Source organism: Lentzea flaviverrucosa, assembly GCF_003350445.1.
GTDB classification, from domain to species: Bacteria; Actinomycetota; Actinomycetes; order Mycobacteriales; family Pseudonocardiaceae; genus Lentzea; species Lentzea californiensis.
Genome location: NZ_QQAU01000012.1, coordinates 57672 through 283606 on the forward strand (window position 1 = coordinate 57672; position 225935 = coordinate 283606).

The window sequence follows — 225935 nt, forward strand, 5'->3', positions numbered from 1 at the left end:
ATCACGGCGTCCTGCGAGGCGAGCTCGGAGTCGATCTCGTGCGAGACCGTGACCGGCCACTTCTCGACGCCGGTGGGCAGCAGGGTCGGCGGGGCGACCAGCGTGACCTCGGCACCGAGCGTGGTCAGCAGGTGCACGTTCGACCGGGCGACCCGGCTGTGCAGGACGTCGCCGACGATCGCGACCCGGCGGCCGTCGAGGCTGCCGAGGCGGTCGCGCAGCGTGGCGGCGTCGAGCAACGCCTGCGTGGGGTGCTCGTGCATGCCGTCGCCGGCGTTCACCACGGACGTGCTGGTGTGCTTGAGCCAGCCCGCGAGCCGGTGTGCCGCACCGGATGCCGGGTGCCGCACGATCACGCAGTCGGCCCCCGCGGCCTGCAGGGTCAGCGCGGTGTCGCGCAGCGACTCGCCCTTGCTGACGCTGGAACCGGAGCTGCTGACGTTGATCACGTCGGCGGACATCCACTTGCCGGCGATCTCGAAGCTGACGCGGGTGCGGGTGCTGTTCTCGTAGAACATCGTGATCACCGTGCGGCCGCGCAGCGTCGGCAGCTTGCGGACCTCGCGGCCGAGCAGCGCCTGCTTCAGCCGGTCCGCGGTGTCGAGGATCGCGATCGCCTGGTCGCGGTCGAGGCCGTCGGTGGAGAGCAGGTGCTTCACTTCAGCACCACTCCGTCGCGACCGTCGAACTCCTCGAGCATCACGACGACGTCCTCGGTCTTGGACGTCGGCAGGTTCTTGCCCACGTAGTCCGCGCGGATCGGCAGCTCGCGGTGACCGCGGTCGACGAGGACGGCGAGCTGGACGGCGCGGGGCCGGCCGTGGTCGCGCAGGGCGTCGAGCGCGGAGCGGATGGTGCGGCCCGAGAACAGGACGTCGTCCACGAGCACGACCAGCTTGTCGTCGATGCCGCCCTCGGGCAGCTTCGTCGCCTCGAGCGGCCGGGTGGGGCCTCGGCGCAGGTCGTCGCGGTAGAGGGTGATGTCGAGCGTGCCCTCGTGCACCGTCCGGCCGGAAAATTCGGCGATCTTAGCGGCTAGACGTCGTGCGAGGGGGGCTCCACGGCTGGGAATACCCATCAAGACGACGTCGGGTGCGCTGGGTGCATCGAGAGCGGTCTTCTCGATGATCTGATGGGCCATTCGGGCGACAGTGCGCGCGACGTCACCGGCCGAAAGAATCTCGCGATCCCCGGCCGGATCCGTCGCGCCACGTTGACGTGACGCCACGGCTGGACCTCCTTCCCCGCCTCACTGGACGGGTCCTTAAAGGACGTCGGACACCTAGTGACAACTAGGCTGACCTGCACCGTATCACCTACGGACGGTCAACCATCCGAGTGGTAGGCCAGGCGTGGCGCGCGTCTCTCGACGAGATCAGCTTGACCTGCCGACCACGGCGAGTAATCATTACTCTGCGTATCGATCTAAGCCTCCCCGCAGCACGCACGTACTGCTGACGGGGCGAATGAACGGAGAACCGCCACATGGGCGACTACGCCAAGGCGCTGGGGGCCAAGCTCCGCGCTATCCGCCAGCAGCAGGGTCTGTCCCTGCACGGCGTCGAGCAGAAGTCCGGCGGTCGCTGGAAGGCCGTGGTCGTCGGCTCCTACGAGCGCGGTGACCGCGCGGTGACCGTGCAGAAGCTGGCCGAGCTGGCCGACTTCTACGGGGTTCCCGTCGCCGAGCTGCTGCCCGAGGGCCGGGTGCCCTCCGGTGCCGAGCCGGCCACCAAGATCGTGATCAACCTCGAACGGCTGCAGCAGCTGCCGGTCGAGAAGGTCGGCCCGCTGGCTCGCTACGCCGCGACCATCCAGTCGCAGCGCGGTGACTACAACGGCAAGGTCCTCTCCATCCGCACCGAGGACCTGCGTTCGCTCGCGATCATCTACGACATGACGCCGGGCGAGCTCACCGAGCAGCTGATCGACTGGGGTGTGCTGCCTCCCGAGGCCCGTCCCGCCAAGGAAGACTGAACTCCACCGCACGTTCGGAGCAGTGGCTCCCCTGACGTCCTGCCAGTCGCCCTGAGGACGTCGGGGGAGCCACTGCTGCTTTTCCGGGGGAGCCACCCAGCGTGACCACCTACCGCCAGGTACTGCTCACGCCGCGGGTCGCGCCCCTGCTCGGCGCCGCGCTGTGCTCCCGGCTCGCCGAGCAGATGTTCACGCTCGTGCTGGTCTTCCACGTGCTCGACGTGTTCGGGTCGGCGGCCCTCGCGGGCGTCGTGGTGTTCGCCGCGGTCGCGCCCGGTCTGGTCGTCAGCCCGCTGGCGGGCGCCCTCCTCGACCGCACCGGGGTGGTGCGGTCGATCGTCGCCGACCTCGTGGCGAGCGCGGTGCTGGTGGGCGCGCTGGCGTTCGCGCCGGCCTCCGTCACGCTGGTCCTGGTGCTGGCGGCGCTGTACTCGCTGACCAGCCCGCTGAACCTGGCCGGGGTGCGCGTGCTGTTGCCGAGGCTGGTGCCCCGCCATGCCGCCGAACGGGCGAACGCGCTGGACTCCGGCCTGTTCAACCTGGTCGAGGTGCTGGGGCCGGTGCTCGCGGGCACGGTGTTCGTCCTGGCAGGTGGGCAGACGGCCCTGCTCGTCGTCGCCGCGCTCTACCTCGTGGCCTGCCCGCTCGTGCTCCTGCTGCCGTCGGACCGTCCCTCACACGCGGTGCGTCCGCCGCTGCTGCGGTCCACCTTCGACGGCGTGCGCTACGTCCTGACGCACCCGGTGCTCCGGGGGCTGGTCGTGTCCTACGGCCTCTACCAGGTCGCATGGGGTGTGCTGGTGGTGGCGGTGCCGACGGTGGCCGGCGACGTGCGGGCAGGCGTGTTGTGGGGTGCGGCCGGGATCGCGGGGCTCGTCGGCGCGCTGATCGCGGGGCACGTCCTGCGCGAGGGCAGGGAACGCGCGGCGATGATCGCCGGCACCGCGGCCACGGCGGCCGCGGTGCTGGTCGCGAGTGCTGGCCTGATCGGGCTGGCCGTCGGACTGGTCGTGGTGGGACTGGTGTCCGGGCTGGTCAACGTGGGTCTGCTGACGCTGCGTCAGCGTCGTACGGATCCGGACAGGCTCGGGCGGGTGCTGGCGGTGTCGATCAGCCTCAACGTGCTCGGCATGCCGATCGGTTCGGCTGCCGGCGGCTTCCTGCTCGAGCGGTCACCCGTGCTGGCGTTCGCGACGGCGGCGGTCGCGGCGGTGCTCAGCGCGGTGGCGGTGTGGACACTGGTGCCACGAGCCGGCGGACGTGCTCCCGGTCCGTGATCGCGTGGATCGCGGCGATCCTGCTCTCCCGCACCGTGAAGGCCACCAGCGCGACCGGCTGTCCGTCCACCACCGACACCAGTCCCGCCTCGCCGCCGACGACCGCGGGTTCCACGCACGGCGCCGCCTGCAGCACCGACGCCTTGGGCGCGACCATGCCGGCACCGCGCAGCCAGATCTCCTCGGAACGCAGCGTCACGTCGGCGTCCAGCACGTCCTCGCCCGCCATGAACGCGTCGACGACCTGCCGCTGCCCGGTCAGGTCCACATCGGACACCGGTCTGCCCGCCACTCGCTTGCGCGCCCGCGCCTCGACCTGCAGCGCGCCGAGCGGTGTGCGGCCGATCAGGGGCGCCACCTGCTCGAACGGCTCCTCGAACATGTCGTGCAGCACGTAGGCGACGCGCTCGTCCGGGGTCAGCGCGTCGAGTGCGGTGAGCACGCCGAGGCCGGGTTCGTGGTTCGGTTCCCTGCTCACCACGGGATCCGGCATCCGGAAGCCGCTCCTGGACCGCACGCGCAGCATCGTCAGGCTCACCCGTGCGACGACGGTGCTCAGCCAGCCCGGCTCACCGGTTTTCTCGATCTTGCGGCGTGCTTCCCGCACCGCGTCCTCGGCTTCGGCGAACCGGCCGAGCATCCGGTAGGCGAGTCTGTCCTCCTGGTCCGGCTCCCCGATCATCGTTGGTCCCCTTCAGTCGAGCGCCCACCTCAAATAGACACCTGGCGGGCTCTCGACATGACCAGCGACGGCAGTGGTATTGCTCACGGAACAAGTGCGGCGAGTTGCGCCTTGTCCTGGATCACGTGGATCGCGACGATCTGCCCGTCGCGCACGGTGAAGGCCATGACCGAGAACGGCACGCCGTCCACCCGCGCGATGAAGCCGGCCTCGCCGCCGATGACCGCGAACTCGGCGGCCGCCATGGTCGCGTACCTGCTGAACAGGGCGGCCCGGCCGGCGACGGTGCGTCCGCCGATGACCTCCAGAGCGCCCGCGCGCAGCACGGCGTCCGGGTGCAGCACCGCGACCAGGCCTTCGAGGTCACCCTCGCGGGACGCCTTGAGGAACGCCTGCACCACTTCGCGCTGTTTCGGCAGGTCGACGTTCGGCTGAGGCCTGTCCTGCACGCGCTTGCGAGCGCGGGACGCCAGCTGCCGGGCCGTCGCCGGGGTCTTGCCGATCAACGGCGCGATGTCGTCGAACGGCACCGCGAACATGTCGTGCAGCACGAACGCCAGCCGCTCGTCGGGCTTGAGCGAGTCGAGCACGATCAGCATCGCGAGCCCGACCTGGTCCTTCGCGACGGCCTGGTGCTCGGGCTCCTCCCCCGTCTCGATCACGGGGTCGGGCATCTCGAACGCGTGCTCCCGCCGGTCGCGCAGCATGTTCAGGCACACCCGCCCGACGACGGTCGTGAGCCAGGCGGCCGGGTTCTCGACCTGCGCGGTGTCCGCGCGTTCGACGCGCAGCCAGGCGTCCTGCAGCGCGTCGTCGGCCTCGGCGAACGACCCGAGCATGCGGTGGGCGATGGCGCGCAGGCGCGTGCGCTCCTGCTCGAACTGCGCGATCAAAGCTTCCCCCTGTGGCCTGGCGCACACCCTGTCACGTTCTCCGGCACCACCGGGTCGAGAGGGCGACGACTCATTCGGGAGGGTAATCGTGAAGATCCTCGTGACCGGCGGCACCGGCACGCTCGGCAGGCACGTGGTTCCGCTGCTGCGCGAAGCCGGAGCGGACGTGGTGGTGCTGAGCAGGCACGGCGACATCGCCTGCGACCTGCTCGGTGACGTCCCGCCGCTCGAGGCGGACGTCGTGGTGCACCTCGCCGGCGGCCAGAAGGGCGACGACGCCGCGACCCGCAACCTGCTCGCGGCCTGCCGGGGCGTCCGGCACCTCGTGTACATCTCGGTGATCGGCGCCGATGCCGTGCCGCTGGCGTGGTTGCGCACGAAGCACGCGTGCGAGCAGGCGGTCGAGGCGTCGGGCATCCCGTTCACCATCCTGCGCGCGGCCCAGTTCCACGACCTGACGCTGACGGTGGTGCGCGGCCTCGCGAAGCTCCCGGTCGTGCCGGTGCCGGGGATGCGGCTGCAGCCGGTGGACGCTCGCGACGTGGCCTCGCGGATCGCCGGTCTGGCGCTGCGCCCGCCCGCCGGCCGCGTTCCGGACCTGGCCGGGCCCGCCGACTTCGAGCTGCGGGAGCTCGTGCGCGACTACCTGACCGTCGCGGGCAAGCGCCGGCTCACGGTGCCGGTGCGGCTTCCCGGCCAGGCCGGGAAGGCGTACCGGTGCGGGCGGAACCTGGCGCTGGACGGCGACCGCGGCACCCGCACGTGGGAGGAGTTCCTGTCCGATCGGTAGTGTCCTGGCACCGTGACAGGACTTCTCGCTGATCAGAACCCGCTGCCGTCCGGTGTGGACTCCCGGCTGCGCGAGCACCTCACGTTCCTCATCGAGGTCGACCGGCTCAAGACCGTGCTGCGCGCGTCCCCTCTCGCGGCGGCGGACAGGCGCGAGAACGACGCGGAGCACTCGTGGCACCTCGCGCTGATGGTCATGACGCTCGCGGAGTACGCCGACGAACCGATCGACGTCGGCCACACGATGAAGCTCGTGGTGGTGCACGACCTCGTGGAGATCTACGCGGGTGACACGCCGATCTACGACACCGCGCTGGGCGAGAGCCAGCAGGAACGCGAGGAGGCCGCCGCCGACCGGTTGTTCGGCATCCTGCCCGCCGACGCGGGCCGCGCGCTGCGGGCGTTGTGGGACGAGTTCGAGGCGCGTGAGACGCCGGAGGCTCGGTTCGCGAAGGCCATGGACCGCCTGCAACCGTTGCTGCTCAACTGGATGGCGAAGGGCGGGACCTGGCGGACGCCGGGCGTGAAGGCGCAGGACGTGCGTGCTCGCAAGGCCGTGATCGGCGAGGGCTCGACGACGCTGTGGCAGGCGGCGCTGCACCTGATCGACGAGGGCGAGCGGCGCGGCTGGGCTCGGACCTGAGAAGACCGAAGGGCCACGTCGCCGTTGACGTGGCCCTTCGCAAGCAGAACCGCTACAGGACGGCGCGCAGCTGGTCCGCGATGACCGCGATCCGGCCGAGCACACCGTTCACGAACCGCGGCGAGTCGTCCGTGGACAGGCCCTTGGCGAGCTCCACGGCCTCGTCGATGGCCACCGCGTCCGGCACGTCGGTCGCCCACAGCAGCTCGTACAGGCCGAGGCGCAGGATCGCGCGGTCGACCGCCGGCATGCGCTGCAGGGTCCAGCCTTCGGCGTGCTCCGAGATGAGGTCGTCGATGCGCGAGTGGTTCGCGGTGACGCCCTCGACCAGCGTGACGGTGTAGTCGTTCACCGGCGGGACGTCAGGGGACCCGACACGCGAAGCCAGCAGCGTCACTGCGTCGCTGCCCAGCAGGTCGGCTTCGTAGAGGAAGTCGACCGCGCGCTTGCGGGCCTTGCTCCGAGCACCCATCAGGACTTGTCGCTGATGCGGCCGAGGTAGCGGCCGTCGCGGGTGTCGACCTTGATCTTCTCGCCGGTCGTGACGAACAGCGGGACCTGGATCTCGGCGCCGGTCTCGAGGCGGGCGGGCTTGGTGCCACCGGTGGAGCGGTCGCCCTGCAGGCCGGGGTCGGTGTGCTCGATGACGAGCTCGACCGACGTCGGGAGCTCGATGAACAGCGGGACGCCCTCGTGCGTGGCGACCATCGCCTCCTGGTTCTCCAGCAGGTAGTTCGCGGCGTCACCGACGGTCTCGGACGCGACCGGGATCTGGTCGTAGGTGTCACCGTCCATGAAGATGAAGTCGGTGCCTTCCTTGTACAGGTAGGTCATGCCGCGCTTGTCCACGGTGGCGGTCTCGACCTTGGTGCCCGCGTTGAAGGTCTTGTCGACGACCTTCCCGGTCAGCACGTGCTTGAGGGTCGTGCGCACGAAGGCGCCACCCTTGCCGGGCTTGACGTGCTGGAACGCGGTGACGGTCCAGAGCTGGCCGTCGAGGTTCAGCACCAGGCCGTTCTTCAGGTCGTTCGTGGTGGCCACGGTGGGATTTCTCCTGTGTAGGACGGGGGTGTCAGACGACCACGAGTTCCTTCGTGGTCAGGGTGAGGAGCTCCGGCCCGCTTTCGCGGACCACGAGGGTGTCCTCGATGCGGACCCCGCCCCGCCCCGACAAGTAGACGCCGGGCTCGACGGTGACCGCCATACCGGCCGAAAGTGTACCGGCACCTGCCTTCGACAACGCCGGTGCCTCGTGGATCTCCAGCCCGACCCCGTGACCGAGGCCGTGCAGGAACTCGTTCCCGTGCCCCGCCTTCTCGATCACCTCGCGCGACGCGTGGTCGACGTCGCTCACCTTCACACCCGGCCCGAGCGCGTGGCGGCCCGCCGCCTGCGACCGCGCGACCAGGTCGTACAGGTCGCGCTGCCAGTCCGCGGGCCTGCCGAGCACGAGCGTGCGGGTCATGTCGGAGTGGTAGCCGTCGACCAGGGCGCCGAAGTCGAGCTTGATGAAGTCGCCGGTGTGCAGCGTCGCGTCCGTCGGCGAGTGGTGGGGCACGGCCGAGTTCGCGCCGAACGCCACGATCGAGGAGAACGACGGGCCCTCGGCGCCGTGGTCGAGCATGCGGCTCTCCAGCTCGCGCGCGACCTCTCGTTCGGTGCGGCCCGCACGCAGGCCGCCGTGCCCGATCAACGCCGCGAGCGCGCGGTCCGCCGCCGCGCACGCCATCCGCAGCGCCTCGATCTCGACCTCGTCCTTGACCAGCCGCAGCTTCTCGACCAGGCCGCCGGCCTTGTGCAACTCCGCCTTCCCGGCAGCCGCCGTGAGCTCGTCCAGGCCGTCGACCGTGACGTGGTGGCTCTCGAACCCGAGCCTGCCCTTCGCCCTGCTCGCGAGCGCGGTGTCGCACGGCCGGTCGATCAGCCGTTCCAGGTCGGGCACCTGCTTCGCCGACTGGGTGAGATAGCGGCCGTCGGTGCAGAACACCGAGGTGTCGTCGCCGCTCGCGTCGACCAGGACGGCGGCGTTCGACCCGGTGAACCCGGTCAGGTACCGGACGTTCAGCAGGTTCGTCACGAGGAGCGCGTCCAGGTTCGCGGCCTGGAGCGCCTGGCGCAATGCGGTTCGGCGTGCGGCGTACGACGACATGTCTCGCAGCGTACGGCCGGTCCTAAGCTGTCCGCATGCGTCCTTGGTTCGTCCGTGCGTTGTGGATGGGGCTCCTGCATGGAGCCGTGCAGACCGGCGTGGCGGCCGTGGGCGTGCGCAGCCCGGAAGCCTCCTCGATCCGGCCGATCGCTCTCGGTCTCCTGATCGTCGCCGCGGTCCTCTGGGGCGCCGTCGACACGCTGCGCGACCTGGACGGGCGCGGCATGCAGTGGTTCATCGCGTCGCTGATCGCGGGCCCGTTCGCGGGGGCGCTGGGCGTGATCGGGTCGGCGTTGCTGGTCGACCAGACCGGGCAGGAGGCGCTGTGGGTGGCGCTGACGGGCGGGGCCGCGTTCACGGCGTTGCTCGTGCTCGCGCCCGCCGGGCTCGGGATGCTGCTGGGCGGCTTCCTCGCGAAGGAGGACCCGGCTAGTCCGCGGAGCCGACCGTGAGCAGGTAGCGCGCCGAGGTGCTGAAGTCGCCGAACTCCCCCGCGACCACCAGCTCGTGCTCACCCGGCTTCAACGGCGGGATCCACGCCCACAACCCGCAGGCCTGAGCCTGCACGCGCCCCTCGCGGGCGCCCACCGCGTTGTCCGGCGCGGCCTCGAACGTGATCCCGACCGGCGCGATCCGCCGCAGCTCCACCAGCTGCCCGTCGAGCGTCACCGACCCAGTGCCGCCGGCCATGAACGACTCGCAGTTCGTGACCGTGTTGACCGCCGGACCGGCGAGCGGACGACCCGCGGGCACCTGGCACCGCCTGTCGACGGGCCCGCCGAACGTGCCCGCGAAGAACCACACGTCCTCCGGCTGGTTCTCGGCGCACCACTGGCCGGTGTCGTCGACGACGGGGTTGCGGTTCTCCGGGCTCGACGCCGCCCACGTCCACCACTTCGCCTGCAGGTCCCGATCGGACAGCCGCTCCGCGCTCGCCGTCGTCTCACTGCTGACGGGCGCGGGCTCCGGCGCGGCCGCGCATCCGGCCAGGAACAGGGCGAACGCGGCGATCAGCAGTCTCGGCACGATCGGCATCTTTACACGTTCAGACGCCTACCAGCTCGATTTCGAAGCCGTCCTCGTTCTCCAGGAACGCCGCGTAGTGGTCCGGTCCTCCCGCGTGAGGATGCCTGTCCGCGAACATGAGCTTCCACCCGTTGGCCTCGGATTCCTCGGTCAGCCGGTCGACGTCCTCCCGGGTTCCCGCGTGCAGGGCGAGGTGGTTCAGGCCCGCTTTCATCCGATCGTGTGGACCCGTCATGGCCGGGGACTGCTCGACCACGACGTAGGTCTCGCCTAGCTTCCAGCTGACGCCGGCGGTCCAGCGCTGGTGCTCGGTCCAGCCGAGCTCGGTGAGGATCCACCCGAACGCGGCCTCGGCGCGGGCGAGGTCCGGGACCCACAATTCCACGTGGTGGAGCAACGGTTTCCCTTACGTGTCAACGAACTGATCAGCGGTAGATCGGGAAGGTACACACGGGCGGCTCGCCGGATGAGCGAGGATCGGCTCGTGAAGATCGTCTCGAACGCCGAGCGCCCCGACCTCCAGGGCCCCGCACAGGACTCGCTGCGGGACGGCTGGCCCGCGTTCGTGCTGCGCGGCGAGGTGCCCCGCGCCCACCGCGACGCCGTGGCGGAGTACTTCCCGCGCTACGACGTGCTGCTCCTCGAGGACGACCTGGTTCTCGCGCGGGCGACGGCGGTCGCGCTGCGGTGGGACGGTGACACGGCGACTCTGCCCGACGGTGGCTACGACGGCGCGCTGGTCGCGGCGGTCACCGAGCACGAGAGCGGCGTTGCGCCCGACACGGTGTGCGTCGTGGCGGCGACCGTGCGGACCGGACGCACCGGCAGTGGCCTGGCGGGCGAGGTGCTCACCGGGTTGCGCGAACGGGCCGCGTCCGACGGGCTCGCACGGGTGATCGTGCCGGTGCGGCCGACGCTCAAGGCGACCTACCCGTTGACGTCCATGGAGGACTTCCAGCGGTGGACCCGCGCGGACGGCCTGCACCTCGACCCGTGGATCCGCACCCACCAGCGGCTCGGTGCCACGATCCTGCGGCCCGCGCCCCGGTCGATGGTGGTGACCGGGACCGTCGCGGAGTGGGAGCGGTGGACCGGGATGGCGTTCCCGCAGAGCGGCCGGTACGTCGTCGCAGGCGGGTTGGACCTGGTCGAGATCGACCGGGAGCGCGACCAGGGGGTCTACGAGGAGACGAACCTCTGGATGCGCCACCCGGACGGCACATGACCCGTATCTGGCACATCCGAATGCGGAATGTCCGTTAATTGGTCCTTGATTGACGATCAACTGGGTGCATCTGGAGCCAGAATCGCCACTAGCGTCCTGGACATCCCACTTCGAATCCCGGACCAAGGGCGGCCATGACCGACAACTCCCGCACCCGCAACAAGATCTCGGGCGATGTCCGGACAGGAAGCGCGGTCGTGCAGGTGCACAACCTGATGGGCGACCTGCAGTTCGCGATGAACCCCGAGCGGCCGGCGGCCGCGGTGCACCCGCGACTCGGCGCGACCACGGTGGAGGCGGTCTTCATCAGCGCGACCGCACTCGCCGCCGTGGCCCTTCTGAGCTGGCGCTACTTCTGCTTGAGCGACAGCCAGCGCAGCGCGAGCAGGTAGCCCTCGACGCCCAGGCCGACGATCACGCCGCTCGCGACCGCCGAGATGACGCTGTGGTGCCGGAACTCCTCGCGCTGGTGGATGTTCGAGATGTGCACCTCGACCAGGGGGCCGGTCAGCTGCGAGCAGGCGTCGCGGACCGCGATCGAGTAGTGCGTCCAGGCTGCGCCGTTGAGGACGACCGGGATGGAGGCGTCGGCGGCCTCGTGCAGCCACTTGACCATCTCGCCCTCGTAGGCGGTCTGGCGGACCTCGACGTCGAAGCCGAGTTCCTTGCCCTCGGCCACGCACATCTCCACGAGGTCGGCGTGGGTGGTGCTGCCGTAGATGAGCGGCTCGCGGGTGCCGAGGCGGTCGAGGTTCGGGCCGTTCAGGACGAGGACCTTCACAGCAGCACCTTTCCGGAGCCGGTGGTCGGCTCGGCGGCGACGGCCGAGTACGCGGCGGCGATCAGGGCCGGGTCCGGGCCTTCGAGGCGGCCGGGCTTGGCGAGGCCGTCGAGGACCACGAAGCGGAGGACGCCCGCCTTGTTCTTCTTGTCGACCTTCATGCCCTCCATGAGCTGCGGGAGGGCGTCCGGGTCGTACGTCGTCGGCAGGCCGAGCAGCTGCAGGACGCGCTTGTGGCGGTCGGCCGTCTCGTCGTCCAGGCGGCCGGCGAGGCGGGCCAGTTCGGCGGCGAAGACCAGGCCCACGCTGATCGCGGCTCCGTGGCGCCAGCGGTAGCGCTCGCGGCGTTCGATGGCGTGGCCGAGGGTGTGACCGTAGTTCAGGATCTCGCGCAACGACGACTCGCGCAGGTCCGAGGTCACCACGTCGGCCTTGATCTGGATCTTGCGGCGGACCAGCTCGGCCAGCACCTCCCCGGTCGGGTCGAGGGCCTGGGCCGGGTCGGCCTCGATCAGGTCGAGGATGACCGGGTCGGAGATGAAGCCGCCCTTCACGATCTCCGCCATGCCGGCGACGAGTTCGTTGCGCGGCAACGTTTCCAGCGTCGCGAGGTCGACGAAGATCGCGTCCGGCTCGTAGAACGTGCCGACGAGGTTCTTGCCCGCGTCGGTGTTGATGCCGGTCTTGCCGCCGACCGCCGCGTCGACCATGCCGAGCAGCGTCGTCGGGATGTTGACCAGCCGCACGCCGCGCATCCACGTGGACGCGACGAAGCCCGCGAGGTCCGTGACCGCGCCGCCGCCGAGGCCGACGACGACGTCGGAGCGCGACAGGCCGATCTTGCCCAGCACGTCCCAGCAGAAGCCGGCGACCGCGAGGTCCTTGCCGTCCTCGGCGTCCGGGACCTCGACGCGGTGCGCGTCGGCGCCCACGGCCTTGAGCTCGTCCACCAGCACCTTGGCGGTCTCCGCCAGGGTCGGCTGGTGCACGATCGCGATCTTGGCGGTGCCCTTGAGGAACTCGACGATGTCGCCGAGCAGGCCGCGGCCGACCACCACGTCGTAGGGCTTCTCCGCGGCGACCCGGATGCGCACGGGCTCGGTCATGCTTCAGCTCCCTTGATCACCGCGTCGGTCACCTGCTCCGGATCGAGCGAGTCCGTCAGGACCTCGATCGTCGCGACCTCGCGGTACAGCGGCAGGCGCGCGTCCAGCAGCGCCTTGAACGTGGCACGCGGGTTGATGCCGGACAGCAGCGGCCGCGAGGACGACAGCCCCGTGCGGCGCACGCCCTCCGCCATGCCCACGTTCAGGAACACGACGGTGTGCTCGCGCAGGCGCTCGCGGGTCGTCGCGGACAGCACCGCTCCCCCGCCCAGAGCCAGCACGCCCTCGTGCTCGACGAGTGCCTTGGCGACCGCTTCCTCTTCCATGGCGCGGAAAGCGGGCTCGCCGTCGGTGGTGAAGATGTCCGAGATCGGCTTGCCGGCGAGCTCGACGACGTCCGCGTCGACGTCGCGGAACGGCACACCGAGCCGTGCGGCCAGCAGTTCGCTGACGGTGGTCTTCCCGGCTCCGGGAGGACCGACCACCACGTACTGGGGGCTCACATGCCCTCCCAGCGGGCTTCCAGCGCCTTGAGGTACGCGTGGGCGTTGCGGCGCGTCTCGGGCAGCGAGTCGCCGCCGAACTTCTCCAGCGCGGCCTCGGCCAGCACCAGCGCCACCACGGACTCCAGCACGACACCGGCGCGCGGCACGGCGCAGACGTCCGAACGCTGGTGGATCGCGACCGCGGCCTCACCGGTGCGGACATCCACAGTGGACAGTGCGCGCGGCACGGTCGAGATGGGCTTCATCGCCACGCGGGCGCGCAGGATCTCACCGTTGGTGATGCCGCCCTCGAGACCACCGGCGCGGTTCGAGCGGCGCGTCACGCCGACCGGGCCGCTGCCGCGGTCGATCTCGTCGTGCGCCTGCGAACCCCAGCGCTTCGCCGAGGTGAAGCCGTCGCCGATCTCCACGCCCTTCATCGCCTGCACGCCCATGAGGGCGGCGGCGAGACGCGCGTCGAGGCGGCGGTCCCAGTGCACGTGCGAGCCCAGGCCCGGCGGCAGCCCGTAGACGAGCACCTCGATGACGCCGCCGACCGTGTCACCGGCCTCCTTGACGGCCTCGACCTCGGCGACCATCGCGTCGGTGCCGCGCTGGTCGAAGCACCGCACCGGCGACTCGTCGATCGCGGCCAGGTCGTCGGGCGTGGGCAGCGCGGCGTCCGCGGGCGTCTCGGCCTGGCCGATGGACACCACGTGACTCACGATCTGCACGCCGAGCAGTTGCTGCAGGAACTGCCGGGCGACCGTGCCCAGCGCCGTGCGGGCCGCGGTCTCCCGGGCGGAGGCGCGCTCCAGCACCGGGCGGGCCTCGTCGAAGCCGAACTTCTGCATGCCCGGCAGGTCGGCGTGGCCGGGACGCGGGCGGGTGAGGGCCTCGTTGCGGCCGGTCGGCTTGAGCAGGCTCGGGTCGACCGGGTCCGGCGACATGACCGTCTGCCACTTGGGCCACTCGGAGTTGCCGATCGTGACCGCGACCGGGCCGCCCTGGGTCTTGCCGTGGCGGACGCCGCCGAGGATCTCGACCTCGTCCTGCTCGAAGCCCATGCGCGGCGAGCGACCGAACCCGAGCCTGCGGCGCCCGAGCTGGGCGACTAGGTCCTCGGTGGTCACCTCCACCCCGGCGGGCATGCCCTCCAGAACGGCGACGAGGGCGGGGCCGTGTGACTCTCCAGCGGTGATCCAGCGCAGCACGTTCACAATCCTTTCACAGCGTCGTCAACGCCCAGGTGGCGGCCAGCAGGCCCGGTCCGTGCGGCACCGCGCGCCTGCGCCGGAGCGCGGCGACGGCCAGGGTGACCGCACTGGACAGGATCGCCGCAGGTAGGAGTGCCGGCAGCGGGAGCGCCGCGCCGAGTCCGAAGGCGAGCTTCACGTCGCCGCCGCCCATCAGCGCGGGCCGCAGCCGCCGGACGGCGAGATGCGCGCCACCGAAGACGAGCGCCGACAGGGCCGCCGCTCCCAGCCCGTGGAACTGCAGGAGCACCAGCGCGGCACCCAAAGGGAGGGTCAGCGCGTCCGGCAACCGGTGGTGCCGCAGGTCGATCATCGCGAGCACGATGCCGAACCAGGCCAGCAGGTACGACGAGGGCGGAGCGTCCAGGGCGGCGGCGACCGTCCACAACGAACCCAGTGAGAACGCGAGCAGGACCGTGGTCATGAGACCACGGTCCTGCCAGGGGCGATCAGGTACAAGTTCGGGCCTGTCGTGAACGGTCCGTCCACGCACGACCTTCACGAGGCCCGGTCAGGGCTGGGAGAACGCCCGGGAACAACGGTTCAGCGAGACCAGGCGAACAGGGCGTCGCCCGCCACCACGTCCGAGTCGAGAGCCAGGTCGCCGAGCACCTCGGCGGACGCGTCCAGCGCGACCACCGGGCAGATCGGCGCGAACCCGGCCGCCTCGACCTCGGCCGGGTCCCACGTCACGATCTTCTGACCGGCCTGGACCTGCTCGCCCTTGACGACGTGGAGCTCGAAGCCCTCGCCCTTGCGCTTCACGGTGTCGATGCCGAGGTGGACCAGGATGGCCGCCCCGTCACCGTTGGCGACCACGAACGCGTGCGGGTGCAACGTCACGACGGTGCCGTCGAGCGGTGACACCACATCGGCCTTCGATCGAATCGGTTCGACGGCCACGCCGGGCCCGACCATCGCCTCGGCGAAGACCTGGTCCGGAACCGCGGAGAGCGCGACCACCCGGCCCGCCACGGGGCTGCCGACGCGGAGGCTCACAGGAGGTCCTCGATGTCCGACGCGATGGTGTCCGCCTCGGGTCCCACGACGACCTGGACGACGTTGCCGGAACGCATGACTCCGTGCGCTCCCAACGCCTTCAGCGCCTTCTCGTCCACGACGGAACCGTCTTCGAGCTCGCACCGCAGGCGGGTGATGCAGGGCTCGATCTCGATGATGTTGTCCCGGCCACCCAGCGCCTCGAGGATCTTCTGAGCCTTCTCGTCAGCCACGTTCGTACCTCTCGTTCCCGTAACAGCGGTTGACACCCGCTCGGTGCGCGGAGCATTCTCCCGCACCAACTGGTCTAGACCGGAAAGTACCACTAGCGAGGAGGTGAGCGAGTGAACGAGATCGTGGACGGCCCCAAGCCGAAGCACGCGCAGCTGCGTGAGATCCTGCGGCGGCTGGCAGAACAGGAACTCGCTCCCGGCTCACCGATTCCGTCCGAGCGCGATCTGGCCGAGCGGTACGGAGTCTCTCGCATCACCGTGCGGGCCGCGGTCGGCCAGCTGGTCGCCGAAGGCCTTCTCACGCGGGCCAAGGGACGTGGGACGTTCACCGCCAAAAGGCGCTACGACCTGCAGCTCTTCCTGGCCTCGTTCACCTCGGACATGAAGGCGCGCGGGGTCGAACCCAGCACCGAGGTGATCAGCTGCGGCCAGGCGGCACCCGGTTCGAAGGCCTCGCTGGGCCTCGAGTCCGACGAGTACGCGTACCGCGTCGTGCGGCTGCGCAAGGCCGACGGGGCACCGCTGGCGCTCGAAGCCGGCTGGTACAGCCCGCACATGCTTCCCGAGCTCGACCGATGCGACCTGACCGGATCGATCTACGAGATCATCGCGACCCGGTACGGAATTCAGCTCGACCACGCGCGGCAGACCGTGTGGGCGGAGACCGCCGACGCGGAGACCGCGAAGGCGCTCGACGTCCGCAAGGGCAGCCCGCTCCTCGTGTTCAGGAGGGTCGCCAGCTCCGACGGGCGGCCCTGTGAAGACGTCACTTCCTGGTACCGGGGCGATCTCTACCAGGTGACCATGCAACTGGACCGGACCGTCCCGGGTACCGGACCGAACTCCGCCAAGGGAGGAACCCGATGAGCACGGACGCCGCAACCGGTGGTCGTGAGATCAAGGGCCTTGCCACGTTGCAGCGCTTCGGTCGCAGCCTCATGCTGCCGATCGCCGTGCTGCCCGCGGCAGGCCTGCTGCTCCGTTTCGGCCAGCCCGACATGCTGGGCAAGGACGGTCTGGGCTGGAACGCCGTCGCCTCGGTGATCGGTGCGGCGGGCGACGCGCTGTTCAGCAACCTCGCCCTGCTGTTCGCCGTCGGCATCGCCGTCGGTTTCGCACGGCGCGGTGACGGCTCCACGGCGCTCGCCGGCGTCGTCGGCTACGTCGTGCTGACGAGCGTCTTCAAGGCGATGTCGCCGCTGGTCCTCGACCAGCCGACCGACCCGGCCGCCAAGCCGGAGGTCATCAACTACGGGGTCCTCGGCGGTATCGTCGTCGGCCTCCTGACGGCCCTGCTGTGGCAGAAGTACCACCGCATCAAGCTGCCGCCGTACCTGGCGTTCTTCGGCGGCCGCCGGTTCGTCCCGATCATCGTCGCCGGTGTCATGACGATCGTCGGCGTCCTGCTCGGCCTGGTCTACCCGTGGTTCGACGCGGGCCTGACCGCCATCGGCGAGTGGGTCACCGGCAGCACGATCATCGGTGCGTTCATCTACGGTGTCGTCAACCGCCTGCTGATCCCGCTGGGCCTGCACCACATCGTCAACAACGTCGTGTGGTTCCAGTTCGGCGAGTACAACGAGAAGACCGGTGACATCCCGCGCTTCCTCGCGGGCGACCCGACGGCCGGCACGTTCCAGACCGGCTTCTTCCCGATCCTGATGTTCGCCCTCCCGGCCGCCGCACTCGCGATCGTGCACACCGCACGGCCGAACCAGCGCAAGCTCATCGGCGGCATCATGGGCTCCGCCGCTCTCACCGCGTTCATCACCGGTGTGACGGAGCCGCTGGAGTTCGCGTTCATGTTCGTGGCGTGGCCGCTGTACCTGATCCACGCGTTCCTGACCGGTACGTCGCTCGCGATCTCGAACGCGCTCGACGTCCACTCGGGCTTCTCGTTCTCGGCAGGTGCGATCGACTTCATCCTGAACTGGAACATCTCCCAGAAGCCGTGGATGCTGATCATCCTGGGCCTGATCTACGGTGCGATCTACTACTTCCTGTTCCGCTTCGTCATCAACAAGTGGAACCTGAAGACGCCGGGCCGCGAGGACGACGAGTCCCCTGAGGCCGATGAGAGCATTGTCGGCAGCAGTGGCGACACGGCGGCGGGCAGTGGCGACACGGCCGTGCGCGAGAAGCGCTCCAGGAACGACCAGCAGTAACTGAACCAGCTCTACCGGGAGGAACCATCATGGCCGAGCGACGGGTCACCGTGGCCAGCAAGGTCGGACTGCACGCCCGGCCTGCCGCACTGCTGGCGAAGGCCGCCGCCGACCAGCCGGTGACGGTCAGCATCGCCAAGGACGGCGGCGAAGCCGTTGACGCGGCGAGTGTTCTGGGTCTGATGACCCTGGGCGCCATGCACGGTGACGAGGTGGTGCTCAGCGCCGAGGGGGACGGAGCGGACGCCGCTCTGGACGCCATCGCCGAGCTGATCGCCACCGATCACGACGAGTGATCCCGGTCGTGAGTGGTCTCGATCGCCCCGACGGCCGAGACCGCTCACGACCCACCCGAAGTGCAGCACGACACCCGCGGTCACGACGCCGGCCAAGGTCGGCGGCGTGGCCTGCGGGTGGCTCACGATCATCCAGACGCCTCCCACGGCCAGTGCGGGCGGTACGACCAGTCCCGCGGTCCACTTGCGCAGCAACAGGAGCGCGAGCGTCGAGACGAGCAGCGCCGCGCCGAGCGTGTCGCTGAACCGGTGCCAGCCGAGCGACACCGTCTCCGCCGCGACCGCCCCCGCGCCGATCGCCCCCGGCACCGCCACGACCAGTGCGAACCGCCGGGGCACCGCCATCGTCACCGCGATCACCGACGCCACCGCGGCCGTCGTGTGCCCGCTCGGGAAGCTGTTGTGCACCAGCACGGCGTCGTCGTCCAGCGGCGGCCGCACCAGCACGTAGAGCTTCAGAACCTGCGCTCCCAGCACCGAGCCGCCGAGCAGCAGCAACGGCGTGAGCGACTTCTTGCGGGCGAAGAGGATCACGAGGACGGCGGCGAGGATGATCGCCGTGTCCACGTTGGACGCCCACGAGCGCTGGAGCGACAGTTCGGGCAACGCGGCGTTCTCCGCCTTCTGCCCGAACGACGTCCACACCAGCGCGAAGTACGTGAAGAGGAATCCCAGCAAGCTTCCGGCCATGGGTTCGACACTCCGCGAGCCGGTCCACGGGAACGTCCACGCCATGTCATGGTTCCGCTACAGATCGGGCGCCGGTGCCGTCTCCCGCAGATAATGGATCTCGTGGCGATGGTGTTGCTGGTCGAGGACGACCCTTCGGTGCGTGAAGGACTCGGGCTGGCCTTGCGCCGCCAGGGACACGACGTCCGAGCAGCGGAAACGGGTGAGGAAGGCGTCGCGAAGCTGCGCGAGTCCCGTCCCGACATCGTGGTCCTCGACATCATGCTGCCGGGCATCGACGGCTTCGAGACGTGCCGGCGGATGCGCACGCACGCCGAGGTGCCGATCATCATGCTCACGGCGCGCGGCGACGACTTCGACGTGGTGGCAGGCCTGGAGGCGGGCGCGGACGACTACGTGGTCAAGCCCGTGGAGCCGCGGGTGCTGGAGGCACGCATCCGCGCCGTGCTGCGGCGGACCGTCGCCGAGCCGTCGTCGATCGAACGGCACGGCTCGCTGGTGATCGATCGGGCAGGACTGCAGGTGCTCAAGGACGACGTGAAGGTCGCGCTGACCCCGACCGAGCTGAAGCTGCTGCTCGAACTGTCCCGCACCCCCGGCCGCGTGCTGACCCGCCAGCAGATCCTCGAGGCCGTCTGGGAGCACGACTACCTCGGCGACTCCCGGCTGGTCGACGCGTGCGTACAGCGGTTGCGCGCGAAGATCGAGGACGTGCCCTCCGACCCCGGATACGTCCACACGGTGCGCGGCTTCGGTTACCGCTTCGGCCCCCGATGAGGTCGTTGCTGCGCGGCCTGCGCCCCAGGCTGATGGCCGCGTTCCTGCTGCTGACGGTGCTCGGCGCGGTGGGAGCAGCGGGTGCCTCCTACGCGACCGCCCGCACGTTGCTGCTGGAGGACGCGCAGGACGGCTTCATGAACCCGCTGGTGCAGGACGTCCGCGACTACGCGCCCCGGCTGACCGTGCCGCCGGCGCAGGAGGACCTGGACGGCTTCGGCTCGTACCTGCGCGGCTCGGCGGTCGTGGTCTACGAGGGCCTGCGCTCCGCCGCCGGCCCCGATCCGTCGTTCATCCCCGCCGAGATGCGCGAGATGCTCAAGACGAGCGGGACGACGCTCTGGCAGCGCCGCACGGACCTGGCCGAGCCGTACGTCGTCGTGGGCATCCCGCTGGTCCGCGCGGACGGCGCGCCCACGGGTGTGGAGGTGTGGGCGCTGCTGTACCTGAGGGGCCCGCAGACGGCCATCGACAGCTTCTCGACGGCCGCCTGGGTGGGCGTCAGCCTCGTGCTCCCCCTGGCCCTGGGCGTCGCGCTGTTCACCGCGCGCGGGGTTCTGCGTCCCGTCCGCCGCCTCGGCGCCGCCGCCCGCGCGCTGGGAGCCGGCCGCCTGGACACCCGCGTCGAGGTGCGCGGCTCCGACGAACTCGCCGACCTGGCCCGCACGTTCAACCAGGCCGCCGAACAACTGGAAGCCTCCCAGGCCACCTCCCGCCGCTTCGTCGCCGACGTGTCGCACGAGCTCCGCACGCCCCTGACGGCGATGAACGCCGTGACCGCGGTGCTGGACGAGGACGCGGACACGTTGCCTCCCGACACGGCCGTCGCGGCCCGCCTGGTCTCCGCCGAGACCCGCAAGCTGACCCGCCTGGTCAACGACCTGATGGAGATCTCCCGCTTCGACGAGGGCCGCAACCTCCTCGAGTTGGACGACTGGGACATCGGCACCGCCGTCCGCGACACCCTGGCCGCCCGCGGCTGGGCCACGTCCGTCGAGGCGTCGCTGCCCGAGGGCGTGGTGGCGCGGGTCGACCGCCGCCGCCTCGACGTCATCGTCGCCAACCTCGTGGGCAACGCGCTGAAGCACGGCGGCGTCCCGGTGCGCGTGACGGTGCGGCCGGGCGTCATCGAGGTCGCCGACCACGGCCCCGGCATCTCCGAGGACGCCCTCCCCCACATCTTCGACCGCTTCTACAAGGCAGACACGGCCCGCTCCCGTTCCGAGGGCAGCGGACTGGGATTGGCGATCGCATGGGAGAACGCACGCCTGCACGGCGGCACCATCGAGGCGGCCAACGCGCCCTCGGGCGGCGCGGTCTTCACCTTGCGCTTGCCCTCGTGACCCTCACGGCCTGCGGCATCCGCCCGACCCCGATCCTCACCGGGGCCGAGGCGCCGACGGTCTCGTCGCACACGCTCACCATCTACCTCGTGACGGCCGAGCGCGACGGCCTGGTGCGCCGGACCCGCGACCACACCGGCGCCGTCGACATCGCGACCGCGATGAACCTGCTCCTGGCCGGCCCGAACGACGAGGAGAAGAAGCTGGGCCTGGTGACCGAGCTGCCCGCGACGTCGTCCAAGGCGGTCCCGGTGCTGGAGGTGATCGTGATGCCGGAGGACGTCGCGCCGCCGACGACGAAGTGGGCGGTCTTCCAGGTGCACTGCACGGCCCTGGCGAGCCGGGCGAAGGTGGCCGGCGTGGCACCGGTTCCCGACCAGTACTGCCCTTAGTTTCGAAACACGCCCTGTAGAGGCGGGACGCACCGGCGGCCGTGGTGCCGGAACCGGTCGGCCCACGCGCCCAAGCGGAGCCCCCCGGCAGACACACCCGTGCGTCCCCACCCACCGGCCCTCCCAAGGTGAGGAACACCGGCATGCGATGACTCCGGCCGAGTGGCACATCGTCCGCAGCCAAACGAGTCAGGCGTAGGGAACCACACGACCGGTGCGCACCGGTACCGGACGGCCCAAGATCAAGCCGAAAGTTACGACCGCGAGGCGAGTTCCGCGGCCAGGGCGGCGCGCATGGCCTCCTGCGGCGCGGGCTTGCCGGTGAACTGCTCGAACTGCCCGAAAGCCTGGTGCAGCAACATGTCCAGCCCGGTGGCCAGGCGGCTCCCGGACGCCTCCACGGCCTTCGCGACCGGTGTGGGCCACGGGTGGTAGATCACGTCCAGCACGTACGGCGCTCGCGCCAGTGAGTCGGCCAGCTCGACGGTGGCCTCGGCCGGCACCGTCGACACGACCACGTCCGCGGCACCGGCCAGCACGGCGAGGTCCACAGAGGACAGTTGCAGCACTTCAACGGAGACACCGACCCGCGACGCCGTCTGCACGGCCTCTCCCGCGCGCGCGGGATCGCGCACCACCAGGGAAACCGACGAGATGCCGAGCTCGGCGAACCCGGCGAGCGCGGCCGTGGCCGTGCCGCCCGCACCGAGCACGACGCCGTGCGTGCCGCTGGAGAAACCCTTCTCCCGCAACGCTCCCACGACACCGTCCACATCGGTGCAGTCGGCGTGCCACTCGGAACCGTGGCGCACCAGCGTGTTCGCCGCTCCCACCGCCGTCGCGCGCGGGGTCACGACCGAGGCGAACGCCAGCGCGGCGCGTTTGGTCGGCATCGTGCAGGAGAGACCCGCCCACTCCTGGCCCAGCGAGGAGACCAGAGCGGGAACGTCGGCCTCGGAGCACTCCAGGCGGGTGTACTCCCAGTCGAGGCCCAGCTCGGCGTACGCGGCGTTGTGCAGCACCGGGGAAAGCGAGTGCTCGATCGGCGAGCCGATCACCGCCGCCTTGCGCACCACTAGTAGACGCCCTCCCGCTGAGCCTTCTGGTCCTTCTCCTGGTGCTCTTCGTACGTCTTCGAGAAGCACGACGTGCCGTTCACGTTGCACTTCACGAAGTACATCATGTCGCCGCCCGCGGGCTTGATCGCGGCGGCGATGGCCTGCTGCGACGGCGAGCCGATCGGCGTCGGCGTCAGGCCCTGGTTCTTGTAGGTGTTGTAGGGCTGGTTCGCGTTGCGGTCCGCGTCGGACGTGCGGATGTGCGGCTGGTTGTTGCGGTAGTTGATGGTCGAGTCGAACTGCAGGGGCATCGGTTCCGCGATCCGGTTGTAGATGACCTGCGAAACCTGGCCGAAGTCCTGCTCGATGGCTTCCTTCTCGATCAACGAGGCGATGACGAGCACCTCGTAGGGGCGGAAGCCGGTGTTCAGGGTGCCGCCCGGAATGCCCGCGCCCTGCAGCTTCTGGGCCGAGGCCACGATGACGCTGCGGATCAGCTCGACCGCGGTGACACCGGGCTTGACCTGGTAGACGCCGCGCATGATCAGGCCTTCGAGGCGGAACGCCGGCTCGGCGCGCTTCACGTCCGCCAGCGCCCAGTCCGGCACACCGAGGGCGACCGGGTCGGTCTGCTCGGCGGCGGCCTTGATCTCCTCGGCGCTCAGGCAGACCTTCGCGCCGTCCTTCTCCGTGCAGCTCGCGGCGGCGAGCTGGGAGTAGATGCCCGGGACGGTCTTGCCGTTGGCCTGGATGTCGGTGAGCTTCAGGCCACCGACGATCTGGACGGCCGGGACCCGCGTCTTCGGGTCGATCATCTTGGCCACCGCGCTCTGGCCCGACATCTTCGTCTTCATCAGGTAGAAGCCCGGCTGGATCGACGTCACGCGGGCGTCGGTCTTGCTGGCCTCGGTGAAGGCGCGCGCGGAGGCGATGACGCCGTTGTCGTACAGGGTCGACGCGATCTTGCTGACCACGTCGCCGTCCTGGACCTCGACGATGGCGTCGACCTCGCCGCTGCCCGCGTAGTCCTCGAACGAGCCGATGCCGCGCAGTTCCTTGTAGCCGTAGTAGGCACCGCCCATGCCCACGGCGAGGATCAGCGCGACGACCAGCCACAGGACCGTCTTCTTGCGCTTCTTCGCCTTGACGCGGGCGTTGTCACGCTCGCGATCGCGCTTCTTGAGCGGCCTCCGCTCATCCGCTTCGGGGTCGGTGAACAACCCGAGATCGTCGCCGCTCACGCCTCGTCCTTTCGGGCGGGCACCGAACGTGCCCGTGCGTCCAGCCAAGATTGCAGGATCTCGACAGCGGCAGCCTGGTCGACCACGGCTCGCTGCTTCTTGCCCTTCACACCGCGCTGTGCCAGCACCCTGCTCACCACGACCGTCGTCAGGCGTTCGTCGGTGAGCCGCACCGGCACCGGTGCGATGCGCCCGGCCAAGGCCGCAGCGTACGCGGTCGCCGCCTCTGCCGCGGGGCCGTGCCTGCCCGCCAACGTCTTCGGCAAACCGACCACGACCTCTACGACGTCATGTTCGGCCACGAGACGTACGAGTTCCGTGAGGTCCGAGCCGTTCTTCTGGTCGCGTTGCAGGGTGACCAGCGGAGTCGCCAGGAACGGTGCCGGATCGCTGAGGGAGACCCCCACGCGAACCGACCCGACGTCGACGCCGAGCCTCCGTCCGAGGCCCGGATCGTCGACACCAGGAACATCAGCGCTGCTCAAGCACCTTGTCCAGTTCGTTGGTCAAGGCCGTGATGGCGTCGGTGACACCGGCCGGGTTCGTACCGCCACCCTGGGCCAGGTCCGGCTTGCCGCCACCGCGGGCGGCGATCGCCGGGCCGAACACCGGGACGAGCTTGCCGGCGGCCAGCCCCAGGTCGCGGGCGGCGGCCGTGGTGGCCACCACGAAGCTGACCTTGTCGCCGTCGACCGAGAACAGGGCCACCACACCGGGCTTGCTGCCCAGGCGGTTGCGGACCTCGCCACCGAGCGTGCGCAGGTCGTTGCCCGGCACGCCCTCCAGGCCCAGGGCCACCAGCGACAGGCCGCGGATGTCGAGGGCCTTGTCGGCGAGGGCGCCGGCGTTGCCCAGCAGCTCGGCGGCGCGGACCTTCTCCAGCTCCTTCTCGGCGGACTTCAGCCGCTCGACCAGCGACTCGATCCGCTCGGGCAGGCCGTCGGAGGAGACCTTGAGCATGTCGGAGAGGTTCTGCACGATGGCGCGTTCCTTGGCCAGGAAGCGCATGGCCTCGATGCCGACGTAGGCCTCCAGGCGGCGCACGCCGGAACCGACCGACGACTCACCCAGCAGGGTGATCGGGCCGATCTGCGACGAGTGCTCGACGTGGGTGCCACCGCACAGCTCGCGCGACCACTCGCCACCGATCTCGATGACGCGCACGGTCTCGTCGTAGGTCTCGCCGAACAGGGCGACGGCACCCATCTCCTGGGCACCGGCCATGTCGGTGTAGACGATGCTGACCGGCAGGTCCTTGCGCACGGCGAGGTTCGAGACCTCTTCGATCTCGCTGCGGGCCTCGGCGGACAGGCCACCGGTCCAGGCGAAGTCGAGCCGCAGGTAGCCGGGCTTGTTGTACGAACCGCTCTGCAGGGCCGACGGGCCGAGCACGTGCCGCAGGGCGGCGTGCACGACGTGCGTGCCCGAGTGGCCCTGGCGGGCACCGACGCGCCACTCCGGGTCGACGCGGGCCTCGACGTGCTCGCCCTCGGAGACCTCGCCGGAACGGACGCGCACCTGGTGCACCCACAGCTTGCGGGCGACCTTCTGCACGTCGAGCACCTCGAGCTCGGCGTTGGCCGTGACGATGGTGCCGGCGTCGGACTCCTGGCCACCGGACTCGGCGTAGAGCGGCGTGCGGTCCAGCACGACCTCGACGATGTCGCCCTCGCGAGCCGACTTCACCCGAGCGCCGCCCCGCACGATGCCGCGCAGCGTGGCCTCGGAGGCGAGCTCGGTGTAGCCGGTGAACTCGGTCGGGCCCTGCTCCAGCAGCTCGCGGTACACCGACTGGTCGCCGTGGCCGGTCTTCTTGCCGGCGGCGTCGGCCTTGGCGCGGGCGCGCTGCTCGGCCATCAGCTTGCGGAAGCCGTCCTCGTCCACGGACAGGCCGGCCTCGGAGGCCATCTCCAGCGTGAGGTCGATCGGGAAGCCGTACGTGTCGTGCAGCTGGAAGGCCTTGTCACCGGGCAGTGTGGCGCGGCCGTCGGACTTCACCTCGGCGGCGGCGCCCTCGAAGATCCGCGAACCGGCGTCGAGGGTGCGCAGGAACGTGTCCTCCTCGGCCTTGAGCACCTGCTGGATGCGGGCGAACCCGCTGACCAGCTCGGGGTAGGCCTCGCCCATCGAGTCGCGGACGACCTCGGCGAACTGCTGCAGCACCGGCTCGTTCACGCCCAGCAGGCGGGAGCTGCGCACGATGCGGCGCAGCAGGCGGCGCAGCACGTAGCCGCGGGCCTCGTTGCCGGGCGTGACGCCGTCGCCGACCAGGAGCACACCGCTGCGGGCGTGGTCGGCGATGACGCGGAAGCGGACGTCGTCGACCTCGTTGGCGCCGTACTTGCGGCCGGACAGCTCCTCGGCCTTGGTGATGACGGCACGGACCAGGTCGGTCTCGTAGACGTTGTCGACGCCCTGCAGCAGGTAGGCGACGCGCTCGACGCCCATGCCGGTGTCGATGTTCTTCGACGGCAGCTCACCGAGGACCGGGTAGTCCTTCTTGGCACCACCCTCGCCGCGGATGTTCTGCATGAAGACGAGGTTCCAGATCTCCAGGTACCTGTCCTCGTCGACTACCGGGCCGCCCTCCTCGCCGTACTCGGGGCCGCGGTCGTAGTAGATCTCCGAGCACGGGCCGCACGGGCCGGGGACGCCCATCGACCAGAAGTTGTCCTCGACGCCGCGGCGCTGGATGCGCTCCAGCGGCATGCCGGCGACCTTCTGCCACAGCTCGATGGCCTCGTCGTCGTCCAGGTAGACCGTCACCCAGATGCGCTCGGGGTCGAAGCCGTAGCCGCCGCTCTCCTGGGAGTTGGTGATCAGCTCCCAGGCGAGCCGGATGGCGTCTTCCTTGAAGTAGTCGCCGAGCGAGAAGTTGCCGGCCATCTGGAAGAACGTGAGGTGGCGGGTGGTCTTGCCGACCTCGTCGATGTCGGGCGTGCGCACGCACTTCTGGATGCTCGTCATCCGCGGGGCGGGCGGCGGGGCCTCGCCGAGGAAGTACGGCTTGAACGGCACCATGCCGGCGTTGACGAACAGCAGGTTGGGGTCGTCGAGCAGCAGTGAGGCGCTGGGGATGTACTTGTGCCCGGCCTTCTCGAAGTGCTCGCGGAAACGCTTGATGATCTCGTGGGTCTGCACGGGAAGTTCCTTGTGTGTTGCTGGGAGAGTCAGGGCATGGTCACGGGGCGAACGGCTCTAGTGCTTCCCGTTCGCCCTGGGCGCTCGGCGCCCCGGCGTGAACCCCGTCTGACGTTCCACGGTGTCCTGCAACTCCTGTTCCCGTTCGGCCATCCCCGCGCGCACCTCGGCCCCGAAGGAACCGATGGCGCCGGCGAGTTCGCGCAGGCCTTCACCCACGTTAGCGCCGACACCGGCGGGAGTCGCCTGCTTTGCGACCTCGGAGGCCTTCTTCGCGGCGAACAGGCCTGCCGCGGCACCCAGTCCGAACCAGAAGAGGCGGCTCACTTCGCACCTCGCCTGGGACGGCGCTTGGAGTGCTTGTTCGGCTGTTCGGCGGCCTTGCGGCGCGCCTTGACGGCCTTGCTCACGCCGTAGGACAGCGCGGCGGCCTTGACCAGCGGGCCGCCGAGAGTGGCGGTGAACAGGCTGGTGAGCGCCGAGACGTTGCCCGTGACGGCGCGCGCGTTGGCCGTGATGCCGTCGACGCGTTCGAGCTGCGTGTTCACGTGCGTGAGCGTCGTGTTGGCTTCAACGAACAACGGGTCCGTGTTCTCGTGCGCTTTGCGCATCGCGATCGTGGCCTCGTCGAAGAAGCGCGCGGCCTTGATCGCCACAACCCCCACGATGAGCACGAGCAGCACGAAAGCACCGGCGGCGAGCCACCCTGGCGACACGGATCCTCCTGGTGAACAGGCGTTCGGGCTTGGTTGCGGGTGAGATTACCGGGTGGGCCCGACACTCGACTGGGCGGCACCATTTGTTGATCTTCAACGACCTGTGGCGCCGTCGATCTGCTCGCGGAGGACGTCGGCGTGGCCCGCGTGCCGGGCGGTTTCGGCGGTCATGTGCGCGACGACCCACCTCAGTGACTTCGGCGCGCCGTCGACCGGGACGGCGGTCGGCGCCTCGGGGTGGTCTCCTGCATGACGTGAAACGTACGGGACCGCTCATTGACGCACGGCCGTCACAGCCTGTGAAATACCCGTCACCCAGGGCTTGACAGCGGCGGCCTTGCCAGTAGAAGTCAGGCAACTAAGTTGATCCGTGCAGGAGGCCTCGTGAAGCCGGTGTCGCACCTGGACTCCTATCGGCTCCAGCTCATGGCGGACGCCCCGCCCGTCCCCGACCTGCCGATGCCGTGGGACGCCCGCGTCGCGCGTCCGGACGGCTACGACCTGCACCTCGTGCACCGCTGGAACCAGGCACCGCACGTGGCGGCGTTCCGGCGGCAGGCGTGGACGGTGCCGCAGTGGGAGCGCCGGCTGGCGGAGCTGCTGGCGGGGGACGACGTCCGGCCGGTGCTGATCAGCTGGCACGGCCGGCCGGTGATCTACGCCGAGGTCTACCGCGCGGCCAGGCACGCCGTCGCCGGCTGCTACCGGGCGCGGCCGCACGACCTCGGGCTGAACCTCGCCGTCGGCGAGCTGGCGATGACCGACCGCGGACTCGTGCGGTCGCTGCTCCCCAGGCTCACCGACGCGCTGTTCGAGGCCGACCCGCACTGCACGCGGATCGTGCTCGAACCGGACGTGCGCAACACGCGGGCCATCAGGTCGTTCGAGGCCGGTGGGTTCGTGGCGGCGGACGAGATCATGCTGCCCGGCAAGCTCGCGCTGCTGATGGTCTGCAAGCGTTAGAACGCGGTGATGTCCTGCGGTGCACGCTCTTTGCGGCTCAGAGCACGCACCACGTCGATGGCGCGGTGCTTGTTGAGCGCCATCCGGGTCAGCAGGTCGATGACCGCCTCGTTGACGTGGCGCGGGAACTCGGGGGTGTCCAGCCCGACGCTCACCGCGAGGTCGTCGGAGTGCACGACGAACTCCATCAGCCTGCTCACGAGGTACTCGTCCAGCGGCACGGCCCACGGGCCCCAGTGCGGCATGCGGACGCCCCGGTCCTCCTGGCCGGGCAACGACTTCGCGAGTTCGTCGAGCGTCTGCTCGAACCGGTCGCAGAGGGCGCCGTGCCCCTCCGCCGCGAGCTTCTCGCCGCCCGCGCGGATGCGGGTGTGGAACTCCGAGTCGACGTCGAGGTCGGTCCACTTCGCCCGCGCGTAGTGCTCCATGAGCGGGACGACGGGCTCGTCGCCGGGCGGCGTCCCGATCATCGACGGCAGCGGCAGCGCCTGGTAGGCCACGTGTCCGGCGAGGCCGCTGACGCCGAACTCCGGCAGGGCGCTCGGCTGGTCCCAGTGCTGCGCGACCCGCGGGTGGCGCAGGAGGTCCAGGGCGGTGCGGGCGGTGGTCAGGAAGTCTTCTCTGATCGTCACTTCGCCGAAGCTACCGCGCCGGGGCGGGTCACTCGCCCCTGATCACCCGGCGCAGCCGCGGCAGCCGTTCCGCCAGGGCGCGTTCGCCACCGCGCCCGGTCGGCTCGTAGTAGTCGCGTCCCACCAGGTCGTCCGGCGCGTACTGCTGCGTCAGCACGCCCTCGGGCACGTCGTGCGGGTACCGGTAGCCCTGCGCGTTGCCCAGCTTCGCCGCGCCCGCGTAGTGCCCGTCACGCAGATGTGCGGGCACGGAACCGATGGCTCCCTTGCGCACGTCCTCGATGGCGGCGTAGATCGCGGTGGTCACGGCGTTCGACTTCGGCGCGGTGGCGAGGTGGATCGTGGCCTGCGCGAGGTTCAGGGCGCACTCGGGCAGGCCGATGAGCTGCACGGCCTGAGCCGCCGCCACGCACGTCTGCAACGCCGTCGGGTCGGCCATGCCGACGTCCTCGCTGGCGTGGATCACCAGCCGCCGTGCGATGAACCGCGGGTCCTCCCCCGCCTCGATCATCCGCGCGAGGTAGTGCAGGGCCGCGTCGACGTCCGAGCCGCGGATCGACTTGATGAACGCCGACGTCACGTCGTAGTGCTGGTCGCCGTCGCGGTCGTAGCGCACCGCCGCCTTGTCCACCGTGGACTCCAGCAGCGTCAGCGTGATCACGCCTTCGTTCGACGCCAGCGCCGAGTCCGCGGCGGCCTCCAGCGCCGTGAGCGAGCGGCGGGCGTCACCACCGGCCAGGCGGATCAGGTGGTCCTCCGCCTCGGGTTCCAGCACGACGGAACCGCCCAGGCCGCGTTCGTCGGACACCGCGCGCTTGATGACCGAACGCACGCCGTCGTCGGTCAGCGACTTGAGCTGCAACACGAGCGAACGCGACAGCAGCGGCGACACGACCGAGAAGAACGGGTTCTCCGTGGTGGCCGCGACCAGCAGCACGATCCGGTCCTCGACCGCGCCCAGCAGGGCGTCCTGCTGGGTCTTGGAGAACCGGTGGACCTCGTCGATGAACAGCACCGTCGACTCGCCGGAGCGGACCAGGCGGCGGCGGGCCTCGTCGATGACCGCCCGCACCTCCTTCACGCCGGCCGACAGCGCGGACAACGCGACGAACCGGCGGCCGGTCGCCTTCGACACCAGGGTCGCGAGGGTCGTCTTGCCGGTGCCGGGAGGGCCGTAGAGCATCACGGACGCCGGCGTGGCGCCCTCGACCAGGCGGCGCAGCGGCGCGCCCGGTCCGAGCAGGTGGTCCTGACCGACGACCTCGTCCAGCGTGACCGGACGCATCCGCACGGCCAGCGGGGCGTTGGCCGCGATGCGTTCGGCCTTCTCCTCGTCGGTCGCGCCGAAGAGGCCCTCGTCGAACAGACCTTCGCTCATGCGTTCGAGCGTAGGTCATGTGCGAGGATCGCGTTCCGTGCCCATCCCTCGTGCCGTGCTGCTCGCCGGACCCTCCGGCTCAGGCAAGTCGACACTCGCCGCCCACCTCGGCTGGCCCGTGCTGCGCCTGGACGACTTCTACCGCGACGGCGACGACCCGCTGCTGCCCCGCGACGAGCACGGCAGGGCCGACTGGGACGACATCGGTTCGTGGAACGCGGACAAGGCGCTTCAGGCGATCATCGAGCTGTCGAACACGGGCAGGGTCGAGGCGCCGGTCTACTCCATCAGCGAGGACCGCGCGGTCGGCACGCAGACGATCGAGCTCGGCGACGCGCCCGCGTTCATCGCGGAGGGGCTGTTCGCGGACCTGCTCGTGCAGGGCGCGAAGGAGGCGGGGGTGCTCCGGGACGCGATCGTGCTCGCGCCGAGCCCTCCCGTCACGTTCGTGCGCCGGTTCGCCCGGGACGTGGCCGAGGCCCGCAAGCCGGTGCCGACGCTGGTCAGGCGCGGGCTGCGACTGATGCGGGAGCAGCCGCAGGTGGTGAGGAGGTGCGTCAGCGCGGGCATGCGGCGCACGACCCCGGCCAAGGCGCGGACCGAGCTCGTTTCGTGATCGGGTTGCCGGGTGCCGGCGGCCCTGGTCTGGCAGGATTCCGCTCACACCACGACCGGGGGTAGCCGAGATGTCCGAAACGCCCGGCTGGTCGTCACCCGACCAGCCACAGAACCAGCAGCCTGGCCAGCAGCCGCAGTACGGCTACAACGCCCCTCCGCCTCCCGCGCAGCCGACGATCAAGCCCGGCGTGATCCCCCTGCGCCCGCTGACGCTCGGCGAGATCATCGACGGTGCCATCACGACGATGCGGCGTCATCCGAAGCTGATCATCGGCGCCGCCGCCGTCGTCGCCGCGATCACGGAGATCGTCGGCCTGCTCGTGCTGCTGCCGTTCCTCAGCGACATCTCCACCACGTTCGCGCCGAACGCGACGCCGACGCGGGACGAGCTGATCAGCACGGCCGTCGGTGGCCTCGTCAGCTCGCTGGTCGGCATCATGCTGCAGGTGATCGGCACCGCGTTCCTCTCCGGTTTCATCACGGTCATCGCGGGCCGCGCCGTGCTGGGCAATCAGGTGACGTTCGCCCAGGCTTGGGAGGAGTTCAAGCCCCGGCTGCTCCCGCTGCTCGGCGCGACGGTGCTCACCGGCCTCCTGATCGCCGCCGCCCCGGTCGTGCTGGGCCTGCTCGGCGTGGTCTCGGGCTCCGTTGAGGCGTTCTTCCTCGCCCTCTTCGTCGGGTTCCTGATCGCCGGCTGGCTGGGAGTGTTGTTCTCCCTGGTCACCCCCGCGCTGGTGCTGGAACGCTGCGGCGTCGGCACCGCTTTCGGCCGATCCAGGAAGCTCGTGAGCGGCGCTTGGTGGCGCACCTTCGGCATCCTGCTGGTCGCCGCCCTGATCGGCCTGGTGATCAGCTGGATCATCGGCCTGCCGTTCGGCGCGCTGGGCCTGGCGACCACCGGCTTCAGCGACGATCCGGCCGCCACGACGAGCATCGGCTACCTGGTCATCATCACGCTGGGCGCCATCATCGCGTCGACGATCGTGCTTCCGTTCAGCTCCGCGGTCAACGTGCTGGTCTACGTCGACCGCCGGATGCGGTCCGAGGGCATGGACATCGAACTCCAGCGGGCCGCGGGGCATGGCGGTCTCTGACGTACCGGTAGATCTCGGCCGCGACGAGGCGAGGGAGGCGGCCGTCCGGGAGCTCGGCGACCCGGCGTACGTCTCCGACGACCCGAACCCGCTGGAACGCGCGATCGACTGGGTGCTGACCCGCCTCGGCGAGCTGTTCGCCGGGGCGGGTGGCATGAGCGGCATCACCGCGGTCACAGTCGTCGTGGCCGTGCTGGTGCTGATCGTGATCATCGTCAGGCTGCGTGTCGGGCGCACGGGCCGTGCGCTGCGGTCGGACGGCACCGTGTTCGGCTCGACCGCCATGACCGCGGCCGAGCACCGGGCCGCCGCCGAGAAGGCCGCGGCGGCCGGTGACCTGGCCGAGGCCGTGCGCGAACGCTTCCGCGCGGTGGTGCGCGAGCTGGAACAACGCGGCGTGCTCGACGCACGGGCCGGACGCACCGTGGACGAGGTCGCTCACGAGGCGGGCCAGGCACTCCCGGTGCTCGCCGGCGACCTGCGCGGCGCGGCGGTCCAGTTCGACGACGTCTGGTACGGCGGCAGGCCCGCGACGCTGGAGGGGTACCAGCAGTTGGTCTCCGTGGACGGCAAGGTGCGCGGATGACGGCGGTCTCCCCCGACGCCGGCCGGATCTGGACCGCCGCGCGCGGTCCCCTGCTGATCGGCGTGATCATCCTGTTCGCCGCGGTCGTGGTCACGTTGCTGCGCGGCAGCGGTGAGGGCGGTGCGCTCGACCCCCGGTCGTTCCAGCCGGAGGGCAGCCACGCGGTCGCCCGGCTGCTGGAGCAGAACGGCGTGCGCGTCGAGCTCACCGACAACGCGTCCTCGGTGGACGGTGCGACGCTGTTCGTGACGCAGCCGGACCTGATCGACCCGCAGCGGCTCGCGGACCTGAGCCTCAGGGCCTCCTCGACCGTGCTCCTCGCGCCCTCTCCCGGGCTGCGCCGGCTGGAGCCCGAGACCCGTCAGCCCGGCTGCCCGCTGGCGGACGGGGCCGGCGCGGCGACCACGGGCGGGTTCACCTACGAGGGTGAACAGAGTTGCTACGACTCGACGCTGGTCCGCACCGGCTCCGTCACGACGATCGGCTACGGCGGGATCTTCACCAACCGCGACCTGGACGAGGAGGGCAACGCGGCACTCGCGTTGTCGTTGCTGGGCCAGCACGAACGGCTGGTCTGGTACATGCCGTCGGCGGCGGACAGGTCACAGCAGAAGTCGCTGACCGACCTGGTCCCGGACGGCTGGAAGTACGGCGCACTGCAGCTCGGTGTCGCGGCCGTGCTGATCGCGGTGTGGCGGGCGCGCAGGCTCGGCCGCGTGGTGCCCGAACCGCTCCCGGTCGTGGTGCGCGCCGCCGAGACCGTGGAGGGCAGGGCGCGGCTGTACCGCCGGTCGCACGCCGCGTCGCACGCCGCCTCCGTGTTGCGGCAGGCGACGCGTGACCGGCTGGCGCCGCTGCTGGGGGTGCCGCCGGGCGACGATCCGTCCGAGGAGATCGCCCGCAGGACTTCGCGTCCCGTCACTTCGGTGCGGGCGCTGCTCTACGACAAGGAGCCGGTGGACGACCGGGGGTTGGTCGCGCTGGCCGCATCGCTCGATGCTCTGGAGAACGAGGTGCGCAAGGCATGACGGCAGTGGTCACCACCGAGGAAGCCCGTACGGCGTTGGTGGCGTTGCGCGCGGAGATCGGCAAAGCCGTGGTGGGCAACGACGCCGCCGTGACGTCGTTGATCCTCGCGTTGCTGTGCAAGGGACACGTGCTGCTGGAGGGTGTTCCGGGCGTCGCGAAGACGTTGCTCGTGCGTGCTCTTGCGCGCGCGTTGGACCTGTCGACGACGCGCGTGCAGTTCACGCCGGACCTGATGCCCGGCGACCTGACGGGGTCGCTGGTGTACGACTCGCACAACGCGGCGTTCTCGTTCCGCGAGGGCCCGGTGTTCACGAACCTGCTGCTCGCCGACGAGATCAACCGGACGCCGCCGAAGACGCAGTCCGCACTGCTGGAGGCGATGGAGGAACGGCAGGTCTCCGCCGACGGCAAGACGCGGCCGCTGCCATCGCCGTTCATCGTCGTGGCGACGCAGAACCCGGTGGAGTACGAGGGCACCTATCCGTTGCCCGAGGCGCAACTCGACCGGTTCCTGCTCAAGGTGACGATGCCGATCCCGGCGCGGGAGCACGAGATCGACGTGCTGACGCGGCACGCCTCCGGCTTCGACCCGCGTGACCTCTCGTCGTTGTCGCCGGTCGCGAGTGCCGCACACCTGGAGGCGGGGACGGCGGCCGTGCGCTCGTTGACCGTGGCTCCTGAGGTGATCGCGTACGTGGTGGACGTGTGCCGTGCGACCCGTCAGTCTCCGGCCGTGCGTCTGGGCGTTTCTCCCCGTGGCGCAACGGCTCTGCTGGCTGCCGCACGCGCGTGGGCGTGGCTCTCGGGCCGTGACTACGTGACGCCGGACGACGTGAAGGCACTCGCGCGGCCCGCGTTGCGGCATCGGCTGGAGCTGCGTCCGGAGGTCGAACTGGAGGGCGTGACGGCGGACGGCGTGCTGGACGGCGTGCTCGGTGCCGTTCAGGTGCCGCGCTGACGTGGCGCTCACGGGCCGCGCGGGGCTGCTCGCGCTCATCGGGGTTTTCGTCGTCGGGCTTCTCCTGCCGTCGTGGCAGGGGATTCTCGTCCTGTTCGGTCTTCTGGTGCTGTGCGTGGCCGTCGACTTGTTGTTGGCGGCCGGCGTGCGGCGGTTGACGTTCTCGCGCGCGGGGGCGACCTCGGTTCGCACGGGCGAGCCGTGTGTGGTGCAGCTGACCGTGCACAACCCCGGACGTCGGCTGCGTGGCGTTCTTCGTGACGCATGGGCGCCTTCTGCCGGTGTGGTCACAGATCGGGTTGCGGTCGACGTGCCCGCCGGTGGCTCGCGTGTGCTGTCCTTCGAGCTGCGGCCCGTGCGGCGTGGCGATCGCGCTGCGGACCGTGTGACCGTGCGTTCCCACGGCCCGTTGGGAATCGCGGCACGGCAAGGCTCACACGTCGTGCCGTGGACGGTGCGCGCGCTGCCGCCGTTCCACAGCCGCCGTCACCTTCCGCCTCTGCTGGAACGCCTGCGCGAACTCGACGGTCGCCGCGCCTCGTTGATCCGCGGCGCCGGCACGGAGTTCGACTCGCTGCGCGCGTACGTCATCGGCGACGACGTGCGCTCGATCGACTGGCGTGCCTCGGCTCGTTCGTCGGACGTGGTGGTCCGCACCTGGCGCCCCGAACGCGACCGGCAGGTGACGGTCGTGCTCGACACGGCCCGCACCTCGGCGGGCCGCGTGGACGGCGCACTCGGTGGCCTGCCGCGCCTGGACACGGCGATGGACGCCGCGTTGTTGTTGTCCGCCTTGGCTTCGCAGGCCCGCGACCAGGTCGACTTCCTGGCGTTCAGCCAGCAGGTGCGTGCCTCGGTACCGCGGGCGACACTGCCCGTCCTGGTGCAGGCCATGGCCCCGCTGGAAGCCGAACTGGTCGAGTTCGACGCCCGCGGCGCCGTCGCCGAGGTGCTCCGCCGGGCGGGCCGCCGCTCGCTGGTGGTGCTGCTGACGTCGCTGGAGCCGTCGATGGAGCACGGTCTGCTGCCGCTGCTGCCTGCGTTGGCCACGCGCCACCACCTGCTGGTCGCGTCGGTGTCCGACCCGGCCGTGCACGCGATGGCCGCCGGACGCGGCGACCTGGAGTCCGTGTACGCGGCCGCCGCCGCGGAACGCACTCTGGCCGAACGCCGCCGTCTCACCGCCTTGCTCGCACGGCACGGTGTCGACGTCGTGGACGCACTGCCCGACGACCTGCCGCGCGCTCTCGCGGACCGCTATCTCTCGCTGAAAGCCGCAGGCAAGCTCTAAACGGCGACGGGCGCGACGTCCTCACGTTCACTCGCGTCCATGTCGCCCGTCTCGCCCTGCCGCGCCGCGCGGCGCCCGATCACGAACACGTACAGCAGGAACAGCACCTCGGCCACCACCCCGATGCCGACGCGCGCCCACGTCGGCAGCCCGGAAGGCGTCACGAACCCTTCCAGCACACCGGACACGAGCAGCACCACGACCAGTCCGAGCGCCACCGCGACGACCGACCGGCCCTCCGTGGCGAGGGCCTGGCCACGGGTGCGCTTGCCGGGGTCGATCACCTGCCAGCCCAGCCTCATGCCGATGCCCGCCGCCACGAACACGGCCGTGAGCTCCAACAACCCGTGCGGCGCCAGCAGTCCGAGGAACACCCCTCCGCGGCCCGCACCGAACATCAGCCCGATGCCGACGCCGACGTTGAGGGCGTTGGTGAAGAGCAGGTAGACCGGCGGGATCGCGAACAGCACGCCCAGCAGCAGGCAGGCCGCGGCGACCCAGGCGTTGTTCGTCCACACCTTCGCCGCGAACGACCCGGCGGGATCGCTGGAGTAGTACGACTCGTACCCGCCGCCGACCCTCGTCATCTCCCGGATCTCCTCCGGCGCGGCGATGGTCGCCTGCACGTCCGGGTTCGAGGCGATCCACGCCGCGATGATGCCGGTGACGAGGTAGAACGCGATCCCGGCCGGCACCCACCACCGCCAGCCGAGGTAGATCGCGGCGGGCAGCCGGTGCGTGAAGAAGCGCGTGAACGTCCGCCAGGCGGGCGTGTGCGTGCCCGTCAGCACCGATCGCGCCTGGGCGACCAGCGCCGAGAGCCGTTCGACCGTGGCCGGGTCCGGCATCTGGCTGCGCACGACCGACAGGTGCGTCGTCACCCGCTGGTAGAGCTCGATCAACTCGTCGGCCTCGGGCCCGCTGAGCTTCCCGGACCGCTTGACCAGCTGCTCGAGCCGCTGCCACGACTCGCGGTGGCGATCGATGAAGACGTCGAGATCCACGATGGGTCACACTATCCGCGTGGGGGACCTCGTCACCGGTGAAGCCGTAGTTCTGGACCTGCGCGTCGCACAGCTCGCCAGCAGGGCGGTCGCGTACGCGATCGACGTGGCTGTGCAGTTCGGCCTGCTCGTCGTCCTGTTCCTGATCGCGCCGGTCGACGTCGACAACGCGCTGCAGGACGCGCTCGCGATCACGCTGCTGATAGCCGTGATGATCGGCTTCCCGACCGCGATGGAGACCGCGACGCGGGGCCGTTCGCTGGGCAAGCTCGCCATGGGCCTGCGCGTGGTGCGCGACGACGGTGGCGCGATCCGCTTCCGGCACGCCTTGGTGCGCTCGCTCACCGGCTTCATCGTGGACTTCTGGGTGCTGGGTCTCGCCGGCGCGATCGCGCTGTTCGTCTCCCTCTTCTCACCGCGGGGCAAGCGGGTCGGCGACTACCTGGCCGGCACGGTGGTGATCCACACCCGCGTGCCCCGCCAGGAGGTGGAGCTCGCCGTCATGCCGCCGCAGCTCGCGGAGTGGGCGTCGGGACTCGACCTGTCGCAGCTGCCGGAGGAGCTGGTGCTGGCGGCGCGGCAGTACCTGAGCCGCTACCACGAGCTGAACGAGCAGGCGCGGTGGGATCTGGGGTCGCGGCTGTCGGACGACGTCGGCGCGGCGATCAGTTCGCCCCGGGTCGAGTACACGCATCCGCACCCGTACCTGTCGGCGGTGCTGGCGGAACGCAGGCGCCGCGCGGCCGCCTAGGGCGTGTCCCGTAAGTCTCGTCCGCGACAGTCGCGGTCGAGGGCCCCGGAGGCGGCACCGCCGCAACACCCGAATACGCCCGGTATGAGGGCGTCGCGGCGGCACCGCCTCCGGGTCTCTCGCCCGTGACCCTCATCGAACGGACTTACGGGAAACGCCCTAGGCGTTGGCCAGCCGGAGGCGTTCGGCCCCTTGTTCGCGCACGGCGTCACCTGAGGGCGTCGGATCGCCGTGCAGGACCTCCCACCGTGCGTTGTGCAGGGCGGTCCACATGCTCCCGGCCCACGCGATCTCCCTCTCCTCCAAGGAGAACGCACGCCCGCGAACCTGCTGGTAGGTCTCGAGGAACGCCGCCGAGCTCCCGATCGGCACCAGACCCGGCGGTGACACGTTGGCGAACGCTCCGGACGCGGCGCCGGCGAGGGCCGCTTCCGGTTGCCACGCCAGGCTGTCCCAGTCGTGCACGGCCAGCACCTCGCCGTCCTGCCACCGGAGGTTCTGCGCCTCGAAGTCGGCGTGGCCCAGCACGCACGGCAGCGAGGTGGCCAGCAACCGCTTGCGCACGCGGAACGCCATCTCCGACACGAGAGAAGGCACCACGCTCTGATCCCGCGCGTCGAGGAAGTCGATCTCCGGCCACAGGCCCGGACCGGTGTGGTCCCAGCGGGCCCAGCGCGGTGACGGGAGCGGCGGCGGGACCGAAACGCCGGCCAACAGGGTCATCAGCCGGGCGAACACGGCCGCGTAGCGGCGAGCGACGTCCGGAGAGGAACCGAGCAGCATCTCCCCACCGGGCAACGGTTCCTCGGCGTGCACGGCCAGCCCGTCCGCGACCACGACCGGCGTCAGCGGGCGGGGACACGGGAACCCCCGCGCCGCCAGGGACGCCTGCGCGGCCACGCACGACACGGCGCGGCCGTCGTCCGGGCGGGCCTTCACGTAGACCTCGCGACCGTCCGCCAGGCGCACGCCGGAGACCGTGGAGATCGACACGCGCTCGTAGAGCACGCCGGCCACGGGGCTTCCCAGTTCCGACGAGCACCAGGCGGACACGTCGAAGGTCATGCGCCCAGGAGTTCCTGGAGCAGCAACGGGTTCATGTAGTCGTCGTAGCGGACGATCTCGCCGTCGCGCAAGTGGATGATCGCGACGGCGGTGAACGTGTAGTAGTCCTGCTTCACCTTCGACCAGCCTCGGTGGGTGATCTCCGCGACGACGACGTCCGGGTCGTCGGTGAGCCTGGTGATCGCCTCGACGTGCTGGACCTCGATCTTCTCGCGGACGCGGGCGCCCCTCATCCTGTCGAAGTAGGCGCGGATCGCGGTCCGGCCCCTGATCTCCGGTTCCTGGAACGGCGCGGGGAAGCGGTAGGCCATCACGCCGTCCTCGGTGAACAGGTCGGCGAACGAGCCGTGGCCCTGCTCGCCCGCCACCTGCCGCCGGACGTGCTCCACGATCTGTGCTGGTGTGCGTGTCATGGTGTGCCCCTCGTAGAATCGGAACGGTGACCCCGGTTAGTAACATACGGAACGCACGCCCCGGTTGGCAACGATGAGGGCCGATGCCGCGCGCAATCGTGAGAAGGTGCTGGTGGCGGCGCGGGAGCTCTTCGCGGAACAGGGCTTCGACGTGCCGCTGGACGAGATCGCGGCGAAGGCGGGTGTCGGCCCCGGCACCGTCTACCGGCACTTCCCGACGAAGCAGGCGCTGTTCCAGGCCGTGACGGAAGCGCGCGTGTCGGCCATGATCGCGTCGGCGGAACCGTCGGCCGACGCCGGCGCGGACCTCTTCGCGTTCCTGGGCAAGATGGCGGACGAGGCGACGGCGAAGCGGGACATGTCCGACGCGATCGCGGTGCCGTCAGAGCTGCGCGACAGCCTGCACGCCACCCTGGGCGGGCTGCTGGCCCGGGCCCAGGAGGCGGGGGCCGTCCGCGCCGACATCACGACGAGGGACCTCGTCGCGTTGATGAAGGGGATGCTGCAGAGCATGCACGAGGGCGCGAATCCCGCCGTGCTGCTGGAGATCGTGCTGAGCGGGCTTCAGTCGAGCCGGAAGCCGTAGGGCAGTTCGAGGCGGTGGCGGGCCAGCAGGGCGGAGTCCGCGAGGATCTCGCGGGTCGGTCCGTCCGCCACGACCACGCCGTCGTCGACCAGCACGCTGCGGGGGCAGACCTGCAGCGCGAACGGCAGGTCGTGCGTGACCATCAGCATGGTGGGCGCCAAGGAGAGCAGCAGCTCGGCGAGTTCGCGGCGGGCCACCGGTTCGAGGTTCGCCGACGGCTCGTCGAGCACCAGGACCTCCGGCGAGCAGGCCAGCACCGTGGCCAGTGCGACACGACGCCGTTGACCGCCGGACAGGTGCAGCGGCGAGCGGTCCGCGACCGACTCCATTCCCACGGCAATCAAGGCCTTCCGCACGCGGGCGTCCACATCGGACATGCCGAAGTTGCGCGGCCCGAACGCGACGTCCTCCCCCACCGTCGGGCTGAACAGCTGGTCGTCGGGGTCCTGGAAGACGAGCCCGACGCGGCGGCGGATCTCGCGCAGGTTCTGCTTGCGCACCTCCAAGCCGGCGATCGAGATCGACCCCGAGCCGCCACCGAGAACTCCGTTGAGGTGCAACGCGAAGGTGGTCTTGCCGGCGCCGTTCGGCCCGAGCACCGCGACACGTTCGCCACGCTCGACGCGCAGGTCGATGCCGAACAGGGCCTGGTGCCCGTCCGGGTAGGCGAAGGCGAGCTTCGACACCTCCAGGGCGGGAGCCGCCACGGTCTCCGGAACGATCGTCGCCGAACCTCCCTGCGTGCCCGTCCAGCCGCGCGACACCATCGCGAGGTGCACCCTCTCTCCGCGTTCGTAGGACCGGATGAACAACGTGCCGACCGACCTGGCCACCGCGCCGGCCTGCCACAGGAAGCGCGGGTCGTCACCGCGCGAGATGCGGGCGACGCGCATGCGCCTCGCCTCGCCCACGACGACTTCGCCGTACCGCAGCATCAGCGTGGCGATCATGATCAGCGGTGCCGGCACCCGCAACGTCTGCAGGCCGCGCAGCAACTCCCCCGGCGCCGTCGTGGCGGCCAGGGTCAGGCTGACCAGGACGCCCAGCGTGCCCTTGGCGAGGATGTTCCAGCCCGCCAGGGAACCCTCGACCGAGACAGAAAAGCCTAGGAAGTCGGTGCGCGGGTCCGTGCCGAAGATCGGCAGCAGGAACGCGAGCACCACGAACGGCACCTCGATCACCGCGCGCTTCACGAACCACAGCGCGGGAACCCGCGCCACGGACCACACCGCGACGATCAGCAGCAGGTACAGGCCGAACAGCGGGAACAACGTGCGCGGGGTGGCCACGACACCCAGCACCGCCCCGAACGCCACGAGGATCTTCACGTGGGGCGCGAGGCGGTGCACCGGCGAGTCGCCGGCGTGGTGCAGGACGTCGTGGGCGCCGCTCACCGCGCGTCGGACTTCTTGCGCAGCACCCAGAACAGGCCGAACGACAGGCCCAGCACGACGACCACGCCGAGCACACCCGCGAGGCCGGTGAACTTGTCGTCACCGCCGAGCGCGTAGTCGGCGAACGTGCTGCCGGAGAACGGGTGCTCCTGCGCGTGCTCGGCGATGCCGGTGTCCTCGACGGTCTTGTCCAAGCCGTCCGGGTCGCCGGATGCGAAGTACGACAGCACCCCGGCGATCAGCAGCGACACGAACGCGAACCCGATGAAGAACTTCTTCACGACCGGACCTCCAGCGGCTTGCCGCCGCCCTTCAGCAGGTGGACGAGGTCGGGCCGGATCGACGCGACCGAGGTGACCGTGACGGCGGTGATCAGGCCCTCACCGATGCCGATCAGCGCGTGCAGGCCCCACATCAGCAGCGCGACCTTGCCGATCTCCACGCCACCCGCGCCGCCGATCGCGTACTCGACGATGAAGCCGGTCGCGGCCAGCAGCGTGTTGACGAACGCGGAGATGAACGCGACGGCCGCGAGACCGCCCTTGCCCTTCGCGGCGAACCGGCGCAGCGCGACGGCGACCAGGAACCCGGCCGCGGTGCCGATCAGCGCCATGTTGGTGATGTTGGCGCCCAGCGCGGTGAGACCGCCGTCCGCGAACAGCAGCGCCTGCACGACGAGCACGATCGTCACGCACAACGCGCCGACGTACGGACCGACCAGGATCGCCGCGAGCGCACCGCCCAGCAGGTGCCCGGAGGCGCCGGGCAGGATCGGGAAGTTGATCATCTGGACGGCGAAGATGAACGTGGCCACCAGGCCCGCCATAGGCGCCGTGCGGTCGTCGAGGTCCGCACGGGCCTTGACCAACGCGAACCCGACGCCCGCCACCGCTATGACGAGCAGGACGACCGACATCGGAGCGTTCAGCAGACCGTCGCTCATGTGCATGGCAACAGGTGACATGAGTCGTCACGCTAATTGCCCCACCTCGGCTATGGCTAGAACTGTGCAACAACGATTTGCGGGCAAGAAGGCGTTGATCGTCACACGCTCGCTAGTCATCGGATGACTTCTGCGGTTAGATCCGTTCCGCCGCCGCCACGGCACGGAGGGACGAACAGTGACAGAGCTGTCGCGTAGAACCTTTTTGTACGGGACGGGCGCGGCCGTCGGGGCCTCCGCACTCGGGGTGGGCACCGCGGTCGCAGCCCCTGAAACATCGGGTCACAACGTGCACCGGGACGTCGTGCGCGATGCCCGCATGGAGTGGCGGAGACTGCCGCAGAACTGGGGTGACAGCCCGTTCCTGGCCAACGGGTTCCTGGGCGTCCAGGTCTACGCGGGCCGCACCGCGAACGAGCTGAAACTCATGCTCAGCCACTCCGAGGTGCAGGACCAGCGGGCGCACTGGGAGGCCGCGGTCGGCCTCTCCCGGCTGCCGATCGGGTACCTGACCCTGCAGTTCGCCGGCGCGATCACCGCCGTCGACTGGACGCTCGACCTGTGGAACGCCGAGCTCACCGGCTCCGTGACGACCACGCAGGGCAGCGCCACGTTCACGATGCTCGTGCACAACTCGCGCAGCACGTTCCTCGCCTCCGTGAAGGGGGACGTGACCTGGGGTTTCCAGTCCCTGGAGTCGTCGACGACGCGCCAGATCCGCAGGCCCGCCGACTACACCGCCAACCCCGCGCCGACCCTGGGCACGGCGAACGGCGTCTCCTACGCCGCCCAGCCGCTGCTCGCGGGCGGCGGCTACACAACGGCCTGGCAGACCCGCAACGGCCGTTTCGCGGCCCACGTGGCATATACGCACCCCGCGGACACGCACACATCCGACGCGATCCGCGAGGTGCGTCAGGCGTCGGCGATCCCGTTCGAGGTGCTGACGCTGCAGCACCGCCGCTGGTGGAACGCCTACTTCGCGAAGTCGCTCATCTCGGTGCCGGACAAGCTGGTGCAGCGCTTCTACTGGCTGCAGCTCTACAAGATGGCGGCGGCGACCCGAGCGGACGCGCCGGTCATCTCCGAGTGGGGCCCGTGGTTCCCCGAGCAGGGCAACAGCTGGACGGCCGTGTGGTGGAACCTCAACGTCCAGATCTCGTACCCGCTGGTCAACGGCTCGAACCACCACGAACTCGACGCGGTGACGACGACGTTGAAGCGGTTCGAGCACAACCTCGAGCTCAACGTGAACCCGGCCTACCGCGACGGCAACTCGTACGCGATCTGCCACCCCGGCGACCGCACGCTGCGTTCCGGGCCGCGCTACTGCGGCGTTCCGGGCGTCGCGCCGAACGACCATACGGGCAATCTTCTGTGGGCCTGTCACAACGTGTGGCTGGGCTACCGGCACACGATGGACAGGAAGATCCTCAAGGACGTCCTCTTCCCGATCCTGACGAAGGCGGTCAACTACTACGCCCGCTTCCTCGTCGAGGGCGCGGACGGGAAGCTGCACCTGCCCGAGACGCGCTCACCGGAGTACGCGAACGCCACGGACACGACGTACGACCTCTCGCTGATCCGCTGGGGCGTGCGCACGCTGCTGTCCATCGAGGAGAACGCGCGCTGGCGTGACATCGCCAACCGGCTCGTGCCCTACGCCCAGGGCCCGGACGGCGTGCTCATCGGCAAGGACGTCTCGCTCAACGACTCGCACCGCCACTTCTCGCACATGCTGTGGTTCTACCCGCTGCGCGAGCTGACCTACGACATGCCGGAGCACCGCGCGCTCATCGACAGGACGTTCGACCACTGGGTGTCGCGGCAGCAGGCGTGGGCCGGGTACAGCTACGGCGCCGCGTCCGCGATGGCGTCGGCGATGGGACGACCGGAGGAGGCGCTGTCGTTCCTGCGCTACTTCCTCGACCGCAGGCAGGTCGGCTCGAACGCCGTGCTGACCGAGAACACCTTCTACCGCGAGGGCGGCAACCTCGCGATCGAGTCACCGCTGATGTCCGGCCAGGCGGTGCTGGAAATGATGGTCCAGTCGCACAACGAAGTCGTGCGCGTCTTCCCGTCTGTTTCGTCCACTTGGGCCGATGCGTCCATCTCGTCGTTGCGCACGCAAGGAGCGTTCCTTGTGGACGCTTCCCGTTCCGGCGGACGCACCGACTGGGTCAAGGTCCGTTCGGAGGCAGGCTCGCCTTTGTTGCTGGAGCACGGAATCACGGGTGACATCGACGTCCGCGACACGTGGGGACGACGTTTGGAGTACAAGACTCGTGGCACCGCCGTCGAGATCCCGCTTCGCCGAGGTCAGAGCGCCGTGGTCTCCCGTCGTGGCACACGCCCCGACGTCTCGCCACGTGATGTGAACGCCAACGGCTCGTCTTCGCGTTGGGGACTGCCGTAACGTCCAAATTCGAACATTCGGATTGTGCGTGGACGAGTGGGGTGTGTGCGGTGGATCTTCAACACTGGCTCAACGAGGCGCTGGCCAACCACGAGAAGTGGACGGCGGAGTACGGCTCCTTCACACCCCACTCGTCGCTGCAGACCGACCCGGCGCTCTTCGGCTCGGCGCTCGCCGAGCTCCAGGACCGCCTGCGCGACAACTACCCGTTCTTCCACCCGCGCTACGCGGGCCAGATGCTCAAGCCGCCGCACCCCGCGGCCGTCGTCGGCTACCTGTCCGCGATGCTGATCAACCCGAACAACCACGCCCTGGACGGCGGTCCCGCGACCGCCGCCATGGAACGCGAGGTCGTCTCGGACCTCGCGACGATGTTCGGCTACGGCGAACAGCACCTCGGCCACCTGACGTCGAGCGGCACGATCGCGAACCTGGAGGCGTTGTTCGTCGCCCGTTCGCTGCATCCGACCCAGGGCGTCGCGTACTCCTCCGAGGCGCACTACACGCACTCACGCATGTGCGGGGTGCTCGGCATCGAGGGTTTCCCTGTCGCCGTGGACGGCCTAGGTCGCATGGATCTGGACGCGCTCGAGGAGCTCTTGAGGACCGGCAAGGTCGGAACGGTCGTGGTCACTCCGGGAACTACCGCGTTGGGTGCCATCGAACCGGTGAATCTTGTGCTGGATGTCGCACGCCGCTACGACGCACGGGTGCACGTGGACGGCGCGTACGGCGGCTTCTTCACCCTGCTGGCGGGGACCGACCTCGCACCCGAGCCGTGGGAGGCCATCGGCTCGTGCGACTCCGTGGTGGTCGATCCGCACAAGCACGGACTACAGCCCTATGGCTGTGGCGCGGTCCTTTTCCGCGACCCGTCCGTTGGCCGTTTTTACCTGCACGACTCGCCGTACACGTATTTCACGTCCGACGAGATGCACCTCGGGGAAATCAGCCTGGAATGCTCGCGCGCCGGCGCCGCGGCGGCCGGTCTCTGGCTGACCCTGCGCCTGCTCCCCCTGACCCGTGACGGCCTGGGCGAGGTCCTCGCGGCCGGGCGGCGGGCGGCCGTGCGGTGGGCGTCGATCATCCGGGAGTCCGAGGCCCTGGAGCTCTACCAGGAGCCCGAGCTCGACATCGTCACGTACTTCCCGCGCACCGACCCGCTGACCCTGTCGGCCGTGGACGCGGCCTCGCACCGCGTGATGGAGACGGGCATGAACGCACCCGTCGACCCGATCTTCCTGAGCGTGGCACGGGCGTCGAAGGGTGCGTTCGCCGCCCGTCACCCCGAGGTCGGAGCCGATGCGGACGGTGCGCGGGTGCTGCGCAGCGTGCTGATGAAGCCGGAGTCCGAGGACTACCTCGACACCCTGCACGCGCGGGTGCTGAGCCTGCTCTGAAGGCCTGGTCAGGGGCCTGCCCTCTGACCGGCCAGACAGTGGGCCAACGCCGAAATGGGCGACTCACCCCCGGTGAGTCGCCCACAGCCGCGAAGATCAGCCGTGCTTGGCGCGCCGGCCCGACCGGCGCGGCGGCAGCGGCGTGTCTCCGCGCAGGTCCAGGCGGCGCTGCTCGCCGTTGGCCTCGAGGTGCGTGACCATGCGGCGCAGCATCTCGGCCAGCGACTGGGCCTCGGACGACTCCAGCGGGTCGCTGACGAAGACCTCTTCCTCGTTGAACTTGGGGAAGAGGTCGGCCATCAGTTCTTCACCCTCAGGGGTGAGCCGCAGAACCGCCAGGCGCCCGTCGGTCGGGTGGCCCATGCGCTCCAGCAGGCCCCGTGACTGCAGCGTCTTGGCGACGCCCGTCAGGGTCCCCTTGGAGATCCCGGCCTCCTCGGCGACGTAGCGCGTCTCCATCTCGCCCCAGATCCACACGACCCAGAGAACGACGAAGCCGGTCCAGGTCAGATCGCTGGTGCGCAGCACCGAGTTCTCGAGGTGCTGGCGGATCGCGGTGGCGGCGCGGTGGATGTTCGACACCGCTGCCATCTGTTCGCGACGCAGCGGCACCGCACCGAGTTTCGCCTGGACGGCTTTCTCGGTCTCGGCAATCGTGTGGTGACCAGACAACTCAAAGTCTCCCGTGCTCGAGCTCAGGTGTTCCCGGCACAATACTTGCGGTTCCGAACTATGTCTGTGATGTGGTGCGAGTCGGTCCGCAACCACTTTGATCACGATCCCACATCGTGCATGATCTCGTGACGGTCGTCACCCGTCCAGTTACGGACTGTTGCCCCGTGGTGGACGATGAGTGTGGAGCACCCGACGGGGACCAATGACGGTCTTTGCTCCACGGACGGGTCGATAGCGTTTGCCCCACGACGTTATCCCCTCCGCGCCAGCGACACACTGTGCCGGAAAGGTAGTTCGACGTGGTCGGTGAACAGGTGACACGGGAACTCGCCGCAAGACTCGGCGAGGACGGGATCGACGTGGTGCGCGTCGTCTTCCCCGACCTGCTCGGCACCGACCGGGGCCGTGACGTCCTCGTAGAGCACCTACCTGCGGTTACGCAGCGCGGGCTGTCGTTCTGCCGGGCCGTGTACAGCACCACCCCGGGCGGCAAGACCACCGAGAACGGGGGTGTGCTCGACGCCGGGCTGCCCGACGTGATCGTGGTTCCCGACCTCGACACGCTGCTCCCGATCCCATGGGAGCCGGGGGTGGCGTGGTGCATCGGCGACGCGGTGAGCCCGGCCGACGAAAGACCCGTGGACGAATCGCCCAGGCAGGTGCTGCGCAGGGCCCTGGAAATATTCGAGACCACCGGGCTCACGCCGGTCGTGGGACCCGAGCTGGAATATTTTCTCTGCGAACCGGACGAAGATCGCCCGAACGGGTGGCGGCCGTACTGCGACGAGCCCGGCAACGTCTACGCGACCGGACGCCGCGGCGATTCTGACGGTCATCTGTTGAGAACTCTTCGCACGCTCAGTTCGGCAGGCCTCCAAACGACCGGCGGCAACCACGAGTACGCCGGCGGGCAGTTCGAAATCAACCTCGTCCATTCGCCCGCCATGGACGCGGCCGATCGCGCGTTCCGCTTCAAGACGAGCGTCAAGGAACTGGCCCGGCGCGAGGGCCGGATGGCCACGTTCATGGCCAAGCCGTTCAACGACGGCGGCGGCAGCGGCTTCCACCTGCACCTGTCGTGCCACGAGAAGGACGGCCGCAACGCGTTCCAGGCGCCCGGCACCACCAGTGGCCTGTCCGACGAGGCGCGCTGGGCCATCGGCGGCATCCTCAAGCACGCCCCGGCGCTGGCCGCGCTGCTCAACCCCACGGTCAACTCCTACAAGCGGTTCGGGCCGGACTCGCTCGCGCCGTGGCTGATCGACTGGGGGCTCGACAACCGCAGCGCGATGCTCCGGGTGCCGGCCGAGCGCGGCGACACGACCCGCCTCGAACTGCGGCTCGGCGACGCGAGCGCCAACCCGTACCTCGGCATCGCGGGCCTCATCGCGGGCACCTACCTGGGCATCCGCGACCAGATCGAACCGCCGCGGCCCTCCGCCGGGTACGGCTACGACCCGTCGAAGGCCCCGACGCTGCCCGCCACGCTGCCCGACGCCCTGGCCTACCTGGAGGAGGACACGGCGATGGTCGACGTGCTGGGCAAGGACTTCGTGCGGTCCTATGTGGACTTCAAGTGGGAGGAGGTGGCCCGGTTCCAGCGGTTCGTGACCGACTGGGAGTTCACCGAATACGCGTACCACCTATAGTTCACCTGCGATGACTGCACTCACGGACCGGCTCACCTCGATCGCCGACGAAGACGAACTGTTCGACGCCTTCTCCCACTGGGCTACCGAGCGCGGCCTCGCGCTGTACCCGGCGCAGGAGGAAGCGGTCATCGAGCTCGTCTCGGGGGCCAACGTCATCCTCAGCACGCCCACGGGGTCGGGCAAGAGCCTGGTCGCCATCGGCGCCCACCTGGTCGCGATGGCGGCCAACCAGCGCAGCTTCTACACCGCGCCGATCAAGGCCCTGGTCTCGGAGAAGTTCTTCGCGCTGTGCGAGATCTTCGGGCCGGAGAACGTCGGCATGATGACCGGCGACGCCAGCGTCAACGACCAGGCGCCCATCATCTGCTGCACCGCGGAGATCCTCGCGAACATCGCCCTGCGCGACGGCCACACGGCCGACGTCGGCCAGGTCGTGATGGACGAGTTCCACTTCTACAGCGAGCCCGACCGCGGCTGGGCCTGGCAGGTGCCGATCGTCGAGCTGCCGCAGGCCCAGTTCCTGCTGATGTCGGCGACGCTGGGCGACGTCTCGTTCTTCGAGAAAGACCTGACGCGGCGCACCGGCAGGCCGACGGCGGTGGTCCGCTCGGCGCAGCGCCCGGTGCCGCTGAACTTCCAGTACGTCTCCACGCCGTTGCACGAGACGATCGAAGACCTGCTGCACGGCCGTGAGGCGCCGATCTACGTCGTGCACTTCACCCAGGCCGCCGCACTGGAGCGCGCGCAGTCGCTGATGAGCGTCAACGTCGCGACGAAGCCGGAGAAGGAGGCCATCGCGGCGAAGATGGGCAACTTCCGGTTCTCGGCGGGGTTCGGCAAGACGCTCTCCCGGCTGGTCCGGCACGGCATCGGCGTGCACCACGCCGGCATGCTGCCCAAGTACCGCCGCCTGGTCGAACAGCTCGCGCAGGCGGGTCTGATGAAGGTCATCTGCGGCACGGACACCCTCGGCGTCGGCATCAACGTCCCGATCCGCACCGTCGTGTTCACCGCTCTCGCGAAGTACGACGGCACGAGGACGCGGACCCTGAAGGCCCGTGAGTTCCACCAGATCGCCGGACGGGCGGGCCGCGCGGGCTTCGACACCATCGGCACGGTCGTCGTGCAGGCGCCCGAGCACGAGGTCGAGAACATCAAGGCCCTGGCCAAGGCCGGTGACGACCCGAAGAAGCGCCGCAAGGTCGTGCGCAAGAAGGCCCCCGACGGGTTCGTGTCGTGGAGCGAGGCGACGTTCGAACGGCTCGTCGGCGCCGAGCCGGAACCGCTGACGTCGTCGTTCCAGGTCTCGCACGCCATGCTGCTGAACGTGATCGGCCGCCCTCAGGGCGGTGCGTTCCAGGCCATGCGGCACCTCCTGGAGGACAACCACGAGGACCGCTCCAAGCAGCTCAAGCACATCCGCCGCGCGCTGGCGATGTACCGGGCGCTGGTCGCGGCCGGTGTCGTGGAACGCCACGGCGACGACTTCCAGCTCACCGTCGACCTGCAGTTCAACTTCGCGCTGAACCAGCCGCTGTCGCCGTTCGCGCTGGCCGCGATCGAGCTGCTCGACCGCGAGACACCGGGCTACGAGCTCGACGTGCTGTCGGTCATCGAGTCCATTCTGGACAACCCGCGGCAGATCCTGGGCGCGCAGGAGCACAAGGCGCGCGGCGAGGCGATCGGCGCGATGAAGGCCGACGGCATCGAGTACGACCAGCGCATGGAGCTGCTGGACGAGGTCACGTACCCGAAGCCGCTCGCCGAACTGCTCGACGCCGCGTTCTTCACCTACCGCCGCGGCCACCCGTGGGTCGGCGACTACGACCTGTCCCCCAAGTCCGTCGTGCGCGACATGTACGAGCGCGCGATGACGTTCACGGAGTACGTGTCGTTCTACGGCCTGGCGCGCTCCGAGGGCCTCGTGCTGCGGTACCTGGCCGACGCCTACAAGACGCTGTCGCAGACGGTGCCGGACGAGGCGAAGACCGAGGAGCTCAACGACCTGATCTCGTGGCTCGGCGAGCTCGTCCGCCAGGTCGACTCGTCGCTGATCGACGAGTGGGAGAAACTCACCAACCCCGGAGACGACACTGCCCCGGAGGTCCGCGTCGACCTCCCGCCCGCCGTCACCCGCAACGTCCGCGCGTTCCGCGTCCTGGTCCGCAACGCGCTGTTCCGCCGCGTCGAACTGGCCGCCAAGCGCGACTGGTACTCACTCGGCGAACTCGACCACGAGTCGGGCTGGACGGCCAAGGAGTGGATGGACGCGCTGGAGCCGTACTTCGAGGAGCACTCGGACATCGGCGCGGGCCCGAACGCGCGCGGCCCGGCGTTCCTGATCATCAACGTCGAGCGCGAGCGCTGGGTGTGCCGGCAGATCTTCGAGGACCCGGCCGGGGACAAGGACTGGGGCTTCAACGCCGAGGTCGACCTGGCGGCGTCCGACGAGGTCGGCGAGGCCGTCGTGACGATCACGGACGTCGGCCGCCTCTGACTCGGCGGCTGTCGAGGCGCTCCATCACCTGGCGCGCCTCGACGGGGCTGATCGGCAGTTCCCCGTAGTTGTTGCCGCCGTTGCTGACGCCCCTCAGCAGCGAGCACCGCTCCCACGTGCCTTTGCGGTAGGCCTCCTCCTCACTCGCGGGCAGCGCCCGGTGGCGCGAGCAGTCCTCCTTCTCCCGGCGGGGTCTTCCTGACCACCGCGTACGGGTGGTCGAGCCGGTCGTGCAGGACGAACCAGGAAGGCCGCTCGACCCCGGTCACCGTGTGTTCCGAACCACGAAGCACTTCATGCGATCCCCCCAGATCGGCCGAGCGCGAGTCATGGCAAGAGAATCCCCGGATTGCCCACGCGAACCTGAACGACCGAACTCCGCGCACACCCCGAGACGTCCCCAGGCAAAGGAGTTAATACGCAAGTTCGTCCGAACACCAACCTGCCTACCAGGCACGAAGGGGCGGCACGACGGCGGAAAGGCGGGCCGGACGCCGAAAGCGGGTCCATTTCAGCCGGTCACCACAAGTGCGCGCCAGTTGAGACGATCGCCAGTTGAGACGGAATGCGCAATCGATTGACCGAGTAGTCTCCTCGGGGCAACATCATTGCGCCGGACCACAACGGCCGGGATATGGTGTTGCCCAGTGGGGAAATTTCTGGCGCAGCACGTCTGGAGGAATCCGTGGACCCGGCACTGGACGCCTTGCGCGACCGGCTGGCGGAGATCGTCGCGTCACCGCCGGACAACACCGAGCAGCTCGTGGACACGCTGAGCGGTCTCGCCAAGCTCTCGAACCAGTGGTCCGAGGCGATCCAGGCGCTGCGCGCGCCCACCCGCAGACTGATCGGCCCGGCCGCCGCCGCTTCCGTGAGCGTCGCCGCCCGTCGTGCCGAGGAGTCGTTCATCGAGTTGGAGATCACGCTCGGTGACGCGCTGGCGGCCCAGCCGCGCGCGATCCGGCAGCCGTGAAGACCGTCTTCTTTCTCCCCAAATCATCTCGCGACCGCTGACAAAACCGTGCGACAGGCCTGACCAGGCAACTGCACGCTGCGTGATAGCGGCGCCTGTCTCCTACCCGAGACGCACCCGATCGGAGGGTTTCCGCACGTCCTCCACCTGGCGGATGATGCGCCCGTTCGGGGTTTCAGGGGTGCGAGGGGGTACTCGTCGTGCACACGCTGCGCAACCGGACCCCCGCGGCGGGTCACCCTCCGTGAGGGGGCATGATCGCGTATCCGACGCCCTCGGCTCACCAGGCGCGCGATGACCGAACGTGGTCCAATCGCCGCCACGTGAGGATCGGCCGTACACAGTTTGGACTCGATCTCGAATGACCTCAGGTCTGCCCTGCCCCATCTGCGAGGGGCCGGATCGACGTGGCAGCCTCGAGCGCTCGCTGCGGGTGCTCGCCGTCGACGACGAGGCACCCGCGCTGGAAGACCTCGTGTACCTGTTGCGTTCCGATCCCCGCATCGCTCACGTGGAAGCGGTCACCGACGCCACCAAGGCGCTGCGCGTGCTGCACCGCGCGATGGACGCCGGCCAGCCGTTGGACGCGGTGTTCCTCGACATCCGCATGCCGGGACTGGACGGTCTCGACCTCGCCCGCGTGCTCTCGCGGTTCGCGCAACCGCCGCCCGTCGTGTTCGTGACGGCGCACCAGCAGCCCGCCGTGGAGGCGTTCGAACTCAAGGCGCTCGACTACCTCCTCAAGCCCGTGCGCCCCGAACGGCTCGCGGAGTCCGTGCACCGCATCGTGCACGAGGTCTGGGACTCGAAGACCGCCACCGAACCGGCCACCCCGGCTCCCGCGCAGCCCTCGAACTCCACGCCGCCGGAGATGGGTGACGAGGTCATCCCCGTCGAGCTCGGTGGCGTCACGCGGTTCATCCGCCTCGCCGACATCCGGTACGTGGAGGCGCACGGCGACTACGCCCGCCTGCACACCGCGACCGGCAGCGGCCTGGTGCGTGCGGCGTTGAACGGCCTGGAGGAGCGCTGGCGCAGCGCCGGGTTCGTCCGCATCCACCGCAGTCACCTGGTGTCGCTCGGCCACATCGACGAACTGCGCCTGGAGGACGGGCACCTGAGCGTCACGATCGGCGGCGCGGTGCTGCCGGTCAGCCGCCGGCACGCCCGTCACCTGAGGCAGCTGCTGGTCCGCCGAGCCCGGCCCACGCCCGGCGCGGGTCAGCCCGCCGGTGTCCTGCAACCGAGGAACGGTCTCGGGTCGTGACGACGCCACCACCCCGGCGGCCGGACCCGAAGCCGACCCAGCGCGTGGTGGTGACGAGCCCGCGCACGCGGGCACCCCGTGCGCGCCGCCCGTACTCGGGCACGCGCGAGATCAACGAGCAGAGCGAGCTCGGCGCCGTCTACATGCGCACGCTGATCCGGGCGCAACGGCGGCTGGGCCTGTCGGTGTGCCTGGTGGCGACCGGCGCGCTGGCACTGTTGCCGCTGCTGTTCGCGATCGAGCCGGAGCTCGGCAAGTTCCGGATCCTCGGGCTCGGGCTGCCGTGGTTCCTGCTGTGCGTGGCGACGTGCCCGATGCTGCTGCTGGCCGGGTGGTTCTACGTGCGGCAGGCCGAACGCAGTGAACGTGAGTTCGCGGAGCTGGTCGAACGTCCATGACGAGTGGCTACGCCATCGTGGCGGTGGTGGTCGTCGCACTGGGCACGATCCTGGTCGGCACCTACGGACTGCGCGTCTCCCGCACCACGTCCGACTTCTACGTCGCCTCGCGCACCGTCTCGCCGTGGTGGAACGCCTCGGCGATCGGTGGCGAGTACCTCTCCGCCGCGTCGTTCGTCGGCATCGCCGGGCTGATCTTCGCCTACGGGCCGGACATGCTGTGGTTCCCGGTCGGCTACACCGCCGGCTACCTCGTGCTGCTGACGATGGTCGCGGCGCCGCTGCGGCGTTCCGGCGCGTACACGCTGCCCGACTTCGCCGAGGCGCGCTTCCGGTCCCGCGGCGTGCGCGCGGTCGCGTCGGTCCTGGCGCTGGCGATCGGCTGGCTGTACCTGCTGCCCCAGCTGGAGGGCGCGGGGCTGACGCTGAACACGGTGACGGGCGCGCCGGACTGGGTGGGCGCGCTGATCGTCACGATGGTCGTGACCGCGAACGTGATGTCGGGCGGGATGCGGTCGATCACGTTCGTGCAGGCGTTCCAGTACTGGCTCAAGCTCACCGCGATCACCGTGCCGATCGTGTTCCTGATCGTCGCCTGGCAGGTGCACGGGTCCGAGTCGCTGACCAAGCCCGAGTACCCGGTCTTCCGGCAGGACACCGAGGTCACGTTCCAGCGCCTGACCACGATCCACGCCGACGCGTTCATCTCCATCAGGGGCACCGGCGAGATCGACGGCGCACGCGTCGAGAACACCGTCGTCGTGCTGCCCGTGGGCTACCACCGCATCGGGCCGGGTTCGGAGTTCACGTTCCCGAAGGACGCACCCGTCCCGCATCTGTCCACAATGGAGCACAACACCAACGAGATGTGGTCGCTGCCGATGTCGAGCGGCCAGGACTTCCCGGTGTACGGGGCGTACTCGCTCATCATCGCGACGTTCCTCGGCACCATGGGCCTGCCGCACGTGATCGTGCGTTTCTACACGAACCCGAACGGCACCGCCGCGCGCCGCACGACGTTGATCGTGCTGGGCCTGCTGTCCGTCTTCTACCTGATGCCACCGATGTACGGCGCCCTGGGCCGCCTGTACACACCGGAACTGCTGATGACCGGCCAGACCGACGCCGTGGTGCTCGTGCTGCCGACGCGGATGATCGAAGGCGTCGGCGGCCAGCTGCTGGGCGCTCTGGTGGCGGGTGGCGCCTTCGCGGCGTTCCTCTCCACGTCGTCGGGCCTGGTGGTGTCGCTGGCGGGCGTGCTCTCGCAGGACGTGCTGCGCCTCGGCGGCGTGCGCGGGTTCCGGATCTCCACGGTGCTCGCGGGCCTGGTGCCGCTGGCGATGACGTTCATCTCGACCGGCATGCCCGTCGCGGACATGGTCGGCCTGGCGTTCGCGGTGGCGGCGTCCTCGTTGTGCCCGTTGCTGATGCTGGGAATCTGGTCGAGCCGCATCACGAAGGCCGGTGCCATCGCCGGCATGCTCGCGGGCGGCGTCCCGGCGCTGACCGCGGGTCTCGTCACGATGTTCACCGACACCGGCGACGCCTGGTACGAGATCCTGCTCTCGCGCCCCGCCGCGTGGACGGTCCCCCTCGGTTTCTCGGTGATGTACGTCGTCTCGCTGCTCACCCCGCGGCACCTGCCGTCGGGAGTGCAGCGCACGATGGTCAAGCTCCACGCGCCCGAGAACCTCGGGCTGGACGGCTCCGGCTCCTCCTCCTCGGCCGAAGAGCGAAGCTAAAGAGGTGACGCGCCCATGCAAGACTTCCTCACCGCAGCCGCGATCCTGATCGTCGGCGGAGCGGCCGTCCTCGTCCTGTGGCGGGGCACGCGCAACAAGCAGTCGCTCTCGACGGAGGCCCAGCGCGTCACCTACGAGACCCTCCACACGGCATGGTCGGCCGCACCTCCGCTGCGCGCGGGCCTCGTCCCGGACGCGGCGAAGAAGTCAGCCAGGCACCTCCGGACGCTGCTGGACACACCCGCACTGGCGCTGACCGACGAAACGGAGGTCGTCGCGTGGGAAGGCGTCTCCGACCACCACGCGGCGGACGCCATGACCCAGGCCGAGGACGTCTTCCTGACCGGCCGCACCCAGGCCTTCGACATCGGTTGCGCCGAACCGAACTGCCCGATCAACTGCGCCGTCGTGGCCCCCCTGACCGTCGAGGGCCGCGTGGTGGGCACCTTGGCCGCCTACTCCCGAGAAGCCTCCGCGGGCCTCGTCCGCGCGACGAACCAGGTGGCCCGCTGGGCGGCGGGCCAGCTGGAACTGGCCGAACTCGACCGCTCCCGAACCCGCCTGGTAGAAGCAGAAGTGCGCGCCCTGCGAGCCCAGATCTCCCCGCACTTCATCTACAACTCGCTCTCCGCCATCGCCTCCTACGTCCGCACCAACCCGGAACGAGCCCGAACCCTGCTCCTGGACTTCGCGGACTTCACCCGCTACTCCTTCCGCCGCCACGGCGACTTCACCACCCTCGCCGAGGAGCTCCGCTCGATCGACCAGTACCTGGCCCTCGAACGAGCCCGCTTCGGCGAACGCCTGAAGGTCACCCTGCAGGTGGCCCCCGAGGTGCTCCCGGTGACGGTCCCGTTCCTCTGCCTGCAACCCCTGGTGGAGAACGCGGTCCGCCACGGCATGGAGGGCAAGGTGGAACCGGGCCACATCCAGATCTACGCGAACGACGGCGGCGCCGAAGCCCACATCACGATCGAGGACGACGGCATCGGCATGGACCCCGAGAAGCTCCGCCGCACCCTCGCGGGCCACGTGGACGAGTCCGCCGGGATAGGCCTCGGCAACATCGACGAACGACTCCGCCGCGTGTACGGCGACGAGTACGGCCTGGTCGTGGAAACGGCCTGCGGCCTGGGCACGAAGATCACCGTGCGGGTGCCGAAGTACCACGCGGGCATCCACGGCATGTGACCGCACGCTCTCGCAGGGGTCCCCTTTGGTTTCGACTCCCCCGCGGCCCAACGTACCGACGAGGTCCGACACTCACGCGCTGCCTGCTGCCCGCGCACCGCACCGCACCGCACCGCGGGCAGCGGGCAGCGGGCAGCGGGCAGCGGGCAGCGGGCAGCGGGCAGCGGGCAAACAACCCTGCTGGGAAACACAATGGTGGCGGCGAGACCTCCCACCGCACGACAAGGCGATGGCGGAGCCGAGCCACCCTGCCGCCCAACGCAAGGGCGGAGCCCAAGGCGTCCCCTCCGTACGCGCAGGGCAATGGCGAAGCCGAGCCGCCCTACCACCAGCGGCAATGGCGAAGCCGAGGCGTGTGAACCGCTACGCACTGGTCAAGCGGTGGTGACCCACGCACTGCGCGATTGGGGCTTTACCTTGAGTGGGCGGGATGCTCCCCTCATGGGCACGGCCGGGCGCTTTTCAGCCCGGCCTTTTCCGGCCGTCCAAGCATCCCGCCAGAGACTCAAGGTCAAGCCCCAATCGCTATCGACGCGCAGCGGCGATGACCCGCACCGGCCCGGTACTGCCCGCCCAGCCACCCACGCAAGGTGACCTGAGCGCATCGGTGACCAACCCCGCTGGAACCGGCGCCAGCCAACGCAAGCCGGCCCGCACCGTCCCAACCCGCCCATCGCCCCCAGCGACCGCTCATCCCGCAATCCCGCGACAAGCGGTCCCTCGCGCCCCAGCAGGCAACCCCGCCCCGAACAAAAACGCCGGAGCCACCCTTCCTCAGGGTGACTCCGGCGAAGCCGAAACCGAAAACCTCAGCTGGCAGCCTTGGCGGCCCGACGATCCGCAGCGTCCAGAACCGCCCGAACCCAATCCAACTCGTCGGTCCCACAGGCCCCCTCAGCCGCAGCACGACGAAGCCGGACCCAAAGTCCCAGATCGGTCCACTCCTGGAACCGCCGGTGCACGGTGGGCACGGTCACCCCGAACGAGGCCGGCAGATGCCGCCAAGCGCACCCGGACGACAGCACGAACACGATGGCGGTGAACACCGAACGGTTGCACACCCGCCCGCGCCCGCCACCCTGACGGCGCACCTTGGCCGGCGGGATCAGGGGTTCGACCACGGCCCACAGGTTGGCGGACACCAGGCGGGACGAGAGCTGTTCGATGACGTCACCGCGGCCGGGTTCCTGCTCCGAGGGCCACGCGGACGTGCGCATCCAGGCGTCTCGGGGGGCCATGTCGGCGGGGCGCGGGTCCTGGCGGGCGGACTCGGCTCGCTGGCGGGAGCGGAGGAGGGTGGCCAGGGCCGTGTCCTCGGCGATGTTGCGGCGCTGGGGGACGGCGTAGGCCTGGTGTTGCTGGGCGTGGCGCGTGATCTCGGCGCCTACCGTGCGGCGGAACGACGGGTTGGCCGCCAGGCGCGGGTCCACGGGCTGGCCGTAGCGGACCGGTGCCTGGCCCACTGCCGCCTGGCGCGGTGGGACCTGACGTGGGGGGACGACTGGGCGTCCTGGCACCTGGCGGGGCGGGACCTGCCGCGCCAGCCTCGGGTCCGGGGTGCGAGCGAACTGCGAGTCGGTCATGGTGTGGTCCTCCGCCAGGACTTTTCCGTCAGGTGACAGCACTCACAGTAAGAAGGCGGCCCGAAAACAGGTAAGTACGTAGGCCATGAAAGGCGATGAGCGGCCCCGCAACGGCGACGCGCGGCTCGTCCTGTTGAGACGAGTGGTGCACTGTCTGCGACGAACGGATAACCGGTCGTGGTACCGCTCTCACGAACGGGTGGCGCGCCGGGAGGGGGTGATCCCCTCGTTGACGCCCCGGATACCGTCGAGGCGTGAAGCTCTTGGCCACCAGCGACCTGCACGTCTCCTACCAGGAGAACCGCGACGTCGTGGCAGCGATCGCCCCGCCGGACCCGGCTGACTGGCTGATCATCGCCGGGGACGTCGCGGAGAAGTTCGACTCCATCGAATGGACGCTGCGGACGCTCCGGCCGAAGTTCGGGCGGGTGATCTGGTCGCCGGGCAACCACGAGCTCTGGACCACCAAGGACGACGTCAACCAGTCCCGCGGCGAGGTGCGCTACAAGCAGCTCGTGGAGCTGTGCCGCAGCCTCGACGTGATCACGCCCGAGGACCCGTACGTCACGTTCGACGGTCCCAAGGGTCCGGTCACCGTCTGTCCACTCTTCCTGGGTTACGACTACTCCTTCCGGCCGCCGGGTGCCACGGACGTGAAGTCGGCCCTCGCCATCGCGCACGAGGCGGGCGTGGTGTGCACGGACGAGTACTTCCTGCACCCCGACCCGTACCCGTCCCGCGAGGCCTGGTGCGAGGCGCGCGTGCGGGAGACCGAGGAGCGGCTCGCCCGGATCAGCGGGCCGACCGTGCTGATCAACCACTACCCGCTCGTCCGCGACCCCACGTTCGTGCTGCGCTACCCCGAGTTCGCGCTCTGGTGCGGCACGTCGCTGACCGCGGACTGGCACCGCCGGTTCAACGTGGTCGAGATGGTCTACGGCCACCTGCACATCCCCCGCACGACGCACTACGACGGCGTGCGCTTCGACGAGGTCTCGCTCGGCTACCCGCGCGAGTGGAAACCACGCGGCACCACCCAGGTGAAGCTGCACGACGTGCTGCGGGAGTCATAAGTGCTGGAGCAGTTGTTCCCCCCACCCATCGCGGTCGTGGAGCGCTACGACGACGACGAGCCGGTCGAGCTCTTCCCCGAGGAGGAGGCGCAGCTCGGCAACGCCGTGCCCAAGCGCCGGTTCGAGTTCGGCACGGTCCGCGCCTGCGCCCGTGAGGCCATGCGGGTCCTGGACGTCGCACCCGCCGCGATCCTGCCGGGGCCGAAGCGCGAGCCGCTGTGGCCGGACGGCATCGTCGGCAGCCTCACGCACTGCGCGGGCTACCGGGCCGCGGCGCTCGCGAGGACGGGCGACTTCGAGACGATCGGCATCGACGCCGAACCGCACCTGCCCGCGCCGGACGGCGTGCTGGGCGCGATCGCGATCCCGGCCGAGCTCGGCAGGATGGCCGGTCTGAAGGGCGAGGACCCGAAGATCTGCTGGGACCGGTTGCTGTTCAGCGCCAAGGAGACCACCTACAAGGCCTGGTTCCCGGTCACCCGGCGCTGGCTCGGTTTCGAGGACGCGGACATCACGCTCGACGCCGGCGGCACGTTCCACTCGCGCATCCTGCTGCCCGATTCCCCGATCGCCGGGTTCGACGGCCGCTGGCTCGTGCAGGGCGACCTCCTCGTCACCGCGATAGCCGTGCCCGCGCGCCAGTAGGGGACGTGCTGGCCGCGCAGGCCGAACAACGCGGTCAGCACGCCGATGACGGCACAGCGGTGAACGCCCTGTGCAGTGCGCCCATGCGGGCACCGGCCGCGTCCTGGTCCTGTGCCCGCTCGCGCCCGAACACCCGCAGCAACTCGTGGAACCGGTAGCGGCCTGGACCGGCGGACTCCAGCAGGTGCGCGTCGGCAAGGCTGTCGACGATCTCCTCCGCGGCTGGCACCTCGATCTCCAGCAGCGGTGCGGCCACCCAGCCGGGGAAGTCGGGCGTGTCCAGCAGGCTCAGCAGCCGGAACGCCCGTTGCTGGTCCGCGGGCAGCGCCTGGTAGCTCAACGCCAGGCTGGCGCGCGCCTCCAGGTCGTCGATGCGCAACTCGTCGAGGCGCGTGCTCTCGCACGCCAGCAGGCCGGCCAGCCTCCCGACCGTCCAGTGGGACCGCCGGGCCAGCCGCGACCCGGCGATCCGCAACGCCAGCGGCAGGTTGCCGCAGCAGCGTGCGACCTCGGCGGCGGCGAGGGGTTCCGCGGCCGTCCGGTCGTGCCCGGCGATCGACGCCAGCAGTCGCACCGAGTCCTGCGGGCCGAGAACGTCGAGGTGCACCGCGTGCGCGCCCGCCGTCTCCACGAGCTGCACCCGGCTGGTGATCAGGACGGCGGACCCCTCCGACCCCGGCAACAGCGGCCGGACCTGTGCCATGCCCGCCGCGTCGTCCAGCACGACGAGCACCTGCCGTGCGGCGAGCTGCGAGCGGTACAGCGCGGCCTGGGCGTCCAGGTCGTCCGGCACCGCGTGCGGGTGCACGCCGAGCGCGATCAACAGTTCCGCGAGCACGGCCGCCGGATCACGCGGCGACGGCGAGGTGCCGCCCAGCCGCACGTAGAGCTGCCCGCCGCGGAACTCAGGCCCGACCTCGTGCGCCACCCGCACCGCGAGCGCGGTCTTGCCGACACCCGCCTTGCCCACGATGACGGCAGGTCTTCGCTCTTCCGTCAGAATCCTGACCAGCTCGGTCGTCTCGCCCGCGCGCCCGACGAAGTCCTCCGCTCCCGGCGGCAGCTGCATCGGCCGCACCAACGGGGACGTGCCGCGCAGCACCTCCTGGTGCAGCCGCTGGATCTCGTCGCACGGCTCGACCCCGAGCGCCTCGACCAGCACCGCGCGCAGCGCCCGGTAGGTCTCCAGCGCTTCGGCCCGGCGCCCGGCCCGGTGCTGGGCGAGGATCAGCCGGCGCCACAGCCCCTCCCGCAACGGCAACTGCCGCACCAGCGCGCTCAACTCGGTGACGACGGTGCCGAACTGCCCGGCTGCCAGGCGTGCGTCGGCGAAGTCCTCGCGGGCGGCGGTCGCCATCTCCTCCAGCCGCACCACCTCGCCCTCCAGCCACCCGCACCGCGGCACGTCCTCCAGCGGCTCACCCCGCCGGCCCGACCACGCCTCCTCCCAGACCGCCACGGCCTTCACGGCGTCCCCCGACGCCAGCGCGGCCCGCGCCTCCTCGGCGGAACTCTGGAAGAGGGTGCTGTCGAGCTCGGCCGGCTCGACGTGCAGCCGGTAGCCGCCGCTGCCGGTGACCAGCCGGTCCGCCAGACCGATCGAGGCCAGCTCACGCCGCAGCCGGCTCACGTGGGTGTGCACGTTGGCGATCGCCGACGCGGGTGGCCGTTCGCCCCAGATGGCCTCGACCACGGCGGGCAGGCTGACCGGTTGACGTGCTCTGACCAGCAACGCGGCCAGCAGCGCCCGCTGCCGCCGGCCTACTTGCGGCAGGCGTCGGCCGTTGTTCATGACGCACAGCGGTCCGAAGACAGCGAACGTCGCGGTAGCAACCAAGGTTCCCCCACCCGGTCCATGCACGACTTCGGACAGTGACAGCGCTATCACGCGCGGACACGGGCCGGAGGTTGCCCGAGCCGGCCGGATTCTTGTGGCGGGCTTGTAGGTGCCGTGTAGAGCGGCTCCCTAACTTCCCTTCCGGATCACGGGAGATCCGCGATTACACAGAGGGGAACCACATGGAACTCAGGGGAATGCTGCGCCGGACCGCCGGCACGGGGGCTGTGCTCGCGGCGGTGGGCGCGGCGCTGATCGCACCCGCCTCCGCCACGGCGGCTCCGGCGACGCAGGACGACGTCACCGCCGCGGCGGTCGTGAGGATCCTGCACGCGAGCACCCGCGCGTGCCTGGACTCGAACTCTGAGGGGCGCGTCTACACGCTGTCCTGCAACGGCAACAACAACCAGAGGTGGGACAACTTCACGCCGGGCAAGTTCCGCAACGTCGCCACCGGCCTGTGTCTGGCGGGCAGCAACGGCGGATCCATCTACACCACCTCCATCTGCACCAACACCGCCACGAGCTGGACGACCGACGGCACCTCGCCGACGAAGATCCACCACGTGCCGACCGGGCAGTGCCTGAACGGCCCCGGCGGCAGCCCGCAGGCTGTCGGCCTGGACCCCTGCGGCTCCTCCACGCGGTGGAGCATCCTGGCCGGCTGACACCGGGCGCCGGTGGGCCGTCTTCGGAGGCGGCCCGCCGTTCCGGAACAAAGAGACACGAGTGTCGGCTTGATCAATCATGGTGCACAGTGGTGGGGTGAACCCTCGACCGCCGGGAGGCCACCATGGGCGAGGACGTCGCGAAGCACGAGTTCACCCGCGAGGACCGCACGCGGTACCGCACCAAGGTGCGGCGTTGTCTCGACGTGTTCGCGCGGATGCTGCGTGAGGCCCGCTTCGACTTCGAAAGGCCGATGACCGGCCTCGAGATCGAGATCAACCTCATCGACGAGCACGGCGATCCGGCGATGAAGAACCACGAAGCGCTGAACGTCATCGACGATCCCGACTTCGTGACCGAGCTGGGCCAGTGGAACATCGAGATCAACGTGGCCCCGCGCCGGCTCGCGGGCGGTGGGATCACGGCGTTCGAGGAGACCGTCCGGCGCAGCCTCAACTCCGCCGAGGAGAAGGCGCGCGAGGTCGGCGCGCACATGGTCATCAACGGCATCCTGCCGACCCTGCGCAGCAAGGACATCTCCCCCGACCTGCTCTCCGGCAACCCGCGCTACGCGTTGCTCAACGAGCAGGTGCTGGCCGCGCGCGGCGAGGACCTGCAGATCTCCATCGACGGTGTCGAGCGCCTGCACCTCACGGCGAACTCGATCGTCCCCGAGGCCGCCTGCACGAGCACGCAGCTGCACCTGCAGGTCAGCCCGGAGCAGTTCCCCGCCTACTGGAACGCCGCCCAGGCCATCGCGGGCGTGCAGGTCGCGGTGGGCGCGAACTCGCCGTTCTTCCTCGGCAAGGAGCTGTGGCGCGAGACCCGCATCGCGTTGTTCCAGCAGGCCACCGACACCCGCGGCGACGAGCTCAAGGCCCAGGGCGTGCGGCCGCGCGTGTGGTTCGGCGAGCGGTGGATCAACTCGATCTTCGACCTGTTCGAGGAGAACGTCCGCTACTTCCCCGCGCTACTGCCCATCACCGACGACGAGGACCCGCTGGCGGTGCTCGACAAGGGCGACACGCCCGCGTTGAGCGAGCTGAAGCTGCACAACGGCACCATCTACCGCTGGAACCGGCCCGTGTACGACGTGGTGCGCGACCGGCCGCACCTGCGCGTCGAGAACCGCGTGCTGCCCGCCGGCCCGACCGTCGTGGACACCCTGGCCAACGCGGCGCTGTACTTCGGCCTGGTGCGCGCACTGGCCGAGGACGAGCGTCCCCTGTGGTCGCAGATGAGCTTCCAGGCGGCCGAGGAGAACTTCAACGCCGCCTCGCGCAACGGCATGGACGCGCAGATGTACTGGCCCGGCGTCGGCACGGTACCGGTCGTCGAACTGGTGCTGCGCCGGTTGCTGCCGCTGGCGCACGAGGGCCTGATCCGGTGGGGCGTCGACTCGTCGGAGCGCGACCGTTTGCTGGGCGTCATCGAGCAGCGGTGCCTGAGCGGTGTCAACGGCGCCACCTGGCAGGCGCGGGAGTTCCACCGGCACTACGACCACACGCACATGGACCGGGCGGACGCGTTGCGCACGATGCTGCGGACCTATGTGGACCTGATGCACGCCAACGAACCCGTGCACACCTGGCCTTTGACGTAGCGGAACGGGGTGTGACCGAAAGCAGGCCACACCCCGCACCATGCGCTCTGTCAGGCCCTACAGGCGCCCCGGCTGCTCATGGGAACACCCTGCCTGTACTGGTTACTCGTTCAAGAAACTGTCCGGAGTCCGGATGCGTTCGCGCACCCACACACCGGCCGGCTTCAGGACGCCGGTGCCCGCGAACGTGGTACCCGAGCAGGTACCGGTCTTGAACACCGCACCCGTCAGGCCGTCGTCGGAGAAGTTCCAGTTGGCCCACGAGATCTTCTTGCGGGCCATCAGGTCGATGTACTTCTGCGACATGGTGAAGTCGTTGGACCCACCACCGGACGCGGCCTGCGTGCCGAACTCGGTCACGAACACGGGGACCTGGCTCGACACCTGGTCCAGGACGCTGAGGTACGCGTCCTTGTGGGCCTGGGCGTAGAAGTGGAACGAGTACATGAAGTTGGTCGCGTTGACCCTGTTGTTCAGCACCTCGGACGGCGAGTCGCCGTCGGAGTGGCCGAACGTCGACCAGCCGTTCGTGCCCGAGACGATGAGGCTGTCCGGGTCGATGTTGCGGATGACCGGGATCATCTGCTCGGCGTAGGACTTGACCCGCGACCACGACGTGCCGTTCGGCTCGTTGGCGATGTCGTAGATGATGTTCGTCTTGTCCTTGTGCCGGTTGGCGATCTCCGTGAAGAACGTCTTGGCGCGCGACAGGTTGTAGTTCGGGTCACCGGGCGAGAGCTGGTGCCAGTCCACGAGGACGTAGATGCCACGGCGCGTGGCTTCCTCGATGTAGCCGTGCATCATGTCGGTGAACTTGCGGGGGTCGGTCTCGTAACCGTCCTCCTGGATGTACATGGCGACGCGGATGAAGTCCGCGTTCCAGTCGTTCACCAGCGCGTCCCACCACTGGGACTTGGAGCACTGGTGGTACCACTGGATGCCGTGCGTGCTCATGCCCCGCAGCTGGATCGGGTTGCCGTACTGGTTGCAGAGCTGCACGCCGCACACGCGCAGCAGGCCGTTGATGTCGTGCGGCCTGGTGCCGCCGGGCGTGCCAGGCTGGGTGCGCACGGAGATGGAGTTCGACGCACCGGACAGGTTGCCCGCCGCGTCACGCGCCTGGACGGTGAAGGTGTACGCGGTGTCCGGCGTGAGGCCGGAGACCGTGTGGGTGGTGCCGGACGCGGTCTGCCCGTTGGACAGCACGTACCCGGTCACGCCCACGTTGTCGGTGGACGCGTTCCACGCCAGCGACACCGAGGACGCCGTGGTGCCGGTGGAGCGCAGGCTGCCGGGAACCGAGGGGGCCGCGGTGTCCGGCGTGCCCGACTGGGCGTCGACGTCGATGCGGTCCAGGTTCGGGCCGCCGTTGACCGTCGTCGCGACAGTCCTGATCTTGTTCGAGCCCGCGTTGAGGGTGACGGTCGTGGACTTGGTGGTCCACGACGTCCACGCTCCCGTGCTCGGGAACGAGAGCTGGCTCGCCACCACAGAGCCGTTCACCGAGATGTCCATCGGGCGGTTCGCCGTCTGGCCGTTGGCGAACCGGAACGTGAGCGTCGCCGGACCGGCGGTGCCCGCGTCGACGGTGAACTCGACGGAGCTGCCGACCTCGTTGTCGTAGTTGACGAAGCCGGAGCCGGTGAAGCCGGCGTGGTTCGACTCGACGAGGCCGTTGGAGATGGTCGCGCTTTCCGCCTGGTACTGGACCGGGGCGGCGATCGCGACGGCCGGGACGACAGCGAGTGCCAAGGCTGCCGGGACGACCAACAACAGGGGTCTGGCCACAGGTGCCTCCTGTGTAAGGGGGACTGCAGGGCGCGGCGGCGATTTAGTTAAGAAGCTTTCCTATCAGTAGTGGCTTGAATCACAGCACTAGACCTCTGCCCGTGTCAACAAATTCGGGCGACCGGAACCAACCGGGTTTGGGATCCTCGACCACCTGATGCGATCCACAGTCACCGTGACACCAGCACAGCTCCCGGAGGTGCTGCTGCACGTCGCCGTCGTCCGGCCGGTCTTCCTCTGGGGAGCACCGGGTATCGGCAAGTCCTCACTCGTCCGCAAGTTCGCCACCGAACTGGGCCTCGAGTGCGTCACGCTGCTCGGCACGCAGCTGGCGCCGGAGGACCTCATCGGAGTTCCGGAACTGGTCGGTGGCCGGTCCCGGTTCGCGCCGCCGGAGTCCATCGCGCGGCACGACCCCTACTGCCTGTTCCTCGACGAGCTGAACGCCAGCTCCCCCGAGGTGCAGAAGGCGTTCTACTCGCTGATCCTCGACCGCCGGATCGGCTCCTACGAGCTGCCGAAGGGCTCGATCGTGATCGGCGCCGGCAACCGGGCGGTCGACAACGCCCTGGCGCGCCCGATGGCGTCCGCACTCGTGAACCGCATGATCCACGTGCACCTCACGGCGTCCGCGCGCGATTGGCTGGCATGGGCGCGTGAGAGCAACATCCACCCGTGGGTGCTGGAGTACCTGACGCAACGCCCGGACCACCTGTGGAGCGCGGCGCCGAAGGTCGAGGAGACGTTCTCCACGCCGCGTGGCTGGCACATGCTGTCCGACGCGCTGCACTCGTTCGGCGACGACATCTCCGAGGACGTGCTCGGGGTGCTGGCGTTCGGCACGGTCACCGCGAACCACGCGTCGATGTTCAAGGCGTTCGTGAAGACCGTGCGCAACGCGTTCGGGCTGGAGGCCGTGCTGCGCGGGGACGTCCGCTGGCCGTCGGCACCCCAGGACCGCGACCTGCTCTACTTCCTCGGCGAGGCGTTCCGCGCGCGGCTGGTGAAGGAACTGCCGCACGACAAGGCGCACGCGTCGGCGGCGGGCAAGCAGCTCGCGCACCGCGGCAAGGCCCTGCTGCTGGAACTGGCGGAGCTGTCGCTGGAGATCGCGCAGATGGTGATCGCGGCCGACGACGACGGCAACCCGGTGCTGCCCGCGTGGTTCCTCGTCGAGGTCACCCGCGATCTGCCCCGGCTGGTCGCGGCGCGCGCATGAGCAAGCGCAGGAAGGCTTTCGTCGACCAGGCCGCCCTGGACTTCGAGGCAGCACGCGCGCAGATCCGCCTGCATCCGCTGTTCGCGCCGTTGAGCAGCTTCGAGAGCCGGAACTCCGACCACCCGTGGGCGGACATCTCGCTGGACGGGTCGATGCGCGCGCACCCGACGCGCAAGGCGGGCGAGGCCGAGTGGGTGTGGGTGTTCGCGCATTGCCTGCTGCACCTGGGGTTCGGCACGGCGTCCTGCGACGACGTGCTGGACTTCCAGCCCGCGATCCGGCTCGGCACCCGCCCGTTCTCGTGGGAGCCGGGCCGGTGCGTGCGCGGCGGACCGGCCGCGCACCCGGAGAAGTGGGCCGAGCGGTTCGCCTCCGGCCTGTCCAACGCCGCCGTGGCCGCGATCGACGTGGCGGGCGGCGCGCGGTCGTCGTTGTCCGACTCCCGGCCGGTGCGCAGCCAGTGGGACCTCGCGCTCGGCTGGTTCGTGTCGAACTACCCGCTGCTGGGCGCGCTGGCGTCGACGATGGAGGTGGTGGCGGACGCGGAACTGGCGCGGGGCTGGGACATCTCGATCGCGGCGGTGTCGACGGCCTCGGCCGAGATCTACGTGAACCCCTTGGCCGGCTTGACGAAGCAGGAGTGGCGGTTCGTGCTCGCGCACGAGATGCTGCACGCCGCGCTGCGCCACTGCGACCGGGTCGGCGGGCGCGATCCGTACCTGTGGAACATCGCCGCCGACTTCGTGGTGAACGGCTGGCTCGTCGAGATGGCCGTCGGCTCGCCACCGGAGGGCGTGCTGCACGACCCGGAACTGCGCGGCCTGTCGGCGGAGTCGGTGTACGACCGGATCGCGGTGGACCTGAGGCGGTACCGCAAGCTGCTGACCCTGCGCGGGAACCACCAGGGTGATCTGCTCGGCGAACCGTTGCGCGGGCCCGCTGACGTGACGGACCTGGACGAGTTCTACCGGCGTGCTCTGCTGACCGGCCTGGGCTACCACACGTCGTCCCGCGGACTCCTGCCGGCAGGGCTGGTCGAGGAGATCAGGGCGCTGGAGCACCCGCCGTTGTCGTGGGACGTCCAGCTGGCGCGGTGGTTCGAGGAGTTCGTTCCGGCCGTGGAGAAACGGCGCACCTACGCACGTGCGTCCCGGCGGCAAGCGTCCACTCCGGACATTCCGCGGCCCGGCTGGGTGCGGCCGGAGTCGCTGGAGGCACGGCCGACGTTCGGCGTCGTGCTCGACACGTCCGGTTCGATGGACCCGAGGCTGCTGGGCAAGGCGCTGGGCGCGATCGCCTCCTACGCCGCGGCACGTGACGTACCCGCCGCACGCGTGGTTTTCTGTGACGCGACGGCATATGACGCCGGATATGTGCCCGTCGAGGACATCGCGGGACGGGTGGCGGTGCGGGGGCGCGGCGGCACGGTGCTGCAGCCCGGCGTCGACCTGCTCGAACGCGCGGACGACTTCCCCTCGGGCGGCCCGGTCCTGGTGATCACCGACGGGGGGTGCGACGTGCTGCGGATCCGGCGCGAGCACGCGTTCCTCATACCGGCGGGCGCGCACCTGCCGTTCCGCGCGCGTGGCCCCGTGTTCCGGATGTCCTGATGGAGATCGCCTGCGACGAGTCGGGGTCCGAGGGCGAGAAGCTCGTCGGCGGGGTCACGGCGGTCTTCGCGCACGCCGGGGTGTCGCTGTCCGAGGCCGAGGCTTCGGCGTGCGTCGAGGCACTGCGCCAGATGATCAGGTCACCTGCCTTGGAATACAAGGCGAACCACCTGCTTCGGACGAAGAACCGCTGGGTGCTGCTGTGGTTCCTCGGCCAGGACGGTCCGCTGGCCGGTCGTGCCCGCGTGCAGCTGGTCGACAAACGGCGGTACCTGGCCTCGCGGGTGCGGGCGGAGTTCGGCTCGGTGACCGGGCCCCTGGAGCTGTACAACGACCTGCTGCGCGCCCGTGGCCCACGCGGGGCGCTCGACCCGTTGTTCCCGGCGATACTGCGGACTGTGGCGCAGTGGGACGGGCCGGTGTCGATCGTGCACGACCAGCAGCTGTCGCTGACCGACGGGCGGATCCAGAGGCTCAAGGAACTGGCTCCACGGCTGGAAAGCCTGACGCTGGTCGACTCGCAGCACGACGCCCGCGTGCAGGTCGCGGACTTCCTGGCGGGCATCGCGCGACGCGTCGCGGAGGAGGAACTGAACGGAAAGCCGGACCGAGAGGTGATCGAGTTGCTGATGCCGTTCGTCGTCGGGCCTACGATGTGGAATGCCTGACGCCATATTCGCCGACCCCCGGTTGGCAAAAATCTACGACGCCTTCGACGGGCCACGCCTGGACCTGGACTTATATCTCGGGATCGCGGCCGAGGTCGAGGCGAGGAGCGTGCTCGACGTCGGGTGCGGCACAGGACGTCTGGCTGTGTTGCTCGCCTCATCCGGCCGCACGGTCGTCGGGGTGGATCCGGCGCTGGCCTCACTGGAGATCGCTCGCGCCAAGGACTCCCGGGTCACCTGGATCCACGGCGATGCCACCACGTTGCCCCAGATGTCGGTAGACCTCGCCACGATGACCGGAAACGTGGCGCAGGTGTTCCTCGGCGACGACTGGGAGGCCACGCTGCGGGGCGTGCACGGTGCGCTGCGACCCGGCGGGCACTTCGCGTTCGAGACGCGGCGGCCGGAGGAACGGGCCTGGGAGGACTGGGCGCGGGTGAAGCCGCGGGTGCTGGTCGGCGTGCGCGAGCAGTTCGACCTGCTCGACGTGAGCATGCCTTTCGTGACTTTCCGCCACACCTACGGTTTCCCGGACGGCTCGGTGATCACCTCGGACTCGACGCTGCGGTTCCGCTCGCGCGCCGAGGTCAGCCACAGCCTGGTGCGCTGCGGCTTCGAGGTCGTCGACGTGCGGGACGCGCCGGACCGGCCGGGCCGGGAACACGTGTTCCTGGCGCGCAAGGTCAGCTGACGAGCACCGGTTGCTTCCAGGCCTGCACCAGCCACGGCAGGATCCTGGGCAGCCGGTCGGCCACGATGTCGTGCAGCACCAGCACGATCCGGCCGGTGCGGGCAGGGCCGGCGTCGAGCCACACGAGGTGCATGAGGACGCCGGTCTGCAGGTCGAGCCCCGCCTCCGCCTCCGCGAGGGCCGCGGGGGTGGCGGCGGCGGGATCCGCGACCTCGTGGTGCGCGAAGCCGGAACGACACAGCTCAGGATGCAGTTCCACCAGGGACTGCATGGCGGCGGCGAGACGTCCCACGCCCAGCCCTGCCCGAACCTGCACCGTAATGGCTCTCACGTTAGGAGAGCCTAACCTAGGCCCACCCGGGATCGCGTCCGCTGAGTCCCAGGACACGGTCGAGCAGAGGCGCGTTCGAGCCGACCTCCACCGCGGCTCCGAAGAGCGAGCCGTCCCGGTCGTCCGGGCCGATCGACGACACGAAGCCGTGGACGACCTGGAGCAGGTCCTCCTCGACCTCGAACGGCTGCCCGGTCGCCTTCGCCAGGTCCCAGCCGTGCAGCACGATCTCGTCCAGCGCCACGGCCGCCGCGACCTCACCGGGCAGGTCGACGCCACCCGCGCGGGTCATGCCCTCCCAGGCCTCCGGCGCACGCCAGGCCGTCGCGAGTTCCGCCAGCCGCTGTGGAACGGACTCGCGGAAGTCGAGCGGCAGCCGGGAGGCGTCACCGGTGCCCGCGCCTTCCAGCGGGGTCTTCAGCGCCGCCATCGTGAACGCGACCGACAGGCCGTTGACGTGGTCGAGCAGGTCGCCGACGGTGTAGCCGGGGCACGGGGTCGGCGCCTTCAGGTCGCCGTCCGTCACGGTGCGCACCAGACCCGCGAGCCGGTCCGCCGCAGGGGTCAGGTCGAACATCAGTAGCCGTCACCTCCCCAGAACTGCTCTTCCAGCGTGTCCGCGGTACCGGCGAGCAACTGGAGCGGGTCGGTGAACTCGTGGATGTCCAGATCCTTGAGCGGCAGCGAGTGCCGCACCACGACGTGCTCCCCCATGATCGCGAGGCCGCACGCGACGGTGGAGTTGCCCACCTCCGCCAGCACCGCCCGCAGGTCGACGTCCTTGGCCAACCCGCACGGGGAGGCGATTTGCACCCACTCGTGCATCTTGTCGAGCACTTCCCGGACGATGATCACGACCTGCGTGCGGTCGTCCTCGTCCTCCTCCACGTCACCGAAGGTGCAGAGGATCCTCAGCTCCTCGCCCTCGTCGTGGATGACGTCGTACGTGGCGCGGACGTAATCCGCGAGGTCTCCCCAACTCGCCATGGCGCAACCCTACTTGCCGCGACGGCCCACAGCCCGACCACGAGCACGGCGCCCACCTCGGCGATGAGCAAGATCCTTTCTATGTAACCCAACGGGAACACGCGCCACCACCGAACGTCGGACACCATGCCGGTCACAATGGCGTACAAGATCGGCATGAATGCGACAACGCTCAACAAACCGGACGCCATCGTCCACCGCGCGTGTTTCCCCCACACGTGGTCCCGCACCCACGGCCGCGCGAGCAGGATGACGGCGATCGGCAGGCTGACGAACGCGAGCATGCTGCCGAACCGGTGGATGCTGCCGCTGAGCTCGTTGGTGCCCATGGCCCAGTTCGTCTTCGGGAACGCCACCACGAGGAACAGGCCGGCCGACCACAGCGCGAGCGCTATGGAGCCACCGGACCACCACCTCGTCAGCCCCTTGTGCGCCAGCACGCCGAGGATCGCGAGCGATCCGACGGCCAGCAGCACCACGGCGACGTCGAAGACCGGGCGGTAGTCACCGAGCGCGTACTCGCTGATCGTGCGCCGCAGCGACCCGACGGTCAGGTCGAGCAGACCGACCATGGCGATCGTCGCGACGACGGCGAGCGAACCGCCGATGGCGGCCAGACGAGGTATGAGCACATAACGGACAACGTCCCGGCGAACGCGCGGGGTTCCTGGGTTCAGGAACCCGACAGGTTGCCCCCAGCAACCCGACAGGATCAGCCGAAGACGCTCCCGCACGTGATGTTGACCTGCGCTCCCGTGATCGTGCGCCCCCAGTCCGAGGCCGCGAACACCGCCGTCCGCCCCACGTCACCGAGCGTCGCCGCCCGCCCCAGCAGCGTGTCGCCGACGATGTCCTCCTCGATCGGCGCCCGGTGCTCGGCCGGAACCGACTCGGGAATCCCGCCGGTCTGCAGGGTCACCACCCGCACACCGTGCGGACCGAGCTCGGCCGCGAGCTGGCGCCGCATCGACTCCACCGCGTCGAACGCCACGAGCAGACCGCCGAGCTGCCACTTCCGGTGCGCCGACGGCTCACCGGTACCGCCGAAGAACAGGATGACGCCGGACCGCTGCCGGATCATGTGCCGCGCCGCCGCCCTGGCCGTGAGGAACTTCGACCGGACCGCCGACACGACGGGACTCAGGTAGTCGTCGACGCTCATCTCGACCATCGGCGTGCCCTGCACGTCGTTGTCGGTCGTGACGTTGACGGAGATGTCGATCCGCTCGAACGCGGCGGCGTGCCGGTCCACCGCCTGCTCGTCCAGCGCGTCGACCACGGCGTACTCGGCGCCCAGTTCGGTGGCCTTCGCCTTGAGCGTCGCCTCCGTGCGGCCGGCCAGGTGCACACTGGCCCCCGCCTCGGTGAACGCGGCGGCGATCGCGCCGCCCACGTTGCCCGCACCGCCGTAGATGACTGCGGTCTTCCCGTTGAGGTTCATCGGCTCGCCGGTCATGGCGTCGAGGCTAACGCCTACCGCAGCGCCACGCCCGCCTCGGCCGCCACCGCCTCGGCCACCGCGGTCAGCGCCGGCGAGTCGAGCTTCCACTGCTGCCAGTACAGCGGCACCGAGATGGTGCGACCCGGCACGAGGTCGACGAGACCGTCCTGGAGTTGTTGCGGCGGCACCATTCCCCAGCCGAGCCCGGCCACGATCGCCCGCACGTACACCTCGGACGACGGCACGTAGTGGCGGTGATCCGAGGCGCCGCGCCCGCGGGTCAGCGTGCGCACGAAGCGGTCCTGCAGGTCGTCGTTGCGGTCGAACACGACCACCGGCGCGTCCGGGAGCCACGACTTCGGCAGGCCGTCCCGGTAGCGCTCCACAAAGGACGACGAGGCCATTGCCGCATAACGGATCTCGCCCAGCTTGGTCACCGAGCAGCCCGCCACCGGCTCGCGCGAGGACGTCACCGCCGCCATCACCAGCCCCTGCCGCAGCAACGCCGTCGTGTGGTCCTGGTCCTCGCGGTGCAGGTCGAAGGAGATCCGCAGGTCAGGTGACACCCGTTGCAGGGCGGGCAGGAACCACGTGGCGAGCGAGTCGGCGTTCACCGCGATCGGCACCCGCACCACCGCGTCCTCGCCCAGTGCCGCGTCGAGGTCCTGGTCCAGGGCCAGCAGTTGCCGACCGTAACGGACGATCACCTCGCCCGACGGCGTCAGGCGGACCGGGCGCGCCCGCACCAGCAGCACGCGGCCAGTCCGTTGCTCCAGGGCCTTGATGCGTTGCGAGACAGCGGAAGGAGTGACGTGCAGCGCGGTGGCGGCCGCGTCGAACGTGCCCGCGTCGACGACCGCGAGCAGCGTGCGCACCAGGTCGAGATCCATCACAGCGACTAATGCTACTTAAGAATCTTTAGCTGGCCTCATCAAGACCGCGTAAATACCGTGGAACTCGTGACTGACCTGCTGCTCGGCTTCGGCACCATGATGACCCTGATCGTCGCGATCGGCGCGCAGAACGCTTTCGTGCTGCGCCAAGGACTTCGCCGGCAGGCGGTCGTGGAGGTCGTCGCCGTGTGCGCGCTTTCGGACGCGATCCTGGTCGCGGTGGGCGTCGCCGGGTTCGGCGTGATCGTGAAGAAGTTCCCGCAGGCCATCACTGTCGCCGCCGTCGTGGGCGGGATCTTCCTGCTGGGATACGGGTTTCTGGCGGCGCGCAGGGCGTTCAGGCCGTCGGCGCTCAACGCGGGAACGGAGACGAGCAGCCGGCCCGTGCTGACGGCGCTCGCGCTGACGTGGCTCAACCCGCACGTGTACCTCGACACGCTGGTGCTGCTCGGCTCGATCGCGGCCGGCCGCTGGCTGTTCGGGGTCGGAGCGGTGACGGCGAGCATCACCTGGTTCGTCGCGCTCGGGTTCGGCGCGCGGCTGCTCAGCCCGTTGTTCGCGAAGCCCCGCGCGTGGCGGGTGCTGGACGGCCTGATCGCCGCCGTGATGATCACTCTCGGGGTGACCCTGATCGCCGGGTCGTGATCATCACCAGCACCGCCGCGACGGCCAGGACACCGCTCGCCACGGGCGCCGCCGTCCCTGCGAAAAGGGACGCCGAGGCGAGCCCCGCGCTGACCAGAGCACCGATGACGACCCGAGGCCGAAGATCATCCACGTTCTCGACCCTAACCCACGACACGCGCATGTTGGGTGGTGATCAAGACCCCACCACCACATGTAGTATCTGCCGCGCTAGTGGTTCACCGACCCGACTCAACCGGGCCGGTGAGGCAAGAGGGAACCCGGTGAAAGTCCGGGACTGCCCCGCAGCGGTGAGTGGGAACGAAAGCCGTCAACGAAGCACTGGGTCGCGAGACCTGGGAAGCGACGGCCGGTAGGCGCCAGAGGTACGCCCACGAGTCCGAAGACCTGCCATTGGTGTGCGCGCAAGCCTGCGCGCACGACACGGTGCCCCGAGGGAGGGCGGCTGTGTGCACCAGTGGTGTCGACCGCTGGTGCGCGCACGCGTTTCCTCGGGCCGATCTCGGAGGAGAGAGCGTGCCCGACCGCCTTTCAGTGGTCATCGACGAAGCCTGCGCCGACCTGCCCCACGCGTCGGCCGAGGCGGTTCTGGCCGAGACCAAGCGGACCCTCTACGACGGCATCACCGACGCCGAGCTCGCACTCGCGCCGATCATGGCCGCCCGCACGATGGTCGAGCACGACCCGGACTACTCCTACGTCAGCGCCCGCCTGCTGCTGGACAAGCTCCGCACCGAGGCCTGCGGAATCCCCCTGTCGCACGCCGAGATGACCGAGCGCTACCCGGAGTACTTCGCGCAGTTCGTCCGCCACGGCATCGAGCTGGGCCAGCTCGACCCGCGTCTGGCCGACTTCGACCTGACCAGGCTCGGTGCGGCGCTCGACGCCTCCCGCGACCTGAACTTCCAGTTCCTGGGCATGCAGACGCTCTACGACCGCTACTTCCTGCACCACGACGACCGCCGCTACGAACTGCCGCAGGCGTTCTTCATGCGCGTCGCGATGGGCCTCGCCCTCGAGGAGGACGACCGGAACGCCCGCGCGATCGAGTTCTACGAGCTGCTGTCGAGCTTCGACTTCATGTGCTCGACGCCGACCCTGTTCAACTCCGGCACCACACGCCCGCAGCTCTCGTCGTGCTTCCTCACCACCGTGGACGACGACCTCGCCGCCATCTTCCACGGCATCAGCAACAACGCGCTGCTCTCCAAGTTCGCCGGCGGTCTCGGCAACGACTGGACCCCGGTGCGCGGCATCGGCGCGCACATCAAGGGCACCAACGGCAAGTCGCAGGGCGTCGTGCCGTTCCTCAAGGTCGCGAACGACACCGCGGTAGCCGTGAATCAGTGCTTCGCACCGGAGACCGGCGTCTACACCGCCGACGGAGCCAAGGCGATCAAGGACATCCGGATCGGCGACCTGGTGCTCGGTGTGAGCGGCAACTACCGCGAGGTCACTGATGTGATGCTCTACGACCAAGCCGACCCGATGGTCGAGGTGAAGGTCAAGCACTCCGTGGAGACGCTGAAAGTCACGACGGGGCACCCGTTCTACGCCATCAAGGGTGTTCCGATGGAACAAGCGAACAGCCGCACCCTCAAGTGGCTGACCGACGACAAGGTCAGGCCGGAGTGGATCGAGGCCGGCAACCTGGAGAAAGGCGACTACGTTGCCCAGGTTGTTCCGAAGGAGATCGTCCCGGTCCACGATCTGACTGACGACGACGCGCGGCTGTACGGGATCCTCTTGGGTGACGGGCATCTGTCGAAGGATGGCTACCAGTGGGGTGTGTCGGGTAACCCCGAGTTGGACGTCCATCTCGATTTCGTACAGCACTACCTCTCCGAACGCGGGATCCACTACTGGGAGAACGGCCGGGAAGAAAGCACGTACCGCCAGATCTGTTGGGCGTCCGGCCGAGGGGTCCGACGCGACTCCACAACCGGCCGCATCCTCGGAGCGGGCGAACCCACCTTGCCGTTCACCTACGGCGATCTGTACGACGAGCACCGTCACAAGCGCATCGCCCGCCGGTTCTCGCACCTCCCGCACGCGCAGACGCGGAACCTGCTCCAAGGACTCCTGGAAACAGACGGCGGGGTCTCCCGCGGCGTCGAGGTCTACTTCACCACGACGTCCCCCGCGCTGGCGGCAGGCATCCGGTACCAGTTGTTGCGCCTGGGCGTGCCGTCCGCAGGGCAGCATCGCGAACGCGAGCAGAACCACACTGGCACTCGCTCCAACGGAACTCAGATCAGCTTCTCCGGCGTGACCAAGACTTTCGACATCCGGGTTCCCGCTGTCCCAGGCATCGCCGAGCTCGTCGGCTGCCGCCCGATCACCAAGCGCAACTGGATCGAGCACGCCGGCATGGTGTTCTCGCGCGTCCGGGACGTGAGGGAGACCGAAGTCGTGCCGACGGTGTTCGACCTCAAGGTCGAGACCGACGAGTCCTACATGACCACGGCCGGTCTCGCTCACAACGGCGGGAAGCGGAAGGGCGCTGTCTGCGCCTACCTGGAGACCTGGCACATCGACGTCGAGGAGTTCCTCGACCTGCGCAAGAACACCGGCGACGAACGCCGCCGCACGCACGACATGAACACCGCGAACTGGGTGCCGGACGAGTTCATCCGCCGCGTGCGCGCGAACGGCCAGTGGACGCTCTTCTCCCCCGACGAGGTGCCGGACCTGCACGACGCGTTCGGCAGCGAGTTCGCCGAGAAGTACCGCGCGTACGAGGAGATGGCCGACAACGGCGAGATCAAGGTCTTCCGCCGGCTTCCCGCCGTCGACCTGTGGCGGCGCATGCTGACCATGCTGTTCGAGACCGGCCACCCGTGGATCACGTTCAAGGACCCGTGCAACCTGCGTTCGCCGCAGCAGCACAGCGGTGTCGTGCACTCGTCCAACCTGTGCACCGAGATCACCCTGAACACCGCCGTCGACGAGGTCGCGGTCTGCAACCTCGGCAGTGTCAACCTCGCGCGGCACGTGACAGAGGACGGCATCGACCACGCGCGGCTCGAGAAGACCGTGCGCACCGCGGTGCGCATGCTCGACAACGTGATCGACGTGAACTACTACACGATCCCGGAAGCCAGGAACTCCAACCTGAAGCACCGGCCCGTGGGCCTGGGGCTGATGGGTTTCCAGGACGCGCTGTTCACGCTCGGCACGCCGATGGCGTCGAAGGAGGCCGTCGAGTTCGCCGACCGCAGCATGGAGGAGATCAGCTACTACGCGATCTCCGCGAGCGCTGAACTGGCGCGGGAACGCGGCGCCTACGCGTCGTTCGAGGGATCTTTGTGGAGCAAGGGGATCCTGCCGATCGACTCGGTCGAGATCCTGGCCGCCACGCGCGCCGGGGGTGAGCTGGAGCAGAACCGCGAGTCCACGATGGACTGGGCGCCGGTCAGGGCGATGGCGCGCGAGGGCATGCGGAACTCGAACGTCATGGCGATCGCGCCGACCGCGACCATCGCGAACATCACCGGGGTGAACCAGTCGATCGAGCCGCTGTACCGCAACCTGTACGTGAAGTCGAACATGTCCGGTGACTTCACCGTGGTCAACCCCGGCCTGGTGCGGGCTCTCGAGCAGCGCGGGCTGTGGGACGAGCAGATGGTCTCGGACCTCAAGCTGCACGACGGCAGCCTCGGCGCGATCGACCGGGTGCCGCCGTACCTGAAGGCCCTGTACGCCACGGCGTTCGAGGTCGACAGCTCGTGGCTGGTCGAGGCCGGTTCACGCAGGCAGAAGTGGATCGACCAGGCGCAGTCGCTGAACCTGTACCTCTCCCAGCCGAGCGGCCGCAAGCTCGACGAGCTCTACCAGCTGGCGTGGCTGCGCGGCCTCAAGACCACGTACTACCTGCGCACGCAGAGCGCGACGCACGTGGAGAAGTCCACCTTGCAGGGCACCGACGGCAAGCTCAACGCCGTCTCCCCCGTCGCCGTCGACCCGAGCTGCTCCATCACCGACCCCGAGTGCGAGGCCTGCCAGTGACCGAGAACCTGATCGAGGCAGGCGCCGCGCGCGTCTCCGTCGACGACAAGGCGATGATCAACTGTCGCGCCGACGTCAACCAGCTGCTGCCGCTGAAGTACCACTGGGCGTGGGAGAAGTACCTGGCCGGCTGCAACAACGCGTGGATGCCGACCGAGGTCTCCATGCAGGCCGACATCATGCTCTGGAAGACAGCGCCCTCCTCGGGCGGCCTGACCGACGACGAACGGCTGATGATCAAGCGCAACCTGGGCTTCTTCGCGACCAGCGAGTCGTTGGTGGCCAACAACATCGTGCTCGCGGTGTACCGCCACCTCACGAACCCGGAGTGCCGCCAGTACCTGCTGCGGCAGGCCTTCGAGGAGGCCGTGCACACCCACACGTTCCAGTACGTCTGCGAGTCGCTCGGCCTCGACGACGGCGAGCTGTTCAACATGTACCGCGAGATCCCGTCCATCACGGACAAGGCGGCCTGGGCGTTGCAGTTCACGCAGCACCTGGAGGACCCGGAGTTCAGGACCGGCACGCCGGAGACGGACCAGGCGTTCCTCAAGGACCTCGTGGCGTTCTACGTGGTGTTCGAGGGCATGTGGTTCTACACCGGTTTCGCGCAGATCCTGTCGCTCGGCCGCCGCAACAAGATGGTCGGAATCGCCGAGCAGTACCAGTACATCCTGCGCGACGAGTCGATCCACCTGAACTTCGGCATCGACGCGATCAACCAGATCAAGATCGAGAACCCGCACCTGTGGAGCGACGTGTTCCAGGAGGAGGTGCGGACCATGCTCGCGGAGGGTTGTGAGCTGGAGATCGCCTACGGCCGCGACACCATGCCGAACGGCATCCTCGGCCTCAACGCCGAGCTGTGCGAGCAGTACATGCGGTTCATCACGAACCGCCGGTGCGCACAGCTCGGCCTGGAGCCGGTGTGGGAGCCGACCGAGAACCCGTTCCCGTGGATGTCGGAGATGATGGACCTGAAGAAGGAGAAGAACTTCTTCGAGACCCGGGTCATCGAGTACCAGAACGGCGGATCACTGGAGTGGTGAGCTGAGCCTCACGGCTTTGGGGAGCCCGGCCCGGTCCGCCACCGGCCACGCCAGCGGATCGGGTCCCAGTTCCACCAGCGCGGCGACCTGCAGGCGGGACCACGGGGAGATCTCGCGCGTGCCGTCCAGCACGCTCGCGGCGAACTCGCTCCACGGAACCCGCTCGGTCGAGTCGACCTCGTCCGGGTTGGGGACCGGCTCGTCGTCGGACAGCACGCGGAACACCGGGCACATCTCGTTCTCGACGACGCCGTCCATCTCCGCGCGGTAGCGGAAGGCCGGCAGCAGCAGTTCGGGTTCGGAGACCTTCATGCCGAGCTCGTCGCGCAGGCGCCGCAGCACGGCCTGGGCCATGTCCTCCTCCGGGAGGGGGTGGCCGCAGCAGGTGTTCGTCCACAGACCGGGGAAGGTCTTCTTGTGCAGTGCGCGGCGGGTGAGCACGGTGTTGCCCGCCGAGTCGAAGACGTAGCTGGAGAACGCCAGGTGCAGCGGGGTTTCCGCGTGGTGCACCACTGCTTTGTCCTCGACGCCGATGGCCGAACCGTCCTCGGCCAGGAGGACCACCTGTTCCACAGTCACGGGCACCACGTAATCACACGCGGGCCGAGATCGGGAACCGCGCGGTCGGGTGAGCTTGAGCGGGGAGATAGCCGGACCATAGGTGTCGCAGGTCACTCTGGGGGCATGACTTCCCCGTTCGCACAGGCTCACACCATGTTCCTGGTGCTGGTCAGCCCGACGGGCCAGTACTCGATCTGGCCCGCGGTGCTGCAGGTGCCCGCCGGCTGGCAGGTCGTCCACGGAGTCGCGTCCAGGCAGTCCTGTGCGGACTACGTGGACGCGCTCCGGTTCGACGTGCCGATGGCGGCTTAGCGAAGGTCCACCACCACTGTCACACCACTAGAGCAATGCGATGTGCCCGTGCGAAGAGGCACCGCCGTGCTCGTTGTTGCCCGCGTACGAGGCCGTGAAGCCTTGCAGCAGCGTGGAGAGACCGACCAGCAGCGACACCTGCGCGTCACAGGTGGCCTTGCCGGACGAGTTGGTCGTCGCGGTGCAGAGCGGGTTGCCCTTCACCGTGCGGAAGACGACCTGCTGGCCGGCGACCGGCGCCCCGGTGTGCTTGTCGGTCAGCGTCGCGTCGAGCGAGCGGACCGTGAAACCGAGGAGCCGCAACTGCAGCTGGGCGGACCCGCCCACGAGCTTCGACGTGGCGGGCGGCACGAAGTTGATCGCGATGCCCACCGGGCGCTGGCCCACGGCGATGGTGCTGGTGACCGCGTTGGACGCCGTGTCGATGATCGACACCGAGTTGCTGTTGAAGTTCGTGACGTAGGCGCTCGCACCGTCGGGCGTGAGGGCCACGCTGATCGGGCGGTCGCCGACGAAGATCTTCTGCAGTTCGGTCATCGTCGTGAGGTCCACGACGGACACCGAGTCGAACTCGCTGTTCGTCACGTACGCGCGGGTTCCGTTCGGCGTCAGCGCGATGCCGTGCGGCGTGAAGCCGACGGACGCGGTGCCGACGACGGTGCGCGAGGCGACGTCGATGGCGGAGACGCTGTCCGAACCCTTGTTGACCACGTACATCCGCTTGCCGTCCGCCGAGGCCGCGATGGCGGTCGCCGCGTTGCCGACGCCGATCGAGGCGACGACGGTGTTGGACGTCGTGTCGATGACCGAGACCTTGCCCGGCCCCGGGAGGTCGTGCGTGACGTAGACGGCCGAACCGTCCTTCGTGACGACGACACCGTCGGCGTTCGAGCCGACCGCGACGGTCGCGGTGACCGTCAGCGTGGCCGTGTCGACCACGGACACCGTGCCGCCCAGGTAGTTGGTGACGTAGACGAAGCCGCCACCGGGGGCGACCGCGACGCCCGCGGGCTGGGTCCCGACGGGAATGGACTTGTCGACCGTGTTGGTCGGCGTGTCGATGACCGTCAGCGTGTTCTGCACGGAGTTCGTGACGTAGCCGCGAGTTCCGTCGAACGCGACCGCCGCCATGTACGGCGAACTGCCGCCGCCGTCGGCGATCGTCGTGGACACCGCGTTCGTGGCCGTGTCGATCACCGACACCCCGCCGCCGTTGTTGGCGACGTACCCCAGGACCCGGCCGGCGGGTGCCGCCTGGGCCGGGGTCACCACCAGTGCCGAGGTGACGGCAACCGCCATCACCAGTGGACGCAACCGCATTTCAATGCCTCCTGCGAGTCATCCCGACCCTTCAGGACATCGCGACCGGACGAGCGGACGTTAGCCGTTTCTCGAACCAGTGGTCGGAGTACTCGGCTGCGTTGTACGGAGCAATCTCCGCGTAGCCGTGCTTGGCGTAGAGACTCCTCGCCTCCACGAGATCTTCGCGGGTGTCGAGCCGCAACGTCGTGATGCCGCGCGCCTTCGCCTCGGCCTCCATCGCGGCTAGCAACGCCGACGCGGCGCCCTGCCCGCGGAACGGCGCGCGGACGAACATCCGGGTCAGCTCACCGACACCGTTGTCGAGGAAGCGCATGCCCAGACAGCCGACATCGTTGCCATCGCGCGACACGACGAGGAACACCGGCACGTCGTGGTCCTGCTCGTCGCGTTCGTACGCGTCGATCTCGGCGTCGTTCGTCGGCCGGCCCCAGTAGCGGCTGATCATCTCCGCGTTGTACTCGCGGGTGAGCGGCGACTGCGCGGCGGCGGTGGCCGTCACGGTCCAGTTGGTCATGGGACCATCATCGAAAGGCCGTCCACTGTGATTCAGGTCACTGCAACACCGGTGCCGCGAGAAGCCAACTGGGGGCGTGATGTTCGCGGAGCTGTTCGACGAGCACGCCCACCCGTTGCACCGATATCTGGCGCGGCGGGTGGGCACCGACGTGGCCGACGACCTCGTCAGCGAGACCTTCCTGGCCGCCATGCGCGGCGAGGAGGGCTACGACCCGGAGAAGGGCAGTGTGGTCGGCTGGCTCTACGGCATCGCCACGAACCTGTTGCGCGGGCACGCCAAGCGCGAGACCCGCCTGCTGCGCACCTCCGAGCGGTACGGCGTCGACCTCGGTGTCGCCGAGTCGCTGGAGCACACGGTCGTCACCCGCATCGACTCCCGCGCGCACCTGCGCCGGATCGCCCGCGAGCTGGCCCGGATGTCCCAGACCGACCGCGACCTGGTGCTGCTCGTGTCGCTGGCCGGTCTGAGCGTGCAGGAGACCGCGGAGGCCCTCGACCTCAACCCCGGCACCGCCCGGTCCCGTCTGCACCGCCTGCGCGCGAAGCTGAAGGAAGTGGAACATGCGTGACGTGCTGGACGACGACCTCGCCGAGCTGTACCCGGTGCGGGCGAGCGACGACGTGCGGCTGGCCCGGTTGCGCGAGCAGCTGTTCGCCGAGAAGCCGCGGTCCCGCTCACGACGGTGGGTGGGCGTCGCGGCGGCGGCCGTGGCGGTGGTGATGATCACCGGGCTCGTGGTGCTGCTGCGGCCGGTCTCGCGGGACGCGCCCGCGACGCTGCCGGTGAAGCCCGCGGCCTCGTTGCAGGAGGCCGCCACGATGCTGGAGGTGGCGCAGCGGCCGGCGGCGAAGTACCAGCGCATCACCTACCGCATCTGGCAGGTGATGGGAGTGGGCGACCCGTACGCGTCCTCGGCGATCGAGTTCGAGTACGTCGTGTGGCTGCCCACCGCCGGCGACGAGATGGTCGTGATCTACCGCAGGCCGACCGGCGGCCAGCGGCCGGTCGTGGGTGCGCGCCGCCCCGTCGAGGACTTCACCAACCACTCCCGCAACCCTTCACTGTGGGAGTCGTTCTGCGCCAGCACCCCGTGCAAGGAGGAGACCGCCGGACAGCCGCTGAGCACCGAGCCGGGGCGAAGGCTGGAGGACGCCACGGCCGCGATGCTCTCACCGTTCACCACGAACGAGGAGAAGGCCGCGCTGTACCGCAGGATCGCCGAGTCCCCCCAGGTCCACTGGGACAACGGGAAGGTGACGGCCGACGGCGGCACCAGGCTGTTCACCATCGACCCGGCGACCGGCCAGGTCACCGGCATGGAGGAGCGCGGGTCGAAAGACCCGCGGATCCCGGCGGACACGGTGACGACCTCGGTCACCATCACCCACGAGTGGACCGATCAGCGGCCGTCGTAGCTCCGCGGCAGGTACCAGGCCAGGGCGGCGCGCAGCTCGGCGACGTCGCGCTCGCGCCGCCTCCTGGTGCGCTCGTGGGCGATCGGGAACACCCGCACACCGCCGTGGTGCGCGCCGAAGAAGCGGCGTGGTGCCGGGTCCTTCAGCCAGACGACGACCCACGGCCGTTTCTTGTGCGGCACGACGCGCACCCGTGCGAGCTCGTACCACCAGTACTGGTGGAACTTGCCGTTGCGCGTCGTGGCGATGCCCTCGCGGCTGATCTCGATCACGACCTTGCGGCGCGCGGCGGCGCTGAAGTACCGCACGGCGCGCACGATGAGCACGCAGAACGCGGCCAGCGCCAGCAGCTGCGTGGCGCCGTTCGCCTGCGCGGCCGGGTCGGCGATCGCGGCGGCGAGCAGGGCCACGGCGAGGTTCAGGCCGCCCCACGCCATCGGCACGAACCGCGACGTCGAGAACGTCGCGGCGGCCGGCGTCATCGGGGCGGGCATCTTGCTCGTCGGCGCCTTCGGCGTCACGACCTGGGACAGCAGGCGCGTCACCTCGGCCGGTTCCGGGCGCTTGGCCGGGTCGCGGTGCATGCACTTCTGCACCAGCGGCCGCAGCGGCTTGGGCACGCCGTCGATGTCCGGTTCGCCGTGGGCGGCCTTGTAGAGCAGCGTCGCGGTCGGGCCCTCGCCGAACGGGCCCCTGCCCGTCGCCGCGTAGACCAGCACGGCACCGAGGGCGAAGACGTCGCTCGGGGACGCGACGTCCTGGCCGGTGATCTGCTCGGGCGAGAGGAAGCCGGGCGTGCCGAAGACCATGCCGGTCTCCGTCAGCGCCGTGTGCTCCATCGCGCGCGAGATGCCGAAGTCGATGACGCGAGGGCCGTCGGCTCCGAGGAGCACGTTGGACGGCTTGAGGTCGCGGTGGACCAGGCCTGCCCGGTGAATGGCGGTGAGCGCCTCGGCCAGACCTTCGGCGAGGCGTCTCAAATGGTGCTCCGGCAACGGACCGTGCCGTTCGATGGCCTCCTGGAGCGTCGGGCCGGGCACGTACTCCGTGGCCATCCACGGGCGGGGCGCGCGCGTGTCGGCGTCCACGACCGCCGCCGTGCCGGCGCTGCCGACCGCGCGGGCCATCTGCACCTCGCGGCGGAACCGCTCGCGAAAACGCGGGTCGTCGGCCAGCTCGGCGCGCGCGACCTTGACCGCGACCTGGCGTCCGTCGCTGCCTTGTCCCAGGTAGACCGTTCCCATGGCACCACGGCCAAGCCTGCCCAAGAGCAGGTAGTCCCCGATGCGCTGTGGTTGGTCCACCTTCACCGGATCGAGGGTAGCGGGAACTCGGGCTGAAACCTCACATCTGAGTAGATCTACGTATCGTTGTCACCCATGGGTCGGACCCGCTTGTACCGCAACGGCGAACTCGTGGACAGGGACTTTCCCGTCGCGGAGGTGGCCGGGCGTCTCGAAGATCACTCCGCTGTCGTGTGGTTCGACCTCTGCGCGCCGTCCGAAGACGAGATAGGTCTGCTGCGCGACGAACTGGGGTTGCACGCGCTCGCGATCGAGGACGCGTTCTCCGAACGGCAGCGCCCGAAGGTCGACCGCTATCCCACCCACCTGTTCCTTTCCGTGTACTCGGTCCGGTACGAGAAGCACGAGATCAAGACGTGCGAGGTCGACGTGTTCGTGGCGCGGAATGCGCTCGTGACGGTGCGCGAAAGTGAGGACTACGCCCTGGAGGGCCTCGAGCGGCGGTGGGACAGCGCGCCGCAGTTGGCCTCGTCGGGCGTCGGGTTCCTGCTGCACGGGCTGCTCGACGACGTCGCGGACAGCCACTACGCAGCCGCGCAGGCCCTCGACGACGACATCGAGGCGCTGGAAGACCGCATCTACGACGAGAAGCCGCACGTCGGACGCAAGGCGTTGCAGCTCAGGCGCGCCCTGGTGCAGCTCAGGCGTGTCGCGCTGCCGATGCGCGAGGTGCTGGGGTCGCTGTTGCACCGCGAGCACGACCTCGTGGACGACGTGATGATGCCGTACTACCTGGACGTGAAGGACCACACGCTGTTCACGGCCGAGCTGACCGAGTCGATGCGGGAGCTGATCACGAACCTGCGCGAGGCCGAGGTCGCCGTGCAGGGCAACCGGCTCAACTCGATCATGAAGAAGGTCACCAGCTGGGCCGCGATCATCGCGGTGCCGACGGCGATCTCGGGCTACTACGGCATGAACGTCCCGTACCCCGGCTTCGAGCAGAAGTGGGGCGTCTGGGTCGCCACGCTGGGTATCTTCGGCCTCTCCTACTTCCTGTACCTGATGTTCAAGCGCCGCGATTGGTTGTGAGCCACCTGTGAAGATCCACCTGACCCGCCGCGACGAGCTCGCGATCATCACGATCGACGCGCCGCCGCTCAACCTCTACTCCCTCGACCTCGACGCGGAGTTCCACGAGGCCCTGGACGAGCTGGGAGACGCGCGGGCGTTGCTGGTCAACGCCTCGGGCCGGGTCGTGTCGGGCGGCGTGGACGTGTCACTGTTCGCCGCGCAGGAGTACCGCGAGGAGGCACAGCAGCTGTTCGACCGCATGCTCCTGCTGCCGCAGCGCCTCGCCGCGCTGCCGATCCCGACCGTCTTCGCCGCGCACGCGCTGTGCCTGACCTGGGCTTTCGAGCTGGCGGTGGCGTGCGACCTGATCCTGGCCGCGTCGTCGGCGCGCTTCGGGCTGGTCGAGAAGGTGGTGGGCCTGACGCCGACGATGGGCGGTACGCAGCGGCTGGCGGCACGGGCGGGCGTGGGTCGCGCGAAGGAGTTCGTGATGACCGGCGACCTTTACGACGCGGCGACCCTCGAACGCTGGAACGTCGTCAACCGGGTGTTTCCGGACGAGGGTTTCGCGCTCGCGGCAGAACAGTTCGCCCTCTCGCTCGCGACCGGTCCGACGCAGGCGCACTTCGCGACCAAACAGGTGCTCGCGCATTTCGAGAACGGTGGTGTCCCGGAGGCAGACGCCCACGTCACGACGATCGCGTCGGCGTTGTTCGAGACCGAGGACCTGCCACGCGCTGTGCACAGCTTCCTCACGGACGGTCCCGGCCGCGCGTCTTTCATCGGTCGCTGATCTCACACATCAAAAATTCATATGGCTCGGTGATAAAACCGTGATCTACCTGCTCAAGCGGAGCGACCATTCCCTTCCAGGCGGAAGATGATGTTGCGCCACAAGGAGATCCGCTTGACTCCACCCGTCGTGCCGTGCAGTGTGCTGACCGTTCAACGGCCCCGTACGAAACTCCGTCGCGCGAGTTCTGTACACATTCCGCAACGGCCGACGACACAATTAGCGAGTTCACGGTCCCCCGTCGTGAACACGCGTGGAGGTAGAACCAGCCGTGAGACTGAGATTGGCCGTACTGCTGACCGGTGGTGTCATCGTGCTGGCCGCCTGCTCCCCGACCAAGGCGGCCCAACCGACACCCGTGGCGGACAGCAGCACCAGCGCCACCTCGACCAGCGCCCCCAGCAGTTCCTCCGCCGCCCCGAGCAGCTCGGCGGCACCCAGCTCGACCACGAAGTCCGCCACCAACGGCCCGGTGAAGCCCCCGGCCAACAGCCCCGCCCCCTCCGGTGCCCCCGGCTGGAAGCTCACCCAGGGCAACACCGGCCTCGCCGCGCACGGCCTGAACTGCGACTCCCTGCCGCTCTACACCGGACCCGGCGCCCCCGCCGCCGGCACCGTGATCTCCGGCAAGCGCATCGAGCAGGCACTGACGCTGTTCGCGGGCAACATCACCGTCGAGAAGTCCTGCATCCGCCCCACCAGGCTCGGTGAGACCGCACCGCTGATCACGACGAACGGCCCGTGCGGCAGCAACTCCTGCCAGGTGACGGGCGCCCCCGTCACCATCCGCGACTCGAACATCGACGGCTCGGCCCTCCCGGCCAAGACCATCGCGGGCTCCTGCGCGTTCCTCGGCGTCGGGACCCTGCAGCGCAACTACATCAGCGGCATGGGCTCCGGCATCTGCTTCTTCAACACCGGCAGCTCGCTGAGCGGCCTCGCCGAGGGCAACTACGTCCGCGGCCTGCGCTCGGACGGCGAGTCGCACAACGACGGCGCCACGGTCCGCGACTTCCCGCTCGACAAGAACGCGGGCCGCACCCTGACGTTCCGCAACAACCGCATCGACTGTTCCACCGGCAACGACACCGGTGCCCTGTTCATCCAGACCTACGGCGGCGACATCGACAACGTCACCGTCGAGGGCAACCTGCTGGAGGGCGGCGGCTACCAGCTCGGCCTGGAGTCGGGCTTCGACAACGTCTACGGCCGCAACATGAAGGCCGTCAACAACCGCTTCACCGGCACCGGGTGGGGCGCGGCCTACGTGAGCCAGAAGGGCGCCTCGTACAAGTGGGCGGTGTGGCAGGACAACTTCCTGCACGACGCCGCCGCGCCCGACGCCAAGGGCAAGCCCACGGGCACTCCCTAGTCGCCTGTGACCGCCTGCGCCGCCGAGCCCCCGCCGGCGGCGCAGGCGGTGTGCGGGCTCTGTCAGGCGGTGCCCCCGGAACGGCGCTCGGCCTCGGCGAGGCGCTCCTCGAGGGCCCGGATGCGGTCGTAGAGATCGACCAGGGTCACGCCGTCGGCCACCACGCCGGGGCGCTGCCAGTGCCTGCGAACGAAATCCTCCCGGCTCTCGTTCGGCGACTGCTGGAACGTCGCGAAAGGCGAAGCAGGGGGTGCCGTGTCCGACGTGCGTGTGCCCAGCGCGCCGAACAAGGACTTCTGCAGCTTCATCACGGCGATCCCACCGAGCACGATCACCACGAGAGCGGTGACGGGTATCAGCAAAGCCCAAGCGTCCGACATGAGACCCCCCTGATCCTCGGACAGCGGAGATCGACTCTACCGGCCGCGGCACCCGCTCAGCCGTTGTCGCGCGACTTCAGCCACCGCCCGCTGAGCGAGTCCCAGACCTGACGCGAAGAACGGCTCCAAAGCGGACACCGCCGAAAGCACCAAAGTGGTCAGTCGGACAGATGTGGACTTCCACCTGAACCGCTCTTGCGCGCACGGGCGTACGCGTGCACGCGTTCGACCTGCCCGCGCAGGTGTTGTGTGAGTTCGTGCGGCTTCAGGCCAGACGGCAAGTCGCTCCCCGGCGGGACAATGGTTTCGAGGTAACTTCCCCGCGTGCAGTTCGATGGACCGAGAACCTTGATGGCCGTCCACGCTCACCCCGACGACGAGTCGCGGTCGACCGGAGGAATCCTGGCCCACTACGCCCGCCAGGGCGTGCGGATCGTCCTCGTCACGTGTACGAGCGGCGAGCTGGGCGACATGCCCGGCGGCGTCAAGCCCGGCGAGCTGAACCACCACCCCCAGGCGGTGGCGGCACGGCGCAGGGCGCAGCTCAACGCGGCGTGCGACGTGCTCGGCATCACAGACCTGGAACTGTTGGGATATCACGACTCCGGGGAGACGGGTCAGGTTCCGCCCGGCGCCTTCTGCTCGATCCCCGTCGAGACGGCGGCGGGACGGGTGGCCGCGCTGATCGAACACTTCCGGCCTCAGGTCGTCGTCACGCACGACCACCACAACCCGCACCAGCACCGCGACCACGTCCACGCGGCACGCGTCGCGCAGCACGCGGTCAAGGAGACCGGAATTCCGGCGAAGCTGTACCTGGAAGCGCACGACAGCCTTGCCACGACGACGATCGACACGTCCGCGGTGGCCGACGTGAAGCGCAAGGCGTTGCACTGCTACGAAAGCCAGTCGCTGATCGGGAAGCTGACGGCGCAGCAGCGGTTCGCGGCCGAGTCCTACATCCGCGCGATCGACACCACGAACGCGCCGTTGCCCGAGACCGACCTCTTCGCCGGCATCACGCACCACGGGCCGGATCTGCCTCGGTGGTGAGCGAAGGGCGTCCGCCGTGAACGGCGAACGCCCCTGCTGAGCTGGTCTGTCTCAAGTGGACTAGGCGGCGACACCGTCCGCGGATCGCTCGCCCGCGCCTCTCACCGGACGAAATCGTCAGACACCGCCTAGCGGCGACCCAGCGACGTGCAGGTCAGGCCCGCGCGGCGGATGACGTCCGGGTCCAGGATGTTGCGGGTGTCGACGACCACGGGCTGCCGCACGGTCTCGGCCAGGCGCGCCCAGTCGAGCGAGCGGAACTCCGGCCACTCGGTCAGCACCACGAGGGCGTCGACGTCCTTGGCCGCCTGGTACGGATCGTCCACAACGGACACCGGGCCGAGGTCCGTGCCGCCGGTGAGTGCCGGGTCGTAGCCGACGAGCTCCGCGCCCGCCTGCTTCAGCAGCGCGGCCACGGCCAGGGCCGGGGAGTCGCGCAGGTCGTCCGTGCCGGCCTTGAACGTCAGGCCCAGCAGGCCCAGGCGCACGTGGGACAGCGAGCCGCCGCGCTTGCCGGTGACGGCCAGGCGGACCTTCTCGACCATCCGCTGGCGCTGGCGCTCGTTGGTGTCGATCGTGGCGCGCAGCAGGCGGAACTCGAAGTCGGCGGCGTCCGCGACCTGGAGCATCGCGTGCGTGTCCTTGGGCAGGCACGAGCCGCCCCAGCCGGGGCCGGGGTTCAGGAACGCCTGGCCGATGCGCTTGTCGTAGCCCATGCCCTCGGTGACGTCGGTGATGTTCGCGCCGAGGCGCTCGCACAGTTCCGCGACCGCGTTGACGTACGAGAGCTTCATCGCGAGGAAGCAGTTCGCCGCGTACTTGACCATCTCGGCCGAGGCCGCGTCGGTCAGGACCGTGGGCGCGCCGAGGCGTGCGTACAGGGCGGCCACGCGCTCGGCCGCGTCCTGCTGGTCGCAGCCGACGACGATGCGGTCCGGGTTCAGGAAGTCGTGCACGGCCGAGCCCTCGCGCAGGAACTCGGGGTTCGAGACGACGGCGACGTCGTCGCGGCGCAGCAGTTCGGCGGTGCGGATCGAGGTGCCGACCGGCACGGTCGACTTGTTGACGATCACGGTGCCGGACGGCAGCAGGTCGCGCGTCTCGTCCACAACGGACTCGACGGCCGCGAGGTCCGCGATGCCGCCCACGCCCATGGGCGTGGGCACGCACAGGAACACGACCTCGGCGTCGGCCACCGCGGCCGACGCGCCGAGCACGAACGAGAGGCGACCGGAGGCCAGACCCTCGGCGACCAGTTCGGCGAGACGCGGTTCGAGGATGTCGACCTCACCGCGCGAGAGGCGCTCGACCTTGCCCGCGTCGACGTCCGCGCACACCACGCGGTGACCCAGCGAGGCGAGACAGGCACCGGTGGTCAGACCGACGTAGCCGGTGCCGACGACAGCGATCCTTCTGACGAACATCATTCTCCCGTTCGGTTCACGGCGAACGCGCGGAGCGCGGCGTCGTCGCTCACGTCGATCAACTTGTTGCCCCACTGGTCGGTGCCCGCGCCGAGCTCGGGCCTGCCGTCGGGGAACGGGCCGCGCGAGGCGAAACCGGTGAGCCCGTCGAACACCGCCACGTAGTTCTCGGCCTGCGGGCGCCAGTCCAGCTCCGCCTCGCAGCGGCGCCGGCCCTCGAAGCCGAGGCGCGCGCGGCGTTCGGCGTCGTCGAGCAGGTCGAGCAGCGACGTCGTGAACGCCTCGACGTCACCCGGCTCGACGAACACGGCGCACTCGCCGGCGGACACCACGGTCTCCTGCAACCGGTACGTGACGACCGGCAGCGCGTAGGCCATGTACTCCATGGTCTTGTTCATAGTGGACACGTCGTTCAAAGGCGACAACGGATCCGGGCCCAGTCCGACCGACGAGGTCGACAGGTAGCGGCTGATCTGTTCGGGCCCGACACGTCCCGTGAACTCGACGTACGGATCGAGCTTCCAGGCCGTGGCCTGCTTCTTCAGGTCCTCGAGGCAGTCGCCGAAGCCCAGCAGCGCGAACCTGACGTCGGTGCGGCCGTGGTCGAAGACAACTCTCCGTGCGACTTCCAGGACCCCGTCGACGCCGTCCTGGGGTCCCATGATTCCGAGATACGCCACCAGATGTTTGCCGCCGCGTCGGAGCTCGTCCACGCCCTCGACAGGCCGCATCACGGTGGTGTCCGGGCCGGAGCGCACGACGGTGGTGTGCTCGGGCGGCACGTCGCCGCGCGTCCACGCGATCTTCTGGTACGAGGTGTTGGTCGACGTCACCCGGTCGGCCGTGCGGAACGTGCGACGCTCCAGCCACTTCAGGATCCGGTACTGCGCCTTGCCCGCGACACCCTTGGGCTCGCCGAAGCGCGACAGGAAGACCTCGGGGTTGAGGTCGTGGTGGTCGAAGACGAACTTCACGCCACCGAGCCGCCACAGCAGCGCCAGGGCCCAGTACGTGTCCGGCGGGTTGCACGCCTGCATGACGTCGAACCGCCTGCGGGCACGCACCTTCACGCTCAGCAACGCCGTGCGCACCCAGCAGTACAGGAACTCCCACGCATAGCCCAGCGCGCCTTCGGCCTGGGGCGGCGGAGCGTACTTGTAGATGTGCACTCCGTCGAGGAGTTGGTAAGCGGGATCACCCGGACCCTTGGGGCAGATCACCGAAACCTCGTACCCGGCGTTGGTCAGGGCACGGCATTCCAGCCACACCCGGCGGTCCAGCGGTACGGGGAGGTTCTGCACGATGATCAACACGTGAGGCGATGACGTCACGCTCTGGTTCTCGTTTTAGAGGGCAAAACGGTTACACATGGCGCGAATCTCGTAACGGAGGTTGCAAAGCACTCGATGTAGCGCGAAGAGACCCAAATGCGAGGAGCGGTTGTGGAGCGGTCACCTGTCGCGGTGGTCATCGTCACTTACCAGAGCGAACAGGTCATCGCGGGATGCCTGGACTCGTTGCCGGACGACGTGAGGGTGATCGTCGTCGACAACGCCTCGACCGATGGCACTGTGGCGGCCGCCACTCGACCCGGCGTGGAAATTCTGCGCAGTCCGGTCAACGGCGGATACGCCGCCGGAGTGAATTTGGGCGTCAAAGCCGCCGAGGGTCACGACGTCCTGATCCTGAATGCCGACATCCGGTTGCACCCAGGAGCCGTGGAATCACTGCGCGCTGCCGGCAAGCCGATCGTCGTGCCTCGTCTGGTCGACGAGAGCGGCGCGCTCTCCTACTCGCTGCGCCGCAAGCCGTCCGCCACCGGCGCCCTCGCGGAAGCCCTCATCGGCGGCACCAGGGCCGGGCGGATCGGGCTGGGCGAGACCGTCACGGACGCCAAGGCCTACCAGGGGGCGCACGCCGCCCACTGGGCCACGGGCTGCGCGTGGCTGGTCAAGCGCGAGGTCATCGAGAAGCACGGCCTTTTGGACGAACGCTACTTCCTCTATTCGGAGGAAACCGAGTACATGATCCGTGCCGGCGGCGTCTGGTTCGAGCCGCGCGCGGTGGTCACGCACATCGGCGGCGAGGTCTCCACGAACGCGCGGCTGTGGTCGATGCTCACCTCGAACAAGGTCCGCCTGCACCGCGAACTGCACGGGCGGTTCGCCGCGTTCTTCATGTGGCTCGCCATCGTCGTGAACGAAGGGCTTCGCGCGCGTTCGCCGAAGCACCGCACCGCGTTGAAGGGGCTTTTCCGCATGCGCCGCTGGCCGGAGGAAGTGGCCTCCGAGGGCCCCAGCTACCTGTGCTTCTCCGCGCAGGACTGGTGGTACCACAACCGCGCCCACTCGGACTTCCAGCTGCTGCGCCGCGTCGCCAAGCACCGCAAGGTGTTGCTGGTCAACAGCATCGGCCTGCGGATGCCGTCGCCCGGCAAGAGCACGCAGTTCCTGCGCCGGATCTTCCGCAAGGCCATGAGCGTCGCGAAGCTCGTGCGCCGTCCCATCGAGGACACGCCGAACTTCTACGTGATGACGCCCGCTCCCCTGCCGTTCTACGGCAAGCCGTGGCTGCGCAAGCTCAACTCGGTCCTGGTCCGCACCCAGGTGAAGGCGGTCTGCTTCTTCCTGCGGATGGGGACGCCTGTCGTCGTCGCCACGATCCCCACCGCGTGGGACGTCGTGAAGCCCATGAAGACCAAGGGCCTGATCTTCAACCGCTCCGACCGGCACTCGGCGTTCCCCGAGGCCGACCAGGGCACGATCGCCGCGCTGGAGAACCAGCTGCTGTCCAATTCGGACACCGTGCTGTACGTGAGCCGCGCGCTCCAGGACGAGGAATCAGCGCTGACGGGCGACCGCGCGCACTTCCTCGACCACGGCGTGGACGTCGGCCACTTCACCCGCCGCACCGAACTGCCCGCGGACATCGCGTCGATCCCCGGCCCGCGCATCGGGTTCTTCGGCAGCCTCGACGACTACCTGGTGGACTTCGACCTGATCGAGAAGGTCGCGCAGGAGTTCCCCGAGGCGTCGGTCGTGCTGATCGGCGACGCGACCTGCTCGATGGAGCGCTACGAGAAGTACCCCAACGTGCACTGGCTGGACTTCCGGTCCTACGACCAGATCCCCGGCTACGGCTCCGGGTTCGACGTGGCGCTGATGCCGTGGCTGGACAACGACTGGATCAAGCACGCGAACCCGATCAAGATGAAGGAGTACCTGGCCCTGGGCCTGGCCGTCGTGTCGACGGACTTCCCCGAGGTCGAGCGCTACGGCGACGTCATCCGGATCGCCCACGGCGAGGCCGACTTCATCGACCAGATCCGGCTCACGCTCAAGGACGGCGGCCTGAAGACCCCGGCCGAACGCCGCGCGGCCGTGCTGGCCTCGTCGTGGGACTCCCGTGCCCGTGAGCTCATGCAGATCGCCGAAAAGTCCTCTTCCGGGGAGCGCTAGGACATGTGCGGTATCGCAGGCATCAGACGGTTCGACGGCGCCCCCGTCTCGCGTGAGGTCCTCGCCGAGATGGCGAAACGGCTGCACCACCGCGGGCCCGACGACAACGGGTTCTTCTCCGACGGTTCGATCGGCTTCGCGCACACCCGGCTGTCGATCATCGACCTGGCCGGGTCCCCGCAGCCGATGGCGGGCGCGTCCGGCACGACGACGATCGCGTTCAACGGCGAGATCCTGAACTACCGGCAGCTGCGCACCGAGCTGTCCTACCCGTTCCGCACGAACGGCGACACCGAGGTCCTGCTGGCTCTGTACGAACAGCACGGCCCGTCCGCGGTGGCCAAGCTGCGCGGCCAGTTCGCCTACGCGATCCACGACGCCCACACCGGCGAGACGCACCTGTTCCGCGACCGGCTCGGCATCCTGCCGCTGTACTACTACGCGGATTCGAAGATGTTCGCGTTCGCGTCCGAGATCAAGGCGCTGCTGCCCGCGATCGGCGCGGCCGAGGTCGACCACGAGTCGCTGCACGACTACCTGGCGCACCGTTCGGTGCCCGCGCCGCACACGCTGGTCCGAGGCGTGCGGAAGGTGCCGCAGGGCCACCACCTGGTCGTGACGGCCAAGGGCGAGGTGCGGACCGAGGCGTACTGGGAGCTGCCGCGCGAGTCGGAGATCAGGCAGGTCACGCCCGAGGAGGCCGTGCGGCTCGTGGACGAGGCGCTCACCGCGTCCGTGCGCGACGCCCTGGTCGCGGACGTGCCGGTCGGCGCCTACCTGTCCGGCGGCGTCGACTCGTCGCTCATCACGGCGCTGGTGGCGCGGGAACGGGGTGACGCGGAGCTGCACACGTTCTCCGCGGGCTTCGGCGACCCGCGCGTGGACGAGATCCACCACGCCGAGAAGGTCGCCGGGCTCGTCGGCAGCCGGCACCACAACGTCATCGTCACCGCCGACGACTTCCGCGACAGCTGGGCCAAGCTCTCCTGGCACCGCGACGCGCCGCTCTCCGAACCCGCCGACGTGGCCGTGTTCCGGCTGGCCGAGCTGGCCCGCAGGGACGTCAAGGTCGTGCTGTCCGGCGAGGGCAGCGACGAGCTGTTCGGCGGATACCCCAAGTACCGCTTCGCCGCGGCCACCCGGCTCGCCGGCATCGCGCCCTCGTTCGCGTTGAAGCGCCTGGAGAAGGCCCTGCCCGCCTCCAAGGCACGGCTGGGCGTCGCTCTGCGCGCCATCTCCGAACCGTCCTACGCCGAACGCATGCGCGGCTGGTTCGCACCCTTCACGGTGTCCGAACGGGCAGCGCTGCTCGGCGGCCCCGCCACCCGCTCGGTGCTGGCGCCGTACGAGAACGGGCGCGGGGACGCGTTGCGGCGCATGCTCTACGCCGACTCGCACACCTGGCTCGCCGACAACCTCCTCGAGCGCGGCGACCGCATGTCGATGGCCGCCTCGCTGGAGCTCCGCCCGCCGTTCCTCGACCACCGCGTGGCTGAGCTGGCGTTCTCGCTGCCCAGCAACGTGAAGGTCCGCGGCGGCACGACCAAGTGGGTCGTGAAGGAGGTGGCGCGCAAGCACCTGCCGGCCGACATCGTCGACCGGCCGAAGTCCGGCTTCAAGGTGCCGCTCGACGCCTGGTTCCGCGACGGCCTGCGCGACATGGCCTACGACCTGCTGACCGGGCCCACGTCGTTCGTGGGCAAGACCTTCGACCGCACGGCAGTGCGTTCACTGCTCGACGACCACGACTCGGGTGACCGCAACGAGCAGCCGCGCATCTGGACGCTGCTGTCTCTAGAGGTGTGGCACCAAACGCTCAGCTGGTAGGACGGTCCATGAACAGGGATTTCCTCTCCGGGGCAGGTGGGTGACCGATGTACGTCGCCTCCTCCCGCCCGTCCAAGACCGACTTCCGCAAGCGGTTGCCGGGCACGGTCTTCGCGCTCGGCACGGTCAGCCTGCTGACCGACATCTCCGCGGAGATGATCACCGCGTTCCTTCCGGTGTACCTGCTGTTCACGCTGAACCTGGGCTACGCGCAGTTCGGCCTGCTGGACGGCATCTACACAGGCGCCACGGCGGTGCTGCGCCTGGTCGGCGGCAGCGTCTCCGACAGGTTCCGCAAACCCAAGGCCGTCGCGGCCGCGGGCTACGGGCTGTCGGCCGCGACCAAGGTGTTCTTCCCGCTGGTCGGCGCCTCGCCGTTCGGCATCGGCGCGCTGATGGCGGCGGACCGGGCGGGCAAGGGCATCCGGACCGCTCCCCGTGACGCGATGATCTCCCTGGCCACGCCGGAAGACCGGCTCGGTGCGGCGTTCGGCGTGCACCGGAGCATGGACACGTTCGGTGCGCTGCTGGGCCCGCTCATCACGTTCCTGCTGCTCTTCCAGATCGGGACGGTGCCGGGGCCGATCTTCGCGGTGTCGGCGGCGTTCGCGGTCATCGGGTTGATCGTGCTCATCGCGTTCGTGCGGGACACGCCGACCGACAAGAAGCCGAAGGGGCCGCGGCCGTCGTTCCGGGCCGGGCTGAACCTGCTCACCGACAGGCAGTTCCGCCGGACGACCATCTCCGCCGGGATGCTGGGCCTCGCGACCGTGTCGGACGCCTTCGTCTACGTGCTGGTGCAGAAGGCGACGAACATCCCGCTCGGCTGGTTGCCGCTGCTGCCGCTCGGCACCGCGGTCGTCTTCCTCGTCGCCGCCGCGCCGCTCGGGAAGCTGTCGGACCGGGTGGGGCGCTGGCGGATGTTCCTCTCCGGCCACGCGCTGCTGCTCGGCGTGTACGCGCTGCTGTTCATCCCCGAGGGCGGCATGGGGGTCGCGATCGCGGCGCTGCTGCTGCACGGCCTGTTCTACGCGGCGACGGACGGCGTGCTGTCGGCCAAGGTGAGCGAGACGGCACCGGAGTCGTTGCGCGCCTCCGGCCTGAGCGTCGTGCAGACCGGGCAGGCGCTGGGCCGTTTGGTCTCGTCTGTCGCCTTTGGACTGCTGCTGCAGTTCTCGAGCTTCGGGACGAGCATCACGGTGGCGCTGGCAGCACTCACCGTGACGCTCGTCCTCGCTTACGGCATCAACCGCGAGCAGCCAGCTTCTGCTTGATCTTCTCGAAGCCGCCCTTGCCGAGGACCTTCATGGCCGCGTTCTTGGCGGCCACCCGCCCGGAGTCGCGCAGGAACCGGACCGGCTGGTCCACCAGACGGTCCTGCGCCACGGCGATCGTGCCCGGTGCGGAGACGTCGTCCAGCGAGTTCCCGAACGCCGTCTTGTAGGGCTCGGGCGAGACGAGCCGGCCGCGTGTGCGGTTCGACACGTTGCCGCCGTGCACGACCTGCAGCCAGCCCGGCGCCCCGCCCAGTTCCACCACGGGGAAGTGGAGGTGCATGTGGTTGTGCCAGTGCGCCCAGCACGTCACCGGCGCGTCCCAGGACTCGCGGACCGAGACGAACGCGTTGTGCCGGTCGACCCGGTGGTAGAGCCCGCCAGGAGACTTGATCAGCCCGTTGACCAGGTAGTACGCCGCCGTGGTCGTGGGCCGGGGAGCCGCGCAGAGCCGTTCCACGAAGTCGGCCGCGAGACCGTCGTCGTTGTCCAGGTTCGTGGTGATCAGCTCGGAACCGGTCTGGGAGAAAAGCGACCGGATGTCCGACCTCAGTTCTTCCCGCGAGACTTCCGGACGGTAAACGGGCGTGTACGCGTCACCGTGTGAGGCGATTCTGTCCTTGAGCCATTGTGGTGATTCGGGGTCGAAATAGATGAGCCAACGCGTCCGTTCGTCCGTCTGCGCGAGCACCGATGGCAGGCAGTAGCGCTCGAACAGCGCAACGCGTTCGGTCAGCCATCCTTCTTTTGCCCGGACGTAACTTTCGGCCCCCTTCGAAGGCAGGTTGAAGCGCGTCAGGATGACGTGGTCGGCCATGACTCCCCTTACTCCGGTCATGGCCTACATCGCCTGACGAGACCAAAACGTTGCGGCGCTAACGAATGCCGGGCGGTACCGATACTCAGGTTGTGCCAACGCTTCCCACAGTGGACGTCGTGATCCCCTGCTACAACTACGCCCACTTCCTACCGGCCTGCGTCCGCAGCGTCCTCGACCAGCCCGGTGTCGACGTGCGGGTGCTTGTGATCGACGACACGTCGTCGGACAACACGCCTGAGGTGATGGCCGAACTGATGGCCGCCGACAAGCGCGTCGAGGGCTACCGGCACGAGGTGAACAAAGGGCACATCGCCACCTACAACGAGGGACTGCTGGACTGGGCGACCGCCGACTACACGGTGCTGCTGTCCGCGGACGACCTGCTGGCGCCGGGAGCGTTGCAACGCGCGGCCGAGGTCTTCGAGCAGAACCCCGAAGTGGGCATGGTCTACGGCCGCGTCGTCTACTACAGCGACCACAACGCGTTGCCGAGGGTCACTCAGCTTCCGGTCAGGTCGAAGGTCTGGCGGGGCGAGGAGTGGATCGAGAACCGCTTCCGCAGCAGTCGCAACGTGATCTCCTCGCCCGAGGTCGTGGTGCGCACCAAGGTCCAGCAGAAGGTCGGCGGCTACCGCTCCGACCTCCCGCACGCCGGCGACCTGGAGATGTGGCTGCGCATCGCGGCCGTGTCCGACATCGGCTACGTCAGCGGCAGGCCCGGCGCGTACTACCGGGTGCACGAGAACTCGATGATGCGCACGACGTTCAAGTCGGTGTTCGCCGACCTGGAACAGCGCCGTGACGTGTTCGACCTGGTGCTGGAGCAGAACCCGAACCTGCCCGCACGGCTCAGGACGCTGGCGCACAAGGCGATCGCCGCCGACGCGCTGTGGCGGGCGGTCCGGCTGCACGACCGCGACCAGCTCGACGGCACCGAGAAGGAGCTCCTCGACTTCGCCCGCGAGACCTACCCGGACCTCGAAGAGCTACCGGAGCATCGCGCTCTGTTGCGACGCCAGAAGTTCAGCCCCTCTTTTCTGAGCCGCACGCAACTCTTCCTCGCGCCACACGCCTACAAGAGGGCGAAGTTGTTCATCGGGACGCAGCGGTGGAAGTGGCGGGGCGAGTGGTGACGACGCAGGAGGACACGGGTCAGCTCGAGGGCAAGGTCTCCTCGGCGATCCGCTGGAGTGCGATCAACTCTCTCCTGCAACGCCTCTCCGCGGTCGGCATCAGCATCCTGCTGGCCCGCCTGATCGCACCCGAGCAGTTCGGTGTGTTCGCGGTCGCCCTGGTCGTGCTCAACATCGTGCTGAGCGTCTCCGAGCTCGGCGTCAGCGCCGCGCTGGTCCGCCACAACGGCCCGATCGACGAGATGGCGCCGACCGTCACGACGCTGTCCCTCGCGTCCGGCAGTCTGCTGGCGTTGATCTGCGTGCTCGGCGCGCCCTGGTTCTCCAACGCCATGGACGCCCCGGAAGCCGCCGGGATCATCCAGCTCATGTCGATCGCCCTGGTCATCGCCGGCGCGACGGCGGTGCCCGGCGCGTTGATGCAGCGCAACTTCCGGCAGGACCACAAGTTCTACGCCGACACCGCCGCGTTCGTCGCGGGCACGGCCGTCGCGGTCGTGCTGGCGCTCATGGGCTTCGGCGCGTGGAGCCTCGCGTGGCAGCGGATCGCGCAGAACCTCTCGGCCGCGGTCATCATGTTCTGGCTCACCAAGGAGAGGTTCCGCCCCGGCTGGAACCGGGTGCAGGCCAAGGAACTGCTCGCGTTCGGACTGCCGCTGGCCGGGTCGAGCCTGCTGGTCCTGGGCGTGATGAACGTCGACTACATCGTCGTCGGCGCGATGCTCGGCACCGTCCCGCTGGGCTTCTACCTGCTGGCGTTCAACCTCGCGAGCTGGCCGGTAGCGGCGTTCAGCGCTCCGGTCCGCAGCGTGTCGCTGGCCGCGTTCTCGAAGGTCCGCGAGGATCCCGAGCTGTTCCAGAGATCGTTCGGACGTGCTCTGGGCCTCCTGGCGCTCGTCACGGTGCCCGCCTGCGTGCTGCTGGCCGCCTTGGCCGAACCGCTCATCCGCGTCGTCTACGGCGAGCGCTGGGCTCCCGCGGCCGCCGCCCTGGCGTTGCTGGTGCTGCTCGGCGCCGTCCGGGTCGCCCTCGAGCTCGGCTACGACTTCCTCGCGTCGGCTGGCCGGTCGCGAGCGATCCTCGTGATCCACGTGGTCTGGATCGGCGCGCTGGTGCCGTTGCTGGCGCTGGGTGCTCACCTCGACGGCATCCGGGGTGTCGCGGCGGCCCACGTGGTCGTGGCGGTGCTGATCATCACGCCCGCGTACCTGATCACCTTCAAACCCTACGGAATCCGCGCCGGAGCGCTCGGCACGCGCCTGCTCCGGCCGTTTCTCGGCGGTGTGCTGATGGTCGCCGTCGTGCTCGTGGTCCGGAACATGATCGACAGCGAGGTGCTGCAGATCCTCGTCGGCGGCGCGCTGTCGTGTCTCGCCTACGCGCTGGTGGTGTTCCCGATGAGACACGAAATCCTTGCGGTGCTGAAGAAGAGGGCCGACGCGTGAGGCGACTGAGGCAGGTCACGAAGATCGTCCGCGAGCAGGGCGCCAAACAGCTCGGCGTCCGGCTGCTGACCGCCGCGACCCGCAGGCTCGGTGCCGAGGGCGAGGAAATGCCCGTGCGGCTCGACGACGTCCGCAAGGCCGACGTCGAGGTGCGCAAGCCCGTGGTGGTCCCGCCGATCCCCGAGGACGGCAGGCTCGTCGTCAACTGGGTCACCACTCCCCCGTCGAAGGGCTCCGGCGGCCACACCACGATGTTCCGGCTCATCCGGCACCTCGAGTCGCTCGGGCACGAGTGCCGGCTCTACCTGTACGACACGTTCGGCAACACGGTCGCCGACCTCGAACCGGGCATCCGCGCCGCATTCCCGTTCTTCAAGGGCTCGATCCACGACGTGACGAACGGCATGGCGGACGCCCACGCGGTGTTCGCGACGGCGTGGATCACCGCGTACCCGGCGTTCAACGACCCCTGCGCGGGCAAGAGGTTCTACCTCGTGCAGGACTACGAGCCGTGGTTCTACCCGTCCGGCGGCCTCTACGCGCTGGCGGAGAACACGTACCGGATGGGCATGCACGGCTTCACCGCCGGCCGGTTCCTCGCCGACAAGGTCCGCGACGAGCACGGCATGCCGGCCGACCACTTCGACTTCGGTTGCGACGCCGACAGGTACCGGCTCGGCGAGGAGGAGCGCGACGGCATCGTCTTCTACGCGCGGCGCAAGGCACCGCGCAGGGCGTTCGAGCTCGGCGTGCTCGCGCTGGAGGTCTTCGCCGAGAAGCACCCCGACCTCAAGATCCACGTCTACGGCGAGAAGATCGGCGACCTCGGGCCGCAGTTCCTCGACCACGGCCTGGTCACGCCGGACGACCTGAACGCCATCTACAACCGCTGCTTCGCCGGGTTGTCACTGTCGATGACCAACGTGTCGCTGGTGCCGCACGAGATGCTCGCGGCCGGATGCGTCCCCGTGGTGAACGATGCGCACTTCAACCGCGTAGTCCTGGACAACGACCACGTCCGGTACGCGGCACCCACCCCGCACTCACTGGCGCGTGCTCTGTCCGAAGTGGTCACATCGCCGGACTTCGGCGCGGTCGCCCGTGCGGCCGCGTCCAGTGTGGAGGGACGTTCTTGGGATGCGGCAGGACATGAGCTGGAGAAGGTGCTTCGCCGCGAACTCTCCACGTGACTCGCGAGAACGTTCTTCACATGACCGGGGACGGCGAGGTGGCGTCCGGGATGAGCACCCTCGCGTCGTGCGCGCCGTCGGCGGGCACGACGTGAACGGCCGGGAGCTTGGCGTCCTTGGGCACCGCGGCGAACGCGAGCTCACCGGGCGTGAGCCAGGTCGCCTGGTCGTCGATGCCGGCCGTGCCGGGCAGGCGCTTCTCCGTGTCGGTCGCGAGGTCGAGCACCGCGAGGTCCCACGGCCCGAGGCGGCCGATGCGCTTCTTGTAGGCGACCTTCGTGCCGTCCGGCGAGAGCGACGGGCATTCCGCGTCACGGCGCAACGTCGTCACGGACTTGGTCACCAGGTCGCCCTTCACCAGCCAGGTGAAACCGCCGCTGGCGAGCGTCGCGTAGAAGGTCTTGTCGTCGGAAGCCACGGTCAGGCCCCAGTAGTTGACGTCACTGGCCGCGTGCAGGACACCCTCCACAGTGGCGGCGAAGTGTTCGAGCGACTCGGCCGTCTCCCCCGTGCGCAGGTCGTAGAAGCCGGTGCGGGTGGAGAAGCCACCGGGCACCGAGTACGAGTCGCCCGTGACGAAACTGGTCCAGGACACCACGTTCCCGGACTGCGAGACCTTCGCGCGGCTCGGGATGCCCGGCAGCGGAACGGTCTTGACCGGCTTGCCGCCGCGGCTCACCTCGGCCGAGTAGGTCGGGCCGGGACCGGACAGCTTGAGGCACACGCTCGTGCCTCCGGCGGCGTAGAACCGCTGGCAGACCAGCTCCGTCGGGGTGCGAGCGCCGCCGTCGGCGAGCTTCTCGACCCGGTTCTGACCACCCGCGAGATCGACGAACAGAAGATCGCCGGTCTTGGCCTGCGACAACTTCTCGGCGCCCGCCGGCCGGTTCGCGTCGGTGGCCGCCGTGACGACGTAAGCCGTTGTCCCACCGATGACCACGAGAATGGCCGCGATGGTCACGGTCAGTCGTCCTGCACGCATGCTGCCTCCTGGATTCCCTTCCTTCATCGTCCGCCAGCTACGGCCTGTAACAGTTGGCAGCTCACCCCGATTTTCAAAGCAGGCGATACCCTACGAACAGTGCGTTCGCAAGACCGAGCCGCGGATCGGGGATTTTGATGGACTTCTGGGGAACCGTACGAGTGCTGCGGCGGCGGTGGTACATCGCCCTTCCCGCAGTGCTGCTCACCGGTGTCCTCGCGCTCTCCGTCTACATCACCGTGCCCACGCGGTACGAGTCGAGCGGCGTGCTGGTCCTCACCTCCCCCGCGGCCGGCGGCCGGTACTCGGAGAAGACCAAGCCCGAGGACGTCGTCAGGGTCAACCCGCTGCTGCAGTTCGACGGCAGCCTCACCACCACCGCGCAGATCCTCACCCAGGTCCTCGGCGACCCGAAGACGGCGGAGGAACTGGCCGGTGAGGGCTCCACGGCCGTCTACACCGCCAACACCGGTCCCGTCGGCGGCCCGCTGCTGTTCGTCACGACCGAGGCCGACTCGGCCGAGTCCGCCGAAGGCCTCGTCGGCAAGGTGCTCGAGAAGACCGTGGCGGAGCTCGCGGCGCAGCAGAAGGCGTTGAGCGCGCCCGAACAGACGTTCATCACCGCACAGGTGCTGGTGAAGCCGACGACGGCCTCGGCCAAGATCGGCGGCAAGGTCCGGTACGTCGGCGCGGCCACCGTCGTGTTGCTGCTGCTGACGCTGGCCTCGACGTTCGCCGCCGACTCGATCCTGCTGAAGGCCAAGCGCCGCAAGGACGGCAAAGACGGCAAGGACAAGGACGCGAAGGACCCGGCACCGTCCGAGAAGGACACCACGCCGGCGCCCGTTCCCCCGGTCCGGCCGAACCCGCCGGCCAACGGCAACGGGGCCGGCCCGGCGCGGCCCGTGACTCCCGGTGTGCCGAACGCGCATCAGAAGACCGTCATCATCGCCGCCCCCAAGCCCCCGAACCCGGCATGGCCGACGAAAGACGACTGACCGCCCAGCGAGCCGACGGCGCCACTCTCCTCATCTTCTACATGGTGGCGCTGCTCGTCGTCCCCGCACGGTTCACGATCGCGTTCGTCCCGATCACGCTGCCCCCCGCGTTGTTCATGGCGATGTGTCTCATGATCGTGTGGTTCGCCGCGCACCTCGTCGACCACCTCGGCATGGCCAAGGGCCGCAACGCTGTCCGCACGATCCTCGCGATCTACGTGATCCTGCACCTGACGACGTACGCCCTGGCGACGCGGCGCTACCTGCCGATCGACGAGCTGTCGGTGTCGGACTCGGCGTTGATCAGGATCGTGTCGATGGCGGCGCTCGCGGTCTTCGTGTGCGACGCGATCCGCAGCGGCGAGAGGCTGAGCCGCGCACTGCGGGTGATGGTGGCCTGCCTGACGGTCAGCGCGTTCGTCGGCCTGTTCCAGTTCGGCCTGGGCCTCGACCTCGCGTCGTACATCACGCTGCCGGGCCTGCGCGTGCAGGACAACGGCTACTCGGCGCTGGAGTCGCGCTCCATCTTCTTCCGCCCGGCCGGCACCGTGAACCACCCGATCGAGTTCGGTCTGGTCTGCGTGCTGGGCGTGCCGTTCGCCGCGCACTTCGTGTTCCAGGCGAAGGACCGCGGCGAACCCGTCGGCCGCTGGTGGACCGCCCTGTCGCTGCTGGCGCTGATGGCGATCCTGTCGCTGTCCCGCACGGCGATCATCGGCCTGGTGGTGACGGGCATCGTGATGGCGATCCTGCTCCCCCGCGAACGAGGCCTGCCGCTGCTCGGCGTCGGCGCGGTGTTCCTGGGCGGCGCGTCCATCGTCGTGCCGGGCCTGTTCGGCACGGTCACCTCGATGTTCTCCAACATCGAGGACGACCCGTCGTTCCAGGGCCGCACCAAGGACTACGACGGCGCGTGGCTGGAGATCGCCAAACACCCGTGGCTGGGCAGGGGCTTCGGCACCTTCCTGCCCTCGAAGTACACGATCCTCGACAACCAGTACCTGCTGACGATGATCGAGAACGGCTACCTGGGCCTGATCGCCTTCGTCCTGCTGTTCCTCGGCGCCATCTTCGCGGCGCTGAGGGCCCGCGCGCTGTCCCGCGACGAGGGCGTGCGCGGGATCGCCATGTGCCTGGTGGCCGCGATGCTGACGTCCGCACTGGGCGCCGCCACGTTCGACGAGCTCGCGTTCAGCGTCGCGACCGGCATGACGTTCATGCTGATAGGCGTGTCCGGGGCGTTGCTGCGAATAGCCAGACAGGAGGCCGCCGCGCGCAAGGCGGCCGAGGTCAGTCCAGCCAGCTGAGCAGGCTGCGCCAGGCAGGGGCGGAGAACGCGAGGACGTCACCGCTCGCGTTCTTCGAGTCCCGCACCAACGCGTCGGCGGACAGCGAAACCTCGACGCAGTTGCTGTCACCGGTGCCGCCGCTGTAGCTGCTCTTACGCCAGGTCCGTTCGGTGGCCATGAGGGTCCTCTCGAAGTCCGCTGACGTATGCCGCCAGCATGCTCCGAGATTGTTCCTCATCCAGGGCGACCGCATCCAACCGTTCGAAGAGCGTCCTGCTCGACTTGATGGCCGAGGCGTCTTGCGCGAACACCTTGGCCAGATCGGTCTCCGAGTAGGCCAGCGGTGATGCCTTGCCGAAGTCGAACAGCGAGAGCGGCGAGTGGAGCGCGAGACCTACAGCGTTCGCAGGCACGATTCGCACGATGTGCGCGTTGAAGAGAAGGCGCAGGTACTGATCCTCCATGACCTTGGCGTCGCCGATCCGCATCCGCAGCGCCAGTTCGTGCACGTAGAACACGCATTCAGGGCGGTAGGGCCGTCGCCAGATGGACTGTCGCTCCATGCGCAACGCGACGAATTTTTCGATGTCCTCAAGCGACTCGCAGCCGGTCTCCACGAACAGCGCGTGCGCATATGCCTCGGTCTGGAGGAGGCCCGGTATCGACAAGATCTCGAAGGCGAAGATCTTCGTGGCCATGTTCTCGACCATGGTGAGCGTGCGCAGGTTCTCCGGCACCTGGGCGAAGTACAGGTCGAACGCGTGCCGGTACCGGCTGGTGAAGTCCAGCAGGTAGTCGAGGTCCTTGCCGCACGTCGCGAAGTACTGGGCGAGGTCGACCTCGGTGGCGCGGGCCTTGCCGGTCTCGATGTTCGAGACCTTGCTGGGGTCCCACCCCAGTTGAACGGCCATCGCACGGCCTCCGAAACTGGTGTTGTTCTCGCGCAGCCTGCGCAGTTCGTCGCCCAGATCCCGGCTGTACGCAGTGGAAATGATCGCGGTCATGCTCTTGGACCGTAGGCGTTGAAGTAACTCCATAGAACGGCTCGTTCGGGTGAAAACGGACCAGCTTTAAATCATTGTGCGGCCACGCCACCACGGTGATAGACAGCGGCGTGCACAACACTCTGGCGTTCCCCGACCTGCTGCGACTGATCGAGGAGCGCACCACCGCCTTCACCACCGCGATCGCCTCCGCCCCGGACCTCGACGCACCGGTCCCGACCTGCCCGGGCTGGACGCTGTACGACCTGGTCCAGCACCTGGGCGACGGCCGCCGCAAGTGGGCGGAGATCGTCGCCGCGGGCCCGGCCGACGCTCCCCCGGCCCGCACTCCGGTCGAGGCGCCGCGGGAGAACCTGGTCGCGTGGATGACCGAGTCGACGCGGCTGCTGATCGACGCGCTGGAGGAGTCCGGCCCGGACCGCGACTGCTGGGCGTGGTGGAGCGACTTCCAGTCGCCGAGGACCACCGGTACCGCCGCCCGCCACCAGCTCCAGGAGATCGCGGTCCACACCTACGACGCCCAGCTCACCATCGGCGCCGCACAGCCGCTGCCGGCCGAGGTCGCGCTCGACGGCGTCGAGGAGTTCCAGACGACCTGCGTCGCGACGACGTCCCCGTGGCCGCACGAGCCCGCGATCGTCGACTACCACGCCTCCGAGGGCCTTTCCTTGCGCGTGACGCTCGACGCCGGCGGCGCACGGGTCGGTGACGTGCCAGGCACCGCCGACACGACGTTCAGCGGCACGGCGAGCGACCTGGTGCTGGCCTTCTACGGCCGCAAGACCGGGGACGACCTGGAGGTGGAGGGCGACCAGCGCACTTTCGACCGGTTGGTGGCCTGGGAACCCGCCTAAGGGGAATGAGGTGGCGTCGCTCGGAGATGTGGGGGACGCGCTTCGGCGTGTGCTGGACAAGATCGACGAATCGATGGCCGCCCATCACGCCGCAGTTGATCTCGCCGAGCAAGCGCGTGACCTGCTCGCCTTGGCAGCGTCAGGAAGTGCACAAGCGGACGTGGAACAGACGTGCGCACTGTTCACGCGAGCGATCGAGGGGATCACCGAGCCTGAAGGGCAACTCTCCACGCTGGCCACCGTGGCTGACGAGATCCGTTCCTACCTGCACAGTCACGGAATCCTCCACGGACCAATCGTGATCCCAGCAGAACGCGTGAACGCGCTGCGCCGGGAGTTGCCGCCGCCTATCACGGGGCCGAACTCAGGTCGCAAGACACACGGCCGATGGATCGGCCCCGACGGCGTGGCCAGGACTGTCGTCAGCGGCAAAGACGCTGACTCCCGACTGGTCGACGATCAACTGGAACGACTGGACATGCCAGGCCGTGCTGCCCGTGCGGGAGATGTCGAGATGAAGCTCGCCGCACACATGGCCGAGCGCGGAATCAAGCACGCGACTGTGATCATCAATTACCAACCGTGCAAGGGTCGTTTTGGCTGTGACACCCTTGTTCCGATCCTGCTCCCCGAAGGAGCCACACTCACCGTGCACGGCGTGGCCCCGGACGGCACGTGGTTTCGCAAGCGATACTCAGGAGGTGCCCGCCCGTGGTGGCGCTAGAGGCGTGGTTCGACATCAACTCCGACGATCCGATCATCGTCAGCACACCGGATGAACTGGATGCCGTGCTGGACCAGGTGGCCGGTTGGAGCGGGTCGCACATCGTAGAGCTGCTGGTCGCCGCTGATCCCGGCTACGCGATCTTTGATGTCGGTCTGGACGGCAAGCGAGAACTCGGCGCCCTCTACTACTCGGCGCGGAACCGGGACACGTGGTTCAGCCAGGGCACCGACCCGACCGCGTCGACGCCGCTCTACTACTACATGGGGTCCGATACCGAGTACCCGCCCGGCGCGGAACTTCCGCTGGCCGAGGTGCGCCGAGCCGCACACGAGTTCCTGACGACCGGAGGGCAGCGGCCAACCGGGATTCAGTGGCAACCACGCCCGGAGTAGCCCACACGGCAACGCGAAAGGCCGCCGAAGCGAGGTTTCGGCGGCCCTGGACGCGACATCAGACGGCTTTCAGACCGTCCGGAGTCTCCTCGTGCCGGACCCCGCACTCGGGACAAGACAGATCGTCTGAGAGCCGCACCCCACAAGCACAGACCCAGCCCTTCACCACGGCCGGGTTGCCCGCCACGAACGCATGCGCGGGCACCGAGCGGGTGATCACCGCACCGGCCGCGGCGAACGCGTGCTCACCGATCTCCGTCCCGCACACGACGATCGCGCCAGCGCCGAGAGTCGCCCCACGCCGAACCAGCGTGGTCTCCAGCGCGTCGCCGGTCTTCTTGACGTGCGCACGAGGCCGCAGGTCGTTGGTGAACAACACGTTCGGCCCGAGGAACACGTCGTCCTCACAAGTGACGCCGTCGAAGACGAGAGTCCCGTTCTTGACCGTCACGTTGTTGCCCAGCACCGCGCGCGACTCGACGAACGCGCCGTCGCAGATGTTGCAGTCACGGCCGATGCGCGCGCCGGGCAGCACGTGCGCGAACGCCCACACGCGCGTGCCATCGCCGACGTCCTCGGACTCGCACAACCCCTTGGGATGCACGCGGACCCCGGTCATCAGAGCGCTGCCTTCAGCGCCTCGACGACGCGGGTCTGCTGCGCCTCGGTGATCTCGGGGAACAGCGGCAGGGACAGGATCTCCGCAGCCGAGGTCTCCGCGATCGGGAACGAGCCGTCCAGGTGAGCGAACGCGCCCGTCTTGTGCAGCGGCGTCGGGTAGTGGATGCCGGCGCCGATTCCGGCCTCGTGCAACGCCTTCAGAACGCGGTCGCGCTCAGCAACCCGCACGACGTAGAGGTGCCAGACGGGCAGGTTGCCGTCCAGGACCACCGGAGTGCGCACGCCTTCCACATCGGCCAGCATCTCGGTGTAGCGGGACGCGGCGGCGCGGCGGGCCTGGTTCCAGCCCTCCAGGCGGCGCAGCTTCGCGGACAGGACGACGGCCTGCAGCGTGTCGAGGCGGCTGTTGAAGCCGAGGACCGGGTGCTCGTACTTGCGCGGGGAACCGTGCTCGCGCAGCAACCGGACCGACTCGGCGATGGCGTCCGACGTCGTCAGCACCGCGCCGCCGTCGCCGTACGCACCGAGGTTCTTGCCGGGGTAGAACGAGGTCGCCGCGGCGACACCGAGACCGCCGATCGCGACGCCGTTGCGGCGCGCGCCCTGGGCCTGGGCGGCGTCCTCGACGACCGGCAGGCCCAGCGGCAGCAGTTCGACCGGGGCGGCCTGGCCGTAGAGGTGCACCGGCACGACGGCCTTGGTGCGCGAAGTGACCACGGAGGACACCTGCGAGACGTCGATCAGCAGCGTGTCGTCGACGCAGTCCACGAGCACGGGCGTCGCGCCGGCACGGGCGACGGCCTCGGCCGTGGCGATGAAGGTGTTGGCGGGCAGCACGACCTCGTCGCCGTGGCCGACGCCCAGCGCACGCAACGCCAGCTCGATGGCGTCGGTGCCGTTGCCGACGCCGATGGCGTGCGGAACTTCCTGGTAGGCGGCGAACTCCGACTCGAACCGGGCGACCTGGGGGCCGTTGATGAAGGCTGTCGTCTTGAGCACCTCGGCCCAGCCGTCGGCCACCTCGTCGGCCACCTGCTCGTGCTGGGCACGCAGGTCCACCAGTGGAATCTCGATCACGCGCTCTCCCCACGCAACGGGCGGGCCGGCACGCCGGCCCACGTTTCTCCTGCCGGAACGTCCTGCAGGACAACGGCTCCCATGCCGATCACGGCACCGGCGCCGATCTTCAGACCCTCGCGCACCATGGCTCCCTGTCCGAGGTACGCGGCCTCCCCGACGTGCACCGACCCCGCGAGCGAGGCGCGGCCGGCGAACGTGACGCCGTCCGACACCTCGTCGTCGTGGGTGATCAGCACCTGGGGCATCGCCACCACGTGCCGGCCGACGGAAAGCGGCGTCGTGATGACGACTCCCGCGAGCAGGATCGTTCCGGCGCCCAGAGAGGCGCCGGACGTCACCGCCGCCGGGTGCACGATGGTGGCCCACCGCTCGTCCGGCAGGTCGAGCGTCCTGGCCACCTTCAGCCGGACCAGCGACCGCCGCGCACTCGCGATGCACAGCACGACGGCCGCGTCCGGATGGTCAGCCAGGAGGTCGAGCCCGCCCAGCACGGGCACCCCGTCGATCAGGGTGCCGTGCAGGGCGGTGGAGTCGTCGAGCGCCCCGAGGGGGTTCCACGTCTCCGGGAGGAGGCGGACCGCCGCGAGAGTCTCGCGAGCGAGTCCACCTGCCCCGACGAACAGCAGTGGCCTTGCGGTCACAGGCACATCACCATCACCCGATCACCACGTCCACCCAGTAGTTGCCACCGTTGTAGGTCGAGGTCGGGAAGCCCGACCCGGCCGTGAACACACCGGCGGACGGAGTGGCGGTCAACGGCGGCGAGGTGACCGTACCGAAGTAGCCGGCGTTCACCGCGTAATGACCCGTGGTGGTCGTGTACGAGGCCGTGTACTCCGTACCGGCCGTGATCGCGACCGGCTGGGAGAACGTCAGCGTCTGCCAGCCGGACTCCGTCTCAGCGGAGAACGTGCCGGTGGCCAGGCGCTGGCCGTCCGCGGACCACAGCGACCCGGTGTGGGTGCCGGTGTTGCCCGCGCCCTTGTAGAACTTCACGCCGGTGACCTGCCCGTTCGCGCTCGACGTGAACTTGACGCCCAGCTCGTACGCGCCGTTGTCGTCAGCCGAGGTCACCGTCGGAACGGTCGCCGCGCTGAACAGCGAACACGGACAGGTCTGCGTCGTCGTCGTGGTGAACGACCACGTGACCGGGTTGGCCATCATGTTGCCGAACGTGTCCGCGGCCTTGGCGCTCACCGAGTACACGGTGGACGCCGCGAAACGAGCGGCAGGCGTGAACGTGATCATCCTGCTGTCCGGCGAGAGGGACCGCGTGCCGGCGATCTTCGCGCCACCGGGGTCGGTGACGTCGAACTGCGCGGAGTTGAGGTCCACGGGCTCGTCGAACGACACGGTGACCGCCGAGTTCAGCGCCACCTCCGACGCGCCGCTCAGCGGCGTGTGCGACTGCGCGACCGGAGCGACGTTGTCCGCGTTGGGCTGGTAGACCACGTCGACCCAGTAGTTGCCGGAGCCGTAGGTCATGGTCGGGAACCCGTTGCCCGGAGTGAACACGCCGTTCGTCTCCTGCGGCGCCGTCAGCGGACCGGAGGTGACCGCACCCGTCCCGAAGTACCCGGCGTTCACCGCGTAGTGCCCGGTGGTCGTCGTGTACGAGGCGGTGTAGGTCTGGCCGGAGCTGACGATCACCGGCTGCGAGAACGTGAGCGTCTGCCAGCCCGTCGCGGTCTCACCCGTGAAGGTGCCCGTGGCGAGGCGCTGACCGCTCGCGTTCCAGAGGCTGCCGGTGTGCGTGCCGGTGTTGCCGGTTCCCTTGTAGAAGCGGACACCGGTGATCTGGCCCGACTGGGTCGGGGTGATCCTCACACCGAGCTCGTAGGCGCCCGAGTCGTCCGCGGACGTCTCGTCCGGCACCGTCGCCGTGCTGAAGAGCGAGCACGGGCAGGTCGCGGTGGTCGTGGTCGTGAAGTTCCACTCCGCGGCAGCCGTCATCGCGATGCCGTTGACGTCCGCGATGCCCACGTGCGCCTGGTACTGCGTACCCGACACGAGCTTGGCGGACGGCGTCCAGGTGACCGTCTTCTGGTCGCCGGACAGCGACACCGAGCCGGACAGCTTGGCGCCCTTCGGGTCCTTCAGCCAGATCTGCGCCGACGCGGGGTCGACCGGCTCGCTGAACGTCGCCGTCAGCGCACTCTGCAGGCCCACGTTCGTCGCGTTCACGGCCGGCGCGCGGTTCGTGATCGTCGGCGGCGTGGTGTCACCGTTGAGGCCGTTGCGGTAGATGACGTCGACCCAGTAGTTCGTGGCGTTGTAGGAGTTGTTCGGGAAACCGGTGCCGTACTTGTAGACGCCGTTGCCGCCGTCCGCGCCGTTCTGCAACGCGTGCAGCGACTGGTAGCTCGCCTCCTGGCCGTTGAAGTAGCCGGAGGTGACCGAGTACCGGCCGTTCGGGGCGTTGTACGACACGACGTACGTCGTGTTCGCCTGCACCTGGACCGGCGAGGTGAACATCAGCTTCTGCCAGCCGGACGTGGTCTCCGCGGTGAACGTGCCGGTCGCGAGCAGCAGACCCGTGGAGGTGTACAGCGAGCCGGTGTGCGTGCCGGTGTTGCCGGTGCCCTTGTAGAAGCGGACGCCGAGCACCTCGCCCTTGCCGTCGAAGCGGACCTTCGTGCCGACCTCGACCTGGCTCGTGTCACCGGAGTCGATCACGGCCGGTGCCGCGAAGTCGTCCCAGACCGTGCACGGGCAGGTCGCCGGGCGCGGCGAGCCTGTCGTGAACGTCCAGTTCGACTGCGCGGACAGGTTTCCCGCCGCGTCGGCCGCCCTCATCGTGACGGTGTAGGCCGTGGCCGCCGCCAGTGGTGCGGACGGCGTGAACGTGATCGTGCGGGCGTCGTTCGAGATCGACTTGGTGCCCGTGACCGCACCCGACGGCCCTGTCACCGTGACCTGGGCCGAGGCGAGCGTCACGTTCTCGTCGAACGTGCCGGACACCGTGGTGTTCAGCGCGACGGAACCGGCGTTGGTCACCGGGGACGTCGCGCTCTGGATCGGCGCGCGGGTGTCGGGACCGGGGTCCGTCGCCCACACCACGTCGACCCAGTAGTTGGTGTGGTCGAACGTCTGGTTCGGGAAGCCGGCGCCGAAGCGGAAGACGCCGTTCGGTCCGTCCACACCGGACTGCAGGCCGGTGATCGGCTGCATGTACGCCTGTTGCTGGTAGAACCCGCCGGTGTCGTAGGCGAAGTGCCCTGTGGGCGTGTAGTACGACACGACGTAGGTCGTGTTCGCGTTCACCGCGATCGGCGACGGGAAGAGCAGCGTCTGCCAGCCCGTCGGGCTCTCGCTGGTGAACGTGCCGGTGGCGAGCAGGTCACCGGTGGAGGACCACAGCGAACCGGTGTGCGTGCCGGTGTTGCCGGCGCCCTTGTAGAACTTCACGCCGCGGACGTAGCCGTTGCTCGCGGCGCGCCACTTCACGCCGAGCTCGAGCTGCGAGTTGTCGTTGGCCGAAGCGACCTTCGGGACCTCCGTGCCGGAGAACATGCCGCACGGGCAGGTCTTGGCGGTGACGCTCGGTGTGGCCGAGACGGGCGCGGAGAGGTTCAGCGAGTCGTCGACCGCGCGAACCCTCAGCTGTGCCGTGCCGGACTGGTTCGGCGTGTACGTGTAGCTCCACGACGTCTGGCCGGCTTGCCAGTTCGCGTAGTGCCAGCGCGTGCCGCCGTCGGTCGAGACCTCGACGCCCGCGACCTTGCCGGCGGCGTCGATCACGGTGCCGCTGAAGGTGTAGGCCTGGCCCACCGTCGACTGCGCGGGCAGGGTCGTGATCTGCACGCCGGGCGCCGCGTTGTCGTTGATGGCGCCGGAGATGGTCAGCTGGTCGGCCGCCCACAGCTGGTAGGGCTGCACGCCCATGTCCGCGAGGAAGTTGACCGTCGCCTGCTTGATCCGCTTGTCCGACGTCGGCGTGTTGGTCGGGAACGCGTGTTCGTCGTCGACGCCCCACGCCCACTGGACCGTGCCGGCCCCGAACACCAGGGCGCCGGAAGGCGCGCGGTAGTACGTGATCGCGTGCGTCTCGGTGCTCGAGCCGTACTCGTCGCCGTAGTTCTTCAGCGCGTAGTAGCCGTCGAGGTTCACCGTCGTGCGCGACATCTGCGCGACGCCGGCGGGCTGGAAGCCGTTGTCGTACACGGTGTTCCACTCGTAGCCCAGCGTGCCGGGCTCGAACGTGTACGTGGTGCCCGCGGCGAGGTTCACCAGGTCGGTGTTGCGCCAGAGCCGCATCTTGCCGTACGCGGCCGGGACCTGCAGCGCGTCGTCACGCCGGCCGTTGACGGTGAACATGTTGCCGAGCAAGGCGTTCTCGGGCCTGCCGCCGTCCTGGGGCGGGCTGTAGCGAGGATCTCGCCACGTGCCGGTCCAGGTGTTCTCGCCGTCGTTCTGGGCCCCCTTCGTCTCCTTGTAGCAGACGATGGTGCGCCAGTCGGTCTGGGAGGAGTCGATGCTCTTCTCCCACTTCGTCTTCCAGAAGATCTCGTTGCCGGTCAGGAACGCCATGTGCACGCCCGCGTCACGGGCGGCCATCACGTTGTTCCACTGCTCGTTCGACCAGTACTCGTCGTGGCCGACCGCCATGAAGACCTTGTGGTTCTTGATCAGGTTGCCGCGGCGGGCGGAGTCCACGTCGGTCGTGTAGCTCATGTCGTACCCGTTGCGCTCCAGGAACCTGAGCATCGGGTACTCGGCGTTGAAGATGAAGTTCTCGTCGCCGTCACCGCCGGTGTACGGGCGGTTGTAGCTGACCTTGTACGAGCTGCCGCCCTGGCCGGGGCCGTCACCGAAGTAGAGGCTGTTGCCGCCGTAGCGGTTGTAGGCGACCCAGGTGGCGTCGGAGGTCTGGAAGAAGACCTTCGAGGTCGAGCTGTCGTCGCGGACGACGAACGCCATCTCGTTCTCGGCACCGGTGTCGTTGCGCGTCATGCGCACGTAGTAGATGCCGGAGACCGCGGTGGACGGAATGTTCCAGCTGACCGACACCGCCCAGTTGCCGCAGTCGACGAGCGCGGACGGCGTGTCCCGCAGACACGGTGGCTGGTTCTGCGGTGTGTTGCGGTTGACCGTGCCCATGTACCGGGCGCCCTTGCCGCCGTACCAGCCCATCCGGTAGATGTCGAGCTTGTACGAGGAGGCCGACGTCAGCATCTTGAAGCTGACGGTCTGGCCGATGTTGTAGCTGATGTCCGTCGTGTACCCGAGGATCGTGTCGTCCCGGTACTGGGCCTGCCAGTTGTCCGCCCCGGTCTGCGTGTTCTCACAGGCGACCTTGTTGGTGACGGGGAAGTCACACGGAGCGGCGTTGGCCTTCGGGGGGTTGAAGACGCCGAGCACGAACATCGTCGATGCGATTAATGCCGTGATCACAAGCACCCGCACGAGACGCGACTGCTGAGCCACCATTGGGTTTCACCTCTCGGACGGAGTTACCGTGTGTGATCCGCGCACTACGCTGGACAGCACAGGGCTGCTACTCCGAACGTCGGCGATCTGGTTAAAACTGTTACGTGTCAACACAAAAATGTTCCGGTGGGGGTTGAATCTTTATCTTTCAACCACGCACGGTCAGACGGGATGCGTGGAGAGTTTCCGACAACGCTGACACGACTGCGTCCTGTTCGGACTCGGTCATGTCGTGGAAGAGCGGAAGGATCAGCGTCCGGGCCGTGAAGGCCTCCGTCACCGGCAGTTCCGCGCAGGGGTGGCCCTCGTAGGCGGGTTCGAGGTGTGACGCCATGATTCCGCGCCGTGCACTGACACCGCGTTCGGCGAGGCCGGCGAGGACTTCCTGGCGGTCCGCGCCCTCGGGCAGCCAGACCCAGAACGACTGGTAGTTCGTCGTGCCGTACTCGGGGTCGGTGACCGTGGTGATGCCGGTGTCCGCCAGCAACTCGTGGTAACGCGCGGCCAACTCACGGCGACGGGCGATGATCGCGTCCAGTTTGGACAGCTGGACCAGGCCGACGGCGGCCTGGATGTCGGTCATCCGGTAGTTGAACGCCGTCTCCAGGTACTGCTCGATGACGGCCGACCCGCCGTTGTGGCGGTCCGCGGCGGACACGCTCATGCCGTGTTCGCGCAGGCGCTTGAGCCGAACGGCCCAGTCGGGGTCGTCGGTGGTGACCATGCCGCCCTCACCGGTGGTGAGGAGCTTGCGCGGGTGGAACGACCAGGCGGCCAGCAGCGCGTTCGTGCCGACCGGCTTTCCCTTGTAGGTGGAGCCCGCGGCACAGGCCGCGTCCTCGATCACCGCGATGCCACGCGGTTCGCAGAACGCCTTGAGGGCGTCGACGTCCGCGGGCACGCCGGCCTGGTGCACGACCATGACCGCGCGGGTGCGTTCGGTGAGCACCGGTTCCACTGTGGACGCACTGAGGTTGCCGGTCTCGACCTCGACGTCGGCGAAGACGGGGGTCGCGCCGGTGTAGCGCACGGCGTTCGCGGTGGCGATGAACGACAACGACGGCACGACGACCTCGTCGCCGGGGCCGATGCCGAGCAGGTGCACGGCGAGGTGCAGGCCGGTGGTGCACGACGACACGGCCACGCCGTGTCGTGCGCCGACCGACGCGGCGAACGCCTCTTCGAACTCCCGGACTCGCGGGCCCTGCGCCACCCAGCCGGACCGGACGGCCTCGGCGGCGGCGAGCGCCTCTTCCTCACCGAGCAACGGCCGCATAACCGGAATCACTGGTACTGCCCTTCATCGGTGGGTCTGGTGCCGGCGGGCGCCGTCCTGCTCGACGGCGGAGAGGAGCAGGACGGCACCCGCTGACGGCGGGGGGGTCGTGACTGGAACCCGACGGCGGTGGGTTCCAGCCGGTCCAGCGAACGTTCGTGCTGGAGGTGCGGCCGCGGCGCACGCCGGCCTGGGGGTGCCGGCGGCGCCGCGGCCGCGGCTTTCGGGGTGTTATCCGGCGTTCTGCTCGGCGGCGGCCTTCTCGGCACGCCACCACGCGACGAGGTCGCGCAGTCCGCCGTCCATCTCGATCTCGGGCTTCCACCCGAGATCGGTGGCCGCGAGGCTGATGTCGGCGAGACGGCGCGTCACGCCGTTCACCTTGCGCTCGGGGCCGTGCTCCAGCGGCAGGTCGGAGTCCATCGCGGCAAGCAACGCGAGGGCGAGCTCCTTGAGCGAGGTCTCCTGGGAGGACGCGATGTTGTACACCGTGTCCGTGACCGGCGCCTTGGCCGCGAGGATGTTGGCGCGGGCGATGTCGTGCACGTGCACGAAGTCCATCGTCTGGGCGCCGTCGCCGAAGATGAGCGGCGACTTGCCGTCGACGATGCGCTCCATCCAGCGGATGAGCACCTCGGTGTACAGACCGTGGACGTCCATCCGCGGGCCGTACACGTTGAAGTAGCGCAGCGCCACGTAGTCGAGGTCGTACATGGCCTTGAAGCTGCGCAGCATGCCTTCGTTGAACGCCTTCGCGGCGCCGTAGAAGGTGTCGTTGTTGTACGGGTGGTGCCGCTCGTTGGTCGGGAACGACTCCGCGAGCCCGTAGATCGACGCCGACGACGACGCGATGACCTTCTTCACCCCGGCGGCCGCGGCGGCCTCGAGGATCGTGAACGTCCCGTCGACCAGGCACTCCAGCGCGAGGCGAGGTTCCTCCGCGCACTGGGTGATGCGGATGGCGGCGAGGTGGAACACGAGGTCCTTGCCCTCGGTCAGCTCGCGCACCAGCGCCTTGTCGTTGATGTCGCCCTCGACGATGCGGACGACACCGGACTCGAGCGCGGAGGCCAGGTTCTCCCGGCGGCCGCGCACGAAGTTGTCCAGCACCACGACCTCGGCCGCGCCGGCCTCGACGAGCTGGTCCACCACCGACGAACCGATCGTTCCGGCGCCGCCCGTGACGAGCGCGCGCTGACCGGTGATCGGCTGAGCCAGATCCTTCTGGGCCAGATCCTGGGGGGCCGACATCAAGAAACCCTGCCTTCGACTTGTTGAACAGGAACGAAAACTCCGCCGGCGCGCAGCGACTCCGACGCCGCCTCCAGCACCGCCAGCACGCGCAGTCCCGCGCGGCCGTCGGTCAGCGGCGCGCGCTTCTCGGTGATGGACGCGGCGAACTCCGCCATCATCGACCGCAACGCCTCGCGTTCCACCAGCGCCGGCGCGACCATGTCGCCGGTGCGGTAGGAGATCTTCTGCTGCTCCGGGGAGAGGTCGACGCCCCGGTCGTAAATGGACAGTCGCTGCGCGGGATTGTTGTCGTCCCACACGACCGTGCGCTGCGAACCGCCGATGACCATCGTGCGAATCTTCGTCGGCGACAGCCAGTTCACGTGCACGTGCGTGATCGCCCCGTTGGACAGCCGCACCGTGAGGTGGCCGACGCACGCGACGCCGGCGCCGATGGGGTCGGAGCCGTGTGCCGAGACCTCCACCGGGCGGACGTCGTCGGGCAGGATCGCCTCGAAGATCGACAGGTCGTGCGGGGCGAGGTCCCACAGCACGTCGACGTCCGGCTGCACCAGACCGAGGTTGATGCGCACCGAGTCGATGTACTGGATGTCACCGAGGTCGCCGCCGCGGATGATCTTGCGCAGGTGCTGCACCGACGACGTGTAGGCGAAGGTGTGGTCCAGCATCAGCGTGAGGCCGCGCTGCTCGGCGGTCTCGACGAGCTTGAGGCCGTCCTCGAAGTTGGCCGCGAGGGGCTTCTCCACGAGGACGTGCTTGCCGGCCTCCAGCGCCGCGAGGGCGACGGGCAGGTGCGTCGCGGCGGGGGTGGCGATGGCGACCGCGTGGACGTCGGGATCGGCGAGGACCTCGTCCAGCGACGCGGTGGCGCGGACCGTGGAGTACTGGCCCAGCACGCGCTGGGCCTTCTCCACGTCGAGGTCGCACAGGTAGCGCAGGTGCAGCGCCGGGGTGGCCTGGGCGTTGCGAACGAGGTTCGGCCCCCAGTACCCGGCTCCGATGACAGCAAGGCCAATCACGTCTTGGTTCCCCATCAGTAGGCCCCCTGGCCGCCGAAGACGGCGCGGAAGGTCTTCCACATGATCACGAGGTCGAGTGCGAGCGACCAGTCCTCGACGTAGCGCAGGTCGAGGCGGATCGACTCCTCCCACGAGAGATCGCTCCGGCCGCTCACCTGCCACAGACCGGTCAGGCCGGGCTTCACCAGCAGGCGGCGCCGCACGTCCGAGGAGTACTTCGCGGTCTCCTCCGGCAGCGGCGGGCGCGGACCGACGAGCGACATGCTGCCCGCGAGGACGTTGAACAGCTGCGGTAGCTCGTCGATCGAGTAGCGGCGCAGGAACGTGCCGACCTTGGTGATGCGCGGGTCCTTCTTCATCTTGAACAGCACGCCGTTGCCTTCGTCGACACCGGCGAGCCTGGCGCGCAACGCGTCGGCGTTGGTCACCATCGTGCGGAACTTGATGATCGTGAACGGGACACCGGTCTTGCCGACCCGCTTCTGGCGGTAGAACACGGGACCACGGCTGTCGATCATCACGAACGCCGCGACGGCGAACATGAGCGGTGCCAGCAGGACCAGGAGGACGAACGCTCCGACGCGATCGACGACTTCCTTGACCAGACGGCGGAATCCGCTCAGTGCCGGTTCGCTCACGCGCAGCAGCGGCATGCCGAGCACGGCGCTCATGTGCAGCCGCGGGCCGGCGACCTCCATGAGACCGGGCGACACGACCATTTCGGCACCGGAGCCCTCGAGTGCCCACGCGAGCTGCTGGAGACGGCGAGGTGTCCAGTAGGCGTCGGGCGTGACGGCGACGATGCGGTACCCACCGCGGCGGACGTGCTCGGCGAGCTCGCGCAGCTGGCCGACGACGGGCACGCCGTCGACGTCCGTGCCGGAGCGGCCGCGGCCGTCGATCGTGCAGATCGCGTCCACGCGCCAGCCCAGGTGGGCGACGCGCTTGGTGCGGAGGATGAGGTCCTCGACGGTGTCCAGGTTGCCGGCGGCGAGGACCGAGAGCAGGAAACGTCCTTCACTGCGGCCGCGGTGCAGCGGGCGGCGCAGGAGGTAGCGCATGGGAAACGCGACCAGGGCGATCGCGGGGACCACGACGAAGATCCACAGGCGGGCGCCGGGGATGTCGACGGCGAGCGCTCCGAGGCCGAGCGCCACAACGGCACCGAACAAACCCCGGCCGAGTCTTCGGAACTCCTCGGCTCCCTGGCCGAGAACGGTCGGCGTCCACACGCGGTTGATGGCGAGCGAACCGACCACGAGAACTACTGTGAGTATGTCCAGCAATGCAAGGGAAAGCGGGCCGAAGGCCGTGTGACGCATGCTCATGACGGCACCGACGGCGATGACGACCAGGACAACGGTCAGCACATCTGCGGTGATCACGGCGTATCGGTAGCGACTTTCCCAGCGCGCTACGGGTGGATGGGTCTGTCTGTGTTCCGACAGAGTGTTGAGCGTGGAGCGCAACCCGTCGACGTCACGGGCAGCGCGGACCTGCTCACTCATCGTTCTGATCTCCCCGGCTCAGCGGCGATTCCGGACGTGCACGAACGCAGGTCACCCCGAGGACCTTCAAACTTGGGACTTCGCGATCTTCGGCCACGCCGTCGTCCAGGCTCGGCCGCCGAAGCTCGCTACCGGTGATTCGCATGTTCCGGCATCCGCGTTACAGACCCGGGAAAAATTTTCCCCAGTGCCCGAATACCGGACGTGACGCGCGTCTCACGGCTGTGAAAACGTGGCGACACAAGACGATTCCAGATGTCCACAAGGGACATAAAGGTTACGTATGTCCCGAGGTAATCGTTCAGAACAGGTCTTCAGGCCCTAGTCTGATCGACTGCGATTGTGCATGTACTTACCGCCGAACGGAGCAACAGGTTACGCCCGAACGGAAATGCGCACTTCGTCACCCTCCACGGCCACAACGTCACCGTGGCGCAACTGTGCACCGCGCCGCACCTCCACAGCGCCGTTGACGTGGACTTCTCCGTCCTCGATGAGCACCTTTGCGTGCCCGCCGTCCTCGGCCAGCTGCGCCAGCTTGAGGAACTGTCCTAGCCTGATCGGCTCTTCGGAGATCTCGACCGTCCGCATGAGTCCCATCATCCCAGTAGGGCGTTCCCCAGTGCTCGCTCGGGGGCGCACACCAGCGCGTTCGAGTGAAGCCGTTGACAGGCTTCTGAGCATGAAGACTTCGAGGGGGTACGCCGCCTGGCTGGCGGTGTCAGGGTTGGTCTGCGTGGCGATAACGATCTTCGCGGCGAGCGCGTACGTCACCCTGGACATGAGCCAGTCCAGGCCGCCGCTGCACGGACCGGTGCATTACGGGCTGCTGATCGCGCACATCTTCACCGGAACGGTCGCGGTTCTGGCGGGTGTATCGCAGTTCTGGCCGGGCCTGCGGCGCCGACATCCGCGGGTGCACCGGGTGATGGGCCGCGTCTACTTCGCGGCGGTGCTGCCGTCATCGGTGCTCGGCGTCGTGTGCGCCCAACTGTCGCTGGCCGGCCTGGCGTCGTCCGCACCGCTGACGGTCCTGTCTGCGCTGTGGTTCGTCAGCGCGGTGTACGGCCTCAAAACGGCACGGCGGCGCCAGTTCGGCGAACACCGCATCTGGATGATCCGCGGGTTCGCACTCACCGGCGCCGCCGTGACGGGTCGCCTCTGGGGCCTGGCTCTCGGCTCACTGATGCCCGACGGGGACGGGCTGCTCATCTTCGCCACCGCGAACTGGCTGTCGTTCGTGGTGAACCTGCTGGTGGCCGAGTGGTGGATCCAGTCGCGGGGTTACGCCCGGACCTTGCCCTCCGTGGCGCTCAGGCCGAGCATCTCCAGCAGGTCGGCGCAGTCGAGCGAGTCCATGGCGTGAGACGCCACGGTGCGAGCCGCCTTGCTGTTCTGAATCGTGCTGTGCTCCTTTTCCAGAGCCTTGGCCTCGGCGAAGGTGCCGGTTTCGGGCTCGGCGATCGCGGGACGCGCCCAAGTCATGTCGTGCCTGCTTCCGCATCGGGGGATGTAGTCATCATGGCAAGTGAGTGACCGAAACACCAGAACCTGTGCTTACCGTAATCGATCACCCACGCTGCGTGCTAACCGTGGAAGCGATTTCACGAACCCGGGCAGTACGATTTCCTCCGGGATTCGACTTTTACCGGCCGTACCTCAGCACCGACTCCACTTCGGTCACAAATGCGACCAGCCGTTCGTCGTCCACATCGTCCGGCGTGGGACCGTCCACCGCGAGTCGTTGCAGCGCAACGGAAGTGGTGGCGCTCTCCCGCGCCAGGCGACGGAACCCGAACGTCGCCTCGTACAGCGACATGGCTGTGCCCAGGGCGGCCAAAGTCGTTGCCACGAAAGCCCACATGGCCCTGCGCGGCCCGTCCGCCATGCCGATCGCGGCGGCCGCGGCGGCGGCGATGAACAGAGCCGCGGCGAGCGCGACCGTCCACGTGCGGGCACGCGAGTAGCGCCTGCGGCTGCGTTCGAAGTGGTCGAGCCGGTCCTGGAAGCGGTGGCGCAGGTACGCCTCGACGAACTGCGCCTGCCTCAGCTTGTCGCTCATGTCCTGACCACCTCGTGCTTGCGGTTGCTGACCGCGGCTTCCAGGTCCGCCACCTTGTCCAGGCGCTCCTCCTCCGTGGCGGGCGCCACGGAGGCGAGGTGCGCGAAGTACAACGCCCGCAGGCGTTCCGCGCGCGACCGGGCCGTCAGGTACTTGTCGAGCGACTCGCGCTTGCGCGCCACGATCGTGATGGCCGCGGCGAACGCGCCGCCCGCCACGACGAGCACCCCGGGCCACGGAGTGTCCTTCAGCCACGTCTGCAGCGCGGCGAACACCGTCGTCGTCAGGCCGCCCGCGATCGCGAGCACGGCCGTGAGCCGGTAGCGGTTCTGCTCGACCTCGGCTTCCGCGTCGAGTTCCTGGAACACCGGCGCGACGACCTGGTTCGCGTCGTGGATGGCGTCGGCGAGCATCGGGTACGCGACGACGAAACCGGGGTCGACCAACGGCCTCGGTTCGGGGGCCCGATACCGGACCTTGGGCAGGATCCTCGGCGGCTTGACGGGCTTCTCCTTGCCCAGCAACCGTTCCAGCGCGGTGACGGCCTTACCGGGGCCCTCGTCCACGTGGATGATGAAGATCTTGCCGCTGCGCACCAGCACCGCGAGGTCGCCGGAGAGGTCACCGGTCGCGATGCGGTCCGCGAGGCCGCCCGTGCCGGCGAGCACCAGCAACGGGTTGTCGCCGCTGAGGTGGTCGACCACCTCCCGCTCGCTCTCGCCTCCGACGACGAGGGCGACGACGGGCTTCTTGTGGCGCACGGCGTCGATCGTGCGGAACAGCACCGGGGTCGCGTCCGTCCACTCCGAACCGGGGACGACGACGGCGACGCTGTGGTTGGGTTCCAGCGGGACCTGACCGTTGGTGGCGCTCTCGGTCAGGTCGTGCACCTTGCTGCTCGGCGCGACTCCGATCACGACGGGCCAGCGCTGCTCGCACGCCTGCAAAGCCATGCCCAGCAAGTGGACAACGCCTCGGTCGGTGCCTTCGGTGACGAACACGGCGCCGTTGCGCGCCGCGGTCACGACGACGGATCTGAGCACCGGCAACAACTTCGCGGCGAGATCCGTCTCGATGTCTTCTGTGGAGCCGAAGACCGAGATCACCGTGCGGCCTCGGGGCAAGCCGAGGGCCTTGGGTTTGATGTCGGCGTCCGGCTGGGACAGCCGTTTGACTGTCGGGCCGCCTGCTGTGGGCATGCCGCGCACCATAACGCCGTGATCGATCGAGGGCCAGAGCCCGTTAGACCTCATCCTCGTGGTCCGCGGGGACTCCCTGAGACGTGTGCTTCCACACCTGCCTGGTCAGCTCGTCCAGGTCCGCCAGGTCGTCGAGGACGACCTCGGCACCGGCCCGGCGCAGGTCGTCCGCGTCGTTGCGCCCGGTGGCCACGGCGACCAGCCGCACACCCGCTTTCGTGGCCGCGTACACGTCGTGCGGCGTGTCGCCGATGAGCACCACCTCGTCGTGGGCGAACGGCCGGATGTGCCGCGCGCGTTCACGGGCGATCGTCACCAGTTCGGCCCGGTCGGCGTGCTCGTCGCCGAACGAGCTGACCTCCCAGTCGACGAGGTGCGCCAGGCCGAACTCCTCCAGCTTGACCAGCGCCACGCTCCTGAGGTTCGCCGTCAGCACGCCCTGGTGCACGCGCGGGTCGCCCGCGAAGTGGTGGAGGGCGTCCAACGCCCCCGGCAGCACCTCGCCATGGCCGGACAGCTCGGCGCGCCGGGCCTCGAAGGAGTCCGCGAGCGCGTCGGCGAGGAGCCGGGCCGCCTCCTCCGTGTGCTCGATGCCGTGCAGGCGCAGCGTCTCCTCGATGATGTCGGCCTCGGTGCGGCCGCCGAGGTCGACGGGGCCGCTGAGCTCCCTGCCGAAGGCGCTGCGGAACGCCTCGCGGTACATCAGCCCGCCGAAGCCGCGTGCCGAGATCAGCGTGCCGTCGATGTCCCAGAGCACCAGCAGTTCAGGCCCGGTCACCGGACCACCACCCCTCAACGCGTAAAATCGCTGCTCATGACCTCGATCGACCCCGCAGAGCTGGAAGTCTGCCTGCGCGTGCTTGCCCAGGTCGAGGACCTGCCGGCCGAACACGACGACGCCGTGCGCGTCCGCCGGGCCACCGCGAAGATCTTCAAGGCCGCGAAGAAGTTCCGCAAAACGGAGCGCAAGGCCGCCATCGTGGCCAACGACCGCGCCGTCACCGCGCTGACGGCCACCGGGTCACCGGACCGCATCGACGACGAGACGCAGGGCCTTCCCCTCGTGTCGACGGCTCAGGGCGCCACGGCGGGAACGCTGCTGCGCGCCCGGTCCTGCTACACGTGCCGCACGAGGTTTGTCGAGGTAGACGCCTTCTACCACAACCTCTGCCCTGCCTGCGCGGCCTTCAACCACGGCAAGCGCGACGCCCGCACGGACCTGACGGGCCGCAACGCGCTGCTGACCGGCGGCCGGGCGAAGATCGGCATGTACATCGCGCTGCGGCTGCTGCGTGACGGCGCGCACACCACGATCACCACCCGCTTCCCCAAGGACGCGGCGCGGCGGTTCGCCTCGATGCCCGACGCCGCCGACTGGATCGACCGGCTCAAGATCGTCGGCATCGACCTGCGCGACCCGGCCCAGGTGCTGGCGCTGGCCGACGAGGTGGCGTCCCGCGGGCCGCTCGACGTGCTGATCAACAACGCCGCGCAGACCGTGCGCCGCTCGGCCAACGCCTACACCCCGCTGGCGCAGGCCGAGCACGAGGCGCTGACCGGCGACGCCCGCCGTCCCGAGCTGATCTCGTTCGGCGGCCACGGCCAGCTCGCACTGCCCGGCACCGCCGTGCCCGAGGCGCACTCGGTGACGACGCTGGCGTTGATGGCGGGCTCGAAGGACATCGACGCGGGCGGCCTGGTGCCCGACACCGCGCCGGTCAACTCGTGGATCCAGAACGTCGACGAGGTCGACCCGGTCGAGCTGCTCGAGGTGCAGCTCTGCAACTCGACGGCGCCGTTCCTGCTGATCTCGCGGCTGCGCGCCTCGATGGCGAAGTCGTCGTACCGCCGCAAGTACGTGGTGAACGTGTCGGCGATGGAGGGCCAGTTCTCCCGCGCCTACAAGGGTTCCGGGCACCCGCACACGAACATGGCGAAGGCCGCGCTGAACATGTTGACGCGCACCAGCGCCGAGGAGATGCTGCAGGCCGACGGCATCCTGATGACGGCCGTCGACACGGGCTGGATCACCGACGAGCGCCCGCACCCGATGAAGATGCGGCTCGCCGAGGAGGGCTTCCACGCCCCGTTGGACCTGGTCGACGGCGCGGCGCGGGTGTACGACCCGATCGTGCGCGGTGAGGCCGGCGAGGACCTGTACGGCTGCTTCCTCAAGGACTACGCGCCTTCCCCCTGGTGATGTCGCAGTAGGCCTTCGGAGTGACTTTCGTCGGAAACACGTGTCCGAGACACCTGTCGGACGCGTCCGAACGATGCCTTTCATCAGGCATTACGCTTAGTTGAACACCTGTTCGAGTACTCATTTGTCATGAGGACTGTGTGGCGGGGAGCACTTCGGTTCGGGATGTCGACGATGACGGTGCGGCTGGTGTCCGCGGCCACCGAACATCGCAGCAAGGTGCACCTGGTGCACCGCGAGGACAGTGGCCGCGTACGCCACCAACAGGTGTGCGGCGAGTGTTCGCTGCGGCTGACGCCGGAGGACATCGGGCGGGGTTACGAGCTCGACGACGGCCGGATCGTGCAGATCGATCCCGGTGACCTGCCGGCGCCGGAGGACGGCGTGATCGACGTGCAGCAGTTCGCGCCCCAGGTCGACGTGGACCCGGTCGCGTTGCACCGCAGCTACTACGTGGAGCCGGACGACCTGGCCGTGCGGTCCTACGTGCTGCTGCGGGAGACGCTGGAGCGCACCAAGACCGCCGCGATCGTGAAGTTCGCCCTGCGGAGCAGGGAGACGCTGGCGGCCATCCGGCCACAGCAGGGGGTCCTGGTGCTGCACACGCTCCTGTGGCCGGACGAGGTCCGGGAGCCGCACTTCGCGTTCCTGCACCGCGACACCGAGGTGCGCACCGGCGAACTGGCCGCCGCGGCGGCGTTGGTGCGCGCGCAGACGCGTCCGTTCCGGCCGCACGACTACCCGAACACGCATCACGAGGCCTTGCTGCACCTGGTGGAGGCGAACGTCTGACCCGCACCTGATGGCGCGGACGTCTGACGGCTCCTGGTGGTGCGGGTGCGCGACCCGGGTCTCGGGGATGAACGCGGGTCGCGCGCCCGTTCTGTCAGGGGGCGGCGCTAGCATCGGCAGCCATGCTCGCCAGCCCGTCCGATCTCGTCGACCTGCTCGAATGCGAGCACCGCAGCTTCCTCGCTCGTGACGAACGGCGCGGCGACCCCTCCGAACTGCACCTCGCCGCGGCCCGGACGGCCGCGGACATGCGTTCCGGTGCGGACCTGGTCGAGAACGCGGTGTTCTTCGACGGCGTGTTCCACTGCACCGCTCAGACGCTCGTGCGCACGGCCGAGGGCTACGAGCCGTGCGACGAGGCCTCGGACGCCACTCCCCTGGCCGTGCTGTCGCTGGTCGCGGCGGCGCAGGCGTTGGGCGCCTCTCGCGCGCACCTGATCGTCGACGGCCGCCGGACGTCCTTCAGGATCGCCGACTTCACTCCTCTGCTGGGGCGGTTGCGGACGCGGCTCGCGAAGCCCTCACCCCCGCCCAAGCGGTCGTGGGGTGACGTGCGGGCGGCCTGCACCGGGTGCCGGTTCGCCCGTCACTGCGCTTCCGGCCGCGAGGAGGCGCGAGACCTGTCGCTGGTGGCCGGGCTTCGGGCTGACCAGCGGAGGAAGCTGGTTTCGGTCGGCATTGACACGATCGACGCGCTTGCGGCCACCGAGGAACGGCCGGCGACCCTCTCCCCCACCTCGTTCACGGCGCTGACCGCGCAGGCCCGGCTTCAGGTGCAGCAGGAACGCACGGGCGTCATCACCTACGAGGTCGTGGCGCCGGAGGCGTTGGCGAACCTGCCGGAACCCGCCGAGGACGACGTCTTCCTGGAGGTCGACGGCGACACGTTCCGGACGCCGGGCTGGGAGGGGACGTTCGAGGAGTTCGTCGACCGGACGCCGGCCGGCGCGGTCTACCACTTCACTCCGCACGACCTCGCCGGGCGGGCCGCGCGGACGGCGACCCGTGAGTCCGAAGTGGACGAACTGGTGCGGCGCTGCGTCGACCTCGGTGCGTTGACGCGGCGGGTTCTTCGCGTGTCCACACGGGAGTACACGCTGCCCGCACTGAAACCGTTGCTGGACGACGAGATCCCCACTCGCGGACTGCGGGATCTGTTGCAGCGCCTCAAGGTCGAGCGTGAGATCGAGACCGCGCCGCCTCAGGAGCGCGACGAGGCGTCGTTGGAGAAGGCGGCCGAGCGGGCGCGGCGGATGGCGGCGCTGACGGAGCCGTTGCTCGCCGAGGGGCACGCGTTGTTCGCGGCGACGGTCGGCTACCACCGGCGTGAGTCGAGTCCGGCGTGGGGCGACTACTTCCGGCAGGCCCTCGCGCCGATCTCCGACCTGGAGACGGATTCGAACTGCGCGGTGCCGATCACGCTCAAGGCCGAGGACTGGGTGCCTCCGGCCGGGCGGGTCCGGACGCACAAGCGGCAGGTGCACGCGCGGATCGACCCGGAACGCCCGCACCCGTTCGGTTCGGGCGAGCAGGTCCGGCTGCTCTACCCCGGCAACGTGACGCGCAACGCCGTGGTGGCCGACGACAACCCGTACGAGCTGGTGCTGACCGAGAGCAACTCGCAGGAGCACTCCGAACTGCCGATCGCCGTGCTGCCGGGCAGTCCGGTGCCCGCGTCGCCGAAGGACGAGGCTGTCGCGGAACTGGCCGAGCAGGCCGTGGGGCTGCTGCCGCTGCTCCCCCGCAACCCCGGCATCGACCTGTTGCTGCGCACGCCGCCAGCGCAGCCGTTGCCGCAGCACGACGACGTGGTGCAGGCCGTGATCAAGGCCGTCGACCAGCTCGACGGCGGGACGCTGGCGGTGCAGGGCCCGCCCGGCGCCGGCAAGACGTACCTCGCGACCAAGCTCGTGCGGCACCTGATCGACCAGGGCAAGACCGTGGCCGTGACCTCGACGTCGCACAAGGCCGTCGAGAACGTGCTGTCTTCAGTGGATCCCGACATCCCGATGGCCAAGCGCCCCAAGGAGAAGAAGCCCGAGGAGGGCCTCCCGTGGGACCAGCCGAAGACCAACGGCGCGCTGGCGCAGTGGCGTGAGGAGCACCCGCAGGGCCACCTGGTCGGCGGCACGGCCTGGACGTTCTCCAACGCCGTGATCAAGGCGCAGCCGTTCGACGTGATGATCATCGACGAGGCGGGCCAGTTCGCGCTGGCCGACGCGGTGGCCGTGGCGACGGCCGCGCGCAACCTGGTGCTGCTGGGCGATCCGCAGCAACTGCCACAGGTCGTGCAGGGCGTGCACCCACCGGGTTCGGACGCCTCCGCGCTGGGCCACCTGCTCGGCGACGCGGACGTGATCCCTCCGCACCTGGGCTACTTCCTGGCCGAGACGCGGCGGATGCACCCGGCCGTCTGCCGTCCCGTGTCCGAACTCTCCTATGCCGGACTGCTCCATTCGCACGAAACGGCCGCCCACCGGTCGATCTCCGGCATCGAGCCCGGGATCTACCTGCGCGAGGTCGACCACCGGCACAACATCACGTCGTCCGTCGAGGAAGCCGAGGCCGTGGTGGACACGGTCCGCGCGATCGTCGGTCGCACTTGGACGGACAACGGCAAAACTCGCGAACTGACCGATGCGGACATTCTCGTCGTGGCGCCGTACAACCTGCAGGTGCGGGTGATCCGGCGGCGGCTCGCCGATGCGGGATTCACCGAAACTCGAGTGGGCACCGTGGACCGATTCCAAGGCCAGGAAGCACCCGCCGTCATCATGTCCATGACGTCGTCGTCCACCGTGGACCTGCCCCGTGGCCTGGACTTTCTTCTGTCACGCAACAGGCTGAACGTGGCGCTCTCCCGTGCCCAGACGCTCGCCGTGATGATCTGCTCGCCGCGCCTGCTGGACGCCGACGTGCGCGGTGTGGAGCAGATGCGGCTGGTCGCGGGCGCGATCGGCCTAACAGAAAACATGAGGATCTATCCGTGGTGACACCGTAGCGTTGTCATACAGTGACCTTTCGAACGCTCTGTGTTGTTAGCGTGACGCGGTTCACCCGGTCGGGTGATTCAGATCATGAATGTGTGCTCGGCCCCGCCACGCATCAAACAGAGCAGGAGAGATTCGTTGGCAAGGAGAGTTCTCGGCGCGTTCGCGGTGACCGCTACCGCCGCGCTGGCCACGCTGGCACTGACCGGCACGGCCCAGGCGCACACCCCTGTCGTGAACAAGGGGTGTGACGAGAAGACTCAGAAGTCCTGGTTCACCCTGTCCTTGAAGGACTACGGCACCGCCAAGGACAACACGGTCGTCGTCAAGATCGACGGCGTCGAGGCGTTCAAGACCACCTTCAAGGGCAAGCTCGACGAGCAGAAGTGGGAACGTGACGGCAACGCCGATCACACCTACGAGGCGACGATCACGGCCTACGACGACCCCAACTTCCAGAAGGGGTGGAGCAAGGTCGAGACCCGCACGACCAAGGATTGCGTGAAGACGCCGCCGACCACGACGACCAAGCAGACGACGACCACCACGACGACGCCGGTTGCCACGTCCCCGGAGGTGCCCTCGTCCTCCGAGGTCCCGCCGACGTCGACGACCCCGGTGGCCCCCGGCGGCAGCGCTCCGGAACCGCCCCTCGCGGCGACCGGCGCGTCACCGCTGTGGCTGCTGCTCTCGGGTCTGGGTCTGGTGGGCGCCGGTGCCGGCACCCTGCTGTTCCTGCGTCGCCGCCGCAGCGCGTGAACTAGCTGAACCACCGAACGGGGGCGGTCCACTTCGGACCGCCCCCGTTCGCCGTCGCTACAGGTCCAGCGAGGTCGCGGGTTCGTGGCCCTCGCGGATGAACCACTCGGTGCCGAACGCGTGCGCGAACGTCGGCTCGTCGAGCGACAGGAAGAACGACTGCTCGGGGATCTGCGAGGCGTGCGCGCGCATCGCCTGCCGCTTGACCTCCAGGTACTTCGAGACGTCGACACCGACGTTGATCCGCGACTCCGGCACGGCGCCCTCGCCGAGCGGCGGCGGTTCCTCGAGGCCGGCCAGCCGGAACGCCTCGCGGAACTCCGACTCGCGCACCATCGCCTGGTAGACGGCCGGTGTGCCCGCGATCTCGGCGGCGCGCATGCCGACCCGGTGCGTCTGGATGTGGTCGGGGTGCCCGTAACCGCCGAAGCTGTCGTAGGTCAGGAACACCTTCGCGTCCTCCTCGACGAGGATCGCCGCGAGTTTCTGGGCCGCCTCCTCGACGTCCGCGGTCCAGAACGACCCGGGCCGGTCGTTGAGCTCGTCGCCCATCATCCCGGAGTCGCGGTAGCCCAGGAACTCCACGCGCGCGACGCCCAGCAGGTCCGCCGCCGCGTGCGTCTCCACGACGCGGCGCTGCCAGAGTTCCTCGCCCTCCTCCAGGAAGTCGGGCACCTCCCCGGCCTCGCCCCGCGTCGCCACGACGAGCACGACCCGGTGGCCCTCCTCGAACGCCTTGCGCATCACGCCACCGGTCACGATGCACTCGTCGTCGGGATGGGCGTGGAAAGTCACCAGTGTGGCCATGCCCTCGACGTTACCTGCGGGTGCACATGTGAAAGGGCGGCGCTCCCCCAGGAACAGGCTGGGAGGCGCCGCCCCTCGGCGAACTCGTGGAGCTATCGCAGGGTCAGGTTCCAGGAGTTGATGTACCCGGTGTCACCGGAGTACACGTCCTGGACCCGCAGCTTCCACGTGCCCGCCGCGACCTCGGACGAGGCGTTGACCGTGTAGGTCGCCACCACGTTGTCGGCACTGTCCGAAGAGGACGAGTTCTTCAGCCGGTAGGCGGTGCCGTCCGGCGCGACCAGGTCGATGACCAGGTCACCGCGGTAGGTGTGGACGATGTCCACACCGACCTTGGTGGTCGAGGAGGCGTTGCCCGTCACCGTGGAGGTGATGGACGAGGTGACCGCGGCACCGCGGTCCGCGATGGCGACGTCGGTCGTGTTCTCCAGGCCACCGGAGGGCGGCGGAGTCGTGTCGATCGCGGCCACGGTCTTCGCGGCGTCGGCCAGACCTGCGCCACAGCCACCCGAGCAGGTGCCGGGAAGCGGGCGGGCGTTGGTCTTGATCAGGTCCTTGACCTGGGCCGGCGTGAGCGACGGCTTCTTCGCGACCAGCAGTGCCGCGAGGCCCGCGACGTGCGGGGCGGCCATCGACGTGCCCTGGTACGGCTTGTAGTTCTCCGCACCGGGGACGGTCGTGCCGGCGTTCAGCGTGGACCAGATGCCGTTCTCCGGCGTGGTGATGGTGCCGGGGGTGTCGGTGCCGCGACGGGTCTCGCCGCCGGGCGCCGCGATGTCGATGCGGGTGCCGTAGTTCGAGTAGAACGTCCGGTTGCCCTCACGCGACGAGGCCGCGACGGTGATCACGCCGGAGCAGTTGGCCGGGGTGTAGAGCGACGCGTTGTCGTTCGAGTTGCCGGCCGCGACGACGACCGAGGTGCCGCGGTTGATGGCACCGTTGATCGCGTTCTGGTACGTCGTGGAGCAGGAGGACTTGCCGCCCAGCGACATGTTGATGACCTTGGCGGGCGTCTGGTTCGCGGGCACGCCGGTCACCGTGCCGCCGGACGCCCAGGTGATCGCGTCGGCGATGTCCGAGGTGGCGCCACCGCACTTGGCGAGCACGCGCAGCGGCTGGATCTTGGCGTCGTAGGCGATGCCCGCGATGCCCTTGCCGTTGCCGGTGGACGCGGCGATCGTGCCGGCCACGTGCGTGCCGTGCCAGGAGGAGTTGCTGTCCTGCGCGGGCACCGGCTGGCCGTTGGCGTCGGTGCCGCACTCGCCGCGCGCCGCCCAGTCGCCCTGGTCGGCCGGGTTCGAGTCGCGGCCGTTGTTGTCACGGGCCCGCGCCGAGTCGGAGACGAAGTCGTACCCCGCGACGACCCGGTCCGCCAGGTCGCTGTGGGCGACGTAGCCGGTGTCGATGACCGCGACGGTCACACCGGCGCCGGTGGTGCTGGACCACGCGCTGGGCACGTTCATGCCGGCGGTGGCCTCGAAGAGGTCCCACTGCCGGGAGTACTCGGTGTCGTTCGGCTCGGCGAACGGCTGCATCAGCAGGTCCGGCTCGACGTAGGCGACGTCGGGGTCGTTCTTGAACGCCTGGATCGTGTTGTCGGCGTTCGTGGTCTTCGCGCCGAGGTCGACGACGACCGCGCCGCTCGACATGCGGCGGTGCACGGACTTGCCCTTGCTGCGGGCGTCGTCCGAGGCAGCGGAGTCGGACGAGGCTTCGGCGGTGCCGGGCTTGTAGCCGACGATCAGCCGCTCGAAGGGGCGGTTCACCTGGGTCGAGTCCGGCTGGGACTGGATCTGGGCGGGGGCTGCGGTCGCCGATGGGGCGACAACGCTGAGCACGGCGGCGGAAACTGCCGCGGCGCACACACTCGTGCGTCGCAATCCGTTCACGTGAGGTCCTTCCACGCAGGGCCTTCGCGTGCCGTTGAGGGCGTCAGTGTTCTGAACCGGCTGCGGAGGTGGGGAGGACCGTAAGCCGGGCCACACCTGCGAAAACAGGTCTGGTGGAGTCCGTTTGACGACACTGGCGTGTTCACGACAGGGGTACTGCGCCGAATGGCGCACAATGTGGCCGTGTTCGGACACTTGGGCGTCGCGCCGGAGCTAACGGCCGTTTACGAGCTTCTGGTAACGGGCGGAAGCCGCACCACGGACGAGATCGGCGTCGCGGTCCCGGTGCTGGAGGAGATGCGGGAGCTCGGCCTGGTCCGGCACCTGCCCGGTGACGTGTGGCAGGCAGTGGCGCCGGACCTGGCCGTGGAAGCGCTGATCGCGGCCCGCGAGGAGGCGAACCGCCGGGCCCGCGCGGACATCGGCCCGTTGATGGAGCTGTACCTGCGCAACCGCGACGAGGAACTGGCGGACAACGCGTTCGTCGAGGTGGTGTCCGGTGTGGACGCTGTCCGCGAGCTGTGGCACGCGTTGCTGCGCGGCGCCCGCGGGGAGGTCTGCGTGCTCGACCAGCCGCCGTACGTGACGCCGCTGGGCCAGCACGTCGCGCTCGAGGACGAGACGCGGGAACGCGACGTGCAGTGGCGGGTCGTCTACGACCGTTCCGCCGTCGACATCCCCGGCCGGGTCACGGAGATCATCGACCTGGTCGCGGCCGGCGAACGCGCCCGTGTCACGCCGACGCTGCCGTTCAAGCTCGCGGTGATCGACCTGCACGCCGCGGTGCTGCCCGTCGTGAACGGCGACGTGGTCGACAAGGTGCTGCTGATCCGGCCGTCCGCGTTGCTGGACGTGCTGCGCTCGACGTTCGAGCTGTACTGGGACAAGGGGATCCCGTTCAGCCCCGGCGGGATCTACGCGGCGGCGGCCGACGTGGACCCGAACCTGCTGGGACTGCTCGCCGCGGGTCTCACCGACGAGTCGATCGCACGGCAGCTGGGGCTCGCGCCGCGCACGGTGCAGCGGCGGGTGCGGCAGCTGATGGACCGGTGCGGCGCGCAGACCCGGTTCCAGGCGGGCGTCCAGGCCATGCGGCGGGGCTGGCTGTAGCCCGACGCAACCTCAGGTGATCATGCGGCGTCTCACTCCGTGCAAGCACGTACTCACAGGGGGATTCAACAAATGCGCATGCGCAAGGTGATGGCGGCTGCCCTGACGGGCCTCGCACTGATCGGTCTCGCGGGCACGGCAACGGCGTCGGCATCGGGTTCCGGGGAGCTCGCGTGGCCGCCGAAGGACGTCACTCCGGTCCACAAGACCAAGGCGGAGCTGCAGGAACAGGCGGACGGGTTCTCCGCTCGCCAGCAGGCGGCCTACCCGCGGGTCTTCCGCGGCGCGCAGGACGTCTCGCCCGGCAACTGGGGTGGCGAGGCCGAGGGCGTGTTCGACGACATGCAGTACATGGGCAACACGGTGGGCTTCACATACAACGGCCAGCGGGTCACGACGTACACGCAGGTCAACGCTCCTGGCCAGCACGCGTGGTCGCCGAAGGAGTACTGCGAGAAGTACGCCGAGTGCACCGGTCAGGTCAGCGACCACCGGGGCGGGCTGGTCGTGTTCTCCCAGAACGAGCAGTTCGGCATCACCGAGGCGCGGAACTTCCGCCGCAACGGTGAGGTGGTCTGGGTCCAGACCTGGACGCCGGGCACCGAGGCGCAGCTGGCGGCCCTGGCCACCGACCGCGCCTTCACGTTCACCCGCTAGTTCGAAGAGTGAGCGGGCGCTTCCGGTCATGGAGTCACCGGAAGCGCCCGCTCGGTCAACTGGCGACCTTGCGCGCGGCCACCAGTTGCCCGTCCGCGAAACCCTCGACGCGCACCTCGCGCCCGGCCGCGGTCAACGTCGCGGTGTGCGCGCCGTCGGTCACGTCCAGCGAGGTCGACGGGCGGCCGTCGACGTAGACGTCCACCCGGTCGAGGTTCACGGTGTCCAGTGAGACGGTCGTTCCCTCGACCGCCACCCCGAGCCGCCGGACCGGCTGCTCCTCCAACAGCTCTCCCGCCCGTGCGAGGAGATCGACGTTGCCCTGCAACAGGTCCGCGCGAGTGACCTTGTGCTGGTGCGATGGGCGCACGCCCAGGTCTTCCACCGGTGTGCCGGCGAGCTTGCCCACGCGCAACGTGCGGCGGATCGACACGCGCATGTTCGCCTTGTTGGGCAACGCCTTGTACGGCGACTCCGCGTCGACCGGCGCCGGGATCCTCAGCAGCGTCGACAGCAGCCCGTGGGTCCACACGTTCGCGCCGCCCGCGCCGGTGTTGTCGTCCACGCCGAGGATCGGGCCCAGCTCGTGGTCGGCCCAGCCCGCGGCGAAGATGTCGGTGGCCGAGTAGCAGCGCGCGTCGGTGATCAGCACGACCGGGCCGTGGTAGGTCTGGCCCACGGCGTTCGCCCCGCCGACCGGCGTGATCGTGTGCGAGCAGGAGAACGCCTGCCCTGTCTCTGTGGAGCTGTCGAGGGACGGGAACCACGGGCCGAGGTTGATCTGGCCGGTCGGGTCCTCGGCGTGGCGGCGGCAGATCCGCAGGTTCAGCGGTGTGCTCAGGAACTGCACGGGCTCCGGCGCGACGGGCCGCGGCGTCATCGTCTGCAGCAGGAACTCCGCGGCGAAGATGTGGCCGCCGCCGTTGTCGCGCACGTCGACGATGAGCCCGCTCTGCGGCAGCAGTGCCGCGAGCCGCACGAACTCGGTGAGGAACGCGTCCGGGTCGTCCACGCTGAACGTGAAGATCCGCAGGTGCCCGAACGTGCCGGACGGCGTGACGACGGGGCGGGCCCGGAACACGCCCGGCAGCGTCGTCGGCACGTCCTGCACGGTCATCGCGACCGCGCCACCGGAGGCTTCGGCCTGCACGACCTTGGGCGCGTGCAACAGCTTCTTGGCGCGGGCCTTCTCGTCGGAGTCCAGGTCGACGCCCTGGGCGGCCGCCGCCGGCGACAGCTCGTCGACGTCCGTCATGGGCGGCAGGTTCTCCGTGACCTGCCAGTCGACGCGGATCTCCCCGGCGGTACCGGTCTCGTCGCGGTAGCTCACGACCACCCAGTCCTCGTCGGGCGGGAGCTGGATCACCAAGGGGCGCAACGTGAGCGACTCGAGGCCCCGGGCGAGGTTCGCGGCGGTGTTGCTGCCGGCGAAGATCGCGCCGTTCAACGCGACCGCGCGGGCGATCGGCGTGCCGTTCCAGTGCGTCACCTCGGCACCGGCCGCGAGGCCGTCGAACCCGGCGACCGTGCGGGCGACGAGGTACTGCTCGGTGCCGTCCTCGCCGAAGCAGCGTTCCAGCTGGAACGGCAGGAAGGCGATCTTGCCCGCGAACGGCGCCGGCAGCAGGTAGTTCGTGTGCAGGTCGCGCACCGAGTGGAAGGTGCTCGACAGCTCGCGGTGGAACTGCCACTCGGGCTCGGCGGTGGCGTCGGTCTGCCGTTCCAGTCTGGCTCTCAGGACTCTGAGTCTCTGCACGGGATTCACCGCGTGCATCGCGACTTTGAGAGGCAGGTGCGCGTAGTTCTGCTCCAGCACGATCAGCGCCTGGTCGACGATGAGCTTGCGCTGCGCCAGGGTGAGCGTTCCCGCCGTGGCGAGGAACTCGGCGAGTCCGACGGAATTTGCGACGTTCGGGTGAGCGGTTGTGGTCATGGTGGGGCCTCCTTGTTCAGTAGAGACTTTCCAGGGCGCCTGGATACACCTGTTTCACCCGTTCGGCCGCTAATTGGAGCAGTTTTCCCGCCGACAACTGGAGTAAAGGGAGGCCGGCGATGAGTCCACCCGTTCTCGAACTGCGCATCCACGGCGTCAACAACACGCCGCCGGACGCGATGCTGGCCCTTCCCGATCACGCCGTCGAACAGTTCCGTGGCGACCGCTTCGGCAGCTTCTGGCGCCCGAGTCCGGACAAACTCGCCGAACTGCCACCGGATCACCCCGGGCAGGTGCCCGCCGGTGTGCGGCGCGAGGCGTACTCGTGGGGCGGCATGGCGCGCAGCAGCCCTGGCGTCCCGGGCAGCGGGGTGCCGTCGGTGCTCGCGAACGTGCTGGGGCGCATCGGATGGGCGTTGCTGCTGCCGTTCGGGCTGGCGAACGTCGCGTACTGGTCGCGGAAACTGCCCGACGACTCGGTCCCCTCGACGCGGCGGATGGTGTGGTGGAACGCCGGGCGCGGCGCGGCCTCGACGCGGCTGTTCGGGCTGGGGCTGACGGTGTTGCTGGTGCTCGCGGTGTGCGAGGTGGCGATCGACGTCTACGCGGTCCAGTGTTCGCTGCCGGGCACCACGTGCAGGCGGCTGCCGGACTTCCTCGACGTGCTGGGCGATCCCGCCCGCCACGTGCGGGTGCTGGCCGCGTCCGCCGTGCCGGTGTTGCTGCTGCTCGGGTTGATGGCGCTGACCTCGTTGTCGCGCAGCAGGTACGAGATGACGTCGATGCGCACGCCGCAACGGCGTGCGGGCGTGATGTTGAGCCGGGCGTCGATGTGGGAGGGCAGCCCGCGGATCCGCCGGCTCACGCGGCTGCACCTCTCGGCCGGGTGTTGCGTGGTGGTGCTGGCGACGAGCACGCAGTTGTGGCGGCACGTGTTCTTCTTCGTGCTGACCGTGCTCGCGGCGGGGGTCCTGGCCGTGGTGATGGCACGGGTGGTGGTGACGGCCACCGACTGCCCGGACGTGCCGTCGACCGAGCAGGGCGGCCTGTGGTCGTGGCTGCTGATGATCTCGTCGGTGCTCGTGCTGGTGGCGCACGGGTTCGGGCTGTACACGATCGCGCCGGTGTTCGACGGGCCGCTGTGGCTGACGTCGTGGGGGCCGCCGGTGGTGACCGTGGCCCTGCTCGGGTCGGTGCTGGCGGGGTGGTCGTGGCGGCGCAACGACGCCAAGGGTCCGCTGGTCCTGCTCGTGCTGTTCGTGGCCTGCATGGTCGCCACGTACTGGGTTCCGCTCGCCTGGACCGGCGCCGCCCTGTTCGGCGGGGTGCTGGCGTGGCGGGCACGGCCGCGTGCCGGTGACGAGTGGCAGGCCTGGCGCGGCGCCGGACCCGGTGTGCTGCTGGGGTTGTCGCTCGTGTCGTCGGTGATGATGGCGGCCGTGCTGGTGCTGACGTTCCGGGGCTGGGCCGGCACCGGCCTGCGGGCGCCGGTGTTCTACTCGTGGTTCAGCGCGGCCTTCGCCGTCGCACTGGTCCCGCTTTTGCTGCTGGTCCTCTTGCAGGCCTTCGTGTTGCTGTCGCGGCTGGTCACGCCCGCGGTGCTGGACGACGAGGGCGAGGTGCTCGTCGTGCGGGCGCGGCACGTGGTCGCGGTGACGCACCGGGCCGAGAACGTGGCCGGGGTGCTGTCGGTGCTGGGCGTGCTCGCGTTGCTGCTGACCTGCTACCTGACGTTCGCCTCGCCGGACTGGGGTCAGTCGCCCGCCGTCACGTGGGTGGTGGGCAAGGGCGACTGGGTGACCGGGCTCGCCGGAGTCGCGGTGGTCGGGTCGTTCGTCGGCGCCGGGATGCTGACGAACCGGCGTCCGCTCGGGCTGCTGTGGGACCTGATGTGCTTCCTGCCGCGCACGGCCCACCCGTTCGCCCCGCCCTGCTACGCCGAGCGCGCGGTGCCGGAGATCGCCGATCGTTCGCGTGAGTTCCTGGACGAGTCGCCGGATCATCGCGTGGTGCTGTCGGCGCACAGCCTGGGCGCCGTGCTGGCCGTAACGGCGCTGTACGCGTTGCCCGCCGGGTATCTGGAACGGGTTCAGCTGCTGACGTACGGCGTGCAGTTGCGGCCCTACTTCGGGCGGATCTTCCCGGAACTGCTGGGGCCCGCCGTGCTGGGCACGCCGCCGGTGCGCGCGGGCGCGTTGTTCTCGTGCGATCCGTGGCGCCGGGAGCCCGGCGAGGTGCCGGAGCGCGGGCTGGCGTCGTTGCTGGGCCCGCACTGGGTCAACCTGTGGCGCCGCACCGACTACCTGGGTTTCCCGGTGCACGGCTGGGAGGACAACGCTCTCGACCGTCGTGCGAACGAGACGGCCGGGTCACCGGACAAAGTGGAGACCCACGGCGACTACCACCTGTGCGCGGCCTACCGAGACGCGTTCACGGACCTCGTCTCGCTCGACCTGAACCGGTCACCCGATCGTGGACGTGGAGGGGATGGGAACCTGGAACGCAGTTGACCCAAGGAGAAACATGCGCACGACTGTGGCGACCCTCATGGGTGCCGTACTGCTCGCCGGAGGGCTGGCCGCTTGTTCGAGCGAGGCACCGCCCTCCTCGCCGGCCGCGAAACCGGTGGCCGAGACCGAAGTGGCCGCGCCCGCGGCCTCCGGTGACCAGCCGAAGGGCATCACGTACGACGTCGCGCGGATCCCCGTGGGCGCCAAGCTCTCCACCGGCTCCTCTGTCGAGAATGGACAGACGACGGTGGAGCTGAAGGTGTCCGGACTGCTGCCGGACACCAAGTACGGCTCGCACGTGCACACCAAGCCGTGCGGCGCCAAGCCGGCCGACTCGGGCCCGCACTACCAGAACGCGAAGGACCCGGTGTCGCCGAGCGTCGACCCGCAGTTCGCCAACGCGCAGAACGAGATCTGGCTGGACTTCACCACCGACGCGCAGGGCGCCGCGACCGGCAGGGCGACGGTGCGGTGGGAGTTCCGCGAGGGCGAGGCGAACTCGGTCGTCGTGCACGCCGCGCACACCAGCACCGAGCACGGCAAGGCAGGCACCGCCGGTGACCGCCTCGCGTGCCTGACCGCGGCGTTCTAAGTCGCTAGACGGGCCAGGTCAGGGCCACACCTCCGGCGAGGTGCGGCCCTGACACCGGTTCCAGCACCGCCGCGCGCACGAGGCTCAGCACCTCGTATCGGGGTCCGGCGCGACGAACGAGCCCGCGCACGCACAGTTCCCTGACGTACGGGCTGTGCCCGGGATCCTCACCCTCGGCCATCCGCACCAGCAGCTCACGGCCTTCGGCGTCCAATGTGGACAGCGAGCGGCGCAGCGAGTCGCGCAGGTGTGCCGAGGTGGGGTCGAGCGGGTTGGACCGCAGCCGTTCGAGCAGGTGCTGCGGCGAGTAGACCATGAACCACCCGGCCGCGAACTCCAGCGCCGACGGCAGCCCGTCGAGCTCGTGGACGAGGCCCATCAGCGCGGCCTGGTTCGCCGGCTCCGCCTTGAACGCGGGGCGCACCCGGTGCACGTGCGTGAGCAGCACCCGCACCGCGGCGTCGTCGGCCAGCGGACCCAGCGGGAACACCTGCTCTCCAGGCAGCCCGATCGGCGCCAGCGCCGTGACGACGATCCGCAGCCGCGGGTGCGCCTCCAGCAGGCGCGGGTCGGGGCGGCGGTCGGTGACGAGGACGGTGTCCTGGTCGTCGTCGATCGACGGGGCCGTGTGGGACGGGTGCCACAGGACCGACCAGCCGTGCCGGAAGTGCAGAACGCCTGCGACCTCCAGGGCCAGCCGGGTCTTGCCGACGCCGCTGACCCCGGTGACGGTGACCAGTCCCGCGGGACCGGTGCCCGGCCGTCCCTCCGTGAGCAACGCCGCCAGCGCCGCCGCCTCCGCCTCCCGCCCGACGATCAGGCCGGCGGGCCCGGCCGGTGCGGGCGGCGCCACCGCGGACCGGCCCGCGGACCGGCCACCCGCCTGCTGCAGGTCCGCGCGGCTCTCCTCGTCGAGCCGCAGCCCGTCCGCGAGCAGGCGCACCGTCTCCGCCCGCGGTGAGCGGGTGCGGCCGCACTCCAGGTCGCGGATGGCCCGCACGCTCACCATCGCGAAGTCAGCCAGCTGTTGCTGGGTGAGGCCCGCGCCGATGCGGTGCGTGCGCAGCAGTTCTCCGAACTCCCTCATGCCCGTCCCCTCCTCGGCCTCCGAGTGTCGGGGCGATCGGGCGGCGAAACATGGGTGGCGGACCCCCATATTCACCTCCACGCGCAAATCTGGGGGAATGGTCCCCATGTGCCGCCCGCCCGCGCGTGCGAGGTTGGCCGCGTGACCTCCGCGGCCGAGACCAGCACCGGTGAGAGCTGGACAGCGGCTTTCGCCCACGCCCTGCGCCCGCTGATCGACGCGTCCCGCACGGAGGTCGCGCCGCCGTTCGACGCGGCCTTCGCCGAGCAACTGGGGCGGCGGCTCGTGGCGATCGCGGCACGAACGCTCGTGCTGGAGCTGCACGAGGCGCGCGACACGCTGACCAGCCCCACGAGCGCCGAGCGGTTCACCGAGTTCACGCGCACGCTGAACCTCTCGTCGATCTTCAACCGCTACCCGGTGCTGGCCAGGTTGCTCGCGCAGGCCTGTGAGCAGGCGGTGTCCACCCACCACGAGCTGTCGTCGCGGTTCACCCGCGACCGGGCGAAGATCGTCCGGACGATCTTCGCGAACGAGGACCCCGGCGCGTTGATCTCCATCGAGATGGGCCAGGGCGACGCACACCAGCAGGGCCGGACCGTCGCCGTCCTGACCTTCGAGTCCGGCCGGAGGCTCGTCTACCGGCCACGGCCGCTCGGGTTGCACGTGCGGTTCACCGAGCAGCTCGCCTGGCTCTCCACGCGAACCGGGATCGAGTTCCGGACGCCGAGGCTCCTGCCGCGCGACGGCTACGGGTGGATCGAGCACATCGGTCACGAGCCGTGCGCGGACGTGGCCGGGGTCGCCGACTTCTACCAGCGGCTCGGCGCGTTGCTCGCACTGCTCTACGCGGTCGACGGCACCGACATGCACTACGAGAACCTCATCGCGTGCGGCGACCAGCCGGTTCTGGTGGACGTCGAGACGCTGTTCCACCCCACGCTGACACCGCCCGACGCGGACCCGGCCACGCTCGCACTCGTGAACTCGGTGCACCGCACGGCCCTGCTCCCCCACGTGCTGATGGGCGACAACGGGGCCGTGGACGTGTCCGGGGTCGGTGGCGACCACGGCGTGCTGTCACCGTTGAACGCGGTCGACTGGGCCGACGCGGGCACCGACCGGATGCGGCTGGTCAGGCGTCCCAAGAAGTCGCCGGGGGCGTCGAACCGGCCGCTGCTCGGCGGTGTCCCCGCCGAACCCGCCGACTACCAGGACTCCCTGCTGGCCGGGTTCCGCGCGGGTTACGACGCGATAGTGGCGCACAGGAACGAGCTGCTGCAGCTCGTCCGCAAGTGCGTCAGCGAGGAAGTGCGGTTCATAGCGCGCGCGACGCGGCAGTACGCGCGATTGCTGGACGAGTCGACGCATCCGTCCGTGCTGGCCGACGCGCTGGACCGCGACCTGGCGTTCGGTGTGCTCGTGGTGGACGACCCGCTGCTCGACCGGCTGGTGCCGTTCGAGGTGTCCGACCTGTGGCGCGGTGACGTGCCGCTGTTCACGTGCCGGCCCGGGTCGACCGACCTGTGGACCGCGTCCGGGCTCCGGCTGCCGGGGATGCTGCCGGAGCCCGGGCTGCACGCCGTGACGCGCAAGGTCCTGGGGATGAGCGAGGTCGACCGGCACGACCAGCAGTGGGTGATCACGGCACTGCTGGCGTCGCGGCCGCGGCCGGTGTCGCACCACAGCGGTGTCGCGGTGCCCGGTCACGTCGCGCCGGTCGACCCGGACCCGGCCCGGCTGCTCGTCGCCGCGTGCGGGATCGCCGACCAGATCCTCGCGCACGCCGTCACCGGCGAGGACCGGGTCAACTGGCTCGGGCTCGAGCTGGTCGACGACCGGCACTGGTCGGTCCAGCCGCTCGGGGCCGGCCTGTCCAACGGCTACACGGGTGTGGCGCTGTTCCTCGCCGAGCTGGGCGCGCTGACCGGCGCCGCGCGGTACGTCGACTTCGCGCGCGACGCGTTGCGGCCGTTGCCGTCGCTGCTGGAGATGTTCGCCGAGGAACCGGAACTGGTCACGGCCGTCGGCGGCGGGATCCACGGTCTCGGCGGCATTTGTCACGGGCTCGCCCGCCTCACGCACCTGCTCGACCTCGACCGCGAGCTGCTCACGCAGGCCGTGCGGCTGATGCCCCGGGACGATTCGTCGCTCACCGTTGCGGACGGCGTGGCCGGTTCGTTGGCCGCGATGCTCTCCGTGGGCACGCCTGAGGCACTCGCGCTCGCCGACCACTACGCCTCTACTCTGCGTGGTTCCCTCTGCTCCGCGAACGGGTTCGCTAGAGGCCGTGCGGGAATTGGATGGGCGCTGAGGCGTTACGCGGCAACGGTTCGGGACGAGTTAACTGACGTGGCCGCACGGACGTTCCTGGACAGCGACGGCGCCGACCCGACCGACACCGGCTGGTGCTCGGGTCTGGCCGGTGTCGCGCTCGCCCGTGACGACGAGCGGCCGGCCGGTGTGCTGGCGTCCGGAGAACCGTTGCGGGACATGAGTCTCTGCCACGGCGAACTGGGCGTCGTCGAGGCACTGGCCGCCCACCACCCCAGCGCCGCGACCCGTCGCGTGGCGTTGGTGCTGGGAGCCCTGGAGGAACACGGCGCGCGGTGCGCCACACCGGGCGGCGTTCCCTCCCCCGGGCTGCTCACGGGCCTGGCCGGCATCGGTCACGGCCTGCTGCGGCACGGGTTCGCGATCCCGTCAGTCCTGCTACTGCAAGCGTCATCCGAAACAGAGGAGTCCACCCGATGAACGAGTCCCTGCACCGCACGGCCGACCAGCCCGAACCGGCCGAGCACGCGATCGGGGAGATGGAGCTCGCACCGAAGACCTCCGCGGGTGCGCGGGCACGTGCGTTGATGGGTGTGACCATGGCGATGAGCGCGTTCGCGGCGATCACACCCGCGCTCTCGGACACCACGGTGAGCGTCCAGTAAGTGAATTTCTCCCCGAATACGCCTGGGCAGCCGATACGGAAGCCCGACCGGGACCGTTAGGGTCCAGACATGCAGACCCGAGCGCCCCAAGTGGTCGGCCGTGATCGTGAGATCACGGCCGTCACGGGGGCACTGGCGCGCACCCGCCAGTCCCGTGGTGGCGCCGTCTTCCTCACCGGGGAGGCGGGGATCGGCAAGTCCAGGCTCGCCCGGTACGCGGCGGGCCAGGCGTACGACGAGGGCATGCGGGTGCTCAAAGGACGCGGCACCACCATCGGTCCGATGGTGCCGTTTCGTCCAATCGCGGAAGCACTCCTGGGCCTGTTCCGGGGCGAACCGCCGGACGACTCCGCGCTCGGGCCGTACAAACCGGTGCTGGGCACGCTGATCCCCGAGTGGCACGACCACCGGTCCACGAAGGAATCGGTCGTCGTGCTGGCGGAGGCGGTGCTGCGGCTGCTCGCGTCCGTCGCGCGCAAGACGCCGTGCCTGCTCGTGCTCGAAGACCTGCACGAGGCGGACGCGGAGACGCTCGCGGTCGTGGAGTACCTGGCGGACAACCTGGAGGACCAGCCGGTTCTGCTGCTGGCCACGATCCGCACCGAACCCGGCCACGCGCTCGAGCTCGTGCACCGGATGGTGCAACGCGGCTCCGGCAGACTGGTGGAGCTGCACCGGCTCTCGCAGGACGAGGTGGGCCAGATGACGGCCGCCTGCCTGGACAGCGCCCCGGCCCCGGCGGAGCTCGTCGATCGCTTGTGGACGGACAGCGCCGGAAACCCGTTCGTCATCGAGGAACTGCTGCACGGCATGGTGAGCGGCGGTCTGCTCGTGGCCGGTGCGGACGGCTGGCAGGTGCTGGGCGAGCTCAAACTGCCCGTGCCCGCCGCGTTCGTGCGCAGCGTCGCGCACCGCACGGACAGGCTGGGGCCGCAGGGCCGTGAGGTGCTGTCCATCGCGGCGGTGCTGGGCCACCGGTTCCCGCTTTCCGTGGTGCAGAAGGTCACCGGCATCGACGACCGCGAACTGCTCAGCCACCTGCACGCGGGAGTGGCCGCGCAACTCGTGACCCCGGACGAGCCCGCACCCGACTGGTACGCGTTCCGCCACCCGCTCACCGCCGACGCGTTGCTGGCGCAGCTGACCCCGGCCGAACGCGTGGAGTTGTCGTCACGCACGGCAGATGCGGCCGAGGACCTGCATCCCGGCCTGCCCGGCGACTGGTGCCCGCTCGTCGCGAAGCTGCGGTTCGACGCCGGATCCCGCACGCGAGCAGGACTTCTGTTCGCCGAGGCGGGCAGGCGGGCGTTGTCGGGCGGGGCGGCGGAGTCGGCCGTCACGCTGCTCGACCGCGCACAGGGCCTGCTCACCGACGACGCGGTGGCCCGTGCCGGGGTCCTCGACACGCTGCTGCCGGCACTGGCCGAGACGGGCGACTTCGAACGCGCCTTCGCCTTGGAGGTGAACGACCTCCACGGGCTGGACGCCTCGCTGCGCGCGAAGCTCCACACACGACTGTCCAGAGTGGCCTACCTCGCCGGCTGGTTCACCGAAGGCGTGGAACAGGTGCGCATCGCGCGGACGCTGCTCGGCCCCGACGCACCGGACGAACTGGTCGCGCAGCTGGACGTCAACTCCGCGTACCTCACGCTGAACATCCCGAGCGCCGACCGGATCGCGTCCGCCGCGGGCCTCGCCCGGCAGGCGGCGCTGGCGGCGGACCGGGCACGGCTGCCGGCGGTGGCGTGCGAGGCGTGGCAGCTGCTCGGGATCATCGCGCGCGAGCAGGACATCGACGAGGCGAACGCCTGCTTCAGCAAGGCCCTCGCTCTCGCGGGCACGCACCAGATGCCGATCCAGCACGTCTACGCGCTGGTCCGGTTGGCGGGCAACGAATGGCTGCAGCACGGCAGCACCGCGGCACTGGGCCGGACACACGCCGAGGCGTGCCGGGCGGGCGCGATCACGGTGGCGCACAACGTGGACGCGATCTTGGCCCTGCAGTCGGTGCTGACCGGTGAACACGCCGCGGCCGCCGAGGAGATCGAGCGGTGCCTGCGCACCACGACGCGCCTGCGGTTCCACGCGCTCACCCGCTACCTGCTGATGACGAAGGCGGTGCTGGCCGGGCACCGGGGCAACCGTGCGGAGACCGAGGACGCCGTCAGCGAGTTCGAGGCGGTCGCGAAGAACGGGGCGCAGGAGTACCCGCTGTGCTTCGGGCTCGCCCGCGCGTTCTGCGCGCTGCTGGAGGAGAACCACGCGCTGGCGATGACGGAGCTCGACCGCGCGCTCGACCTGGAATCGCAGAACCCCACGACGTTCCACCTGTCCGGCACGCACGGCATGCGGGTGCTGCTCGGCGTGCTCGACGGCCGGTTCGGCTGGTCGGACTACCACGCGCTGACGGCGACGTCCGCCTCGGAAATGCGGTGGAACCGGCAGTTCACCGAACTGGCGCACGCCGTGCTGCTAGGCAGGGACAACCGTTGCGCCGAGGCACTGGAAGCCTTCCAGCGAGCCCAGCAGGCCGCGGAACCGTATCCGCTGGCCCGGCACCTCGGCCGGCGGCTCGTCGCGCAGGAGGCGGCGGAGTGGGGCGATCCGGTGTCCTGGCTGCGTTCCGCCGAGGAGTACTTCCACCAGGCCACGATCCCGGCGGTGGCGTCGGCGTGCCGGGGCCTGTTGCGGCAGGCGGGAGCGCCGGTGCAGCAACGGCGCAGCGGCACCGACCAGGTACCGCGGCAGCTGCGCGGGCACGGCGTGACGGTCCGCGAGTTCGAGGTGTTCGTGCTGCTGGCTGACCGGATGGGCAACAAGGCGATCGGCACGCGGCTGCACATCTCTCCGCGCACGGTGGAAAAGCACGTCGCGTCGCTCATCGCGAAGACCGGCCAGCCCGACCGTGAAGCGCTTTCCACCTACGCCGCGGCCCTGGGACGCTGACGTTTCGGTCCTAGCCGAAACGTCGAGGTGCATCGGCCGAAAGACTGATGCAACCTCAGGGGCCCATCAGGTGTCCTTATCGGTAGGTTGGTCGAAACGACATGGGGGACGTTCGTGCGCAAAATTGTTCTCGCGCCGCTGTGCGCGCTGATCACGGTAGCCGTGGCGGCGTGCAGTCCGTCAGGTCCGGAACCGACCAATCCGGAACTGGCGCCGCGCGGCACACCGATGACCAAGGTCAAGCCCACCAGGCAGGACCTGACCACCAAGCTCAGCATCTCCGGCAAGGTCGAGATGAACCCGACGTTCGGGCTCGTCGCGCCGGTCGCGGGACAGGTGCGGTACTTCGACGTCGCGGCTCCTAACGGCACTACGACGAAGCCCATCCGGGTCGCGACGGTGTGGAAGGACCAGCAGCCGAACTACGTGGAGGCGCCGGCGGGTTCCACGTTCACCGGCAGGCTCGTCGACGACAAGGCGACGGTGACGGCGGGCATGCCGGTCGCGTCGGCCAAGCACGTCGGTTACGCGATCGTCGGCGACATCGACGGCCAGCAGGCCTACAAGATCAACGGCGCGCTCACCGACGTCGTGGTGCAGATCAAGAACGGGCCCGGCCCGTTCCCGTGCGCCGTGCTCGGCACGATCGCCGCGCTGCCGCAGGGCACCGTCCCGGAGAAGCCGCCGGTCACGCCGGACACCAAGGACGAGAAGAAGGACCAGCCGCAGCAGCAGCCGCAACCCCAGCAGCAGCCGCAGCAGCCGAGTGCCTCCACCGGCCTGCGCATCGTGTGCACCGCGCCCGCGGACGTGCAGATGATCAACGGCGCCACCGCGTCGATCGAGGTCACCACCGGCAAGTCGGCGCAGGCACTGGTCGTTCCGGTCGAGGCCGTGGCGGGTCAGCAGGGCAAGGGCAAGGTCGACGTCATCCAGCCCGACGGCTCGCGCCGCACCGTGGACGTGGTGCTGGGCCTGACCGACGGCAAGGTCATCGAGGTCAAGTCCGGTCTCACCGGTGACGAGGAGCTCGCAGTGCCGGGCCCGAACCTGCCAGAGGGCCAGCAGCAGGGCGGCGACCAGTCCAAGCCGACGGGACCGTGATGACGCAGTCCTTCGAACAACCCACGGTGCAGGTTCAGGCACCGCTGCTCCAGCTCAACGGCATCACGAAGGTCCTGAAGGGGCAAGGGGAACCGCGCACCATCCTGTCCGGTGTGGACTTCACCGTCCATCCTGGACAGAGCGTGGCGATCCTCGGCCGTTCCGGTTCCGGCAAGTCGACGCTGCTGTCGCTGATCGGCCTGTTCGACCGCGCCGACGAGGGCAAGTACTTCCTGCACGGCAACGACATCACGAAGCTCCCCGAACGCAGGGCGGCGGCGTTGCGCAGCGCGGAGTTCGGGTTCGTGTTCCAGCGCTTCTTCCTGCTCAAGCACCTCACCGCGGCGCAGAACGTGGCGATGGCGCTGGTGAACGGCCAGGGCTGGTCGGCACGGCGCAAGCGCAAGCAGCAGGTGATGGAGGCGCTGGAGCAGGTCGGCATCGCGCACCTCGCGAAGTCCAAGCCCACCAGGCTTTCCGGCGGTGAGCAGCAGCGCGTGGCGATCGCCCGCGCACTCGTCCGCCAGCCGCGCATCATCCTCGCCGACGAACCCACGGGCGCGCTCGACACGGAGACCGGCAACCTCGTCGTCGAGGTGCTGCTCAACACGACCAGGCAGGGCTGCGGCCTCGTGCTGGTCACGCACGACCACGACCACGCGCGCAAGATGGGCCGCGTGATGGAGCTGCGCGACGGGCGGTTCAACTGATGCTTTCCGGCAAGTTCCGGTCCGCCCTGGTCATCGGCGGACAGGGCATCCGCGCCCGAAAACTGCGCACGTTCCTCTCGATGGTCTCGCTGTTCCTCGGCGTCCTCGCCGTCGTGGCCGTGCAGGCGGGGTCCGAGATCGCCGAACGCGCGATGCTCACCGACGTCGAGCTCCAGTCCGGCAAGGACGGCACGATCATGGGCTACGTCCCCGGCGAGAAGGGCGCGCCGGGCATCGTCGAGTCGACGCTGAAGGGCCGCACCGACGCGGTCGCGATGATCAGCTCTCGCGCGATCATCGGCGAGCCGGGCGTGCGGCCGATCAACGAGGGCGGCATGCCGTTCGAGTACGCGAACAGGGGCGGCGACTACTCCGGCCCGATGGTCTACTGCGACGCCAACGGCACCTGCACCGAGCAGAAGAAGGAAGAGCGCAAGCCGGACGGCCAGGCGATCGAGGTCAGCATGGTCGCGCTGACCGGCGACATCCGCCCGTTCAAGCCGTTCCGCTCCGTCTCCGGCACCTGGCTGGACTTCGGCACCGCGCCGTCGCTGGCGCCGCGCATCGTGCTGAACGAGGAAGCCGCCAAGGGCCTCAAGCAGTACCGCGTCCCCGGCGAGATGATGATCGACGGCGCCACCCACCACGTGTCACCGCAGATCATCGGCGTCGTGCAGGACGGCTCCATGCAGCCGCGCGTCTACATGCGCCTCGACGAGCTGCGCACGTGGATGCCGGCGGCCGCCCCGACCACCGAGGCAGACAGGTTCCGCGGCGGCGGCACCCAGCTGGAGCTCTACCTGCAGCCGGGCACCGACGACCTGCAGCAGCTGATCAAGGCGAAGCTCACCGGGGCGGGCCTGGAGCAGAACCAGATGCACTTCCAGACGGTGAACTCCAAGGAGCGCATGGAGTCCCAGCTGAAGATCATGCGCCTGATCTTCCTCGGCATGGCGTTCCTGGTGCTGCTCATCGGCGTCGCGGGCATCCTGAACGTCGGCCTCGCCACCGTCGGCGAGCGCGTCGAGGAGTTCGCGCTGCGCCGCGCGGTCGGCATGTCGCGCCTGCTGCTCGCGGGCATCGTGCTCGCGGAGACGTTGCTGACGGGCCTGCTGACCGCCGCGCTGGCCATCGGCGCGGGCGCCGGTGGGTTGCAGGTGGCCCTGATGATGTTCGGCAGCAGGTTCCCGTCATTGCAGGGCACCGCTTTCCCCTGGGAGGCGGGTGTCGCCGGTGTGATCGCGGGTCTCATCGCCGGTGTGCTCGGCGGGCTCATCCCGGCCATCCGGGCGGCGCGGATCCCGATCGCCACAGTCATGCGGGCCTGAGTGCTGTGGCCGCCGGCCTTTGCCCCGTGTTTAGACGGTCAGACGGGTGCATCGCGGCGCCGGCCCCGCGCCCTCATATCGGGCATATGGGGGCGCGGGGCCGGTGTCGCGAGGTGCCCTGCTGAGCGTCGGAACACGCGGTGAAGGTCGGCGGCCACAGCACTCCCTGGCCCGTTGCCGGCGAAGCCCCGGACCGCTTGACGCGGGCCGGGGCTTCGTACTTCCCGCGACTAGTTGAGCTCGTCCGGGTTCGGCCCGATGCGGCCGCCGCGGTCCAGAGTGGACAGCAGCTCCACCTCGGCCTGCGGCAGCTCGAAGTCGAACACGTCGATGTTCTCCTGGATCCGGGACGGCGTCACGGACTTCGGGATCACGACGTTGCCGATCTGCAGGTGCCAGCGCAGCACGACCTGGGCGGGTGACTTGCCGTGCGCGAGTGCGATCTTCTGCACGACGGGGTCGCTGAGCAGCTCGCCGCCCTGGCCGAGCGGGGACCAGGCCTCGGTCTGGATGCCGTGCTCGGCGTTGAACGCGCGCAGTTCTTCCTGCTGGAAGTACGGGTGCAGCTCGATCTGGTTGACCGCCGGCACGACGCCGGTCTCGTCGATCAGCCGGCGCAGGTGCCCGGGCTGGAAGTTGGAGACGCCGATCGCGCGGACGCGGCCCTCCTTCTGCAGTTCGACGAACGCCTTCCAGGTGTCGACGTAGTTGTCGCGGGCCGGGGTCGGCCAGTGGATCAGGTAGAGGTCGAGGACGTCGAGGCCGAGCTTGCGCAGCGACTCGTCGAACGCGCGCTTCGTCGCGTCGTAGCCGTGGTCGTCGTTCCAGAGCTTGGTGGTGACGAAGACGTCGTCGCGGTCCAGGCCGGACTGCGCGATGGCCGCACCGGTGCCGGCCTCGTTGCCGTAGGCGGCGGCGGTGTCGATGCTGCGGTAGCCGGCCTTCAGCGCCTCGGCGACGGCCGGGGTGGCCTCCGCGTCGGGCACCTGCCAGACGCCGAAGCCGAGCTGGGGCATGGTGACGCCGTTGTTGAGCTTCACGGTGTTCAAAGCTGAATCCTCACTGTGATCAGGGAATGAGCGTCGGAGCGGTGCCGCCGTCGACGCGCAACGCGGCTCCGGTCGTCGCGGACGACAGGTCCGACGCGACGTAGGTGATGAGGTTCGCGACCTCGTGCGGGCGGATCAGGCGGCCCAGCAGCAGCGTCGGGCGTTCGGTGCGGACGAACTCGGCCTCGCCGCCCTCGCCGACGCGCTCGCGGATGAACTCCTCGACGCCGGGCGTCAGCGTCGGGCCGGGCAGCACCGAGTTCACGGTGACGCCGGTGCCCTTGACCTCCTGGGCCATGCCGCGCGAGATCGCGATCTGCGCGGTCTTCGTCATGCCGTAATGGACCATCTCGGTGGGCGTGAAGACGCCGGACTCGCTGCTCACGAAGATCACCCGGCCCCAGCCGCGCTCGACCATGCGCGGCGTGTAGTGCCTGGCCAGCCGGACGCCGGACATGATGTTGGTGTCGAAGTAGCGCTGCCACTCGGCGTCGTCGATCTCGAAGACCGGCTTCGCGCCGTAGATCCCCAGGTTGTTGACCAGCACGTCCACGTCCGGCACCTGGGCGACCAGGTCGGCCGCGCCCTCGGCGGTCGCGAGGTCCGCCGCGACACCGCGCACGTCACCGCCGGCGCTGAGCTTGCCGACCGCCTCGGCCACCCGTTCCTCGGTGCGGCCGGTGATGACGACGGTGGCACCCGCCTTGAGCAGGCTCTCCGCCGAGGCGAAGCCGATGCCCGCGGTGGAGCCCGTCACAAGTGCCGTGCGTCCCGACAGATCCATGTCTCTCCCCGGTAGACTTGTTGAAGACGATTACAAGCGTACGCAATAGTTGCAGACGCTGTCTATTCGAGAGAGGTTGACCTATGTCACTGGACGACGACGCCGTCCAGGCGCGCGCACAGGGCTGGCGCACACTCGCGGCGCTGCACGCGCGCATCGAGGACCGTCTCGAGAGAGCGCTTCAGAAGGCACACTCCCTCTCCGTCAGCGAGTACACCGTTCTGGACGTCCTCAACCGCCAGGACGGCTTCCACCTTCGGATGAACCAGCTCTCCAACGCCGTGGTGCTCAGCCAGTCGGCGACGACGCGCCTGGTCACGCGCCTGGAGGACCGAGGTCTGCTCGCGCGCTACCTCTGCCCGACCGACCGGCGCGGCATCTACACCGAGGTCACCGGGAAGGGCCACGAGCTGCTCGCGCTCGCTCGTCCCACACACGACGAGGTGCTCTCCGAGTCGCTGTCGGAAGCCGGGGACGTCCCGGAGCTCAAGCCACTCGTTGAGGCGCTCGCCAAGCTGTAGCCGCTGCAGCAAGATCACGTGCATGGATCTCCACGCCCTGATCCGCGCCGAGGCGCCGTTGGCCGAGCAGCAGCGCGCCCTCACCGAACCGGTGCTGACCGCGCTCGTCGACCACGGCGTGCACCGCCTGATCGCCCCCAAGCGCTACGGCGGCGCCGAACTCGGCCTGCCGCAGTGGAGCCGGGAGGTCCAGGAGCTGTCGCGAGCGGACGCCTCGACCGGCTGGACCGCGATGACGACCACGATCTCGTCGTCGCTGGCCTGGTACCTGCCGGTGGACGCCGCCGACGAGGTGTTCGGCGACCCGCGCGCGTTGATCGCGGGCACCGCGGCGCCGCTGGGCAAGGCCGTCGAGACCGACGGCGGTTACCGCGTCACCGGCCGTTGGGGCTGGGGCAGCGCCGTCACCCACGCGTCGTGGGTCATCGGCGGCACCTTCACACCTGTCGGTCCGCGTCTCGCCGTGTATCCGCGTTCGGACGTGACCATCCACGACACGTGGCACGCCGCCGGCCTGCGTGCGACCAGTTCGCACGAGTTCTCTCTCACGGACGCCTTCTTGCCGTCCAGGCGCGCGGTGTGGCCGATCGGCAGCACACCCGGCATCGAGGGCCCGATCACGGTGTTCCCGTACTTCAGCTTCCTGGCCGCGGGCGTCGCGTCCGTGTGCCTGGGCGTCGCCCGCCGCGCGATCGACGAGATCGAGGCGCTGGCCGTCGAGAAGACCCCGCAGTACGCGGCGACCCGCCTCGCCGAGCAGACCGGTGTGCAGGTCGAGCTCGCGCTGATGGAGGCCCGGCTGTCCTCCGCGACGGCGTTCCTGCACGACACGCTGAGCGTGGCCTGGGACCACGCGCTGAACGGCGAGGCCGCGCCGGACCCGGTGAAGGCTCGGCTGCGCCTGGCCTGCTCGTTCGCCTCCGGTGAGGCCACGGACGTGACGCAGAAGGCGTTCGCGGCGGGCGGCGGCAGCTCGGTGTTCGAGTCGTCCGCCCTGCAACGCTGCCTGCGCGACGCGCACGTGGCCGCCCAGCACACGGTGGTGTCACGCCGGATGCTGGAGACGTACTCGATGCTCAAGCTGGGGCTCGGCCCGGACATGACGAGGTTCTGATGGACGCCCTCGAAGCGATCATGACCACGCGGGCGATCCGCCGCTTCACCGGCGAGCCCGTCGCCGAGGACGACGTGTGGACGTGCCTGCGCGCGGCCCAGCAGGGGCCGTCCGGCGGCAACGTCCAGCCCACGCGGTACCTGGTCGTCACCGATCCGGACGTGCGCGCCGAACTGGGCAGGCTCTACCGCAGCGCGTTCACCCGCTACTCCGAGATGGCGCCGGAACGCACCGACGCCGTGGGCCTGCGGATCGGCCGGTCCGCGAACCACCTCGCCGACACCCTGGCGTCCGTGCCGGTGATCGTGTTCTTCCTCATGCCGCGCCTGCCGTCGCTGGTCGAGGGCATCGACATCGGACCGGTGCACGCGTCGGTCTACCCGGCCGTGCAGAACTTCTGCCTGGCCGCCCGCGCGCTGGGGCTCGGCACCACGCTGACCACGGTCATCAGGGTGCACCACGCCGAGGCGCTGGAGTTGCTCGGCGTGCCGGACCGGTGGGAGATCGCCGCGATGGTGCCACTCGGACACCCCGCGGAGAAGTTCGCCGTGGCCGTGCGGCGCGACGTGGCGGAGGTGACGTCGTTCGACCGCTGGAGTTGGTTAGGGTGCTTCCATGCCCGACACGCAGTACGAAGACCTGCTCCGCCACGTCCTGAAAGAGGGCGTGCGCAAGGAGGACCGCACCGGCACCGGCACGCGGTCCATCTTCGGCCACCAGCTGCGCTACCCGCTCGCCGCGGGCTTCCCGCTGATCACGACGAAGCGCGTGCACTTCAAGTCGATCGCGTACGAGCTGCTGTGGTTCCTGCGCGGTGACAGCAACGTGAAGTGGTTGCAGGAGCACGGCGTGTCCATCTGGGACGAGTGGGCGTCGCCCGAGGGCGAGCTCGGCCCGGTCTACGGCGTGCAGTGGCGTTCGTGGCCCACCCCGGACGGCGGGCACGTCGACCAGATCGCCGAGGTGCTGAAGACCCTGCGGACGAACCCGGACTCGCGCCGGATCATCGTCTCCGCCTGGAACGTCGGCGAGATCGCGCAGATGGCGCTGCCGCCGTGCCACGCGTTCTTCCAGTTCTACGTGGCGGACGGCAAGCTCTCCTGCCAGCTCTACCAGCGCAGCGCGGACCTGTTCCTCGGCGTGCCGTTCAACATCGCCTCCTACGCGCTGCTGACGCACATGATCGCGGCGCAGACGGGTCTCGGCGTCGGCGACTTCATCTGGACCGGCGGCGACTGCCACATCTACGACAACCACGTCGAGCAGGTCGAGCTGCAGCTCAGCCGTGAGCCGCGCGAGTTCCCCGCGCTGAAGACGGCTCCGGCGGCCTCTCTGTTCGACTACGCGTACGAGGACTTCACTATCGAGGGCTACGACCCGCATCCCGGCATCAAGGCCCCGGTGGCGGTGTGATCGGCCTGATCTGGGCGCAGTCCGCGAACGGCGTGATCGGCCGCGACAACGCCATCCCCTGGCGCATCCCCGAGGACATGAAGCACTTCCGCGAGATCACCGCGGGCTCGGCCGTCCTCATGGGACGCCGCACCTGGGAGTCGCTGCCGCCGCGCTTCCGCCCGCTGCCGGGCCGCCGCAACCTGGTGCTGTCGCGCACTCCCCAGGAAGGCGCGGAGACGTTCTCCTCGCTGGAGAAGGCCCTGGCGGGCGTCACCGGCGACCTGTGGGTGATGGGCGGGTCGGCGGTGTACGCGGCGACGCTGCCGTTCGCCGACCGCGTCGAGGTGACCGAGATCCGCGAGGAGTTCGAGGGCGACACGTTCGCCCCCGCCGTGGACCGCGAGCCGGTCGGCGTCGGCGAGTGGCTGGAGTCGAGCAGCGGCCTGCACTACCGGTTCGTCAGCTACTAGCGCCGGCCGCCGAACTCCCATTCATGCACCTCGACCGCGTCGTAGCGGTCGAGGGTCAACACCGCCGCCGGATCGGCCGACCTGACCAGCGCCGCCGTCCCGAGCCACGCGACGCCGTCGTCGGACAGCAACGGCCCGTACGCGATCAGCTCCTCGGGCCGCGCCGGCACGAGGTCGGCGGGCTCTCCGGAGCCGAACCCGAGCACCAGGTGGCCGCCACCCTCGCGGCCACCGGGAAAGTCCCACATGGTGCGCCCGAGCACGTTGCGCCACCTGCGCACCAGCACGTCCCGGTAGCCACCGGCCTGGTAGATGGGCTCGTCGAACGCGAACGCACGGGCGGTGGCCGCGTCCGGCACGTCGACGACGTGCACGCTGCCCGTGACCACCTCGTCCGCGAACGTCGGGCCGCGGGCGACGAGCTCGAACCCGTCCATGTAGGACCAGTGCTCCTGGACCAGGGCCGAGCGCAGCGGCATCGAACCGGGCCGGTCCCGGTGGTAGCAGAGGAACTCCACTAGAGCCCGACCTCGGCGGTCCACACGGGAAGGACGACGTCCTCGCCCGTTCCCGGCGAGGCGCCGGCGAGGTAGCCGCCGACGACGGCCGCGAGCGTCGCGTCCGGATCGACCTCGACGTCGAACGGCAGCGCGTCCTTCTTCGCCGAGCTCGTCGAGCACTTCAAGTGCCCTGCCTGCGCGTCGAACCAGACGTAGAAGGTCGCTGTCCGCTCCATCGCGGTCACGCGCTCACCGAGCCGTCGCGCGGTGTCCTCGAACGCGGCGACCACCTCCGCCGCCACGGGTGTCTCGCCCTTGGCCCTGCCCAGCGCCCAGGTGTTCTCCTCCGCCTGGGCCAGGAGATCGCCTTTCAGCAGCAACGGCTCGTCCGCGACCTCGCGGATCCACTTCGTCAGCGTCACCGGCGCCGTGCCCTCGCGTGCCACGCTTCCACGATCAACTCTTCCAACTCCCCCACCTCGATGTGTTCCAGCCGCACCAGGATCGCCGGATACCCGTGGAAGTGCGGCGTCGTGAAGTAGACCGAGTGGTCCGAGGCCAGCAGGGCCTCCTTGGCGCCCAGGTCCGGCACGCGGGCCGCCAGGATCGGTCCGGACGGTGCCGCGGCGCCCAGCGCCGACAGGTCCGTCTTGCGCAGCGGCCGTTCCCAGACGAACAGCTTGTCCTCGACCCTCCAGTCGACGACGCCCTCCCGCACCCGTTCCGTCACGTCGGGCATGGAGGTGGCGATCCTGTGCACGTCGTCCCAGGTGGCCATCACAAGCTCCTACAGGTGGTCCGGCGGACGCTGCTGCTCGGCCAGGAACCGTTCGAACTCGGCGCCCAGTTCGTCCGCGCTGGGGAGGTCGGTGTTGCCGACAGTCTGGATGAACGCGTCGTACTGCCGCTCGAGCGCTTCCACGACCTGGGCGACCTCCTCCGACTCCGCGACCTGGCGGTGGATCTCGGCGTCGGCGGCCTGGGCGGCGTCGGCCAGGCCGCCGATGGGCAGCGCGAGGCCGGTTGCGCGGGCCAGGGCGTCGAGCAGGGTCACCGCGGCGGTCGGGTACTGCGACTGCGCCAGGTAGTGCGGCACCTGGGCGGCGAAGCCCATCGCGTCGTGGCCCGCCTGGCCGAGGCGGAACTCCAGCAGGCCGGAGACGTTGCCCGGCACCTGCACCCGGTTGAAGAACGGCTGGTACTCCGAGACCAGCTCAGGGCGCGTGGCGTGGCCGATGACGTTCAACGGCCGTGTGTGCGGCACGCCCATCGGGATGCCGTGGAAGCCCATGGTCAGACGCACGCCCCAGCGGTCGATGAGAGAGCGCACGGCCTCGATGAACGCCTCCCAGCGGCGGTCCGGCTCCGGGCCGGTGAGCAGCAGGAACGGGTGGCCCGCGCTGTCCCAGAGCAGGTGCACGACCAGTTCGGGGGCGGCGTAGTCCTCCCAGTGGTCGGTCGCGTAGGTCATCAGCGGGCGGCGCGAGCGGTAGTCGATCAGGCCGTCGACGTCGAAACGCGCGACGACGCGGCTCTCCAGCGTCTCCAGCAGGTGTTCGGTGAGCAGACGGCCCGCGGCGCCGGCGTCCATGAAGCCCTCGAAGTGGTGCAGCAGCACCGCACCCGTGAGGTCCGGGACCTCCGAGTCCACCTCGTACAGGTTCTCCGGGTCCACCGCACGCCTCCTGATCAATCGCTCTCGTCTCGTCCAAGCCAACCACGTGGACGCGGAACTGATTCCGCACGGGTCGATTAGCCCATACGGCCCGTGTGCGCGCATCACCTCACGGGTACTCCAACGCGGTGTATAGGCGCTGGGTGACGCGTGGAGCATTGGTCGCGGCCGTCCTCATTCTCCTCGGGGCGGCGGTGTTCGCCTTCGGGCAAATGAAACCTTTCGGTGACGAATCGATCGACCGCAGCCAGCCCGCGATGCTCAAGTCGGTGCGGGACATGAGCCAGTACCACGCCGCGGCGGGCGAGTTCCAGGTCGTGCTGGACATCGAGAACGACGTCAAGTGGGTGCCGGCCGCGCTGGCGGGCGAACGCACGCTGTTCGTCGCGGCGGGGTCCGTCAACGCCTTCGTGGACCTGGGAACGCTGAAGGACGACGGGCTGGTCCTGTCGCCGGACGGCAAGACAGTCGAGCTGCGCGTGCCGAAGCCGCTGCTCGACAAACCGAACCTGCACCACGACAGGTCGTACGTCTTCAGCCAGCAACGTGGCCTGATCAACGATCTGCAGGCCCTCGCGGGACCGCCCGACCAGCAACGGTTCTACGTCGCGGCGGAGGCCAAGCTCAGCGAGGCCGCGCAGAAGTCGGAGATCCTCAAGCGGGCCGAGGACAACACCCGCGTGATGTTGACGGGAATGTTGCAGTCACTGGGGTTCCAGGTGAAGGTGAGCACCGACTGAACCTCTCGGCCGATCCCTGCGAACGTCCAGCGGTGACCCACTCGCTCCGGGATAGGATCCGCTGGTGGAAGACGATCTGATGGCCTGGGCGCCCGCGCAGGGCTCAGCGCAGGCGCCCGGGATCGCGTTGCCCGGTTTCAGCGCCTTCCGCGTGATCGCGCAGGGTGGCGAGGGCACGATCTACCGCGCCCGCCAGGACGGTCTGGGCAGGGACGTCGCGGTCAAGGTGCTGCAGGTGACGGACCCGGCCACGGTCGCGCGCTTCCGCCGCGAGCTGGCGATCACCGTCGAACTGGGCCGTCAGCACCCGCACATCGTCACGGTGCTCGACACCGGCACGCTGCCGGACGGCCGCCCGTGCATCGTCATGGAGTTCTACGAACGAGGCTCGCTGCACGACCGTTTGCGCGCCATGGGCCCTCTGCCCGTGCAGGACGTGGTGGCGGCGGGCATCGCGGTGGCGGACGCGCTGGCGTTCGCGCACGGCCAGGGCATCCTGCACCGGGACGTGAAACCGCAGAACGTCCTGGTGCTCCCGACCTCGTACGTGCTGGCCGACTTCGGCATCGCCCGCGGCGCCGACGCGGGGCATTCCGCGTCACTGCAGATGGTCAGCTACCGGCACGCCGCCCCGCAGATGCTGGAGGGCGCCACCCCGTCGTTCGCCGACGACGTCTGGTCGCTCGGCTCGACGCTGTTCACGCTGCTGGAAGGCAAGCCGCCGTTCGCTTCGGACAACCCGGACGAGGACACGCTGCTGTCCTACGTCGGCCGCGTCAGCAACGGTGAACCCCGGCCGCTCACCCGGTTCGACGTGCCGGCGTGGCTGGTCGCCGTGATCGGCCGCTGCCTGCGCAAGGACAGGGCGGAGCGCTTCGGTTCGGCACTGGAGTTGCGCGACGCGCTGATGGCGGCGAACTCCGGCACCGCGCTGTCCACTGTGGACCCCGACGCGACGGCGGTGCTGGGCGAACGCCCCGACTTCTACCCGGAGGGCCCGACCGAGGCGCCCGGTTTCGGTCCGCGCGGGTTCAAGCCCGAACCGGAACCAGAACCGGAACCCGAGCCCGAGCGCGACGACTCGTGGCAGGGCAGGCTCGAAGACCTGACGTACCGGCAGCACGACCTGGTCCCGCCGCCGCCTCCGCGGCCTGTTCCGGTCGCGGTGCTGCCGAGCGTGGAACTCCCTCCCGTCGAACCGATGACGGCACCGGTCCGCAAGAGCAAGCGCGGCGGTGTGCTCGCGTTGCTGGCCGTGATCGCGGTGACGGGCGGCCTGGCCGCGGGCATCTTCCTCAACCGGGACGGCGGCGGTCAGCAGGCCCAACCACCCGTGACGACAACGACACCGCCCGTGCCGACGTCGGACTCCGCGGACGCGGGACCGTCGCCGAACACCGATCCGAAGTTCGTCCCGGTCCTCAAGCGCGCCGAGTACCGCGGCAAGGCGATCGAGCTGGAGTGGACCGATCCGAGCGACGGCCAGGCCCAGTTCGTGGTCGTGGACGTGACCGGTGCCAAACCGTACGCGGTGATCACGGTGACCGGTGGGGGCACCCGGCACGTCATCGAGGACGGCGGTGGCGACCGGCGTTGCTTCCAGATCGCGGCGCTCGGTTCCCACGGCGAACGCGGCAGCTCCGCAAAGGTCTGTGCCAACAAGAACTGAATGTTCCGGACGGATGTTGTTGCGGGCGCACGAACTGGCGTACGGTCCCCCGGTGCAGAGCGCTCGTTATGCCGGCCCACCGATGTTCGCTCGTGGACGAAAGCGCCGGACACTCGTGATGTGGGCGGCCGTTCCTCTCGTCGTCGGCATCGGCATCGGCATGCTGATCGGCGGCAACCTGCAGTCGAAGTCCCCTCAGAACACCGGTGACACCACCCCGTCGCCCGCTGTGCCCGATCAGCTCGAATACACGGACATGCCGTGCGACCCGGGCTCGTCCGTCCTCGTGCTGCACTCGCTGGAGGGCGCGATGGCGCAGTCGGAGGTCAGGGTGCTGCTGGACTACGAGACGATGTGGGTGCGGCACCGTGAGAGCGCGAACCCCGCGCTGCGCGGCCAAACCGCGCTGCTGAGCAGACGCGACGACGTGTGCCCGGTCATCGTTCCGGAGGACTCGCGGTTCACGCAGTTCATCTGGCTCGGCCCGTTCCCCTCGGACACCGCGCCCGCGCTGTGCGAGGCGCTGTTCAAGGTCACCGGGAAGAACTGCATCCCGGCGCAGGTGGTCCGCTGATCCGTCAGCGCCGGAACAACGGCCTCGGATCGATCGCCCACACGACCTTGCGCCACCAGGAAGCCTTGCGCCGCACCGCTTTCTTCACCTGTCGGGCCAGCTGCCAGCTGTTCTCCCGCTGGACCGGCGACGGTGCGAACGCGGCCTGGTCGACCAGGACCGCCAGCCGTGCGCCCGCTTCGCCCCACTCGCCCCCGACGTCCGGCACGGTGCGGCTCGGCTTCGGCCGCAGCCCGGCGAGCTGCAACGAGTCGAGCACCTCGTTCCACGCTCCCACCGGGCCGGCCGCGCGCAGCCTGACACGGCGCGAAGTGCGTGCCACGAACAGCGCGGCGAGCACCAGCAGCGGTGTGAACGCCCAGAACGGGAACCCCTTCGGCGACTGCGGAGCGGCGGCCTGGTCGTCGCGCACCGCGGTCGGCTGCACGAGCGGCGGCACCGACGCGAGGGAGGTCGGCGCCGGTTTCGCAGTGGTCGACGCGAGCCGGTTCAGCACCTCGCGCTTCGAGGCGGCGCTCGGCCCGCTTCCGTTGCCGGACACGGGATCGAACGCCACCCAGCCCCACCCGCTGAAGTAGACCTCGGGCCAGGCGGTGGCGTCCGCGGCCCGCACGATGCGCTCACCGTTCTGCTCGGGCACCGGCTGGAACCCGACCACGACCCGCGTCGGCAGCCCGACCGAGCGTGCGAGCACCGCGTACGCCGACGCGAACTGCTCCGCAGTCCCCGCCCCCGCACCGGACTCTCCCGCCGCGCCGAACAGGAACGTCTCGAGCCGCGCGTAGGACGAGCCGACCGGCGCCTCCGCGTCCGGCCTGCGGTTGAGCCGCACGACCTGTTCCAGCGCGACGGCCTTCTCGTACGGCGTGCGCGCGTTCTGCGTCGCCTGCCGCGCGTACTCGGCCAGCGTGAAAGGCAACCGCGGCAACGCCGTGTACTTCGTTGCGGCGGCAGGGACCTGTGCCTCGGCGAGATCGGTGTCGGCGGGCGTCTCGACGACCCCGCGCACCGTGTAGCTCAACCCGGCCTTCAGCCCTTCGGCCACGACCAGCGACCCGGTGTCGGGATCGACCATGGCGTCGCTCAGCGACACCGCCTGGGGCTTGCCGACGCCCGGCAACCACTCCCCCTGCAGCCCGGTGATCCGCAGGTCGACGCTGGCGTCCTGGAACTTCCCGCCGGTCGGCAGGTCCGGCGCGTCGACCACGCCGAGCGGCCCGTACGTCGAGGCCGCCTCCCACGACGCGCCCGAGTACCGGCTCAGCGTCACCAACCGCACCGGCACCTCGGGCCCGCGCATCCGGAACAGCTCCGCGTCCCCCTGCGCCGCCCACGCGGCGAGCTGCGGCAGCGGGTTCGAGATGGCGATGTCGGTGACCGGTGGCGTGACGAGCTTGCGCGGCTCGAAACCGTTGGAAGGCAACACGAAAGCGAGCAACGTGAGTGCGGCCAGGGCCGTGGCGAGCACCGCCGGGGGCACCACGGGCCCGCGCCGGTCGATGATCAGCCAGCCCAGCGCCAGCACCACGACCAGCGTGAGTGCGACGAGGCCGTACCGGTCCGCGCGGCCGGTGGTGAGCAACGCCGCCGACACGTACAGGGTGGCCGCGCCGAGCGCCGGAACGAACAACGCCGTGCCGCGCTTGGTCACCGACAGCACCATGGCGGTGGAGACGCCGATGATCAGCAGCAGGCCGGGCACGAGCAGTTCGGGTGTCGCGGGCGCGGGACGGGCCGCCGTGAGCAGCCTCGGCACGGTGTCGAGCAGCACCCACGTGGGATCGCGGTCCGGGGACGCGCCGCGGGCCAGGAAGAAGCCGCCCGTCAGTGCGAGCACCATGACCGCGAGGGCGGCGAGTCCACCCGGGACGATCCGCTTCAGGGGCAGGGCCGCGAACCCGGCGAGCGCGGCGAGTCCGAAGTAGATGGTGGCGCCGTCCCAGGCCTGGGAGAGCTGGAGCGCGCCGACGAGCAGGACGGCGGTGACCCAGCCGTACTTCAGCAGGGAGCCGTTCACCGCGCCACCACCGCGTTCCACGAGTCGACCAGGTCCTCCGCCCGCGCCCCGCTGACCACCAGCACCGACCCGGCGGCTCCCACCGGCCGTTTCTCGTCCACCACGAGGACAACGCCGAACGCGGCGCGTCCCGCCTCCAGCACCAGGGCCGGCACCGAGGTCCCGCTGACCACGGCCACCACGTCGAGGTCGCGCACCGGCACTGTCGGCCGGCCGTCGACGTCCCGCAGCTCCAGGTCCGCCAGCGCGGACAGGATCGGCGCCGAGTCCTGCTGCTCCTCGATGTCGGTGCCACCGGACGACGTCAGCAGCCGCACCGGGTGCCCCTGTTCCAGGGCCGCCGTGACGAGTGACGCCGCCACCTCGACGGCCTCCTCGAAGCGTTGTTCCTCCACGTAGGAGGACGCGCTGTCGTCCAGCAGCACGGCCAGGTGCGGCCGGGCCGGGTCGGCGTCCTCGCGGATCATGAGCGTGCCGGTGCGCGCGGACGTCGCCCAGTGCAGGCGCCTCAGGTCGTCGCCGGGCACGTACTCCCGCAGCCCCACCAGGTCGGTGCCGCCGCGCTCGACGCGTTCGTCGGCGCCGACCTGGCCGCGGCGGGCACCGGAGGGCAGGCCGCGGACCGGCAGCACGCGCGGGACCACCCGCACCTGGACCACCTCGCCCAGCACGGTGCGCGCCTGCGCCAGTCCGGCCAGACCCTTGCGGCGCAACGTCAGCGGACCGACGTCGAACACGCCGCGCCGTTCGGTCGGGATCGCGTAGTCGACGGCCTCGACGGCGCCGGGGGCCAGCAACGGCACGTCGACGTCCATCGGCGAGCCCGCCACCACGTCGACGGCGTCCAGCGCCACCGGCCAGCGCCCGGTGGACGACAGCTCCAGCCTGCCGCTGCAGCGCGCCAGCCGGGGCACCGTGCGTGGACGAACCGTGCGCGAGACCGACAGCGGCGACGCGACCAGCACGGAGACGATCGAGGCGACGACCAGCGCGGTCAGCGCCAGGCCGAACGCCGCCATCCCCGCGTACCGCCACCACAGACCGACACCGAGCATCAGCAGGCCCAGCACCGCGGTTCCGGTGCCGCGCACGGTGAGTCTCATTGCGTCGCGGGCTTGGGCACGGCCACGCGCGAGAGCACGTCGGCCAGCACCTCGGACGTCGTGACGCCCGACAGGACGCTCTCGCGCGTCAGCACCAGCCGGTGTGCGAGCACCGGGTCCGCGATGTCCTGCACGTCCTGCGGCACCACGAAATGCCGCCCCTTCGACGCCGCGTACACCTGTGCGCAGCGCACGAGCGTCCGCAGGCCACGCGTCGAGGTGCCGAGCCGCAGCCGTTCGTCGGTGCGGGTACCCGTGCCCAGCTCGGAGATGTACTGCAGGATCGGGTCGGCGACGTGCAGCAGCTGCAACCGTCCGCTGAACGCGCTGATCTCGCGCGGCGACGACACCGTGCGCACGTCGGCGATCCGGCCCGCGCCGCTGCCGGGACGCAACACGTCCAGCTCGTCCTCCACCGACGGGTAGCCGATGGAGGTGCGCAGCATGAAGCGGTCGAGCTGCGCCTCGGGCAGCCGGTACGTGCCGTCGAGGTCGATCGGGTTCTGCGTGGCCACCACGAGGAACGGGTCGGGCACCGCGTGCCCGACGCCGTCGATCGTGACGGTCCGCTCCTCCATGACCTCCAGCAGCGCGGACTGCGTCTTGGCCGCCGCGCGGTTGATCTCGTCGGCCAGCACGATGTTCGCGAACACGGGACCGGGCCGGAACCGGATCTGGCCCGTCTGCGGGTCGTAGACCGAGGTGCCCGTGACGTCGGACGGCAGCAGGTCGGGCGTGAACTGCACGCGCCGCGACACCCCGCCCAGCGCGCCCGCGACGGCACGCGCCAGCGTCGTCTTCCCCGTGCCGGGCACGTCCTCGAGCAGCACGTGACCGCCCGCGAACATCGCCACCAGCACGAGGTCGACCACGTCGCGCTTGCCGCGCACGGCGCTCTCGACCGCGTCCGCGAGACGCGTGTGCAGGTCGCGGAAGGCGGAGACCTCACCGGTGTCGATCACTTTTCCTCTTCTCCCCGACGAACACCGATGCGCAGCAGGAACGCGCACGCCAGCAGGCCCAGCCCGCCCGCGCCCATCGGCGCGGTCTCCACCCCGGCCGGAGCCATCCGCGGGATGCAGTTCGGCTTGCCCGCGCACTCGTCGTAGGTGAAGGTCGTGTTCTTCTGCGCCGAATCGACCTGGCCTGCTCCGGAGGCGGCGAAGGCGCGCACCACGATCGCGTTGCTGCCCTCGTCCACGTCGATGGACGCCGACGTCGCGTTGCACGCGATTCCGACCGAGTACCCGTACGTCTTGTTCACGACCTCGCAGCGGCCGTTGTGGCTCGCCCAGTCGGCGGGCGGCGCCAGGGTGACCCGGCGGGTCGGGTTCGTGCGCAGACCCGAGATCGACGAGATCACCACGGCACCCGCGCTCGGCAGCGAGGGCGGCGGCGGAGGCGGGGGCGGAGGTGTGGTCGTCGTCGTGACCGGCGGAGGGGGAGGCGGTGGCGGCGTGGTGGTCGTGGTCGGCGGCGGATTGTTGGGCGGCGGGTTGTTCGGGGGCGGCGGCGCCACCGTGAACGAGGCCATGCCCGCGGCGCCGGCGACGGACGCCGTCGACGCGCGCACCGTGACGTCCAGCCTGCCTCCGTTGCAGAACGTGGAACCCGCGCACGGCACCGAGAGGTCGGCGGAGGTACCGGCCGACTGCGCCGACACCGAGCCACCGCTGAACGAACCGGAACCCGCGACGGTGTAGCCCACGACCGGGTCGGCCGACACAGCCGCGGTCCAGCTCACTGCCACGACAAGAGCGGAAGCACTGCGCGACTTCTCCCGCACCGTCACCCCGGCGGGCGCGGCCGGAGCCGTACCGCCGGTGGAGGGTGGCACGGAAGGAACCGACGGCGGCGGAGGCGGAACCTCGGTCGTCGAGCCGTTGCCGTTGTTGCCGTTGCCGTTGTTGCGCGGCGGCTTCTGCGGCTCGTTCGGGTTCGGCGGCGGGGGCGGCGGCACGGACGGCGGCGGCGAGCGGTCCGGGTCCTTCACCGGGAGCTCGGGGCTGCGGATCGTCAGCGAGCGCGTCGCTCCGTCCGCGTCGACCAGCACGCCCGTGGACGAGCCCGGCACGTTCACGAACAACCGGCCGTCGTCGAACACGAGCTCGGGGTCGGCGCCACCGGACGTGCGGACGTCGTCGCCACCGCGGCTGCCACCGCGGTCGAGGATGATGACCTTGCCGGAACCCTTGCAGGGCACGTAGACCTTGTCGCGGAACACCGCGGGCCGCCCCGGCTTCGGGCAGCCCATCGCACCGACGTCGACGCGCAGGACGTCACGGCCGACGACCAGCACGACGACCGAGGACGAGGGCACCGACGCGGGCACCAGGTCGGTCGGCGAGGACTGCGCGGCGATCACCTCGGCGTCGGACCGGTCGGTCGACGAGTCGACGTCCTGTCCCGTGCCGTCGCGCACGACGACACCGCCGTCGAGACCGATGAGCGTGACGCCCTGGTCGTGCGGCACGAGAACGGTGCGGGGCCCGGCGCCGGTGACCTGGCGCTTCGAGCGCTCCTCGAACCGCTCCTCGTCGTCCGACCAGTCGAGCGACCGCAACGTGCCGCCGTGGTCGACCAGCCACAGCACCCCGCGCTCGTCCACGACGGCGTCGGCGAGGGGCTGGCCCGCCTGCCAGGTCTGCCCGACGTCGGCCAGCGTCAGCGGGTCGGCGGTGTGCACGGTGCCGGTCGCGCGGTCGACGACGAACACCATCCCGTTCGACACCAGCACCTTGCTCGTCGCACCGGGCGGCGCCTGCCGGCGGCCGGAGGCGAGCAGGGTGGCCAGGTCGATGACGGTGATCTCGCCGGTGCGCCGGTTCAGCACGATCAGCCGGCCGTCCTCCTGCGCGATCTCCAGCTGCGAGTCGGGGCCGCTGATCTGCAACCGCGTCTGCGGCTTGCCCGAACCGGGGTTGATCTGCACGACCTCACCGCGCTGGTCGTCGCCGAGCCAGGTGAGCCCGTCCGACACCGCGACCGACGTGCGGGAGATGCCCTGCCCGAGCGCGGCGCCCGCGAGCACCAGAACACCCAGCAGAGCCGCGACGAAACTCGCCGATTCCCGCCCTCCACCGGAGATAATGCGTCTGATCCGGTGCCACCAAGACATAACGCGCCCTCCCCTCGCCCGCCGGGCATGCTAACCCCCGGCTCTGACAACTTCGGGCGGCGCATGGTTCCCGGTTCGCCCGGTCAGCCGGCTGGCAGACATCAGGAACGCTGATGGTGAGGTCTGACAGTTTTGAAAACCGAATGGCGTTCCCCCAACCCGACCAACGCGTAAGGCAGAGTGGACGCATGGAAATCCCCGGCATGGGACTTGCCAAGCAGGCGTTCGACACCGCCCTCGGCACGACAGTGGCCGTCGCGGCCGTTCCGGCCCGCGTGCTGAGCCTGCTCGGCGAGGTCGAACAGCTCGTCCGCAAGGTCAACGGCACGATCGACTCCGTCGACGGCATCGTCGCGAGGGCCGGCACGCTGGTGGACCGCACAGCCAATGTCGTGGCGGACGCGGAGAAGGCCGTCGACGAGGTCCGCGCGATCACGGCGAGCGCGAGCGACGTCGCCGAACGGGCCGGGCTGGTCGTCACGACGGCCGGCCACACCGCGAACACAGCCAACGAGCTGATCGACATGTACGAGCCGCTCGCCAAGCAGGCCCAGCCGCTGGCGAAGCGGTTCGTGGACGAGCTCTCCCCGCACGAGGTCGAGGCCGCGATCAAGCTGGTCGACGAGCTGCCGGTGCTGACGGAGCACCTGATCAGCGACATCCTGCCGATCCTCGCGACCCTGGACAAGGTCGGCCCCGAGGTGCACCAGCTGCTCGAGGTCACCAGCGACATGCGCCAGGCGATCCTCGGCATCCCCGGCTTCTCGTTCATGCGCCGCCGCGGTGAGAAAAAAGAAGAGGAAGAAGGTGTGAAGGAGGTCGACAACGGGTAGCCCACCCGAATGACGACCCACTTTCACGAGGACCGGCTGACCTGGTGGCTGCTGAGCAGCGTGTTCGGCCTTCTCGCCGCGATCAACGCCGCCCTGGCCGTCACGGAGAGAACGACCTGGCCCTACGCGCTCGCGGCGTTGCTTCTCGCCGCGAGCGCGTGGAGCGCCAGACAGGCGCTCAGGCCTTTCCCGTCGTCTGGTGCGTCAGGTTCGACGGTGACCCGAACCGGAACGCCCGCACCCGATAGGTCGCGGTTTTCTCGTCTGGAAGTGTGATCACCCCGTACGAGGTGGTGTCCGGGTCGAGTTGCACGGCGACGCGGTAGTCCGCCGCGCCCGCGGGCCTGACCTCGATCAGGTAGCCGTCCTCGTCCGACGCCCGGTCCTGCCAGGTGAACAGGATCCCGTTGGCGTGTTTCACCTCCGCCTTCAGATCCGCCGCAGCCGCCTCGGGTGAGGCGACCGGCGTCCCGCCCCCGCCGGTCTTGACCGGCGCGGTCCAGTCCGGCCCCTCGATCTCCGGCACCTCGTCGCCTGGGGGCAACGTGACGTCCACAGTGACCGAAGCGGGCCCGGTGTACGGCCGGACCCGGTAGTAGAACTCGGTTTCCGGGATCAGGTCCGGATGCTCGTAGGTGTTCTTCGCCGGTGTGGCGAACTCCAGGATCGTGTAGTCCCCGTCCCGGGTGTTCGCGTACTCCACGACCTGCCCGGCCGACCCCGCCTCCGGACGCCAGTGCAGCGTCACGTCGACCGGCGAGGTCAGCTCGGACTTCAGCACGGGGTCCTGCTGTTCCTGGCCACAGGCAGCCAGGAACAGCAGGAGTACCACAGCCGAGCGTCGGATCACTTGCGCCAGAACCGGACGTTGCTCCAGGTGACCGTGGCAGGGCCTTGGCCGCTGGAAGTCCTGTACGCGCCGAACTTGTCGTAGAAGCTCGTACCCGAACTCGCGTAGGTGTGCGCACGCGAGCCGTTGATGTACGTGCGGTGTTCCGTGGCCGTGTTGTGCACGGTGTTCACGCGCACGGTCGCACCCACGGTCGCGCCGGTGGCGATGGTCGCACCACCGTGCACGGCGTACAGCCGGCCGCCGCGTTCCACGGCGAGCATCCAGAACGGTCCCGCGCTGGGGGCCTCCCGGAACGTCTGCTTGAGACTGATGCGGGTGCCGCCGAGACTCGTGATCCGGAAGCTCCCCTCGAACTGGCGCGTGCCGCCGGTGTAAGTGGCGTAACGCCGCTCGGCACGCTGGTCACCGCTCGCGGTGGAGCAGGTGAGCTGGAAAGTCAGGTTGCTGACGGTGCCGCAGCCGCGTTCCTGAACGGTGAACGACGGCGAGTAGCTGGTCCACGGACCCGTCTCGACCTGAGCCTGTGCCGGTGAGACCGACACGAGCAGACCGGCCGCCAGGGCGATCCCCGCGACGCTGCGGAGTCGTTTGGACATACCGATACCTCCTCAAAACGTGCTGAGGACAGCACGTTCTCTCAGGGGGCGGTAGCGGGAGCGTAGCCGATAATGATCGGATGTTCGACCTCCATCGGCTGCGACTGCTGCGAGAGCTTTCCCAAAGGGGGACGCTCGCCGCTGTCGCGCAGGCGCTGAACTACAGCCCGTCGTCGGTGTCGCAGCAGCTCTCACTGCTGGAGACCGAGGTCGGGGTGCCCCTGCTCGAGCCGGTCGGACGGCGGGTGAAGCTCACCCCGCAGGCCGAGATCCTGGTGCGGCACACCGAAGAGGTCCTCGCCCGGCTGGACCAGGCCGAGTCGGAGGTCGCCGCGTCGCTGCACGAGATCACCGGCACGCTGCGGGTCGCGACGTTCCAGACGGCGGCGCTGGCGTTGATCCCGGCGACGCTCGCCCGCATGAGGGACGAGCACCCGTCGCTGCGCATCGAGTTCCAGGTGCTCGACCCGGCGGAAGCGCTTTCCGCCCTGCACGCCAGGGACTTCGACCTCGTGTTCGTGGAGGAGTGGCCGGACCAGCCGGAGGCCAGGCTCAGCGGGCTGGAGTACCGGGAACTGTGCCGGGACCCGATCCGGCTGGCCGTCCCACGTGGACTGCCGGTCGACGAGATCGACTCCTACCCGTGGATCATGGAGACCGACGGCTTCCCGCAGCGGATCTTCAACGTGAACTGGTGCCGGCACAACGGCTTCGAGCCGGACGTGCGCTTCTCCTCCACCGACGTGCTGGTGAAGCTGCGGTTCGTGGAACGGGGTCTCGCCGTCGCGCTGCTCCCGGATCTCGTCTGGTACGACCGGGAGATCACCGTCGACCTGCACGAGCTGCCGGTGCCGATGTCGCGACTGCTGTTCACTGCGGCACGGGCAGGACGAGGTCAGCATCCCGCTGTGCGGGCGTTCCGCGAGGCGCTGGCGCTTTCCGTAGCGCCGCTCCGACCCCCGCGATGATCACCAGCGCCATGCCGCCCAGCGAGATCAGACTCAGGTGCTGGCCGAGCAGCAGCGCCCCGGCGAGCGCCGCCGCGGCGGGTTCGAGCGCGAGCACCACGCCGAACGTGGCGGCCTCCAGCGTCCTGAGCGCCTTGATCTCCAGCGCGTACGGGATCGCGGACGCCAGCAGCGCCACGAAGGTGCCCAGCAGCAGGACTTTCGGTTCGAACAACGTGGCACCGGCCGCCGACAGCCCGTACGGCAGGGTGAGCGCGGCCGCGATCAGGCTGGCCCCGGCGACACCGCCGATGCCGAGCCCCGCGGTCGCGACCTTGCGCCCGGCCAGCACGTAGCAGGCCCAGAACGCGGCCGCGAACAACGCGAGCGCCACACCGATGAGGTCGAGCCTCGCGCCGGTGTACTCGCGCACGCCCAGCACGACGATGCCGACGAGTGCCAGCCCGACCCACACGAAGTCCCTGGGCCGCCTGCTCAGGACCGCCGCGAGCCCGAGCGGCCCGAGGAACTCGATCGTGACCGCCACGCCGAGCGGGATCCGGTCGAGCGCGAGGTAGAACGTGCCGTTCATGCCGGCCAGCGTCAGCCCGAGCACGATCGTCTCCTGGCGGATCTTCGGCCTGGCGACCAGGGCCAGCACCAGCGCCGAGATGCCGAGCCGGAGCGCCGTGGCACCCGGTGCGCCGATCTGCCCGAAGAGCTGGCTCGCGAACGCCGCGCCGAACTGCAGTGAGATGACCGAGCCGAGGACCAGGAAGACCGCCATGCGCCCAGTCTCGGTTCCGCGGTCCATTCAGTACAGCGAACGTCTGCGAGCGATATCGTTCGGTTTTTCCGAACATTTAGACTGGCCGGTGCGATGAGACGCAAACCCTCCTCCCCTCTCCCCCAGCGCCACGGCCTGGACGCGGCCCGGCTGAAGCTGCCTTCCGAGGGCGCCTGGCCGTCGTTGCGCGAGCACCTCGTGGAACGCCTGCCACGGGTCGCCGCCGAGCGCATCGACGAGATGCTGGCCGAGGAACGGATCTGGGGCGTCGCCGGCCCGCTGGGCGCCGACGCGCCGTTCGTGCCTGACTCCTACATCTGGTTCCACCGCGACCTGCCGGTGGAGGTGCCGGTGCCGTTCGAGGTCGGTGTGGTCTACCAGGACGACGACATCGTGGTGGCCGACAAGCCGCACTTCCTGGCGACGATCCCGCGCGGCGCGCACATCATGCAGACCGCGCTCGTGAAGCTCCGCGACTCGCTGGGCCTGCCGGACCTGTCGCCCGCGCACCGGCTGGACCGCGTCACGGCCGGGCTGGTCCTGTTCGTGGTGCGCCGGGAGATGCGCGGCAAGTACCAGACGATGTTCCGCGACCGGCTGGTGCGCAAGGAGTACGAGGCGATCGCGCCGTACGACCCGGAGCTGGAGCTCCCTCGCGTGGTGCGCTCCCGGATCATCAAGGAACGCGGCATCATCACCGCGTTCGAGGTCGACGGCGAGCCCAACGCCGAGACCCATGTGTCCCTTGTGGAGCACCGCGGTGCGCTGGGCCGCTACCACCTGAAGCCGTTGACCGGCCGCACGCACCAGCTGCGCCTGCACATGTCCGGGCTCGGCGTGCCGATCGTGAACGACGACTTCTACCCGGTGCTGCGGGACCGTCCGCTCGACGACTTCTCCTCGCCGCTGCAACTGCTCGCCCACACGCTGGCCTTCAAGGACCCCGTGTCGGGCGCCGACCGGTCGTTCACCTCGGGGTTGAAGCTGTCCGCCTGGTCATGACACGTGGGTGCGGCGGGTGTCGATCGGCTGCGGTTCCCAGACCTGGCCCATCCGGTCGAGCAACCGTGCGGCGAGCGCGCTCATCTCCGGATGGGTCTCGGTGAACGTCGCCACGACCCGCGCCCGGAACATCAACCGGCCGCGTGCGGTCGTGCTGTACCAGAACCAGTCCTCGTCGACGACCCTCGCGAGGTGGTCGGTGCCGTCCCGCTCGGCGCGCTGCACCAGCGCGTCACCGCTCACGAACCACCGCACGCACGCGTCCTCGAGCCCGGCCGTGAAGCCGCGTTCCTCGAAGTAGGCCTGCTCGGCGGCCTCCCGCAGCTCCCGGGGCGTCTCGCTGACGGTTGCGCAGGTCGGGAAGCCGATGCGGAGGTAGACGACCTCGGTCAGCCCGTCGCCCAGTGCGGCGCCTTCGAAGTCGACGAACCTCGCGCCCTGCGGTGAGTACATGTCGTTGCCGGGACAGGGGTCGCCGTGCAGCAGGTCGAACTTCCCCGAGTCCTCGAACACCAGCTCGGCCTCGGCACCCCCGACCTCCACCTCCAGCGCCCGCACGAACCGCAGGAACGGGACGGGGTCGGGGACCGCCTGGCGTGGCAGCAGCCCGGCGTGCTCCGGTCCGGTCGCCATGTGCAGCCGGGCGAGGCCTCGGGCGTAGGCGATCACCCAGTCCTCCCCGAACGGGTCGGAGCGCAGCCGTTCGAGCACCACGGTCCGCTTCTCGTGGTCGACGTCGAGGACGCGCGGCACCACGCCGGTGTGCTCGGCGAGCCGGAGCGCGGTGACCTCGCGCTCGAACGCCACCTGGTCGCCGACCACCTGCTTGACGATCCGGTCGCCGTCCGCCCAGACGCGGGACCGCTCGCCGCTCTTGAGTCGCTGCACAGCTCCACTATTCCACAGCCGCGGAGAATTCTGTAACAATGGCGTTCACGAGCGCGAGTCCACGATCGTGGAGAACCGGGGAACGAGACTGGAGCGATTACCGTCGCTGACCGGGATGAGATTCATCGCGGCGTTCATCGTGTTCGGGTTCCACATCAACGCGGCCGGTCTCTGGCCGTATCTGGACGTGCCGTTCCGTCAAGGCGCGACCGGGGTGAGTTTCTTCTTCATCCTGTCCGGATTCGTGCTCACCTGGTCCGCACGGCCGGGCACCGCGCCGACGACCGTCTGGCGGCGCCGGGCGGCGAAGATCTTCCCCAATCACGTCGCGACCTGGCTCGTCGTGCTGGTCGCGGCCGCCGCGGTGACCCCCGCGACGGCGCTGGCGAACCTGTCGCTGGTCCAGGCGTGGTTTCCGGGCGAGAGCGTCTACTTCAGCCTGAACACTCCCGCGTGGTCGTTGTCGTGCGAATTGGCTTTCTACCTCGCTTTCCCATTGCTCATCAAGTGGCAGATGCGCAGACCGTGGTTGGTCGCGTCGGCGACAACGATTGCGATCATGACCGTTCCGGCAATTGCACTAACCATGCCAGGCCCGCTCGAATACTGGTTCGTGTTCGTCTTCCCGCCGGTACGCGCACTCGAGTTCATCCTGGGAATGGCAATGGCCCGAGTGGTGCAACAAGGGAAGTGGATCGGAGTAGGGCTCTGGCCCGCGACCGCGTTGTTCGTCGTCGCGTACGTCGGCTCCTGGTACCTGCCGGCGTCGTTCCCGTACGTCGCGGGCACCGTCGTCCCGCTGGCGCTGCTGATCCCGGCCGCCGCCGTGGCCGACCTCACCGGCAGGTCCTCTCCGTGGCGCTCGAAGTGGATGGTGTGGCTGGGCACCGTGTCGTTCGCGTTCTACATGGTCCACCAGATCGTCATCCGGGTGAGCGAGAAGTTCCTCGACGTGCACGCGTTCCCGCTGGCCGCGGCGCTCGGGATGTTCGTGGTGTCGATGCTCGGGGCGTGGCTGCTGTACCGGCTGGTCGAGGTGCCCGCGGAACGGCTCATCAAGGGGGCACCCCGACCAGCGCTGGTCACGCCAGCGTCAGCGCGTACAGCTCCACCCGCGGATCGTCGGGCAGCGTGACCGAACGGACGGTCTTGGTGGCGTCCAGCCTCAGCGACTGGCCGAACAGCCGGACCGGCGGCCCGTCGACGCCCTGGCCCGCCTTGATGCGGTGCGGCATCTCCAGCACGGTCGGGCCGCCACCCGCCCAGTCCGAGATGGACGCCGAGACCTCGGCCGAGGTGCCGTCGGTGTACCAGACGGTGAAGCCGGCCGACACGGGTCCGTTGTGCGACGAGCCCACGACGTGCAGCCACGAGAACTGGCCACTGGGCAGCAGGAGCGCCTGCCCGTGCGCCTCCACGAAGTTCGGCGCCGTGCCGGTGGGGTCAGGCGCCTGGTAGGTGATGCCGCCCCACGTCACGGGGCCGGCCGGCGGCAGCAGTGCCGCGTCGTAGCTCCAGCCGCCACCGTCGAAGTCGCCCGAGGCGGAGTCGGCGACCGTGGCCGTACCGTCGTGGTTCAGCTCCGGCGTCACGTCCACCGAACACGACGAGAACGCGCACACAGCCGCCGGTTTGACCTCGACGACGGCCTTCAGCGTCACCGACTCGACCTGCACCGACACCTCGTACGAGCCCGCGGCCACACCGGCGGGCACCGACAGTGTCAACGGCACCGTCCTCTGCGTCGGCAGGTGCCGCGACACGATCACGAACGGCTTGGCGCCGCTCACCTTCCAGCCGGCCGGAGCGGTGACGACGGGCCGCACGGACGTGGCGCCGGGCGACTGCGCCAGCACGTCGAGCTGCAACGTCAGCGACTGCGCCGAGTCCGACGTCGGCACCACGATCTCGGAGTTGCGCAACGACGCCGACAACGCACGACGCGAGTCCTCGTTGCCGTCGTTCAGCGACGGCGGCTCGTCCCCGCGCCCCGTGCCCCACGACGAGGGCTTCGACGACACCTCGTGCGTCAGATTTCCGCCGCGCTGCAACGACGTCCAGGACAACCAGGTCTTGCGGACGTCACGGCCGCCGAACGACACGCTCTTGATGTACCGGTTGGTGTCCGACACACCTCGTGCCGAGACGTTCAGCGTCCCGCCCTGCGAGCCGTACTGTCCGATTCGGACGGTCGCCGACTCGAACTGCGGCGAGGACAACGCCAGGAAGTCCGCGCCGTTGAACGTCGGGTAGATGCCCAGCGACGAGAAGACGTACCAGGCCGACATCGTGCCCAGGTCGTCGTTGCCGGTCATGCCGTCCGGGCCGGTCGTGAACAACGTCATCGCCGCCCGCACGACCGTCGCGGTCTTCGACGGCGTGCCCGACCACAGGTACATGTAGGGCGCGAGCAGGTCGGGTTCGTTGTTCGGGTTGTAGGTCGGCTTGCCGTAGTAGTCGTACGGCTCGGTGATCCAGTCCTGCCGCGCGGTGCCGGCCGGGTCGATCAGCAGCTTGTCGTAGGCGAAGAACGAGTCGAGCCGCTTCTCCGTCTCGCGACGACCGCCCATCAGCGACACGAGTCCGGCGGGGTCCTGCGGCACGAGCCACTGGTACTGGTAGGCGCCGCCCTCGTGGAACTGGTGCGACGCGTCGACCGGGTTGTACGGCGTCAGCCACGTGCCGGCGGCGGTGCGCGGCCGGAACTGGCCGATCGAGGAGTCCCACAGGTTGCGGTACCACTGGCCCCGGTCGGCGAACAGGCGCGCGTCGGCCTTCTTGCCCAGCCCCTTGGCCATCAGCGCCAGCGACGCGTCCGCCGCCGAGTACTCCAGCGTCGCGGACGCCGGGTGCACGCAGTCGTTGTCGCCGCCCTTGTGCGCGCAGTCCTTGCCCAGCTCCAGGCCGGACGGGATGTACCCGCGATCGGCGTAGTAGGTGACACCGGAGCGTCCGTTGTAGGGCGACTCCGCCGGAGGCAGCGACGTGGCGTTGGCACGCAACAGCTCGTACGTCTCCTCCTCGTACCCCTTCAGCAAGCCCTTGGACCAGGCCTCGACGAGGAACGGCGTCACCGGGTCGCCGGTCATGATGTTGGTCTCGGACGACGCCAGTGCCCAGCGCGGCAGCCATCCGCCGTCCCGCCCACTGGCCACGACGGACAGTGCGACGTCACGGGCGACCTTGGGTTCCAGGATCTGCAGCAACTGGTTCTGCGGCCGGTACGTGTCCCACAGCGAGAAGTTCTGGTACGGCGTGTAACCCGTTGCCGTGCGCACCTTCCCGTCGAAGCCCATGTACTTGCCGTCGACGTCGCCGGCGAGGTTCGGGTGCAGCACCGAGTGGTAGAGCGCGGTGTAGAACGCGACCTGCCGGTCTCGAGGCCCCCCGGACACCCGCACGGCGTCCAGCTGCTTCTTCCACACGTCCTTGGCGGCCGTCACCGCGGCGTCGAAGTCGTGGGTGGGAGCCTCCGCCGCGAGGTTCTTCCGCGCGCCCTCGATGCCGGTGTACGACAGGCCGAGCTTCAGCACGACGTCACGGTCGGCGGTCGCGTCGAACGTGGCCCACGCGCCGTTCCCACCGGTTCCGGCGGCGTCGCGGACGCCCGGCGTGGGAACGCTCCCGCGCCACGCGCCGAAGGACGCGAACGGGCGGTCGAACGTGGCCGTGAAGTACACGGTGTGCTCGTCCTTGCCCGCGCAGAACCGGCCGTTGCGCACCCGGCCCTCGATGGTTCTGTCGCCGACGACGTGGATCTCCGAGTCCAGCACCGTCTGGTTCGACCGACCGGTGTTGAACAGGACGTTCGCCGCGCCGGAGGACGGGAACGTGTAGCGCTGCCAGCCGGTCCGCTGCGTCGCCGTGAGCTCGGCGTTCACCCCGTAGCGAGGCAGCCCGACGCGGTAGTAGCCGGGCTGCGCCGCTTCGTCCGAATGGCTGAAGTCAGACTTGTAGGCGTTGATGTCAACGTTGTCAACAGACCCGACCGTCGGCATCACCGGCAGCTCGCCCATGACGCCGCAGCCCACGCCCGACAGGTGTGTCTGCGAGAAGCCGTAGATGGAGGTGGCCTTGTAGTCGTACCCGCCCTGACCTCCCGTGTCAGGGCTGACCTGCACCATTCCGAACGGCACCGAGGCACCGGGGAAGGTGTTGCCGAAGTTCTGCGTACCCACGAAGGGGTTCACCAGGGACGAAGGGTCTTCCTCCGCCTGAGCCGCTTGCGCAGGGACTGTCAACCCCAGTAACAGTCCGACTACAACCAGTGTCCGCATGGAAGGCAGTATTGCTCGATCATCGCCGCCCCGACACCCGTCGGAGGCGGCGATGTTCGCTTTGGCCGCGTTGTTGCCGCTTCTTGTCTCGTTTTGTCCAGGGACTAGCAGCGCTTGGTGGAGAACGCGGTGAAGTTGTCGTCCTGCTGGACGTTGATCATGCCGTAGGCGGCGGTGCACTGGGACAGGGTGGAGGCCGGCTTGCCCCACAGCTCGACGGGGGCGAACTGGCTGCTGTTGCCGCCCTTGTAGGAGTCCGGCGTGCTGTCGCCGGCGCTACCGTAAACGGCGATCGCGGTCTGCGTGCCCCAGTAACGACCGGTGGCGCGGAAGCTCTCCCAGACGTAGACGTAGGAGTAGTTCGAGCCGCACCCGGCGAACTGCTTCACGGACGCGATGTTGTTGCCGCGCCACTTGACGTATCCGGTCGACCCGATCTGCGCGGCACTCGCGCACCCCGGCGGCGTCTCGGCGGTGGCCACGCCGGGGAACACGAAACCGAGCAGCACGAACGCGATGCCGATGATTGCCCTCTTCATGCGGTTGATCATCGTCGTTCCCGCTGACAACTCGCTGACACGCGAGTAAGCAGGAACCATGCCCGTACAGCTCAACCACACCATCGTCCACGTCAGCGACCAGAACCACTCCGCCCGCTTCCTCACCGAGTTGCTCGGCCTGCCCGATCCGGTGCGCTACGGACCGTTCCTCGTCGTCGAGGTCGCGAACGGCGTCTCGCTCGACTACATGACCGCGCAGGGCCCGATCACCGAGCAGCACTACGCGTTCCTCGTGACCGAGGAGGAGTTCGACCAGATCTTCGGCCGCATCCAGGAACGCGGCCTCGACTACTGGGCCGACCCGTTCCACTCGCAGGCGCAGCAGATCAACCGCAACGACGGCGGCCGCGGCGTCTACTGGAACGATCCGGACGGCCGCGCACTGGAGATCATCACCCGCCCGTACGGGTCCGGCGCCTGACGAACCGGTTCACGTACCCAGCAAGGTGCAGACCATCTCTTGTGCCCGGAGTCCACTGCCTGCCAATGTGAGAGCGGTACCACGGCAGGCGACCACCTCACCCGGCGTCGCAACGGGAACACACCCGCACCACCCGTGACGAAAAAGGTCTAGACCCTTGACTGGTCTGGACCAGTGATGCCATCTTCAGCATTGTTCACATCCCTGATCCTCCGGGCGCAAGACTCCAGGAGTGAGTGACCTTGCTGAGAAAACGAATTCTGGCGTCTCTTGCGGCGGTGGCGATGGCGGCGACCATGGCCGTCCTCGCCCCGACCGCGTCATCACAGGCCGAAGTGTCCGCACAGGCCTGTTCGTTCACCAACTGGACAGCGGGCACGTGGTACCCCGTCGGTTCGATCGTGAAGTACACCAACGGTCAGTACTACCGCGCCAAGAACGAGAACCCGGGCTACGACCCGATCATCTCCACCTGGTTCTGGGAGCCGACGAGCTGTGACGGCGGCACCCCCGGCGGTGGCACCTGCGCCAACGTCCCGAACTGGGCGGCAGGCACGTGGTACCCCGTCGGTTCGATCGTGAAGTACACCAACGGTCAGTACTACCGCGCCAAGAACGAGAACCCGGGCTACGACCCGATCATCTCCACCTGGTACTGGGAGCCGCACTCCTGCAACGGCGGCGGCGACCCCGGCGGCAACCCCGGTGACTTCATCATCAGCGAGGCCCAGTTCGACCAGATGTTCCCGCGGTCGTCCCGCAACAGCTTCTACACCTTCCAGGGCTTCGTCGACGCCGCGCGCATGCACTCCGCGTTCGCCGGAACCGGCAGCGACACGGTGAGGAAGCAGGAGATCGCGGCGTTCCTCGCGAACGCCTCGCACGAGACCGGTGGCCTCGTCCACATCGAAGAGATCAACAAGAACAACGACCTCTGCGATGAGAGCCAGTCCTACGGCTGCCCGGCCGGTACCTACGCCTACTACGGCCGCGGTCCGATCCAGCTGTCGTGGAACTTCAACTACAAGGCGGCCGGCGACTACCTGAATCTCGACCTGTTGCGGAACCCGTACCAGGTGGCGCAGAACTCCACGACCGCGTGGCGGACGGCGATCTGGTACTGGATGACCCAGAACGGACCCGGCAGCATGACGGCGCACAACGCGATGGTCAACAGTGCCGGATTCGGCCAGACCATCCGCAGCATCAACGGTTCGCTGGAATGCGACGGCCGCAACCCGGCGCAGGTCCAGAGCCGCGTCTCGAAGTACCAGCAGATCACCGGGATCATCGGTGTGAACCCCGGCGGCAACCTCTACTGCTAGTGGTTGCCCTGACTAGGACTTGAGTGGTCCTAGTTCGGTCGTAGCTTCAATTCATGACCATGGAGCTCAACGATCTGCTGCACGAACTGAACGATCAGCGCAGGACGTTCCGCGTCACGATGAGAGGCTTGTCGGAGGCGGACGCCAAGAAGCGCACGACGGTCAGCGAGCTCACGCTGGGTGGGTTGCTCAAGCACCTCACCTGGTGTGAGCGCGGCTGGACCCACATCCTGACCGAGCAGCCCCTGCCCCCACCGGGAATGCTGGACTTCGACCAGTACACCTGGACGGGCGACGACTTCGGCGAACTGCTCGCGTCGTACGACGAGGCGGTGCGCACGACCGATGAGGCCGTGCGCACCGCCTCGCTCGACAAACTCGTGCCGCTGCCTTCCGCGCCCTGGGACCAGGACCCGCAGCCCATGTCGATCCGGCGGATCGTGCTGCACCTGATCCGGGAGACCGCGCAGCACGCGGGCCACGCGGACATCCTGCGCGAGACGCTCGACGGTCAGTCGACCACGGCGTTCCTGTACGAGTAGCCCCTCAGGCCGCGAGCTGTTCCTTCACCTGGGCCAGCGACGGGTTGGTGAGCGCCGCGCCGTTCGGGAAGTGCACCGTGGGCACCGTGCGGTTGCCGCCGTTCACCTCCATCACGAAGTCCGCCGCGCCCGGCGTCTCCTCGATGTTGATCTCGACGTACTCGATGCCTTCGCGGTCGAGCGAGCTTTTCAGGATCCGGCAGTAGCCGCACCACGAGGTCGAGTAGACGGTCAGCTGGTCGGGAGCCATCAGGCGCACTCCTCATGGGGTTCGGACGAGGTCGTCAGTATCAACGCTGGACGAGGGGTGCTTCTTCCCGGGCCGGGGAGAGGCACCCCTCACTCGTCCGGAGCAGCCGGTGGCGATCGTCAGACAATCGTCAGGTCAATTCAGCACACCGTGGGTGAGCATAGTTCGCGCACGGCCGAAGATTTCGTCCGTGCAATTGGTCGTGCATTCGTGAATTCGCTCCCGGCGAATGTAGTCACCCAATCGGCGGCCCGTCACCACACAGGGTTTCCGATATCGTCTGAAATCCGCCGCCGCTACCGAAGTTCATGTTTAGAAAGGCTGGCCATGCTGAAAACGGTGGCGGCTGCTGCCCTCGCGCTGTCCGCGGTCCTGACCGCGCCGGCCGCCCACGCAGCATCCGATGTTCCTGATTTCGTGACGATCGACGTGGTCACCGTGAACGGTTCCGGCTGTCCCGCCGGCACCGCGGCCGTCGCGGCCGGGGACGACCGCACGGCGTTCACGGTGACATACAGCCAGTACCTCGCGCAGGCCGGACAGGGCTCCGGCCCGACCGACTTCCGCAAGAACTGCCAGCTCAACATCAGAGTGAGCTACCCGCAGGGCTTCACGTTCGGCATCGCCCAGGCGGACTACCGCGGATTCGCCAACCTGCAGCAGGGCGCCACGGGCACGGAGAAGGGCAGCTACTACTTCCAGGGCATGTCGCAGGGTGCGAGCCGCACCCACACGTTCGCCGGCCCGAAGAGCGACAACTGGCAGGCCACCGACCGCGCGACGGTCTCGGAAATCATCTACGCGCCGTGCGGAGAAGTCCGGCACCTGAACATCAACACCGAACTGCGCGTGAACGCGGGAACCGCGTCGAAGGCGAACAGCTTCATGACGATGGATTCCACGGACAGCAGCGTGAGCACGAAGTACCAGTTCTCCTGGAAGCGCTGCTGACCCAGGCACCGATCGCCGCCGCCCGTTCGTTTTGTTGAAGTCCAGACGGAAAGGTGCCCCATGCTCAACACACTGGCCGCGGCCGCGCTCGCGATGTCGACGATCATCATTCCGCCCGGCGGCGCCCCCGGCGACACCCCGCCCCCGGAGAACATCACCATCGACGTCGTGACCATCAACGGCTCTGGCTGCCGGGCGGGAACGGCCGCGGTCGCCGTCAGCCCGGACAACAAGGCGTTCACCGTCACCTACAGCGAGTTCATGGCGCAGGTCGGCCCCCAGGCCCTGCCCACCGACTTCCGCAAGAACTGCCAGCTGAACCTGCGCGTCAACGTGCCGTCCGGCTTCACCTACGGCATCGCGTCCACCGACTACCGCGGCTTCGCGCACCTGGAACGCGGCGCCACGGCCCTGGAGAAGGCCAACTACTACTTCCAGGGCATGTCGCAGACCGAGTACAAGCAGCACAACTACAAGGGCCCGTTCAGCGACGACTGGCAGGCGACGGACACGACCGACGTGGCCGCCATCGTCTACCACCCGTGCGGCGAGAAGCGGAACTTCAACATCAACACGGAGCTCCGCGTCATGGCGGGCACGTCCGACAAGAAGCTCACCAGCTTCATCGCGATGGACTCGACCGACGGATCCATCGAGACGACCTACCACTTCGCGTGGAAGGTCTGTCCTCCCAGGCCGTAGTACCCGCTAGGTGCCGGGCATCCCGCGAACGGGGTGCCCGGCACGCATCCGGATCGGCTCCGGCGCCGCCTAGTGCGGTGGCCACCAACCTCTACCTGGTATTTCGCCGGTCAGACGGGTGCATCGCGGTGCCGTCCCCGCGTTCCGGGTACTGGACGCCGCGAGGCGCCCTGCTGAGCGCCGGAAGACCCGGTGGAGGTTCGTGGTCACCGCACTAGATCAGGAACCGGTACGCCGTGGACCCCGGCTCCACGTGCTGGATCTTGAGCGGGGACTCCTTCATCCGCCCCCACAGCAGGTCGTAGTCCTCACGCCGCCCCAGCTCGATGCACACCAGTGCGGCGCCGGTCTCCCGGTTGTCCCGCTTCATGTACTCGAACTGCACGATGTCGTCGTCCTTGCCGAGCACGTCGTCGAGGAACCGCCGCAGCGCACCGGGCTCCTGCGGGAACTCGACGAGGAACCAGTGCTTCAGGCCTCGGTGGATCATCGAACGCTCGACGATCTCGGCGTAGCGCGACACGTCGTTGTTGCCGCCGGACAGCAGGCAGACGACGGTCGAGTCCGGCGCGACGGAGATCTCCTCCAGCAGTGCGGCGGAGGCCAGGGCGCCCGCGGGCTCGGCGATGATGCCGTCGATCTGGTACAGCTCCAGCATCTCCGTGCAGACCGCGCCCTCGGACACCGTGAGCAGTTCCGCGCCGCTGTCGCGCACCATCGGGAACGTCACGTCGCCGGCGCGGCGGACCGCGGCGCCGTCGACGAACGAGTCGACCTCGGGCAGCGTCACCGGGCCGCCTGCCTGGATGGCGGCGATCATGCTCGCGGCACCGGCCGGCTCGACACCGATGATGCGGGTGCGCGGGAAGCGTTCCTTGAACCACGTGCCGACGCCGGAGAGCAGGCCGCCGCCGCCGATGGGCACCACGACCACGTCGGGGGCGCCGCCGAGCTGCTGGACGATCTCCAGGCCGACGGTGCCCTGGCCCGCGACCGTGCGGGGGTCGTCGAAGGCCGGGACCAGGGTCGCGCCCGTGCTCTGCGCGTACTCCTTGGCCAGCGCGGCCGCGTCGTCGTAGGTGTCGCCGTCCACGACCAGCTGCACCATGCCCTGGCCCAGGGCGTGGATGCGGTCGCGCTTCTGGCGCGGGGTGGTCCGCGGGACGTGCACGCGGCCCTCGATGCCCAGGCGGCGGCAGGCGTACGCCATGCCCTGGCCGTGGTTGCCGGCCGAGGCGCAGACCGCGCCGCCGAACGCGAACTCGGTCTGGCACAGCAGGTTGAACGCGCCTCGCAGCTTGTACGAGCGGCCTACCTGGAGGTCCTCGCGTTTGAACCACACGCGCGCGCCGGTCTTCTCGGACAACCGCTGGTTGACCTCCAGCGGCGTCGTGCGTGCGACACCACCGAGCCGGGCTGCGGCCGCGGACACCTCATCAGCGAAGGACATGTCAATACATCTTCCGTGAACGACTTGGGTCTGGCACGCGTACCCCTAGAAGGACAGGGGAGGTACCTGTGTTTCGCCTTTTGGGCGTGCTATCGCTGCTCATGATGCTCTCTGTGGTTCCCGCGCACGCCCATGGCGCGCCGACCGACCCCGCGAGCAGGGCTTTCCTGTGTTCGCCAGGTCAGCCCACAGCATCATCCCCGCCTTGCCGCAGCGCCATCGCGGCGGGGCTGCCGTCCAAGGAGTGGGACAACATCCGGCTCCCGAACGTGCGCGGCCAGGACGCGCAGAAGGTTCCGGACGGCGCGCTGTGCAGCGCGGGCCTCGCGAGGTACGGCGGGCTGGACCTGCCGTCCGCCGACTGGCCGGCGACGAAGCTGAAGAGCACGGACTTCACGTACAAGGCGACGATTCCGCACCAGGGCTCGTTCCGGTTCTACGTGACGCGCGACGGCTACGCGCCGAACCGGCCGTTGCGGTGGGCGGACCTGGACCAGTTCCTGAACGTGCCCTCTCCCCCGCTCGTCAACGGCTCCTACGAGTTCAAGGTGCAGCTGCCGAAGAACCGCACCGGGCGCCACCTGATCTACACGGTCTGGCAGAACACGGACACGCCCGACACCTACTACTCGTGCACGGACGTGGAGATCGCGGCGCTCGCGAAGCCCGCACCGCCGACGGCCCAGCCCGCACCCGTCGCCGCCGCGCCACCTGCGCAAGCGCCGGTCCGCAGCAGCTCCGCGGCACCGTCGGCCAAGCCGTCCACGCCGAGCTCGAGCATCCCGCGACCCGTTCCCGTTGCGTCGAGCGCCGAACAACCTCCTTCGAGCGCAACGAGGTTCGGGATGTCGGTGGTGGTGGCCGCCCTGGGTGGCCTCGCCGTGCTCGGCGGGTTCCTGTTGTGGCGCAGAAGAATTCTGTGAACGTCCCGGTCCCCAACAGGTCTAGACCTTCTCTACGATGATCTTCGGGCGCGCAACCCCTGATACACGAAGGTGTGTACCCGAATGGCTCGAAAACTGTTGGCGTTGCTGGCAATGCTCGCCGCCACGCTCGTCCCGGTCTCTGGTGCGGCGACGAGCACGGCACAGGCGGCTCCGTTCAAAGTCCTCGCTTTCTACAACGGGACCTGGGACGCGGCGCACATCGCGTTCGTCAACGAGGCGAACCCCTGGCTCACCCGTGCGGGCCAGGAGAACGGCTTCACCTACGAGTCGACCCGTGACTGGAACCGGCTCAACACGCTCACCCCGGCCCAGGCGCAGGTCGTGGTCTTCCTCGACGACGCGCCCACCGGGGCCGCGGCACGCACCGGTTTCCAGCGCTACGTCGAGGCCGGTGGCGGGTTCTTCGGCTTCCACGTCAGCGCGTTCACCCAGAACGCGAACGAGTGGCCGTGGTACCACAACACGTTCCTGGCGAAGGGCAACTTCGTCAGCAACACGTGGGGCCCGACCACCGCGGTGCTGAAGGTCGAGACCCGCACGCACCCCTCGACGCTGCGCCTGCCGGAGAAGTTCACGTCGGCGGTCAGCGAGTGGTACAGCTGGGACCGCGACCTGCGGCAGAACCCGGACATCCAGGTCCTGGCGAGCGTCGACCCGTCGAGCTTCCCGCTCGGCACCGACCCGAACCAGACGTGGCGCAGCGGCTACTACCCGATCATGTGGACCAACGACAACTACAAGATGATCTACGCGAACTTCGGTCACAACGCCATGGACTACGCGGCGAACCGGCCGCTGTCGTCCACGTTCGCGAGCGCCACCCAGAACAACTTCCTCGTCGACAGCCTGCTGTGGCTGGGCGGTGGCGGCACCCCGCCGCCGCAGGGCGAGTGGAAGACGGTCGTCAACCGCGGCAACGGCAAGTGCGTCGACGCCGCCGCCGCAGGTCTGAACAACGGCACCGTCATCCAGCAATACGCGTGCAACGGCACCACGGCGCAGAACTTCCGCGCGGTGGCGACGACCGACGGCTACTCCCGCGTCGAGTACCGCAACGACTCGACCAAGGTGCTGGACGTGAGCAACGTGTCCAGCGCCGACAACGCCGGGATCCACCTCTGGACCTACGGCGGCGGCACCAACCAGCAGTGGCGGGTGACCACGGGCGCGGACGGCTACTCGACGATCACGGCCAGGCACTCGAACAAGTGCCTGTCGGCGCCGGCCAGCTCCGCCGACGGCGTCCAGCTGGTGCAGGCGACCTGCAACGGGTCGGCGGCGCAGAGCTTCAAGATCGGCTGATCGGCTGATCGGCTAGGAGGACCGTGAGCGGTTCTGGCCGTCGAGGCGGCCGGGACCGCTCACGACCACCCGTTGCCCCGGCGCCGGGTCGGCCGGGTGCGCCGCCCCGAGGAACCCGTACATGTCGTTGAGCTGGTGCAGGGCCTGCACCGCGTCCCGCCACACCGGGCAGGGCCACGCGCGGTGCCGCCCGTACCAGGCGCGGCACGACTTGCACCGGTTCCGCTCGTTCGGCTCGTGCATCCGCAGCAGTCCCCGCCACCACGGCAGGGCGTCGCGAAGCTGCTCGCGCAGTTCGAAGACCTGGTGAGGCGAGTCGGTCCGCGCGAGCTGGTCCATGGTCTTGTAGACGACGTCGATCACCGAGCGGTGGAACGACCCCTGTCGTTCAGCAAGCGCCATCTCCCAGATCCTCCGAAGTTGAGACAGGCACGGTCGTGAGTCTATGTTGGCCATTGGAGGGCTTTCAACTGGTGAAAATCCACTCACCCAGATAGCCCTTTCCATGAGTGGAGACGCTCACTGCGCGCGACGGGGAGGCGGCATGGCGGGGGAACGGTCCCTGGCTGACAAGCTCAACCACCTCTTCGCCCGGCAGACCGCCAGGTCAGGCCAGGAGTACAGCAACGAACAGGTCGCGGCGGCCATCGCCGAGACCGGCGTGACCATCTCCCAGAGCTACATCTGGCAGCTGCGCAAGGCCAAGAAGGACAACCCGACGTTCAAGCACCTGCAGGCACTGGCAGGCTTCTTCGGTGTGCCCGTGAGCTACTTCTTCGACGACGAGGTCACCGACCGGGTCGACGAGCAGCTGAAGTCGTTGCAGGACGAGCAGTCACGCCTCAACGAGATCGCCTCGGGCAGCGACGCGCAGCTCATGGCGATGCGCGCGGGGGAACTGTCACCGGACCGCCGCCGCCTGGTCATGGAACTGCTCGACGTGGTCTACCGACAGGAACAGGCCGAGCGCGGCGAAGGATGACTCGTGGCCGAACGAGATTTGCGCAAGCGGTGCCGCCGCCTGCTGAACGAGCTGGACATCCAGCCGCCGCTCGACGTCGAGGAGCTCTGCCGCCGCGTCGGTGACCAGAGGGGAAAGCCGATCCGGCTGATCGCGCACCCGATCCCGGTGCCCGGGCCGTACGGCGTGTGGATCGCCACCTCCAAGGCCGACTACATCCTGTACCAGCAGGAGACGTCGAAGGCGCACCAGAACCACATCATCCTGCACGAGCTCGGGCACCTGCTGGCCGGTCACACGAGCGACGAGCAGGACGACGGCCTGCTCTCGGGCCTCTACCCCGACCTCGAACCGGACGCGGTGCGGCGGGCGTTGCGGCGCACCTCCTACGACTCCGACCATGAACGCGAGGCCGAGACGGTCGCGACGATCATCCTGGAGTGGGCGTCGGTGCTGGACAAGGTCGCGCCGCGGGCCTCGGAGGGTCCCGCACGCCGCATGTCGAAGTCGCTCGCGGACCGCCTGGGGTGGTTGTAGTGGAGTACCTCAAGGAAACCCAGGGCATCGTCGCGTTCTCCGCGCTGGCCGTCGTGCTCTACCTGCTGGCGCGCAGGCCTTCCGACCCGCGCCTGCGCAGCGTCACGGTCCTGGTGGCGGGCTGGGCGATCGGCTACCCGTTCGGGCGCTCGGCGTCCGCCGGCCGGTGGTTCCTCGGGCTCGACCCGATGGTCTGCCAGCTGATCCAGCACTCGATGCTGCAGGTCGGCGTGTACGGCCTGATCTGCTTCTTCATCTTCTCCGCGCTCGACGACGCCGGCGCGCGGCGGCAGGCGCTGCTCCAGCTCGCACCGCTCGCGCTGTGCATCAGCGCCATGACGTGGGCGGTGCTCGCGATCCCGGACGACCTGAGGGTGGCGGCGGCGCGCGTGCCGAACTCGCTGGGCGGCGGCCCGACCGGCGTCCTCGCGATCACGGTGTTCTACGCGCTGGGCAACGGCTATCTGCTCTACGGCTTCGCGACGATGTTCGTGTGGGCGCGGCGGTACGCCCGCGGCGCCGAGCCCCGGTTGCGCCGCGGCCTGCTGATCACCTCCACCGGGCTCGCCCTGCTGGTACCCGCCGACGCGATCTTCGTGTCCTCCAACGTCTCGCGCTACTTCGGCGAGCCGCTCCCCCGCTGGCTGCTGACCACCGCCGTGTGGTTCCTGCTGCCCGGCGTGCTCCTGTGCGTTGTCGGCGTGATCTACCCGATCGCCGCGATGCGGTTCGCGGCGACGAGGTTGTGGCTGCGACACCTGCGCGCGTACCACCGGCTCGCTCCACTGTGGACGCTGCTGCACCAGTCGTTCCCCGAGGACGCCCTGCACCGCGTGCCGTCCCGCCGTGACGCGGTGTCGTTGAGAGGCGTGCACCGGCGCTACTACCGGCGCGTGATCGAGTGCCGGGACGGGCTGGTGCGGATCAGCCCGTACGTCGCGGAGACGCCCGGTGAGCTGCCGTTGTCCGAACGGCTGCGGGCGGGGCTCGAGACGCGCAGGTCGGGGGCCGTGACGATGCGGCTGCCCATCGCGCTCGCGATCCCCGAGGACGACGGCATGGACGCCGACGTGCGGGAACTCGAAAAGCTCGCGGCGGCGCTGCGCTGAGCTTATGGTCCCGATGTGGACCTGCCCGTGATGCCGCCGGTGAAGCCGATGCTCGCGAAGTCCGTCCCTTCGCTGCCACGCGGGGACGGACTCTCGTACGAGCCGAAGTGGGACGGCTTCCGTTGCATCGTGTTCCGCGACGGCGACGAGGTGGAGCTGGGGTCGCGCAACGACAAGCCGCTGACCCGGTACTTCCCCGAGGTCGTCGAGCTGCTCCGGCAGGCCCTGCCGCCGCGGTGCGTGGTGGACGGCGAGATCGTGCTGGTCACGCCCGACGGGCTGAGCTTCGACACCCTCCAGCTGCGACTGCACCCGGCGGCGTCGCGAGTTCGCAAGCTCTCCGTCGAGACGCCGGCGAGTTTCGTCGCCTTCGACCTGCTGGCCCTGGGCGACGAGGACGTCACCGGGCTCCCTCTGAGCGAGCGCCGGAAGCTCCTGGAGGGTGCCGTCACCGAGGTCCCCGGCGTCTACCTGACACCGTCCACAGCGGACCCCGACGTGGCGCAGGACTGGTTCACCCGGTTCGAGGGCGCGGGCTTCGACGGCGTGATGGTCAAGGCGTTGGACGGCGTCTACGAGCCGGACAAGCGCGTGATGTTCAAGGTCAAGCACGAGCGCACGGCCGACTGCGTGGTCGCGGGCTACCGGTGGCACAAGGACGGCGAGACGGTCGGGTCACTGGTGCTCGGGCTCTACCGGGACGGCGAGCTGCACAACGTCGGCGTGGCCAGCAGCTTCACCGCGGCGCGGCGGCGCGAGCTGGTCGAGGAGCTGAAGCCGCTGCTGAACCCGGCCGAGCACCCGTGGAGCGCGTGGGCGACGTACGAGGGGCCTGGCATGAACAGCCGGTGGAACCCCGAGAAGCAGCTTCAGGTCGTGCTGCTCGAACCGACGCGCGTGGCCGAGGTGCGGTACGAGCACGTGCAGGGCGGACGGTTCCGACACACCTCACGGCTCGTGCGCTTCCGTGAGGACAAGACGGCCTTGGAGTGCACGTACGAGCAGCTCGAGGAAGTGCCGCCCGCCGAGCTGGACGCCCTGTTCGGTGAAGCCGAGCAGCGCAGGCGCACAATCGAGTCGTGAAGGTGATCAGGCGGGACGGCACGCACGAGATCGAGATCCAGCGGTCGCGGTTCCTGTGCCACGTCGCCCGTGTCACCTCCGACCAGGACGCGTCGGAGTTCTTCGCCCGGATCCGCAAGGAGCACTGGCAGGCCACGCACAACTGCACGGCGTTCCGGACCGCGGACACCCAGCGCTCGTCCGACGACGGCGAACCCGCCGGCACGGCCGGTGTGCCGATGCTGGAGGTGCTGACGCGCCGGGATCTGGTCGACACCGCCGTGGTCGTCACCCGCTACTACGGCGGGATCAAGCTCGGCGCGGGTGGCCTGGTCCGCGCGTACGGACGGGCCGTGTCGGAGGCCATCGACTCGTTGGGCACTCTCACCCGTGAACGGCACGAGAGCGTGCTTCTGGCCGTTGACCACGATCAGGCAGGGAAGCTGGAGAACGCGTTGCGCGCGGCCGGGTACCACGTCGCGGACACCGAGTACGGCCATGACGTCACCTTCACCGTGCTGACGAAGGACCCGGACGACTTCGAGGTCTGGCTCGCCGCGCAGACCGGCGGTTCCGTGACCGCGATCAGGGGCGAGCCGGTGGACCTCGACAGCTAGAACTTCGCCGGTTCAGAACTTCTCGGCCCAGTTCAGGGCGTGGTCGGCGACCTCTTCCCAGCCCGGCGTGCCCAGGACGAAGTGCGGGCGGTTCGGGAACTCCTTGATCTCGGTGATCGCGGGGCCGGAGTACCGGCGGGCGTTCTCGCGGTTCATCGACGCGGGTACGACGTTGTCGCCGTCGCTCGCGATGAACAGCAGCGGTGCGCGGTTCGGGTTCTTCAGGTCGACCCTGGTCGCGTTGTGCGTGGTGAAGTTCGCGGTCGCGGCCTGCCACAGCGGACGTCCGGGCGCGGTGATGGCGAACTGCTGCCGCAGGGCCTCGGCTTCGGCGGCCGGCAGGGTGTTCGTGAAGGCGTAGTGCCACTCCGCGGGCGACAGCTCGACGTTGCGCTTGGCGTTGGCCGGGTTCTTCAGCACCGGGAACGCGGCCTTGATGGACGAGAACGGCAGGCCCAGGGTGCCCTTGGCGGGTGCGGAGTGGATCGCGACACCGGCCTTGCCGAGGCCCCTGTCCAGCAGTTTCTGCGTGATCAGGCCGCCGAACGAGTGGCCCATGATGATCGCGTCCTCGGCGTGGTGGTCGCGGATGAACTTCTCGACGTGGTCGGTGATCTCGACGACGCCGAGGCCGTTCGCGATCTCCGGGTGGGCCCGCATCTCGGCGACCTCGCCGTAGCCGGGCCAGGTCGGGGTGAGGACCTCGTGGCCGGCCGCCTCGAACCGCTCGGCGACGTTCTTCCAGCTGGCGGAGGTGAGCCACAGTCCGTGAACCAGCACGATCTTCGACATTTCCGTCTCCCTCAGTTCTGGAGAACGCTCGTTCTCCGGCATGAGTGCTAAAGTAGAGAACGAGCGTTCTCCGTGGCAAGGGGTGATGGTGGTGACGACGGACACAGAGGCCCGTGAGCGGGTCCTGGAGGCCGCTGACCGGCTGTTCTACGCGAAGAGCGCGCACGCGGTCGGCATGGACGAGCTGCGCGCGGAGGCGGGCGTCTCGCTGAAGAAGCTCTACCAGCTCTTCGACGGCAAGGACGCTCTCGTCGAGGAGGTGCTGCGCCGGCGGGAGGAGGCCATCACCGCCGCGACCATGAAGTACGTGCTGCGCGCGGCGACGCCGGAGGAGCAGGTCCTCGCGGTCTTCGACTGGATGGCGGACTCGTCCGGCACGACCGACTTCCGCGGCTGCGCGTTCATCAACTCCTACGCGGAGCTGGGTCCGTCCTCCGACCGCGTCACGGCGGTGGTGCGCCACCAGAAGTCCGGCGTGCGGGGCGCGATCACGGCGATGGTCACGGGCATGGGCAAGCCGGAGTGGGTGGCGGACTCGATCTTCCTGCTCTTCGAGGGGGCGATGACGAACACCGCGATCACGGTGTCGTCGGAACCCGCGCGGCAGGCTCGGAAGGCGGCGCGCTTCCTGCTGGAGTCCACATAGGAACGCGCCCCCGCCTGGGTGTCGGCGGGGGCGCGCGGGTCTATCGCTTCACCTGCGTGCGATTACGTGCAGGGCAGGGCGTCCGGATCGGCGCCCGCCTTGGGCACCCACCGGATGTTCGCGAACGAGGCCTGGAACGCGCCGTCGGTGTAGACGAGGAACGGCGTGTTGATGTTCTCCAGGTCCAGTCCCTTGTCGGAGAAGCAGGAGACCGGGATCTTGACGGTCGACTTCTGTCCGACGGGGAGGTTGCGGAACGCCTGCGTGGCGTCGATCTCGGCCATGCACGGGTACACGCAGTGCGAGCTGATGACCGTGCGGTTGGCCGGGGCCTGGTGCACGATCACGTCGAACTGGAGTGCCGCGTTGGCGTTGCCGTAGCCGCGCAGGTCGCTGCCCGCCGCGCTCTGCAGGTACACCTGGCCGGGGCCGGTGCCGGTCCACGTCGTCTTCAGCGCGTCCTGCTGGACGTTGACGTCGGACTGCACGACGTTGAGCTCGGCGTGCGAGGCCTGGCCGTCGGGCCCGACCACGGTGCCGCCCCAGTTCTCCGCCGAACCGATCATCGACTGGTAGGGCGCGATGTCGGTGCGGTTGAAGATCTCCAGGTCCTCGGTGGCGGTGCCACCGCCACCACCGGAGCACAGGGCGCCAGGGCTGGTCTCGTCGAGCTTGCCGACGCGGCCGGTCTCCCAGTCGCGCAGGCCGTAGCCGAGCTTGAACAGCGGCTTCTTGGCGGGCTCGCCGGGCAGCGCCGGGCAGGCCTCGCCGGGCCACGAGTAGGACAGCTTGCCGCTGAACCCGTTGTGACGGCCCTTGATCAGCAGGTCGGCGATGCCGCCGCCCTCGGAGCCCGGCAGCCAGGCGGCCACGAACGCGTCGGAGCGGTTGATCTCCTTGTTCATGTACAGCGCGCGGCCACCGACGTAGACGGTGATGACCGGCTTGCCCTTGCCGGAGACCTTGTCCAGCACGGCGATGTCCTGCGGGTGCAGGCGAGCGGCCTCGAACGAGCGCTTGCCGAGGTCGCCCACGCCCTCCGCGTACGGCGTCTCACCGATGACGGCGATGACGGCGTCGAACTGCGCCGGGTCGACACCGTCCGCGGTCTCGGCGAACGTGACGTTCGTGGTGCCCAGGGTGTCCTGGATGCCCTTGAGGATGCTGGTGGCGTTCGGGAAGTCGGCGTTGGTGTTGCCGGTGCCCTGCCACGACAGCGTCCAGCCACCGGTCTGGTTGCCGATGTTGTCGGCGCTCTTGCCGACCACGAGGACCTTGCTGCGCTTGGACAGCGGCAGCACGCGCTTGTCGTTCTTCAGCAGCACGGCGGACTCGCGCACGGCCTCGCGGGCGAGTTCCTTGTGCTGCAACGCCTTCGCCTCACCAGCGTGCTCACGCAGCGAGGGCTTCTTGGCCTCGAAGACGCCGGCGCGCAGCTTCACGCGCAGGATGCGGGTCACCGCGTCGTCGATGCGGGCCATCGGGATCTCACCGGACTCGACCTGGGCGATCGTGTTGGTGATGAGCGCCTTCCAGTCGTTCGGGACCATGAGGATGTCCAGGCCGGCGTTGATCGCCGCCGCACAGCTGGAGTTCGTGCAGCCCGGCACCTGGCCGTGGCCGTTCCAGTCGCCGACGAGCAGGCCGTCGAAGCCCATCTTGCCCTTGAGGATGCCGGTCTGCACGTACTTGGAGCCGTGCACCTTGCCCTCGTTGATGACGTCGTTCGTCCAGCTGTTGAACGAGATCATCACCGACTGGGCACCCGCGGCGAGAGCACCGTAGTAGCCCTGGCCGTGGATGTTGATCATGTCCTTCTCGGACGAGGCGTTGACGCCCTGGTCCTTGCCGCCGGTCGTACCGCCGTCACCGATGAAGTGCTTGGCGGTGGCGATGACACCGTCCTCGCCGATGCGCTTCTTCGCGTTGTCCTGCAGACCCTTGACGGCCTCGTAGCCGTAGGCGCGCGTGATCCGCGGGTCCTCGGAGAAGCCCTCGTACGTGCGGCCCCACCGGTCGTCCTGCACGACCGCGAGCGTGGGCGCGAACGCCCAGTCCTGGCCGGTCGCGCGGATCTGCTCGGCCGTGGCCTCGTTGATGTCGCGGATGAGGCACGGGTCCTGCGTCGCACCGAGACCGATGTTGTGCGGGAAGACCGTCGCGCCGTAGACGTTGTTGTTGCCGTGCACCGCGTCGATGCCCCAGATGACGGGGATCTTGGTGCGCGACTGCTTCGAGGCCTCGAAGTAGGTGTCCGCGAGCGCGAGCCACTCCTCCGGCGTCGCGTTCTTCTTGGCCCCGGGCCAGCTACCGCCACCGTTGAGGACGGAGCCGAACCCGTAGGTCGTGACGTCCGCGGCCGTGATCGCGGCGATCTCGGGCTGCGTCATCTGACCGACCTTCTCGGCCAGCGTCATGTCCTTGAGGATCGCCTTGATGCGCGCCTCGTCCTTGCGGTCGCCCTTGAGCTGGCTCTCGACCTTCGGCCAGTCCTTGAGCTCGGGCAAGGACTTCTCGATGCGGGCGCAGCCGTGCTCGGTCTTGGGCTGGCCGATGACCGGCTGCTTCGACGGCCAGTGCTGCGCGTCCTGCGCGACCGCCGCCGATGTCGTGCCGGCGGCGAGTGTCAGCCCCAGCACTGCGGCGAGAGTGCTTCTCCAATGCATGCCGCCGATCCTCAACGGCGTGTTACGTCCACGTCAATGGGAACGCTCTCACGACTTTTTTCCGGAACTCTCAGGATGAAGCTCCCATACCGGGCTGATGCGTTCGCGCACCCGTGCGGCAGTGGGCCGGTCGGGTGACGATCGTGCGCGACACTGTGGGTTCTTGGGGTTGTCTGTTCGAACTGGACAGCGAAAGGCCCCCAGTTCCAACAGGAACTGGGGGCCGTCGAATGCGTGCGTCAGCCGGCGAGCGCGCGCACCCGGCGCAGCACCTCGTCGGTGCCCAGCGTCCGGGCGACGGCGTGCAGGTCCGGGCTCGCCTTCGACCCCGTCAGCGCCACGCGGATCAGCTGGGCGGCCTCGCGGATCGAGCCGGGGTACGCGTCCGGGTTCTTCTTGAGTTCCTTGGGGTTCGGCGCGAAGCCGTGCTTCGCGGCGAGCTCGCGGATCTGGCCGAACCACTCCTGGCCGTCCTCCAGGTCCGCGTAGCCGTCGGCGAAGTCCGCGGCGAACGCGGAGATCAGCTCGGGCGACAGGCCGCCGAGGCGCTCGTCGGTGCGGTCGGACACGAGCGGGAACAGCGACGGGAAGAAGAACCCGTAGGCGGTGCGGAAGTCCGCCCACTTGCGGAGGTCCTTGCGCGGGTTCGCGACCTCCGGGCCGCGCTCGACCCGCAAAGCCGCCAGAGCGGCGTCGCGCTCCGAGGCCAGCACCGTGACCAGCTCGGGGTCGTGGGTCTCCGCCCACTCCGACACCAGCGAGATGATCTCCTCGCCGGACAGGGTGGCCACGTAGTCGGCGCAGATGTCGTCGAGCTTCACCAGGTCGACCAGCGGGCCCGCGACGCCGCACTCGGCCAGCGAGATCGGCGCCTCCAGGGCCTCGGCGAGCGGCAGCTCCGCCAGGCGGGCGTTGACCAGGCCGCGCATGTAGTACTGGACGGCCGGGGCCGGGAAGCCCGCCTCGATGAAGAACTCGACGGACGCCTCGGGGTCCTTGCGCTTCGAGAGCTTGCGCCGGGAACCGCCCTGCTGCTTCATCAGCGGCGCGATGTGGGCGTACTCGACGCGGTCGAAGCCCAGGGCGTCGAACAGCTGCAGGTGCGTCGGGACGGAAGAGATCCACTCCTCGCCGCGGATCACCAGGTTCACGCGCATCAGGTGGTCGTCGACGGCGTGCGCGAAGTGGTACGTGGGCAGGCGCGGCGACTGGTCGGACGCCTTGAGGATCACCACGTCGTTGCGGTTGGCGTCGTGCTCGAGCTCGCCGCGGATGGCGTCGACGAACTTCGTCCGCTCCCCCGCCTTGCCCGGCGAACGGAAGCGCACGACGTACGGGCGGCCCTCGTCCAGAGCGGCCTGGACGTCCTCGGCGGTCTTCTCGCGCCAGATCGCCCAGCGGCCGTAGTAGCCGGTCGGCAGCTTCGTGGCCTGCTGACGCGCGGTGATGTCCGCGAGCTCTTCCTTCGTCGCGAAGCACAGGTACGCGTGGCCGGAGCGCAGCAGCTCACGCACGTACGTCAGGTAGACCTGCTCGCGCTGCGACTGGTGGTACGGCCCGTACGAGCCCACGGCGTCGGCCTCGTCGGGCTCGATGCCGAAGTACTTGAACGCCTTGTTGAACTGCTCGACGGCGCCGGGCACCTCACGCGCCTGGTCGGTGTCCTCGACGCGCACGATGTACGAGCCACCGGAGTGGGACGCCAGGTCGCGGTCGATCATGCCGACGTACAGGCCGCCGATGTGCAGGAACCCGGTCGGCGACGGCCCCAGGCGGGTGACCTTCGCGCCTTCGCCCAGCCCGCGGGGCGGGTACTGCTCCTCCCAGTGGGACGGCTCCGGCAGGTCCGAGGGGAACAGGGCGTCGACGACGGCACGGTCGAGCATCGCTAAGGGTCTCCAAACCAGGGAAAGAAGTACCCCCAGGTTATCAACGTGCGCGAGCCGAAATGCTGGCCCCTCGGTGATCGGCCCAGAGCCTGTCGCCCAGGTCTCGTCCCCGAGAGGTGCGCTTGAGGTGGTTCCTGGCGGTGTGGGCGGCCGACCCGCATACCGGTGTTGTGTTCGGGTCGGCCGCCCGCGCCGCCAGGCGCCGCCTCAGGCCCGCCTGTCGCGGGGCGAGACCTGAGCGACAGGCTCTAGGCTCACACGTCATGGCCAAGTACCTCGACGTCCACCCGGTCAACCCGCAGAAGCGCGCCATCGACCAGGCTGTGCGGATCCTGCAGGAGGACGGCCTGATCGCGTACCCGACCGACTCCTGCTACGCGCTCGGCTGCCGTCTGGGCAACAAGGACGGCATCGACCGCATCCGGGAGATCCGCAAGCTCGACGACAAGCACCACTTCACGCTGATGTGCGAGAACTTCGCCCAGCTCGGGCAGTTCGTCGTCGTCGACAACGCGGTGTTCCGCGCGATCAAGGCCTCCACGCCGGGCAACTACACGTTCATCCTGCCCGCGACGAAGGAGGTGCCGCGCCGCATGATGCACCCGAAGAAGAAGACGGTGGGCGCGCGCATCCCGGACCACGTCGTGACGCAGGCGCTGCTCGAGGCGATGGGCGAGCCGCTGCTCACCAGCACCCTGCTGCTGCCCGACGAGGCCGAGCCGCTCGTGCAGGGCTGGGAGATCAAGGAACGCCTCGACCACGTGCTGGACGCGGTGATCGACTCCGGGGAGTGCGGCACCACGCCCACCACGGTGGTGGACTTCTCGAGCGGCGAGGCCGAGATCATCCGCTACGGCGCGGGCGACCCCGAACGCTTCGAGTGACGGCTAGCGCTTGAACCAGGCCTGGTAGTCGCTGTTGTCGCAGGTCTGCACCCGGACGTTGGACGTGCCCAGCCGCGTGAGGCACCTGCCCTGGCTGGGGTCGCGGATGATGAGGCGCGAGGACGAGCCGCTCACCACCCAGACCCTGATGCCCTGGAACTTCCAGGTCACGGCGGCTGCGGTGTGGGACCACCCTCGCAGGTTCCTCGCGGAAATCCTTGACCCCCGCAGGTCACGGGCGGTGGCGGCGAGACGCCACCACCGCCGGTGAGGACCTACGAGACGACCAGCGCGTAGTCGGCGTCGGTCGCGGCGGTCTCGACGTGACCGTCCACGTTGACCGAGGTCGCGACCACCTCGACCGTCCAGTTGCCCGCGGCGGGCGTCTGGACGAGGACGTTCTCCACGGTGTCGACGGTGTTCGCGACGCCGCCCGCCGTGGACCAGTTGCCGGCCAGCAGGCCGTTGTTGCCCCAGTAGACGGTGCCGTTGGGGGCGGTGACCTTCAGCGTCAGGTCGTTGACGGTCGCCTTGGCCGCGGTCGGCGAACCGGCCGGGTCGGTGTAGGCCAGCGTCGCGCGCAGCGGCGTCTGGCCGTTGGACGCCACGGTGTACTTGCGCGACTGGCCGGTGACCAGGAGGTCCGTCTCGTTCACCAGGACCGGCAGCTTCCAGCCGCCCGCCTTCGCGCGGTCGTAGAGGTTGCGGACCGACGCCGTGCCCCAGCCCTGGTGCGTGCGGGTCTGGTCGTGCGTGGTGCCGGAGAACGCGTGCTGGTCGGCCGTGTTGATGAGCAGCGCCTTCGCGGTCGCCGCGTGCGGGCGGGACGCGAACACGTCGCGCTTCTTGCCGGGGGCGCCGTCGAACACGCCGTCGGACCACATCTGGAACAGCAGACCGGCGTTGCCGCAGGTGATCGGCGTGGCGCCGGACGTGCCGCCGAACGACGTCGTGTAGGCGGTGTCGCTGGTGGACGTCGTGGTGTCGATGCGGTCGTAGAAGTTCGAGATCTCCGGCTTGATGCGGCCGTCGGCGGCGGGGCCGATCGACGCTCCGCCGTTCCACTTGTCGTCGGTGCGCGAGGCGGTGTTGTAGTGGTAGTGGCCGCCGACCGACAGCACGTTCTTCGCCCACGCCTGCGGGCGCGAGCTCCTGGTGCCCGCGTTGCTCTGCGACTGGCAGATCAGCAGGTCGTGGTCGAACACGATCCGGTCCATCTGCTGCGAGATCGAGTTGTACGACGTGGTGAGCGCGTCACCCCAGCTGTTGGACTGGAACACCGCCCGGTACTGGCCGGCCGGGTCCACGAGCTGCTTGGTGTGGGCGTAGCGGTCGCCGGAGCCGTAGATCGCGAAGATGCCCTGCGCCTCGGGCAGCAGGCCGCGGTGCGCGGCCGAGACGCCGGACGCGAAGATCTGCCCGTACGTCGAGGTGCCGTGCGAGGTGCTCGACGAGTTCCCGGTGTGCATCACCGGCGGACGGGTGCGGAACTCCTGGTGCGTGGTGCGCAGGCCGCCGTCCATCACCTCGCCGCGCACGCCCTGGCCCTTGTAGCCGCCGACGCTCTCGACGTAGTTGGCACCGGACGACTCGCGCGAGATCGCCATGTCGGTCTCCGGCGCGGACACCGGGTCGATCGCGATCACGGCGGGCAGTTTCGCGAGCTGCGCGGCTTGCCCGGCGTCCAAGGTGGCCATGATGTGCTCACGGCTCTCGGAGATGACGTTCACCCTGCCGCCCAAGGACTTCACTCTGGCGGCGACGGCCCTCTGGTCGGCCGTGTCCTGCTCGACCAGCGTGATCAGGTAGTCGGACGAGCCGCCCAGGGCCATGATCTGCGGCTGGGCCTGGAACGGCTTCACCTCCCGCACGTAGCTCAGCCGCGCGATGCGCGCGGTGTTCGTCATGCGGGCGAGGTAGGTGCCGTCCTGGACGAACGCGCCGAGGCGCACGCCGAGCCCCTCGAGCTGGTGGCGCTGGCCGTCGGACAGGGTGGTGCGGAACTGCAGCAGGTAGGCGCCCTCGGCCGGGGCAGCGACGGCGGGGACGCCGCTGATCAGCGAGAAAACCGTGGCAACGCTCAATATTGTGCGCAGCACGAACAAAACCTCCATCGGCAGGGTTGGCGGCGACCGGAGGGAGTCACCGCCCGTGACCAGCACGTTACCGGTGGAGGCCAGGTCAGGACATCAGTCGTTCGGCGGTGATCATCTCGCGGGACGGTGTAGAACAATCCCTTCCTCTGCCGATGTTCACGTTCACGTTCACCCGGATGGTGCATCCGGAGTAACGTCCGATCAGGTAAGCCCGACATGCCCGGCAAAGCATTTCCGCGCGGAGGACGGATGTCTGTCGCACCTGAGCAGCTGATGGAAGAACTGCGCACCTTGTGCCGAGGGCGCGGTGTGCAGACTCCCGGTATCGACTTGCACGTCGGACCGGCGCTGCGCCAGGTCTGCGGCGTCGTCGAGACCGACGGCGCGGAAGCGGTGCGGACGAAACTGCGCGACTGGGTCGCGAACGCGGCGCGCGCTTTCCCGGTGGAGGTCCGCAACGCCGTTCTGGCGCCGCTCGGACTGCACGACGACGCGCAGTTCCGGTTCCTCAACGAACGCATCGAGTGGCTCGCGCGGCAACAGGACCGCGGCGCTCGAACGGTGCGCAGGAGGATGGACGCCGGACTGCAGCGCCTGGTGGAAGTGGCGCTGCAGCCGGCCCCTTCGACGACGCACGTGGCGCCGTCGGAACTGTGGCACGTCAAGGAGTTCGACGCGCTGCTGAAGCTGGACGGTCCGACGCCCGCGTGCACGGAACGCCGGACCGTTGTGGCCGACACCGACGGTGTCAACGAGATCGCGTGGTCGATCACGATCCCCTCCCCCACGCCCGACGGCGCTCCAGGCGACCTGGACGTGGAGGTGTTGCACGGGGTCGAGCTCATCGGCCACGAACGTCCGTCCCCGCGGCGCTTCCTGATGAAGCTGCGGTTGCCCCGACCCCTCAACGCAGGGCAAACGCACCAGTTCGCGCTCGAAGTGCGCGTGCCGCGCGGACAATCGATGCGTCCGACCTACGTGTTCTGGCCGGAGCGGATGTGCGAGTCGTTCCGGTTGCGGGTGCGGTTCGACCGGGACGACCTGCCGGAGTCGGTGTGGCGCGTCGAGGAAGCCCTGGCGCGCGACACCGATGACCTGACGCCTTGGCCGCAGTCGTTGCCGCTGGACGAGATCGGTGAGATCGACGTGCAGTTCCCACACCCTCGTCAGGGCCGCGGCTACGGCGTGCAGTGGACGCCACGCTGATAGCCGGAGCCGTTCAGATCATTTCGATGCAGAAGTGCGGTTCCACGGCTGACACCTCCCTTTGATGGCCAGGGAGAACCGCAGTCCGAAGCGGAGTCAGATCACCGTCGCAATGAAGACGCTGCCGGCCATGAATCCCACGAAAAGGCAGATCGTGGCAACCTTCACAACGGTGGCGAGTGAGCAGATCATTCTCATCGAAGAATTCACCTTCTCATTCTGACTGGCTTTCGGGCTGATGTTCTCGCCGATGCACCAAGAATGGCTTTCAGCCAGCAGAATTAGAACGGGTTTCCTGTTTCACACTGAATGAGGAAACCCTCGGAACGTTATTTCTGGGTCGTGCGGCGCAACGCCATGACGAGCAGCGCGTGCGAACTGCCGGCGTGCGGGAGCATGCCCTGGCGGACGAGGTCGAGCGCGTGGCAGAACGGCATGGTCCGCACGCGCAGGTCCGCCTCACCGGGTTCGAGCGACGGCTCTCCCTGGGTGAGGTCGGTGGCCAGGAAGATGTGGTCGACGTGGTTGCTCAGGCTGTCGGCGCCGTGGATCTGGCCGAGCCGCTCCCACCTCGCCGCCCGCAGCCCGGTCTCCTCCGCGAGCTCACGACGTGCCGCGGCAAGGGGATCGGAGTCCGTCTCGTCGACGGCGCCACCGGGCAGCCGCCACTCCGTGCCGCCGTGGGTGTAGATCCACTGGCGGGTCAGCACGACCTCGTCGTCGTCCTGGATAGCGAGGACCGTCACCGATCCCGGCGCCACGACGTGGGTGTAGGTGCCGTGACCGCCATCGGGTCTGACGACCTTGTCGGAGCGGACCTCGAACCACGGCGACCGGTGGACCACGTTGGTCGCCAAGCGCTGCCAGACCATCACCACACCAGCCGCCTCGTCGAGCCGCGTCATCACCATGACTCACATGGAACCATCGCCGACCGCTCCAGATAGCCCCAGTTGATCGTCAATCACAGGCCAATTAATGGACATTCCGCATTCGGGTGTTTGACGACGTACACACTTCCGGGGGAGGGAGGGGGTGAAGCCGTTGCCGCCCACGTTCGCCCAGGAGGTTCGCCGCCTGCGCAACGAGCGCGGGCTCTCGCTCAACCAGATGACCGGCCTCGTACCGTACAGCAAGGGACACCTCAGCAAGATCGAGAACGGTCAGGTTCACCCGAACCCCGAAATGGCCAGGCTCTTCGACAACGCCCTGCAGGCCGACGGCCATCTGATCGAACTGGCCGACGCCCCGGCGCGCCCGATCCCGAGCGACCACACGACGTTGCTCACCTTCGACTCGATGTTCGACCACCACCGCGCCCTCGGCCACCGGCTGAGCCCGGAGGTGGTGCTGTCGAGCCTGCGTCCCCAGGTCGACGCACTGAGTTCCATGGCCCGCTCCGCCGACGACCCCGGCCTGGGGCGGGGCCTGTGGCTGCTGGCAGCCCGCTACGCCGAGTACGCGGGCTGGATGGAACAGGAACGCGGCGACGACGCCTCGGCGGCCGAATTCACCCGGCGCGCTGTGAAGTACGCGGCGAAGGGTGGCGACTCGGAGCTGGCGTCCTGGGCACACGTCCGCATCTCCGAATTCGCCCTGTACCGCGGTGATGCCCGCGCCACCGTCAAGTACGCCCGCGAAGCCGGCAAGTCCCGTTCGACCGCGGTGCAGGCGGCGGCCGCCCTGCGCGAAGCCCAGGGCTACGCCCTCGCCGGGGCCGCCGACCGCTGCCACGCCGCCCTGGACCGCGCCGCCGAACTCCAGCGAGTGTTGAGCGAATCCCCTTATGGCACAACGAGTCTCATCGATCAGGTGGCCATCGCGCGCGCCTGGACGTTCCACGACCTGGGCCGCCACGCCGAGGCCGCCGCCATCCTCGACACCCAGATGCCGCTGATCTCCCCCACGGCCCTGCGCGCCCGCACCCGGTTCGGCCTGCGCAGGGCCCTCGCGCACGCCGAGGCCGGCGACGTCGACCACGCCTGCGATCTGGTCGCCGACCTGCTCGACGACATCCGGCAGGTGCAGTCCGCGACCGTCCACATCGACCTGACGGCGTTCAGCAAGCTGTTGTCGCGCTTGCGTCCTGCGGCAGGGCGTGAGGTGGCGGGCGAGATCGGTGAGATCCTCTTCGCCTAGACGTTCGCGCGGTCGTGGCTGTAGGGAGCCTCGGCGAAGTGGCTCAGCGCATGGTGCAGCCGGGTTCCGCCCTCGTCGCCGAACCGCCCGATCCGTCGCATCCGGCCGGTCCGGGGCGTGACCACGAGAACGTTCTGCCGGGTCAGCCGCAGTTCCTGGACCTCCGCCCAGCCGAGCCGGCGGCCGCGGAACGACAGTCCGTCCGGCGAGACGGTCACCCACGGGCCGAACACGAAGCGGCGCAAGAAGTTCCCGGCGAGCAGCACGATGACGCCCCAGCCCACCAGCGACAGGATCCGGTGGCCGCCGAAGCCCTCGAACGCCCACGGCGTGCTGCGGACCGCGGCGATCGTCGCGAACATCAGCAGCACGAGTTGGATTTTCCAGTCCAGCCACGACTTGCGCGTGTCGACCACCGTGACGTCACGGGCCGGTTCGTCGAGCTTGATCGCTTCGAGGTCCTCGCCGAGGTCCCGCGCGAGCGGTCGGGCGACGCGGAACACGAGGTACAGCCACGCGGGCGCGAACGGCAGCACCAGCCACGCCCAGCCTTCGAGCGGCTGGCCTGCGGCACGAACGTGGTGCGAACGGCGTCCGGTGCCTTCGCGCTCGAGCGCGACCTTCTGGCCGATGTCGGCGGGACCGAGGAAGCCCACGATCTCCTCGCCCGCCGGCTCGGCCGCGCCGTCGTAGTGGAGGTCGGCGGCGCATTGGTGCCAGAAGCCGAACCCATGGGTGCTCACCGGGCCGTGGCGGTGGCAGATCCGTGCCACCGCGTAGGTCTGGCCCGGCGCGATGGCGGGGTCGGGGCCGTGCACGCCGTTGAACTGGCTGATGATCGTGGCGCCGATCAGCCAGCCCAGCACGGTCAGGAACAGAACGACGAAGGCCAGTTTCCCGGCTTTCCTCCGCAACTGTGGGTTCACCCGCACCTACCTCGCCGCCGGCTCGTGCCGTTCAGGCGTCTTCTGGTACCTGTCAGGCGCAGCCACGTCACGCGATCAGAGGCTAGCGGAACCGGTTGCGCCGTACGGGCTAATCGCCCTGATCCGTGGATCAAGGCGATGTGACCGCGTGCGGAACCGGCCTAGACCGCGGTCCGCTGCCCTTCCCGCTCCAACGCCTCGGCCATCTCCACCCAGGCCTCCGCGCAGCCGCGTGCCATGTCCGCCACCAGTTCCCGGCAGTGCGACGGCACCCCGGACACGACGCCGGCCCACTCGCCGGACGACACCGCGTGCGCCTCGAGCCAGCGCAGCACCAACCGGCCGTGCTCGTTGAACCGCAACGAGGGATCGCGGCGCAGGATCGGCAGGGTGGCGTCCGGGTCGCGCACCTCGGTCCGCCCGGCGGGCAGCACGGCGTCGGCGCGTTCGGCGGCCCGCATGCGTTCCGGCACGGGGTCCATGCCGGCGCTCAGGCGGCGGCGGACGTCCCGGACGGTTCCCGGTGACACCCCGGCGGCGCGGGCTATGTCGCGCAGTGAGGCGTCCGGTCGCTCCTGGACCATGCGGCCCGCCAGGCGGCGGCCGGCGGCGGAGTTGACCGGGCGGAGCTTTCCGTCCCTGCCGATCCGCACTGGGGCCTGACCGCCCACGGCGCGCCGCAGCACGCCCACGGACTTGGCGGCGAGGCCCGTGGACGCGGCGATCGCACGGTCCGACCACTGCGGGTGCGAGCGCAGCAACCTCCTGGCCGCCGCCTCTCGGTCGGCGGTCGACAGCGTCGCGAGGTTCAGCGACACCGCCAGGCCGAAGAGGTCCTCCGCCGGTCCGTCGACGTACTCGACCTCGACGGAGCGGCAGCCGCGCAGCACGGCGGCTTTCAGGCGGTGCGTGCCGTCGACGACCTTCATCGTCGAGCGGTGCACCACGATCGGTGGCAGGTGTGCGCCGGATGACGCCAGTGAACGGACGAAGTCATCGCTGAGGCCACGGAGCCGTGGCGAGTCCGCGGACCGCAGCGCGGTGATGTCTACGAGCATGCTGAATCGAGCCCCCCAGGCTGAATCTCCCCAGAACCCCCAGGTGTCCGGAGACGACCAGAGCAGGTTAGCTACTCGTTCAACGGGAGCGCCACTCAATCGCGGGACAGACGTCCATCACCATGCGCAGGCCGGCCTCTCGCGTGCGCGCGTACGCCGCGTCGTCGACCACGCCGAGTTGGAACCAGACCGCCTTCGCCCCGATCGCGACGGCCTCGTCCGCGAACTGGCCGGCGTCCTCCGAGCGGCGGAACACGTCCACGACGTCGATCGGGAACGGGATGTCCGCCAGCGTCGGGTAGCCCTGCTCGCCGTGCACGGTTTCTGCGGACGGGTGCACCGGCACGATCTTCTTCCCGCGTTGCTGCAGGAAGCGGGCTACGCCGTGGGCCGCGCGGGACGGGTTGTCCGAGAGGCCGACGATGGCCCAGACCTGGCAGTTCTCGAGGATCCAGTCGACGTCTTCGCGCATGCCTTCCACCCTAACCTTGTGACCCCGGTCACATTTGCCGGAAGCCGGTCGAAACACCGGGGTCCCCGATCGACGCCTCGGTACAAACGCACCTGACACCAGCCAGAGGAGATCGAGATGCGGTTCATGGTCATCGTCAAGGCGAACGAGGACACCGAGAACTTCGTCATGCCCACCACCGAGGAACTGGCCGCGATGGGCGACTACAACGAGGAGCTCGTCAAGGCCGGGGTGATGCTCGCGGGCGACGGTCTCTACCCGAGTGCGAAGGGCGCGCGGGTCGCGTTCGACGGCAAGGGCGGCACGACGGTCATCGACGGCCCGTTCGCCGAGACCAAGGAACTGATCGCCGGCTTCTGGATCTGGGAGCTGCCGTCGCTGCAGGACGCCGTGGAGTGGCTGAAGAAGGCGCCGTTCCAGACCGGTGAGGTCGAGATCCGGCAGATCCACGGCCCCGAGGCGTTCGAGAGCGTCGTCACGCCCGAGATCCAGGCGCAGGAGGACCGCATGCGCGAGCAGATCGCCGCGCAGGGCCAGTGAGCGCGGGGCGGGGCCGGGTGGCGACCGCCCGGCCCTGCCGCGACAGCGGAAGTCGTTGCGGAAGCGGGAAGTTCAGCGGAGCCTGGTGCTGATCGCGACCGCGTTCCGGATCAGCGTCCGCGACGGGGTTTCGCGCGCTTCGCGGGCTGCTTCTTCTGCTGCGGCGCCGGGCCCCGCCGCTGCTGGGACGCCTGTTTCGGCGCCTGCTTGGGAGTCTGCTTCTGCGCCTGCTTCTGTGCCTGCTTCTGCGCGGGCTCGGCCGCGGGGCCGCGGGTGCTGTTGGCGGTGCGGCCGCGCACGATGCCGATCATGTGCTCGATCAGCTCTGGGTTCTCGTCGCGGATCGGGAACGACAGCGCGACGCGGGACTGCGGCGCGTCGGACAGCGGCACGTGCTTCAGGTCCTTGCGGTGGTGCAGGCGGGCCAGCGACTGCGGCACGACCAGCACGCCGACGCCCGCCGCCACGACCGCGATGGCGTCGGCGGTGGTCTCCGGACGTTCGACGGGCGGCTGGCCGGGCACCTCGTCCCAGACCAGGGTGTCGTCGAGCGGCTGCCACAGGACGTGCTCCGCCAGGTCCTCGAGGGACAGTTCCTCGGCCGCGGCGAACTCGTGGTCCTTCGGGAACACGACGACGGTGGTCTCGGTGTAGAGCGGGATCGCGTGCAGGTCCTCCCGGTCGCCCGGCAACCTGAGCAGCGCGGCGTCGGCCTCGCCGGCGCGCACCTTGGCGGCCGCTTCGGCGACGGTCACCTGCACGAGGGTCAGCTCGGTCTCCGGCAGGCGTTCCTGCCAGACCCGTGCCCACTTGCCCGGCGTCACGCCTGGGACGTACGCGAGCGTGAACGATCCGGTCACGCGCTGAGGCTACCGGACGCAACGGTTACTCTTTGCGCATGAAGTCGCAGCAGACCATGAAGCCCGCCACCGCCGCCAAGAAGCTCGGCGTGTACCTCGAGGCGACGCCCGAGGAGTTCCAGGCGGGCGTGGTGTCGCGCGACGAGCTGAACGAGCTGCAGGCCAACCCGCCGCAGTGGCTGGCAGACCTGCGCAGCAACGGCCCGCACCCCAAGCAGCTCATCGCGCAGAAGCTCGGTATCTCGACCAGCGCCCTGGTGCGCGCCGGCATCACCGAGGCGCTGACCACCGAGCAGATCACCGCGATCAAGGACGAGAACCCGGACTGGCTGGTGCACGAGCGCGCCACCTACAAGGAGTTCAAGGCCGAGGAAGCGCGTCTGGCGGAGAAGGCGCGCCTCGAAGAGGCAGAGGCGGAGTAACGGCTCAGCCCTGCACGAACGGGACCTCCCGCTCACCCATTTCGGCGCGCTCCGCACCTGCCGGGGCGCGCCGTCCCGTTTCCCCGCACCGACCGGCGCGGGCGAAAACAGGCCCGCAGCCGCAGACTACGAGGATCGAGGCGGACGAACGGTTAGGTTGGTGGGCATGGGCAAGTCCCCGGCTGTGGAGCTCGAGGTGGAGGACCGCGTCGTGCGGATCTCCAACCCCGAACGCGTCTACTTCCCCGCGCGCGGCGAGACGAAGCTGGATCTCGCGAACTACTACCTGTCCGTCGGCGACGGGATCGTCCGCGCTCTGCGGGAGCGGCCGTGCATGCTGCACCGCTTCCCCGAGGGCGTCACCGGCGAGAAGGTGCACCAGAAGAGGCTTCCGAACGGTGCTCCGCCGTGGATCCGGACGGTCCGGGTGCATTTCCCGCGGTACAACCGCCACGCCGACGAACTGTGCGTCAACCACATCGCGGACGTGATCTGGGCGGTGCAGATGTCCACTGTGGAGTTCCACCCGTGGAACTCGCGTGCCGCCGACACCGAGAAGCCCGACGAGTGGCGCATCGACCTCGACCCCGGCCCCACGTGCACGTTCGACCGCGTGCGGCGGGTGGCGCTGGTGGTGCAGGAGGTGCTGGCCGAACTGGGCGCGACGGGGTTCCCGAAGACCTCGGGCTCGAAGGGCCTGCACATCTACGTGCGCATCAAGCCCGACCACGGGTTCCAGGACGTGCGCAAGGCGGCGCTGGCGTTCGCGCACGAGGTCGAACGACGCGCACCGGACGACGTCGAGACCACGTGGTGGCGCAAGGACCGTGACCCGTCGCTGGTCTTCGTGGACTACAACCAGAACACGCGCGACCGGACGATCGCCAGCGCCTACTCGGTGCGCGGCTATCCGGAGGCGACGGTGTCCACGCCGATCCGGTGGGACGAGGTCCCGGACGTCGACCCGCACGACTTCACCATCGCCACCGTGCCGAAGCGCTACGCCGAACTGGGCGACCTGCACGCCGGGATCGACGACGCGGCCTGGTCGATCGAACCGCTGCTGGAGTGGGCCGCCCGCGACGAACTCGAGGTTCCCGATGAGCAGTAGCCCGCTGAAGTTCTCGTCGCTCGACCAGCCGTTGTTCGGCGGGCTGCTCAAGGGTGACCTGGTGGAGTACCTGGACTTCGTGGCCGACCGCTTCGTGCCGGTGCTCGCCGGGCGGCAGCTGTCGGTGTGGCGGATCCTGCGCGGCCAGGACCCGTTCATGCAGAAGAACGTCCCCAAGTACACGCCGGGCTACGTCCGGACCGTCGAGGTCTGGGCGGAGGCGTCGCACCGCAAGATCAAGTACGCGATCTGCGACGACGAGCAGACGCTGATGTGGTTCGCGAACCAGCGCGCGGTCGAGTACCACGTGCCGCTGTACCTCGGTGAGCACTTCGGCGAGGACCACCACCAGACCCACATGGTGCTCGACATCGACCCGCCGGAGGGTGCCGGTTTCGACGTGGTGGTCGGGTCGGCGCTGCTGGTCCGGGAGGCGCTCGCCCAGGCCGGTCTCGAAGGCGCGGTCAAGACCAGCGGCGCCAAGGGCGTGCACATCTTCGTGCCGCTGGAGGAGCACTCCCCCGACGACGTGGCCGCGGCGACGCGCGCGGTGGCCGTGCGGGCGGAGAAGCTCGACCCCTCGCTGGCGACCACCGCCTACATCCGGGCCGAACGGGGCGGGAAGGTGTTCCTGGACTCGACGCGCGCCTGGGGTGCCACGGTCGTCGCCGCCTACAGCCCCCGGTTGCGCGAGGGCCTGCCGATCTCGTTCCCCGTGCCGTGGGAGTCCCTGAAGGACGTCACGCCGGCCGACTTCACGATCAGGACCCGGTTCGACGGCGACCCGTGGTCCGAGCTGATGCCGAAGCCGCAACGCCTGCCCGCCGACCTGGTCGCCGAGGGCCACACCATCCCGGTCGCCCGCGTGGCCGCGATGCACGAGGGCAAGCGGCGCAAGGCTCAGCGGGAACGCGAGAAGTAGGCGACCACCGCGGCCGCCAGCGGCAGCGCCACGTGGGCGACGCTGGTGAACGCCGGTTCGTCTGCGGACACGAAGTCGTTGGCGCGCACCAGGAGTCCGGCCGCGACGGCCACGACCGCCGCGAACCTGGCGGTCCCGCTGGTCGAGACGACGATCAGCGGGACGACGACCAGCCCGGCCAGGCTCGCGTGGGTGATGTACGTCGGAGCCTCGACGGTCAGCGTGACGACCGCGTCCAGCACCAGCAGCGCGGGGGCGATCGTGCTGAGCCACCGCCCGTCCCGCCAGGTCCGGTACGCCGCCAGGCAGGTGAGCGCGACCGCGGTGGCGATCACCGTGACGTCCTCGCCGTCGCCGCTGATCGACGTCAGGTCGTCAGCCGAGTAGACGACGACGTAGACGCCCAGCGCTCCCAGAGCGCCGCCCGCGACGGCCAGCCACCACGGGGTCGTCGTGCAGGCGACGGCGAGGGCGGTCGCCGCCAGCGCGTACGGCAGCCAGGTGGAGTCGTAACCGCTGACCAGGCCTGTCGTGCCGGCCAGCAGGCCCAGCGCGGCACCCGGCGCCCAGGGGTGGTCCCGGCAGGTGAGCACGAACAGCGCCGCGACCAGCGCCCACGGCCAGACCGCGGCGAACACGAAGGTGTGGGGGCTGGAGTCGCCGAGGCGGCCGAGGATGCCGCCGGGGATCGCCATCAGGCTCAGGACCAGGAGAGTCAGGGCTAGGCCCGCGGCGAGGCGGGGCAGCGCGGCCGTGAGGGCGGCGGGCGTGAGGGCGGCGGCGGGCGTGGCCACGGTGGCTGGTGCCTCGCGGCTCACGGACGGGTCCGACTCGGCCGGGGCGTGGCGGCTCGAGAGCATGCCCGGCTCGGACGAGGCGTGGCTCGTGAGCGGCCCCGACTCAGCCGATGCCCGGCGGCCCGAGGACATCCCCGGTTCGGACGAGGCGTGGCTCGTGAGCGCGTCCGACTCGGCCGTCGTCTGGCGGCTCGTGGACGGGCCTGAGTCCGTCTGCGTCCCGCGGACCGCGGACGTGCCCGGTTCGGCCGATGCCTGGCGGCTCGCGGCCGACTCAACCTGTGCCCGGTGGCTCGCCGTCGGGTCTGACTCCGTCTGCGTCCCGCGGCCTGCGGACGGGCCCGGCTCGGCCGGTGTCTGACGTCGCGCCGGCGTGCTCGGCTCGGCCGCGCCTGAGTCGAACGCGGAGGGCGAGGGCTGCTCCGGCCTCTTCGGAATCGATCCCGCCTGGCCCCCTCCGGGGGAGGCAGAAGCCCCCACTCCCATCGTCTCAGGCGGCACCGACAGTTTTCGGCCAGTCGTGTCGTGCCCCGGGAGCTTCGAGGCCGGCGCCGGTGCGGCCTTCTCCGCCAGCGCCTCGCGGGCCGCCGACGCCACCATGCGGCTGTCGTCGTCCGTCAGCCTCCGCAACGCCATCCGCGCCGCCAGCACCCGCCCCTCGTGCGCGACGGACAGCAGCCGGCGCAGTTCGGGGACCGCGCCGGCCCGCACGCCCGGCAGCGAGTGGTCGATCGCCTCCTGCAGTTCCGGCGGCAGCGGGGCCGGCACCGTGACCGGGCGGGCGCGGCGCGCTATGCGCAGGTCGCCTCGCACGTCGAGCATCCACTTGCCGGGTGTCTGGTGCGGGGTCACGCGGCGGACCCGGTCGTAGACGTACTCGTAGAGCTCGTCCAGGCCCACGTGGCCGTCCTGGTCTCGGTCGGCGTCGCCCGATTCCAGGCCGTGCACCAGGGCCGAGGTGAAGACCGACGGTTCGCCCTCGGACGAGTCGGCCACGGCGGCGCCCTCGAAGGCGTACTCCATGGCCGACGAGGCGGTGATGACGGCGCGGCCGCTGCCGCCGAACTGTTCCTCCAGGCCGACGGAGCCGCCCGCACGGGCGACCATGCCCCGGCCGAACGCGCCGGAGTAGCAGCAGTCGAGCAGCAGCACGATGCGGCGGGAGCGGGAGCGGTTCATGCGGCGGGCCACGAAGTCCGCGGACACGGCGGTGCCGGCCAGGCGGGAGAGCTTGGTTCCGGACGTGGCGAAGTGCAGCTCGCCGGCCTCGTCCTTCACGCCGTGGCCGGAGAAGTGCAGGACCAGCAGGTCGTCCGGGTCGCGGTCGGCGAAGAAGTCCTCGACCGCCTCGTTCACCTCGGCGGCCGAGGAGTTGATCATGGTCCGCACGTGGAAGGCGCCGATGCGCGGGTCCGCGAGCACCTCGCCCAGGCGGGCGGCGTCGTGGGCCGGGGCGCGCAGGGAGGACAGGCCGGGGTCGGCGAACTCGTGGCTCGCGATGATCAGCGCGTAGCGGTGCAGATGGCGGCCGAGCCACGCGGAACGCTGCGCCAGCTCGGCTTCCGACGGGTCGCCGGTCAGTTCCAGGGTGTCGCCGCCGGTCTCGACGGTCACCGACCGCTCGCGGCGCTGGCCGAGCCACGACGACACCGCGTTGATCAGCGCGGCCAGCACGGTCGACTGGGAGACGGTGGTCAGCAGGGTGCCGAGCTCGTTCAGGTCGACGGCCTTGGCGCCCTCGGGTGCCTCGCCGGGAACGCCGGAGACGGCGACGACCTCTCCCAGCTCCGTCCGCAGGAACGCGGTGAGCTGCTCGATTCGCTCGTCGTCGGCGCCGTCCTCGTGCACGCGCAGTGTGACGTCGGTCATAGCGGCCTCCCACTCGAGAGGTCGCTCACCGAGCAGGAAGCATTACGACGGGTCGGAACCCCGCAACGCCGCCCACCACAGGCCCAGCACCGCGGCGATCAGGGTGGCCGTGATCCAGCCGGTGAACCCGCTGCCGTCCAGGTAGGCCCAGAACAGGCCGACGACCGGCGCGGGCACCATGAACACCGCGTCGACCCGCAGCTGCGCGACCAGGCCACGCGGCGCGCGCGTGTCCGGGTCAGGCCGCACGGGGTTGTCGAGCCGGCGGCCGCGGGGGTGCTTGGTCACCGGGCGGCCGGACGGGTAGACGGTCACACCGCCGACGACGGCGACCCGGCCGCCGCGCAGTTCGACGTCCGAGGGCGACGGCAGCGTCACGAGCACCGGGTCGTAGTAGACGGGCAGCCAGCGCTCGACCGGTCCCTCGACCTCCAGCCACGACCGCACCATCAGCCCGGACTGCAGCCGGATCCGCCGCACGGACACCGTGGTCCCCTGGGCACGCGCGGAACGCACGGCCAGCAGCACCCGCACGGCACCGGCGAGGACCACCAGCAGCGCCACCGCGACGGAGAACGTCACGCCGCCCAGCGCCCGGCCGGTCTCCAGGAACAGGTCCGAACCGGGGATCACGGCACGGGACGGGTCCGCGGGGTCGAACGCCACCTGCGTCTGCCTCCCGACGACGCGCGCACCGTTCTCGTAGGCGACGCGGGCGGTGCCGGACGGCCAGCGCACCTCGACCGCACCGTCCGAAAAGGACACGACCTCGCCCGTGTCGCGGGACGTCAGCGACGCCAGCACCGCGCGGTCGTCCGAATAGGACAGCCAGGAGAACAACGCGACCACGAAGCACACGACGAGCACGACCGCCGTGGTGAACAGCCCGTAGCGCAGCGCACGAACCCGGAAACGCGACAAAGCAAGCTCCAAACAGAAAGAAACGGCCCGGCGGGAAGACCCGCCGGGCCGTTGCACAGCGAACTACATCACTCGGTGAAGCCCATGTTGATGTAGTCGTACGGACGGTTCGCGTACGCGACGGCACCGAAGTTGGCGACGTTGCTCTTCACCGCGACCGCGCCGGGCAGCTGGTACAGCGGGATCTGGTGGCCCAGCTCCCAGATCTTCTTGTCGGCCTCGTTGGCGAGCTCGAGACGCTTGGTCTCGTCGAGCTCACCGTTCGCCTGCTCCAGCAGCTTGTTGACCTCTTCGGAGCCGATCCGGCCGTAGTTCTGGTTGGTGCTGGCCGGGTCGAGCGTGTAGATGCCCTTGCTGTCCGAGATCGGCGTGGCCGAGGCCAGCCAGCGGAAGCCGGTCATGTCGAAGTTGCCGACGTTCACGAACTGCTTGAAGAAGTCGGTCGACGGCACGGCCTGGATGTCGACCTTGGCGCCGATCTCCTTCAGCTGCGACTGCACGAGCTTCGCGATCTGGTCGGAGGTGGGGTTCGGCGTCGGGATGACGTAGCGGACGACGAGCTCCTTGCCGTCCTTCTTGCGGGTCTCGCCCTCGAGCTTCCAGCCCAGCTCGTCGAGCTGCTTCTTCGCGGCTTCCTTGTCAAACGAGGCGACGGCCGAGTTGTCCTTGTAGCCGGCCGAGCCCAGCAGGAAGAAGTGGTTACCGGTGACCTGCGCGTCGCCCTTGATCATCTGGCCGAGCAGGGCCTTGGTGATGGTCTTGGTGTCGATGCCGCGCATCAGCGCCACGCGGAGCTTCGGGTCCTTGAGGACCGACGAGTCGGCACCGTTGAACGTGATGTGCGAGTAGTCCGGCGTGATCGCCTGGCGGATCGTCACACCCTGCATCGACTTGGCACGCGTGAAGTTGTCGATGCTGGAGCCGATGTCGAAGAAGTCGATCTGGCCGTTGGCGAGCGCGTCCGCGAGCGCGGGGCGGTCGACCTGGCGGAACGTGATCTTCTCGAGCTTCGGCTTCGGGCCCCACCACGCCGGGTCCTGCACGACGGTCACGAGCTTGGCGGTGCGGTCGATCGTGCCGATCTTGAACGGACCGGCGGTGATCTTCGGGGCGTCGGCCCAGCCCTTGTTGAACTCCTCGGGCGAGGAGGACATGGCCTTCGGGTAGAGCGGGGAGAACAGGCCGCCCTGCCACTCGGCGAACTTCTTCTTGAACGTCACCTTGACGTCCTGGTCGGTCGCGCCCTTCTCAACCTTCTCGATGTCCTCGTAGCCGGTGGTGCCGGCGACCTCGAAGGCCTTGTCGGTCCCGTTCAGGGACTTCCACATGGCCTCGAAGTCCTGCCAGGACAGCGCGGTGCCGTCCGACCACTTCGCCTTGGAGTTGATCTTGTACTCGACGACCTGCGGGTCGGAAGAAGCGAGCTTCGCGTCGTCGAGGACGTCCTTGTTGACGACGATCTTCGAGTCGGGCTGCTGCTTGAACAGGTTCGGCATCACCGTGTCGATCATGCGGCGGCCGTCGGCGTTGGTGCCGTCGAGCTGGTTGTAGTTCCAGTTGTCCGGCAACTGGTCGACCGGCCAGCGGAACTCGCCGCCGTCCTTGACCTTGGCCGCGTCCTGCGGGTTGATGTCCGCTTGGCCGATCGCGTTGTCCGCGCCCTTGAGCCCGGAGTTGGCGTTGTTGCTGGGCCCCCCACACGCGGTAAGCGTGAGGGCGACGACGGCAAGCGCGGTCACACCCACCTTGGTACGTCGACTCACTGTCGTGAACCTCCCTCGTGCCCGGACACCAGTTGCCGGGGACACTGTTCCTTCGTGCTCGCAGGTCTGCTGAGGCGACGGATGCATCAGAGAACCTGACGGATCTGGGCGAAGTGGCAGGCCGCCTCGTGGTCCGGGGCCTGCGTTTCGCGCGGTGGTTCCACTTCGATGCACTGGCGCTGCTTCTCGGGAGGCAGCGACGCGTGCAGGAAGCAACGGGTCCGGAAGCGGCAACCGGACGGCGGGTTCGCCGGGCTCGGCAGGTCGCCGGTGAGGAGGATCCTCTCCCGCTGACGCTCCTTGACGGGGTCGGGGATCGGGATCGCCGACAGCAGTGCCTGCGTGTACGGGTGGCGCGGCGCCTCGAACACCGAGTCCACCTCGCCGATCTCGATGATCTTCCCGAGGTACATGACGGCCACCCGGTCCGCGATGTGGCGCACCACCGACAGGTCGTGTGCCACGAACAGGTAGGCCAGGCCCAGCTTGGACTTGAGCTCCTCCAGCAGGTTGATGACACCCGCCTGGATGGAGACGTCCAGCGCCGACACCGGCTCGTCGAGCACGACGAGCTTCGGTTCGAGCGCGAGGGCCCGCGCGATGCCGATGCGCTGGCGCTGACCGCCGGAGAACTCACCGGGGTAGCGCGACAGCTGTTCGGGACGCAGGCCGACGAGCCGCATCAGCTCCGGCACACGCCGGTTGATCTCGTCCTTGGAGTAACCGTGGACCTGCATCGGCTCGGCGATGCAGTCGTTGATCGTCAGGCGCGGGTCGAGCGACGCCATCGGGTCCTGGAAGACCACCGACATGTCGCGGCGGATCGCGAAGCGGCGCTTGGCGTCCACTTCGGACGACTTCGTGCCGAGCACGGAGATCTCGCCGCCCATGGGCTTCTGGAGGTTGAGGATCTCCATCAGCGTCGTGGTCTTGCCGCAGCCCGACTCACCGACGAGGCCGAGGGTCTCGCCCTCGCGGATGTCGAACGTGATGCCCGCGACCGCGTGCACGGTGCCGACGCGGCGCTTGAACACCACGCCCTTGTTGACCGGGTACTCCTTGACGAGGTTGTCGAGGCCCAGCACGACCTCGCGCTGCTCGCGCGGGATCTTCGCGACCTCGGGCTCGGCGGCCACCTCGGCACCGAAGATCTCGACGGCGGCCTCGGCGCCCTCGGCGTCGGTCGCGGCGATCTCGTTGGTGCGGATGCACGCGGCGGCGTGTTCAGCGGAACCGTCGACGTCCATCAGCGGCGGTTCGGCGGTGTGGCAGGCGTCGACGACCATCGGGCAGCGCGGCGCGAACGGGCAGCCGTCCGGCAGGTCCGTGAGCGACGGCGGCTGGCCCTTGATCGGCACGAGCGCCTGCTTCTCGCTGACGTCGAGGCGCGGGATCGAGCCGAGCAGACCGAGCGTGTACGGCATGCGCGGCTGCTGGTAGATCTCCTCGACCCTGCCCTTTTCGACGGCACGGCCCGCGTACATGACCATCAGCCGGTCCGCGAACCCGGCGACGACGCCGAGGTCGTGGGTGATGATCACGATGCCCGCGCCGGTGACCTCCTGCGCGGTCTCGAGCAGCTGGAGCACCTGCGCCTGCACCGTCACGTCGAGCGCGGTGGTCGGCTCGTCGGCGATGATCAGGTCGGGGTCGTTGGCGATCGCCATCGCGATCACCGCGCGCTGCCGCATGCCGCCGGAGAACTCGTGCGGGAACGCCTTGGCGCGCTCGACGGCGTTCGGGATGCCGACGAGGTCGAGCAGCTCGACCGCGCGCTTGGCAGCCGCCTGCTTGGACACCTTGCGGTGCACCAGGATCGCCTCGGCGATCTGGTCGCCGACGGTGAAGACCGGCGTCAGCGCGGACAGCGGGTCCTGGAACACCATCGAGACGCGGCGGCCGCGGATCTTCGACAGCTCCGCGTCGTTCTGGCCGATGAGCTCACGGCCCTGGAACTTGATGGAACCGGTGATGCGCGCCGAGGACGGCAGCAGGCCCATGACGGCGAGCGACGACACGGACTTGCCGGAACCGGACTCGCCGACGATGCCGAGGACCTCGCCGGGCGAGACGTGGTAGCTCAGGCCGCGCACGGCCTGAACACGACCGGACTCGCTCGGGAAGGACACGTGCAGGTCCTCGACCTGCAGGACCGGACCGTCGACGACCGGGTCCGCCGGTGCGTCGAACTGGAGCTCCGAGGTGGTCATCAGGCGGCCTTCTCCTTGGTGTCCTTCTTCTCCTTGCGGCGCACGCGCGTGGAGGTGGGGTCGAGCGCGTCACGGAGCCCGTCGCCGACCCAGTTCACCGCCAGCACGAACACGACGAGGAACCCCGCCGGGAACAGGAACAGCCAGGGGAAGGTCGTCGCGGACTCGGCGTTGCCGCCGATCAGGGTGCCGAGCGAGACGTCGGGCGACTGGACGCCGAACCCGAAGTAGCTCAGGCCGGTCTCGGCGAGCACGGCGGAACCGACGTTGATGGTCGCGTCGATGATGAGCAGCGACGCCATGTTCGGCACGATGTGCTTGGCGATGATCTTGCGCGCGGGCTGGCCCATGAACTTGGCCGCCTTCACGAACTCGCGTTCCTTCAGCGTCAGCGTCATGCCGCGCACGATGCGGGCGGTGATCATCCACTGGAACGCCGCGAGCATCAGCACCAGCAGGAACCACGACTTGCCGCGGAACCACGGGCTCAGGATCGCGATGATCAGGAACGACGGCAGCACCAGCAGCAGGTCGACGACCCACATGAGCGTCTTGTCGGCGACACCGAGGAAGTACCCGGCGGCCGCACCGACGATCGCGGCCACGGTGGTCGAGATCAGCGCCACGAGCAGGCCGATGATCAACGACTTCTGCAGCCCGCGCATCGTCAGCGCGAACATGTCGGTACCGATCTTGTCGGTGCCGAAGATGTGCTCGGAGTAGGGCGGCTCCAGGAACGCGCTGTAGTCCTGGGTGTCGTAGCTCCACTTCGACAGGAGCGGGCCCACGAACGCCATCAGGTACATCCCGAGGATGACCACCAGGCCGACCAGGGCCAGCTTGTTGCGCATGAAGCGGATGAACACGAGCCGGCCGCGCGTCATCGCCTTGCCCGGTTCGGGCGCGGCGTCGACTGGGCCACCGGAGGCGGCGCCGGTGGTTCCGGCGGCGTCCCCCTCGTTGAGGATCACGGTCACGTCGTCGTCACCTTGCCTAGTTCACGCGGATTCGGGGGTCGAGCGCGGCGTACAGCACGTCGGCGAGCCAGCCGGAGAACAGCACGCACACCGCGACGAAGAGCGTCACCGTGGCGGTGATGTTCGTGTCCTGCGCCGAGATGCCGGTGACGAGCCAGTCACCCATGCCGAACCAGCCGAAGATCCGCTCGGTGAACGTGCCACCGACGACGAGCAGGCCGAAACCGAACGCGAACAGGGTCGCCATCGGGATCAGCGCGGTGCGCAGGCCGTGCTTGAACAGCGCCTTGCGGCGGGTCAGCCCCTTGGCCTGGGCGGTGCGCAGGAAGTCGCTGCCGAGCACGTCGAGCATCGACGAGCGCTGGTAGCGGCTGTAGTAGGCGATCTGGCCGAGCGCGATCGCGAGCGTCGGCACGATCAGGTGCTGCAGCCGGTCGCCCAGGTGCTCGAACCAGTTGCCCTGGAATCCGGGTGTCGTCTCACCGACGAAGATCAGCACGTTGGTGCCGATCGAGTCGTTGATCCCCTGCGCGCCCATCTTCAGCAGCGTGCCCAGCACGAACACCGGCGTGGACAGCAGTATGAAGCTGAACAGGGTCGCGAAGTAGTCGCTGAACTTGTACTGCCGGATCGCGCTCACGACACCGAGCAGCACGCCGAACAGGATGCCGATCGTGATACCGAGCAGGAAGAGCCTCAAACTCACGCCGATGCGCCTGCCGAGTTCGTCCGTGATCGGGCGATCGGTGATCGTGCGACCGAAGTCGCCCTGGACCACACCGCCCATCCACGTGACGAACCGCTGCGGGATCGGCTGGTCGAGGTGGAGGTCTCTCTTCTTCGCCTCGATCGACGCCGCCGGCGGCGGTGGGTTGCGTTGTTGCAGCACCCCGATCGGGTCAAAGGTGGCGGAGGCCAACGTGAACGCGAGGAACGTCGCCACTAGGGCGAGCACCACGTAGTTGACCAACCGCCGCAACAGAAATCCGGCCACCCGTGTTCAGTCCTCTCCCCGGTGGTTGCGACATCGGCACACTGGATTGCAGTGGACGAGTTGCAAGAGATTAACCGCCGATCTGGCGGACCGCTGCCCACCCCCACCAATACGCGGAGGCCCACTGACCGGGCCATAGTCACCCATGCGTGGAGGAAAGGTCGGCCGAACTGCCACATCAACAGTTGACTCTCGCCAATTGTGTGCCGAAGCGTGACCATTGTGCGGCCGGATCGCCGTATTCACCGTGAAGTTCTGTCTCACCTCGGATGGATGTGACGCATCCGGGTGAATGCAATCACCGGAAGACGTGGGACAAGCAGCGCAATGTGATCATAAACCGGGCATCACTCTCTGAAGCACCTCGGACCTGGACGGTTACTGCATCGATAAGGAGCAGGTCAGGCCTCCGTCCAGCGGACCGGGAGCTGAGCCACCCCGCCGACCAGCTGTTCCGTCCTCCTGCTCAGCGTGGACAGGTCCCCGGCTAGACCGAACGCCGTGAAGCGCGTCACAAGGGCTTCGAGGGTCTCGGCCAGTTCGACCCTGGCGAGCGGCGCGCCGACGCAGGACCGGAAGCCGTGGCCGAACGACAGGTGCGGGTTGGCGACGGGCAGGACGACGGTCGAGACGGCCGGGACGGCATCCGGGTCCTCCGGCGTCTGCCACTGGCCGGGGTGGATGCTGAGCAGCATCACAGCGCGGTCGATCGCGGCGACAGTCGATCGCGGCGACGGTCGTCTCGTGGCCCGCGAACAGCAGGCCGGCGCTGAGCTGCGCGATCTCCTGCTCACCGGCGTCCGGGTGCTGCCGGGGTCATGCGGGCTGATGACGTCGTCCGCCGGGACTCCCAGCAGCTCGCAGATCACCAGGACCGGCAGCGGGAACGACACGGCTTTGCGGAAGTCCGCCGGCTGACCTTGTCGCACCAGGTCGTCCAGCAGGTCGTTCACCAGATGACGCACTCGTGGACGCATCGACTCCATGCGCTTCGCGGAGAACTCCGGAGCGAGCATCCTGCGCATCAACGCGTGCTTCTCGATTTCCTGCTGCGCGGTCGCTTTGTGCGGTTTGCCGAGGACCACCGAGCTGGTGAACCTCGGCGCGTTGTCCGGGCCCGGGTGGCCGCGGCCGAGCCTGCGGTCGGCCAGCAGCGCCTTGACCTGGTCGTAGCCGGTGACCAGCCAGGCCTCGTCCCCGGCCCGCGTGGGTACGCGTCTGATCGCCATCTTCGCCCCCGAGATGGTCCGTCGTGTACGACGCGTCGTGTCGAGGGGGCCGCGACGGTCACGGAACTGGCCCGGCGGCTGAGCCTGTCGCACTCCACGACGTCCGGGATCGTCGACCGCCTGCAGGCGCGGGGACTGGTCAAGCGCGAGACCGACCCGAAGGACCGCCGGTACACGAGGGTCGAGGTGACCTCACCGGTGCAGGGGTACACACGGGAGATCTCGGAAGGCCCCTACGGGCGGCTGACTCGGGTACTGGCGGAGGCCACGCCGGCGGAGCGCAAGACCGTGCTGGACGGGTTGGAGACGCTGCGGACGCTGCTGGCTAGGTGAGGCGCCAGAGACGGCCGCCCGCGATCACGAAGACCTGGTCACCGGCCTTCTCCACCGCCACGACCGCGCCGGACGGGCCGTTCGCGGGCCGTTCGTCCTTCTCCGACACCAGCTTCACGCCACCGTGGTCGACGAACAACGTCGCGACGCCGTTGACGGACACGGGCGCGGCGAGCTTGTCGTCGTCGCCGACGGGGATCTCCGGGGTGGTGAGCTTCTGCCAGTCCGGGCCCGACCACCAGGCGAGCTCGCCCTTGCTGCGCCCCACGACGTGGCAGGTGCCGTCCCAGCAGCGGGCGGCCAGCGCGGCGTCGCCGTCCGGGAGGGCGGCGGTGGTCCAGGTGGTGCCGTCGAACCGCCAGACCGCGGCGCTCACCACACCTTTCGCGATCTGCCAGCCGACGACGAGCGCGCCGTCGCCGTCCGGGGTGACCGCCAGCGGGAACCGGAGGAGTTCCTGCGAGCTCTCGAGGACGGTGCCGGCGGACGGTTGACGGGTCCAGGTGCCGTCGGCGTAGGTCCAGGCCGCGATGTCGAGGCCCGCCTTCGCGCTCTGCCAGGTGCCGATGACCAGCGGCCCCTTCGCGGTGCGCACCGGGCCGATCAACTCGCCCGCGCCGTAGCCGCCGAACGTGCTGAAGGCCTGCGGTTTCTCGTTGATGGCACGGGTGTCGCCGGTCCAGGCGCTCCAGCGGACGTTGCCGTGCGCGCCACCTCGTTCGCCGCCGACGCCGGTGATCGTGGTGCCGTCGGAGGTGAGGCCGTACCAGTGCGCTTCCTTGCCGTACGGGGTCGCCGGGGTCAGCCTGGAGTTGGACAGCGTGCCGTCCTTGGTCCGCGTGACGAGCTCCGGGTGGTCGGACGGGCGGGTGCCGATGACCAGCATGTCGCCGTGCGTGGCCAACGCTTCGGGCGTGGCCGTCAGGTCGACGGCGGTGAAACCGACGGCGTTGTCCGCACCGCCTGAAGAGCAGCCGGTGAGGACCAGCAAAACCGCGAGCGTCAGCCTGCGCATGCGGGCCAGTATGACCACATGCGGCAGGCCGGCGAGTACGTGTGGGCGGGCTGCGCGCGTACCGGTTCGGCATCAAGCGATTCCGACCGTTCGAGGACGACGCCACGTCGCGGCCGCACCGGTGGTGCCGCTGGGTCCGGCCGAACGCGTCGACGGCGAGGTCACGGCCGGGTCGATGGAGTTCAGCGGCATCCGGCTGCGGAACGCCCTCCCCCGATCAGTGGAATGATCTCCGCCCATGCGGGTGCTGCTGGTGGAGGACGACGAGCCGATCGCGGAGTCGTTGACGCGCGGGCTGTCCCGCTACGGGTTCGAGGTCCAGTGGGTGCGCACGGGTGCGGAAGCGCTGACGGCCGGGGATTTCGCCATGGTGCTCGTCGATCTGGGGCTGCCCGACATGGACGGCCTGGACGTCTGCCGTGAGCTGCGGGCGCGCGGGGACGTGCCGATCATCGTGATCAGCGCGCGGTCCGACGAGGTCGACCGGGTGGTGGGGCTGGAGATCGGGGCCGACGACTACGTCACCAAGCCGTTCGGGGTGCGTGAGGTCATCGCACGGATGCGAGCGGTGCTCAGGCGCGTGCAGCCCGCCCTGCCCGAACCGGAGACGCACGGGCGGGTGCGGATCGACCGGCGCGCGCGGCGGGTGCACCTCGACGGGGGCGAGGTCGAGCTGACGCCGAAGGAGTTCGACCTGCTGGCGTTCCTGGCCGAGGAGCCGGGCGCGGTGTTCACGCGCGAGCAGATCATGGAGGCGGTGTGGGACGAGAACTGGTTCGGCCCCACCAAGACGCTCGACGTGCACGTCGGGGTGCTGCGCCGCAAGCTCGGTGACGCGGCCTCGCTGGAGACCGTGCGGGGCGTGGGGTTCCGGCTGGTGCTCTCGTGATCCGCCAGCTCGTCTGGAGCTACGTGCTGCTGGTGGCGGTGGCGATCGCGGCGTTCACGGTACCGGTGGCGTTCACGCTCAACCAGCAGCTCTACGACGACGCCGTGAACACCGCGCGGCGCGAGGCCGACACCGCCGCGTTGTTGCTCGCGTCCGGCGACACGAGGTCGTTGAACGCCTTGGTCGACGCCTACGAACGCCAGACCCCCGGCCAGATCGACGTTCTCGAAGCCCAGCCCGAGTCGAAGGTCTGGGACGACGAGGGACTGGAGCTCACGGTTCCGGCGACGACGACGGACGGCACGGTCGTCGGCGCGATCCGGCTGTCCTATCCGGACGATCAGATCACGCAGAGGCTCTGGCAGATCTGGGGTTTCCGCGCCGCGCTGGCCGTGACCGTGCTGATCGCGGCGGCGTTCCTGGGAGTGTGGCTGGCGAAGCGGGTCACCCGGCCGTTGCGCGAGCTCAACGTGATGGCGAGCCGGCTGCGCGACGGCGACCTGGCCGCGCGGGCCGAGGAGACGGGGCCGCCCGAGACCCGCACGCTCGCCCGCACCCTCAACACCGCCACCGAGACGATCGGCACGCTGGTCGGCTCGCAGCGCGCGTTCATCGGCGACGCCTCGCACCAGCTCCGCACGCCGCTGACCGCCTTGCGACTGTCGTTGGACAACGTCGCCGACGGCGTCGACGACCCGACGGTCCGCGAGGACGTCGAGATGGCGACGGCCGAGGTCGTGCGGATGTCGAGGCTGGTCAACGGTCTGCTGGCGCTGGCACGCGCCGAGGCGGACGTCCCCCACCCCGAACCGGTGCAGGTGCTCGACGTCGTCGCGGAGCGGTTCACGGCGTGGCGTGCCGCCGCCGACGAACGCTCGATCTCCCTGGTCTCCGAAGGCTTCGACATCCGCGTCCTCGCCACGCCGGGGCACCTCGAGCAGGTGCTGGACAACGTGCTGTCCAACTCGCTGGAGGTGTCCCCGGACGGCGCGACGATCCTCGTCCGCACTACGAGGCCAGGCCTGGTGGAGGTCATCGACGCCGGCCCCGGCCTGCCGCAGGCCGACCGGGCGCGGGCGTTCGACAGGTTCTGGCGCGGCCAGGGCCTCACCGGCAAGGGCGGGTCCGGCCTCGGCCTCGCGATCGTGAAGCAGCTCGTCACCGACGACGGCGGCGCGGTGTCGCTGGAGGCGGCGTCCAGCGGCGGGTTGTGCGTGCGGATCAGGCTCGCTCCGGCATCGCCGACGAGTGGTGGTTCACGATGAGCCACTTCCCTTCGACCTTCTCGTAGACGAACGTGTAGCGCGCGTCGACGGTCGACGGGGTGCCGTCCTTGGTGAGCGCGAACCGGTAGGTGCCCGCGTCGATCGCGTCGTCGGCGTCGAGGACGGCGACGTGCGAGTCGAGGATGGTGCCGCTCGGCTTGTTCCGCAGGAAGTGCTCGAAGTAGTCGACGATCTCGGCCCGCGTGGACCGCACCTGGTTCGACACCGTGGGCAGCAGAACCGCGTTCGGAGCGTAGCGATCGGCCACCTTCTGAGGGTCCCCCGTTGCGAGGGACGCGTTCCAGTCGGCGAACAACGCCCTGACCTGTTCGGTCGTCGGCCGCTCGTCCGAACCCGTGGCCGTCTGCGCTGGGGCGCTGGAACATCCCACGAGCAGGGCGGTCGCTCCGGCCAGTCCGGCAGCTCCGATGAAGTGCTTGCGCATCGTGTCGTTCTCCCCGATCGAGTGGCTGTTGAGATCCACTTTCGAGGTAGGACCGGAAACGTTCGGACAGGAGCAGCCCAGTACCGGGACAAGCTTCGGGAAAGCCTGGTAAACGTGGACGTATGGGACTTCTCAGCGGAATGATGGGGAACGCGTCGAAGCTCGACCCGCGGGACGCCGTGAAGGAGTTCGGGCGGCTGCTGGCGCAGGGGGAACAGGTCCACGCGGCGTACCAGCTGGTGCGCGATTCGTTCCTGTTCACCGACCGGAGGCTGATCCTGGTCGACAAGCAGGGCATGACGGGCAAGAAGGTCGAGTACCACTCGGTGCCGTACAAGGCGATCACGCAGTTCTCAGTCGAGACGGCCGGTCACTTCGACATGGACGCGGAGCTGAAGATCTGGATCTCCGGCGGCGACGCGCCGATCTCCAAGCAGTTCGGCAAGGGCGTCGACGTCTACGAGGTGCAGGCGCTGCTGGCCACGTTCACGGCCCGGTAGCACCGGCTGCGAACCGATCACGACGGCGATCTCGGCCAGCGCCACGAGCAGCGCGGTGACCACGTGGCCGGTGTCGAGCAGCAGGTTCGCCGCGGTCAGGGCCACCTGCGTCACCCGCCCGCGGAGCAGCACTCGCAGGACGGCGGTGGCGCAGCGGGTGGTGGACATCTTCGCTCCCCTTCAACGTTTCCGGCTCTCGCAGAAACGTCGAACGGCGGCCGCCGAAATCGACCGGGCAAGCCCAGAAGAGTTGTCGCACAACGAAAGTCCCCCGCAGGCACAGGGCCTGCGGGGGATTTCCGTTGCGGCCTAGCGGGCCTGCAGCATCGGGCGGAACTTGTCGCGGTACGCCCAGGCGAGGCCGATCTCGGCGGCGACCACGAGGAGCGCGATGACCATGCTCGAGGGCTCCAGGAACAGGTGGATCAGGAAGATGTTCACGACCATCGGCGCCAGGATCGCCAGGGCGAGCGGCACGAACCGGCCGGCGACCAGCAGCACGCCCGCGACGACCTGGACGCCCGACGACAGCTGCAGCATGTAGCCCGTCGCGTAGAGCGCCGTCGTGAACGCCACCCCGGCGGGCGCCATCGTGCTCGGATCCGGTGCGGGCATGAAGTTCAGGAACCCGTTCAAGCCGGTCACGGTGAACAGCAGGCCGGTCAGCACGCGGGTCACGAGCGTGGCGTGGCGGGCGGCGGCCGACTTGCGGGAGACGGGGGCGGCGGTCGTGGCGGTCATGTCGAGTTCCTCCTGGGCTGTCGTGTCCTTCCACTGATGTGTCGAACGGGCACCAACCCGGATCGACACGACGGCCCAGAAACTTTGAGAAACTTGTTTGCGCTGGTCAGGACCGCGCAGCCCGCACGTGCTCCGCGACCGGGCTGAGCTTCAGCCACTCCGGGAGGCCGCGCACCACCCAGCGCGTGCCGGTCAGCTCGATGGTGCCCGCGCGCACCGCGTCGAGCAGTTCGACCTCGCCCTCCCACATCCGGAAGAGCGTGGCGATGTCGGACGCCAGCACCGCGTCGACCTCCAGGCCGGGGTCGGTGTAGCAGATCGAGGCGTCACCGGGTTCGACGACGAGCCAGAACGTGCGGCGCCGGTCGTTGATGCGGACCTCGATGTTCGCGCGCTTGCTCAGCGTGCCCGTGTCGATGCGGCCGTGCATCCACCACATCAGCACCTCGGGGTCGAGCTCGTCGGCGCGCGGATCACCGAACGCGTAGCGGGCGCCCCAGTCGGCGAGGCCGAACACCAAGGGGCGCAACGCCTGCCCGGCCGGCGTCAGCGCGTAGCCGTCGCCGGTGCGCTGCACCAGACCGGCGTTCGCCAGCTGCCGCAGCCGCCGCGACAGCAATGCGCGCGAGAGTCCCGGCAGGCCTCGGGAGAGCTCGTTGAAGCGCGAGGCACCGACGAGCATGTCCCGCACGATCAGCAACGTCCACCGGTCGCCCAGCACCTCGACGGCGCGGACGATCGGGCAGTACTGCGCATACGTCCTCACAGGGGAAGTCTCCGTCTCGGCGGGGGTTTCGTTACCGCCGTCCGGTTCACTTTCAGAACTACCCGCGGGGCTCGTGCGTTCTTACGTTTGTCGCATGACAACTCTTGATGCACCACGGGTGACCAGCACATTCCCCACCGTGACCAGAGACGGCGACGACAAGTTCGCGGAGATGGCCGCACGCATCGGTGCCATCGCGGCCGCCAACGCGTCCGGGCACGACCGCGACGCCACGTTCGTGAGCGAGGCGTACGAGGCCATGCGCGAGGAGGGCTACCTGGCGTTGGCCGTACCCGAGGAACTGGGCGGGCTCGGCGCCACGATGCGCCAGGTCTGTTACGCGCAGGCCGAGCTCGCGCGGTACGACGGCGCCACCGCGCTGGCCGTCACGATGCACCTGTACCTGACGCTGATGCAGGGCTACCGCCGCCGCAAGGGCGCACCGGACGCCGAGGGCGTGCTGCGGCGCGTGGCCGCGGAAGGACTGGTCATCGCGACCAGCGGCGGCTCGGACTGGCTGTGGCCCACGACGACGGCGACGCCCGTGGACGGCGGTTTCCTGGTGAACGGGCGCAAGACGTTCTGCAGCCAGTCTCCGCGCGCGAACGTCGTGGCCACGTCCGCCGTCCTCGGTGAGGAGGTGCTGCACTTCAGCGCCCCGCTGAACGCCGACGGCGTGCGCATCGAGGAAACGTGGGACACGCTCGGCATGCGCGGCACGGCCAGCCACGACGTGGTGCTGGAGGACGTGTTCGTCCCGGCCGAGAAGATCGCCGCTCGCCGGCCGTACGGCGAGTTCGGCGCACCCCTGTTCGCCGCCGTCGTCCATTTCGCGCCGGTGTGCGGGGCGACGTACTTCGGCATCGCGGCGGGCGCGCGGGACGTCGCCGTGCGGTCGACTTCGAAGAGCGCCACCCGGCAGATCGGGCTGATGGACTACAAGCTGCGCACCGCGTGGTGGTCGCTGATGGGCTCGATCGACGAGCTCGGCGAGGACTACACGGCCAACGCCGAGTCGACCACCACGGTGATGCTGGCCAAGCGCCACGCCGTCGTGGAGGCGATCGAGGTCGTGAACGTCGCGATGGAGGTCCTCGGTGGACGGTCGTTCTTCCGGCGCTCACCGCTGGAGCGCGCCTACCGCGACGTGCGGGCCGGGACGTTCCACCCGCTCACGCCCGAGGCCACACTCGTGTACGCGGGCAAGGTCGCTCAGGGTGACCCGGGAGTCACTGAATAAGTTCAAGTTGTCGGTGTGCCAAGGGTTTGCGAGGATTCGTGTCCGTCT

At 69.4% G+C, this 225935-nt stretch carries 219 protein-coding genes, 5 pseudogenes and 1 riboswitch (1 of these 225 only partly in view); of the genes and pseudogenes, 114 read left to right on the forward strand and 110 right to left on the reverse strand.

All coding sequences use genetic code 11. The features are described from left to right. Nucleotides 1–659, reverse strand: partial view of an aspartate carbamoyltransferase catalytic subunit gene (locus DFR72_RS31190; RefSeq protein ID WP_090069058.1) — the 5' portion only. Its footprint begins 274 nt before the window's first position; the window shows 659 of its 933 coding nt (coding positions 1–659); its start codon is at nucleotides 657–659; the stop codon falls past the left edge of the window. Continuing rightward, a complete protein-coding gene (gene pyrR / locus DFR72_RS31195) occupies nucleotides 656–1228 on the reverse strand; it encodes a bifunctional pyr operon transcriptional regulator/uracil phosphoribosyltransferase PyrR (protein ID WP_089912344.1) in 573 nt (190 codons plus the stop codon). The genes DFR72_RS31190 and pyrR overlap by 4 nt, the downstream gene beginning before the upstream one ends. A gap of 257 nt (nucleotides 1229–1485) precedes the next feature. Between pyrR and bldD the strand changes: the two genes are divergently transcribed. Both bldD and DFR72_RS31205 read left to right on the forward strand, forming a co-directional pair. Continuing rightward, a complete protein-coding gene (gene bldD, locus DFR72_RS31200) occupies nucleotides 1486–1974 on the forward strand; it encodes a transcriptional regulator BldD (protein ID WP_030471611.1) in 489 nt (162 codons plus the stop codon). Between the two features lie 101 nt (nucleotides 1975–2075). Further along, nucleotides 2076–3251, forward strand: a complete 1176-nt coding sequence (locus DFR72_RS31205; protein ID WP_090069057.1) for an MFS transporter — start codon at nucleotides 2076–2078, stop codon at nucleotides 3249–3251. Here the strand turns inward: DFR72_RS31205 and DFR72_RS31210 are convergent. Beyond that, nucleotides 3190–3933: a sigma-70 family RNA polymerase sigma factor family protein gene (locus tag DFR72_RS31210; protein ID WP_090069055.1), complete on the reverse strand. Its 744-nt coding sequence runs from the start codon at nucleotides 3931–3933 to the stop codon at nucleotides 3190–3192. The genes DFR72_RS31205 and DFR72_RS31210 overlap by 62 nt on opposite strands. A gap of 83 nt (nucleotides 3934–4016) precedes the next feature. Next, complete coding sequence (locus tag DFR72_RS31215; protein WP_256239455.1) at nucleotides 4017–4826, reverse strand: sigma-70 family RNA polymerase sigma factor; 810 nt, start codon at nucleotides 4824–4826, stop codon at nucleotides 4017–4019. A gap of 88 nt (nucleotides 4827–4914) precedes the next feature. Between DFR72_RS31215 and DFR72_RS31220 the strand changes: the two genes are divergently transcribed. Both DFR72_RS31220 and DFR72_RS31225 read left to right on the forward strand, forming a co-directional pair. Next, nucleotides 4915–5616, forward strand: coding sequence for an SDR family oxidoreductase (locus tag DFR72_RS31220; protein ID WP_170176482.1), 702 nt, complete (start codon nucleotides 4915–4917; stop codon nucleotides 5614–5616). 12 nt (nucleotides 5617–5628) lie between these two features. Beyond that, nucleotides 5629–6258: an HD domain-containing protein gene (locus DFR72_RS31225; protein WP_090069054.1), complete on the forward strand. Its 630-nt coding sequence runs from the start codon at nucleotides 5629–5631 to the stop codon at nucleotides 6256–6258. A 52-nt stretch (nucleotides 6259–6310) separates the two neighbouring features. On the opposite strand, the gene nusB is transcribed toward DFR72_RS31225, so the two are convergent. Genes nusB through DFR72_RS31240 form a run of 3 tightly spaced genes read right to left on the reverse strand, consistent with a single transcriptional unit; the run spans nucleotide 6311 to nucleotide 8407 of the window. Continuing rightward, entirely contained in the window at nucleotides 6311–6730 is a 420-nt protein-coding gene (nusB, locus tag DFR72_RS31230; RefSeq protein ID WP_090069052.1) for a transcription antitermination factor NusB, read from the reverse strand. Then, nucleotides 6730–7299 (reverse strand): elongation factor P, encoded by a 570-nt coding sequence (gene efp, locus DFR72_RS31235; RefSeq protein WP_090069051.1) that lies wholly within the window; start codon nucleotides 7297–7299, stop codon nucleotides 6730–6732. The genes nusB and efp overlap by 1 nt, the downstream gene beginning before the upstream one ends. A gap of 31 nt (nucleotides 7300–7330) precedes the next feature. Further along, nucleotides 7331–8407: a M24 family metallopeptidase gene (locus DFR72_RS31240; RefSeq protein WP_090069049.1), complete on the reverse strand. Its 1077-nt coding sequence runs from the start codon at nucleotides 8405–8407 to the stop codon at nucleotides 7331–7333. Between the two features lie 35 nt (nucleotides 8408–8442). Here DFR72_RS31240 and DFR72_RS31245 point away from each other — a divergent pair, with 35 nt between their 5' ends. Then, on the forward strand, nucleotides 8443–8859 hold the full coding sequence (locus tag DFR72_RS31245; RefSeq protein ID WP_143086848.1) for a B-4DMT family transporter: 417 nt from the start codon (nucleotides 8443–8445) through the stop codon (nucleotides 8857–8859). Here DFR72_RS31245 and DFR72_RS31250 read toward each other — a convergent pair. Together DFR72_RS31250 and DFR72_RS31255 are read right to left on the reverse strand one after the other, a co-directional pair. Next, nucleotides 8837–9433, reverse strand: a complete 597-nt coding sequence (locus tag DFR72_RS31250) for a hypothetical protein (RefSeq protein ID WP_211335594.1) — start codon at nucleotides 9431–9433, stop codon at nucleotides 8837–8839. The two genes, DFR72_RS31245 and DFR72_RS31250, sit on opposite strands and share 23 nt — an antisense overlap. Before the next feature lie 19 nt (nucleotides 9434–9452). Continuing rightward, nucleotides 9453–9818 carry a VOC family protein gene (locus DFR72_RS31255; protein ID WP_245983676.1) on the reverse strand — a complete coding sequence of 122 codons (366 nt, stop codon included), beginning with the start codon at nucleotides 9816–9818 and terminating at the stop codon, nucleotides 9453–9455. 99 nt (nucleotides 9819–9917) lie between these two features. On the opposite strand from DFR72_RS31255, the gene DFR72_RS31260 reads away from it, so the two are divergent. Continuing rightward, a complete protein-coding gene (locus tag DFR72_RS31260; protein ID WP_143086847.1) occupies nucleotides 9918–10658 on the forward strand; it encodes a hypothetical protein in 741 nt (246 codons plus the stop codon). Nucleotides 10659–10792: 134 nt separating this feature from the next. After that, nucleotides 10793–11050 carry a hypothetical protein gene (locus tag DFR72_RS31265; RefSeq protein WP_090069042.1) on the forward strand — a complete coding sequence of 86 codons (258 nt, stop codon included), beginning with the start codon at nucleotides 10793–10795 and terminating at the stop codon, nucleotides 11048–11050. Here the strand turns inward: DFR72_RS31265 and aroQ are convergent. The 7 genes from aroQ to DFR72_RS31300 form a co-directional block, all read right to left on the reverse strand. Then, nucleotides 11008–11439: a type II 3-dehydroquinate dehydratase gene (gene aroQ, locus DFR72_RS31270; RefSeq protein WP_090069040.1), complete on the reverse strand. Its 432-nt coding sequence runs from the start codon at nucleotides 11437–11439 to the stop codon at nucleotides 11008–11010. The genes DFR72_RS31265 and aroQ overlap by 43 nt on opposite strands. After that, nucleotides 11436–12545: a 3-dehydroquinate synthase gene (aroB, locus tag DFR72_RS31275; RefSeq protein ID WP_090069039.1), complete on the reverse strand. Its 1110-nt coding sequence runs from the start codon at nucleotides 12543–12545 to the stop codon at nucleotides 11436–11438. The genes aroQ and aroB overlap by 4 nt, the downstream gene beginning before the upstream one ends. Further along, entirely contained in the window at nucleotides 12542–13048 is a 507-nt protein-coding gene (locus DFR72_RS31280; protein WP_090069037.1) for a shikimate kinase, read from the reverse strand. The genes aroB and DFR72_RS31280 overlap by 4 nt, the downstream gene beginning before the upstream one ends. Beyond that, complete coding sequence (aroC, locus tag DFR72_RS31285) at nucleotides 13045–14244, reverse strand: chorismate synthase (RefSeq protein WP_090069176.1); 1200 nt, start codon at nucleotides 14242–14244, stop codon at nucleotides 13045–13047. Before aroC ends, DFR72_RS31280 begins: the two co-directional genes overlap by 4 nt. A gap of 13 nt (nucleotides 14245–14257) precedes the next feature. Next, entirely contained in the window at nucleotides 14258–14710 is a 453-nt protein-coding gene (locus DFR72_RS31290; protein WP_090069036.1) for a prepilin peptidase, read from the reverse strand. Nucleotides 14711–14829: 119 nt separating this feature from the next. Continuing rightward, the gene (locus tag DFR72_RS31295) at nucleotides 14830–15285 is read right to left on the reverse strand and encodes a PTS sugar transporter subunit IIA (protein WP_090069034.1); all 456 of its coding nucleotides are present in this window, start codon (nucleotides 15283–15285) and stop codon (nucleotides 14830–14832) included. Continuing rightward, a complete protein-coding gene (locus DFR72_RS31300; RefSeq protein ID WP_090005969.1) occupies nucleotides 15282–15518 on the reverse strand; it encodes a PTS sugar transporter subunit IIB in 237 nt (78 codons plus the stop codon). Before DFR72_RS31300 ends, DFR72_RS31295 begins: the two co-directional genes overlap by 4 nt. A 111-nt stretch (nucleotides 15519–15629) precedes the next feature. Here DFR72_RS31300 and DFR72_RS31305 point away from each other — a divergent pair, with 111 nt between their 5' ends. Genes DFR72_RS31305 through DFR72_RS45820 form a run of 3 tightly spaced genes read left to right on the forward strand, consistent with a single transcriptional unit; the run spans nucleotide 15630 to nucleotide 17979 of the window. Next, nucleotides 15630–16385 carry a GntR family transcriptional regulator gene (locus DFR72_RS31305; protein WP_090069033.1) on the forward strand — a complete coding sequence of 252 codons (756 nt, stop codon included), beginning with the start codon at nucleotides 15630–15632 and terminating at the stop codon, nucleotides 16383–16385. Beyond that, nucleotides 16382–17683, forward strand: a complete 1302-nt coding sequence (locus tag DFR72_RS31310; RefSeq protein ID WP_090069031.1) for a PTS transporter subunit EIIC — start codon at nucleotides 16382–16384, stop codon at nucleotides 17681–17683. The genes DFR72_RS31305 and DFR72_RS31310 overlap by 4 nt, the downstream gene beginning before the upstream one ends. A 29-nt stretch (nucleotides 17684–17712) precedes the next feature. After that, nucleotides 17713–17979 carry an HPr family phosphocarrier protein gene (locus DFR72_RS45820; protein ID WP_170176508.1) on the forward strand — a complete coding sequence of 89 codons (267 nt, stop codon included), beginning with the start codon at nucleotides 17713–17715 and terminating at the stop codon, nucleotides 17977–17979. Between the two features lie 198 nt (nucleotides 17980–18177). On the opposite strand, the pseudogene DFR72_RS47190 reads toward DFR72_RS45820, so the two are convergent. Then, a pseudogene (locus DFR72_RS47190) lies at nucleotides 18178–18714 on the reverse strand (phosphatase PAP2 family protein); the annotation flags it as partial. Between the two features lie 57 nt (nucleotides 18715–18771). Here DFR72_RS47190 and DFR72_RS31320 point away from each other — a divergent pair. From DFR72_RS31320 to DFR72_RS31330, 3 genes are read left to right on the forward strand one after another with little or no spacing between them, the layout of a single operon-like run. Further along, a complete protein-coding gene (locus tag DFR72_RS31320) occupies nucleotides 18772–19446 on the forward strand; it encodes a response regulator transcription factor (RefSeq protein WP_090069029.1) in 675 nt (224 codons plus the stop codon). Beyond that, a complete protein-coding gene (locus tag DFR72_RS31325; protein WP_090069018.1) occupies nucleotides 19443–20789 on the forward strand; it encodes a sensor histidine kinase in 1347 nt (448 codons plus the stop codon). The genes DFR72_RS31320 and DFR72_RS31325 overlap by 4 nt, the downstream gene beginning before the upstream one ends. After that, a complete protein-coding gene (locus tag DFR72_RS31330; RefSeq protein ID WP_090069016.1) occupies nucleotides 20786–21181 on the forward strand; it encodes a hypothetical protein in 396 nt (131 codons plus the stop codon). The genes DFR72_RS31325 and DFR72_RS31330 overlap by 4 nt, the downstream gene beginning before the upstream one ends. 254 nt (nucleotides 21182–21435) lie before the next feature. On the opposite strand, the gene DFR72_RS31335 is transcribed toward DFR72_RS31330, so the two are convergent. The 7 genes and pseudogenes from DFR72_RS31335 to DFR72_RS31365 all read right to left on the reverse strand — a co-directional run. Continuing rightward, nucleotides 21436–22257: a shikimate dehydrogenase gene (locus tag DFR72_RS31335; protein ID WP_245983677.1), complete on the reverse strand. Its 822-nt coding sequence runs from the start codon at nucleotides 22255–22257 to the stop codon at nucleotides 21436–21438. Next, nucleotides 22257–23480, reverse strand: a complete 1224-nt coding sequence (gene mltG, locus DFR72_RS31340) for an endolytic transglycosylase MltG (protein WP_090069015.1) — start codon at nucleotides 23478–23480, stop codon at nucleotides 22257–22259. Before mltG ends, DFR72_RS31335 begins: the two co-directional genes overlap by 1 nt. After that, on the reverse strand, nucleotides 23477–23965 hold the full coding sequence (gene ruvX, locus DFR72_RS31345) for a Holliday junction resolvase RuvX (protein WP_090069013.1): 489 nt from the start codon (nucleotides 23963–23965) through the stop codon (nucleotides 23477–23479). Before ruvX ends, mltG begins: the two co-directional genes overlap by 4 nt. Beyond that, nucleotides 23952–26621: an alanine--tRNA ligase gene (alaS, locus tag DFR72_RS31350; protein WP_090069010.1), complete on the reverse strand. Its 2670-nt coding sequence runs from the start codon at nucleotides 26619–26621 to the stop codon at nucleotides 23952–23954. The genes ruvX and alaS overlap by 14 nt, the downstream gene beginning before the upstream one ends. A gap of 57 nt (nucleotides 26622–26678) precedes the next feature. Further along, the gene (locus tag DFR72_RS31355) at nucleotides 26679–26948 is read right to left on the reverse strand and encodes a hypothetical protein (protein WP_030481782.1); all 270 of its coding nucleotides are present in this window, start codon (nucleotides 26946–26948) and stop codon (nucleotides 26679–26681) included. Then, nucleotides 26945–27337 (reverse strand): DUF948 domain-containing protein, encoded by a 393-nt coding sequence (locus DFR72_RS31360; RefSeq protein WP_090069009.1) that lies wholly within the window; start codon nucleotides 27335–27337, stop codon nucleotides 26945–26947. The genes DFR72_RS31355 and DFR72_RS31360 overlap by 4 nt, the downstream gene beginning before the upstream one ends. Before the next feature lie 93 nt (nucleotides 27338–27430). After that, nucleotides 27431–27568, reverse strand: a pseudogene (locus DFR72_RS31365) (mycothiol transferase); the annotation flags it as partial. Nucleotides 27569–27721: 153 nt separating this feature from the next. On the opposite strand from DFR72_RS31365, the gene DFR72_RS31370 reads away from it, so the two are divergent. Then, a complete protein-coding gene (locus DFR72_RS31370) occupies nucleotides 27722–28300 on the forward strand; it encodes a GNAT family N-acetyltransferase (protein WP_090069007.1) in 579 nt (192 codons plus the stop codon). On the opposite strand, the gene DFR72_RS31375 is transcribed toward DFR72_RS31370, so the two are convergent. Continuing rightward, nucleotides 28297–28932 (reverse strand): maleylpyruvate isomerase N-terminal domain-containing protein, encoded by a 636-nt coding sequence (locus DFR72_RS31375; protein WP_090069006.1) that lies wholly within the window; start codon nucleotides 28930–28932, stop codon nucleotides 28297–28299. The genes DFR72_RS31370 and DFR72_RS31375 overlap by 4 nt on opposite strands. A gap of 28 nt (nucleotides 28933–28960) precedes the next feature. Continuing rightward, on the reverse strand, nucleotides 28961–30310 hold the full coding sequence (locus tag DFR72_RS31380) for a replication-associated recombination protein A (protein ID WP_090069005.1): 1350 nt from the start codon (nucleotides 30308–30310) through the stop codon (nucleotides 28961–28963). A gap of 37 nt (nucleotides 30311–30347) precedes the next feature. On the opposite strand from DFR72_RS31380, the gene DFR72_RS31385 reads away from it, so the two are divergent. The 6 genes from DFR72_RS31385 (at nucleotide 30348) to DFR72_RS31410 (ending at nucleotide 35886) form a co-directional block, all read left to right on the forward strand. Then, complete coding sequence (locus DFR72_RS31385; protein WP_245983679.1) at nucleotides 30348–30926, forward strand: uridine kinase family protein; 579 nt, start codon at nucleotides 30348–30350, stop codon at nucleotides 30924–30926. 70 nt (nucleotides 30927–30996) lie between these two features. Beyond that, on the forward strand, nucleotides 30997–32022 hold the full coding sequence (locus DFR72_RS31390) for a DUF7847 domain-containing protein (RefSeq protein WP_090069003.1): 1026 nt from the start codon (nucleotides 30997–30999) through the stop codon (nucleotides 32020–32022). Continuing rightward, a complete protein-coding gene (locus tag DFR72_RS31395; protein WP_090069002.1) occupies nucleotides 32009–32608 on the forward strand; it encodes a DUF4129 domain-containing protein in 600 nt (199 codons plus the stop codon). Before DFR72_RS31390 ends, DFR72_RS31395 begins: the two co-directional genes overlap by 14 nt. After that, nucleotides 32605–33636, forward strand: a complete 1032-nt coding sequence (locus DFR72_RS31400) for a DUF4350 domain-containing protein (RefSeq protein WP_090068999.1) — start codon at nucleotides 32605–32607, stop codon at nucleotides 33634–33636. Before DFR72_RS31395 ends, DFR72_RS31400 begins: the two co-directional genes overlap by 4 nt. Further along, nucleotides 33633–34595 (forward strand): AAA family ATPase, encoded by a 963-nt coding sequence (locus DFR72_RS31405; protein ID WP_090068997.1) that lies wholly within the window; start codon nucleotides 33633–33635, stop codon nucleotides 34593–34595. The genes DFR72_RS31400 and DFR72_RS31405 overlap by 4 nt, the downstream gene beginning before the upstream one ends. 1 nt (nucleotide 34596) lies before the next feature. Further along, complete coding sequence (locus DFR72_RS31410) at nucleotides 34597–35886, forward strand: DUF58 domain-containing protein (RefSeq protein WP_090069171.1); 1290 nt, start codon at nucleotides 34597–34599, stop codon at nucleotides 35884–35886. On the opposite strand, the gene DFR72_RS31415 is transcribed toward DFR72_RS31410, so the two are convergent. After that, nucleotides 35883–36890: a stage II sporulation protein M gene (locus tag DFR72_RS31415; RefSeq protein ID WP_090068995.1), complete on the reverse strand. Its 1008-nt coding sequence runs from the start codon at nucleotides 36888–36890 to the stop codon at nucleotides 35883–35885. The genes DFR72_RS31410 and DFR72_RS31415 overlap by 4 nt on opposite strands. Nucleotides 36891–36909: 19 nt before the next feature. On the opposite strand from DFR72_RS31415, the gene DFR72_RS45110 reads away from it, so the two are divergent. Beyond that, a complete protein-coding gene (locus tag DFR72_RS45110; protein WP_170176492.1) occupies nucleotides 36910–37641 on the forward strand; it encodes an RDD family protein in 732 nt (243 codons plus the stop codon). A 159-nt stretch (nucleotides 37642–37800) separates the two neighbouring features. Here the strand turns inward: DFR72_RS45110 and DFR72_RS31430 are convergent, their stop codons facing one another. Then, nucleotides 37801–38706, reverse strand: coding sequence for a phosphotransferase (locus DFR72_RS31430; RefSeq protein ID WP_090068991.1), 906 nt, complete (start codon nucleotides 38704–38706; stop codon nucleotides 37801–37803). Beyond that, nucleotides 38703–39119 (reverse strand): nuclear transport factor 2 family protein, encoded by a 417-nt coding sequence (locus DFR72_RS31435; protein WP_090068989.1) that lies wholly within the window; start codon nucleotides 39117–39119, stop codon nucleotides 38703–38705. The genes DFR72_RS31430 and DFR72_RS31435 overlap by 4 nt, the downstream gene beginning before the upstream one ends. 73 nt (nucleotides 39120–39192) lie before the next feature. On the opposite strand from DFR72_RS31435, the gene DFR72_RS31440 reads away from it, so the two are divergent. Further along, nucleotides 39193–39705: a TetR/AcrR family transcriptional regulator gene (locus DFR72_RS31440; RefSeq protein WP_090068986.1), complete on the forward strand. Its 513-nt coding sequence runs from the start codon at nucleotides 39193–39195 to the stop codon at nucleotides 39703–39705. Here the strand turns inward: DFR72_RS31440 and cbiQ are convergent. Genes cbiQ through DFR72_RS31455 form a run of 3 tightly spaced genes read right to left on the reverse strand, consistent with a single transcriptional unit; the run spans nucleotide 39684 to nucleotide 42063 of the window. Continuing rightward, nucleotides 39684–41099 carry a cobalt ECF transporter T component CbiQ gene (gene cbiQ, locus DFR72_RS47985; RefSeq protein ID WP_090068984.1) on the reverse strand — a complete coding sequence of 472 codons (1416 nt, stop codon included), beginning with the start codon at nucleotides 41097–41099 and terminating at the stop codon, nucleotides 39684–39686. The genes DFR72_RS31440 and cbiQ overlap by 22 nt on opposite strands. Then, nucleotides 41096–41380, reverse strand: coding sequence for a PDGLE domain-containing protein (locus DFR72_RS31450; RefSeq protein ID WP_090068981.1), 285 nt, complete (start codon nucleotides 41378–41380; stop codon nucleotides 41096–41098). The genes cbiQ and DFR72_RS31450 overlap by 4 nt, the downstream gene beginning before the upstream one ends. After that, nucleotides 41377–42063 carry an energy-coupling factor ABC transporter permease gene (locus tag DFR72_RS31455; RefSeq protein WP_090068979.1) on the reverse strand — a complete coding sequence of 229 codons (687 nt, stop codon included), beginning with the start codon at nucleotides 42061–42063 and terminating at the stop codon, nucleotides 41377–41379. The genes DFR72_RS31450 and DFR72_RS31455 overlap by 4 nt, the downstream gene beginning before the upstream one ends. Nucleotides 42064–42361: 298 nt before the next feature. Here DFR72_RS31455 and DFR72_RS31460 point away from each other — a divergent pair, with 298 nt between their 5' ends. Next, nucleotides 42362–44458, forward strand: coding sequence for a glycosyl hydrolase family 95 catalytic domain-containing protein (locus DFR72_RS31460; protein WP_245983681.1), 2097 nt, complete (start codon nucleotides 42362–42364; stop codon nucleotides 44456–44458). Nucleotides 44459–44508: 50 nt separating this feature from the next. Then, nucleotides 44509–45858, forward strand: a complete 1350-nt coding sequence (locus DFR72_RS31465) for a pyridoxal phosphate-dependent decarboxylase family protein (protein WP_090069169.1) — start codon at nucleotides 44509–44511, stop codon at nucleotides 45856–45858. 96 nt (nucleotides 45859–45954) lie between these two features. Here the strand turns inward: DFR72_RS31465 and DFR72_RS31470 are convergent, their stop codons facing one another. Further along, nucleotides 45955–46470 carry a MarR family winged helix-turn-helix transcriptional regulator gene (locus DFR72_RS31470; protein ID WP_245816540.1) on the reverse strand — a complete coding sequence of 172 codons (516 nt, stop codon included), beginning with the start codon at nucleotides 46468–46470 and terminating at the stop codon, nucleotides 45955–45957. A 362-nt stretch (nucleotides 46471–46832) separates the two neighbouring features. On the opposite strand from DFR72_RS31470, the gene DFR72_RS31475 reads away from it, so the two are divergent. Beyond that, nucleotides 46833–48182: a glutamine synthetase family protein gene (locus tag DFR72_RS31475; RefSeq protein ID WP_090068975.1), complete on the forward strand. Its 1350-nt coding sequence runs from the start codon at nucleotides 46833–46835 to the stop codon at nucleotides 48180–48182. 10 nt (nucleotides 48183–48192) lie between these two features. After that, a complete protein-coding gene (locus DFR72_RS31480; RefSeq protein WP_090068973.1) occupies nucleotides 48193–50682 on the forward strand; it encodes a DEAD/DEAH box helicase in 2490 nt (829 codons plus the stop codon). A gap of 140 nt (nucleotides 50683–50822) precedes the next feature. Here the strand turns inward: DFR72_RS31480 and DFR72_RS47580 are convergent, their stop codons facing one another. Beyond that, nucleotides 50823–50951, reverse strand: coding sequence for a hypothetical protein (locus DFR72_RS47580; RefSeq protein WP_256239453.1), 129 nt, complete (start codon nucleotides 50949–50951; stop codon nucleotides 50823–50825). 416 nt (nucleotides 50952–51367) lie between these two features. Between DFR72_RS47580 and DFR72_RS31485 the strand changes: the two genes are divergently transcribed. From DFR72_RS31485 to DFR72_RS31505, 5 genes are all read left to right on the forward strand, one after another. Then, entirely contained in the window at nucleotides 51368–51655 is a 288-nt protein-coding gene (locus DFR72_RS31485; RefSeq protein WP_051771726.1) for a hypothetical protein, read from the forward strand. A 361-nt stretch (nucleotides 51656–52016) separates the two neighbouring features. Then, on the forward strand, nucleotides 52017–52922 hold the full coding sequence (locus DFR72_RS31490; RefSeq protein ID WP_245983683.1) for a LytR/AlgR family response regulator transcription factor: 906 nt from the start codon (nucleotides 52017–52019) through the stop codon (nucleotides 52920–52922). Beyond that, complete coding sequence (locus tag DFR72_RS31495) at nucleotides 52919–53320, forward strand: hypothetical protein (RefSeq protein WP_090068971.1); 402 nt, start codon at nucleotides 52919–52921, stop codon at nucleotides 53318–53320. Before DFR72_RS31490 ends, DFR72_RS31495 begins: the two co-directional genes overlap by 4 nt. Then, complete coding sequence (locus DFR72_RS31500) at nucleotides 53317–55062, forward strand: sodium/solute symporter (RefSeq protein WP_090068969.1); 1746 nt, start codon at nucleotides 53317–53319, stop codon at nucleotides 55060–55062. Before DFR72_RS31495 ends, DFR72_RS31500 begins: the two co-directional genes overlap by 4 nt. Before the next feature lie 15 nt (nucleotides 55063–55077). Then, a complete protein-coding gene (locus tag DFR72_RS31505; protein WP_090068967.1) occupies nucleotides 55078–56253 on the forward strand; it encodes a sensor histidine kinase in 1176 nt (391 codons plus the stop codon). A gap of 812 nt (nucleotides 56254–57065) precedes the next feature. Here DFR72_RS31505 and DFR72_RS47195 read toward each other — a convergent pair. Continuing rightward, nucleotides 57066–57470 (reverse strand): annotated as a pseudogene (locus tag DFR72_RS47195) (transposase); the annotation flags it as partial. 620 nt (nucleotides 57471–58090) lie between these two features. Between DFR72_RS47195 and DFR72_RS31520 the strand changes: the two are divergent. Together DFR72_RS31520 and DFR72_RS31525 are read left to right on the forward strand one after the other, a co-directional pair. Continuing rightward, a complete protein-coding gene (locus tag DFR72_RS31520; RefSeq protein WP_114773823.1) occupies nucleotides 58091–58909 on the forward strand; it encodes a metallophosphoesterase family protein in 819 nt (272 codons plus the stop codon). After that, complete coding sequence (locus tag DFR72_RS31525) at nucleotides 58910–59554, forward strand: 4'-phosphopantetheinyl transferase family protein (protein ID WP_114773824.1); 645 nt, start codon at nucleotides 58910–58912, stop codon at nucleotides 59552–59554. 34 nt (nucleotides 59555–59588) lie between these two features. On the opposite strand, the gene DFR72_RS31530 is transcribed toward DFR72_RS31525, so the two are convergent. Beyond that, nucleotides 59589–61346, reverse strand: a complete 1758-nt coding sequence (locus DFR72_RS31530; protein ID WP_090068962.1) for an AfsR/SARP family transcriptional regulator — start codon at nucleotides 61344–61346, stop codon at nucleotides 59589–59591. A 227-nt stretch (nucleotides 61347–61573) separates the two neighbouring features. On the opposite strand from DFR72_RS31530, the gene DFR72_RS31535 reads away from it, so the two are divergent. Then, nucleotides 61574–62059, forward strand: a complete 486-nt coding sequence (locus DFR72_RS31535) for an RICIN domain-containing protein (RefSeq protein ID WP_090068960.1) — start codon at nucleotides 61574–61576, stop codon at nucleotides 62057–62059. Nucleotides 62060–62184: 125 nt separating this feature from the next. Next, nucleotides 62185–63663 carry a glutamate-cysteine ligase family protein gene (locus tag DFR72_RS31540; RefSeq protein ID WP_090068959.1) on the forward strand — a complete coding sequence of 493 codons (1479 nt, stop codon included), beginning with the start codon at nucleotides 62185–62187 and terminating at the stop codon, nucleotides 63661–63663. Between the two features lie 102 nt (nucleotides 63664–63765). Here DFR72_RS31540 and DFR72_RS31545 read toward each other — a convergent pair whose 3' ends face one another. After that, nucleotides 63766–65451, reverse strand: a complete 1686-nt coding sequence (locus tag DFR72_RS31545) for a cellulase family glycosylhydrolase (RefSeq protein WP_090068957.1) — start codon at nucleotides 65449–65451, stop codon at nucleotides 63766–63768. A gap of 157 nt (nucleotides 65452–65608) precedes the next feature. Here DFR72_RS31545 and DFR72_RS31550 point away from each other — a divergent pair, with 157 nt between their 5' ends. Genes DFR72_RS31550 through DFR72_RS31565 form a run of 4 tightly spaced genes read left to right on the forward strand, consistent with a single transcriptional unit; the run spans nucleotide 65609 to nucleotide 69639 of the window. Beyond that, the gene (locus tag DFR72_RS31550; RefSeq protein ID WP_090068955.1) at nucleotides 65609–66670 is read left to right on the forward strand and encodes an ATP-binding protein; all 1062 of its coding nucleotides are present in this window, start codon (nucleotides 65609–65611) and stop codon (nucleotides 66668–66670) included. Beyond that, nucleotides 66667–68280 (forward strand): vWA domain-containing protein, encoded by a 1614-nt coding sequence (locus DFR72_RS31555; RefSeq protein WP_090068953.1) that lies wholly within the window; start codon nucleotides 66667–66669, stop codon nucleotides 68278–68280. Before DFR72_RS31550 ends, DFR72_RS31555 begins: the two co-directional genes overlap by 4 nt. After that, nucleotides 68280–68948: a DUF3800 domain-containing protein gene (locus tag DFR72_RS31560; protein WP_090068951.1), complete on the forward strand. Its 669-nt coding sequence runs from the start codon at nucleotides 68280–68282 to the stop codon at nucleotides 68946–68948. The genes DFR72_RS31555 and DFR72_RS31560 overlap by 1 nt, the downstream gene beginning before the upstream one ends. After that, on the forward strand, nucleotides 68941–69639 hold the full coding sequence (locus DFR72_RS31565; protein WP_090068949.1) for a class I SAM-dependent DNA methyltransferase: 699 nt from the start codon (nucleotides 68941–68943) through the stop codon (nucleotides 69637–69639). Before DFR72_RS31560 ends, DFR72_RS31565 begins: the two co-directional genes overlap by 8 nt. Here the strand turns inward: DFR72_RS31565 and DFR72_RS31570 are convergent. The 6 genes from DFR72_RS31570 to DFR72_RS31595 form a co-directional block, all read right to left on the reverse strand. Beyond that, nucleotides 69632–69970, reverse strand: a complete 339-nt coding sequence (locus DFR72_RS31570) for a hypothetical protein (RefSeq protein WP_143086845.1) — start codon at nucleotides 69968–69970, stop codon at nucleotides 69632–69634. The genes DFR72_RS31565 and DFR72_RS31570 overlap by 8 nt on opposite strands. Nucleotides 69971–69986: 16 nt before the next feature. Continuing rightward, a complete protein-coding gene (locus DFR72_RS31575) occupies nucleotides 69987–70547 on the reverse strand; it encodes a TIGR03086 family metal-binding protein (RefSeq protein WP_090068946.1) in 561 nt (186 codons plus the stop codon). Then, nucleotides 70547–70957 (reverse strand): type III secretion system chaperone family protein, encoded by a 411-nt coding sequence (locus DFR72_RS31580; protein WP_090068945.1) that lies wholly within the window; start codon nucleotides 70955–70957, stop codon nucleotides 70547–70549. The genes DFR72_RS31575 and DFR72_RS31580 overlap by 1 nt, the downstream gene beginning before the upstream one ends. Beyond that, nucleotides 70882–71589, reverse strand: a complete 708-nt coding sequence (locus DFR72_RS31585; protein ID WP_245983685.1) for a DUF998 domain-containing protein — start codon at nucleotides 71587–71589, stop codon at nucleotides 70882–70884. Before DFR72_RS31585 ends, DFR72_RS31580 begins: the two co-directional genes overlap by 76 nt. Before the next feature lie 80 nt (nucleotides 71590–71669). Further along, nucleotides 71670–72398: an SDR family NAD(P)-dependent oxidoreductase gene (locus DFR72_RS31590; protein WP_090069166.1), complete on the reverse strand. Its 729-nt coding sequence runs from the start codon at nucleotides 72396–72398 to the stop codon at nucleotides 71670–71672. A 32-nt stretch (nucleotides 72399–72430) separates the two neighbouring features. Continuing rightward, a complete protein-coding gene (locus DFR72_RS31595) occupies nucleotides 72431–73288 on the reverse strand; it encodes a LysR family transcriptional regulator ArgP (RefSeq protein WP_090069165.1) in 858 nt (285 codons plus the stop codon). A 99-nt stretch (nucleotides 73289–73387) separates the two neighbouring features. Between DFR72_RS31595 and DFR72_RS31600 the strand changes: the two genes are divergently transcribed. The 3 genes from DFR72_RS31600 to DFR72_RS31610 all read left to right on the forward strand — a co-directional run bounded on the left by DFR72_RS31600 (nucleotide 73388) and on the right by DFR72_RS31610 (nucleotide 78993). Then, nucleotides 73388–73936, forward strand: coding sequence for a LysE/ArgO family amino acid transporter (locus DFR72_RS31600; RefSeq protein ID WP_090069163.1), 549 nt, complete (start codon nucleotides 73388–73390; stop codon nucleotides 73934–73936). Nucleotides 73937–74133: 197 nt separating this feature from the next. After that, nucleotides 74134–74345: riboswitch (cobalamin riboswitch) on the forward strand. Nucleotides 74346–74452: 107 nt separating this feature from the next. Next, the gene (locus DFR72_RS47200) at nucleotides 74453–77944 is read left to right on the forward strand and encodes a ribonucleoside-diphosphate reductase subunit alpha (protein ID WP_090068943.1); all 3492 of its coding nucleotides are present in this window, start codon (nucleotides 74453–74455) and stop codon (nucleotides 77942–77944) included. 53 nt (nucleotides 77945–77997) lie between these two features. Further along, nucleotides 77998–78993, forward strand: coding sequence for a ribonucleotide-diphosphate reductase subunit beta (locus DFR72_RS31610; RefSeq protein ID WP_245983707.1), 996 nt, complete (start codon nucleotides 77998–78000; stop codon nucleotides 78991–78993). Here DFR72_RS31610 and idi read toward each other — a convergent pair. Further along, nucleotides 78979–79566: an isopentenyl-diphosphate Delta-isomerase gene (gene idi / locus DFR72_RS31615; protein WP_090068939.1), complete on the reverse strand. Its 588-nt coding sequence runs from the start codon at nucleotides 79564–79566 to the stop codon at nucleotides 78979–78981. The genes DFR72_RS31610 and idi overlap by 15 nt on opposite strands. A 111-nt stretch (nucleotides 79567–79677) precedes the next feature. Here idi and DFR72_RS31620 point away from each other — a divergent pair, with 111 nt between their 5' ends. Next, entirely contained in the window at nucleotides 79678–79866 is a 189-nt protein-coding gene (locus DFR72_RS31620) for an MbtH family protein (RefSeq protein WP_030475476.1), read from the forward strand. Nucleotides 79867–79893: 27 nt separating this feature from the next. Here DFR72_RS31620 and DFR72_RS31625 read toward each other — a convergent pair whose 3' ends face one another. Next, entirely contained in the window at nucleotides 79894–81186 is a 1293-nt protein-coding gene (locus tag DFR72_RS31625) for a YVTN family beta-propeller repeat protein (protein ID WP_090068938.1), read from the reverse strand. Nucleotides 81187–81217: 31 nt separating this feature from the next. Further along, on the reverse strand, nucleotides 81218–81703 hold the full coding sequence (locus tag DFR72_RS31630; protein ID WP_090068936.1) for a GNAT family N-acetyltransferase: 486 nt from the start codon (nucleotides 81701–81703) through the stop codon (nucleotides 81218–81220). A gap of 79 nt (nucleotides 81704–81782) precedes the next feature. Here DFR72_RS31630 and DFR72_RS31635 point away from each other — a divergent pair, with 79 nt between their 5' ends. Next, the gene (locus DFR72_RS31635; RefSeq protein ID WP_090068934.1) at nucleotides 81783–82274 is read left to right on the forward strand and encodes an RNA polymerase sigma factor; all 492 of its coding nucleotides are present in this window, start codon (nucleotides 81783–81785) and stop codon (nucleotides 82272–82274) included. Next, a complete protein-coding gene (locus DFR72_RS31640; protein WP_090068930.1) occupies nucleotides 82267–83121 on the forward strand; it encodes a hypothetical protein in 855 nt (284 codons plus the stop codon). The genes DFR72_RS31635 and DFR72_RS31640 overlap by 8 nt, the downstream gene beginning before the upstream one ends. Here the strand turns inward: DFR72_RS31640 and DFR72_RS31645 are convergent. Beyond that, a complete protein-coding gene (locus tag DFR72_RS31645; protein WP_245983686.1) occupies nucleotides 83106–84431 on the reverse strand; it encodes a serine/threonine-protein kinase in 1326 nt (441 codons plus the stop codon). The two genes, DFR72_RS31640 and DFR72_RS31645, sit on opposite strands and share 16 nt — an antisense overlap. Nucleotides 84432–84500: 69 nt before the next feature. Between DFR72_RS31645 and DFR72_RS31650 the strand changes: the two genes are divergently transcribed. The 3 genes from DFR72_RS31650 (at nucleotide 84501) to DFR72_RS31660 (ending at nucleotide 87604) form a co-directional block, all read left to right on the forward strand. Next, nucleotides 84501–85457: a magnesium transporter CorA family protein gene (locus DFR72_RS31650; protein ID WP_177224609.1), complete on the forward strand. Its 957-nt coding sequence runs from the start codon at nucleotides 84501–84503 to the stop codon at nucleotides 85455–85457. A gap of 7 nt (nucleotides 85458–85464) precedes the next feature. Then, nucleotides 85465–86232, forward strand: a complete 768-nt coding sequence (locus DFR72_RS31655) for an enoyl-CoA hydratase/isomerase family protein (protein ID WP_245983687.1) — start codon at nucleotides 85465–85467, stop codon at nucleotides 86230–86232. Nucleotides 86233–86503: 271 nt separating this feature from the next. Then, nucleotides 86504–87604, forward strand: coding sequence for a right-handed parallel beta-helix repeat-containing protein (locus DFR72_RS31660; RefSeq protein WP_170176493.1), 1101 nt, complete (start codon nucleotides 86504–86506; stop codon nucleotides 87602–87604). Nucleotides 87605–87666: 62 nt separating this feature from the next. Here the strand turns inward: DFR72_RS31660 and DFR72_RS31665 are convergent, their stop codons facing one another. Beyond that, nucleotides 87667–87984 (reverse strand): hypothetical protein, encoded by a 318-nt coding sequence (locus tag DFR72_RS31665; protein ID WP_090068924.1) that lies wholly within the window; start codon nucleotides 87982–87984, stop codon nucleotides 87667–87669. Between the two features lie 351 nt (nucleotides 87985–88335). Between DFR72_RS31665 and DFR72_RS31670 the strand changes: the two genes are divergently transcribed. Further along, complete coding sequence (locus DFR72_RS31670) at nucleotides 88336–89037, forward strand: PIG-L deacetylase family protein (RefSeq protein ID WP_090068922.1); 702 nt, start codon at nucleotides 88336–88338, stop codon at nucleotides 89035–89037. A 128-nt stretch (nucleotides 89038–89165) separates the two neighbouring features. Here the strand turns inward: DFR72_RS31670 and DFR72_RS31675 are convergent, their stop codons facing one another. Both DFR72_RS31675 and DFR72_RS31680 read right to left on the reverse strand, forming a co-directional pair. Then, the gene (locus DFR72_RS31675; protein WP_090069157.1) at nucleotides 89166–90461 is read right to left on the reverse strand and encodes a UDP-glucose dehydrogenase family protein; all 1296 of its coding nucleotides are present in this window, start codon (nucleotides 90459–90461) and stop codon (nucleotides 89166–89168) included. Continuing rightward, on the reverse strand, nucleotides 90461–91774 hold the full coding sequence (locus DFR72_RS31680) for a glycosyltransferase family 4 protein (protein ID WP_245983688.1): 1314 nt from the start codon (nucleotides 91772–91774) through the stop codon (nucleotides 90461–90463). The genes DFR72_RS31675 and DFR72_RS31680 overlap by 1 nt, the downstream gene beginning before the upstream one ends. 129 nt (nucleotides 91775–91903) lie before the next feature. Between DFR72_RS31680 and DFR72_RS31685 the strand changes: the two genes are divergently transcribed. The 3 genes from DFR72_RS31685 to DFR72_RS31695 are packed head-to-tail and all read left to right on the forward strand — an operon-like array spanning nucleotide 91904 to nucleotide 97020. Beyond that, entirely contained in the window at nucleotides 91904–93919 is a 2016-nt protein-coding gene (locus tag DFR72_RS31685) for a glycosyltransferase (protein WP_245983689.1), read from the forward strand. A 3-nt stretch (nucleotides 93920–93922) separates the two neighbouring features. Continuing rightward, on the forward strand, nucleotides 93923–95746 hold the full coding sequence (gene asnB, locus DFR72_RS31690) for an asparagine synthase (glutamine-hydrolyzing) (RefSeq protein ID WP_090068914.1): 1824 nt from the start codon (nucleotides 93923–93925) through the stop codon (nucleotides 95744–95746). Between the two features lie 47 nt (nucleotides 95747–95793). Further along, nucleotides 95794–97020, forward strand: a complete 1227-nt coding sequence (locus DFR72_RS31695) for an MFS transporter (RefSeq protein ID WP_090068912.1) — start codon at nucleotides 95794–95796, stop codon at nucleotides 97018–97020. Here DFR72_RS31695 and DFR72_RS31700 read toward each other — a convergent pair. After that, nucleotides 96992–97837, reverse strand: a complete 846-nt coding sequence (locus DFR72_RS31700; RefSeq protein ID WP_090068910.1) for a glycosyltransferase — start codon at nucleotides 97835–97837, stop codon at nucleotides 96992–96994. The two genes, DFR72_RS31695 and DFR72_RS31700, sit on opposite strands and share 29 nt — an antisense overlap. A gap of 110 nt (nucleotides 97838–97947) precedes the next feature. On the opposite strand from DFR72_RS31700, the gene DFR72_RS31705 reads away from it, so the two are divergent. From DFR72_RS31705 to DFR72_RS31715, 3 genes are read left to right on the forward strand one after another with little or no spacing between them, the layout of a single operon-like run. Beyond that, nucleotides 97948–98973, forward strand: coding sequence for a glycosyltransferase (locus DFR72_RS31705; protein WP_245983690.1), 1026 nt, complete (start codon nucleotides 97948–97950; stop codon nucleotides 98971–98973). Further along, a complete protein-coding gene (locus tag DFR72_RS31710) occupies nucleotides 98970–100418 on the forward strand; it encodes a lipopolysaccharide biosynthesis protein (protein WP_090069155.1) in 1449 nt (482 codons plus the stop codon). Before DFR72_RS31705 ends, DFR72_RS31710 begins: the two co-directional genes overlap by 4 nt. Continuing rightward, the gene (locus DFR72_RS31715; protein WP_090068906.1) at nucleotides 100415–101608 is read left to right on the forward strand and encodes a rhamnosyltransferase WsaF family glycosyltransferase; all 1194 of its coding nucleotides are present in this window, start codon (nucleotides 100415–100417) and stop codon (nucleotides 101606–101608) included. Before DFR72_RS31710 ends, DFR72_RS31715 begins: the two co-directional genes overlap by 4 nt. 16 nt (nucleotides 101609–101624) lie before the next feature. Here the strand turns inward: DFR72_RS31715 and DFR72_RS31720 are convergent, their stop codons facing one another. Continuing rightward, nucleotides 101625–102590 (reverse strand): TolB-like translocation protein, encoded by a 966-nt coding sequence (locus tag DFR72_RS31720; RefSeq protein ID WP_090068904.1) that lies wholly within the window; start codon nucleotides 102588–102590, stop codon nucleotides 101625–101627. 137 nt (nucleotides 102591–102727) lie between these two features. Here DFR72_RS31720 and DFR72_RS31725 point away from each other — a divergent pair, with 137 nt between their 5' ends. Both DFR72_RS31725 and DFR72_RS31730 read left to right on the forward strand, forming a co-directional pair. After that, nucleotides 102728–103588, forward strand: a complete 861-nt coding sequence (locus tag DFR72_RS31725) for a YveK family protein (RefSeq protein ID WP_143086844.1) — start codon at nucleotides 102728–102730, stop codon at nucleotides 103586–103588. Next, a complete protein-coding gene (locus DFR72_RS31730; RefSeq protein ID WP_090068900.1) occupies nucleotides 103567–104895 on the forward strand; it encodes an O-antigen ligase family protein in 1329 nt (442 codons plus the stop codon). Before DFR72_RS31725 ends, DFR72_RS31730 begins: the two co-directional genes overlap by 22 nt. Here DFR72_RS31730 and DFR72_RS31735 read toward each other — a convergent pair. Both DFR72_RS31735 and DFR72_RS31740 read right to left on the reverse strand, forming a co-directional pair. Next, nucleotides 104879–105055, reverse strand: a complete 177-nt coding sequence (locus DFR72_RS31735; protein ID WP_211335596.1) for a DUF397 domain-containing protein — start codon at nucleotides 105053–105055, stop codon at nucleotides 104879–104881. The two genes, DFR72_RS31730 and DFR72_RS31735, sit on opposite strands and share 17 nt — an antisense overlap. Continuing rightward, nucleotides 105030–105881 (reverse strand): helix-turn-helix domain-containing protein, encoded by an 852-nt coding sequence (locus DFR72_RS31740; RefSeq protein ID WP_090068896.1) that lies wholly within the window; start codon nucleotides 105879–105881, stop codon nucleotides 105030–105032. Before DFR72_RS31740 ends, DFR72_RS31735 begins: the two co-directional genes overlap by 26 nt. Nucleotides 105882–105991: 110 nt before the next feature. Between DFR72_RS31740 and DFR72_RS31745 the strand changes: the two genes are divergently transcribed. The 3 genes from DFR72_RS31745 to DFR72_RS31755 are packed head-to-tail and all read left to right on the forward strand — an operon-like array spanning nucleotide 105992 to nucleotide 107854. Then, on the forward strand, nucleotides 105992–106735 hold the full coding sequence (locus DFR72_RS31745) for a maleylpyruvate isomerase family mycothiol-dependent enzyme (RefSeq protein WP_090068894.1): 744 nt from the start codon (nucleotides 105992–105994) through the stop codon (nucleotides 106733–106735). Nucleotides 106736–106784: 49 nt separating this feature from the next. Then, nucleotides 106785–107459 carry a DddA-like double-stranded DNA deaminase toxin gene (locus DFR72_RS31750; protein ID WP_245983691.1) on the forward strand — a complete coding sequence of 225 codons (675 nt, stop codon included), beginning with the start codon at nucleotides 106785–106787 and terminating at the stop codon, nucleotides 107457–107459. Then, nucleotides 107447–107854, forward strand: a complete 408-nt coding sequence (locus tag DFR72_RS31755; RefSeq protein WP_170176494.1) for an Imm1 family immunity protein — start codon at nucleotides 107447–107449, stop codon at nucleotides 107852–107854. Before DFR72_RS31750 ends, DFR72_RS31755 begins: the two co-directional genes overlap by 13 nt. Nucleotides 107855–107912: 58 nt before the next feature. On the opposite strand, the gene DFR72_RS31760 is transcribed toward DFR72_RS31755, so the two are convergent. The 9 genes from DFR72_RS31760 to DFR72_RS31800 all read right to left on the reverse strand — a co-directional run bounded on the left by DFR72_RS31760 (nucleotide 107913) and on the right by DFR72_RS31800 (nucleotide 120633). After that, nucleotides 107913–108473, reverse strand: a complete 561-nt coding sequence (locus DFR72_RS31760; RefSeq protein WP_090068888.1) for an acyltransferase — start codon at nucleotides 108471–108473, stop codon at nucleotides 107913–107915. Then, nucleotides 108473–109552 carry a DegT/DnrJ/EryC1/StrS family aminotransferase gene (locus tag DFR72_RS31765; protein ID WP_090069153.1) on the reverse strand — a complete coding sequence of 360 codons (1080 nt, stop codon included), beginning with the start codon at nucleotides 109550–109552 and terminating at the stop codon, nucleotides 108473–108475. The genes DFR72_RS31760 and DFR72_RS31765 overlap by 1 nt, the downstream gene beginning before the upstream one ends. Beyond that, complete coding sequence (locus tag DFR72_RS31770) at nucleotides 109549–110196, reverse strand: acetyltransferase (RefSeq protein ID WP_090068886.1); 648 nt, start codon at nucleotides 110194–110196, stop codon at nucleotides 109549–109551. The genes DFR72_RS31765 and DFR72_RS31770 overlap by 4 nt, the downstream gene beginning before the upstream one ends. A 13-nt stretch (nucleotides 110197–110209) precedes the next feature. After that, complete coding sequence (locus DFR72_RS31775; protein WP_090068884.1) at nucleotides 110210–114985, reverse strand: DUF4082 domain-containing protein; 4776 nt, start codon at nucleotides 114983–114985, stop codon at nucleotides 110210–110212. A 148-nt stretch (nucleotides 114986–115133) separates the two neighbouring features. Beyond that, the gene (locus tag DFR72_RS31780; RefSeq protein WP_245983692.1) at nucleotides 115134–116273 is read right to left on the reverse strand and encodes a DegT/DnrJ/EryC1/StrS family aminotransferase; all 1140 of its coding nucleotides are present in this window, start codon (nucleotides 116271–116273) and stop codon (nucleotides 115134–115136) included. 219 nt (nucleotides 116274–116492) lie between these two features. Then, nucleotides 116493–117512, reverse strand: a complete 1020-nt coding sequence (locus DFR72_RS31785; RefSeq protein ID WP_090068879.1) for an NAD-dependent epimerase/dehydratase family protein — start codon at nucleotides 117510–117512, stop codon at nucleotides 116493–116495. Then, nucleotides 117512–118534, reverse strand: coding sequence for a Gfo/Idh/MocA family protein (locus tag DFR72_RS31790; protein ID WP_245983693.1), 1023 nt, complete (start codon nucleotides 118532–118534; stop codon nucleotides 117512–117514). Before DFR72_RS31790 ends, DFR72_RS31785 begins: the two co-directional genes overlap by 1 nt. Before the next feature lie 14 nt (nucleotides 118535–118548). Further along, nucleotides 118549–120042 carry a sugar transferase gene (locus tag DFR72_RS31795; RefSeq protein ID WP_090068874.1) on the reverse strand — a complete coding sequence of 498 codons (1494 nt, stop codon included), beginning with the start codon at nucleotides 120040–120042 and terminating at the stop codon, nucleotides 118549–118551. 375 nt (nucleotides 120043–120417) lie between these two features. After that, nucleotides 120418–120633: an RNA-binding S4 domain-containing protein gene (locus DFR72_RS31800; protein WP_245983694.1), complete on the reverse strand. Its 216-nt coding sequence runs from the start codon at nucleotides 120631–120633 to the stop codon at nucleotides 120418–120420. Nucleotides 120634–120724: 91 nt separating this feature from the next. Between DFR72_RS31800 and DFR72_RS31805 the strand changes: the two genes are divergently transcribed. After that, nucleotides 120725–121408 (forward strand): DUF2306 domain-containing protein, encoded by a 684-nt coding sequence (locus DFR72_RS31805; protein ID WP_170176495.1) that lies wholly within the window; start codon nucleotides 120725–120727, stop codon nucleotides 121406–121408. A 279-nt stretch (nucleotides 121409–121687) separates the two neighbouring features. Here the strand turns inward: DFR72_RS31805 and DFR72_RS31815 are convergent, their stop codons facing one another. From DFR72_RS31815 to DFR72_RS31825, 3 genes are read right to left on the reverse strand one after another with little or no spacing between them, the layout of a single operon-like run. Further along, on the reverse strand, nucleotides 121688–122104 hold the full coding sequence (locus tag DFR72_RS31815; RefSeq protein WP_090068866.1) for an SLATT domain-containing protein: 417 nt from the start codon (nucleotides 122102–122104) through the stop codon (nucleotides 121688–121690). Continuing rightward, the gene (locus DFR72_RS31820) at nucleotides 122101–123303 is read right to left on the reverse strand and encodes a DUF4231 domain-containing protein (protein WP_090069151.1); all 1203 of its coding nucleotides are present in this window, start codon (nucleotides 123301–123303) and stop codon (nucleotides 122101–122103) included. Before DFR72_RS31820 ends, DFR72_RS31815 begins: the two co-directional genes overlap by 4 nt. 43 nt (nucleotides 123304–123346) lie before the next feature. After that, the gene (locus DFR72_RS31825; protein ID WP_090068864.1) at nucleotides 123347–124081 is read right to left on the reverse strand and encodes a haloacid dehalogenase-like hydrolase; all 735 of its coding nucleotides are present in this window, start codon (nucleotides 124079–124081) and stop codon (nucleotides 123347–123349) included. A gap of 36 nt (nucleotides 124082–124117) precedes the next feature. On the opposite strand from DFR72_RS31825, the gene DFR72_RS31830 reads away from it, so the two are divergent. The 4 genes from DFR72_RS31830 (at nucleotide 124118) to DFR72_RS45825 (ending at nucleotide 130044) form a co-directional block, all read left to right on the forward strand. Then, entirely contained in the window at nucleotides 124118–125503 is a 1386-nt protein-coding gene (locus DFR72_RS31830) for an SDR family oxidoreductase (RefSeq protein WP_090068862.1), read from the forward strand. Nucleotides 125504–125632: 129 nt separating this feature from the next. Continuing rightward, nucleotides 125633–126295 carry a non-homologous end joining protein Ku gene (gene ku, locus DFR72_RS31835; RefSeq protein ID WP_090068860.1) on the forward strand — a complete coding sequence of 221 codons (663 nt, stop codon included), beginning with the start codon at nucleotides 125633–125635 and terminating at the stop codon, nucleotides 126293–126295. A 122-nt stretch (nucleotides 126296–126417) separates the two neighbouring features. Continuing rightward, nucleotides 126418–129288 carry an AAA domain-containing protein gene (locus DFR72_RS31840; protein ID WP_090068858.1) on the forward strand — a complete coding sequence of 957 codons (2871 nt, stop codon included), beginning with the start codon at nucleotides 126418–126420 and terminating at the stop codon, nucleotides 129286–129288. Between the two features lie 135 nt (nucleotides 129289–129423). After that, nucleotides 129424–130044: an LPXTG cell wall anchor domain-containing protein gene (locus tag DFR72_RS45825; protein WP_170176496.1), complete on the forward strand. Its 621-nt coding sequence runs from the start codon at nucleotides 129424–129426 to the stop codon at nucleotides 130042–130044. Between the two features lie 57 nt (nucleotides 130045–130101). Here the strand turns inward: DFR72_RS45825 and DFR72_RS31850 are convergent, their stop codons facing one another. Then, entirely contained in the window at nucleotides 130102–130851 is a 750-nt protein-coding gene (locus DFR72_RS31850; RefSeq protein ID WP_090068854.1) for a PIG-L family deacetylase, read from the reverse strand. 92 nt (nucleotides 130852–130943) lie between these two features. Continuing rightward, nucleotides 130944–132740 (reverse strand): S8 family peptidase, encoded by a 1797-nt coding sequence (locus tag DFR72_RS31855; RefSeq protein WP_211335597.1) that lies wholly within the window; start codon nucleotides 132738–132740, stop codon nucleotides 130944–130946. Nucleotides 132741–132923: 183 nt separating this feature from the next. Between DFR72_RS31855 and DFR72_RS31860 the strand changes: the two genes are divergently transcribed. Continuing rightward, complete coding sequence (locus DFR72_RS31860) at nucleotides 132924–133850, forward strand: LuxR C-terminal-related transcriptional regulator (protein WP_170176497.1); 927 nt, start codon at nucleotides 132924–132926, stop codon at nucleotides 133848–133850. 72 nt (nucleotides 133851–133922) lie between these two features. Further along, a complete protein-coding gene (locus tag DFR72_RS31865; RefSeq protein ID WP_090068851.1) occupies nucleotides 133923–134507 on the forward strand; it encodes a hypothetical protein in 585 nt (194 codons plus the stop codon). Nucleotides 134508–134562: 55 nt separating this feature from the next. Here the strand turns inward: DFR72_RS31865 and DFR72_RS31870 are convergent, their stop codons facing one another. After that, on the reverse strand, nucleotides 134563–136440 hold the full coding sequence (locus DFR72_RS31870; RefSeq protein WP_090068849.1) for a S41 family peptidase: 1878 nt from the start codon (nucleotides 136438–136440) through the stop codon (nucleotides 134563–134565). Nucleotides 136441–136559: 119 nt separating this feature from the next. Between DFR72_RS31870 and DFR72_RS31875 the strand changes: the two genes are divergently transcribed. After that, nucleotides 136560–138950, forward strand: coding sequence for an alpha/beta hydrolase family protein (locus DFR72_RS31875; protein WP_090068848.1), 2391 nt, complete (start codon nucleotides 136560–136562; stop codon nucleotides 138948–138950). 13 nt (nucleotides 138951–138963) lie between these two features. Beyond that, the gene (locus DFR72_RS31880; protein WP_090068845.1) at nucleotides 138964–139542 is read left to right on the forward strand and encodes a superoxide dismutase family protein; all 579 of its coding nucleotides are present in this window, start codon (nucleotides 138964–138966) and stop codon (nucleotides 139540–139542) included. A 4-nt stretch (nucleotides 139543–139546) separates the two neighbouring features. Here DFR72_RS31880 and DFR72_RS31885 read toward each other — a convergent pair whose 3' ends face one another. Further along, nucleotides 139547–140629, reverse strand: a complete 1083-nt coding sequence (locus DFR72_RS31885) for a helix-turn-helix domain-containing protein (protein WP_170176498.1) — start codon at nucleotides 140627–140629, stop codon at nucleotides 139547–139549. Nucleotides 140630–140770: 141 nt separating this feature from the next. Between DFR72_RS31885 and DFR72_RS31890 the strand changes: the two genes are divergently transcribed. From DFR72_RS31890 to DFR72_RS31915, 6 genes are all read left to right on the forward strand, one after another. After that, the gene (locus tag DFR72_RS31890) at nucleotides 140771–143383 is read left to right on the forward strand and encodes a type 2 lanthipeptide synthetase LanM family protein (RefSeq protein ID WP_170176499.1); all 2613 of its coding nucleotides are present in this window, start codon (nucleotides 140771–140773) and stop codon (nucleotides 143381–143383) included. Continuing rightward, nucleotides 143380–143568, forward strand: coding sequence for a hypothetical protein (locus DFR72_RS31895; protein WP_090068839.1), 189 nt, complete (start codon nucleotides 143380–143382; stop codon nucleotides 143566–143568). Before DFR72_RS31890 ends, DFR72_RS31895 begins: the two co-directional genes overlap by 4 nt. Before the next feature lie 69 nt (nucleotides 143569–143637). After that, nucleotides 143638–146514, forward strand: a complete 2877-nt coding sequence (locus DFR72_RS31900; protein ID WP_090068836.1) for a LuxR family transcriptional regulator — start codon at nucleotides 143638–143640, stop codon at nucleotides 146512–146514. A 114-nt stretch (nucleotides 146515–146628) separates the two neighbouring features. Beyond that, nucleotides 146629–147618 carry an efflux RND transporter periplasmic adaptor subunit gene (locus DFR72_RS31905; RefSeq protein WP_090068834.1) on the forward strand — a complete coding sequence of 330 codons (990 nt, stop codon included), beginning with the start codon at nucleotides 146629–146631 and terminating at the stop codon, nucleotides 147616–147618. Further along, nucleotides 147618–148328 carry an ABC transporter ATP-binding protein gene (locus DFR72_RS31910; RefSeq protein ID WP_090068832.1) on the forward strand — a complete coding sequence of 237 codons (711 nt, stop codon included), beginning with the start codon at nucleotides 147618–147620 and terminating at the stop codon, nucleotides 148326–148328. The genes DFR72_RS31905 and DFR72_RS31910 overlap by 1 nt, the downstream gene beginning before the upstream one ends. Then, a complete protein-coding gene (locus DFR72_RS31915; protein WP_170176500.1) occupies nucleotides 148328–149656 on the forward strand; it encodes an ABC transporter permease in 1329 nt (442 codons plus the stop codon). The genes DFR72_RS31910 and DFR72_RS31915 overlap by 1 nt, the downstream gene beginning before the upstream one ends. Before the next feature lie 230 nt (nucleotides 149657–149886). On the opposite strand, the gene DFR72_RS31920 is transcribed toward DFR72_RS31915, so the two are convergent. Next, nucleotides 149887–150672: an aldo/keto reductase gene (locus tag DFR72_RS31920; RefSeq protein ID WP_090069148.1), complete on the reverse strand. Its 786-nt coding sequence runs from the start codon at nucleotides 150670–150672 to the stop codon at nucleotides 149887–149889. A 52-nt stretch (nucleotides 150673–150724) separates the two neighbouring features. Continuing rightward, nucleotides 150725–151489: an SDR family NAD(P)-dependent oxidoreductase gene (locus DFR72_RS31925; RefSeq protein ID WP_090068828.1), complete on the reverse strand. Its 765-nt coding sequence runs from the start codon at nucleotides 151487–151489 to the stop codon at nucleotides 150725–150727. Nucleotides 151490–151572: 83 nt separating this feature from the next. Here DFR72_RS31925 and DFR72_RS31930 point away from each other — a divergent pair, with 83 nt between their 5' ends. From DFR72_RS31930 to DFR72_RS31950, 5 genes and pseudogenes are all read left to right on the forward strand, one after another. Further along, nucleotides 151573–152010 carry a MarR family winged helix-turn-helix transcriptional regulator gene (locus tag DFR72_RS31930; RefSeq protein ID WP_090068826.1) on the forward strand — a complete coding sequence of 146 codons (438 nt, stop codon included), beginning with the start codon at nucleotides 151573–151575 and terminating at the stop codon, nucleotides 152008–152010. A gap of 22 nt (nucleotides 152011–152032) precedes the next feature. Beyond that, complete coding sequence (locus tag DFR72_RS31935; protein WP_090068824.1) at nucleotides 152033–153124, forward strand: acyl-CoA dehydrogenase family protein; 1092 nt, start codon at nucleotides 152033–152035, stop codon at nucleotides 153122–153124. A 20-nt stretch (nucleotides 153125–153144) separates the two neighbouring features. Continuing rightward, nucleotides 153145–153642 (forward strand): annotated as a pseudogene (locus DFR72_RS47205) (nitroreductase family protein); the annotation flags it as partial. Nucleotides 153643–153739: 97 nt separating this feature from the next. After that, complete coding sequence (locus tag DFR72_RS31945) at nucleotides 153740–154537, forward strand: thymidylate synthase (RefSeq protein ID WP_090068820.1); 798 nt, start codon at nucleotides 153740–153742, stop codon at nucleotides 154535–154537. Further along, nucleotides 154534–154989, forward strand: coding sequence for a dihydrofolate reductase (locus tag DFR72_RS31950; RefSeq protein WP_090068818.1), 456 nt, complete (start codon nucleotides 154534–154536; stop codon nucleotides 154987–154989). The genes DFR72_RS31945 and DFR72_RS31950 overlap by 4 nt, the downstream gene beginning before the upstream one ends. Here DFR72_RS31950 and DFR72_RS31955 read toward each other — a convergent pair. From DFR72_RS31955 to DFR72_RS31970, 4 genes are read right to left on the reverse strand one after another with little or no spacing between them, the layout of a single operon-like run. Beyond that, entirely contained in the window at nucleotides 154986–155507 is a 522-nt protein-coding gene (locus tag DFR72_RS31955) for a YciI family protein (protein WP_090068816.1), read from the reverse strand. The genes DFR72_RS31950 and DFR72_RS31955 overlap by 4 nt on opposite strands. Continuing rightward, entirely contained in the window at nucleotides 155507–155935 is a 429-nt protein-coding gene (locus DFR72_RS31960) for a hypothetical protein (RefSeq protein ID WP_090068814.1), read from the reverse strand. The genes DFR72_RS31955 and DFR72_RS31960 overlap by 1 nt, the downstream gene beginning before the upstream one ends. Beyond that, a complete protein-coding gene (locus DFR72_RS31965; RefSeq protein ID WP_090068812.1) occupies nucleotides 155908–156267 on the reverse strand; it encodes an MmcQ/YjbR family DNA-binding protein in 360 nt (119 codons plus the stop codon). Before DFR72_RS31965 ends, DFR72_RS31960 begins: the two co-directional genes overlap by 28 nt. A gap of 9 nt (nucleotides 156268–156276) precedes the next feature. Further along, nucleotides 156277–157164, reverse strand: coding sequence for a proteasome assembly chaperone family protein (locus DFR72_RS31970; RefSeq protein ID WP_245983695.1), 888 nt, complete (start codon nucleotides 157162–157164; stop codon nucleotides 156277–156279). A gap of 212 nt (nucleotides 157165–157376) precedes the next feature. Between DFR72_RS31970 and DFR72_RS31975 the strand changes: the two genes are divergently transcribed. From DFR72_RS31975 to DFR72_RS31985, 3 genes are all read left to right on the forward strand, one after another. Further along, nucleotides 157377–157904 carry a DUF4230 domain-containing protein gene (locus DFR72_RS31975; protein WP_090069144.1) on the forward strand — a complete coding sequence of 176 codons (528 nt, stop codon included), beginning with the start codon at nucleotides 157377–157379 and terminating at the stop codon, nucleotides 157902–157904. A 64-nt stretch (nucleotides 157905–157968) separates the two neighbouring features. Further along, complete coding sequence (locus DFR72_RS31980; protein ID WP_090068810.1) at nucleotides 157969–159573, forward strand: serine/threonine-protein kinase; 1605 nt, start codon at nucleotides 157969–157971, stop codon at nucleotides 159571–159573. A gap of 52 nt (nucleotides 159574–159625) precedes the next feature. Further along, a complete protein-coding gene (locus tag DFR72_RS31985; protein ID WP_143086843.1) occupies nucleotides 159626–160147 on the forward strand; it encodes a hypothetical protein in 522 nt (173 codons plus the stop codon). Between the two features lie 4 nt (nucleotides 160148–160151). On the opposite strand, the gene DFR72_RS31990 is transcribed toward DFR72_RS31985, so the two are convergent. Genes DFR72_RS31990 through DFR72_RS32005 form a run of 4 tightly spaced genes read right to left on the reverse strand, consistent with a single transcriptional unit; the run spans nucleotide 160152 to nucleotide 166298 of the window. Next, nucleotides 160152–162164 carry a transglutaminase TgpA family protein gene (locus tag DFR72_RS31990; protein WP_143086842.1) on the reverse strand — a complete coding sequence of 671 codons (2013 nt, stop codon included), beginning with the start codon at nucleotides 162162–162164 and terminating at the stop codon, nucleotides 160152–160154. Next, nucleotides 162161–163255 carry a DUF58 domain-containing protein gene (locus tag DFR72_RS31995; RefSeq protein WP_245983696.1) on the reverse strand — a complete coding sequence of 365 codons (1095 nt, stop codon included), beginning with the start codon at nucleotides 163253–163255 and terminating at the stop codon, nucleotides 162161–162163. Before DFR72_RS31995 ends, DFR72_RS31990 begins: the two co-directional genes overlap by 4 nt. An 8-nt stretch (nucleotides 163256–163263) precedes the next feature. Then, a complete protein-coding gene (locus tag DFR72_RS32000) occupies nucleotides 163264–164229 on the reverse strand; it encodes an AAA family ATPase (protein WP_090068804.1) in 966 nt (321 codons plus the stop codon). Beyond that, nucleotides 164226–166298 (reverse strand): NHL repeat-containing protein, encoded by a 2073-nt coding sequence (locus DFR72_RS32005; protein WP_090068802.1) that lies wholly within the window; start codon nucleotides 166296–166298, stop codon nucleotides 164226–164228. Before DFR72_RS32005 ends, DFR72_RS32000 begins: the two co-directional genes overlap by 4 nt. Before the next feature lie 275 nt (nucleotides 166299–166573). Between DFR72_RS32005 and DFR72_RS32010 the strand changes: the two genes are divergently transcribed. Further along, nucleotides 166574–167218 (forward strand): hypothetical protein, encoded by a 645-nt coding sequence (locus DFR72_RS32010; protein WP_090068800.1) that lies wholly within the window; start codon nucleotides 166574–166576, stop codon nucleotides 167216–167218. 178 nt (nucleotides 167219–167396) lie between these two features. On the opposite strand, the gene DFR72_RS32015 is transcribed toward DFR72_RS32010, so the two are convergent. Both DFR72_RS32015 and DFR72_RS32020 read right to left on the reverse strand, forming a co-directional pair. Next, nucleotides 167397–168068, reverse strand: a complete 672-nt coding sequence (locus DFR72_RS32015; protein WP_245983697.1) for a fibronectin type III domain-containing protein — start codon at nucleotides 168066–168068, stop codon at nucleotides 167397–167399. Beyond that, complete coding sequence (locus DFR72_RS32020; protein ID WP_090068798.1) at nucleotides 168065–168667, reverse strand: hypothetical protein; 603 nt, start codon at nucleotides 168665–168667, stop codon at nucleotides 168065–168067. Before DFR72_RS32020 ends, DFR72_RS32015 begins: the two co-directional genes overlap by 4 nt. Before the next feature lie 80 nt (nucleotides 168668–168747). Here DFR72_RS32020 and DFR72_RS32025 point away from each other — a divergent pair, with 80 nt between their 5' ends. After that, nucleotides 168748–169635: a LysR family transcriptional regulator gene (locus tag DFR72_RS32025; RefSeq protein WP_090068795.1), complete on the forward strand. Its 888-nt coding sequence runs from the start codon at nucleotides 168748–168750 to the stop codon at nucleotides 169633–169635. Here the strand turns inward: DFR72_RS32025 and DFR72_RS32030 are convergent. Then, nucleotides 169538–170401, reverse strand: coding sequence for an EamA family transporter (locus tag DFR72_RS32030; RefSeq protein WP_090068793.1), 864 nt, complete (start codon nucleotides 170399–170401; stop codon nucleotides 169538–169540). The two genes, DFR72_RS32025 and DFR72_RS32030, sit on opposite strands and share 98 nt — an antisense overlap. A 93-nt stretch (nucleotides 170402–170494) precedes the next feature. Here DFR72_RS32030 and DFR72_RS32035 point away from each other — a divergent pair, with 93 nt between their 5' ends. Further along, on the forward strand, nucleotides 170495–171403 hold the full coding sequence (locus tag DFR72_RS32035; RefSeq protein WP_090068791.1) for an RluA family pseudouridine synthase: 909 nt from the start codon (nucleotides 170495–170497) through the stop codon (nucleotides 171401–171403). Here the strand turns inward: DFR72_RS32035 and DFR72_RS32040 are convergent. Continuing rightward, nucleotides 171398–172291 carry a phosphotransferase family protein gene (locus DFR72_RS32040; protein ID WP_170176501.1) on the reverse strand — a complete coding sequence of 298 codons (894 nt, stop codon included), beginning with the start codon at nucleotides 172289–172291 and terminating at the stop codon, nucleotides 171398–171400. The genes DFR72_RS32035 and DFR72_RS32040 overlap by 6 nt on opposite strands. A 115-nt stretch (nucleotides 172292–172406) precedes the next feature. On the opposite strand from DFR72_RS32040, the gene DFR72_RS32045 reads away from it, so the two are divergent. Then, complete coding sequence (locus tag DFR72_RS32045) at nucleotides 172407–173426, forward strand: acyltransferase family protein (protein ID WP_090068787.1); 1020 nt, start codon at nucleotides 172407–172409, stop codon at nucleotides 173424–173426. On the opposite strand, the gene DFR72_RS32050 is transcribed toward DFR72_RS32045, so the two are convergent. Together DFR72_RS32050 and DFR72_RS32055 are read right to left on the reverse strand one after the other, a co-directional pair. Then, complete coding sequence (locus tag DFR72_RS32050; protein WP_425459924.1) at nucleotides 173374–176622, reverse strand: GH92 family glycosyl hydrolase; 3249 nt, start codon at nucleotides 176620–176622, stop codon at nucleotides 173374–173376. The two genes, DFR72_RS32045 and DFR72_RS32050, sit on opposite strands and share 53 nt — an antisense overlap. A gap of 50 nt (nucleotides 176623–176672) precedes the next feature. Then, nucleotides 176673–177107 carry a hypothetical protein gene (locus DFR72_RS32055; protein ID WP_143086840.1) on the reverse strand — a complete coding sequence of 145 codons (435 nt, stop codon included), beginning with the start codon at nucleotides 177105–177107 and terminating at the stop codon, nucleotides 176673–176675. Nucleotides 177108–177165: 58 nt separating this feature from the next. Between DFR72_RS32055 and DFR72_RS32060 the strand changes: the two genes are divergently transcribed. The 3 genes from DFR72_RS32060 (at nucleotide 177166) to DFR72_RS32070 (ending at nucleotide 179416) form a co-directional block, all read left to right on the forward strand. Then, the gene (locus tag DFR72_RS32060) at nucleotides 177166–177549 is read left to right on the forward strand and encodes a VOC family protein (RefSeq protein ID WP_090068781.1); all 384 of its coding nucleotides are present in this window, start codon (nucleotides 177166–177168) and stop codon (nucleotides 177547–177549) included. A gap of 242 nt (nucleotides 177550–177791) precedes the next feature. Next, a complete protein-coding gene (locus DFR72_RS32065; protein WP_425459925.1) occupies nucleotides 177792–178874 on the forward strand; it encodes a chitinase in 1083 nt (360 codons plus the stop codon). Nucleotides 178875–178927: 53 nt separating this feature from the next. Beyond that, nucleotides 178928–179416: a DinB family protein gene (locus DFR72_RS32070; protein WP_090068779.1), complete on the forward strand. Its 489-nt coding sequence runs from the start codon at nucleotides 178928–178930 to the stop codon at nucleotides 179414–179416. Between the two features lie 4 nt (nucleotides 179417–179420). On the opposite strand, the gene DFR72_RS32075 is transcribed toward DFR72_RS32070, so the two are convergent. Continuing rightward, entirely contained in the window at nucleotides 179421–179666 is a 246-nt protein-coding gene (locus tag DFR72_RS32075; protein WP_090069138.1) for a mycoredoxin, read from the reverse strand. A gap of 327 nt (nucleotides 179667–179993) precedes the next feature. On the opposite strand from DFR72_RS32075, the gene DFR72_RS32080 reads away from it, so the two are divergent. Both DFR72_RS32080 and DFR72_RS32085 read left to right on the forward strand, forming a co-directional pair. Continuing rightward, nucleotides 179994–180617, forward strand: coding sequence for a DUF4360 domain-containing protein (locus tag DFR72_RS32080; protein WP_090068777.1), 624 nt, complete (start codon nucleotides 179994–179996; stop codon nucleotides 180615–180617). Nucleotides 180618–180710: 93 nt separating this feature from the next. Continuing rightward, on the forward strand, nucleotides 180711–181319 hold the full coding sequence (locus DFR72_RS32085) for a DUF4360 domain-containing protein (protein ID WP_372511425.1): 609 nt from the start codon (nucleotides 180711–180713) through the stop codon (nucleotides 181317–181319). Between the two features lie 214 nt (nucleotides 181320–181533). Here the strand turns inward: DFR72_RS32085 and ilvA are convergent, their stop codons facing one another. Beyond that, on the reverse strand, nucleotides 181534–182769 hold the full coding sequence (ilvA, locus tag DFR72_RS32090; RefSeq protein ID WP_090068773.1) for a threonine ammonia-lyase IlvA: 1236 nt from the start codon (nucleotides 182767–182769) through the stop codon (nucleotides 181534–181536). 101 nt (nucleotides 182770–182870) lie between these two features. Here ilvA and DFR72_RS32095 point away from each other — a divergent pair, with 101 nt between their 5' ends. Beyond that, entirely contained in the window at nucleotides 182871–183692 is an 822-nt protein-coding gene (locus DFR72_RS32095) for a lytic polysaccharide monooxygenase auxiliary activity family 9 protein (RefSeq protein ID WP_143086839.1), read from the forward strand. An 84-nt stretch (nucleotides 183693–183776) separates the two neighbouring features. Then, nucleotides 183777–185018 (forward strand): ThuA domain-containing protein, encoded by a 1242-nt coding sequence (locus tag DFR72_RS32100; RefSeq protein WP_211335599.1) that lies wholly within the window; start codon nucleotides 183777–183779, stop codon nucleotides 185016–185018. Between the two features lie 12 nt (nucleotides 185019–185030). Here DFR72_RS32100 and DFR72_RS32105 read toward each other — a convergent pair whose 3' ends face one another. Further along, the gene (locus DFR72_RS32105; protein WP_090068767.1) at nucleotides 185031–185420 is read right to left on the reverse strand and encodes a hypothetical protein; all 390 of its coding nucleotides are present in this window, start codon (nucleotides 185418–185420) and stop codon (nucleotides 185031–185033) included. Between the two features lie 142 nt (nucleotides 185421–185562). On the opposite strand from DFR72_RS32105, the gene DFR72_RS32110 reads away from it, so the two are divergent. Genes DFR72_RS32110 through DFR72_RS32130 form a run of 5 tightly spaced genes read left to right on the forward strand, consistent with a single transcriptional unit; the run spans nucleotide 185563 to nucleotide 189304 of the window. Then, the gene (locus DFR72_RS32110; RefSeq protein ID WP_090068765.1) at nucleotides 185563–186000 is read left to right on the forward strand and encodes a helix-turn-helix domain-containing protein; all 438 of its coding nucleotides are present in this window, start codon (nucleotides 185563–185565) and stop codon (nucleotides 185998–186000) included. Nucleotides 186001–186003: 3 nt separating this feature from the next. Then, nucleotides 186004–186516: an ImmA/IrrE family metallo-endopeptidase gene (locus DFR72_RS32115; protein ID WP_090068763.1), complete on the forward strand. Its 513-nt coding sequence runs from the start codon at nucleotides 186004–186006 to the stop codon at nucleotides 186514–186516. Then, nucleotides 186516–187625, forward strand: a complete 1110-nt coding sequence (locus DFR72_RS32120) for an MAB_1171c family putative transporter (protein ID WP_090068761.1) — start codon at nucleotides 186516–186518, stop codon at nucleotides 187623–187625. The genes DFR72_RS32115 and DFR72_RS32120 overlap by 1 nt, the downstream gene beginning before the upstream one ends. A gap of 15 nt (nucleotides 187626–187640) precedes the next feature. Continuing rightward, the gene (locus DFR72_RS32125) at nucleotides 187641–188708 is read left to right on the forward strand and encodes an ATP-dependent DNA ligase (RefSeq protein ID WP_090068759.1); all 1068 of its coding nucleotides are present in this window, start codon (nucleotides 187641–187643) and stop codon (nucleotides 188706–188708) included. Beyond that, the gene (locus DFR72_RS32130; protein WP_090068757.1) at nucleotides 188705–189304 is read left to right on the forward strand and encodes a YigZ family protein; all 600 of its coding nucleotides are present in this window, start codon (nucleotides 188705–188707) and stop codon (nucleotides 189302–189304) included. The genes DFR72_RS32125 and DFR72_RS32130 overlap by 4 nt, the downstream gene beginning before the upstream one ends. Nucleotides 189305–189316: 12 nt before the next feature. On the opposite strand, the gene DFR72_RS32135 is transcribed toward DFR72_RS32130, so the two are convergent. Further along, a complete protein-coding gene (locus DFR72_RS32135) occupies nucleotides 189317–190096 on the reverse strand; it encodes an alpha/beta hydrolase (protein WP_211335600.1) in 780 nt (259 codons plus the stop codon). Nucleotides 190097–190187: 91 nt separating this feature from the next. Between DFR72_RS32135 and DFR72_RS32140 the strand changes: the two genes are divergently transcribed. Then, nucleotides 190188–190742, forward strand: a complete 555-nt coding sequence (locus DFR72_RS32140; RefSeq protein ID WP_211335601.1) for a TetR/AcrR family transcriptional regulator — start codon at nucleotides 190188–190190, stop codon at nucleotides 190740–190742. A gap of 62 nt (nucleotides 190743–190804) precedes the next feature. On the opposite strand, the gene DFR72_RS32145 is transcribed toward DFR72_RS32140, so the two are convergent. Beyond that, complete coding sequence (locus DFR72_RS32145; protein ID WP_090068751.1) at nucleotides 190805–193408, reverse strand: glycoside hydrolase family 3 protein; 2604 nt, start codon at nucleotides 193406–193408, stop codon at nucleotides 190805–190807. A gap of 239 nt (nucleotides 193409–193647) precedes the next feature. Further along, entirely contained in the window at nucleotides 193648–195294 is a 1647-nt protein-coding gene (locus DFR72_RS32150; RefSeq protein WP_090068749.1) for a glutamate--tRNA ligase, read from the reverse strand. A gap of 266 nt (nucleotides 195295–195560) precedes the next feature. On the opposite strand from DFR72_RS32150, the gene DFR72_RS32155 reads away from it, so the two are divergent. After that, the gene (locus DFR72_RS32155; protein WP_090068747.1) at nucleotides 195561–196181 is read left to right on the forward strand and encodes an L-threonylcarbamoyladenylate synthase; all 621 of its coding nucleotides are present in this window, start codon (nucleotides 195561–195563) and stop codon (nucleotides 196179–196181) included. A 3-nt stretch (nucleotides 196182–196184) separates the two neighbouring features. Here DFR72_RS32155 and DFR72_RS45830 read toward each other — a convergent pair whose 3' ends face one another. Both DFR72_RS45830 and DFR72_RS32160 read right to left on the reverse strand, forming a co-directional pair. Beyond that, complete coding sequence (locus DFR72_RS45830; RefSeq protein WP_170176502.1) at nucleotides 196185–196352, reverse strand: hypothetical protein; 168 nt, start codon at nucleotides 196350–196352, stop codon at nucleotides 196185–196187. A 104-nt stretch (nucleotides 196353–196456) separates the two neighbouring features. Then, the gene (locus tag DFR72_RS32160; RefSeq protein ID WP_090069136.1) at nucleotides 196457–198295 is read right to left on the reverse strand and encodes a S8 family serine peptidase; all 1839 of its coding nucleotides are present in this window, start codon (nucleotides 198293–198295) and stop codon (nucleotides 196457–196459) included. A 231-nt stretch (nucleotides 198296–198526) separates the two neighbouring features. Here DFR72_RS32160 and DFR72_RS32165 point away from each other — a divergent pair, with 231 nt between their 5' ends. Continuing rightward, nucleotides 198527–199483: a hypothetical protein gene (locus DFR72_RS32165; protein ID WP_143086838.1), complete on the forward strand. Its 957-nt coding sequence runs from the start codon at nucleotides 198527–198529 to the stop codon at nucleotides 199481–199483. Nucleotides 199484–199547: 64 nt separating this feature from the next. Further along, nucleotides 199548–199706, forward strand: a complete 159-nt coding sequence (locus tag DFR72_RS45835) for a hypothetical protein (RefSeq protein WP_170176503.1) — start codon at nucleotides 199548–199550, stop codon at nucleotides 199704–199706. Between the two features lie 106 nt (nucleotides 199707–199812). On the opposite strand, the gene DFR72_RS32170 is transcribed toward DFR72_RS45835, so the two are convergent. Next, nucleotides 199813–200394 (reverse strand): NUDIX domain-containing protein, encoded by a 582-nt coding sequence (locus tag DFR72_RS32170; protein WP_245983698.1) that lies wholly within the window; start codon nucleotides 200392–200394, stop codon nucleotides 199813–199815. A 124-nt stretch (nucleotides 200395–200518) separates the two neighbouring features. Here DFR72_RS32170 and DFR72_RS32175 point away from each other — a divergent pair, with 124 nt between their 5' ends. Then, a complete protein-coding gene (locus DFR72_RS32175) occupies nucleotides 200519–201622 on the forward strand; it encodes a helix-turn-helix domain-containing protein (protein WP_090068743.1) in 1104 nt (367 codons plus the stop codon). Here DFR72_RS32175 and DFR72_RS32180 read toward each other — a convergent pair. The 3 genes from DFR72_RS32180 to DFR72_RS32190 all read right to left on the reverse strand — a co-directional run bounded on the left by DFR72_RS32180 (nucleotide 201619) and on the right by DFR72_RS32190 (nucleotide 204078). Next, nucleotides 201619–202548 (reverse strand): DUF6346 domain-containing protein, encoded by a 930-nt coding sequence (locus DFR72_RS32180; protein WP_090068741.1) that lies wholly within the window; start codon nucleotides 202546–202548, stop codon nucleotides 201619–201621. The two genes, DFR72_RS32175 and DFR72_RS32180, sit on opposite strands and share 4 nt — an antisense overlap. Before the next feature lie 161 nt (nucleotides 202549–202709). Then, nucleotides 202710–203606, reverse strand: a complete 897-nt coding sequence (locus DFR72_RS32185) for a ParB/RepB/Spo0J family partition protein (RefSeq protein WP_090068739.1) — start codon at nucleotides 203604–203606, stop codon at nucleotides 202710–202712. Nucleotides 203607–203685: 79 nt separating this feature from the next. Beyond that, entirely contained in the window at nucleotides 203686–204078 is a 393-nt protein-coding gene (locus DFR72_RS32190) for a CoA-binding protein (RefSeq protein WP_090068737.1), read from the reverse strand. Nucleotides 204079–204195: 117 nt separating this feature from the next. On the opposite strand from DFR72_RS32190, the gene DFR72_RS32195 reads away from it, so the two are divergent. Beyond that, entirely contained in the window at nucleotides 204196–204618 is a 423-nt protein-coding gene (locus DFR72_RS32195) for a YciI family protein (protein WP_090068735.1), read from the forward strand. A gap of 110 nt (nucleotides 204619–204728) precedes the next feature. Here DFR72_RS32195 and DFR72_RS32200 read toward each other — a convergent pair whose 3' ends face one another. Further along, nucleotides 204729–205478, reverse strand: coding sequence for a substrate-binding domain-containing protein (locus DFR72_RS32200; RefSeq protein ID WP_090068733.1), 750 nt, complete (start codon nucleotides 205476–205478; stop codon nucleotides 204729–204731). Between the two features lie 56 nt (nucleotides 205479–205534). On the opposite strand from DFR72_RS32200, the gene DFR72_RS32205 reads away from it, so the two are divergent. From DFR72_RS32205 to DFR72_RS32215, 3 genes are all read left to right on the forward strand, one after another. Continuing rightward, nucleotides 205535–205900 carry a DUF5997 family protein gene (locus DFR72_RS32205; protein WP_090069133.1) on the forward strand — a complete coding sequence of 122 codons (366 nt, stop codon included), beginning with the start codon at nucleotides 205535–205537 and terminating at the stop codon, nucleotides 205898–205900. A 166-nt stretch (nucleotides 205901–206066) separates the two neighbouring features. Next, a complete protein-coding gene (gene ligD, locus DFR72_RS32210) occupies nucleotides 206067–207011 on the forward strand; it encodes a non-homologous end-joining DNA ligase (RefSeq protein ID WP_090068732.1) in 945 nt (314 codons plus the stop codon). Beyond that, on the forward strand, nucleotides 207001–207933 hold the full coding sequence (locus DFR72_RS32215; RefSeq protein ID WP_090068730.1) for a DNA polymerase domain-containing protein: 933 nt from the start codon (nucleotides 207001–207003) through the stop codon (nucleotides 207931–207933). The genes ligD and DFR72_RS32215 overlap by 11 nt, the downstream gene beginning before the upstream one ends. On the opposite strand, the gene DFR72_RS45840 is transcribed toward DFR72_RS32215, so the two are convergent. From DFR72_RS45840 to DFR72_RS32250, 7 genes are all read right to left on the reverse strand, one after another. Beyond that, on the reverse strand, nucleotides 207912–210599 hold the full coding sequence (locus DFR72_RS45840) for an effector-associated constant component EACC1 (protein WP_090068728.1): 2688 nt from the start codon (nucleotides 210597–210599) through the stop codon (nucleotides 207912–207914). The genes DFR72_RS32215 and DFR72_RS45840 overlap by 22 nt on opposite strands. Nucleotides 210600–210641: 42 nt before the next feature. Beyond that, a complete protein-coding gene (locus tag DFR72_RS32225) occupies nucleotides 210642–211520 on the reverse strand; it encodes a hypothetical protein (RefSeq protein WP_090068726.1) in 879 nt (292 codons plus the stop codon). A 68-nt stretch (nucleotides 211521–211588) separates the two neighbouring features. Next, nucleotides 211589–213259, reverse strand: a complete 1671-nt coding sequence (locus DFR72_RS32230) for an ABC transporter family substrate-binding protein (RefSeq protein WP_245983699.1) — start codon at nucleotides 213257–213259, stop codon at nucleotides 211589–211591. Nucleotides 213260–213369: 110 nt separating this feature from the next. Then, nucleotides 213370–215493, reverse strand: coding sequence for a dipeptide ABC transporter ATP-binding protein (locus DFR72_RS32235; protein WP_090068722.1), 2124 nt, complete (start codon nucleotides 215491–215493; stop codon nucleotides 213370–213372). Further along, complete coding sequence (locus DFR72_RS32240; protein ID WP_211335602.1) at nucleotides 215493–216470, reverse strand: ABC transporter permease; 978 nt, start codon at nucleotides 216468–216470, stop codon at nucleotides 215493–215495. Before DFR72_RS32240 ends, DFR72_RS32235 begins: the two co-directional genes overlap by 1 nt. Before the next feature lie 16 nt (nucleotides 216471–216486). Continuing rightward, on the reverse strand, nucleotides 216487–217464 hold the full coding sequence (locus tag DFR72_RS32245; protein ID WP_090068720.1) for an ABC transporter permease: 978 nt from the start codon (nucleotides 217462–217464) through the stop codon (nucleotides 216487–216489). Nucleotides 217465–217865: 401 nt separating this feature from the next. Then, nucleotides 217866–218693: a cytochrome P450 family protein gene (locus DFR72_RS32250; protein WP_170176483.1), complete on the reverse strand. Its 828-nt coding sequence runs from the start codon at nucleotides 218691–218693 to the stop codon at nucleotides 217866–217868. Between DFR72_RS32250 and DFR72_RS47990 the strand changes: the two are divergent. Further along, nucleotides 218586–218873: pseudogene (locus tag DFR72_RS47990) on the forward strand (MarR family transcriptional regulator); the annotation flags it as partial. The gene DFR72_RS32250 and the pseudogene DFR72_RS47990 sit on opposite strands and share 108 nt — an antisense overlap. A gap of 18 nt (nucleotides 218874–218891) precedes the next feature. After that, nucleotides 218892–219026 carry a hypothetical protein gene (locus DFR72_RS47585; RefSeq protein WP_256239451.1) on the forward strand — a complete coding sequence of 45 codons (135 nt, stop codon included), beginning with the start codon at nucleotides 218892–218894 and terminating at the stop codon, nucleotides 219024–219026. Here the strand turns inward: DFR72_RS47585 and DFR72_RS32260 are convergent. Further along, nucleotides 219019–220041: a hypothetical protein gene (locus DFR72_RS32260; RefSeq protein ID WP_090068714.1), complete on the reverse strand. Its 1023-nt coding sequence runs from the start codon at nucleotides 220039–220041 to the stop codon at nucleotides 219019–219021. The genes DFR72_RS47585 and DFR72_RS32260 overlap by 8 nt on opposite strands. A gap of 238 nt (nucleotides 220042–220279) precedes the next feature. Between DFR72_RS32260 and DFR72_RS32265 the strand changes: the two genes are divergently transcribed. Beyond that, nucleotides 220280–220930 (forward strand): response regulator transcription factor, encoded by a 651-nt coding sequence (locus tag DFR72_RS32265; protein WP_090068712.1) that lies wholly within the window; start codon nucleotides 220280–220282, stop codon nucleotides 220928–220930. Continuing rightward, a complete protein-coding gene (locus tag DFR72_RS32270) occupies nucleotides 220927–222195 on the forward strand; it encodes a HAMP domain-containing sensor histidine kinase (RefSeq protein WP_090068709.1) in 1269 nt (422 codons plus the stop codon). The genes DFR72_RS32265 and DFR72_RS32270 overlap by 4 nt, the downstream gene beginning before the upstream one ends. Here the strand turns inward: DFR72_RS32270 and DFR72_RS32275 are convergent. Further along, entirely contained in the window at nucleotides 222152–222679 is a 528-nt protein-coding gene (locus DFR72_RS32275) for an SgcJ/EcaC family oxidoreductase (RefSeq protein WP_245983700.1), read from the reverse strand. The genes DFR72_RS32270 and DFR72_RS32275 overlap by 44 nt on opposite strands. A gap of 83 nt (nucleotides 222680–222762) precedes the next feature. Between DFR72_RS32275 and DFR72_RS32280 the strand changes: the two genes are divergently transcribed. After that, nucleotides 222763–223140 (forward strand): PH domain-containing protein, encoded by a 378-nt coding sequence (locus DFR72_RS32280; protein WP_090068707.1) that lies wholly within the window; start codon nucleotides 222763–222765, stop codon nucleotides 223138–223140. A 309-nt stretch (nucleotides 223141–223449) separates the two neighbouring features. Here DFR72_RS32280 and DFR72_RS32290 read toward each other — a convergent pair whose 3' ends face one another. Next, nucleotides 223450–223881, reverse strand: coding sequence for a DoxX family membrane protein (locus DFR72_RS32290; RefSeq protein ID WP_211335603.1), 432 nt, complete (start codon nucleotides 223879–223881; stop codon nucleotides 223450–223452). 106 nt (nucleotides 223882–223987) lie between these two features. Then, the gene (locus tag DFR72_RS32295; RefSeq protein WP_211335604.1) at nucleotides 223988–224647 is read right to left on the reverse strand and encodes a winged helix-turn-helix transcriptional regulator; all 660 of its coding nucleotides are present in this window, start codon (nucleotides 224645–224647) and stop codon (nucleotides 223988–223990) included. Nucleotides 224648–224786: 139 nt separating this feature from the next. Between DFR72_RS32295 and DFR72_RS32300 the strand changes: the two genes are divergently transcribed. After that, nucleotides 224787–225887, forward strand: coding sequence for an acyl-CoA dehydrogenase family protein (locus DFR72_RS32300; protein ID WP_170176504.1), 1101 nt, complete (start codon nucleotides 224787–224789; stop codon nucleotides 225885–225887). Nucleotides 225888–225935 lie beyond the last annotated feature (48 nt).

Bases quoted from the DNA above. Each gene is read 5' to 3' on its own strand.
- bldD (WP_030471611.1), top strand. From the start codon at position 1,486: ATGGGCGACTACGCCAAGGCGCTGGGGGCCAAGCTCCGCGCTATCCGC.
- DFR72_RS31210 (WP_090069055.1), bottom strand. From the start codon at position 3,933: ATGATCGGGGAGCCGGACCAGGAGGACAGACTCGCCTACCGGATGCTC.
- nusB (WP_090069052.1), bottom strand. From the start codon at position 6,730: ATGGGTGCTCGGAGCAAGGCCCGCAAGCGCGCGGTCGACTTCCTCTAC.
- DFR72_RS31240 (WP_090069049.1), bottom strand. From the start codon at position 8,407: ATGTCGTCGTACGCCGCACGCCGAACCGCATTGCGCCAGGCGCTCCAG.
- DFR72_RS31245 (WP_143086848.1), top strand. From the start codon at position 8,443: ATGCGTCCTTGGTTCGTCCGTGCGTTGTGGATGGGGCTCCTGCATGGA.
- DFR72_RS31265 (WP_090069042.1), top strand. From the start codon at position 10,793: ATGACCGACAACTCCCGCACCCGCAACAAGATCTCGGGCGATGTCCGG.
- aroB (WP_090069039.1), bottom strand. From the start codon at position 12,545: ATGACCGAGCCCGTGCGCATCCGGGTCGCCGCGGAGAAGCCCTACGAC.
- DFR72_RS31290 (WP_090069036.1), bottom strand. From the start codon at position 14,710: ATGACCACGGTCCTGCTCGCGTTCTCACTGGGTTCGTTGTGGACGGTC.
- DFR72_RS31310 (WP_090069031.1), top strand. From the start codon at position 16,382: ATGAGCACGGACGCCGCAACCGGTGGTCGTGAGATCAAGGGCCTTGCC.
- DFR72_RS45820 (WP_170176508.1), top strand. From the start codon at position 17,713: ATGGCCGAGCGACGGGTCACCGTGGCCAGCAAGGTCGGACTGCACGCC.
- DFR72_RS31325 (WP_090069018.1), top strand. From the start codon at position 19,443: ATGAGGTCGTTGCTGCGCGGCCTGCGCCCCAGGCTGATGGCCGCGTTC.
- DFR72_RS31380 (WP_090069005.1), bottom strand. From the start codon at position 30,310: ATGAGCGAAGGTCTGTTCGACGAGGGCCTCTTCGGCGCGACCGACGAG.
- DFR72_RS31390 (WP_090069003.1), top strand. From the start codon at position 30,997: ATGTCCGAAACGCCCGGCTGGTCGTCACCCGACCAGCCACAGAACCAG.
- DFR72_RS31395 (WP_090069002.1), top strand. From the start codon at position 32,009: ATGGCGGTCTCTGACGTACCGGTAGATCTCGGCCGCGACGAGGCGAGG.
- DFR72_RS31400 (WP_090068999.1), top strand. From the start codon at position 32,605: ATGACGGCGGTCTCCCCCGACGCCGGCCGGATCTGGACCGCCGCGCGC.
- DFR72_RS31405 (WP_090068997.1), top strand. From the start codon at position 33,633: ATGACGGCAGTGGTCACCACCGAGGAAGCCCGTACGGCGTTGGTGGCG.
- DFR72_RS31430 (WP_090068991.1), bottom strand. From the start codon at position 38,706: ATGACCTTCGACGTGTCCGCCTGGTGCTCGTCGGAACTGGGAAGCCCC.
- DFR72_RS31435 (WP_090068989.1), bottom strand. From the start codon at position 39,119: ATGACACGCACACCAGCACAGATCGTGGAGCACGTCCGGCGGCAGGTG.
- DFR72_RS31440 (WP_090068986.1), top strand. From the start codon at position 39,193: ATGAGGGCCGATGCCGCGCGCAATCGTGAGAAGGTGCTGGTGGCGGCG.
- DFR72_RS31455 (WP_090068979.1), bottom strand. From the start codon at position 42,063: ATGTCACCTGTTGCCATGCACATGAGCGACGGTCTGCTGAACGCTCCG.
- DFR72_RS31460 (WP_245983681.1), top strand. From the start codon at position 42,362: ATGGAGTGGCGGAGACTGCCGCAGAACTGGGGTGACAGCCCGTTCCTG.
- DFR72_RS31480 (WP_090068973.1), top strand. From the start codon at position 48,193: ATGACTGCACTCACGGACCGGCTCACCTCGATCGCCGACGAAGACGAA.
- DFR72_RS31490 (WP_245983683.1), top strand. From the start codon at position 52,017: ATGACCTCAGGTCTGCCCTGCCCCATCTGCGAGGGGCCGGATCGACGT.
- DFR72_RS31500 (WP_090068969.1), top strand. From the start codon at position 53,317: ATGACGAGTGGCTACGCCATCGTGGCGGTGGTGGTCGTCGCACTGGGC.
- DFR72_RS31505 (WP_090068967.1), top strand. From the start codon at position 55,078: ATGCAAGACTTCCTCACCGCAGCCGCGATCCTGATCGTCGGCGGAGCG.
- DFR72_RS31530 (WP_090068962.1), bottom strand. From the start codon at position 61,346: ATGAACAACGGCCGACGCCTGCCGCAAGTAGGCCGGCGGCAGCGGGCG.
- DFR72_RS31535 (WP_090068960.1), top strand. From the start codon at position 61,574: ATGGAACTCAGGGGAATGCTGCGCCGGACCGCCGGCACGGGGGCTGTG.
- DFR72_RS31540 (WP_090068959.1), top strand. From the start codon at position 62,185: ATGGGCGAGGACGTCGCGAAGCACGAGTTCACCCGCGAGGACCGCACG.
- DFR72_RS31550 (WP_090068955.1), top strand. From the start codon at position 65,609: ATGCGATCCACAGTCACCGTGACACCAGCACAGCTCCCGGAGGTGCTG.
- DFR72_RS31555 (WP_090068953.1), top strand. From the start codon at position 66,667: ATGAGCAAGCGCAGGAAGGCTTTCGTCGACCAGGCCGCCCTGGACTTC.
- DFR72_RS31560 (WP_090068951.1), top strand. From the start codon at position 68,280: ATGGAGATCGCCTGCGACGAGTCGGGGTCCGAGGGCGAGAAGCTCGTC.
- DFR72_RS31565 (WP_090068949.1), top strand. From the start codon at position 68,941: ATGCCTGACGCCATATTCGCCGACCCCCGGTTGGCAAAAATCTACGAC.
- DFR72_RS31575 (WP_090068946.1), bottom strand. From the start codon at position 70,547: ATGTTCGACCTGACCCCTGCGGCGGACCGGCTCGCGGGTCTGGTGCGC.
- DFR72_RS31580 (WP_090068945.1), bottom strand. From the start codon at position 70,957: ATGGCGAGTTGGGGAGACCTCGCGGATTACGTCCGCGCCACGTACGAC.
- DFR72_RS31590 (WP_090069166.1), bottom strand. From the start codon at position 72,398: ATGAACCTCAACGGGAAGACCGCAGTCATCTACGGCGGTGCGGGCAAC.
- DFR72_RS31595 (WP_090069165.1), bottom strand. From the start codon at position 73,288: ATGGATCTCGACCTGGTGCGCACGCTGCTCGCGGTCGTCGACGCGGGC.
- DFR72_RS31600 (WP_090069163.1), top strand. From the start codon at position 73,388: ATGATGACCCTGATCGTCGCGATCGGCGCGCAGAACGCTTTCGTGCTG.
- DFR72_RS31610 (WP_245983707.1), top strand. From the start codon at position 77,998: ATGATCAACTGTCGCGCCGACGTCAACCAGCTGCTGCCGCTGAAGTAC.
- DFR72_RS31620 (WP_030475476.1), top strand. From the start codon at position 79,678: ATGACTTCCCCGTTCGCACAGGCTCACACCATGTTCCTGGTGCTGGTC.
- DFR72_RS31625 (WP_090068938.1), bottom strand. From the start codon at position 81,186: ATGCGGTTGCGTCCACTGGTGATGGCGGTTGCCGTCACCTCGGCACTG.
- DFR72_RS31630 (WP_090068936.1), bottom strand. From the start codon at position 81,703: ATGACCAACTGGACCGTGACGGCCACCGCCGCCGCGCAGTCGCCGCTC.
- DFR72_RS31635 (WP_090068934.1), top strand. From the start codon at position 81,783: ATGTTCGCGGAGCTGTTCGACGAGCACGCCCACCCGTTGCACCGATAT.
- DFR72_RS31640 (WP_090068930.1), top strand. From the start codon at position 82,267: ATGCGTGACGTGCTGGACGACGACCTCGCCGAGCTGTACCCGGTGCGG.
- DFR72_RS31650 (WP_177224609.1), top strand. From the start codon at position 84,501: ATGGGTCGGACCCGCTTGTACCGCAACGGCGAACTCGTGGACAGGGAC.
- DFR72_RS31665 (WP_090068924.1), bottom strand. From the start codon at position 87,984: ATGTCGGACGCTTGGGCTTTGCTGATACCCGTCACCGCTCTCGTGGTG.
- DFR72_RS31670 (WP_090068922.1), top strand. From the start codon at position 88,336: ATGGCCGTCCACGCTCACCCCGACGACGAGTCGCGGTCGACCGGAGGA.
- DFR72_RS31675 (WP_090069157.1), bottom strand. From the start codon at position 90,461: ATGTTCGTCAGAAGGATCGCTGTCGTCGGCACCGGCTACGTCGGTCTG.
- asnB (WP_090068914.1), top strand. From the start codon at position 93,923: ATGTGCGGTATCGCAGGCATCAGACGGTTCGACGGCGCCCCCGTCTCG.
- DFR72_RS31695 (WP_090068912.1), top strand. From the start codon at position 95,794: ATGTACGTCGCCTCCTCCCGCCCGTCCAAGACCGACTTCCGCAAGCGG.
- DFR72_RS31700 (WP_090068910.1), bottom strand. From the start codon at position 97,837: ATGGCCGACCACGTCATCCTGACGCGCTTCAACCTGCCTTCGAAGGGG.
- DFR72_RS31720 (WP_090068904.1), bottom strand. From the start codon at position 102,590: ATGCGTGCAGGACGACTGACCGTGACCATCGCGGCCATTCTCGTGGTC.
- DFR72_RS31725 (WP_143086844.1), top strand. From the start codon at position 102,728: ATGGACTTCTGGGGAACCGTACGAGTGCTGCGGCGGCGGTGGTACATC.
- DFR72_RS31730 (WP_090068900.1), top strand. From the start codon at position 103,567: ATGGCCGACGAAAGACGACTGACCGCCCAGCGAGCCGACGGCGCCACT.
- DFR72_RS31735 (WP_211335596.1), bottom strand. From the start codon at position 105,055: ATGGCCACCGAACGGACCTGGCGTAAGAGCAGCTACAGCGGCGGCACC.
- DFR72_RS31740 (WP_090068896.1), bottom strand. From the start codon at position 105,881: ATGACCGCGATCATTTCCACTGCGTACAGCCGGGATCTGGGCGACGAA.
- DFR72_RS31760 (WP_090068888.1), bottom strand. From the start codon at position 108,473: ATGACCGGGGTCCGCGTGCATCCCAAGGGGTTGTGCGAGTCCGAGGAC.
- DFR72_RS31775 (WP_090068884.1), bottom strand. From the start codon at position 114,985: ATGGTGGCTCAGCAGTCGCGTCTCGTGCGGGTGCTTGTGATCACGGCA.
- DFR72_RS31785 (WP_090068879.1), bottom strand. From the start codon at position 117,512: ATGTCGGCCCCCCAGGATCTGGCCCAGAAGGATCTGGCTCAGCCGATC.
- DFR72_RS31795 (WP_090068874.1), bottom strand. From the start codon at position 120,042: ATGAGTGAGCAGGTCCGCGCTGCCCGTGACGTCGACGGGTTGCGCTCC.
- DFR72_RS31800 (WP_245983694.1), bottom strand. From the start codon at position 120,633: ATGCGGACGGTCGAGATCTCCGAAGAGCCGATCAGGCTAGGACAGTTC.
- DFR72_RS31805 (WP_170176495.1), top strand. From the start codon at position 120,725: ATGAAGACTTCGAGGGGGTACGCCGCCTGGCTGGCGGTGTCAGGGTTG.
- DFR72_RS31815 (WP_090068866.1), bottom strand. From the start codon at position 122,104: ATGAGCGACAAGCTGAGGCAGGCGCAGTTCGTCGAGGCGTACCTGCGC.
- DFR72_RS31820 (WP_090069151.1), bottom strand. From the start codon at position 123,303: ATGCCCACAGCAGGCGGCCCGACAGTCAAACGGCTGTCCCAGCCGGAC.
- DFR72_RS31830 (WP_090068862.1), top strand. From the start codon at position 124,118: ATGACCTCGATCGACCCCGCAGAGCTGGAAGTCTGCCTGCGCGTGCTT.
- ku (WP_090068860.1), top strand. From the start codon at position 125,633: ATGAGGACTGTGTGGCGGGGAGCACTTCGGTTCGGGATGTCGACGATG.
- DFR72_RS31840 (WP_090068858.1), top strand. From the start codon at position 126,418: ATGCTCGCCAGCCCGTCCGATCTCGTCGACCTGCTCGAATGCGAGCAC.
- DFR72_RS31850 (WP_090068854.1), bottom strand. From the start codon at position 130,851: ATGGCCACACTGGTGACTTTCCACGCCCATCCCGACGACGAGTGCATC.
- DFR72_RS31865 (WP_090068851.1), top strand. From the start codon at position 133,923: ATGCGCATGCGCAAGGTGATGGCGGCTGCCCTGACGGGCCTCGCACTG.
- DFR72_RS31870 (WP_090068849.1), bottom strand. From the start codon at position 136,440: ATGACCACAACCGCTCACCCGAACGTCGCAAATTCCGTCGGACTCGCC.
- DFR72_RS31875 (WP_090068848.1), top strand. From the start codon at position 136,560: ATGAGTCCACCCGTTCTCGAACTGCGCATCCACGGCGTCAACAACACG.
- DFR72_RS31880 (WP_090068845.1), top strand. From the start codon at position 138,964: ATGCGCACGACTGTGGCGACCCTCATGGGTGCCGTACTGCTCGCCGGA.
- DFR72_RS31885 (WP_170176498.1), bottom strand. From the start codon at position 140,629: ATGAGGGAGTTCGGAGAACTGCTGCGCACGCACCGCATCGGCGCGGGC.
- DFR72_RS31895 (WP_090068839.1), top strand. From the start codon at position 143,380: ATGAACGAGTCCCTGCACCGCACGGCCGACCAGCCCGAACCGGCCGAG.
- DFR72_RS31900 (WP_090068836.1), top strand. From the start codon at position 143,638: ATGCAGACCCGAGCGCCCCAAGTGGTCGGCCGTGATCGTGAGATCACG.
- DFR72_RS31910 (WP_090068832.1), top strand. From the start codon at position 147,618: ATGACGCAGTCCTTCGAACAACCCACGGTGCAGGTTCAGGCACCGCTG.
- DFR72_RS31915 (WP_170176500.1), top strand. From the start codon at position 148,328: ATGCTTTCCGGCAAGTTCCGGTCCGCCCTGGTCATCGGCGGACAGGGC.
- DFR72_RS31920 (WP_090069148.1), bottom strand. From the start codon at position 150,672: ATGCCCCAGCTCGGCTTCGGCGTCTGGCAGGTGCCCGACGCGGAGGCC.
- DFR72_RS31925 (WP_090068828.1), bottom strand. From the start codon at position 151,489: ATGGATCTGTCGGGACGCACGGCACTTGTGACGGGCTCCACCGCGGGC.
- DFR72_RS31930 (WP_090068826.1), top strand. From the start codon at position 151,573: ATGTCACTGGACGACGACGCCGTCCAGGCGCGCGCACAGGGCTGGCGC.
- DFR72_RS31935 (WP_090068824.1), top strand. From the start codon at position 152,033: ATGGATCTCCACGCCCTGATCCGCGCCGAGGCGCCGTTGGCCGAGCAG.
- DFR72_RS31945 (WP_090068820.1), top strand. From the start codon at position 153,740: ATGCCCGACACGCAGTACGAAGACCTGCTCCGCCACGTCCTGAAAGAG.
- DFR72_RS31965 (WP_090068812.1), bottom strand. From the start codon at position 156,267: ATGGCCACCTGGGACGACGTGCACAGGATCGCCACCTCCATGCCCGAC.
- DFR72_RS31975 (WP_090069144.1), top strand. From the start codon at position 157,377: ATGAAACCTTTCGGTGACGAATCGATCGACCGCAGCCAGCCCGCGATG.
- DFR72_RS32010 (WP_090068800.1), top strand. From the start codon at position 166,574: ATGGAAATCCCCGGCATGGGACTTGCCAAGCAGGCGTTCGACACCGCC.
- DFR72_RS32020 (WP_090068798.1), bottom strand. From the start codon at position 168,667: ATGTCCAAACGACTCCGCAGCGTCGCGGGGATCGCCCTGGCGGCCGGT.
- DFR72_RS32025 (WP_090068795.1), top strand. From the start codon at position 168,748: ATGTTCGACCTCCATCGGCTGCGACTGCTGCGAGAGCTTTCCCAAAGG.
- DFR72_RS32030 (WP_090068793.1), bottom strand. From the start codon at position 170,401: ATGGCGGTCTTCCTGGTCCTCGGCTCGGTCATCTCACTGCAGTTCGGC.
- DFR72_RS32035 (WP_090068791.1), top strand. From the start codon at position 170,495: ATGAGACGCAAACCCTCCTCCCCTCTCCCCCAGCGCCACGGCCTGGAC.
- DFR72_RS32045 (WP_090068787.1), top strand. From the start codon at position 172,407: ATGAGATTCATCGCGGCGTTCATCGTGTTCGGGTTCCACATCAACGCG.
- DFR72_RS32055 (WP_143086840.1), bottom strand. From the start codon at position 177,107: ATGAAGAGGGCAATCATCGGCATCGCGTTCGTGCTGCTCGGTTTCGTG.
- DFR72_RS32060 (WP_090068781.1), top strand. From the start codon at position 177,166: ATGCCCGTACAGCTCAACCACACCATCGTCCACGTCAGCGACCAGAAC.
- DFR72_RS32070 (WP_090068779.1), top strand. From the start codon at position 178,928: ATGACCATGGAGCTCAACGATCTGCTGCACGAACTGAACGATCAGCGC.
- DFR72_RS32075 (WP_090069138.1), bottom strand. From the start codon at position 179,666: ATGGCTCCCGACCAGCTGACCGTCTACTCGACCTCGTGGTGCGGCTAC.
- DFR72_RS32080 (WP_090068777.1), top strand. From the start codon at position 179,994: ATGCTGAAAACGGTGGCGGCTGCTGCCCTCGCGCTGTCCGCGGTCCTG.
- DFR72_RS32085 (WP_372511425.1), top strand. From the start codon at position 180,711: ATGTCGACGATCATCATTCCGCCCGGCGGCGCCCCCGGCGACACCCCG.
- ilvA (WP_090068773.1), bottom strand. From the start codon at position 182,769: ATGTCCTTCGCTGATGAGGTGTCCGCGGCCGCAGCCCGGCTCGGTGGT.
- DFR72_RS32095 (WP_143086839.1), top strand. From the start codon at position 182,871: ATGATGCTCTCTGTGGTTCCCGCGCACGCCCATGGCGCGCCGACCGAC.
- DFR72_RS32100 (WP_211335599.1), top strand. From the start codon at position 183,777: ATGGCTCGAAAACTGTTGGCGTTGCTGGCAATGCTCGCCGCCACGCTC.
- DFR72_RS32105 (WP_090068767.1), bottom strand. From the start codon at position 185,420: ATGGCGCTTGCTGAACGACAGGGGTCGTTCCACCGCTCGGTGATCGAC.
- DFR72_RS32110 (WP_090068765.1), top strand. From the start codon at position 185,563: ATGGCGGGGGAACGGTCCCTGGCTGACAAGCTCAACCACCTCTTCGCC.
- DFR72_RS32135 (WP_211335600.1), bottom strand. From the start codon at position 190,096: ATGTCGAAGATCGTGCTGGTTCACGGACTGTGGCTCACCTCCGCCAGC.
- DFR72_RS32145 (WP_090068751.1), bottom strand. From the start codon at position 193,408: ATGCATTGGAGAAGCACTCTCGCCGCAGTGCTGGGGCTGACACTCGCC.
- DFR72_RS32150 (WP_090068749.1), bottom strand. From the start codon at position 195,294: ATGCTCGACCGTGCCGTCGTCGACGCCCTGTTCCCCTCGGACCTGCCG.
- DFR72_RS32155 (WP_090068747.1), top strand. From the start codon at position 195,561: ATGGCCAAGTACCTCGACGTCCACCCGGTCAACCCGCAGAAGCGCGCC.
- DFR72_RS32160 (WP_090069136.1), bottom strand. From the start codon at position 198,295: ATGGAGGTTTTGTTCGTGCTGCGCACAATATTGAGCGTTGCCACGGTT.
- DFR72_RS32165 (WP_143086838.1), top strand. From the start codon at position 198,527: ATGTCTGTCGCACCTGAGCAGCTGATGGAAGAACTGCGCACCTTGTGC.
- DFR72_RS45835 (WP_170176503.1), top strand. From the start codon at position 199,548: ATGGCCAGGGAGAACCGCAGTCCGAAGCGGAGTCAGATCACCGTCGCA.
- DFR72_RS32170 (WP_245983698.1), bottom strand. From the start codon at position 200,394: ATGGTGATGACGCGGCTCGACGAGGCGGCTGGTGTGGTGATGGTCTGG.
- DFR72_RS32185 (WP_090068739.1), bottom strand. From the start codon at position 203,606: ATGCTCGTAGACATCACCGCGCTGCGGTCCGCGGACTCGCCACGGCTC.
- DFR72_RS32190 (WP_090068737.1), bottom strand. From the start codon at position 204,078: ATGCGCGAAGACGTCGACTGGATCCTCGAGAACTGCCAGGTCTGGGCC.
- DFR72_RS32195 (WP_090068735.1), top strand. From the start codon at position 204,196: ATGCGGTTCATGGTCATCGTCAAGGCGAACGAGGACACCGAGAACTTC.
- DFR72_RS32205 (WP_090069133.1), top strand. From the start codon at position 205,535: ATGAAGCCCGCCACCGCCGCCAAGAAGCTCGGCGTGTACCTCGAGGCG.
- ligD (WP_090068732.1), top strand. From the start codon at position 206,067: ATGGGCAAGTCCCCGGCTGTGGAGCTCGAGGTGGAGGACCGCGTCGTG.
- DFR72_RS32215 (WP_090068730.1), top strand. From the start codon at position 207,001: ATGAGCAGTAGCCCGCTGAAGTTCTCGTCGCTCGACCAGCCGTTGTTC.
- DFR72_RS45840 (WP_090068728.1), bottom strand. From the start codon at position 210,599: ATGACCGACGTCACACTGCGCGTGCACGAGGACGGCGCCGACGACGAG.
- DFR72_RS32235 (WP_090068722.1), bottom strand. From the start codon at position 215,493: ATGACCACCTCGGAGCTCCAGTTCGACGCACCGGCGGACCCGGTCGTC.
- DFR72_RS32250 (WP_170176483.1), bottom strand. From the start codon at position 218,693: ATGGCGATCAGACGCGTACCCACGCGGGCCGGGGACGAGGCCTGGCTG.
- DFR72_RS32260 (WP_090068714.1), bottom strand. From the start codon at position 220,041: ATGCGCAGGCTGACGCTCGCGGTTTTGCTGGTCCTCACCGGCTGCTCT.
- DFR72_RS32265 (WP_090068712.1), top strand. From the start codon at position 220,280: ATGCGGGTGCTGCTGGTGGAGGACGACGAGCCGATCGCGGAGTCGTTG.
- DFR72_RS32280 (WP_090068707.1), top strand. From the start codon at position 222,763: ATGGGACTTCTCAGCGGAATGATGGGGAACGCGTCGAAGCTCGACCCG.
- DFR72_RS32290 (WP_211335603.1), bottom strand. From the start codon at position 223,881: ATGACCGCCACGACCGCCGCCCCCGTCTCCCGCAAGTCGGCCGCCGCC.